This is a genomic window from Pseudomonas sp. SORGH_AS_0211 (assembly GCF_031453455.1).
Taxonomy (GTDB): Bacteria; Pseudomonadota; Gammaproteobacteria; order Pseudomonadales; family Pseudomonadaceae; genus Chryseomonas; species Chryseomonas aestiva.
This window is the reverse complement of record NZ_JAVIZV010000001.1, coordinates 1,605,172-1,826,808: the sequence shown is the minus strand read 5'-3', so window position 1 is coordinate 1,826,808 and position 221,637 is coordinate 1,605,172. Positions and strand designations below refer to the sequence as shown.

The 221,637-nt window shown below is 65.4% G+C and carries 214 protein-coding genes, 8 pseudogenes and 1 riboswitch (2 of these 223 cut by a window edge); of the genes and pseudogenes, 75 read left to right on the top strand and 147 right to left on the bottom strand.

What is annotated here, in order from left to right; genetic code table 11:
* Positions 1 to 15, top strand: the end of a protein-coding gene (nfuA, locus tag QE393_RS08585) for a Fe-S biogenesis protein NfuA (protein WP_133863080.1). 570 nt of this gene lie to the left of the window's left edge; only the last 15 of its 585 coding nucleotides appear in the window; its start codon lies beyond the left edge, outside the window; the stop codon is at positions 13 to 15.
* Positions 16 to 73: 58 nt separating this feature from the next.
* Here nfuA and QE393_RS08580 read toward each other — a convergent pair whose 3' ends face one another.
* Complete coding sequence (locus QE393_RS08580; RefSeq protein WP_273807323.1) at positions 74 to 484, bottom strand: PA2817 family protein; 411 nt, start codon at positions 482 to 484, stop codon at positions 74 to 76.
* Positions 485 to 626: 142 nt separating this feature from the next.
* Here QE393_RS08580 and QE393_RS08575 point away from each other — a divergent pair, with 142 nt between their 5' ends.
* From QE393_RS08575 to queF, 3 genes are read left to right on the top strand one after another with little or no spacing between them, the layout of a single operon-like run.
* Positions 627 to 1,559 (top strand): ABC transporter ATP-binding protein, encoded by a 933-nt coding sequence (locus QE393_RS08575; RefSeq protein ID WP_273807324.1) that lies wholly within the window; start codon positions 627 to 629, stop codon positions 1,557 to 1,559.
* On the top strand, positions 1,556 to 2,335 hold the full coding sequence (locus QE393_RS08570; RefSeq protein ID WP_310043047.1) for an ABC transporter permease: 780 nt from the start codon (positions 1,556 to 1,558) through the stop codon (positions 2,333 to 2,335). The genes QE393_RS08575 and QE393_RS08570 overlap by 4 nt, the downstream gene beginning before the upstream one ends.
* A 13-nt stretch (positions 2,336 to 2,348) precedes the next feature.
* Positions 2,349 to 3,176, top strand: coding sequence for an NADPH-dependent 7-cyano-7-deazaguanine reductase QueF (gene queF / locus QE393_RS08565; protein ID WP_310043045.1), 828 nt, complete (start codon positions 2,349 to 2,351; stop codon positions 3,174 to 3,176).
* On the opposite strand, the gene QE393_RS08560 is transcribed toward queF, so the two are convergent.
* Complete coding sequence (locus QE393_RS08560) at positions 3,177 to 3,446, bottom strand: DUF4404 family protein (RefSeq protein WP_007158392.1); 270 nt, start codon at positions 3,444 to 3,446, stop codon at positions 3,177 to 3,179.
* 144 nt (positions 3,447 to 3,590) lie between these two features.
* Between QE393_RS08560 and QE393_RS08555 the strand changes: the two genes are divergently transcribed.
* Positions 3,591 to 4,292 carry a VacJ family lipoprotein gene (locus tag QE393_RS08555; RefSeq protein ID WP_310043042.1) on the top strand — a complete coding sequence of 234 codons (702 nt, stop codon included), beginning with the start codon at positions 3,591 to 3,593 and terminating at the stop codon, positions 4,290 to 4,292.
* Between the two features lie 75 nt (positions 4,293 to 4,367).
* Here QE393_RS08555 and QE393_RS08550 read toward each other — a convergent pair whose 3' ends face one another.
* Positions 4,368 to 4,667 (bottom strand): PilZ domain-containing protein, encoded by a 300-nt coding sequence (locus QE393_RS08550; protein WP_310043041.1) that lies wholly within the window; start codon positions 4,665 to 4,667, stop codon positions 4,368 to 4,370.
* 204 nt (positions 4,668 to 4,871) lie between these two features.
* Here QE393_RS08550 and rssB point away from each other — a divergent pair, with 204 nt between their 5' ends.
* Positions 4,872 to 6,056: a two-component system response regulator RssB gene (gene rssB / locus QE393_RS08545; protein WP_310043038.1), complete on the top strand. Its 1,185-nt coding sequence runs from the start codon at positions 4,872 to 4,874 to the stop codon at positions 6,054 to 6,056.
* Positions 6,053 to 6,535, top strand: coding sequence for an anti-sigma factor antagonist RssC (gene rssC / locus QE393_RS08540; protein WP_007158388.1), 483 nt, complete (start codon positions 6,053 to 6,055; stop codon positions 6,533 to 6,535). Before rssB ends, rssC begins: the two co-directional genes overlap by 4 nt.
* Positions 6,536 to 6,547: 12 nt before the next feature.
* Here the strand turns inward: rssC and tal are convergent, their stop codons facing one another.
* On the bottom strand, positions 6,548 to 7,474 hold the full coding sequence (gene tal, locus QE393_RS08535) for a transaldolase (protein WP_273807326.1): 927 nt from the start codon (positions 7,472 to 7,474) through the stop codon (positions 6,548 to 6,550).
* Positions 7,475 to 7,521: 47 nt separating this feature from the next.
* A complete protein-coding gene (gene dusA, locus QE393_RS08530) occupies positions 7,522 to 8,532 on the bottom strand; it encodes a tRNA dihydrouridine(20/20a) synthase DusA (RefSeq protein ID WP_310043035.1) in 1,011 nt (336 codons plus the stop codon).
* A gap of 105 nt (positions 8,533 to 8,637) precedes the next feature.
* Here dusA and QE393_RS08525 point away from each other — a divergent pair.
* Positions 8,638 to 9,755 (top strand): annotated as a pseudogene (locus QE393_RS08525) (tyrosine-type recombinase/integrase).
* On the opposite strand, the gene QE393_RS08520 reads toward QE393_RS08525, so the two are convergent.
* From QE393_RS08520 to QE393_RS08475, 10 genes are all read right to left on the bottom strand, one after another.
* Positions 9,752 to 10,021, bottom strand: coding sequence for a pyocin activator PrtN family protein (locus QE393_RS08520; protein WP_310043034.1), 270 nt, complete (start codon positions 10,019 to 10,021; stop codon positions 9,752 to 9,754). The pseudogene QE393_RS08525 and the gene QE393_RS08520 overlap by 4 nt on opposite strands.
* Before the next feature lie 3 nt (positions 10,022 to 10,024).
* Positions 10,025 to 10,564 carry a BRO family protein gene (locus QE393_RS08515; protein WP_310043033.1) on the bottom strand — a complete coding sequence of 180 codons (540 nt, stop codon included), beginning with the start codon at positions 10,562 to 10,564 and terminating at the stop codon, positions 10,025 to 10,027.
* Between the two features lie 2 nt (positions 10,565 to 10,566).
* Positions 10,567 to 10,824 carry a hypothetical protein gene (locus tag QE393_RS08510; RefSeq protein ID WP_310043031.1) on the bottom strand — a complete coding sequence of 86 codons (258 nt, stop codon included), beginning with the start codon at positions 10,822 to 10,824 and terminating at the stop codon, positions 10,567 to 10,569.
* Positions 10,825 to 10,928: 104 nt separating this feature from the next.
* A complete protein-coding gene (locus tag QE393_RS08505; protein ID WP_310043030.1) occupies positions 10,929 to 13,742 on the bottom strand; it encodes a toprim domain-containing protein in 2,814 nt (937 codons plus the stop codon).
* 2 nt (positions 13,743 to 13,744) lie between these two features.
* Positions 13,745 to 13,963: a hypothetical protein gene (locus tag QE393_RS08500; RefSeq protein ID WP_310043028.1), complete on the bottom strand. Its 219-nt coding sequence runs from the start codon at positions 13,961 to 13,963 to the stop codon at positions 13,745 to 13,747.
* Positions 13,963 to 14,205 (bottom strand): hypothetical protein, encoded by a 243-nt coding sequence (locus QE393_RS08495; RefSeq protein WP_310043025.1) that lies wholly within the window; start codon positions 14,203 to 14,205, stop codon positions 13,963 to 13,965. The genes QE393_RS08500 and QE393_RS08495 overlap by 1 nt, the downstream gene beginning before the upstream one ends.
* A gap of 75 nt (positions 14,206 to 14,280) precedes the next feature.
* Positions 14,281 to 14,631 (bottom strand): hypothetical protein, encoded by a 351-nt coding sequence (locus tag QE393_RS08490; protein ID WP_310043022.1) that lies wholly within the window; start codon positions 14,629 to 14,631, stop codon positions 14,281 to 14,283.
* Complete coding sequence (locus tag QE393_RS08485; RefSeq protein WP_310043021.1) at positions 14,631 to 15,011, bottom strand: hypothetical protein; 381 nt, start codon at positions 15,009 to 15,011, stop codon at positions 14,631 to 14,633. The genes QE393_RS08490 and QE393_RS08485 overlap by 1 nt, the downstream gene beginning before the upstream one ends.
* 91 nt (positions 15,012 to 15,102) lie before the next feature.
* A complete protein-coding gene (locus tag QE393_RS08480; RefSeq protein WP_310043019.1) occupies positions 15,103 to 15,585 on the bottom strand; it encodes a YmfL family putative regulatory protein in 483 nt (160 codons plus the stop codon).
* A complete protein-coding gene (locus QE393_RS08475) occupies positions 15,582 to 15,833 on the bottom strand; it encodes a DNA-binding protein (protein WP_280307458.1) in 252 nt (83 codons plus the stop codon). The genes QE393_RS08480 and QE393_RS08475 overlap by 4 nt, the downstream gene beginning before the upstream one ends.
* A gap of 76 nt (positions 15,834 to 15,909) precedes the next feature.
* Between QE393_RS08475 and QE393_RS08470 the strand changes: the two genes are divergently transcribed.
* Positions 15,910 to 16,263 (top strand): helix-turn-helix domain-containing protein, encoded by a 354-nt coding sequence (locus QE393_RS08470; protein WP_280307456.1) that lies wholly within the window; start codon positions 15,910 to 15,912, stop codon positions 16,261 to 16,263.
* A gap of 187 nt (positions 16,264 to 16,450) precedes the next feature.
* Positions 16,451 to 17,770 carry a hypothetical protein gene (locus QE393_RS08465; protein WP_310043014.1) on the top strand — a complete coding sequence of 440 codons (1,320 nt, stop codon included), beginning with the start codon at positions 16,451 to 16,453 and terminating at the stop codon, positions 17,768 to 17,770.
* Positions 17,771 to 17,773: 3 nt separating this feature from the next.
* Here the strand turns inward: QE393_RS08465 and QE393_RS08460 are convergent, their stop codons facing one another.
* The 18 genes from QE393_RS08460 to QE393_RS08375 all read right to left on the bottom strand — a co-directional run bounded on the left by QE393_RS08460 (position 17,774) and on the right by QE393_RS08375 (position 33,500).
* The gene (locus QE393_RS08460; RefSeq protein WP_280307453.1) at positions 17,774 to 18,628 is read right to left on the bottom strand and encodes a DNA adenine methylase; all 855 of its coding nucleotides are present in this window, start codon (positions 18,626 to 18,628) and stop codon (positions 17,774 to 17,776) included.
* A gap of 444 nt (positions 18,629 to 19,072) precedes the next feature.
* A complete protein-coding gene (locus QE393_RS08455) occupies positions 19,073 to 20,347 on the bottom strand; it encodes a phage late control D family protein (RefSeq protein ID WP_310043011.1) in 1,275 nt (424 codons plus the stop codon).
* A complete protein-coding gene (locus QE393_RS08450) occupies positions 20,344 to 20,787 on the bottom strand; it encodes a phage tail protein (protein ID WP_310043008.1) in 444 nt (147 codons plus the stop codon). Before QE393_RS08450 ends, QE393_RS08455 begins: the two co-directional genes overlap by 4 nt.
* 5 nt (positions 20,788 to 20,792) lie before the next feature.
* Positions 20,793 to 23,390: a phage tail tape measure protein gene (locus QE393_RS08445; RefSeq protein ID WP_310043006.1), complete on the bottom strand. Its 2,598-nt coding sequence runs from the start codon at positions 23,388 to 23,390 to the stop codon at positions 20,793 to 20,795.
* Positions 23,380 to 23,499: a GpE family phage tail protein gene (locus tag QE393_RS08440; RefSeq protein ID WP_017640277.1), complete on the bottom strand. Its 120-nt coding sequence runs from the start codon at positions 23,497 to 23,499 to the stop codon at positions 23,380 to 23,382. The genes QE393_RS08445 and QE393_RS08440 overlap by 11 nt, the downstream gene beginning before the upstream one ends.
* Before the next feature lie 8 nt (positions 23,500 to 23,507).
* A complete protein-coding gene (locus tag QE393_RS08435) occupies positions 23,508 to 23,813 on the bottom strand; it encodes a phage tail assembly protein (RefSeq protein ID WP_288476374.1) in 306 nt (101 codons plus the stop codon).
* Positions 23,814 to 23,860: 47 nt separating this feature from the next.
* Positions 23,861 to 24,376: a phage major tail tube protein gene (locus QE393_RS08430; RefSeq protein ID WP_310043003.1), complete on the bottom strand. Its 516-nt coding sequence runs from the start codon at positions 24,374 to 24,376 to the stop codon at positions 23,861 to 23,863.
* Positions 24,377 to 24,424: 48 nt separating this feature from the next.
* Positions 24,425 to 25,594, bottom strand: a complete 1,170-nt coding sequence (locus tag QE393_RS08425; protein ID WP_310043001.1) for a phage tail sheath protein — start codon at positions 25,592 to 25,594, stop codon at positions 24,425 to 24,427.
* Positions 25,595 to 25,694: 100 nt separating this feature from the next.
* Complete coding sequence (locus QE393_RS08420) at positions 25,695 to 26,630, bottom strand: hypothetical protein (RefSeq protein WP_310042997.1); 936 nt, start codon at positions 26,628 to 26,630, stop codon at positions 25,695 to 25,697.
* Between the two features lie 97 nt (positions 26,631 to 26,727).
* Positions 26,728 to 27,003: a phage tail protein gene (locus QE393_RS08415; protein ID WP_310042994.1), complete on the bottom strand. Its 276-nt coding sequence runs from the start codon at positions 27,001 to 27,003 to the stop codon at positions 26,728 to 26,730.
* Between the two features lie 8 nt (positions 27,004 to 27,011).
* On the bottom strand, positions 27,012 to 28,406 hold the full coding sequence (locus QE393_RS08410; protein ID WP_310042992.1) for a phage tail protein: 1,395 nt from the start codon (positions 28,404 to 28,406) through the stop codon (positions 27,012 to 27,014).
* Between the two features lie 2 nt (positions 28,407 to 28,408).
* Complete coding sequence (locus QE393_RS08405; protein WP_310042990.1) at positions 28,409 to 28,903, bottom strand: DUF1353 domain-containing protein; 495 nt, start codon at positions 28,901 to 28,903, stop codon at positions 28,409 to 28,411.
* A complete protein-coding gene (locus tag QE393_RS08400) occupies positions 28,900 to 29,460 on the bottom strand; it encodes a DUF4376 domain-containing protein (RefSeq protein ID WP_310042988.1) in 561 nt (186 codons plus the stop codon). The genes QE393_RS08405 and QE393_RS08400 overlap by 4 nt, the downstream gene beginning before the upstream one ends.
* A 2-nt stretch (positions 29,461 to 29,462) precedes the next feature.
* Positions 29,463 to 31,025, bottom strand: a complete 1,563-nt coding sequence (locus QE393_RS08395) for a hypothetical protein (RefSeq protein ID WP_310042985.1) — start codon at positions 31,023 to 31,025, stop codon at positions 29,463 to 29,465.
* Positions 31,018 to 31,653 (bottom strand): phage tail protein I, encoded by a 636-nt coding sequence (locus QE393_RS08390; protein ID WP_187978430.1) that lies wholly within the window; start codon positions 31,651 to 31,653, stop codon positions 31,018 to 31,020. Before QE393_RS08390 ends, QE393_RS08395 begins: the two co-directional genes overlap by 8 nt.
* Complete coding sequence (locus QE393_RS08385) at positions 31,646 to 32,569, bottom strand: baseplate J/gp47 family protein (RefSeq protein WP_017641673.1); 924 nt, start codon at positions 32,567 to 32,569, stop codon at positions 31,646 to 31,648. Before QE393_RS08385 ends, QE393_RS08390 begins: the two co-directional genes overlap by 8 nt.
* Positions 32,569 to 32,910 (bottom strand): GPW/gp25 family protein, encoded by a 342-nt coding sequence (locus QE393_RS08380; protein ID WP_310042983.1) that lies wholly within the window; start codon positions 32,908 to 32,910, stop codon positions 32,569 to 32,571. Before QE393_RS08380 ends, QE393_RS08385 begins: the two co-directional genes overlap by 1 nt.
* Entirely contained in the window at positions 32,907 to 33,500 is a 594-nt protein-coding gene (locus QE393_RS08375) for a phage baseplate assembly protein V (protein ID WP_310042980.1), read from the bottom strand. Before QE393_RS08375 ends, QE393_RS08380 begins: the two co-directional genes overlap by 4 nt.
* A gap of 250 nt (positions 33,501 to 33,750) precedes the next feature.
* Between QE393_RS08375 and QE393_RS08370 the strand changes: the two genes are divergently transcribed.
* Entirely contained in the window at positions 33,751 to 35,421 is a 1,671-nt protein-coding gene (locus QE393_RS08370; protein ID WP_310042977.1) for a P-loop NTPase fold protein, read from the top strand.
* A gap of 19 nt (positions 35,422 to 35,440) precedes the next feature.
* Here the strand turns inward: QE393_RS08370 and QE393_RS08365 are convergent, their stop codons facing one another.
* The 12 genes and pseudogenes from QE393_RS08365 to QE393_RS08310 form a co-directional block, all read right to left on the bottom strand.
* Entirely contained in the window at positions 35,441 to 35,890 is a 450-nt protein-coding gene (locus QE393_RS08365; RefSeq protein WP_310042976.1) for a phage virion morphogenesis protein, read from the bottom strand.
* Entirely contained in the window at positions 35,883 to 36,413 is a 531-nt protein-coding gene (locus tag QE393_RS08360) for a phage tail protein (RefSeq protein WP_310042974.1), read from the bottom strand. Before QE393_RS08360 ends, QE393_RS08365 begins: the two co-directional genes overlap by 8 nt.
* Positions 36,410 to 36,667, bottom strand: a complete 258-nt coding sequence (lysC, locus tag QE393_RS08355; RefSeq protein WP_310042971.1) for an Rz1-like lysis system protein LysC — start codon at positions 36,665 to 36,667, stop codon at positions 36,410 to 36,412. The genes QE393_RS08360 and lysC overlap by 4 nt, the downstream gene beginning before the upstream one ends.
* Positions 36,591 to 36,887 (bottom strand): annotated as a pseudogene (locus QE393_RS08350) (hypothetical protein); the annotation flags it as partial. The pseudogene QE393_RS08350 and the gene lysC, both read right to left, overlap by 77 nt.
* 53 nt (positions 36,888 to 36,940) lie before the next feature.
* Positions 36,941 to 37,147, bottom strand: a complete 207-nt coding sequence (locus QE393_RS08345) for a hypothetical protein (RefSeq protein ID WP_310042969.1) — start codon at positions 37,145 to 37,147, stop codon at positions 36,941 to 36,943.
* Positions 37,144 to 37,969, bottom strand: a pseudogene (locus QE393_RS08340) (N-acetylmuramidase domain-containing protein). Before QE393_RS08340 ends, QE393_RS08345 begins: the two are co-directional and overlap by 4 nt.
* On the bottom strand, positions 37,966 to 38,280 hold the full coding sequence (locus QE393_RS08335) for a phage holin, lambda family (RefSeq protein WP_027599397.1): 315 nt from the start codon (positions 38,278 to 38,280) through the stop codon (positions 37,966 to 37,968). The pseudogene QE393_RS08340 and the gene QE393_RS08335 overlap by 4 nt, the downstream one beginning before the upstream one ends.
* A gap of 22 nt (positions 38,281 to 38,302) precedes the next feature.
* Positions 38,303 to 38,527 carry a tail protein X gene (locus QE393_RS08330; protein WP_074583728.1) on the bottom strand — a complete coding sequence of 75 codons (225 nt, stop codon included), beginning with the start codon at positions 38,525 to 38,527 and terminating at the stop codon, positions 38,303 to 38,305.
* Positions 38,527 to 38,988 (bottom strand): head completion/stabilization protein, encoded by a 462-nt coding sequence (locus QE393_RS08325; protein WP_310042965.1) that lies wholly within the window; start codon positions 38,986 to 38,988, stop codon positions 38,527 to 38,529. Before QE393_RS08325 ends, QE393_RS08330 begins: the two co-directional genes overlap by 1 nt.
* Before the next feature lie 102 nt (positions 38,989 to 39,090).
* Complete coding sequence (gene gpM / locus QE393_RS08320) at positions 39,091 to 39,792, bottom strand: phage terminase small subunit (protein ID WP_310042963.1); 702 nt, start codon at positions 39,790 to 39,792, stop codon at positions 39,091 to 39,093.
* A gap of 3 nt (positions 39,793 to 39,795) precedes the next feature.
* A complete protein-coding gene (locus QE393_RS08315) occupies positions 39,796 to 40,812 on the bottom strand; it encodes a phage major capsid protein, P2 family (protein WP_310042961.1) in 1,017 nt (338 codons plus the stop codon).
* 28 nt (positions 40,813 to 40,840) lie between these two features.
* Positions 40,841 to 41,686, bottom strand: a complete 846-nt coding sequence (locus QE393_RS08310; protein ID WP_310042959.1) for a GPO family capsid scaffolding protein — start codon at positions 41,684 to 41,686, stop codon at positions 40,841 to 40,843.
* Positions 41,687 to 41,840: 154 nt separating this feature from the next.
* Between QE393_RS08310 and QE393_RS08305 the strand changes: the two genes are divergently transcribed.
* Both QE393_RS08305 and QE393_RS08300 read left to right on the top strand, forming a co-directional pair.
* Positions 41,841 to 43,628: a terminase ATPase subunit family protein gene (locus QE393_RS08305; protein WP_310042957.1), complete on the top strand. Its 1,788-nt coding sequence runs from the start codon at positions 41,841 to 41,843 to the stop codon at positions 43,626 to 43,628.
* Complete coding sequence (locus QE393_RS08300; RefSeq protein ID WP_310042956.1) at positions 43,628 to 44,638, top strand: phage portal protein; 1,011 nt, start codon at positions 43,628 to 43,630, stop codon at positions 44,636 to 44,638. The genes QE393_RS08305 and QE393_RS08300 overlap by 1 nt, the downstream gene beginning before the upstream one ends.
* Here QE393_RS08300 and QE393_RS08295 read toward each other — a convergent pair.
* Entirely contained in the window at positions 44,635 to 45,360 is a 726-nt protein-coding gene (locus QE393_RS08295) for a hypothetical protein (RefSeq protein ID WP_310042954.1), read from the bottom strand. The two genes, QE393_RS08300 and QE393_RS08295, sit on opposite strands and share 4 nt — an antisense overlap.
* Before the next feature lie 152 nt (positions 45,361 to 45,512).
* Here QE393_RS08295 and QE393_RS08290 point away from each other — a divergent pair.
* Positions 45,513 to 46,091 (top strand): annotated as a pseudogene (locus tag QE393_RS08290) (phage portal protein); the annotation flags it as partial.
* Between the two features lie 27 nt (positions 46,092 to 46,118).
* On the opposite strand, the gene QE393_RS08285 reads toward QE393_RS08290, so the two are convergent.
* The 5 genes from QE393_RS08285 to QE393_RS08265 form a co-directional block, all read right to left on the bottom strand.
* Positions 46,119 to 47,081, bottom strand: coding sequence for a DUF2971 domain-containing protein (locus QE393_RS08285; protein WP_310042953.1), 963 nt, complete (start codon positions 47,079 to 47,081; stop codon positions 46,119 to 46,121).
* Between the two features lie 31 nt (positions 47,082 to 47,112).
* A complete protein-coding gene (locus tag QE393_RS08280) occupies positions 47,113 to 47,769 on the bottom strand; it encodes a DUF4145 domain-containing protein (protein ID WP_310042950.1) in 657 nt (218 codons plus the stop codon).
* Positions 47,770 to 47,830: 61 nt separating this feature from the next.
* Positions 47,831 to 48,658: a phage antirepressor N-terminal domain-containing protein gene (locus tag QE393_RS08275; RefSeq protein ID WP_310042948.1), complete on the bottom strand. Its 828-nt coding sequence runs from the start codon at positions 48,656 to 48,658 to the stop codon at positions 47,831 to 47,833.
* 16 nt (positions 48,659 to 48,674) lie between these two features.
* A complete protein-coding gene (locus QE393_RS08270) occupies positions 48,675 to 48,992 on the bottom strand; it encodes a DUF1484 family protein (RefSeq protein ID WP_310042945.1) in 318 nt (105 codons plus the stop codon).
* A 328-nt stretch (positions 48,993 to 49,320) separates the two neighbouring features.
* The gene (locus QE393_RS08265; RefSeq protein WP_310042942.1) at positions 49,321 to 49,698 is read right to left on the bottom strand and encodes a hypothetical protein; all 378 of its coding nucleotides are present in this window, start codon (positions 49,696 to 49,698) and stop codon (positions 49,321 to 49,323) included.
* Positions 49,699 to 51,049: 1,351 nt separating this feature from the next.
* Here QE393_RS08265 and QE393_RS22510 point away from each other — a divergent pair.
* Positions 51,050 to 51,427: a hypothetical protein gene (locus QE393_RS22510; protein WP_405046288.1), complete on the top strand. Its 378-nt coding sequence runs from the start codon at positions 51,050 to 51,052 to the stop codon at positions 51,425 to 51,427.
* A 45-nt stretch (positions 51,428 to 51,472) separates the two neighbouring features.
* On the opposite strand, the gene QE393_RS08260 is transcribed toward QE393_RS22510, so the two are convergent.
* The 6 genes and pseudogenes from QE393_RS08260 to QE393_RS08235 form a co-directional block, all read right to left on the bottom strand.
* Positions 51,473 to 51,925: a VOC family protein gene (locus tag QE393_RS08260; RefSeq protein WP_273807328.1), complete on the bottom strand. Its 453-nt coding sequence runs from the start codon at positions 51,923 to 51,925 to the stop codon at positions 51,473 to 51,475.
* A 173-nt stretch (positions 51,926 to 52,098) separates the two neighbouring features.
* A pseudogene (locus QE393_RS08255) lies at positions 52,099 to 52,606 on the bottom strand (phage late control D family protein); the annotation flags it as partial.
* 50 nt (positions 52,607 to 52,656) lie between these two features.
* Positions 52,657 to 53,133: a signal peptidase II gene (locus tag QE393_RS08250; protein ID WP_310045617.1), complete on the bottom strand. Its 477-nt coding sequence runs from the start codon at positions 53,131 to 53,133 to the stop codon at positions 52,657 to 52,659.
* A gap of 259 nt (positions 53,134 to 53,392) precedes the next feature.
* Entirely contained in the window at positions 53,393 to 53,956 is a 564-nt protein-coding gene (locus QE393_RS08245) for a fasciclin domain-containing protein (protein WP_273807330.1), read from the bottom strand.
* Between the two features lie 74 nt (positions 53,957 to 54,030).
* Entirely contained in the window at positions 54,031 to 54,735 is a 705-nt protein-coding gene (locus tag QE393_RS08240; RefSeq protein ID WP_273807331.1) for an anti-sigma factor domain-containing protein, read from the bottom strand.
* Positions 54,732 to 55,331: a sigma-70 family RNA polymerase sigma factor gene (locus QE393_RS08235; protein WP_310042939.1), complete on the bottom strand. Its 600-nt coding sequence runs from the start codon at positions 55,329 to 55,331 to the stop codon at positions 54,732 to 54,734. The genes QE393_RS08240 and QE393_RS08235 overlap by 4 nt, the downstream gene beginning before the upstream one ends.
* A gap of 317 nt (positions 55,332 to 55,648) precedes the next feature.
* Between QE393_RS08235 and QE393_RS08230 the strand changes: the two genes are divergently transcribed.
* The 14 genes and pseudogenes from QE393_RS08230 to QE393_RS08170 all read left to right on the top strand — a co-directional run bounded on the left by QE393_RS08230 (position 55,649) and on the right by QE393_RS08170 (position 68,615).
* A complete protein-coding gene (locus QE393_RS08230) occupies positions 55,649 to 56,389 on the top strand; it encodes a response regulator (RefSeq protein WP_027602269.1) in 741 nt (246 codons plus the stop codon).
* A 2-nt stretch (positions 56,390 to 56,391) separates the two neighbouring features.
* Positions 56,392 to 57,450, top strand: a complete 1,059-nt coding sequence (locus QE393_RS08225; protein ID WP_310042937.1) for an ATP-binding protein — start codon at positions 56,392 to 56,394, stop codon at positions 57,448 to 57,450.
* 101 nt (positions 57,451 to 57,551) lie between these two features.
* Positions 57,552 to 58,142 (top strand): EF-hand domain-containing protein, encoded by a 591-nt coding sequence (locus QE393_RS08220; protein ID WP_310042935.1) that lies wholly within the window; start codon positions 57,552 to 57,554, stop codon positions 58,140 to 58,142.
* 309 nt (positions 58,143 to 58,451) lie between these two features.
* Positions 58,452 to 59,993, top strand: a complete 1,542-nt coding sequence (locus QE393_RS08215; protein ID WP_310042933.1) for an ABC transporter substrate-binding protein — start codon at positions 58,452 to 58,454, stop codon at positions 59,991 to 59,993.
* A complete protein-coding gene (locus tag QE393_RS08210; protein WP_273807336.1) occupies positions 59,990 to 60,925 on the top strand; it encodes an ABC transporter permease in 936 nt (311 codons plus the stop codon). The genes QE393_RS08215 and QE393_RS08210 overlap by 4 nt, the downstream gene beginning before the upstream one ends.
* Positions 60,922 to 61,743 carry an ABC transporter permease gene (locus QE393_RS08205; RefSeq protein WP_273807337.1) on the top strand — a complete coding sequence of 274 codons (822 nt, stop codon included), beginning with the start codon at positions 60,922 to 60,924 and terminating at the stop codon, positions 61,741 to 61,743. Before QE393_RS08210 ends, QE393_RS08205 begins: the two co-directional genes overlap by 4 nt.
* Positions 61,740 to 63,206 carry an ABC transporter ATP-binding protein gene (locus QE393_RS08200; protein WP_273807338.1) on the top strand — a complete coding sequence of 489 codons (1,467 nt, stop codon included), beginning with the start codon at positions 61,740 to 61,742 and terminating at the stop codon, positions 63,204 to 63,206. The genes QE393_RS08205 and QE393_RS08200 overlap by 4 nt, the downstream gene beginning before the upstream one ends.
* A 171-nt stretch (positions 63,207 to 63,377) precedes the next feature.
* Complete coding sequence (locus tag QE393_RS08195; RefSeq protein WP_405046287.1) at positions 63,378 to 64,682, top strand: OprD family porin; 1,305 nt, start codon at positions 63,378 to 63,380, stop codon at positions 64,680 to 64,682.
* Positions 64,683 to 64,816: 134 nt separating this feature from the next.
* Positions 64,817 to 65,587: pseudogene (locus QE393_RS22505) on the top strand (MCP four helix bundle domain-containing protein); the annotation flags it as partial.
* On the top strand, positions 65,579 to 66,442 hold the full coding sequence (locus QE393_RS22500; RefSeq protein WP_405046286.1) for a methyl-accepting chemotaxis protein: 864 nt from the start codon (positions 65,579 to 65,581) through the stop codon (positions 66,440 to 66,442). The pseudogene QE393_RS22505 and the gene QE393_RS22500, both read left to right, overlap by 9 nt.
* 264 nt (positions 66,443 to 66,706) lie before the next feature.
* On the top strand, positions 66,707 to 66,919 hold the full coding sequence (locus tag QE393_RS08185) for a hypothetical protein (protein ID WP_037007037.1): 213 nt from the start codon (positions 66,707 to 66,709) through the stop codon (positions 66,917 to 66,919).
* Positions 66,920 to 67,028: 109 nt separating this feature from the next.
* The gene (locus tag QE393_RS08180) at positions 67,029 to 67,412 is read left to right on the top strand and encodes a response regulator (RefSeq protein WP_085982650.1); all 384 of its coding nucleotides are present in this window, start codon (positions 67,029 to 67,031) and stop codon (positions 67,410 to 67,412) included.
* Positions 67,413 to 67,506: 94 nt separating this feature from the next.
* Positions 67,507 to 67,752: a hypothetical protein gene (locus QE393_RS08175; RefSeq protein WP_273807341.1), complete on the top strand. Its 246-nt coding sequence runs from the start codon at positions 67,507 to 67,509 to the stop codon at positions 67,750 to 67,752.
* Positions 67,752 to 68,615, top strand: coding sequence for a formate/nitrite transporter family protein (locus QE393_RS08170; protein ID WP_273807342.1), 864 nt, complete (start codon positions 67,752 to 67,754; stop codon positions 68,613 to 68,615). The genes QE393_RS08175 and QE393_RS08170 overlap by 1 nt, the downstream gene beginning before the upstream one ends.
* A gap of 56 nt (positions 68,616 to 68,671) precedes the next feature.
* Here the strand turns inward: QE393_RS08170 and fabI are convergent, their stop codons facing one another.
* The 3 genes from fabI to gloB form a co-directional block, all read right to left on the bottom strand.
* The gene (gene fabI / locus QE393_RS08165) at positions 68,672 to 69,472 is read right to left on the bottom strand and encodes an enoyl-ACP reductase FabI (RefSeq protein ID WP_042134086.1); all 801 of its coding nucleotides are present in this window, start codon (positions 69,470 to 69,472) and stop codon (positions 68,672 to 68,674) included.
* 194 nt (positions 69,473 to 69,666) lie between these two features.
* Positions 69,667 to 71,301: a lytic transglycosylase domain-containing protein gene (locus tag QE393_RS08160; protein ID WP_273807343.1), complete on the bottom strand. Its 1,635-nt coding sequence runs from the start codon at positions 71,299 to 71,301 to the stop codon at positions 69,667 to 69,669.
* Between the two features lie 145 nt (positions 71,302 to 71,446).
* Positions 71,447 to 72,226 (bottom strand): hydroxyacylglutathione hydrolase, encoded by a 780-nt coding sequence (gloB, locus tag QE393_RS08155; RefSeq protein WP_273807344.1) that lies wholly within the window; start codon positions 72,224 to 72,226, stop codon positions 71,447 to 71,449.
* A gap of 83 nt (positions 72,227 to 72,309) precedes the next feature.
* Between gloB and QE393_RS08150 the strand changes: the two genes are divergently transcribed.
* The 5 genes from QE393_RS08150 (at position 72,310) to nudC (ending at position 77,234) form a co-directional block, all read left to right on the top strand.
* Positions 72,310 to 73,086 carry a methyltransferase domain-containing protein gene (locus QE393_RS08150; protein ID WP_273807345.1) on the top strand — a complete coding sequence of 259 codons (777 nt, stop codon included), beginning with the start codon at positions 72,310 to 72,312 and terminating at the stop codon, positions 73,084 to 73,086.
* Complete coding sequence (rnhA, locus tag QE393_RS08145) at positions 73,079 to 73,543, top strand: ribonuclease HI (RefSeq protein ID WP_310042922.1); 465 nt, start codon at positions 73,079 to 73,081, stop codon at positions 73,541 to 73,543. Before QE393_RS08150 ends, rnhA begins: the two co-directional genes overlap by 8 nt.
* An 18-nt stretch (positions 73,544 to 73,561) precedes the next feature.
* Positions 73,562 to 74,296, top strand: a complete 735-nt coding sequence (gene dnaQ / locus QE393_RS08140; RefSeq protein WP_273807347.1) for a DNA polymerase III subunit epsilon — start codon at positions 73,562 to 73,564, stop codon at positions 74,294 to 74,296.
* 434 nt (positions 74,297 to 74,730) lie between these two features.
* Positions 74,731 to 76,410, top strand: coding sequence for a ferrous iron transporter B (locus tag QE393_RS08135; RefSeq protein ID WP_273807348.1), 1,680 nt, complete (start codon positions 74,731 to 74,733; stop codon positions 76,408 to 76,410).
* Entirely contained in the window at positions 76,407 to 77,234 is an 828-nt protein-coding gene (gene nudC, locus QE393_RS08130; RefSeq protein ID WP_273807349.1) for an NAD(+) diphosphatase, read from the top strand. Before QE393_RS08135 ends, nudC begins: the two co-directional genes overlap by 4 nt.
* Here nudC and QE393_RS08125 read toward each other — a convergent pair.
* Both QE393_RS08125 and pobA read right to left on the bottom strand, forming a co-directional pair.
* A complete protein-coding gene (locus QE393_RS08125; protein WP_273807522.1) occupies positions 77,202 to 77,978 on the bottom strand; it encodes a TSUP family transporter in 777 nt (258 codons plus the stop codon). The two genes, nudC and QE393_RS08125, sit on opposite strands and share 33 nt — an antisense overlap.
* Before the next feature lie 77 nt (positions 77,979 to 78,055).
* Complete coding sequence (pobA, locus tag QE393_RS08120) at positions 78,056 to 79,240, bottom strand: 4-hydroxybenzoate 3-monooxygenase (RefSeq protein WP_273807350.1); 1,185 nt, start codon at positions 79,238 to 79,240, stop codon at positions 78,056 to 78,058.
* Between the two features lie 114 nt (positions 79,241 to 79,354).
* On the opposite strand from pobA, the gene QE393_RS08115 reads away from it, so the two are divergent.
* Positions 79,355 to 80,272 (top strand): helix-turn-helix domain-containing protein, encoded by a 918-nt coding sequence (locus QE393_RS08115; RefSeq protein WP_310042920.1) that lies wholly within the window; start codon positions 79,355 to 79,357, stop codon positions 80,270 to 80,272.
* Here the strand turns inward: QE393_RS08115 and QE393_RS08110 are convergent.
* Positions 80,232 to 83,291, bottom strand: coding sequence for a PAS domain S-box protein (locus tag QE393_RS08110; RefSeq protein WP_310042918.1), 3,060 nt, complete (start codon positions 83,289 to 83,291; stop codon positions 80,232 to 80,234). The genes QE393_RS08115 and QE393_RS08110 overlap by 41 nt on opposite strands.
* A 42-nt stretch (positions 83,292 to 83,333) precedes the next feature.
* On the bottom strand, positions 83,334 to 84,602 hold the full coding sequence (locus tag QE393_RS08105) for a 3-phosphoshikimate 1-carboxyvinyltransferase (protein WP_310042916.1): 1,269 nt from the start codon (positions 84,600 to 84,602) through the stop codon (positions 83,334 to 83,336).
* A 202-nt stretch (positions 84,603 to 84,804) separates the two neighbouring features.
* On the opposite strand from QE393_RS08105, the gene QE393_RS08100 reads away from it, so the two are divergent.
* The 3 genes from QE393_RS08100 to QE393_RS08090 all read left to right on the top strand — a co-directional run bounded on the left by QE393_RS08100 (position 84,805) and on the right by QE393_RS08090 (position 88,535).
* Entirely contained in the window at positions 84,805 to 86,358 is a 1,554-nt protein-coding gene (locus QE393_RS08100; protein WP_273807354.1) for an alkaline phosphatase, read from the top strand.
* Positions 86,359 to 86,476: 118 nt separating this feature from the next.
* Entirely contained in the window at positions 86,477 to 87,421 is a 945-nt protein-coding gene (locus tag QE393_RS08095) for a DNA replication terminus site-binding protein (protein WP_273807355.1), read from the top strand.
* A gap of 520 nt (positions 87,422 to 87,941) precedes the next feature.
* On the top strand, positions 87,942 to 88,535 hold the full coding sequence (locus QE393_RS08090; protein ID WP_273807356.1) for a DUF1349 domain-containing protein: 594 nt from the start codon (positions 87,942 to 87,944) through the stop codon (positions 88,533 to 88,535).
* Between the two features lie 11 nt (positions 88,536 to 88,546).
* Here the strand turns inward: QE393_RS08090 and QE393_RS08085 are convergent, their stop codons facing one another.
* Positions 88,547 to 89,320 carry an L-iditol 2-dehydrogenase gene (locus QE393_RS08085; protein WP_273807357.1) on the bottom strand — a complete coding sequence of 258 codons (774 nt, stop codon included), beginning with the start codon at positions 89,318 to 89,320 and terminating at the stop codon, positions 88,547 to 88,549.
* 68 nt (positions 89,321 to 89,388) lie between these two features.
* The gene (locus QE393_RS08080; protein ID WP_273807358.1) at positions 89,389 to 90,696 is read right to left on the bottom strand and encodes a sugar ABC transporter substrate-binding protein; all 1,308 of its coding nucleotides are present in this window, start codon (positions 90,694 to 90,696) and stop codon (positions 89,389 to 89,391) included.
* Between the two features lie 248 nt (positions 90,697 to 90,944).
* Here QE393_RS08080 and QE393_RS08075 point away from each other — a divergent pair, with 248 nt between their 5' ends.
* Positions 90,945 to 91,859: an AraC family transcriptional regulator gene (locus tag QE393_RS08075; RefSeq protein ID WP_273807359.1), complete on the top strand. Its 915-nt coding sequence runs from the start codon at positions 90,945 to 90,947 to the stop codon at positions 91,857 to 91,859.
* Positions 91,860 to 91,946: 87 nt separating this feature from the next.
* On the opposite strand, the gene mgrA is transcribed toward QE393_RS08075, so the two are convergent.
* From mgrA to QE393_RS08045, 6 genes are all read right to left on the bottom strand, one after another.
* A complete protein-coding gene (gene mgrA / locus QE393_RS08070) occupies positions 91,947 to 92,984 on the bottom strand; it encodes an L-glyceraldehyde 3-phosphate reductase (protein WP_310042908.1) in 1,038 nt (345 codons plus the stop codon).
* Between the two features lie 583 nt (positions 92,985 to 93,567).
* The gene (locus tag QE393_RS08065) at positions 93,568 to 94,542 is read right to left on the bottom strand and encodes a biotin-dependent carboxyltransferase family protein (protein ID WP_310042904.1); all 975 of its coding nucleotides are present in this window, start codon (positions 94,540 to 94,542) and stop codon (positions 93,568 to 93,570) included.
* Positions 94,539 to 95,411 carry an allophanate hydrolase subunit 1 gene (locus QE393_RS08060; RefSeq protein WP_310042902.1) on the bottom strand — a complete coding sequence of 291 codons (873 nt, stop codon included), beginning with the start codon at positions 95,409 to 95,411 and terminating at the stop codon, positions 94,539 to 94,541. The genes QE393_RS08065 and QE393_RS08060 overlap by 4 nt, the downstream gene beginning before the upstream one ends.
* The gene (locus tag QE393_RS08055; protein WP_405046285.1) at positions 95,408 to 96,760 is read right to left on the bottom strand and encodes an acetyl-CoA carboxylase biotin carboxylase subunit; all 1,353 of its coding nucleotides are present in this window, start codon (positions 96,758 to 96,760) and stop codon (positions 95,408 to 95,410) included. The genes QE393_RS08060 and QE393_RS08055 overlap by 4 nt, the downstream gene beginning before the upstream one ends.
* A 17-nt stretch (positions 96,761 to 96,777) precedes the next feature.
* Complete coding sequence (locus tag QE393_RS08050; protein WP_158896781.1) at positions 96,778 to 97,029, bottom strand: acetyl-CoA carboxylase; 252 nt, start codon at positions 97,027 to 97,029, stop codon at positions 96,778 to 96,780.
* A gap of 92 nt (positions 97,030 to 97,121) precedes the next feature.
* Positions 97,122 to 97,886 (bottom strand): 5-oxoprolinase subunit PxpA, encoded by a 765-nt coding sequence (locus QE393_RS08045; protein ID WP_187979282.1) that lies wholly within the window; start codon positions 97,884 to 97,886, stop codon positions 97,122 to 97,124.
* A gap of 118 nt (positions 97,887 to 98,004) precedes the next feature.
* Here QE393_RS08045 and QE393_RS08040 point away from each other — a divergent pair, with 118 nt between their 5' ends.
* From QE393_RS08040 to QE393_RS08030, 3 genes are all read left to right on the top strand, one after another.
* On the top strand, positions 98,005 to 98,922 hold the full coding sequence (locus tag QE393_RS08040) for a LysR family transcriptional regulator (RefSeq protein WP_187979281.1): 918 nt from the start codon (positions 98,005 to 98,007) through the stop codon (positions 98,920 to 98,922).
* A gap of 137 nt (positions 98,923 to 99,059) precedes the next feature.
* Positions 99,060 to 99,311, top strand: a complete 252-nt coding sequence (locus tag QE393_RS08035) for a helix-turn-helix domain-containing protein (RefSeq protein ID WP_187979280.1) — start codon at positions 99,060 to 99,062, stop codon at positions 99,309 to 99,311.
* Positions 99,308 to 100,594 (top strand): HipA domain-containing protein, encoded by a 1,287-nt coding sequence (locus QE393_RS08030; RefSeq protein WP_310042900.1) that lies wholly within the window; start codon positions 99,308 to 99,310, stop codon positions 100,592 to 100,594. Before QE393_RS08035 ends, QE393_RS08030 begins: the two co-directional genes overlap by 4 nt.
* Before the next feature lie 9 nt (positions 100,595 to 100,603).
* Here QE393_RS08030 and QE393_RS08025 read toward each other — a convergent pair whose 3' ends face one another.
* Positions 100,604 to 101,002: a hypothetical protein gene (locus QE393_RS08025; RefSeq protein WP_187979278.1), complete on the bottom strand. Its 399-nt coding sequence runs from the start codon at positions 101,000 to 101,002 to the stop codon at positions 100,604 to 100,606.
* Between the two features lie 34 nt (positions 101,003 to 101,036).
* Positions 101,037 to 102,050: a 1-aminocyclopropane-1-carboxylate deaminase gene (locus QE393_RS08020; protein ID WP_133861699.1), complete on the bottom strand. Its 1,014-nt coding sequence runs from the start codon at positions 102,048 to 102,050 to the stop codon at positions 101,037 to 101,039.
* 159 nt (positions 102,051 to 102,209) lie between these two features.
* Between QE393_RS08020 and QE393_RS08015 the strand changes: the two genes are divergently transcribed.
* On the top strand, positions 102,210 to 102,680 hold the full coding sequence (locus QE393_RS08015) for an Lrp/AsnC family transcriptional regulator (RefSeq protein ID WP_273861549.1): 471 nt from the start codon (positions 102,210 to 102,212) through the stop codon (positions 102,678 to 102,680).
* Positions 102,681 to 102,782: 102 nt separating this feature from the next.
* On the opposite strand, the gene QE393_RS08010 is transcribed toward QE393_RS08015, so the two are convergent.
* From QE393_RS08010 to QE393_RS07960, 11 genes are all read right to left on the bottom strand, one after another.
* Complete coding sequence (locus QE393_RS08010; RefSeq protein WP_133861701.1) at positions 102,783 to 104,159, bottom strand: GntP family permease; 1,377 nt, start codon at positions 104,157 to 104,159, stop codon at positions 102,783 to 102,785.
* Between the two features lie 89 nt (positions 104,160 to 104,248).
* Positions 104,249 to 105,079, bottom strand: coding sequence for an amidohydrolase family protein (locus tag QE393_RS08005; protein WP_310042899.1), 831 nt, complete (start codon positions 105,077 to 105,079; stop codon positions 104,249 to 104,251).
* A 28-nt stretch (positions 105,080 to 105,107) separates the two neighbouring features.
* Positions 105,108 to 106,397, bottom strand: coding sequence for an MFS transporter (locus QE393_RS08000; RefSeq protein ID WP_187979274.1), 1,290 nt, complete (start codon positions 106,395 to 106,397; stop codon positions 105,108 to 105,110).
* A gap of 132 nt (positions 106,398 to 106,529) precedes the next feature.
* On the bottom strand, positions 106,530 to 107,261 hold the full coding sequence (locus tag QE393_RS07995) for a GntR family transcriptional regulator (protein ID WP_133861704.1): 732 nt from the start codon (positions 107,259 to 107,261) through the stop codon (positions 106,530 to 106,532).
* Positions 107,262 to 107,483: 222 nt separating this feature from the next.
* Positions 107,484 to 108,638 (bottom strand): M20 family metallopeptidase, encoded by a 1,155-nt coding sequence (locus tag QE393_RS07990; RefSeq protein ID WP_310042897.1) that lies wholly within the window; start codon positions 108,636 to 108,638, stop codon positions 107,484 to 107,486.
* Positions 108,638 to 110,032 carry a M20 family metallopeptidase gene (locus tag QE393_RS07985; RefSeq protein ID WP_309739189.1) on the bottom strand — a complete coding sequence of 465 codons (1,395 nt, stop codon included), beginning with the start codon at positions 110,030 to 110,032 and terminating at the stop codon, positions 108,638 to 108,640. The genes QE393_RS07990 and QE393_RS07985 overlap by 1 nt, the downstream gene beginning before the upstream one ends.
* 14 nt (positions 110,033 to 110,046) lie before the next feature.
* A complete protein-coding gene (locus tag QE393_RS07980; protein WP_133861707.1) occupies positions 110,047 to 111,009 on the bottom strand; it encodes an ABC transporter ATP-binding protein in 963 nt (320 codons plus the stop codon).
* The gene (locus QE393_RS07975) at positions 111,006 to 112,001 is read right to left on the bottom strand and encodes an ABC transporter ATP-binding protein (RefSeq protein ID WP_133861708.1); all 996 of its coding nucleotides are present in this window, start codon (positions 111,999 to 112,001) and stop codon (positions 111,006 to 111,008) included. Before QE393_RS07975 ends, QE393_RS07980 begins: the two co-directional genes overlap by 4 nt.
* Positions 112,002 to 112,015: 14 nt before the next feature.
* Entirely contained in the window at positions 112,016 to 112,918 is a 903-nt protein-coding gene (locus QE393_RS07970) for an ABC transporter permease (protein ID WP_158895531.1), read from the bottom strand.
* An 8-nt stretch (positions 112,919 to 112,926) separates the two neighbouring features.
* The gene (locus QE393_RS07965) at positions 112,927 to 113,844 is read right to left on the bottom strand and encodes an ABC transporter permease (protein WP_133861710.1); all 918 of its coding nucleotides are present in this window, start codon (positions 113,842 to 113,844) and stop codon (positions 112,927 to 112,929) included.
* A 191-nt stretch (positions 113,845 to 114,035) separates the two neighbouring features.
* On the bottom strand, positions 114,036 to 115,556 hold the full coding sequence (locus QE393_RS07960; RefSeq protein ID WP_310042896.1) for an ABC transporter substrate-binding protein: 1,521 nt from the start codon (positions 115,554 to 115,556) through the stop codon (positions 114,036 to 114,038).
* Between the two features lie 171 nt (positions 115,557 to 115,727).
* Between QE393_RS07960 and QE393_RS07955 the strand changes: the two genes are divergently transcribed.
* The 11 genes from QE393_RS07955 (at position 115,728) to QE393_RS07905 (ending at position 129,365) form a co-directional block, all read left to right on the top strand.
* Positions 115,728 to 116,633, top strand: a complete 906-nt coding sequence (locus QE393_RS07955) for a LysR family transcriptional regulator (RefSeq protein WP_187979267.1) — start codon at positions 115,728 to 115,730, stop codon at positions 116,631 to 116,633.
* A 178-nt stretch (positions 116,634 to 116,811) separates the two neighbouring features.
* Positions 116,812 to 116,911, top strand: a riboswitch (guanidine-I (ykkC/yxkD leader).
* Positions 116,912 to 116,962: 51 nt separating this feature from the next.
* Entirely contained in the window at positions 116,963 to 118,027 is a 1,065-nt protein-coding gene (locus QE393_RS07950) for a putative urea ABC transporter substrate-binding protein (protein WP_310042894.1), read from the top strand.
* A 23-nt stretch (positions 118,028 to 118,050) separates the two neighbouring features.
* Positions 118,051 to 118,863, top strand: coding sequence for an ABC transporter permease (locus tag QE393_RS07945; protein WP_310042893.1), 813 nt, complete (start codon positions 118,051 to 118,053; stop codon positions 118,861 to 118,863).
* Positions 118,863 to 119,621: an ABC transporter ATP-binding protein gene (locus QE393_RS07940; RefSeq protein WP_405046236.1), complete on the top strand. Its 759-nt coding sequence runs from the start codon at positions 118,863 to 118,865 to the stop codon at positions 119,619 to 119,621. Before QE393_RS07945 ends, QE393_RS07940 begins: the two co-directional genes overlap by 1 nt.
* Before the next feature lie 11 nt (positions 119,622 to 119,632).
* Positions 119,633 to 120,343, top strand: a complete 711-nt coding sequence (locus tag QE393_RS07935; RefSeq protein ID WP_158895542.1) for an urea amidolyase associated protein UAAP1 — start codon at positions 119,633 to 119,635, stop codon at positions 120,341 to 120,343.
* 9 nt (positions 120,344 to 120,352) lie between these two features.
* Positions 120,353 to 120,988, top strand: coding sequence for an urea amidolyase associated protein UAAP2 (locus QE393_RS07930; RefSeq protein ID WP_310042891.1), 636 nt, complete (start codon positions 120,353 to 120,355; stop codon positions 120,986 to 120,988).
* 191 nt (positions 120,989 to 121,179) lie between these two features.
* Complete coding sequence (gene uca / locus QE393_RS07925; protein WP_310042889.1) at positions 121,180 to 124,779, top strand: urea carboxylase; 3,600 nt, start codon at positions 121,180 to 121,182, stop codon at positions 124,777 to 124,779.
* A gap of 11 nt (positions 124,780 to 124,790) precedes the next feature.
* Positions 124,791 to 126,593 carry an allophanate hydrolase gene (gene atzF, locus QE393_RS07920; RefSeq protein ID WP_310042886.1) on the top strand — a complete coding sequence of 601 codons (1,803 nt, stop codon included), beginning with the start codon at positions 124,791 to 124,793 and terminating at the stop codon, positions 126,591 to 126,593.
* Between the two features lie 239 nt (positions 126,594 to 126,832).
* Positions 126,833 to 128,164 (top strand): tetratricopeptide repeat protein, encoded by a 1,332-nt coding sequence (locus QE393_RS07915; protein ID WP_310042884.1) that lies wholly within the window; start codon positions 126,833 to 126,835, stop codon positions 128,162 to 128,164.
* 95 nt (positions 128,165 to 128,259) lie between these two features.
* Entirely contained in the window at positions 128,260 to 128,664 is a 405-nt protein-coding gene (locus tag QE393_RS07910) for an antitoxin Xre-like helix-turn-helix domain-containing protein (RefSeq protein ID WP_187979262.1), read from the top strand.
* Positions 128,658 to 129,365, top strand: coding sequence for an RES family NAD+ phosphorylase (locus tag QE393_RS07905; protein WP_187979261.1), 708 nt, complete (start codon positions 128,658 to 128,660; stop codon positions 129,363 to 129,365). The genes QE393_RS07910 and QE393_RS07905 overlap by 7 nt, the downstream gene beginning before the upstream one ends.
* Positions 129,366 to 129,380: 15 nt before the next feature.
* Here QE393_RS07905 and QE393_RS07900 read toward each other — a convergent pair whose 3' ends face one another.
* From QE393_RS07900 to QE393_RS07885, 4 genes are read right to left on the bottom strand one after another with little or no spacing between them, the layout of a single operon-like run.
* On the bottom strand, positions 129,381 to 130,748 hold the full coding sequence (locus QE393_RS07900) for a glutamine synthetase family protein (RefSeq protein ID WP_310042883.1): 1,368 nt from the start codon (positions 130,746 to 130,748) through the stop codon (positions 129,381 to 129,383).
* Positions 130,745 to 132,145 carry an aspartate aminotransferase family protein gene (locus QE393_RS07895; protein ID WP_273861563.1) on the bottom strand — a complete coding sequence of 467 codons (1,401 nt, stop codon included), beginning with the start codon at positions 132,143 to 132,145 and terminating at the stop codon, positions 130,745 to 130,747. The genes QE393_RS07900 and QE393_RS07895 overlap by 4 nt, the downstream gene beginning before the upstream one ends.
* Positions 132,146 to 132,185: 40 nt before the next feature.
* Entirely contained in the window at positions 132,186 to 132,941 is a 756-nt protein-coding gene (locus QE393_RS07890) for an SDR family oxidoreductase (RefSeq protein ID WP_285386691.1), read from the bottom strand.
* 1 nt (position 132,942) lies between these two features.
* Positions 132,943 to 133,719 (bottom strand): SDR family NAD(P)-dependent oxidoreductase, encoded by a 777-nt coding sequence (locus QE393_RS07885; RefSeq protein WP_187979257.1) that lies wholly within the window; start codon positions 133,717 to 133,719, stop codon positions 132,943 to 132,945.
* An 86-nt stretch (positions 133,720 to 133,805) separates the two neighbouring features.
* Here QE393_RS07885 and QE393_RS07880 point away from each other — a divergent pair, with 86 nt between their 5' ends.
* Entirely contained in the window at positions 133,806 to 134,702 is an 897-nt protein-coding gene (locus tag QE393_RS07880) for a LysR family transcriptional regulator (RefSeq protein WP_310042882.1), read from the top strand.
* Between the two features lie 5 nt (positions 134,703 to 134,707).
* Here the strand turns inward: QE393_RS07880 and QE393_RS07875 are convergent, their stop codons facing one another.
* The 16 genes from QE393_RS07875 to QE393_RS07800 form a co-directional block, all read right to left on the bottom strand.
* On the bottom strand, positions 134,708 to 135,319 hold the full coding sequence (locus QE393_RS07875; protein WP_273807406.1) for an RraA family protein: 612 nt from the start codon (positions 135,317 to 135,319) through the stop codon (positions 134,708 to 134,710).
* Positions 135,304 to 136,089, bottom strand: a complete 786-nt coding sequence (locus tag QE393_RS07870) for an IucA/IucC family C-terminal-domain containing protein (protein WP_273807407.1) — start codon at positions 136,087 to 136,089, stop codon at positions 135,304 to 135,306. Before QE393_RS07870 ends, QE393_RS07875 begins: the two co-directional genes overlap by 16 nt.
* Positions 136,080 to 136,877 (bottom strand): ABC transporter ATP-binding protein, encoded by a 798-nt coding sequence (locus QE393_RS07865; RefSeq protein WP_310042880.1) that lies wholly within the window; start codon positions 136,875 to 136,877, stop codon positions 136,080 to 136,082. Before QE393_RS07865 ends, QE393_RS07870 begins: the two co-directional genes overlap by 10 nt.
* Positions 136,878 to 136,887: 10 nt before the next feature.
* Positions 136,888 to 137,919 (bottom strand): iron ABC transporter permease, encoded by a 1,032-nt coding sequence (locus QE393_RS07860; RefSeq protein WP_310042879.1) that lies wholly within the window; start codon positions 137,917 to 137,919, stop codon positions 136,888 to 136,890.
* Positions 137,909 to 138,910 carry an iron ABC transporter permease gene (locus QE393_RS07855; protein WP_273807410.1) on the bottom strand — a complete coding sequence of 334 codons (1,002 nt, stop codon included), beginning with the start codon at positions 138,908 to 138,910 and terminating at the stop codon, positions 137,909 to 137,911. Before QE393_RS07855 ends, QE393_RS07860 begins: the two co-directional genes overlap by 11 nt.
* Positions 138,907 to 139,824 (bottom strand): ABC transporter substrate-binding protein, encoded by a 918-nt coding sequence (locus tag QE393_RS07850; RefSeq protein ID WP_273807411.1) that lies wholly within the window; start codon positions 139,822 to 139,824, stop codon positions 138,907 to 138,909. Before QE393_RS07850 ends, QE393_RS07855 begins: the two co-directional genes overlap by 4 nt.
* Positions 139,814 to 141,664 (bottom strand): IucA/IucC family protein, encoded by a 1,851-nt coding sequence (locus QE393_RS07845; RefSeq protein WP_310042876.1) that lies wholly within the window; start codon positions 141,662 to 141,664, stop codon positions 139,814 to 139,816. Before QE393_RS07845 ends, QE393_RS07850 begins: the two co-directional genes overlap by 11 nt.
* Positions 141,661 to 142,437: an aldolase/citrate lyase family protein gene (locus tag QE393_RS07840; RefSeq protein ID WP_310042875.1), complete on the bottom strand. Its 777-nt coding sequence runs from the start codon at positions 142,435 to 142,437 to the stop codon at positions 141,661 to 141,663. The genes QE393_RS07845 and QE393_RS07840 overlap by 4 nt, the downstream gene beginning before the upstream one ends.
* The gene (locus QE393_RS07835; protein ID WP_310042874.1) at positions 142,431 to 144,272 is read right to left on the bottom strand and encodes an IucA/IucC family protein; all 1,842 of its coding nucleotides are present in this window, start codon (positions 144,270 to 144,272) and stop codon (positions 142,431 to 142,433) included. The genes QE393_RS07840 and QE393_RS07835 overlap by 7 nt, the downstream gene beginning before the upstream one ends.
* A complete protein-coding gene (locus QE393_RS07830; RefSeq protein WP_310042873.1) occupies positions 144,269 to 145,675 on the bottom strand; it encodes a DHA2 family efflux MFS transporter permease subunit in 1,407 nt (468 codons plus the stop codon). The genes QE393_RS07835 and QE393_RS07830 overlap by 4 nt, the downstream gene beginning before the upstream one ends.
* The gene (locus QE393_RS07825) at positions 145,672 to 146,880 is read right to left on the bottom strand and encodes a type III PLP-dependent enzyme (protein WP_273807416.1); all 1,209 of its coding nucleotides are present in this window, start codon (positions 146,878 to 146,880) and stop codon (positions 145,672 to 145,674) included. Before QE393_RS07825 ends, QE393_RS07830 begins: the two co-directional genes overlap by 4 nt.
* Entirely contained in the window at positions 146,873 to 148,645 is a 1,773-nt protein-coding gene (locus tag QE393_RS07820) for an IucA/IucC family protein (RefSeq protein ID WP_310042871.1), read from the bottom strand. The genes QE393_RS07825 and QE393_RS07820 overlap by 8 nt, the downstream gene beginning before the upstream one ends.
* Before the next feature lie 70 nt (positions 148,646 to 148,715).
* Entirely contained in the window at positions 148,716 to 150,089 is a 1,374-nt protein-coding gene (locus QE393_RS07815; RefSeq protein ID WP_310042869.1) for a diaminobutyrate--2-oxoglutarate transaminase, read from the bottom strand.
* A 340-nt stretch (positions 150,090 to 150,429) separates the two neighbouring features.
* Positions 150,430 to 152,826, bottom strand: coding sequence for a TonB-dependent receptor (locus QE393_RS07810; protein ID WP_310042868.1), 2,397 nt, complete (start codon positions 152,824 to 152,826; stop codon positions 150,430 to 150,432).
* Between the two features lie 70 nt (positions 152,827 to 152,896).
* Positions 152,897 to 153,844 carry a FecR domain-containing protein gene (locus QE393_RS07805; protein WP_310042861.1) on the bottom strand — a complete coding sequence of 316 codons (948 nt, stop codon included), beginning with the start codon at positions 153,842 to 153,844 and terminating at the stop codon, positions 152,897 to 152,899.
* Positions 153,838 to 154,350, bottom strand: a complete 513-nt coding sequence (locus tag QE393_RS07800; protein ID WP_310042859.1) for a sigma-70 family RNA polymerase sigma factor — start codon at positions 154,348 to 154,350, stop codon at positions 153,838 to 153,840. The genes QE393_RS07805 and QE393_RS07800 overlap by 7 nt, the downstream gene beginning before the upstream one ends.
* A 307-nt stretch (positions 154,351 to 154,657) precedes the next feature.
* On the opposite strand from QE393_RS07800, the gene QE393_RS07795 reads away from it, so the two are divergent.
* The 3 genes from QE393_RS07795 (at position 154,658) to QE393_RS07785 (ending at position 158,304) form a co-directional block, all read left to right on the top strand.
* Entirely contained in the window at positions 154,658 to 155,269 is a 612-nt protein-coding gene (locus QE393_RS07795; RefSeq protein ID WP_273807422.1) for a glutathione S-transferase family protein, read from the top strand.
* Between the two features lie 31 nt (positions 155,270 to 155,300).
* Positions 155,301 to 157,328 carry a pyridoxamine 5'-phosphate oxidase family protein gene (locus QE393_RS07790; RefSeq protein ID WP_310042857.1) on the top strand — a complete coding sequence of 676 codons (2,028 nt, stop codon included), beginning with the start codon at positions 155,301 to 155,303 and terminating at the stop codon, positions 157,326 to 157,328.
* 76 nt (positions 157,329 to 157,404) lie between these two features.
* Positions 157,405 to 158,304, top strand: coding sequence for a LysR family transcriptional regulator (locus tag QE393_RS07785; RefSeq protein ID WP_310042855.1), 900 nt, complete (start codon positions 157,405 to 157,407; stop codon positions 158,302 to 158,304).
* Here the strand turns inward: QE393_RS07785 and QE393_RS07780 are convergent.
* The 4 genes from QE393_RS07780 to QE393_RS07765 are packed head-to-tail and all read right to left on the bottom strand — an operon-like array spanning position 158,298 to position 162,175.
* Entirely contained in the window at positions 158,298 to 159,755 is a 1,458-nt protein-coding gene (locus tag QE393_RS07780) for an aldehyde dehydrogenase family protein (RefSeq protein ID WP_310042853.1), read from the bottom strand. The two genes, QE393_RS07785 and QE393_RS07780, sit on opposite strands and share 7 nt — an antisense overlap.
* Positions 159,756 to 159,784: 29 nt before the next feature.
* The gene (locus QE393_RS07775) at positions 159,785 to 160,633 is read right to left on the bottom strand and encodes a GNAT family N-acetyltransferase (RefSeq protein ID WP_310042850.1); all 849 of its coding nucleotides are present in this window, start codon (positions 160,631 to 160,633) and stop codon (positions 159,785 to 159,787) included.
* 26 nt (positions 160,634 to 160,659) lie between these two features.
* Positions 160,660 to 161,049, bottom strand: coding sequence for a RidA family protein (locus QE393_RS07770; protein ID WP_310042848.1), 390 nt, complete (start codon positions 161,047 to 161,049; stop codon positions 160,660 to 160,662).
* Positions 161,039 to 162,175: a DSD1 family PLP-dependent enzyme gene (locus tag QE393_RS07765; RefSeq protein WP_310042845.1), complete on the bottom strand. Its 1,137-nt coding sequence runs from the start codon at positions 162,173 to 162,175 to the stop codon at positions 161,039 to 161,041. The genes QE393_RS07770 and QE393_RS07765 overlap by 11 nt, the downstream gene beginning before the upstream one ends.
* Positions 162,176 to 162,270: 95 nt before the next feature.
* Here QE393_RS07765 and QE393_RS07760 point away from each other — a divergent pair, with 95 nt between their 5' ends.
* From QE393_RS07760 to QE393_RS07740, 5 genes are all read left to right on the top strand, one after another.
* Entirely contained in the window at positions 162,271 to 163,179 is a 909-nt protein-coding gene (locus QE393_RS07760) for a LysR family transcriptional regulator (protein WP_310042842.1), read from the top strand.
* Positions 163,180 to 163,323: 144 nt separating this feature from the next.
* Positions 163,324 to 164,787 carry an NAD-dependent succinate-semialdehyde dehydrogenase gene (locus tag QE393_RS07755; RefSeq protein ID WP_310042838.1) on the top strand — a complete coding sequence of 488 codons (1,464 nt, stop codon included), beginning with the start codon at positions 163,324 to 163,326 and terminating at the stop codon, positions 164,785 to 164,787.
* 142 nt (positions 164,788 to 164,929) lie between these two features.
* Positions 164,930 to 166,219, top strand: a complete 1,290-nt coding sequence (gabT, locus tag QE393_RS07750; RefSeq protein WP_273807430.1) for a 4-aminobutyrate--2-oxoglutarate transaminase — start codon at positions 164,930 to 164,932, stop codon at positions 166,217 to 166,219.
* Positions 166,220 to 166,418: 199 nt separating this feature from the next.
* Positions 166,419 to 167,108, top strand: coding sequence for a hypothetical protein (locus QE393_RS07745; RefSeq protein WP_310042837.1), 690 nt, complete (start codon positions 166,419 to 166,421; stop codon positions 167,106 to 167,108).
* 29 nt (positions 167,109 to 167,137) lie between these two features.
* Positions 167,138 to 167,629 carry an Lrp/AsnC family transcriptional regulator gene (locus QE393_RS07740; protein ID WP_007161776.1) on the top strand — a complete coding sequence of 164 codons (492 nt, stop codon included), beginning with the start codon at positions 167,138 to 167,140 and terminating at the stop codon, positions 167,627 to 167,629.
* Between the two features lie 52 nt (positions 167,630 to 167,681).
* Here QE393_RS07740 and QE393_RS07735 read toward each other — a convergent pair whose 3' ends face one another.
* The gene (locus tag QE393_RS07735) at positions 167,682 to 168,395 is read right to left on the bottom strand and encodes a cupin domain-containing protein (protein ID WP_273807432.1); all 714 of its coding nucleotides are present in this window, start codon (positions 168,393 to 168,395) and stop codon (positions 167,682 to 167,684) included.
* Between the two features lie 231 nt (positions 168,396 to 168,626).
* Between QE393_RS07735 and QE393_RS07730 the strand changes: the two genes are divergently transcribed.
* The gene (locus QE393_RS07730) at positions 168,627 to 169,553 is read left to right on the top strand and encodes a glyoxylate/hydroxypyruvate reductase A (RefSeq protein WP_310042835.1); all 927 of its coding nucleotides are present in this window, start codon (positions 168,627 to 168,629) and stop codon (positions 169,551 to 169,553) included.
* Positions 169,554 to 169,571: 18 nt separating this feature from the next.
* On the opposite strand, the pseudogene argE reads toward QE393_RS07730, so the two are convergent.
* The 11 genes and pseudogenes from argE to QE393_RS07675 all read right to left on the bottom strand — a co-directional run bounded on the left by argE (position 169,572) and on the right by QE393_RS07675 (position 183,283).
* A pseudogene (argE, locus tag QE393_RS07725) lies at positions 169,572 to 170,724 on the bottom strand (acetylornithine deacetylase).
* Positions 170,721 to 171,881 (bottom strand): FAD-binding oxidoreductase, encoded by a 1,161-nt coding sequence (locus QE393_RS07720; RefSeq protein WP_273807435.1) that lies wholly within the window; start codon positions 171,879 to 171,881, stop codon positions 170,721 to 170,723. The pseudogene argE and the gene QE393_RS07720 overlap by 4 nt, the downstream one beginning before the upstream one ends.
* Positions 171,878 to 173,293 carry an FAD/NAD(P)-binding oxidoreductase gene (locus QE393_RS07715; RefSeq protein WP_310042833.1) on the bottom strand — a complete coding sequence of 472 codons (1,416 nt, stop codon included), beginning with the start codon at positions 173,291 to 173,293 and terminating at the stop codon, positions 171,878 to 171,880. The genes QE393_RS07720 and QE393_RS07715 overlap by 4 nt, the downstream gene beginning before the upstream one ends.
* Entirely contained in the window at positions 173,278 to 173,583 is a 306-nt protein-coding gene (locus tag QE393_RS07710) for a (2Fe-2S)-binding protein (protein WP_133861768.1), read from the bottom strand. Before QE393_RS07710 ends, QE393_RS07715 begins: the two co-directional genes overlap by 16 nt.
* Positions 173,580 to 175,424 carry an ABC transporter ATP-binding protein gene (locus tag QE393_RS07705; RefSeq protein ID WP_310042830.1) on the bottom strand — a complete coding sequence of 615 codons (1,845 nt, stop codon included), beginning with the start codon at positions 175,422 to 175,424 and terminating at the stop codon, positions 173,580 to 173,582. Before QE393_RS07705 ends, QE393_RS07710 begins: the two co-directional genes overlap by 4 nt.
* 1 nt (position 175,425) lies before the next feature.
* Positions 175,426 to 176,328, bottom strand: coding sequence for an ABC transporter permease (locus QE393_RS07700; RefSeq protein ID WP_310042829.1), 903 nt, complete (start codon positions 176,326 to 176,328; stop codon positions 175,426 to 175,428).
* A complete protein-coding gene (locus tag QE393_RS07695) occupies positions 176,325 to 177,281 on the bottom strand; it encodes an ABC transporter permease (protein ID WP_310042828.1) in 957 nt (318 codons plus the stop codon). The genes QE393_RS07700 and QE393_RS07695 overlap by 4 nt, the downstream gene beginning before the upstream one ends.
* Positions 177,282 to 177,354: 73 nt before the next feature.
* On the bottom strand, positions 177,355 to 178,992 hold the full coding sequence (locus QE393_RS07690; protein WP_310042827.1) for an ABC transporter substrate-binding protein: 1,638 nt from the start codon (positions 178,990 to 178,992) through the stop codon (positions 177,355 to 177,357).
* 479 nt (positions 178,993 to 179,471) lie between these two features.
* Entirely contained in the window at positions 179,472 to 180,764 is a 1,293-nt protein-coding gene (locus QE393_RS07685) for an FAD-binding oxidoreductase (protein WP_310042826.1), read from the bottom strand.
* A 27-nt stretch (positions 180,765 to 180,791) separates the two neighbouring features.
* Positions 180,792 to 181,463: a haloacid dehalogenase type II gene (locus tag QE393_RS07680; RefSeq protein ID WP_273807442.1), complete on the bottom strand. Its 672-nt coding sequence runs from the start codon at positions 181,461 to 181,463 to the stop codon at positions 180,792 to 180,794.
* A 344-nt stretch (positions 181,464 to 181,807) separates the two neighbouring features.
* A complete protein-coding gene (locus QE393_RS07675) occupies positions 181,808 to 183,283 on the bottom strand; it encodes an aldehyde dehydrogenase family protein (protein ID WP_310042824.1) in 1,476 nt (491 codons plus the stop codon).
* Positions 183,284 to 183,466: 183 nt separating this feature from the next.
* On the opposite strand from QE393_RS07675, the gene QE393_RS07670 reads away from it, so the two are divergent.
* Complete coding sequence (locus tag QE393_RS07670) at positions 183,467 to 184,309, top strand: GNAT family N-acetyltransferase (RefSeq protein ID WP_310042822.1); 843 nt, start codon at positions 183,467 to 183,469, stop codon at positions 184,307 to 184,309.
* Between the two features lie 94 nt (positions 184,310 to 184,403).
* Here QE393_RS07670 and QE393_RS07665 read toward each other — a convergent pair whose 3' ends face one another.
* From QE393_RS07665 to hmgA, 7 genes are all read right to left on the bottom strand, one after another.
* Positions 184,404 to 184,808: a hypothetical protein gene (locus QE393_RS07665; protein WP_310042820.1), complete on the bottom strand. Its 405-nt coding sequence runs from the start codon at positions 184,806 to 184,808 to the stop codon at positions 184,404 to 184,406.
* A gap of 74 nt (positions 184,809 to 184,882) precedes the next feature.
* Positions 184,883 to 186,019 (bottom strand): glycerate kinase, encoded by a 1,137-nt coding sequence (locus QE393_RS07660; protein ID WP_310042819.1) that lies wholly within the window; start codon positions 186,017 to 186,019, stop codon positions 184,883 to 184,885.
* An 81-nt stretch (positions 186,020 to 186,100) separates the two neighbouring features.
* Positions 186,101 to 187,195, bottom strand: coding sequence for a sugar diacid recognition domain-containing protein (locus QE393_RS07655; protein WP_310042816.1), 1,095 nt, complete (start codon positions 187,193 to 187,195; stop codon positions 186,101 to 186,103).
* Between the two features lie 92 nt (positions 187,196 to 187,287).
* Complete coding sequence (gene hppD / locus QE393_RS07650; RefSeq protein ID WP_310042814.1) at positions 187,288 to 188,367, bottom strand: 4-hydroxyphenylpyruvate dioxygenase; 1,080 nt, start codon at positions 188,365 to 188,367, stop codon at positions 187,288 to 187,290.
* A 137-nt stretch (positions 188,368 to 188,504) separates the two neighbouring features.
* Complete coding sequence (maiA, locus tag QE393_RS07645) at positions 188,505 to 189,143, bottom strand: maleylacetoacetate isomerase (protein WP_310042813.1); 639 nt, start codon at positions 189,141 to 189,143, stop codon at positions 188,505 to 188,507.
* Between the two features lie 123 nt (positions 189,144 to 189,266).
* Entirely contained in the window at positions 189,267 to 190,565 is a 1,299-nt protein-coding gene (gene fahA, locus QE393_RS07640; protein ID WP_310042812.1) for a fumarylacetoacetase, read from the bottom strand.
* The gene (gene hmgA / locus QE393_RS07635; RefSeq protein WP_310042809.1) at positions 190,562 to 191,854 is read right to left on the bottom strand and encodes a homogentisate 1,2-dioxygenase; all 1,293 of its coding nucleotides are present in this window, start codon (positions 191,852 to 191,854) and stop codon (positions 190,562 to 190,564) included. The genes fahA and hmgA overlap by 4 nt, the downstream gene beginning before the upstream one ends.
* A 129-nt stretch (positions 191,855 to 191,983) precedes the next feature.
* Between hmgA and QE393_RS07630 the strand changes: the two genes are divergently transcribed.
* Both QE393_RS07630 and QE393_RS07625 read left to right on the top strand, forming a co-directional pair.
* Positions 191,984 to 192,757, top strand: a complete 774-nt coding sequence (locus tag QE393_RS07630) for an IclR family transcriptional regulator (RefSeq protein WP_310042807.1) — start codon at positions 191,984 to 191,986, stop codon at positions 192,755 to 192,757.
* A 174-nt stretch (positions 192,758 to 192,931) separates the two neighbouring features.
* Complete coding sequence (locus QE393_RS07625) at positions 192,932 to 193,963, top strand: GGDEF domain-containing protein (RefSeq protein WP_310042805.1); 1,032 nt, start codon at positions 192,932 to 192,934, stop codon at positions 193,961 to 193,963.
* A 13-nt stretch (positions 193,964 to 193,976) separates the two neighbouring features.
* On the opposite strand, the gene QE393_RS22495 is transcribed toward QE393_RS07625, so the two are convergent.
* Both QE393_RS22495 and QE393_RS22490 read right to left on the bottom strand, forming a co-directional pair.
* Complete coding sequence (locus tag QE393_RS22495) at positions 193,977 to 194,753, bottom strand: methyl-accepting chemotaxis protein (RefSeq protein WP_405046284.1); 777 nt, start codon at positions 194,751 to 194,753, stop codon at positions 193,977 to 193,979.
* Between the two features lie 78 nt (positions 194,754 to 194,831).
* Positions 194,832 to 195,647 (bottom strand): annotated as a pseudogene (locus QE393_RS22490) (MCP four helix bundle domain-containing protein); the annotation flags it as partial.
* Positions 195,648 to 195,810: 163 nt separating this feature from the next.
* On the opposite strand from QE393_RS22490, the gene QE393_RS07615 reads away from it, so the two are divergent.
* Positions 195,811 to 197,001, top strand: a complete 1,191-nt coding sequence (locus tag QE393_RS07615) for an MFS transporter (RefSeq protein ID WP_310042803.1) — start codon at positions 195,811 to 195,813, stop codon at positions 196,999 to 197,001.
* Here the strand turns inward: QE393_RS07615 and QE393_RS07610 are convergent.
* Positions 196,998 to 197,264, bottom strand: coding sequence for a hypothetical protein (locus tag QE393_RS07610; RefSeq protein ID WP_273807456.1), 267 nt, complete (start codon positions 197,262 to 197,264; stop codon positions 196,998 to 197,000). The two genes, QE393_RS07615 and QE393_RS07610, sit on opposite strands and share 4 nt — an antisense overlap.
* 50 nt (positions 197,265 to 197,314) lie before the next feature.
* Positions 197,315 to 197,767 (bottom strand): MarR family winged helix-turn-helix transcriptional regulator, encoded by a 453-nt coding sequence (locus tag QE393_RS07605; protein WP_133861789.1) that lies wholly within the window; start codon positions 197,765 to 197,767, stop codon positions 197,315 to 197,317.
* 251 nt (positions 197,768 to 198,018) lie between these two features.
* On the opposite strand from QE393_RS07605, the gene QE393_RS07600 reads away from it, so the two are divergent.
* Positions 198,019 to 199,179 carry an MFS transporter gene (locus tag QE393_RS07600; RefSeq protein WP_310045616.1) on the top strand — a complete coding sequence of 387 codons (1,161 nt, stop codon included), beginning with the start codon at positions 198,019 to 198,021 and terminating at the stop codon, positions 199,177 to 199,179.
* Between the two features lie 89 nt (positions 199,180 to 199,268).
* Positions 199,269 to 199,925, top strand: a complete 657-nt coding sequence (locus QE393_RS07595) for an ion channel (RefSeq protein WP_273807458.1) — start codon at positions 199,269 to 199,271, stop codon at positions 199,923 to 199,925.
* On the opposite strand, the gene solA is transcribed toward QE393_RS07595, so the two are convergent.
* From solA to QE393_RS07550, 9 genes are all read right to left on the bottom strand, one after another.
* Positions 199,922 to 201,091, bottom strand: a complete 1,170-nt coding sequence (solA, locus tag QE393_RS07590) for an N-methyl-L-tryptophan oxidase (RefSeq protein ID WP_273807459.1) — start codon at positions 201,089 to 201,091, stop codon at positions 199,922 to 199,924. The genes QE393_RS07595 and solA overlap by 4 nt on opposite strands.
* A 300-nt stretch (positions 201,092 to 201,391) precedes the next feature.
* The gene (locus QE393_RS07585) at positions 201,392 to 202,675 is read right to left on the bottom strand and encodes a TRAP transporter large permease (protein ID WP_273807460.1); all 1,284 of its coding nucleotides are present in this window, start codon (positions 202,673 to 202,675) and stop codon (positions 201,392 to 201,394) included.
* The gene (locus QE393_RS07580; RefSeq protein ID WP_273807461.1) at positions 202,672 to 203,313 is read right to left on the bottom strand and encodes a TRAP transporter small permease; all 642 of its coding nucleotides are present in this window, start codon (positions 203,311 to 203,313) and stop codon (positions 202,672 to 202,674) included. The genes QE393_RS07585 and QE393_RS07580 overlap by 4 nt, the downstream gene beginning before the upstream one ends.
* Before the next feature lie 55 nt (positions 203,314 to 203,368).
* Positions 203,369 to 204,370: a TRAP transporter substrate-binding protein gene (locus QE393_RS07575; protein ID WP_273807462.1), complete on the bottom strand. Its 1,002-nt coding sequence runs from the start codon at positions 204,368 to 204,370 to the stop codon at positions 203,369 to 203,371.
* 72 nt (positions 204,371 to 204,442) lie between these two features.
* On the bottom strand, positions 204,443 to 205,324 hold the full coding sequence (locus tag QE393_RS07570; RefSeq protein WP_273807463.1) for a CoA ester lyase: 882 nt from the start codon (positions 205,322 to 205,324) through the stop codon (positions 204,443 to 204,445).
* Complete coding sequence (locus tag QE393_RS07565) at positions 205,321 to 206,520, bottom strand: CaiB/BaiF CoA-transferase family protein (protein WP_273807464.1); 1,200 nt, start codon at positions 206,518 to 206,520, stop codon at positions 205,321 to 205,323. The genes QE393_RS07570 and QE393_RS07565 overlap by 4 nt, the downstream gene beginning before the upstream one ends.
* 16 nt (positions 206,521 to 206,536) lie before the next feature.
* A complete protein-coding gene (locus tag QE393_RS07560) occupies positions 206,537 to 207,886 on the bottom strand; it encodes an MmgE/PrpD family protein (RefSeq protein WP_310042801.1) in 1,350 nt (449 codons plus the stop codon).
* Between the two features lie 10 nt (positions 207,887 to 207,896).
* Positions 207,897 to 209,060 (bottom strand): acyl-CoA dehydrogenase family protein, encoded by a 1,164-nt coding sequence (locus QE393_RS07555; RefSeq protein WP_405046235.1) that lies wholly within the window; start codon positions 209,058 to 209,060, stop codon positions 207,897 to 207,899.
* Positions 209,061 to 209,096: 36 nt separating this feature from the next.
* The gene (locus QE393_RS07550; protein WP_310042799.1) at positions 209,097 to 209,924 is read right to left on the bottom strand and encodes a MaoC family dehydratase N-terminal domain-containing protein; all 828 of its coding nucleotides are present in this window, start codon (positions 209,922 to 209,924) and stop codon (positions 209,097 to 209,099) included.
* Between the two features lie 123 nt (positions 209,925 to 210,047).
* Between QE393_RS07550 and QE393_RS07545 the strand changes: the two genes are divergently transcribed.
* Positions 210,048 to 210,956, top strand: coding sequence for a LysR substrate-binding domain-containing protein (locus tag QE393_RS07545; RefSeq protein ID WP_310042797.1), 909 nt, complete (start codon positions 210,048 to 210,050; stop codon positions 210,954 to 210,956).
* Positions 210,957 to 211,159: 203 nt separating this feature from the next.
* On the opposite strand, the gene QE393_RS07540 is transcribed toward QE393_RS07545, so the two are convergent.
* Positions 211,160 to 212,140 (bottom strand): fatty acid desaturase, encoded by a 981-nt coding sequence (locus tag QE393_RS07540; protein ID WP_310042794.1) that lies wholly within the window; start codon positions 212,138 to 212,140, stop codon positions 211,160 to 211,162.
* 677 nt (positions 212,141 to 212,817) lie between these two features.
* On the opposite strand from QE393_RS07540, the gene QE393_RS07535 reads away from it, so the two are divergent.
* The gene (locus QE393_RS07535) at positions 212,818 to 214,041 is read left to right on the top strand and encodes an acyl-CoA dehydrogenase family protein (RefSeq protein ID WP_310042791.1); all 1,224 of its coding nucleotides are present in this window, start codon (positions 212,818 to 212,820) and stop codon (positions 214,039 to 214,041) included.
* 102 nt (positions 214,042 to 214,143) lie between these two features.
* The gene (locus tag QE393_RS07530) at positions 214,144 to 214,278 is read left to right on the top strand and encodes a hypothetical protein (RefSeq protein ID WP_260175613.1); all 135 of its coding nucleotides are present in this window, start codon (positions 214,144 to 214,146) and stop codon (positions 214,276 to 214,278) included.
* Between the two features lie 45 nt (positions 214,279 to 214,323).
* Here the strand turns inward: QE393_RS07530 and tauD are convergent, their stop codons facing one another.
* The 5 genes from tauD to QE393_RS07505 form a co-directional block, all read right to left on the bottom strand.
* Positions 214,324 to 215,175 carry a taurine dioxygenase gene (tauD, locus tag QE393_RS07525; protein ID WP_310042787.1) on the bottom strand — a complete coding sequence of 284 codons (852 nt, stop codon included), beginning with the start codon at positions 215,173 to 215,175 and terminating at the stop codon, positions 214,324 to 214,326.
* Between the two features lie 10 nt (positions 215,176 to 215,185).
* Complete coding sequence (gene tauC / locus QE393_RS07520) at positions 215,186 to 216,001, bottom strand: taurine ABC transporter permease TauC (protein ID WP_310042785.1); 816 nt, start codon at positions 215,999 to 216,001, stop codon at positions 215,186 to 215,188.
* Positions 215,991 to 216,779 carry an ATP-binding cassette domain-containing protein gene (locus tag QE393_RS07515; RefSeq protein ID WP_310042783.1) on the bottom strand — a complete coding sequence of 263 codons (789 nt, stop codon included), beginning with the start codon at positions 216,777 to 216,779 and terminating at the stop codon, positions 215,991 to 215,993. Before QE393_RS07515 ends, tauC begins: the two co-directional genes overlap by 11 nt.
* A 69-nt stretch (positions 216,780 to 216,848) precedes the next feature.
* Positions 216,849 to 217,880 carry a taurine ABC transporter substrate-binding protein gene (tauA, locus tag QE393_RS07510; protein ID WP_310042780.1) on the bottom strand — a complete coding sequence of 344 codons (1,032 nt, stop codon included), beginning with the start codon at positions 217,878 to 217,880 and terminating at the stop codon, positions 216,849 to 216,851.
* A 155-nt stretch (positions 217,881 to 218,035) separates the two neighbouring features.
* Complete coding sequence (locus tag QE393_RS07505; RefSeq protein WP_108581805.1) at positions 218,036 to 218,407, bottom strand: response regulator; 372 nt, start codon at positions 218,405 to 218,407, stop codon at positions 218,036 to 218,038.
* A 334-nt stretch (positions 218,408 to 218,741) separates the two neighbouring features.
* Here QE393_RS07505 and QE393_RS07500 point away from each other — a divergent pair, with 334 nt between their 5' ends.
* Both QE393_RS07500 and glgA read left to right on the top strand, forming a co-directional pair.
* Positions 218,742 to 219,863 carry a mechanosensitive ion channel domain-containing protein gene (locus QE393_RS07500; protein ID WP_310042777.1) on the top strand — a complete coding sequence of 374 codons (1,122 nt, stop codon included), beginning with the start codon at positions 218,742 to 218,744 and terminating at the stop codon, positions 219,861 to 219,863.
* Positions 219,864 to 220,209: 346 nt separating this feature from the next.
* Positions 220,210 to 221,637, top strand: the 5' portion of a protein-coding gene (gene glgA / locus QE393_RS07495) for a glycogen synthase GlgA (RefSeq protein ID WP_310042775.1). 156 nt of this gene lie beyond the right edge of the window; 1,428 of the gene's 1,584 nt are visible here — the first part of the coding sequence; its start codon is at positions 220,210 to 220,212; its stop codon lies off the right edge, out of view.

Below are 221,637 nucleotides of genomic sequence, written 5' to 3'. Positions count from 1 at the left end.
AACGCCTACTACTAGAGTAGAGCGTTTTGCGGTTACGAAGGGCTATCGACCGGTTCGATAGCCCTTCGGCGTTTCAGTGGCGCGCGGCGTCAGCCGGCAGGGCCATCAGGCGCTGTTCCTGCGCCCAGTCGAAGACTTCGTCGCGGGACTCCGCGTCGTGACGACGCTCGTCCAGTCGCTGATAGAGCGCCAGCTCTTCGTCCGGCATGAAGTGCAGGCAATCGCCGCCAAAGAACCACAGTAGGTCGCGCGGTACCCGGTGGGCGATCTGCGGATAGCGGCTGAAGATCTGGCTGAGCAGGTCCTGGCCGAGATAGGCGTATTCTTCGGGCGCCTGCGGCAGGCCGGCGACCAGCTCGTCGAAGCGGTCGAGGAACAGCGCGTGATTTTCCGACGGCACCTGCTCGGCCGTGCCGACGTCGGCCAGGAGCGCACGCAACTGGGCGAGGAGGGCAACGTGGTGGTCGAGATAGGAAGTGGCCATGGATGTCTCCTGAAAAAGCGGCTGCGCAGTATAGGGGCACTGTCCGACGTTGTCTGGTTCGACTAGGATCGAACCTTTGCCCTTCGCCGGGGTTATAGGAAGTAGCACTTTTCTTTGCGAATCAGTTCTTGCCGGGAGGCACATGAGTCTAGCTCTCTCCATTCGCGGTCTGACCAAGACCTACAACAACGGCTTCACCGCCCTCAAGGGCATCGACCTCGATGTGGTCGAAGGTGATTTCTTCGCGCTGCTCGGTCCGAACGGAGCGGGCAAGTCGACCACCATCGGAATCCTCTCGACCCTGGTCAACAAGTCGGGCGGTGAGGTGTCGGTGTTCGGCAACGACCTGGACAAGGATCCGGCAGGCCTCAAGCGCTGCCTCGGCGTGGTGCCCCAGGAATTCAATTTCAACCAGTTCGAGAAAGCCTTCGACATCGTGGTGACCCAGGCGGGCTACTACGGCATCCCGGCACGCATCGCCGGTGAACGCGCCGAGGAGTACCTGACCCAGCTCGGGCTGTGGGACAAGCGCGATACGCCGTCGCGCATGCTCTCCGGCGGCATGAAGCGCCGTCTGATGATCGCCCGCGCCCTGATCCACAAGCCGCGCCTGCTGATCCTCGACGAACCCACCGCCGGGGTCGACATCGAACTGCGCCGCTCCATGTGGGGTTTCCTCACCGAGCTGAACAAGCAGGGGACCAGCATCATCCTCACCACCCACTACCTGGAAGAGGCGGAGCACCTCTGTCGCAACATCGCCATCATCGACCATGGCGAGCTGGTGGAGCACACCAGCATGCGCAAGCTGCTGCAGAAGCTCAATGTCGAGACCTTCATCGTCGACGTGGTCCAGCCGTTGACGGTAGCGCCGCAGCTGGACGGCTATCCGGCCAAGCTGCTGGGCGATCACTCCTTCGAGGTGCAGATCGACAAGGCCAGCGGGGTCAACGCCCTGTTCCGCCAGCTGGACGCCGCCGGCATCCAGGTGCAGAGCCTGAGAAACAAAGCCAATCGCCTGGAAGAGCTGTTCGTCTCCCTGGTGGAAAAGAATCTAGCCAAGGTCGCCCGATGAGTACCGAATTCCAAGCCAACATGGTGGCGCTGCGGACCATCGTCCATCGCGAAGTGCGCCGATTCACCCGCATCTGGGCGCAGACGCTGCTGCCCCCGGCGATCACCATGGTCCTGTACTTCGTGATCTTCGGTAATCTGATCGGCAATCGCATCGGTGGTATGGGTGGCTTCACCTACATGCAGTACATCGTGCCGGGCCTGATCATGATGTCGGTGATCACCAACGCCTACAGCAACGTGGTCTCCAGCTTCTTCAGCAGCAAATTCCAGCGCTCGGTGGAAGAATTGCTGGTCTCGCCGGTATCGCCGCACGTCGTCCTCATCGGCTATGCCATGGGCGGCATCCTGCGCGGCCTGGCCGTGGCCGCCATCGTCAGCGTGCTGTCGCTGTTCTTCACCCACATGCAGGTGCACCACCTGGGCATCATGCTGCTGGTGATCATCCTTACTGCAGCGATCTTCGCCCTGGGCGGTTTCATCAACGCCGTCTACGCGCGCAACTTCGACGACATCTCCATCGTGCCGACCTTCGTGCTGACGCCGCTGACCTACCTGGGCGGGGTCTTCTACTCCATCGACCTGCTGCCGGCCTTCTGGCAGAAGGTGTCCCTGATCAATCCGATCCTGCACATGGTCAACGCCTTCCGCTACGGCATCCTCGGGGTATCCGACATCCGCATCGGGGTGGCGATCGCCTTCATGCTGTTCGCCGTGGTCGTGCTTTATCTGGTCAGCATCCGCCTGCTCGTGAGCGGGCGCGGCATGCGTCATTGAGTGTCAGAGCGTCATGCATAGCGTAGAACAATCGCCCCTGGGCAAAAGCACCGAATACGTCAGCCAGTACGCTCCGTCGCTGCTGTATCCGATCCCGCGCGCGCCCAAGTGGGCGGAACTGGGCCTGGACGGGCAGAACCTGCCGTTTCGCGGCGTGGACGTCTGGACCTGCTATGAGCTGTCCTGGCTGCTGCCGTCTGGCAAGCCGGTGGTGGCCATTGGCGAGTTCGCCATCCCGGCCGATTCGCCGAACATCATCGAGTCCAAGTCCTTCAAGCTGTACCTCAACTCCCTGAACCAGTCGGTGTTCGCCAGCCTGGCCGAACTCGAAGCCGTACTGGTCAGGGACCTGAGCGCCGCAGCCGGCGGTACCGTCGGTGTCAGCCTGGTGTCCCTGGATGACTGGACGGCACGGGGTGTGCAACGCCCCGCTGGCCAGTGCGTCGATGATCTGGATATCAGCGTGGATCGCTACGCCCACCCGCAGGCGGAACTGCTGAGCGTGGGTGAAGCGCGGGATGGTCAGAGATTTTACAGCCACCTGCTCAAGTCGAACTGCCCGGTCACCGGCCAGCCGGACTGGGGTACCGTGGTGATCGACTATGAAGAGGGATTGGCGCTGGAACCGGCCAGTCTGCTGTGCTACCTGGTCGCCTTCCGCCAGCATGCGGATTTCCACGAGCAGTGTGTCGAGCGCATCTATCTGGATCTGTGGCGGCTGCTCAAGCCGGCGAAGCTGACCGTGTTCGCCCGCTATGTGCGGCGTGGCGGACTGGACATCAATCCCTATCGAAGCAGTGATGCCATCCAGCCCGCCGCGGAGCGTTACGTCCGGCAGTGATCAGATGCCCATGCTGCTCAGGCTGTTCATGATCGAGCGGAGCGTGCCGGCCATGGTCGGGTGACTGACCTCGAAGCGCTCCACCGCCAGATTGACGCCTTCCACCAGGCTGCCATCCCGGGTATGGGTGGCGTCTTCGTTGGCCAGCTGGAATTCGATGTCCCGGATCAGCAGTTCCAGTTCTTCCCGGTCCTCGGGCGAGGCGGGCGGATCCTGGTCCAGCTGGTGGCGGAGGTGGTCGAGTTGTTCCTGCAGATGAGAGGTGGTCATGGGGCGTTTCTCCTGTGTTCGGATTCTTTGACCGCAACCTTGGGTCAAAGATCGAGTCACAGCGCCGGGCCCTAAGCCAAACTGGCAAAGCTATGACTATAATCGGCGCCTTTCAGGCGTCTGAGTGCAACGAGGAGAGAAGCGATGACGGTCGAGCGACGTGGTTCCAGGGTCTGGGGAGCGCTCCTTGCAACGACCCTGACGTTTGCCGGTCAGGCGATGGCGGCCGAAGCCGAGAATCCCGATCCCTGGGAAGGCTTCAACCGCAAGATCTTCGTGTTCAACGATACCCTGGACACCTATGCCCTCAAGCCGGTCGCCCAGGGCTATCAGCGCTTCACGCCCGGCTTCGTGCAGACCGGCGTGAGCAACTTCTTCAACAACCTGGGTGACGTGCGCAACCTGGCCAACGACCTGCTGCAAGGCAAGGTCGAGCACGCCGGGGTCGATACCGCGCGCCTGCTGATGAATACCACCCTGGGTGGTCTCGGCCTGGTCGATGTGGCCACCAAGGCTGGTCTGCAGCGCAACGACGAAGATTTCGGCCAGACCCTGGGCAAGTGGGGCGCCAACAGCGGTCCCTACCTGGTGCTGCCGTTCTTCGGTCCCAGCAGCGTGCGCGACGGCCTCGGCCGCATTCCGGACAGCTACACCAGCGCCTATCCTTATGTCGACGATGTCGCCGTGCGCAACAGCGCCTTCGCCCTCAGCACCGTCGACACCCGTGCCGGTCTGCTGCAGGCCGAGCGCCTGATCACCGGCGACAAGTACGTGTTCATTCGCAACGCCTATTTGCAGACCCGCGAATTCAAGGTCAAGGATGGCCAGGTGGTCGACGACTTCTAGTCCCCGCCCAATAAAAAAGGCAGCCCGTAGGCTGCCTTTTTTATTGGGATCGGATCGTCTATGGGATCGGAGCGTCTAGCGCATTTCCAGCACGGACAGGCCGAGCAGCTGCTTGCCGGTGTCCGTCGCCTGGATGCGCAGGACTTCGGTATCGGCTTCCAGGCCGGGGAGTTCGGCATGGCTGGAGGGGATGAGCACGGTGACCTTGTCGCCGACCTGGAGGCTGGTGGCGGCCTCGATCTGGAAGCCGGTGCTGGACAGATCGACGCAGCGCGCCTCGAAGGAGGCGTCGCCGACCTTCAAGACGGCCTTGGAGTCGACGTGCATGCGAATGAAGTCGCGCTTTTCACTGTAAGAACGGTCGATGGTACTCATGGCAATCCTACTGCTTGGGAGGATGGATGACGGGTTGCTGGAGGTATAAACTCCATAACGGCACCCTGTAAAGAAATTCCATCCGGTTGGCAAGCTTGAACGCCCCGGTGGATGGGAGTAGTGTCTCCGCCGTGTCGTAATCACCGTGGCCCGTGTCGGATAGTGTCCGCCGGTTTGCCGTTCGGGTGCATGCCTGGATCCTCTATGTCTAATTCGCCTGCCACGCTCTTGATCATTGACGATGACGAGGTGGTTCGCCTCAGTCTCGCCGACTATCTCGAAGACAGTGGCTTCAACGTCCTGCAGGCCAGCAATGGCCAGCAGGGCCTGGAAATATTCGAGCGCGAACAGCCTGACCTCATCATCTGCGACCTGCGCATGCCGCAGGTCGACGGGCTGACGCTGCTGCGTCGCATCAGCGAGCTGTCCATCGATACGCCCGTGCTGGTGCTGTCCGGTGCCGGCGTCATGAGCGACGTCGTGGAAGCCCTGCGCCTGGGCGCCGCCGATTACCTGATCAAGCCGCTGGAAGACCTGATGGTGCTCGAGCACTCGGTCAACCGTGCCCTGGATCGCGCCCGCCTGCGCCTGGAAAACGATCGCTACCGGGTCAAGCTGGAAAACACCAATCGCGAGCTGCAGGCCAGCCTGAGCCTGCTGCAGGAAGACCAGAACGCCGGACGCCACGTGCAGATGAACATGCTGCCGGTGACGCCCTGGGAAACCGAAGGGCTGAACTTCGCCCACGAGATCATCCCGTCGCTGTATCTGTCCGGCGACTTCGTCGACTACTTCCGCATCGACGAACACCGCGTTGCCTTCTACCTGGCCGACGTCTCCGGCCATGGCGCGTCCTCGGCCTTCGTGACCGTGCTGCTCAAGTTCATGACCACGCGCCTGCTCTACGAATCCAAGCGCAACGGCACCCTGCCCGAATTCAAGCCCTCGGATGTGCTCGGCCACATCAACAGGGGTCTACTGGATTGCAAATTGGGCAAGCACGTGACCATGCTGGGTGGCGTCATCGACGAAACCACAGGTACCCTGGCGTACAGCATCGGTGGCCATCTGCCGCTGCCGGTCCTGCATACCCCGGAAGAAACGCGATTCCTGGTCGGCAAGGGGCTGCCGGTCGGCCTGTTCCAGGAGGCGACCTACAATGACCACCAGATGGATCTGCCCGAGCGTTTCAGCCTGACCCTCTTTTCGGATGGCATCTTCGACCTGCTGCCGGGAGACAATTTGAAAGAGAAAGAACACAGCTTGCCCGACTACGTCCGCTGCGCCGGCGGTACACTGGCAGGCCTGAGCGAAGCCCTGGATCTGGCATCCGTCACCGAGATGCCTGACGATATCGCTTTGCTGGTGTTGAGCAGGAACCTGGCATGAGCACTGGAAAAATCCAATTTGCCGAGCAGGATGGCACCTTCGTCCTGAAGTTTACCGGCGAGGTGCGTCTGACCCTCTGCTCGGCGCTGGACGCGACCATCGAGCACATCTTCTCGTCGTTGAATTTCTCGTCCATCGTCATCGACCTGACCGAGACGCAGAGCATCGACAGCACCACCCTGGGCCTCCTGGCCAAACTGTCGATCCTGTCGCGGCAGCGCATCGGGCTGCTGCCCATGCTGACCACCAACAACCCGGACATCCTGCGCCTGCTGGATTCCATGGGTTTCGACCAGGTGTTCAACATCGTCGAGACCGTACTGCCTTGCCCGGATTGCCTGACCGACCTGCCACCGCAGGACCAGTCCGAAGCCGAGGTGCGCAGTCGTGTGCTTGAAGCCCATCGGGTGTTGATGGGCCTCAATGAATCCAATCGCAACGCCTTTCGCGATCTGGTCAGTGCCCTCGAAAGGCACTGACCGCGTCGGCTCTCAGCGCTTGCCGGGCAGCAGCACTTCCAGCTTTTCCTGATCGCGCGCGAACTGGCGAATGCCTTCGGCCAGCTTTTCGGTCGCCATGGCGTCTTCGTTATGCGCCCAGCGGAAGGCCGCCTCGTTCAGTTGCTGCTTGGGCTCGCCACCGGTGCTGTCGGCGTTCAGTACGCGCGGCAGGTCGCCCTGGGCTTCCGACAGCTGCTGCAGCAATTCGGGGCTGATGGTCAGGCGATCGCAGCCGGCCAGCTGCTCGATCTGGTTCAGGTTGCGGAAGCTGGCGCCCATCACCACGGTGTCGTAGCCATTGGCCTTGTAGTACTGGTAGATGCGGGTCACGGACTTCACGCCTGGATCTTCCGCGCCTTCGTAGTCACGGCCTTCGGCCTTCTTGTACCAGTCGTAGATGCGACCGACGAAGGGCGAGATCAGGAACACGCCGGCTTCGGCGCAGGCGGCGGCCTGGGCGAAGGAGAACAGCAGGGTCAGGTTGGTCTGGATGCCTTCCTTCTCCAGTTGCTCGGCGGCGCGGATGCCTTCCCAGGTGGAGGCGATCTTGATCAGCACGCGGTCCTTGCCGATGCCGGCCTTCTCGTACAGCTCGATCAGGCGGTGGGCGCGATCCAGGGTAGCGCTGGTGTCGAAGGACAGGCGTGCATCGACTTCGGTGGAGATGCGACCGGGGATCAGCTTGAGGATCTCGCCACCGACGGCCACGGCGAAGCGATCGCAGGCCAGGCCGATGTCACCGCCTGCACCGCTGAAGGCGGCCTGCAGGTGTTCTTCGTAGCGGGGCAGGGCAGCGGCCTTGAGCAGCAGCGAGGGGTTGGTGGTGGCGTCGTAGGGCTTGAGGCGGGCGATGGCGTCCAGATCGCCGGTATCGGCGACGACCGTGGTGTATTGCTTGAGTTGTTCCAGCTTGCTCATGGCAGGTCTTTCCTTCGGTTAACGAATGGACATCGTGGAGACGTGACTCAGTGGCCCCTGAGAAGTTCAGTGGCCTCGTCATACAGGCGCAGCGGTTCAGGGCTGCGATGCAGATCGGTGGACAGCAGTTGACGGAAGCGCCGCGCGCCGGGAAAGCCCTGCGCCAGGCCCAGGATATGGCGGGTGACGTGGTGGATGAGCCCACCCTGTTGCAGATGCGCCTCGACATAGGGTCTCAGCTGCAGCATGACGTCATGGCGGGTCAGTTGCGGACGGTCACAGCCGTAGAGCGCCGCGTCCACCTCAGCCAGCAGGTAGGGATTCTGATAGGCCTCGCGACCCAGCATCACCCCGTCGAAGACCTCCAGCTGCTCGCGGCAGGTGTCCAGGGTCTTGATCCCGCCATTCAGGATGAATTCGAGATCCGGGAAATCCTGCACCAGCTGCGCGGCCACGTCGTAGCGCAGCGGCGGGATCTCGCGATTCTGCTTGGGCGACAGCCCTTCAAGGATGGCGATGCGCGCGTGCACGGTGAAGCTATGGCAACCGGCCTCCGCGACCTGACCGACGAAGTCCCGCAGGGCGTCGTAGCTGTCGCGCCCAGAGATGCCGATGCGGTGCTTGACCGTCACCGGAATGGCCACCGCATCGCGCATCGCCTTGACGCCGTCGGCCACCCGCTCAGGATATGCCATCAGGCAGGCGCCGATCATGTTGTTCTGCACCCGGTCGCTGGGGCAGCCGACGTTCAGGTTGATCTCGTCATACCCCGCCTGCTCACCCAGCCGCGCCGCGGCGGCCAGCTCGGCCGGCACGCTGCCGCCCAGCTGCAGGGCCAGGGGATGCTCGGTCTCGTCATGGCGCAGGAACCGCTGGGCATCGCCATGCAGCAAGGCACCGGTGGTGACCATTTCGGTATAGAGCAGGGCGTGCCGGGACAGCAGGCGGTGGAAATAACGGCAGTGACGGTCCGTCCAGTCCATCATGGGCGCCACGGAGAAGCGGCGGGACGGCTCAGGGCGCGTGGTGATTGGGGTTGAGGCGGTTTCGGCTAGCATTGAGAGGCTTCGTTTGTAGCACTGTTTTGCCCCCTATTTGCTGGTTTTTCAGATGTCAGTGCTAAATTTAAGCACTACGGAAAAACTTTTAGCACTGGACGGCAAATGGGCACGATTACACGGCGGGAAACCAAGAAGGGCGTGAGGTATACCGCTCAGATCAGGCTGCGCCGCGAAGGAGTCATAGTCTACCAAGAATCCCAGACCTTCGAACGGAAGCAGACCGCACAGGCCTGGATTCGCAAGCGGGAAACGGAGCTCGCCCAGCCGGGTGCCTTGGCGCGCGCGCCCAGCGGCAAGGCGCGACCGTTCGCCAGATGATCGGGAGATATCTGGAGCAGTACGGCGGCACCTTGGGGCGGACCAAGGAGGCAACGCTGAAGGCCATCGGCGAAACCTGGCTGGGTGACCTGCAGGACCGCGAGCTCACCAGCCAGCGACTGGTGGAATACGGTCAGTGGCGAATGGGCGCCGAGGGCGGCGCGGTGCAGGCGCAGACGGTGGGCAATGACCTTTCGCACCTGGCGGCCGTGCTGTCGATCGCGCGGCCGGCGTGGGGCTACGAGATCGATCCGCATGCGATGGCCGATGCCCGGCGAGTGCTGAAGAAGATGGGCATGGTCAGCAAGAGCAAGGAGCGCGATCGGCGGCCGGAGCTCCAGGAGCTGGATCTGCTCATGGAGCACTTCTTCGAGATGCAGCGGCGCCGACCGGCGTCGATCAACATGCCCAAGGTGATCGCCTTTGCCATCTTCTCCACCCGCCGCCAGGAGGAGATCACGCGGATCCGCTGGGACGACCTGGACGAGCGCCGCCAGGCGGTGCTGGTGCGCGACATGAAGAACCCGGGGCAGAAGATCGGCAACCACGTCTGGTGCCATCTACCGGATGAGGCCTGGGCCATCGTTCAGTCGATGCCGCGCGAGTGCGCGGAGATCTTTCCCTACAACGGCGACTCGATCTCGGCCTCGTTCACCAAGGCCTGCCAGTTCCTGGGCCTGCAGGATCTGCGCTTCCACGACCTGCGGCACGACGGCGTCAGCCGGCTGTTCGAGATGGACTGGGACATTCCGCGCGTGGCCAGCGTCTCGGGCCATCGGGACTGGAATTCGCTGCGGCGCTATACCCACCTGAGAGGCCGGGGCGATCCCTATGCGGGATGGCCCTGGTTGGAGAGAATCATCGCGGCGCCGGTGACGCTCGGCGCGCGCGTGACGAGCTAGTTGGCCCGGTTGTGGAGCTTGTCGTTCTCGCGGACGGCCCGCTCACGCTGCAGATCCAGGTAGCGAGCGAGGTCCGCCAGGTGGACGCCCTGGACGGCCTTCTGGCTGTTCTCGATCCGTACCAGCGGTAGATCGATGACGCCGGCGATGATCTTGCTCCGCAGCTTGGTCGGCGTCAGGTGGCTGAAGTAGTCGGTGCACAGGCGCTCCAGCGGAACCACCGCGGCGCCTTGGTACTGGGCCATGAGCAGAAAGAGTGTGTTCACCGGTCACACCTCCAGCGGCAGTTGCTGATGATCCTTGCCCAGCAGGGCCGGGTCCGGCATCGGCCTGCCGACCAGACTGCACAGGTCGCGCAGCTCGGCGATCAGGAGCTGGCGGGCGAAGGCGTCCTTGGTGCCTACCAGCTGCTGGGTGAGCTTGGCGATCTGCCGGGAGTAGGCGGCCCGCTGCGGTCCGGGAACGGTGCCGAAGAAGCCTTGCTTGCGGATGGAGGGCAGTACCTCCTTGCAGACCCATCCAGCGAACGCCTGTGCCTCCGGTTTGCGAGAGGCGAAGATGGTCTGATAGACAGCGGGTTCTGAGATGAAAATGACCTCCTGACCCCCGCCACGCGTCTGGCAGTAGCATACCCCTCGCCACTCTTCGGGGATGTTTTTCAGACTGCCCGATGCACCTTTCCAGACGATGCCAAGCACCTCATAGACATCCTTGGCACAGAACCAGACTTCCCCATCCCCACCGATGGCGGTACGGACGTCGCGCTCGGCGAACTGGAAGGCGTTGCTGATGAGATTGAGGTTGTTCATGTTCAAGCCCCTTTACTTGTGTGCTGCTGGACCGGCTTGGCCAGAGCGGTGTTGATGACGTCGGCGTCTTGCTTGGTCAGGGCGCCGAGGGTGTTGGCCATGCTGGCCAGGGCCAGCAGGTGGATGCGGTCGCCGAGGGTGTGGCTGACTTGGTAGCGGATCAGGGCCTCGCCGAGTAGCGCGGTGGCCCTGATCCGGCGGACCAGGGGCGGGTGGAGCGTGATAGGCTGGTGCGTGCTGCTGCTCTGGTTCATTTGCATGATGAGTTTCCAGGGGTTGGTGGTAGGGCCCGGGGGAGTTGCCGCTCTCCCGGGCTTTTTCATTTCCGTGCCATGGGCGGCGCGGGACGAAATGCTGGTCGCGCTCAAGCCGGCCCTGCTGGGTTGGCAAAGACCCAGCAGCGGACCTTGTCCGGGCGGGTGTCGAGGGGATTGGCGCGTCGCTGGTTCTTGCGGATGCGGCTGGTGATGACCTTGTTGTCTAGGTAGCGGAACTGGCGGCTGTCCTTGAGCAGCTCGCGCAGGGTGCTCAGGTCGGCCAGGCGCTGGCGGTGTTCAGCGGCGCGCTCGATGAATTCGTTGAGGTTGATGGCAATCGCGCGGTCGTCATCGCTGTGGTTGACGACGGGGTCGCTGCTCATGGATTCGAGGTAGTCGTAGACCTGCCAGAACTCGGTCACCACTGGGTTATCCGCGCTGATGGCGGCCTGGCGCTCCAGGGCGATGCGGACGATGGTGCGCTGGGTCTGGCGGATCATGTCTTCGGGGATGGCCACCACCAAGGTCAGGCAGTCGAGCTGGGCGAGGACCATGGCGTGGTTCTTCACGATCCGCTCGATGCGCAGGTGGCCGACCAGGTCGCTCTGGCAGCTGCTGCAGCGATGGCTGTCGCCGATCAGGCGGGTGCCACAGCAGAAGCAGGTATCGCCCAGGCGGCGCAGCTTGGCTTCGTACTGCGGGAAGAGCTCGTGGAAGCGGGCCAGCACCTCGGCCTCCTTGCGGGTGGCCAGCAGCAGGAAGTGGCTCAGGGCCTCGCCGTCCATGCGGCTCAGGGTGTCGGCCGCGGCGCGGCTCTCTTCGGTCAGCACCGGGCGAGTGAAGTGAAGCTTCACGATCCGGGTGAGGATGGCCTCGGAGGCGCTGACCGGGGCGTTCTGGCTGATGGCGATGGTGCCGCGGAACGGGGGCTCGTAGGTTTCGTTGCCCGCCGTCTTCATGCCGCGGGTGCGCAGGGTGCCGCCGCCGAAGAAGTCCTTCAGCTCGTCCCAATCGAAGCTCTTGGCGTGGGCCTTCTCCGGGTCATTGCGATCGCCCTCGATGAGCACGATGGGCATGCCGGCGACCTGGCCCATGGCGCGGCTACGGCCGGCGGTGGATGACTTGGACGGGTCGAAGCCTTCGTAGCCGGCGCGGCCGAACAGCTTCCAGAGAAAGGTCAGCAGGGTGGTCTTGCCGGCGCCGGCCTCGCCGGTGGCTTCCAGGAAGGGGAAGGACTGGTAGCGGGCGCGGATCTGCTCGGCGAACAGCGAGCCGAACCAGAAGGTGAGGGCGGTGAGGCCATTGGCGCCGAAGCAGGTCCAGAGCAGGGGCAGCCAGTCGCTGCGGTAGTCGCCGGCGACGGGGTTGGGCTTGAGGGCGATGGTCTTCTGCAGGGTCTTGAGGCGCAGCTTGCCGAAGTCGAAGTAGTCCTCGTCGTTGACCCGGTGGACCTGGCCGTCGCGTACCGCCAGGTCGCCGAAGACATAGCAGCCGTGCTCGCGGCTGTAGCCGACGTAGTCCATGGTCTCTACGGTTTTCAGGCCGAAGAGCTGGTCCTTCATGATCTTGTCCAGCTGGGTACCGCTGCCGGTGAAGACGGCGCCGGCGGCCATGCTGAGCAGGCGTTTCTTGAATTCGCTGGCGGCGGCGACCTGGGCGCCGGTAAAGGTGTTCTTCACCGCCGGGCCGTCGTGGGGAAACTCGACGCGGAAGTAGTACCAGGATTCGTCGGTGACCTCGTTGCGCTGGAAGTACAGCGCCTGGGGCGCACAGTTGGCGATCTCCACCACGTTGCCGGCAAGGCGCATGGCCCTGTCACGTTGCTGTTTGCTGGTGAGCTGGCGGTCTTCGTCGCGCTCGGATTCCTCGAGGTGGGCCAGGGCCTTGTTGTACTTGTCGAGATCGAGCTTGAACCAGTAGAGGCGGCTCTCGAAGGTGAAGTGAAATTCGTGGCGCTCGCGCCATTCGTACATGAGCACCGCCTTCTCCGCTACGGTGTCGGCCAGCAGCAGAGCGCCGTGGTAGCGTGCTTCCTTGAGGTCGTGCTCGCGGCGTGCAGTGCGCTTGGCCTCGTCCGGCTCGAAGGTCCAGCGCTGGTGCAGGTCGTTCCAGTCGATCTTGCGGCTGCCCGGCTGGGGGATCTGCGCCGCCTCACAATTGAAACCCAGCTCACGGGCCTGGCGTGCCCAGCGGCGGGTATAGCGCTGCGCGCCGGGCTCGTTGTCCAGAGCCCAGACGAGCTTGGGTAGATCGCCCTGGCGGTCGCTGGCCAGCGCCTTGAGCGATTCCTCGGGATAGGCGTTGCTGCTCATGGCCGAGACGGCGGCGAGGCCGTGGTGCAGCAGGGCGATGGCGTCGAAGATGCCCTCGACGATCCAGAGCTCCTTGACCGTCTGCAGGTCCAGGCTCGGCGGGCACCACCAGATGCCGCGATAGCTGGCGCCGGGCTGGAAGCGTGCCTTCTGCTTGCCGAAGCGGGCCGGGCGATCGATCAGCCGTTCCCAGTAGCCGCCCTTGGCCAAGGGGAAGCGGACGGTAGCCGAGCCGAGGCCCTGGGCGCGATCCCAGTAGGTCTCCTGGCTGTACCAGCCCTTGATCAAGCCCAGGTCGAAGCCGCGGGCGAACTGGAGGTAGCCGTCGGCACTGGCGGCTGGGGCGTCGGCGCTGGGCTTGAAGCGTTCGGACCAGTCTTCGAATAGCTCGCTGAACAGCTCCTTCACGTGCCAGCTCTGGCCGCACTTGGCTTCGCGGCCGCACTTCACGACCCAAGGGTTGGTGTGATCGGTGAACAGCTCGCGCTTGTGGCAGGCCGGGCACTCGCCCTTGCGCAGGTACTTGGTGCCGCTGATGCGCTGCATCCCGAGTTCCTGCTCGAGGCGCTGGAGCACGTCGACGCGAAGCTGCTGGTCCATCTGACGCATGCTCAGAACTCCGCCGGGCGTCCGGTACCGAGTTCGCGGATCAGGCGCAGGTCACCGCAGCCATGGCGTTCGGCATCGGTGGCCAGGACGTTCAGTGCACGGGCCAGCTCGCGCAGCTCGGCGGGCGTCCAGAAGTCCACCACGCCCAAGGCGCCATCGTTGGAGACGACTAGGGGCTGGCCGCCCTTGCGGGAGAGGGTGACGTCGAGTCGGCGGCGCATCAGTTGGCCTCCTGGGCGGCGAGCTGGGCGCGGATCTGGGTGGCGGTCTGGTCGGCGGCGAGCAGTGGCGGATAGCGCCGCAGGATGGCGGTGCGGCGGCTGGTCCAGTCCTCGATGCGGGTGAAGCGGGGCTCCCACTGGTGCTGGCGGATGGTGTGTTCGACGCGGCTCTGCAGCCAATTGGCGTAGCTCTCGGCGAGCTCCGGTGGCAGGTCGATCTGGACGGATAGGGTGCTGGGCATGGTGGTTCTCGCTGCAAGAGGGCGCAGTTCACCCCTACCCACGCAAAGGCGGGCATAGGGCGGGTCAGTCAGGGGTTAGCGGGTGGCGGCTTGGACGCCGGGGTCTTCGTCGATCAAGGCGTCGAAGATCTCCGCGATCGGAATGCGATAGCGCTGGCCGGTGGCCGGGTTGACCAGGACGGCGGTGTCGCCGGTGCTGGCGTCGATGTCGAGGAAGCGGTGGCCCTTGAGGGCTTCGAGCTGGTCGTGGGCACGCGACACCAGGCGCTCGGCGGTGGGCTGGTGTACGCCCAGGGCCTGGAGGTTCTCCACGGCGCGCTGGAACAGCGCCTGGTTCTGGCCGAGGTACTGGCTCTCATGGCGGCGAAGGTAGCCCAGAGCGGCGGCCTGCATGGTTTCAAGGTAGTCGGCGGGGTAGGTGGTCATCACGATGCAAGATCCTCTTTGGCGTGCCGCGGTGGGTGGTTTGGCACTGCGTCCAGCAGATCCAGTTGGTGCTCGTTCTTGGCCTGGGCCAGGCGCTGGTTGTGTTCGTAGACTTTCTGGGCCATGGCGACATAGTCCCGGGTCTGCATGGGCAGCGCTGAAGGCTTCGCTTCGGGCAGGCCGCTCTGGGCCGCGCAGTGCGTCAGTTCGGTACGACCCCAATAGCTCTGGCTGCAGGGCACGAAGTCGCACTGGTACAGCTCCCGACGCATGAAGAGGTGCTCGATCCAGCTGGTGCGGCAGACCAGGGGTGCGCCGCAGGTTTCGCAGATGAAGCGGCTGCGCTTGGCCTTGCGGAAGGGCCTGAACAGGAATTCCATCGTGACTCCCACCGCTTTCGCGGCGTTCTGGCGCTCCGCGCCGACTACTGACCCGCCATCCTGGCGAGCGACTGGGATTCAGGTCTTGCGGCTAGCGTGGTGTTCTTCCGGGCTTGCTGACGTGGAGCGTGACGACCGCATGCATCTCTGCGGCGCTACCGGCCATGTAGTGACGGTGGGCGGCCAGGAGAGTGACTACCTCCTTCTCGTCGATCATGCCGTCTTCCAGCGCCTGGGCAATGAGTTGGTTCAGCCGTCCGCGCCTGACGGCCGTCTCCACACTGCGGGCGTAGAGATCGACGTTGTCCAGGTCGTCCACCTCAGCCTGGCGGACAAAAAAGCCGCCGTATTGCCCGGCCAGATAGTCCACCAGGTGAGTGGTGCCGGTCTCTTGCTCGAGCAGCCGGATCTGATCGTCGGTCAGGGGCCGGCAACCGGCGGTCTCGTAGGCGTGGTTGTCGAATTTCTTGAGCGGCAGGCCGAGGCGGGCGGCGGCGCACTCGCGGCCGCCTGGATAGGCGCAAATCACAGCGCTGACGACCTGGCGGCGCGTCTCTAGGGCAGGACGTTTCATGTTCCAGTTTCTCCCTGGACCGCGCGCCCATAGTGTTGCGCCGCAGTGGGGGCTGGGATCTCACCCTGTTTGATGCCGAGTAGGACTGCCGCGCGGTGAGCCTCACCACGACGGCCTTTCTTGCGACCGTTCAACAAGTCGCTGACCAAATTTTTGTTCAGCGCATGAGTGCGGCTGAACTCGGCGATGGATATGCCCGCTCGATCCAGCTTGGCGCGGGCTTGCTCGGTAGTCAGAGGGGCAGGCATAGTGTCCATATGTGTTCAAACGTGTTCATCAGAAGCTGATTATGCACCCATTAGGGCGCAAGTCAAAGGAAATTGTGTGCAAGCGCGTGCATTAGGCGACAGATTGCGCGAAGAGCGAGATCGGCTGAGCTTGACCCAGGACGAGTTGGGCCAAATCGGTGGCGTGAATCGAAATTCGCAGGGGAAATACGAGAAGGGAGAGCGGAATCCTGATTCTGCCTATCTAGAGGCGATCGCTGCTGCTGGCGTCGATGTGCTCTATGTTCTTACCGGAAAGCGTCAACCTATTGAAGAGACGGCTCTAACGAAAGAAGAGCAGGAAATAGTTGCCTACCTCCGAGGTATGTCCGATTACAACAGAGAGTCTGTTCGCCGAATGGCATTTGCTATGGCTGCGGCAGATGGTGCACTGGATTCTAGAAAGTCTTAGTCCTAGCCTACCTGAACGCTACTGCTGATCATGATTAAGGGAATAAACAATGAGCCGTAGGTATTTCAAAAGACTCGCGTCTGTGCCAGTTTCCAAGCTCTTACTGGATGAAGGAAATGCTCGAATTCGTCATGGAGTTGATCAGTCAGACTGCATAAGACGTCTGCTCAAGGATGAAGACACATTCATGACTTTGATGAAGAGCATCGCTAAAGATGGGCTGGGTACTGTTTCTATTCTCGTTTCAACTGCGGGGAATAAATACAAGGTTTGGGATGGAAATAGACGAGTGGCTTGTCTTAAACTATTAAACAAGCCTTCGTTATGTCCTAGTCTTGAATTGAGGCGTCGAATAGAAAAGCTTGGTGAAATATACAAAGACAATATACCAAAGACGGTAGAGTGCCACTGCTGCGATATAGAAGAGGTGTTGGTTAGAGAAGTGTTGAGCAGGCATTCTGGTGCAAGGGGTGGAGCAGGCCAGGTAGTGTGGTCTTCTTATCTAAGAACTCTATTTCTCCTAGAGCATAAGCAATCCTCTCAATACAAGCGGGCTGGTCAATACCTTTATTGGTCTGAAGGCCAAGGTATTGAGGTGGAGGATGAGTTTCCCGTATCTACGTTGGCAAGGTTTTTAAAGCAGAATGCTTTGTTGGGGCTTGGATTTGTTGTTCAGGATGACAAGCTTAAGCTTGTGATTGAACAAGAAAAAGCTAAACACATGGCCTCAAAAGTTATTGCTGATCTAGCAAGCAAGGCTCTAAAGGTGGATGATCTTAGATCAATTAATCAAGGGAATGATTATATTGCTTCAGTACGTTTTTCAGTTGGGCTAACCGAGCCTGCTGAAGTGCCTGCAGGCTTTGATGCTGAAGATTATTCTGTGAATGATGATGGCGGCGATGACAATTATCTGGAGTCAGAAAAGCGCAGTGATGATTGGGGTGAGGACTCTAATAGTGATGAGCCTGTAAATCCCACAGGCACGCAGCAAAACCCTCTAGGTGGGACGGTTGATTCGGCTAAACCTTCTGGCGGCGGTAGTCGTATAGGACCACGCTCAGGCCTGCGTCTGAAAGTATTTTCGTTTAAAGGGTCTGGGCTTGTACTGCCCCCGGAAGAAAAGAAAGTTAAAGATATAGTCTTTGAATTGGCAAAGCTGAAGCATTCAGGGAAAGATGGAACGCCAATATCAGTTGCTTTTTTGCTTAGGGCACTTGTGGAGCTAAGTACAAATAATTACTTGGAAAGATATCCTGAGGCTATGCGGAAGGAGGATAGTAGCCTTCGCGCTAGGGTTAAAGCCTGTGCAGAGCATATGTGTATAACGAATGCTATTTCCAAAGAGCGCCTAGGGGCGATAATTAGCAACTGCACTAATGAAGGGGGTCTTATAAATATAACTACCCTTCAAAAGTACTTGCATAATACAGAAAGATTTCCAAGTGGCGAGACGTTGAATGCTCTTTGGGATGAGATTTCAGAGTATGTTATTGCGTGTTGGTAGTTGCTAGCGCTTGATGTATGGGTCTGTAAAGAGAGTTAGTCCGCCGCTAAACATGACTTCAGTGGCCTTTGGCCTCAATATGTGAGTTGAATACTGTAAAGAGAATTCTACGCAATTGGATTCTTGATACAGGTTTCTTATGGGTTCACAATTGTCATAGGTGACAAGCCATGGCGTGTTCATGGCTTGTACTTTCTCTGCAATGTGCTTGTGATCTTCAGGCTTGTAATGGTTACGGTAAAGTTGGCTGCCCTTCTGATAGTAAGGAGGGTCGAGATATGTAAGGCTGTTATCGTCGCGACCGATGTTCCTTGCTTCTAATAAATCCATTGCGTCTAAATTAAATAGTGAGATTCGGTCTTTCAGTGTTTCGAGTCGTCGAATACGAAGGATGAGATCTTCGATTTTATAGCGGGCGCCGATTTTGTAAGGACCTGTTTGATCTTTCCCGCCAATAACACCGCCTTTTATGATTCCTGATCGATTTGTTCGATTAAGGAAGAAAGTTGCGAAGCCAAGAGCTGTCCAGTCTGCCGTGTCTCCGGAATCAACTATTGATCTTTGGTTGTGCCAAGTTTCCATTGTCACTGGGGTGTTTTGGATCAGGCTAATCAAGCGCTCAGTATCGTTGAGTACTGCTTTCCAAAAAGCATAGATTACGGGATCTGCATCATTGATCACGATTCGATCAATGTAGTTGTTGGAAAGTAGAAAAACAGCTGCTCCAGCGCCTCCAGCGTAAGGCTCAATATATGTGCCGTTTTGTAACCCATTGAGCTTGATCACTTCAGCTAGCCATGCTCCTAGCCTGCCTTTGCCTCCTGGGTATCGGAGGGGGGTGACAAAGGTCTTCGACATGACTGCTCCATATAATGATCACAAAACGAACTGCTTGACGTGAGGCCTAGCCAGTCGCTCAGCATCTGGATGACCGGAAAAGCGGGGGCGGACTATGCCACAAAATATGACTGTATATGTATACAGTACTCGGAAAGCATACAGTTCAGCCAGCTAGCGCACTACCAGCACCTACCTAACACTCAACTGTTTGGTCTCTAGAGGGTTGGCGAACACCATCACAAAAGGTACTGTACGAAAAAACAGTATAGCCGGGTTGTTGAAAACATGGAACAGGCCATCCAAACTCATCCCATACCTCCCAGCCAGACATTGCAGCCTAAGGCGTCCTCGTTGGAAAAAGAGCTGGTGCAGGTGTTTCGGCTGCTACCTTGTCACGAGCAGGAGCGGGTGTATCGGTTGGTTAGAGATCTATCCCGGGTTCATGGTCCGATATCGTGGAGATCAAGCTGAAGGCTTCGCCGCCTGTAGCTTCTGCCACTCCCGTTCCACCGCCCGCTTCGCTGTTGCCTTCGTCGCGTACAAGTGACGCAGCCGTCGCGGCTTGCTCTGGTCCCCCTCGGTTAGGGTGTGCTCCTTGCCGGTCTTGGGATCCCGGTAGTAGGCGATGATGCCGGTGTAGTCGCCCTGGATCTCGTCGACCAGGTCGGCTACCAGGTCTTCCGGCAGCTTGGCTTCTAGCTCGAGGCGGGTGGTGTAGCCGCCGTCCGCGGTGAGGCTGTGCTGCACGTTCCCCCCGTACCAGATGATGGCGTCGATCTCGGCCTTCACGCCCTGCAGGGTATAGGTGAGCTCGGGCATGAGCTCAGGCCGGCCCAGGGCGAGCTGGTAGGTGAGGGTGGCGGTACCGCGCTGCAGGCGGTTCCACTCGGCCCGGGCGGCGCGCAGCGCGGAGAGCTGGTCGGCGTAGATGTGGCGCAGGTCTTTCACGTTGTCTCCGCCGCCGGCGATGGCCTCCTGCTTTTTGGCGCTGTTGACGTCGTAGTAGAAGGCGCGTACCGCGTCGTAGCTCTCGCGATCGGCCTGCAGGTAGCTGTGCTGGTCGCCGTCCTGGCGGGTGAGGGTGACGTGGCCCAGATCGGTGCCGCTGACGGCCTTGCCGCCGCCGGCCGGGAGGAACAGCAGCCGGCCCGCCTTCACAGTGGCCACCGCGTCGTAGTCTTCGCCCAGGCGGGTGAGGAGGTTGGCGTCCGATTCGCCGGTCTGGTCCAGCTGCAGGATCTGCTGCGCCTCGAGGTCGGGCGCGATGAGCGGGGTGAGGCCCTGGCGCGCGGCCAGGACGCGCAGCACGGCGCCCAGGGTGGTGACGCTGTAGCTCTGGTCCCGTTTGGTCTTGAGGCCCTTGCGCAGGTCGGCGCTGCGGGCGCGGATGCTGAGCACGTCGGGGGCGCCGCTGTGCTCGGTCTCGTCGACGATGTAGCTGCCCTTGTCGATCAGTCCGGTGGTGGACCAGCCCAGCCAGAGGCGGATCTTGGCGCCCCGGGGCGGGATGGCCAGCAGGCCGTCTTGGTCGGACAGCACCAGGCTCAGCTGGTCGGCATCGAGGCCGCGGTTGTCCGTCAGATCCAGGCTGATGAGCCGCGGGGCGATGAGGGCGCTGATGTCCTTGCCGTCGACCAGGACGCGGTAGCGGGCCTGGGGGTAGCTGGCGCTCTGGGTGAGGTCCTGGGCCACAGCGCGCAGCTGGCCGGTAGCGGTGTCGAGCAGCTCCTGGATCACAGCAGTTTCCTCAGCAGGGTACCCATGCTGGCCATGCCAGCGCCGAGCAGCTCGCGGCCGGTGTCGTCGTCGACGCGCTTCAGGGCGATGCTGAACTCGATGCGGCGCGGGGTGCCGTCCTGGAAGAACAGCGTCTTGGTCTCGGTGATGCTCTCGATGACCCAGAGCCCGTAGATCCGCCCGCTGCCCTCGATCAGCGGCCAGGCGCCGCCGGTACCGGCCATGTAGCGCAGCACGTCCAGGCTGCTGGGCGTGCCGGCGAGCTCCGGCGCGAGCCAGCCGGGCAGGGTGATGCTGTCGTCGCCCTTGCCGAGGAACTGGCGCGCCGGCGCGGCGCCTACGCGGGAGCTGCTGGCGTGGCGGTAATCGGTCTGCCGCTGCAGTTCCTGGTAGGCGAGGGTGTAGAGGCTGAAGATGAAGTTGCCGAGGGCCATCATCATGGTGATCAGCTCCTGTCCTTGAGGCTGCTGCGGCCGCGGACGGCCTTCTGGCTCTCGATGCGGGCCAGGGCGGCCTGGACCTCGCGGGCGATCGCCTGGGCGTCCATACCGGCACCCGCGTTGATGGTGATGTTGTAGACGTCGCCGCCCGCCGGGGCAGCAGGGGCTGCCGCGGACATCGCAGGTCGGTCGTCGAAGGTGATGCCGTTGGCCAGCGCGGGGGTGGCGGCGGTGCCGATGCCCAGGGCGACCGCGCCGGCGCTGGCGATGCGCTTGGCGGTGTCGGCGATCTGGGCCAGCGGACTGCCTTCCCCCTTGCCCAGGCCGATGGCCAGGCCCTGCATGGTGAACTCACCCAGGGAGGCGAAGACGCGGGACGGCGAGTGGATGTCCAGCTTCTCCTTGAAGAAGTTGATCGCGCTCTCGCCGGCGCCCATCACCGCGTTCTTCACCGCGCCCAGGCCGCTGGTGATGCCGTTGACCAGGCCCTGCATCATCATGCCGCCGAGGTCGGAGAATTTGGCTGGGAGCTCGACGCCGAAGTAGGTCATCACTGCCGCGAAGGCGCGGTAGAAGAGCCCGATCGGCGAGAAGTCCAGGATCAGCTTGGCGATCCCAGCAATACCACCCGTGGCTCCTGTCTTCAGCTCCTCCCATAACCCTCTGAACCACGGGCCAATAGTGCTCCAGTTGGTGTAGAGCAGGGTGCCGGCGGTGACCAGGCCGAGGATGATGGCGGCGATGGGGTTGGCCATGACTGCGGCGCCAAGCAGCCTGAAACCGGTGGCCACCAGGGGCAGGGCGGTCTTGCCGAGGTTGAACAGCAGGCCGATGAGGCTCGGCAGGCGGATGCCGGCCTGGGCGAGCATGAAGCGCAGCGCCAGGAAGGGACCGAGCACGCCGGCGACGCCCAGGGCGATGGTGCCGAAGGCGATCGACACGGCAGACAGCACCGCGGCCACCTTGACTAGGTTGCCGGCGAGGACCGGATTCTCCCGGGCCCAGGCGCCGGTTTTGCCGGCGAGGTCGCCCAGCCAGGTGATGACCTCCTTGAGCTGGGGTGCAATGGCGGCGCCGAATTCGGACTGGGCGTTGGTGAAGGCACCAGTCGCGGCCTCCCAGGTGTTGGAAAGGGTGCCCAACTGCTCGTTGACGCGCATCTGCAGGTCGGCCTGGGCCTTCATCTTGCCCTGGACTTCCTGGTAGCCGGCCAGGCCCTTGGACATCATGGTATTGAGCGCGGTGAGGGTCTCGGAGTCGTCGCCGAAGACCTGTTTCAGCACGCCCAGGCGGGTCTCGGTGTTGAGCCCCTTGAGCTTGTCCAGCTGGGCGTAGAGCTTCTCCATGCCGCCGAATTCGCCCTTGCCGTCGGTGAAGTCCAGCTTGATGCCCTTGTCCTTGAGGCCCTTGTTGGCCTTGCCGACTTTGTCGGTGTCCATGCCCATCTGGAAGATCTTGCGCAGGGCGTTGCCGGCAGCGCCGCCCTCCATGCCGGTCTGGTCGAGCTGGATCAGCAAGGGGGCCAGGGCGTTGGCCGCCTCGAGGCCTTCCTTCTTGATGATGTCCAGCGCCGGGCTGATCTTGCTGAAGCCCTCGAGCATGTTGTTGGAGTCGACGCCCAGGTAGAAGCCGCGCTGGATGGTGTCCATCAGTCCCATGAGATCCTTCTCGCTGGTGCGGGTGGCGTCCTGCATCTTGGCGGCGAACTCCGCGGCCTCGGTCACCGGCATCTTGAGCTGGACGCCCAGATAGGCCGCGGCCTCACCCATGCCGCCGAGGATGGTCTTGGCCGACATCCCCTGGCGTACCAGCATGGTCATCATTTCCTGGAATTCGGCGGTGGTACCGGGCAGGCGATCGCCCAGGCGCGTGGCTAGGTCGGAGATCTCCTTGAATTCCTTGGGGGCGGTGCCGTCGCTCAGCATCAGCGAGGCACGCAGCTGGGTGGCGGCGTCCTCGGCCGGCGCGAAGGCCTTGATCATGCCCAGCACGGGGCCGCCGATCGCGGCACCGGTGGCGGCCGAGCTGGCGCCGGCCATGGCGGCGTTGCCGGCGAACTCCTGGCCGCGCTTGAGCTTGCCGCGAGCGCTGGCCAGCTTCTCCTGGATGCGATTGAGGCGCTCGAGCTTGCCCCGCTGGGTGTCGATCGCGGCATTGGCGCTGGTGATCTGCGCCTGCAGCCGCGACTGGGCGCCGCCGAGGTCGCGGGTATCCACGCCACTGGCGCGCATGATCGGCAGCAGGCGCTGCAACTCGGTGCGCTTGGCGGTGTGCTTGGCCTGTAGCTTGTCGACAGCTGCCGCCGCGTTGGCGAAGGTCTTCTGGAAGGCGGCGGACGGGGCGTCCATGGCCTTGAGCTGCTCGCGGTAGGAGCGCAGCTTTTCCTGACCTTTGGCCAGGGCCTCGGCGCTCTGGCGCACGGCCTCACGCTGGCGCTGGTAGGCGCTGATGTCTTGCTGCTGCTGGTTGAGCTCCTTGACCCGGTCCCGGGCAGCCTTGAGCGCCCGGGCGGTCGCGTTGCCGCCCCCGGCGATGCGTTTGAGCGGGGCCGTGACCTTGTCCAGGGCGGACAGGAGGACACGGATCTGCAGGTCATTGGCCATCGGGGGAGACTCGCTTGCGGGCGCGTTCGCGCCAGTCCATCAGTTCGGAAACGCTCAGCTGGTCGAGCTGAGCAGGGTGCCAGTGGAAGGTGATAGCGAGATCCGCCATCGCGTCCTCTACGTGGCGGGGAAGAGATCCGCCTTCATGGACTTCTTGAGCAAAAAACTGGCGACGACACTCCCGGCGTCGACCAGGTCGGCAGGATCCATGGCGCGGACCTCGGCCTCGGTGAGGGTCGGGGTACTGATGCGAGGGATCACGCGGACGATGGCGTTGACGTCCATCTGCAGCAGGTCGGACAGGGTGATGCCACGCAGCGCGCCGGCGTTGGGCTTGCGCAAGGAGATCTGCTCGATGGTGGTGGCGCCGCGGACGATGGGCTGGTCCAGGACGACGACGTTCTCGGCGGTGGTATCGCTCATGGTGGTACTCCAGGTAATAGGCGCAAGAGCCAGGAAAGGGGGAGGGATCAGATGCCGAGTGCAGCGCGCTGCTTGGCCAGGCGGTCTTCGCCGCCAACGATCTCGATGAAGTTGAGGAGGTCGATCTCGATCACGGTCTCGCCGTCCACGATTAGCTTGTAGTAGCTGCCCGCGGTGGTGATCTTGTGCTCGGTGTCCTCGCCGGCGGCGGCTTCACCCATCTCGATGGTTTCGTGGCGGCCGCGGACGACGATCTCGACGGCGGTCTCTTCGCCGGTGTCGTCCTGCTGGTAGCTACCGGTGAAGCGCAGGGGCACGGCCGCGGCGCCCACGGCGCCGAATTGCTTGAGGACGGTGAGGTCCAGCCCGCCGAGGGTCCATTCCAGCTGGATACCGTCGTCGGACATACCCAGGTCTGCCTTGACGGGGCCGTTCATGCCGGCGCCGCGGAAGGCTTCCATCTTGCGGCCGAGGGTCGGCAGGGTGACGGACTTGGCGACGCCCAGGTAGGAGTGGCCGTCGTTGAAAAGCATCATGTTCTTGAGTTTGCGGGGCATGGCCATGAGGGCAGCTCTCCAGAGGGCGTCCGTAAGGGCGCCGGGTGATCAGGATCAGGCGTTCACGCGAGTCGCGAAGTCGGCCAGGTAGCGGTCAGTGATGCGTTGGCGCAGGGTCATGTCTTCCAGCGGCGGGACGGGGGTGTAGTCGTAGTCGAGCCACAACTTGCCGGCCTTGAGGGTGCCGGCGTCGTTGGCGTCGGCGTCGTACCAGCACTCGCCGCCCAGCAGGTAGCCCTGGCGGGTAAGCTCGCGGAATTTGGCGTTGATGCCCTCGACGATGTCGCGCACCAGGCTGGGGTGCATCGGGCGGTCCACGGCCCAGAAATGCGCCTCGGCCATGGTGTCGGCCAGCACCTGGGCGGTGCGGGTGTAGTTCTCGAAGGTGAAGAGCGCGTCGTCGCTGCAGGTGCGCGAGCCCCAGAAGCGGTAGCCCTCGTGGTTGATCAGCGTGGTGATCTGGTTGCCGTTGAGGTAGTCGCTGTCGGTGGCGGTGTTCTGCAGGTCCCAGAAGACATCCTTGGAAACGCCGGTGACGCCGGCCACGGCGACGTTGGAGAGGGTCTTGTGCCAGCCGGTCTCCTGGTCGATCTGGGCACGCAGGCCCAGGGCGCGGGCAGTGGCGGCCGCGGTGAAGGTCTTGTTGTCGGTGGTGGACCAGGCCAGGAAGTCCGGCCAGTGGAGCATCAGCTCGCGAGCGCTGAACTGGGTGCGGTAGGCGACGGCCTCTTCCTTGGTAGCGCAGCCATAGCAGCTGGCGTAGACGAAGGCGCGCAGCTGCTTGGCGATCGGCAGCAGGGCGGTGGTCACGGCCTGGGTATCGAGCCCTGGAATGCCGAGGATGCGCGGCGTCACGCCGAGCTTGGCCCTGGCCGCGAGCAGGGCCTTCATGCCGGTGTATCTGCCAGCCGCAGAGACGCCGCCGATCAGATTGGACTGCAGCTCGGCCGCGTTGGCGCCGTCTGCGACCCGGACCACAACCACGACGGGCTTGGACTGGTCGGCGATCGCCTGCAGAGAGGGGGCCAGAGTGCCCTTGGTGCCAGCCTTGCCGACAGCCGCCTGGAGGTTGGTCAGCAGGACGGGCGTGTCGAGCGGGAAGGTGGTGGCATCGGCATCGCTGCCGGTGCAAACCATGCCGATGACGGCGGTGGAAACGGTGGAAATGGAGCGGGTGCCTTGATTGAGCTCAAGGACACGCACGCCGTGATGGTAGTCGACCATGGAGGATTGCCTGCGCAGGTGGGTAGGTGACGCTGCACAGGCTGGCGGATCCGCGCGCGCGGGTCGCGAGGCGGGAGTTGTAGCGGGGAGGGCTACAAATTTAGGGTTGGTTGCATCGCCGCCGGCGAATTCGGATCGACCTACGCATGTTCTTCCAAAGCGCTGGAACCCGCGTGATGGGCGCGGTACTGATACGCATGGTCCAGAAGGCTACCCCAGTCGTGCGCATGAGTAGCCGCCGCTGGCTATGAGTCTCAAACTGGATCAGGTCCTTGATGAATGCATAGAACCGCCCGCGGCTCAGATAGTCATCGTTGATCCACTCGACGATTCGATTTGTAACGGTCCTGACACCATCGGTGAGCATTGCGACTGGGATCACCGCGGTAGCCACAGGTATAACGACTACCATCAGCAAGAAGCTGTAAGCCTCTTTGAAATTGGACCAGAGCTGGCCGACGCCATCGAAAAACACGTCTCGATCAATCAGCGCTATGACAATCCCAGCAACTACGGCGAGAACACCGGCGAGGTAGGTAGCGAAATTTCCTGCCGATGGCACATTGAAGAAACCAAGAGCTCTTTGCAGAGCCGGCGAAGCCGCCTGCTGATAGATGGACCGTTCCCATTCCCACTGCTGGATCAGATCTCTTGCGAGCGCTGTTGAGCTCTCATGTGGTCCGAACAGGGCATTGATTCTCCGCCGTTTTTCGACATCCATCGCTGCTAGCGCGACCCTGAACATTGGCGGCTTTGCTAAGCCGCGCATTCGCATGACACGGCGACGGCTTGCCTCTAAGGCGAGCTGCATCCACCCCATCACCAGAACGAGCTCCCATGCCAGAGCGTGAAAGGGAAGGTGAAGAAAGAGGGTGGATCCGTAAATGTAGTAGGAGGTGAAGTAGAGGCCTATAGCTCCCAGCGTCAGAGCAGTATGCGTAGCTACAAGCCAGAAGATGCTGGTGGCGAACATAAAACCAGGAATGAACCTGAACTCGCGACGGTAGGTTTTTACCTTGTGGGAAACAGCTCGCATGGGGGACTCCTTGTCTCAGGATGCCCATGGTATGAGGTGCAGGCGAGCTGTGTTTGAACGGGAAGCCGAATGGCTCTCTAGCTTTTCCAAGCGGCCTTCACACCAATAGTTCTGCCACATCCGGATTGGCCGCGAGGAAGCCCTTAAGCTTGTCGACCGGATCCTCGGCGTCGAAGGCCTTCGGGCGGTTGACCAGACGCCAGGTGGTGCCGTCCCAGCGCGGCCACTGGTTGTCCTCCCACGCGGCTGGCGGCGGCGTTTCCACGCAGCGCGCCGGCAGATGGTAGATGCCGGGCTCGAGCGGTGACTCATCGGCGGAAGTCTGGCCCTGGTAGAAGCCGGCCTGATCGGTTTGATAGACGATCTTGTCCATGGGTTGCCTCAGTACTTGATGATGGCCAGCAGCGCGATGTTGCGCGGGCGCGCCTCGCTGCCGCCGCTCGGATCGATGGTGACGACGTGGCTGTGGTCGCCGTTGGTGGTGGTGTTGTAGTTGGTGTCGCGGTCGGTGAAGTTGTTGCCGCCAGACAAGCCGCTGCTGCTGGTCTCTGCGGTATCGGTGTTGGTGTAGACGTGGGAATGCGCGCCGGCCTGGGCCGTTTTGCCGGTGTGGGTGTGCTCTTGGTTCTGGCTCAACTGGCCGGTACCCAGGCCTCGGCCTTTGTCGATCCCGCGCCCATCGTCCAGGCAGCGGATGAATTCGCCGCGCAGATCCGGCAGGTTGAAGGTAGTGAAGCCATCACCCGCGCCGTGATAGGTGCCCAGGGCGGCGAATAGCTCGGCGTAGGCGGTGCGCGAGATCGCCGCGCCGTTGGCCTTGAACCAGCCCGCCGGGGCGGTGGTACCGGCGAAGTAGCCAACCGTGCCCGCCGGTACCCGGGTAATCAGCGCGTCCACCTCGGTCTTGCTGTAGAGCTCAAGGTTGGTCCGGGCCTTGGCCTTGTCCGGTACGTCGGCCAGGTTCTGGGCGCGCAGCAGCGGATCAAAGAAGGTGCCGAGCGGGTCATTCTGTGCCAGCACGATCTTGGTGCCGGCGGCGTAGCTGCTGGTGAGCTTGAGCGCGGTGCTGCTGGTGGCGGTCCACTCCTCGCCAGCGCGCAGCCGAGTTCCTGCGATGTAGACCGCCAGGCCCACGGTGGTGGTCTTGGCGAGGTTGACCGCGGTCTGGTTGGCGGCGAGCGTCTGGATCTCCTCAATCGAGCGCACCACCACATTGGCCTCGGTGGGATCGGCCCAGGCATAGGCGCCATCGGCATTGCCTGTCTTGGCCAACACCTGGTTGGTGGTGCCGCCGGGGATGATCAAGGCCTTGGCGAAGGTGTTGAGCACCCAGGTGTGGCTGGCCACCGCCAGGTTCGGATCCACCTGCAGGTTGATTACCGAGGCATTCGAGGCCAGGAATTGCACGCGCAGCACGGCGTCCGAGTAGGCGCCCTCGCCGGGCAGTGGCTTGTAGGTGTCCGGTAGGTTGCCGACCACGAACAGGCTGCCCTGGTCGTCGTAGAGACCGACTTCGCGCAGGGTAAAGCCGCCGGTCGCCGCCGGGATCACGATCTCGGCGATGAAACCGCGCGGCTCGTCTGGATCCTGGTAGACGCGGTTGATGGTGGTGCGATAGCGCTCGCGTACCAGCTGGGTCATACCCTCGGCCGGGGTGATGGGGTTGCCGTTGCCATCGCCCACGGCGGCCTGGGTCAGGTTGATGGCGACGCCGGCAGCCTCGGCCTGGGCCAGGCGCTTGAGCCCGTAGGCGGTGTGTATCGTGTGGAAGTCCATGATCAGCCCTTGCTGCCGGTGTGGTAGTGACTAGCCCCGCCAAGGCGTGGCCCGATCCAGAAAATGAAGGCCCGCCAGCGCGCTTCGCCCTCAGCCCGGCAGGCGCGGTACAGCACAGCATCCGCCGCAGCCCGGGGCAGCTGGCCGGTGCGGTAGAGGAAGTCGTGGACGAAGGCGGCCAGCACGGCGTAGCCGGCCAGGGCGGCATAGATGCCGGTGGCAGCCAGGCTGGTCCACAGCAGCGGATCCGCGGCTGCCTGCAGGGGCAGCAGCAGAGCGCAGAGTGCGCCGGACACCCAGGCCAGGACGGCCAGGATCAGGGCCCAGCGCGCGACCTCGCGCAGAAAGCGGATCGATGCCAGATCGCTGCGCTCGCCTACGGGCACGACGATGCGGCCGTAGACCGGGTCGACGAAGACCAGCGGCTCGACCAGCTCCCAGGTCCAGCGGTCCACCTGGCGCATGGCTGGGCGGTTCTCGAAGTGGCCCTTGGTCATACCGGCCACCACTTGTCCGCGGCGAAGTCCTGGGGCATGGGCGCCATCGCCTTGAGGTCGCTGCCAGCTTGCACCAGTGCGCTCTTGCGGGCCGTGGCGGCCTGGCCCAGGGCAAGGGCGGTCTGGGCGTCCATCGGCACTCGGCTGTTGTCGGCGGCGATCCAGAAGAAGTCCTTGGCCGGGTCTGCCCAGCGCAGCTCGCCGGCCTTGGCGCCGTTCATGATGGCCGCGAGCGCGTTGTTCATGGCGCCCAGGATGTTCTCCCGGTCGCCAGCCTCGCGGGTCTGGTAGTGCTTGCCCTGGAACTCGAAGCCCAGCTCAACGCGGCGGTCCCGCTCAGCGTCGACCTGGTCAGCGGTGACCACCGGCAGCGGCTGCTCTGGTGCCTTGTCTGCGGCGATCCAGCCCTGACCATTCCAGACGGCCACCTGGCCAGCCTTGAGCTTGGGCGGGGCGGTCGGCGTGCTGCGGTCTGGGATTCCGGCCATGGGGTCGGCCTGGATAGATCCAGCCAGGACGCCATCGGCGCCCCATTGGTAGAGGGTGATGGTGTCCATGGTCATTTGGCCTTGACGAAGGTTGTGTAGGGCGCCACCTGGGCGAGTGATTTCGGGACCTTGAAGGCGGTGCGCACGTCGTATACCGGAACGCATTTGTTGATGACGTAATTGCTCCCGCTCTGCGCGTACCAAGTCCCCAGGCCGTCGGTACAGATGTTGACCGTCCAGCTTTGGTTGGTCGGCGCTGTACTTACAGCGACGTTTGTCACGCCCGCCGCGTCGGTCGTTACGACAAACCGCATCGCGCCACTCGTCCAGCAACCGGCGATGCCGACCCCGTAGGAGTCAAGAGCGACCATGTACGGATTGCCTGAGCCGCCCATGTTCAATACGCCGTATTTCCAGTTAAGGCCGTCGGTCGTACAGGCCATGACCTGGTAGTAATAGCCGCTAATTACATACGTCCCGGCCAGAACCATGACGCCGTTACTTGAGGCGGCGCTGTAATAATCAGTCGAGCCATAACCCATAGTGAACTGGGTCCAGGTCAGGCCATTGTCCGCACTTCGAAAAGCAATATTTTGCTGCCCCGCCAGCGCCAACCACACGCCCGCGCCATTTGTGGCAGTTGGGCCCCGGGTATTATTTGGCGCCACCACCTTTGCCCAGGTCAGCCCGTTGTCCGTAGAGCGCATAACAAAAGCGCCATTGGAGCTAGCGATCCAGATACCTTTCTTGTCGGTGCCGACGCCAAGCAGGTTCTGCCCTGCACCGGTGTCGATTGTGGTCCAGGTCAGGCCATTGTCCGTCGAGCGCAGAACGAAGCCCGCATAACAGGTGACGACAAGAACGCCCTTACCATCCGTAGCGCCACCTGTAATGGTTCGGGCCGGCGGGGTGATCGTGGTAAAGGTGGCGCCGCCATCCGTGCTGCGCCGGAATACGGGGGCGCTACTGGACCCATCGTTAAAGATCAGGAAGCCATCCTTGCCGGCCGCCATAAATGAGGCTTGCGTGCCCGGAACGTTTGAAATCTGCGGCCAGTTCGCGGAGCCCGTCGCGTCAAATGCTGCGAATCCGACCTTGGCGAATAGGTCCGGGTAGCTCGCCTGTAAATAGACGGCGCCGTCAGGAATCCACGTTGCATCAGGAGCGCCGCGAAGGGTTGCAAGAACGTCGCCGACGCCCGGCTTCCAGTAGGCCCCGACAAGTTCCTCCGTCCAGCCTTTCGTGGCCGCGTGGAGCGGATCGGTCGGCGCGCCTGCCAGCTTGAGCGCGCCGGTCATGGTGCCGCCGCCCTTGGCGAGCTTGGCGGTGTCCAGGTCGGTGATGGCCTTCGCGTTGTCGGCGATCCCCTTCGCCTGGTTGGTCAGGGCGGTATCGACGGTGACTGTTCCGAACCCGATCAGCTTCGCGCCGCCGGTGCCCTTGAGAGTCTCAGCCGTAGCGCTGGCCGCTGCGATCGCAGCTGCAAGGCGGGATACCACGCTGGGCAGCGTCTCGACCTTCTTGCCGTCGACGGTGATGTAGTAGCCCGCGGCGTTGCCGTTGGCGAAGTCGGCGATGCGCGCCTCATTCCCCCGGAAGCGGGTGATTACCTCGGGTAGGGTCAAGTCAGCCATTTTTCAGTTCCAGCGCCTGGACCAGGTCCACGTTGGTGAGTTGGTGCAGCCCGGACTCAGCCAGGACGAAGCCAGGCTCCAGGGCAGCGTATTGGGTATCGGAGGGGCGGACGGTCAGCTCGAAGCCGGCCGCGGTGACGGCGCCGCGATAGGCGCGGGTCTTGGTCGCGACGCGCAGTTCGATGGTGTCCAGGTGCGAGCGCAGGTTCTTGGCCGCCTCAACGACGGGCATAAAGCGCAGCGCGCTGCTGTTGGGCACGCCGATCTGGTCAACGTCGATCAGCAGGCGGAAGGTGCCGGGCTTGCCGGGCGGATCCTGCTGGTACCACTCCTGGACGCGGATCGGGAAACCCAGGGCGGCCAGGGCGTCCTTGATGGCGCCGAAGGTGCCCTTGGTGCGGTGGACCTGGATGCTCGCGCGGATGGTCTGGCGCTTCTGGTTCTCGCTCCACAGCGGATCCCAGGCGTCGACGGATAGGGCCCAAGCGAGCCAGGGCAGCTGCTCGGCCGGGGCGGTGTTCGGGTCCCAGACCGACCGGGTAGGTACCGGCACGTCGCTGATGGCGCTGCCGGTTTCAGCCAGGCGCCGCTCCAGGTCCGTGCTGTTGGGTGGCAGCAGCTCAGACATTGGTGGCCCCTGCCACGGTCAGGGTGACGCCGGTCAGGTTGCTGGCTTCGCCGTTGCCCAGCACCAGGCTGGCGGCGGGTTGGGTGAGCTTCACCGCCTGGACGCCGGACTGATGCAGGGCCTTGTACAAGCCGGACAGGGCGACGTCATAGCCAATCTTTTTCACGCTGGCGGCGTAGTCCTCGACCGCCTTATAGGCGGCCGCGACCACGACATCGGAATCCGGGCCGTCGTAGAGGGTGAGCTCGGCGTTGACCTGGTAGTCCACGATGTTGGCCGACAGCACGGTCACCTTGTCGGTGAGCGGCCGGACCTTCTCGGCGTTGAGGGCGGCGGTGACCTTGGCCAGCAGCTCGGGCGAGGCCAGGCCAGTGCCCAGGCGCGACAGTACGTAGATGGTCACCTGGGTCGGCGCCGGACTGATGGCCTGGACGTCACGGACGTTGCCATCGGCGGACAGGCCGTGGAACACGTAGCTGCCCTGGCTGCCAGCGGTGGTGTAGCCCTCGGGGGACAGCTGGATCCGCGCGCGGAAGTCGTCGTCGGATTCGTAGACGGCGGCGGTGGGCGGCACGGCGTTCGGGTTGGCGGCCTTGAGCAGCAGGCGCGTCACGCTGAAGTTCGCGCCGAGCTGGTCCAGGTCGGTGCCTACGGCGAAGGCCAGCATCACGCCGCGGGTGGCATCGTTGACCCGCTGGCGCAGCACCAGCTCCCGATAGGCGTTCTCCTGGAGTAACTTGTTGACCGGATCCGACTCCAGAGCCAAGCGCTCGCGGATGGCGGCACGCTCGGCTGCGGGGTACAGGCTGATAAGGCGTTCCTTGCGGGCGGTGAGCAGGGTCTCGAAGTCCAGGGTTTCGACTATGGTCGGGGCCGGCAGCTGGCTGAGGTCGATAGGGCTGAAGGTGTCGACCACTACAGGCCTCCCAGGGTGAGCGGTGCGCGCAGGCTGACGGCGGCGTCGTTGACGGTGCTGTAGCCCTCGAGGTCAACGAAGGCCTGGCCCGGGGCGTCGCCCAGGCTGATGCCGATGTAAGTGAGGTTGAGGCGGGGCTCCCAGCGCATCAGGGCCGTCACGGCGGTGGCCTTGGCCTGCAGGGCGAGTGCAGGGTTAAGCGGCTGGTCGAGCAGGCTGAACAGGTCGCAGCCGTACTCGCGGCGCATGGTCCGCGTGCCGATCGGCGTGGTGAGGATGTCGGCTACGGATTGCTGTAGGTGCTCGAGCTCGGTGACGGTCAGTCCAGAGGTTCGGTTCATGCCGTGGGCGCTCCGGTCTTGCCGCTGCCGGTCTGCACGCCGACATGGGGGTGCTTGACCAGGCTGATGCCGGCAGCGACCACGTCCTCGCTGACGGTCACCTTGCCGGTGACGTTCTGGTTGCCGGTCTGGGTGTAGTCGCCCTGGTGATTGATCGGGCCCACGATGTTGATGCCGCCGGGGCTGGTCAGGTCGGTGACGCCTCCGGCGGGCAGGATGGCGCGCAGGCGATGGGCTAAGCTGTCGTACTCGACGACGGCGCCGTCCGGGTAGGTGCGGCGGTGCAGGCCAGCGCGATCGCCGTTGGCGGGAATGAGAGCGCTGAACAGGCCGGTGATGGCGATGCCCTGGGCAGTCTGGCCGCTCGGACTGAAAACGACGACCTGCTCGCCCACGGTGGGCGGATCCCAGTCGCGGGTGGTACCAGCGCGCAGGGCGGCCCAGGGCAGCCAGCCGGTCAGCAGCTCGCCGCTCTGAACCCGAACCCGGGCAGGGAGCTTGTCTTGGAGACTGCCATGGTCAACCTCGGCAACGGTGCCGAGGCGGATCAGGTTCTCGATGAGGCGGGAAAGGGCGGCGATGTCGGTCATGCCGCGAAGGATGGCGACCGTACGCGCGAGGTGCAGTAGTTAACGCTTGTAAGAACGTTAGCTACAACTCAAAGTGAATGGGAGGAGTGGCATGGGGAAGTCAGAAGTAAAAGAAGGCTTGTGAGTTAAATGATATTAGTTAGCTCGTGGTTGAAACTTTTCAATTGTCTGAGCTATTTGCCATCTTTGTATATTAATTTTAAGTCTGGCTTTAAGTTTTTTTATTTCGTGCATCTATGGTGAGTGAATTATGAGTCTGGAGAAAGTGAGGGAAGGTCTTTTGGATGCGCTGGGTTCAAATAGTGCGTCTAAGGTTGTGGTTTTGACCGGGGCATGGGGGACAGGGAAGACTCATATGTGGGAAAGCTTGCTTGTGGAGCTTCCTGTAGATTCAAAGTTCGTATATCTGTCGCTATTTGGACTAAAAACAATTGACGAGCTAAAGTTAAAAATAATCGAGTCCGCCGTCGTGCGAAAAGATTCGACTTATAAGGAGTATTTGAAGACGGTTGCGTCGGCTTCAAATGCGCTGGTTGGAAAATTTTTGCCCGGAACATCACTTGGTAAGATTGCGATGCTGGGTATCAGGTCTCTGCTCCATAATAGAATAGTTGTTTTGGATGATATCGAGAGAAAGCACGATTCGCTAGACGTCCGAGAGCTGATGGGGTTTGTTAATGAGTGCGTAGATCAGTATGGTTCAAAATTTTTAATGTTGATGAATGTTGAAAAGCTCTCTGATGCTATGCACTGGCGTGAATTTCAAGAGAAGTTAATCGACCGTGAGTTCAGATTGGCAGTGACACCTTATGATGCTTTTGAAATAGCGTCTAATAAAGAACGGTTTAGTGGTTATGAGATCATTGAGCAAGAGTGCCTAAATTTATGGCTGGTAAACATTAGGGTTATAAAAAGAATTATATCGACCTATAAAGAGATTCTGGATGGAAAGGATTACGATCCGGTTGGTATGGCGGGGCTTATCCCTTCTTTGGTTTTAACTACTGTCTGTTATTTTAGAGCAATAAAAGATGCTCCTTCAATTGATTTTCTGGAGAGCAGTAAGGGGCTGCCGTTGGGTAAGAACTCTAGCGAAGACTTGAAAGAGCAGGAGTTAATTTGGGCTGATGTGATTGGTAAGGTGGGCGGTATAAATCCGGCGTTTGTAGCAATAATAAGAGTGTATTTCGAATACGGTCTGTTAGAAAAGGAAATGCTAGATATGATGGTAGATCGCCTACGTGAGCAAGGTGATAGAACGGAAGTGCTCAAGAGAATCAACAGTTTCGCAGATGAAGCTCTCTGGGATAAGAACTTCAACCCTGGAGTGCTTGACGAGCGGTGTGCTGAATTTACACCTGGCATCGAGAAGTTGACGGTCTCAGAACTCAGTAACCTAGCACAAGTATTTTCTGGTGCGGGTCGAGATGATTTGAGGAATAAGATATTGGATAAGTGGATATGTGCTCACGAACTTGAGCTCGAAGTGGAGGAGAATGACATGGATGCAAGATTGTATCGTTCTCATCCCAAGTTGGAAGAGATGTATTTGCGTGTTAAAGCTAGGCTTTATCCAGTTCTTTCTATTGAGGAGGCGGTGTCGAAAATATCTAGGGTAGGTAGTTGGGGGGATCGAGAAAGCGATGTGATAAGGTCTGCAGAGGTAGAAACTTTTGCTTCGGCCCTTAATCGTCTTAATGGTTCGGATTTGGCGCAATTTATATATGGAGTATTTGGTTTGTCTAGGATTTCGAATCTTGATGAGTCATATCCAGGTACAATGAGCAAATTTTATGAGGCATGCAGGGCTGTTATCAGGTCTAATAGTGAGAGTAGGCTGGCTGGGATCTTGGAGAGGGAGTTTGATAGGAATAACAAAGGCCATTTTCTAATGGAGGCGCCGGGTGAATCTGATGAGTGACTTCAGAAAAGATTATATATTATAGACTTATTGAGTTTAAAAGGGTTTTTTTGAGGTTATCGAGATCGGTTGCTGATATGCCAAGTACCTTGCGCTGAGGATAAGTAATTTCCCGGGCCGCGCGCTCAGGTCGGTCTTTCAAACCATACTGGTGGACGCGGGCAATGCGGGACACACGCCCGGAAAAGCCAATCACGGCCTGCTGCGGCGTACCACTGGCCTTGAGGTACCGGGCCATCTTGAGTTTCTCGAACATGCGCCGCTTGATCCGGCCCTTCTTTCCACGCAGGTCCCGCGGCTTGCGGGCCTCGAACGGCGAGCCGTCCGGGTTCACCTGGGCGCGGATTCGCTGCTGCTGGCTGCGGCGCAGCTGCTGGGCAGCCTTCCGTGCCAGTTGAGCCCGGCCGCGGCCGTCGAGCTTCTGCAGGAGCGGCGAGAGCCAGGTCTCCAGCGCCTCGAGGTCAGCCACGGCTGCGGCCCGGCTGCGGTGTCTCCAGGGCGAGGGCGTCGCCAGCGGATCCGGACTGCCACTCGGCCAGCAGCTCGCCATCGGCGAAGACCTGCCAGGTACCTGGCTCCTGGTACTCAGTGTATTTCGATTCTGGAACGTGGCTCAGCTGATAGGTGCCGTCCGGTTGGCGCTTGACCACCACGCGCTCGGTGAGGGGCAGAGTGATCGCCAGATCTACCTTGGAGTTGTCCAGGATGTCGGCCTCGAAGCCGATGCCCTGGGCGGACTTGTCCAGGTTGACCAAAAGCTCTGGCTGGTTCGTCCGGACCCAGGCCAGCAGCGGCAGCATCACCGCGTCCGGGTGGCCGGCGAAGTCGGTCAGGATGATCTGCAGCTCGTAGCCATACTCCCAGGACAGGCTGGCTGCCGCGGTGCAGCGCAGCTTGCCCTTGTCGATGAAGACCAGCAGCCGGTCAGGGCTGTGGCGCAGCTCCGGCACGGCGGCGAGCAGGTGAGCGCGGAGGCTTTCTGGCTTGTTCATGGGCGGGCCTGCTGAGCGTCATAGACCATATCGACCTGGGCGGCGCAGTCGGCCCAGGCCGCTTCCAGGGCCTCGCTGTCGTCCAGGAGCTCGCCGTTATTGCGCGGGTTGGTCGACGGCAGCTGGCAGCGCGTTACCACTGGACAGCCACTCACGGTAAGCCGTGGCTCCGGTGAGGACGGGCCGGTGGCGCAGCCGGCGAGCAGCAGCAGGCAGAGGCTGGCCAGCCCAAACCTTGAGGTCGGCGTTTTCATCTTCGAGCTCCTGGATCCGGCGCTTGCGGACATCGATCTCGCGGCGCAGGTCTGTCTGGGTGGTCTGCAGCCGGGCCTGGGCGGCCCGCTGCTGGGTGAGGGTGGCGGTGAGGTGGTCGCGCTCGCCGGTCAGCTGGGTGACCTGGTCCTCGGCGGCCTCGCGCTTCTGGTTGGCCTGGTCGATGCGCAGGCCCTGCGCATAGAGGGTCAGGCACAGCACGGCGATCGTCAGGGCCAGGGCAAGCGCGAAGAGCGCCTTCTCCTTCCAGCTGATCACTGGCGGTACCAGCCAGCGCGGTTCATCGCCGCCTGGTCCAGGTGCTCGAGCTCGCCGATCACCACGATAGCCTGCACGCCCGGCTTGGCGGTCTGGATGGCTTCACAGAGACGCTCGGCCTCTTCAAAGGACGCGCCGGCCGGCAGGATGAAGACCTCTCCATCCTGTGGCACCAAGCGCTGCACGTCGGTGACGGGTGTCATGCGGCGTCCTTAGCCGGGGCGGCGGCGCTGTAGCGGGCAAAGGCGCGCTCGAGCTTCACGTCGTAGAGGTTGCGGGCGTAGGCGGGGCCGTTGTAGCCGCGGGCGAAGTCGGCCCACTTGCCGGCCTTGAGCGCCTTGAGCAGGGCGGGCTCCGCTTTGACGAAGCGGACGAAGGCGTCGAGGTGATCGGCCTCGCTGGCCTGCATGCGGGTGACGAAGTCTTGGACGCTCGCATAGCCGAGGTTCTGCCAGTGGTAGCCCATGACCTGGAACAGGCCCCAGCTGCACGACTCCAGCGCACAGGCCTCGTCGATCTGGCGGGCCGAGGTCAAGCGCTGCCACTCCGCCACGCCTCCGGCGTAGCCTCCCGACTTCGGGTTGATCAGGTTCGGGTTGAGGGCTGCCAGGCGGTCGGCCTCTGCTTGGCCGTGGGCCTTGACCAGGCGCTGGTAGAAGACGTGACGCTCGAACAGGATCACGACCTTGCCGTTTTCTAGGAAGCCTTCGCCCTTGGACTCGACCTCATTGACCGCCTGAACGGCCGCGACGGGGACGCCCAGGGTCTTGGCAGCGAGCTCGAGGTCGGCGTACCCCAGATGGAGTGGGTCGCGCTTGCCGAGCAAGGCGGCGAAGGTCTTAGGGCCGGCTATGCCATCGGCCACCAGGCCAGACAGAGCGCTGGAAGGCTTCGACTGCTTGCTCGGTGCCTTCGTCGTAGGCGCCATCCAGGTCGACGGTGAAGCCGGCCGCGGCCAGGGCTTTCTGCAGGTCGCGCACGGCCAGGCCGTGGGCGCCGATGAGCAGGATCTTGGGCTGGTTCATTGCGTTTCCACCTTGCGTTCGACGAAGCGTTTAGCCGCGGCGCGAGTGCCCTCGACGCCCAGCAGGCCGATGATTCCGCCCCAAAAGGGGCCGGTGCTGGCGGGGATGCCCAGCAGGGAAAGACCGTGGCTTGCGGCCAGGGCCAGGGCGCCGCAGAGCGGCGCTTCGAGCAGCACGCGCCGCAGGGTGCCGCCGCCGTAGGCGATGCGCAGGGCGGCAATGACGCCAGCTACCAGCCCGGCGTAGAGCGCAGGCCAGTTGTGTTCGAGCCAGGCGGCGAGCCAGGCCCAGGTGTCGGGACGGTCGGGCATAGGAGGTTTCTCGTGCATGGGGTCAGTCCCAGAGGTTCACCGGCTGCTGCGCGGCGATGCCGGCAGAGGCTTGGGCGGGGGCGTCTGGCAGGGTGATAGGGGTGCCGATCGGCAGGATGGGGCCGAGCTCGGCCAGGCCCGGGTTGGCTTCGAGCGCGGCCTCGGTGACGCCCTGGGTGCGCCCGTAGTGCCGCAGGCAGATCCGGTCCAGGGTGTCGCCTTGCTGGGCGCGCACGACGGTGGCCATCAGATGAGCTCCACGGTGGTCCGGGCCAGGCCCAGGAAGTCGCGGATGGCCCAGCGCTGATCACGCCGGTACTCGTCGATGGTGGGTGTCTGCGCCTCGGCGTCCTTGTCGCTTTTGGCGGTGCTGTCGTAGCTGCGGTAGCGCTCGGCGACCTCGGCCGCGGTGGCGGCATCGATCGCGCGCAGGTAGAGGTGGGCACGCTCGCTGACGCCGTCGACCAGCAGCCCGGGCACGGCGGCCAGGGTCGCGTAGCCGCTGGCGGTCTGGGCGAAGCGGTAGCCGGCGAGCTCGCGGTTGACGCCGATGGCCGCGGCGATCACCGCGGCTTTCAGCTTCTCGGTGCTAACGCTGCTGTCGATCCGCAGCCGCGCGCGGACCTGATCCAGCTCGATCACCGGCCAGAAAGGGTCGGACACCACCTGACCGCTGGCGACGGTGCCGCCTGCAACGAATCCGCTCATGGTGCTGCTCTCGAATGGGTCGCCGGTGGTCGGGGCTTCACGGTCCCAGGCGATGCCTGGCCGATCCGCCCCGAGCCGGCGGGGTTGCGGGGGACCGCTCGGTTAGCCGCCAGAAGCGGCATGTTTCTTGGCCAGGCGCTCGGCCCGTTCCAGGTCTTTCTTGCCGCCGCAACGGTCGTGCAAGCCGATCGCCTTACGCAGCATCTCGATGGCCGAGACCAACTGGCCCGGACGGCCCGGTCGATCCTCGTCGACGTCGGCCAGCTCGGCCCGGCCGATGGCTAGGTAGAGCTTGGCGCGCGCCTCGTCGGGCATGTCGTGCTCATCGGTGAGCACGGCAGTACGGATCAGGATGTCCAGGTCGAAGGTCTGGCCGGCCTTCTGCGCGGCGAGTGCGCCTTCGGCTACTTCCTCGGCGATCAGGCAGCCCGGTGTGCGCTCGAAGCGATCAGGCATCAGCAGGCCGTGGCGCAGAACGTAGGCGGCGATGTCCAGGGCGCCGGCGAACTCGCCGGCATCGATGCGCCAGATCATCACGGTGACTAGCACTTCGTCCTGGGCACCGTTGCCGCCTTCGAGGACGCCGCTGACATAGTCGGCATAGGCACCGAGCAGCTGCCGCTTGAGCTCGGCCTTCGCCTGCGTGGATTGCACCTGCTTGAGTCGCAGCCGGTCCTGCAGTAGCTGGGCCAGCTGCTGCTCGTACACGGTGCGGCCCGCCATGCTGTCGGCCGGGCCAGCGGCCGCGGCGGCAAGCGCCGCTGCAGCTGCCTTAAAGTGGCTTTTCGCGGGAGAGGAGGCCATGGCTTACACGCCCGTCTCGATGTTTTCGATCAGGCAGCCGAAGCCGTAGTCCTCGACCACGTAGGCGTCGTTGCTCGACTCGTAGTTCTCGATGCGGTTCTTCTCCGGCGCCTCCTTGACGAAGCGGCGGCGGCCACCGGTTTGGTAGTACAGCGACAGGTTTTGCAGCGAGGTGATGAGCATCCCGTTGTCCGGGCAGTACGGCACCTCCACCGGCTGCAGACCGCCCATGCGCCGTTGGGCCAGGATCACGTCGGTGGCCAGCTTCTCGGAGGCAGGCTGCTCCTTGTTCACCAGCGGGAAGTACTTGTCGTGCACCAGGTCGCGGCCAAGGATCACCACCAGGCCCGGATCCTTGCGGTACCAGGGGTCGATCAGGTTGCTGACCGCGTCGAAGACCAGGGCGTCCAGGTTGTTGTAGTCGGCGTCGCTGCCGGTACCGATCACGATCTTGCCTTCGGCCTTGCCCGACTTCAACACGCGCTGTGGTGCATTGCTGCGGTACTGCTGCAGCCAGCCAATGTTCACGTCTTGGAGCAGCGGGTTGGTGGCGCGATTGGTGGTGGCGGCCGCGCTGGTGCCGTTGAAGCCGATCATCAAGCGGTCCAGGGCCTGCCGCTTCACGATGGCGTCACGCAGGCGCGATTGGAAGTCGGGGAATTTGGCCCAGGTATCCAGCAGCTGGTAGGTGATGGCGGTGTCGAAGTCGGTCTTCTTGCACTCGTACCCGCGATTGTCGAGCGCCTGCATCTCACGGGGTTGGCGGGTTGCGTTGCCACTGGTGTCGGTGCGGCCCGCGATAGTGCCGGAGACGCCCAGGCCGACCTTTTCGCCCATCAGCTCGTCGACGGGGATGATGTTGACCTTGCTGAGGAAGTCGCTGGACTCCTGGATGCGGGTCTCCAGCTTCTGCTGGACGGTGGGCGCTACGGCGAAGGTCGCCGCGGAGGAGGAGACGCCGGACAGCTTGGCGACCTGCTCCAGGTATTGGTTGAACAGCACACGGGTATCGTTACGCATGGATCTCTCCGGAAAGGTGAACGGCTGATCAGCAGTCGGTCAGGTTCTGGCCATCGCCACCGGTGACCGGAGGGCGCCTGGGTTGGTTGGGGTCTTGGGTCTGGCTGAGCTGCAGCTGCAGGGCGGAGAAGTCGGTCTGCAGCTGCTGGTGCTTGCCGGCCAACTCGGTGAGGGCAGCCTCGGCGCTTGCGAAGCGCTCGTCCTGCTCGCGGACGTGCTCGGCCACGGCGGTGACCGCGGCGCCGAACTGGGCGAACTCGCCCTGGGTCTGCGTCTCCTTGCCCTTGAGCAGCTCCTGGACCTTGGCGAAGAGCAGGGCGCCCAGGCCGGGCTTGTCCTCGACCTCGTCGAAGGTGAGGGCGGTCTCTTCGGCCACGGTGAAGAGGTTGTCCGCGTGCAGCTTGCGGCTGGCATACGGATTGGCCGCCGGATTGGCTGCGGCGAAGGACAGCACCTCGGTGCCGAGGCTGGCGGGGCTGTCGGTGATACCCAGGCCGACCAGGTAGGCGGCGCCGGTGTCGGCGAATTTGGGCGAGATCTCGATCGAGGTGTAGATCTTCTGCTTGGCCTTGTTCATGGCCACCAGGTCGGCGGTGGGCTCGATCTGGGCGAAGAGGGCCAGCTTCTTCTGCCCGTTGATTTCGACCTCTTCGGCTTTCACCGCCACCACGTCGCCGTAGGCCTTGAAGGGGCTGTCCGCCACGCTGCTGCGGATGTGCTCCATCCAGATGCGGGCGCCGTAGGTCTTGGGGTTGTAACTGGCCGCGGCCTGCTCGATCCAGGCGCGTTCGATCTGGCGGCCATCGCTGGTGGCGCCCTCGACGGCGACACGGAAGAAGGGAGAGCGAAGTTTCGGGGTCTTGGGGTCGGCCATGCCGGGGATCCTCAAAGGCTTAGCGGGAGTGCTTGGGCGATGAGGGGCATGGTCGGGACGCGCGCGCGTCCCAGCAACGAGGGGCCGTTGTAGCGGCGCGCTGTACAAATCCGCGCGCTATGGAGGAGGGAGGCGGGGCGGCAGTCTGGCGGCCATGAAAAGCCTACCTGAATCCAACTCCGTGCCTATCCCGTCCACCGACCTGCTGATGGACGTGCGCCGCCGCGCCAAGCATCTCTACTGGATGGGCTGGCGGGTGACGGAGATCGCCGAGGCGATCGAGGAGAAGGAAAAGACTGTCCATAGCTGGAAGGCCCGGGACGAATGGGATCGGGCGGACAACGTCGAACGGATCGGCGGGGCGCTGGAGGCGCGCCTGGTGCAGCTGATCCTCAAGGACGCCAAGTCCGGCGGCGACTTCAAGGAGATCGACCTGCTGCATCGCCAGCTGGAGCGGCAAGCGCGGATCCAGCGTTTCCAGGGTGGCGGTACCGAGGCCGAGCTCAATCCCAAGCTGGACAACCGCAATGCCGGGCCGAAGAAGAAGGCCGCCCGCAATGAGTTCACCGAGGAGCAGATCGAGGCCCTTGAAAGCGCCTTCCGCGACCAGTGCTTCGGCTACCAGCTGGACTGGTACCGGGCAGGCCAGCAGCGGACCCGCGCCATCCTCAAGAGCCGGCAGATCGGCGCTACTTTCTACTTCGCCCGCGAAGCCTTCCTGGACGCCCTGATCACCGGGCGCAATCAGATCTTCCTCTCGGCCAGCAAGAACCAGGCGCATATCTTCAAGGCGTATATCCAGGCCTTCGCCCGGGAGGTCTGCGGTGTCGAGGTGACCGGGGATCCGATCATTCTGGCGAACGGCGCCGAGCTGCACTTCCTCGGCACCAATGCCCGCACTGCCCAGGGCTACCACGGCAATTTCTACTTCGACGAGTTCTTCTGGACCTTCCGCTTCGAGGAGCTGAACAAGGTGGCCAGCGGCATGGCCATGCAGAAGCAGTACCGCCGCACCTATTTCTCGACGCCCAGCTCCATGGCCCACGAGGCCTACACTTTCTGGACCGGCGAGCGCTTCAACAAGGGGAAGCCGGTCGCCCAGCACCTCAAGCTGGACGTCTCCCACGACGCCCTGCAGCGGGGCCGGCTCTGCGAGGACCGGATCTGGAGGCAGATCGTCACCATCCTCGATGCCGAGGCGCGCGGCTGCGATTTGTTCGACCTGGAGGAGCTGAAGCTCGAATATTCGGCCGAGGCCTTCCAGAACCTGCTGATGTGCCAGTTCGTAGACGACGGCGCGAGCATCTTCCCCCTGGCCATGCTGCAGCCGTGCATGGTGGACAGTTGGGTCGAGTGGGCCGAGGACTACAAACCGTTTGCAGCCCGACCCCTGGGCGATCGCCCGGTCTGGGTCGGCTATGACCCCGCCGAGACCGGCGACACCGCCGGCCTGGTGGTGGTCGCGCCGCCAGCGGTACCGGGTGGCAAGTTCCGCGTGCTCGAGCGGCACCAGTTCCGCGGGATGGACTTCGCCGCCCAGGCCGAGGCGATCCGCCAGGTCTGCCAGCGCTACTGGGTGAGCTACATCGGCATCGATGTCACCGGTATGGGCAGCGGCGTCGCACAGCTGGTGCGCCAATTCTTCCCGGGGCTGACCACGTTCAGCTACTCGCCCGAGGTGAAGACCCGCCTGGTGCTCAAGGCATACGACGTGATCAAGAACGGCCGGCTCGAATTCGACGCCGGCTGGACCGACGTCGCCCAGTCGCTCATGGCCATTCGCAAGACCACCACCGCCAGCGGCCGCCAGTTCACCTACACGGCCGGCCGCAACGACACCACGGGCCACGCGGATCTCGCGTGGGCCCTCTTTCATGCCCTACACAACGAGCCGCTGGAGGGCCAGACCGCCCGCAACACCGGCGTCATGGAGATCTACTGATGAGCGATTCCACCACCCTGGCCAGCCCGGCCGCCCACGCGCCTGGCGTCGAGGCCTTCACCTTCGGCGACCCCGCGCCGGTGCTCGATGGCCGCGAGGTTTTCGACTACCTGAAATGCTGGTTCAACGGCCGCTATTACGACCCGCCGCTGTCTCTCGACGGCTTGGCCAAGGCCACCCGGGCCAGCGTCTATCTGGACTCGGGGCTCAAGTTCAAGCGCAACCTCCTGGCCCGCACCTTCATCCCGCACCCGCTGCTGAGCCGGGCCGCTTTCGAACAACTGGCCCTGGACTACCTCTGGTGCGGAAACGCCTACCTGGAGCTCAGGCAGTCGCGCCTGGGTACGCCGATCAGCTTGCAGCCGCCGTTGGCCAAATACATGCGGCGAGGGGAGGAGGGCCGCTTCTTCCAGGTGCGGGGCTGGCAGGACGAACACGAATTTACCCCCGGCACTATCTGCCACCTGCGTGAGGCCGACATCAACCAGGAGATCTACGGCATGCCCGAGTGGTTCGCCGCCATGCAATCGGCACTGCTCAATGAGTCGGCCACGCTGTTCCGCCGCAAGTACTACAACAACGGCAGCCACGCCGGCTTCATCTTCTACATGACCGACGCCGCGCAGAAGGAGGAGGACATCGACTCCCTGCGCACCGCGCTGCGCTCGGCCAAGGGCCCGGGCAACTTCCGCAACCTCTTCGTCTACGCGCCCAACGGGAAGAAGGACGGCATCCAACTGATCCCGGTCAGCGAGGTGGCGGCGAAGGACGAATTCAACTCGATCAAGAGCATCACCCGCGACGACATGCTCGCCGGCCTGCGGATCCCGCCGCAGCTGATGGGCATCGTGCCCCAGAACGCTGGTGGCTTCGGTTCGATCAAGGAGGCGGCGGAGGTATATGCGACCAATGAGCTGGAGCCGCTGCAGGCGCGGCTCGCTCAGGTTAACGAATGGTTGGGAGAGGAGGTGATCCGTTTCAGACCCTACGAAATGCAGTCCGCAGGCTAAGCTTCTGATCGCCGCGCTGCTTTCATGCGCTTTTCTAGAATCAATACCACCCCTGGAAACAAGCGATTTCCGTTAGAAAATTTGACATCGCCGAGGTCAGGGAAAACGTACGCGTAAGAAGTGTCCTTGTTTCGCGGACTACGGAAGTTTTCAGTTCGCTCTATCCAATGATCGATTCTTTCACGAACCTTTTCCGCGCAAACGCCTGAATCGGCGTCATCAGGGCAGACGTCATCCAGACGCAGCGTAGGCACTGCAAAAGTCGCTGCGTAACGCGTGTCACCTTCGTACTTCGTAAGGTGCCCAGAGTCTTCCCATGCGGCGTCCATGGCACGGTGTAGATAGAGGACCGGGCTGGCACGCTCTCCAGTCGGCTGGCGGCACTGTTTGGCCTCAAAGGCATAGCTACGAGATCCGTCTGGAGAAGAGCAGCCAATATAGAGGTCACAGCGGCCGTTGCGTAGTTCTCCACCTTCGACGCCAGCCTCGAAGGCCTTAGCCCGCTTTTCAGTGCTGAACTCTTCCAGAGCAATAGCGCCTTTCATGGCCCAGGCGGCGCCAGCTAAGGTGCTGAGGCTTGCTCGTTCGTTGTACCACCAGCAGTTGTCATTCTGGTGGAAATCACAATAGCGCGTGACCACTTTGATCCAGCTCTCGAACAGCTTAGCGATGTTTGCATCGTCATCGCATACGTGGATTTTGCTTAGCGTTTTGAAGGTCATCGGTTACATCTCATCCGTGTGGTCAACCGCTGTTTCGACCGCTTCATCACTTTCTTAAGGCAGATCGCACCCCAGCGTTTGCCTACCGATACGCGGTTTAGACTGCATGACCATTGGTCAACTGCACGACGCGATCATTTCTTTTAGGCGGTGGCCGGCAGGGCGAGCACGAGTTCGCTCCGGGCACCATCTGCCACCTGCGCGAGGCCGACATCAACCAGGAGATCTACGGCATGCCCGAATGGCTTGCCGCCATGCAGTCGGCGTTGCTCAACGAGTCGGCCACGCTGTTCCGGCGCAAGTACTACAACAACGGCAGCCAAGCCGGCTTCATCTTCTACATGACCGACGCGGCGCAGAAGGAGGAGGACATCGACTCCCTGCGCACCGCGCTGCGCTCGGCCAAGGGGCCGGGCAACTTCCGCAATCTCTTCGTCTACGCGCCCAACGGCAAGAAAGACGGCATCCAGCTGATCCCCGTCAGCGAGGTAGCGGCGAAGGACGAATTCAACTCGATCAAGAGCATCACCCGCGACGACATGCTCGCCGGCCTGCGGATCCCGCCGCAACTGATGGGCATCGTGCCGCAGAACGCGGGCGGTTTCGGCTCGATCAAGGAGGCTGCAGAGGTGTATGCGGCGAATGAGCTGGAGCCGCTGCAGGCGCGACTGGCTCAGGTGAATGAGTGGATAGAGGACGAGGTAGTCCGATTTCAGTTATATCAATTTTAATCGCATTGCAATTTGTGGGTCGTAATGTTATTCGTCTCTGCTTCGAGAGTTTTTTTGAATGTCTCCAAAGCCATCTAGGTAATCTCTGAGCATTCCAGCATGTTGCAGCGCCCTGAGCGAATTGCGCCCAGCTGCGTTTTTTTCATGTGCCTCAGTTATCTGACACCACGGACAAGAATTTGCTTTGGCTTCTGTTGGCTCTTTGCATAAGCGGCATTGGTTTTCTACGCTTGTTATTTTTGATTCATCAAAAACATAGGTTTTACCGGATTCATCTACAAGGAAAGGATTCGTACTACTTTTGCCAATTTTCTTCCTATAAAATTTGCAGTTATTTAGCTGTGCAAAGGTTTCAAGTTTTCTTTGGTCTTCGTCGAGCATGGATGTCCCAGCAATCACGGCGGTGATGGTCTCGGCTGGTACTGATAAGAGATATAAGCTATCCGAAATTTTCCGTATTGCGGATTCATTTATTAGCATTCGTCTTTCTTGCTCGTAACTCCAGCAAAGTTGCTTTGAAAAGTAGGCTGTTCCTCCAACGACTTCGCGAAGCATCGCTATATGACGGAACTTACACGTGGTGTAGGCTCGTTGCAAGTAGCGGAGCAGGCTTTCATTTGGCGTATCATAGTAATGAATGTCATCGAAACTGCAACTTGGCTCTTGAGTATTTTCTTCAATCCATTTTTCAAGTGCAGCTTCATCGAACTCCAAAGCAAAGCCTGTTGAGTTGGAGGCATAATGTGCCCACATAGGAGTTATAACAGGCGATTTAGAAAAGCAGGATACATATTTTCCAGTTACTGTGGCAATGATCTCCTGGTAATAGGCGAGTAAGTGTGGCGATTGATTGTAGTCGATTGTTAAAAAGAATTCATAAGGATCATTGTAGTCTCTAAGCTGCGAAACTTTAATGCTTGTAGTGTGATTTGCAGCGTTGAAGAAGCTATCTACGAGTCCGGGGCTCATGTATTTGTATATTTTGCTCATATCCGTTCCGTGGTTGACGTATTATGTTTTTCTAAATGGCGAGTAGTTCGCCAACTATTCTTTCGATGTCGAAAATCATTTGATTTACATCGCCTGCGTTGAAGGCCTGTATGTTTCCGTGGGCCGCATTATTTCGAATGTCAGCTAGAGCGGTGATTCTTTTTTGAGTTAGCTTGCTATAGGTTTCTATTTTTGCAAGGTCTGCGTTCATCTTATCAAGTTTTCCTGTGGATATATCCTTTTCGACGCAGATGGTTCGAAGGGTTGTTTCAAGAACAGTTCCGGAGATTACCGCCGCTGCTTGATAGTAACCATTATTAGCCAGCTCTTTGGCTTGATCTATTTCATTGTCAAAGACCTCTGCTTGGGTAAGCTTTCGACTTGACGTCATGTAGCCACCTTCATAGTCCTCTTTCGCTGCTTTGAAAACTGCTCGGACTCTTTTCAGTTGCTGATATTCATCATCATAAGCTAGGATTTTTTCAGCCTCACAAAAGGATTCATAATGCTCTGATTTCTTGCCTGCACATTTAGAAAGTAGGTTTTTTGTTTTTACCTTCCACTCTAAGAATAACTCGCTGTCGATAAGGTCGTACACCGCGAAATCTGCATGCTTCGTTGTTCGAGTTTGCTCTATTGGAGGTAGTTGGAGCAGCAGTTCGTCAAATCTTTTCTGGAAAACTTTCAAGATGCATATCTCCTTATTTAAGCCGAAACATCTTCAATGCAAGTGGTGAGTCATCTATGAGTTATAGGTTTTCAAAAACCCATCCTCTAATTATCTTTTTGTGAATTTGGCTGTTAAAAGATCCTGATTTAATAAAGGTTGGGTTTCTCGATTGCCGCAAAAAGGCTATCAAGTCCTGATCTATTGCTAGGCAGATATCATGCTTCCTGAAGAGCTCGCGCAGCTCTGGCAAGTTCAGCACGATCTTTCCTGATACGGCACGGGCATGATTGCAGTGTTCTCCTGCGCCCTCGAGATACGCCACCGCCTCCCAGAACGCCTTCAGCACATCCGGCGTCTCCGGATCGGTCCGGCCGATGCTGTCCAGCTCCGGCACGCTTAGGCCTAGCGCCTGGGACACCTGAGCAAGCTGCTCATGAATCGCGCTACGCAGCACGCGGTCCCGAGTACGGTGCAACTCCTTTAGCAACGCCAGGCGGTGGCGGGATAGGGCGATCTGCTTGTTGGCGGTCGCCGCAGCACTTGGCCGCTCGGCCACGCCCTGGGTCCAGTAGTTCCAGAGAGCGTCGTCGCACTCTTCCTGGTAGCGGATGATCTTCTCCCGCAGCTCCGGGGCGACCTTGTTCGGGCTGATGGAGTAGAGCCAGGCCGGCAACTTCTTGAGCGGTAGGCATGCCATGCCTCTGAGCTTCCCGTCTTCGGCAACTGTGGTGATTTCCACCATAGTTGAGGCGAATCTTTCTGCTAGCTTCGAGTGTTGGCTTTTCCAGTCCATCCCCATGTTGGCAACGATAGGCTTCATCGCCACATAGGGCTCGTTGTCCTGGCCGACCAGGACGACCGTGTCCCCATTGAAGGGGACAGGGAATAGCTGAGGTGCGTTGTGCATGGCGTCGGCTCCCTGCCTAGATGATCGCGTCCAATTCGTTCAGCGCCCCGTCCAGTTTGACCCGGAGAGGCTCCAGCAGGCAATGCAGGTGATCGCCGCTCAGGTCCCGCGCGTGGGCGACCTCCAGCAGCATCAGCAGCAGCTCCAGAGCGCCGTGCAGGCTGCTCAGTTGGGATTGCGTATGGGAGAGGGACTTGAGGCCGGCAATGACGCTGGCCAGCTCTTCCAGACTGGCATCGAAGCCGTTGGCTTTTAGAACGGCATCATCGAGGCCACGGAGCAGATTGAAGCGAGAGTGCAGATCGTCGAGACGTGACAGGGCATTGAGCTGCATGGATGAATCCTCTGAAGGCTGAACACCGCGCCCAAACGCCAATTTGGGTGAGCGGAACCGTGCGGGTTGGCGTACCGGTCAGAGGGCCGGTGAGCCCGAAGGCTCCCACGCACGGCCCGCCCATAACGGGTGTAGCCATGCCGCGGGCACAAAAAAACCGCTCGAAAACGGCGGTTGTGTCCGCCTCTGATTCCGGGACGCCAATCCCAGGCCGCTGATTTTGCAGCGACGTAACCATCGTAGGGCCAAGGGTGTATGCGGTCAACGTCTGACAGTTCTGACCTAGGGCCAAGGGTGTATGCAAAGGGACAGCTGCTGGTCGCGCTGATCACTCCATTGCTGGCTGACCTCCTGTGTCTATGACCTTTCGAAAATACTCCCGGCTTTTGGCCGCGGGCACCCAGTACAACTCAGCGCTGACGAAATGGTACGTCGCCTGATGATCAAGCTCTCCTTCTTCTTCTCCGTAGATGCAGATCTCGCACTCAGCTTCCTCTAGACGAGTGATGCTGTACTTCCGTTGAGAGCTGCTGCCTTCGGATCGGCTGATGCTTGTATCGCTAGTAAAGCTGCACTCGAGCTTGCCAAGCTTCCCTGCCATGAGCTGCATGAAGTGTTCGGGGCCTGCGGGGACATCGGCCCAGTAGCGCAGGGTCAGCTCCTTATCCGATTGCCAGGTTCCAAGAAGCGGGTTTTCAGTCTGCATCGATGATTGACCTAGGGCTGGACCCGGCGACAGCACGCCAGGGAGGAGAGTGGTGGGCCTATCGTAGCCGACTGACGAGGCCTCCAAGGGAGAAGCTGGCTGACGCGTGAAGGCGGAAGGGACGGCTGCACCTGGCGCGCGCCGTCGTCCCCCCGCCACGCCTGCGGGCTAAATGGGTCGCTTTTTCTGCAGCCCTGCACCTGGCTCCAGCCTGCACCGCTACTGGGGCGGAGTGGGGCTACGGTAGGCGGAAAATCCCTGCGAATCCCTGCACCACCCGGCCTTTTCTCATGAGTCCCGCGACCCTCATTTTCGATAGAGGGCTGGGGGACCGTTACGACTGTCCCCGAGTCAGCCCCACTTGCTACAACCCGCGCCAGGTCTGACTTTCCCGTCTTTCAGCCTACTGTTACGGCACTGTCCCCGTCTCTGTGACTGTTTTCTAAGTTACTGATAAATATAGCTTTATTGTTTTTTTATCGTAACAGTAGGGTTTGTTACTGGAGAACGGTGGTATTACGCAGCCGGAACAGTAAGACCAATCACTGGAGGCCGCATACTGAGAGGGCTCCCAGGCCACTCAAAAAGTCGGTAACGAAGATTACGCCAGCCCCAGCCCTGAACATAAAACGGGGCTAACGCCCATTAGCGCGATAATAGTCCGACGCTCACTCTGACGCTCTCGCACGTTCACAGACGCTCACAGGCTGACGCTCAGGCGCTGGCTGAGGCGTCGACAAGCAGGCTGGAATGGCGTGTAGAGGAGGGCGAAAAGGAGGGGCCGGAAGAGGTCAGTGCTACAAATTTGCTACGAAACGAAGCGGAGGGCCCTAGAGGCCGCGCCAGACGGGCGTTTCAGGTTCGGTCGGCCCGATCCATCATGGGCGCCACGGAAAATCGGCGGGACGGCTCAGGGCGCGTGGTTGCTGGGTTTGAGGCGGTTTCGGCAAGCATCTGGGTACGTCTGTTCTAGGCTCTTGTTGCTACATTTCAGCCGGTTTTGGCAGGCGCATTGCTACAACGTAGCAAGCGCAAAAGATCATGTAGCTAGACGAAGCGGGGACGATAATGTCAAGCCGCTGGAAGTACAGGGCGCTGCCTTTACGGCCCAACTCCGCATAGTGCGGGATGAAGGTCGAGTCTATCAGGAAAGCCAGGCATCCGACCGGAAGCGGACCCTTCAGGCATTGATGAAAAAGTGAGATATGGAGCGTATTCAACGCACCACGCGGCCGTCTTCGGCTCCAGCTGTGAGCTCTATGCCGACTTGTCGAATCGGGTGATGCGTACCCTCCAGGGGATGGTGCCGGACCTGGAGGTGTATTCGATCGACGAATGCTAGGCGGACCTCATCGGTTCGCGCATCTTCAGCGACCGGGTGTACCGCCTGGAGGCGCTACGCGAAGCCATGGCTACCTACGCGACCGGGGCGGCCGAGAAGCTGCGTGAACAGAGGTCGCTGTGCTCCACGCTGCTGGTGAGCGTGCAGACCGGCCAGCACGAACCCGAGGAGCGCGGCTACTACCGCAGCCTGGGCATCCAGCTGGCGCATCCGACCGACGACACCCGCATCCTGGTGCAGGCCGCCTTGCCGGGCTGGACCCGATCTATCGCGAGGGTTACGCCTACTCGAAGGGCGCTGTGGTGCTGGGCAACATCGTGCAGACGCCCGCTGATCCGGGGTGGCAGATGCGGCGGGAGCTGTTGCCGCAGGCGGGGTAAACTATAAATATTTTTTGCCAATAAGTTATTATTGACCTTCCATGATAAAAAATTATTTGGGCGGTTGCATGAGCTCAATAGTGATTCCGTCAGGGCTGCTTATATAGGCAACAACTGTCCCTGCACGCGGGCCGCTCGGGATCGCTTGTGAAGAGCCTTTTATTTCCCAGCCGTGCAATCTGATCTTTTCGACAGTCACATTTATATTCTCCACACTTACAGCGATATGTGCTGCGCCGATCGCGCCAGCGCTGCCAGGCGCCTTACCTAAAGTGCTAGCGGTCGAATACTCCAGAAGCTCTATAGGGAATCCTGAAGGTGATACAACAAGTGCCATACGGCACCGTGGATCATCGACACCCGTTACTTCTCGCAGGAAGTCACCGCCCATTTCGCCCTTACGTACAACTTCGAAACCCATAGCCTCCGTCCAGAATTTGATTGCATCTTCGAGCGAAGAGACTGAGAATCCAATGTGATCTATCACTACAGTGCCATTAATCATATCCAAGCTCCATTATTTCTTCACTTCGATTAATAATTTAAAATTTGTGCATTCGATCTATAATTTTGTATCTTTTACAGGAAGTTATTTTTGTCACCAGACTTTTTGAAAAGGTTTATTCTGACATTTCTCTATTTGGTCGCCCGAGCGACATCTCTCTTTGGCCTTGACAGTCAGATGGAACGCTCCTGCTTCTTCTTCCACTCCTGCTCCACCGCCCGCTTCGCCGTCGCCTTCATCGCGTACAGATGCCACAGCCGCCGCGGCTTCTTCTGGTCGCTGGCGGTGAGGGTGTGTTCCTTGCCGGTCTTGGGATCACGGTAGTAGGCGATGATGCCGGTGTAGTCGCCTTGGATCTCGTCGAGCAGGTCCTCCGGCAGCTTGGCTTCCAGCGCCAGGCGGGTGATGTAGACGCCGTCCGCCGTGAGGCTGTGCTGCACGTTCCCCTCATACCAGATGATGGCGTCAATCTTGGCCTTCACGCCCTGCAGGGTGTAGGTGAGCTCCGGGCGGCCCAGGGCGAGCTGGTAGGTGAGGGGACGGTACCGCACTGCGGGCGGTTCCACGGCTTAGGGCGGCGCGTAGCGCGGAGAGCGGGTCGGCATAGGTGTGGCGCAGGTCCTTCACGTTCTCGCCGCCGCCGGCGATGGCTTCCTGCTTCTTGGCGCTGTTGACGTCGTAGCGCTTGCGGTCGGCCTACAAGTAGCTGTTCCGGTCGCTGTCCCCGCAGATCAGGCTAGCGTCTTCTGTTCTTTCGAAGATCCTGACAGGGCCAGGTAGGCCACACCTGCCATGATCGTCACGTCTGCGAGGTTGAAGACGCCCGTATGGAGTGAACCCAGGTTCAGGACCAGGTAGTCGACAACGTGGCCATCGCGGAAGAATCTATCGATCAGATTCGAACCGCCTCCAAGAGCGATCAGATACAAAGCCGCCGAGCGACCTGGGGACTGCTTCCAACGCGAGAGTGCCCAGTAGATAACGGCTGCCACAGCTGCCAGCGCGCCAAGGAAAATCACTGATTTCACTGTCGGCGGCAGATCCTTACCGATGCTGAGGAAGGCGCCAGGATTCAGACTCAGGACCACATCCATCCATAGGCTAGAGGTGCCAAGTCGATAGGAGATTGCTGCAAGCTGAGCCAGCGCAGCGAGCTTAATCAACTGGTCTACCGCTACAAAAGCCAGTCCCGCCCTGCGATGGCCCACAGGGTCCAAGTGCTCCGCTTTATCTAAATCCCCGTCTATGTACGTTAAGCGGCGCCATGATCGCATCAAAGCTGCCTTTTAGCTTCGCAGATGGTATTTCGTCGAGAATTCAAAACCTGCGGGATCTAGGCGCGTTTCGCGTAGCTGACTCGCCAGAATGCGGTCTGATATAGCTCGCGACGGAAGAGTCAACGGCCATGCGGGTCGATACCAAATAAAAGCGGACACCCCTCACAGGTGTCCGCGTTGTCCATGCCCCTTACTTCGGCATCAGCACGGTATCGACCACGTGGATCACACCGTTGGACTGCATCACGTTGGCGATGGTGACGGCGGCCTTGCCGCCCTTGGCGTCGACCAGCCAGAGTTTGCCGTCATGCAGCTTCACGGTGAGGTCTTCGCCCTGGACGGTTTTCAGCCTGGTCATGCCGCCATGCATCTTCGCCTCGGCCATCAACTGCTTGGCGGTGTGGGTGCCGGGCACCACGTGGTAGGTCAGGATCTTGGTCAGGTCCGCCTTATGCTCGGGCTTTACCAGGGTATCGACGGTGCCGGCCGGCAGCTTGGCGAAGGCTTCGTTGGTCGGGGCGAAGACGGTGAATGGACCGCTGCCGTTGAGGGTGTCGACCAGGCCCGCCGCCTTGACGGCCGCCACCAGCGTGGTGTGGTCCTTGGAATTGACCGCGTTCTCGACGATGGTCTTGGATGGGTACATGGGCGCACCGCCGACCATGACGGTATCGGCGGCGAAGCTGAGTGGGGCGGTGGCACCTAGGATCGCGAGACTGGCTACGATGGCGATGCGCTTGAGCAAGGTGTGCATGGTGCGTCTCCTGAGTTCTTCGGCCCTCCGGATGAGGGTGATGAATGTACGGAGCGGCCCGGCAAACGGATGCATCAGAGCGCGATTATTTTTCCCTTGGCGATGATCGGTCCCGTGGGCGCGCCGGTCGGCGAACCGGTTCGCGGTTCGAGGGAGACCGCCAGTACCGCGCCTGGCGTCAGTGCCGGTGCGAGTCCGGCGGGTACGGTCAGGGTCACGGCCGTAGCGTCCTGGAGCAGGCCTAGCGCATGTGCTTTGCCATCCGCCGTGATGATCCAGGCCTCGGCGCTCCTGTCTGGCCAATCCGGCTTGCCGGCGGGCACGAACAGCAGTTGCCGGCCGTTCCCCTGCAGGGTGACGCTGAATGCCAGGCTGCCATTGCTCTGTTCCAGGCGGGCGAGCAGGGCGGGCGTCGCGACCTGCACCGGGCGCATCAGCATGAGCACCGCCAGCACCAGGGCAGCAACGAGCGCCAGTCCGGTCGCCCAGCGCCACAGGCGCGGGTCGTTCCAGCGGCGGATCGGCTCGGGTGCCGGTTGCTCCGTCGGGAAGAGCCGTTGCTGGATACCTTGCCAGACGTGAGCCGGCGGTTCGACGACCGGAAACTCGTCGAGCCACTCGGCGAAGTGCCGCTGCCAGGCCGCCAGTTGCGCCTGGTGTGCAGGCTCCCGCCGAACGAGTTCTTCCACCTGCAGGCGCTCTTCGGCGGACAGTACGCCCAGGGCGTATTCCGCGATGAGCAGCGCGTGTCGGTCGGTAGAGGGGATGTCGTCGTTCATAAGCCCAGGCACGCTCGCAGTTGCAGAAGGCCACGCCGAATCCAGCTTTTCATCGTGCCGAGCGCGATACGGTGGCGGGCGGCCAGTTCGGCATAGGAATAGCCCTCGAAGAAGGCGACCCGGATATAGGTCTGCTGGTCCTCGCCCAGGGTTTTCAGACAATGATCAATCTGGCGACGCTGGCGATGGGCCTCGAAGTCTTCGGCGACGGACGGGGTTGCCGGCCACTCGGCCAGGCCGTCGAGCGGCTCGTGGCGATGCTGGGCGCGGCGTCGATCGATGGCCTTGTGGCGCGCCAGGGTCGCCATCCAGGTCAGGGCGCTGGAAAGTGTGGCGTCGAAGGTACCGGCCTTGAGCCAGATAGCGGTATAGGCCTCCTGCAGGACCTCTTCCGCCTCCGCACGATCTGCCACGTATTGCAGGCATACGCCGAACAGCCGGCTCGAGGTCACCCGGTAGAGCGTTTCGAAGGCCAGGCGATTGCCCTGGCCGCAGGCCTGCAACAGGACATTGAGCGCGACGGGCTCCGGGTTCGTTTCAGCGCTGGCCGATACGGCTGATCTGCTCGTCAAGGATGGCGTTCCGGTAGGAGACACGGCAGTTTTTGCCCGGTAAGGCCTAGGCTTCGAGACGCTCTGGAGTGCTGGTCCTGACGGCTTCACTCCGCCAGCCCTCTGGAAGAGCCTCGGGCGATGGGTCCGATTTACCATCGAACGGACGGCTTCGCAATCGCGATCACCGTCCTGCGCGAACGGCCTCTCGCTGGCGGGGGGCTTCGGCCTGGCCGGCTCTGTTACCTGCGTATCCACCCCTTGACCACCTTTACACAAGGCTACATGCCAGGCCGTAGCTGCCTCGCGGGCTGAGCGGCTAGCATGCACGTCCAGATCGTCCGACTGTTCAGGTAGCCCCGATGTCGCTGTCTTCCGAATCCCCACGCTGGACCTCGCGCATCCTGCTGGTGGATGACGATCCGTCGATCCGCGAGTTGATCTGTGGCTATCTGGCGCGCTTCAGCATCAATGCCCGCGGGGTGGGTGACGGCCTGGAGATGCGCCGGGCGCTGGCGGAGGAGGCCTTCGATCTGGTGGTGCTGGATCTGATGCTGCCGGGGGAGGACGGGCTTTCCCTCTGTCGTTCGCTGCGGCGCGACAGCGGCATTCCCATCCTGATGCTGACCGCCCAGTGCGAGCCGGCGGATCGCATCATCGGCCTGGAGCTGGGCGCCGACGACTATATGGCCAAGCCCTTCGAGCCCCGGGAACTGGTGGCGCGGATCCAGTCGGTGCTGCGGCGGACCCAGGATGGCCGCGTGCCCCAGCGCAAGGCGCCGCGGACCAGTGTCAGCTTCGATGGCTGGAAGCTCGATGGCGTCCTGCATCAGCTGCACTCGCCGGCCGGGGTGATGGTGCCCCTGTCCAATGCCGAGGTGCGGCTGCTGTGGGTCTTCATCGAGCAGCCGCGCCAGGTACTGAGCCGCGAGCAATTGCTCGATGCCACCCGCGGGCGGGCGATCGAGGCCTTCGATCGCAGCATCGATCTGCAGGTGTCGCGATTGCGCAGCAAGCTGGGCGACGATCCCCGGGCGCCCCAATTGATCAAGACCGTGCGTGGCGAGGGCTATCTGTTCGATGCCCGGCAGATAGGGCACTAGCCGTGCGCCGCCTGGATACGCTGTTCGCCCGGTTGTTCGCGGTCTTTCTGCTGGCCATCCTGCTGGGCCATCTGTTGGCCTTCTTCTGGTTTCGGCATGGACTCGGCGAGCGACCGCCGCCACCACCACCGCCCATGGAGGGTGAAGCCGCCTTCGATAGGCCACCGCCGCCCGGGCCTTTCCCGCACCGGGAGCCCGGCGTCTGGCGGCGCATCGAGTGGTTCCTCGGCGGCCCGCTGATCTTCCAGCTGGGCTCGCTGGTGATCGCCGCCTGGCTCGGAGCGCGATTGCTGACGCGGCCGCTGCGCCAGCTGACCGAGACCGCCGAACACCTGAGCCATAACCTCGACGGTTCGCCCATTCCGGTCACCGGGCCCTGGGAGACCCGGGAGGCCGCGCGGGCGCTCAATCGCATGCACCAGCATCTGCTCGAACAGCTCCAGCAGCGTGGGCGCATGCTCACGGCCATCTCCCATGACCTGCGCACGCCCCTGGCGCGGGTGAAGCTGCGTATCGAGGACATCGACGATCCGCGCCTGCATGCCCGGGTCAGCCAGGACGTGGACGACATGATCGAGTTGCTCGACGGCACCCTGAGGTACCTCCGCGAACAGCACCGCCAGGAGCGCCCCATCCTCTGCGACGTTCAGGCGCTGGTCGAGGCCATGGCCGAGGATGCGGCCGAGGAGGGCGCCCAGGTCGCTGTCGAGGGGAGCTGCCAGCCGCTGAAGGTGGCGCCCATGGCGTTGCGCTCCTGCCTGGGCAATCTGCTGCAGAATGCCCTGCGCTACGCTGGCCAGGCCGAGATCCGCCTGAGCGAACAGCCGGAGCGGCTGGTGATCTGCATTCTCGACCGCGGGCCGGGGATACCGGCCCAGTATCGGGAAGCGGTGTTCGAACCCTTCTATCGCCTGGAAGGGTCGCGCAATCGATCCTCCGGTGGGACCGGACTGGGCTTGGCCATCGCCCGGGAAGCGGCGGCGCACATGGGCGGCGAGCTGACCCTCGGGGAAACGCCCGGCGGCGGCCTGACCTGCCAGGTGGTGTTGCCACGCCCCTGATGTATCGCCGGGCATACAAAGTGACCAAATGGCTGACATCTACCGGGCGGATACTGGGAGGTGCGGAACACTGATGTCCGCATTTCCCGGGAGAGACATCCATGATCAGCGGAATAGGCAGTGGCTACTCCAGCTACTACAGCAGTGCCAGCGCGATCAAAGGCACAGGCACGGCAGCGTCCGGCAATAGCGTCAGCGCCAGCGAAGACGGCAATCCGTTGAAGAAGCTGTTCGGCAAGCTCGATGCCGATGGCGACGGTTCCATCAGCAAGAGCGAACTCACTACCGCCGCCAGCGCGGCGAGCGATACCCAGGCGGATACCGACGAGAGCGGGGCTATCGACGTCGACAAGCTGCTCGGCATGCTCGACCAGGATGGCGATGGCAGCTTCGGCGAAAGCGAATTCGCTTCGGCCTTCGCACCGCCGCCGGGCGGCCCCCAAGGGCAGAGGGGCACCGAGGAATCCGGCGATTCCAGCGTCGCCGGACCGGGCGGTTCAGCGCGTCCGCGCATGCCGCCGCCACCGCCGCAGGGGGCGAGCGTGCAAGGCGACAGCGAGGCCGATTCCAGCGCTCAAGCGTCGTTGAGCCCCTACACGCAACTGGTCCAGGCGGTATTGCGCCAGTACCAGAGCATTGGCAGCAACGGCGGCAGCACCGCCACGGGCAGCACCTTGAACGTGGCCGCCTGAGCGGAGATCGGCAACACAGGGCAGGGCGGCCAGCGGCCGTCCGGTCTGCGCAATCACGTTGCACTCGATTCTCTTCTCGCCGCCACCTCCTTTGAGGAGCGAGTACTTCGGCCTACGGCCAATCCGACTGGACCTCATCGCCTGCCGCCGCTCCGTCACAAATTCTCCAGCTGTTTCAGGATGTTGCCATCGCGGGTAGGTCTTGGTGTGTTGCGAAAACGTTATGATATAACGTGCGCCTTCATTGGTTTGGCCGATGCTCCGCTGTCAGCTGCGGGTATCGGCGCTTTCGCTCTGCTAAGGACTGTCATGCCTGTATCCCGTACCCTTCGTTCGGCGCTGACCGCTTCGGCGTTGGCGACCCTGGTCGCCTTCGTGCCAACGCTTTCCAGCGCTGAGGAACGCGTCTTCGACGTGGTCGGCCCCTTCGAGATCGGTGGACTGAACCCGTCGATTTCCGGCTTCGTCTTCCAGCGCATGCAGATCACCGAGACGCTGCTCGAAGCCGATGCCCAGGGTCAGCCGCTCCCTGGCCTGGCAGTGCGCTGGACCGAATCGGCGGATGGCCTGACCTGGCGGCTCGCCCTGCGCCAGGGGGTGAAGTTCCATGACGGCAGCGAACTCACGGCCGAGGCTGCGGCCGCTGCCCTCAATGCGGCGCGGGGCAAGCCGGGGGTGCTCAAACAGGCGGGGATGGCGTCGGTCACGGCCGAAGGCAACGAGGTGGTGATCCGGTTGGCGAAACCCTTCAAGCCCTTGCTGGCCCTGTTGGCGCATTCCTCCACCAATATCCTGGCGCCCGCCGCCTATGATGCCGACGGCAAGGTGCAGAAGATCATCGGCACGGGGCCGTACCAGCTGACCCTGCTGGAACCGCCGCAACGCCTGGCTGCCGAGCGCTTCGCGGGCTACTGGGGCGCCAAGCCGGAGATCGCCAGGACCTCCTACCTGGCCGCCGGCCGCGGCGAGACCCGCACCCTGATGGCTGAAAGCGGCGATGCCGAACTGGTATTCCAGCTCGATCCGCCCAGCATCGCGCGACTCAAGCGCTCCAGCATTCTCAAGGTACTGATCGAGCCGGTTCCGCGGGTGGTGTTGCTGACTCCCAACTCCGGCGCTGGCGCCACCGCGCCGGTCGAGGTGCGGCAGGCGCTCAGCCTGGCCATCCAGCGTGAGGGCGTCGCCGCCGCCGTGTTGCGGGCTCCGGAGACCGGTGCGACCCAGCTGTTCGCCAGGAACGTGCCTGCCTGGCATGACCCCGAGCTGGCGCCGCTCGCCTATGATCCGGCGGCGTCGCGCAAGCTGCTGGCCGGCCAGGGCTGGACCGCGGGAGCCGATGGCATCCTGCAGAAGGACGGCACGCCGCTCAGGCTCAAGCTGCTGACCTATTCGGATCGTCCCGAGTTGCCGCTGATCGCTACCGCCCTGCAGGCGCAGCTGCGCGAGGTGGGGGTCGACGTGGAAGTCGCGGTGCAGAACTCCAGCGCCATCCCGGCCGCCCACAACGACGGCTCGCTGCAGCTGGCCCTCTATGGCCGCAACTTCGCACTGGTGCCCGATCCCCTGGTTACCCTGCTTAATGACTTCAGCCACGGCGGCGCCGAATGGGGCCCGCTGGGGTGGCAGAATCCGGCCTTCGACCAGGCCTTGGCCGCGCTGCTGGCCAGCGAAGATCCAGCCGAGCAACAGCGTCAGCGCTACGCCGCCATGGCCCAGGTGCAAAAGGACCTGCCGGTGATCCCGGTGGCCTGGTATCGCCAGACCATGGCCGTGTCCAATGTCGTCGAAGGCGCCGCCATCGATCCCTTCGAGCGCACCTTCGGCCTGAGCAAGATGCGGTGGACCCCATGACCCGCCTGCTTGCCTTTCGCCTGCTGCAGGCGGGCCTGGTCGCCCTGCTGGTCGGGGGGCTCACCTTCCTGTTCATGAACCTGCTGCCGGGCGACGCCGCCTACCGCATCGCCGCCGGACGCTATGGCTATGACCTGGTGGATACCGCGGCGGCCGAGGCCGTGCGGGCCGAGCTCAATCTGGATCAGCCGCTGCTATGGCGCTTCTTCGCCTGGATCGGCGATCTGCTGACCCTGGATCTCGGCCATTCGCTGGTCTCCGGCAAGCCGGTGCTGGACGTCGTCGCCCACGAACTGGGCAGCTCCATCCGCCTGGCCATTGGCGCCGTCTGCCTGTCGCTGCTGCTGGGGCCGCCGCTGGGCGTGGTGGCCGGTCTGCGTCCGGGCAGCCTGCTGGACCGCGGCCTGCTGCTGCTGACCACCGCAATCCGCGCGCTGCCGCAATTCGTCCTGGGCGTGATCTTCGTACTGTTGTTCGCGATCTCCTGGCAGCTGTTCCCAGCGGCGGGGCACGGCACCTTCTGGCACAGCGTGCTGCCCACGCTGACCCTGGCCCTGGGACTGGCGGCCGTGTCGTCCCGGGTCGCCCGGGATGCCACCGTGGAGGTCGCGGCCTCCGCCTATTACAGCTTCGGCCGCCTCAAGGGCCTGAGAGGCGCCGGGGTCTTCCTGCGCCACGGCCTGCGCAATATCGGCGTGCCGGTGGTGACCTACCTGGGCGTGCAGCTGGTGTATCTCATCGAAGGCGTGGTGGTGGTGGAGACGCTGTTCGCCTGGCCGGGCATCGGCCACGGCCTGGTCCACGCCATCGTCCAACGCGACGTGCCCATGGTGCAGGGCACCGCCCTGGCGATGGGACTGCTGTTCGTCATCCTCAATACCCTGGTCGATCTCGCCAATCACCTGATCGACCCGCGTGGGAGAAACGCATGAATCTCGACGCTACCGCTGCCCTGGCGGCGCCTCCAGTGAAGTCTTCCGCGCGCGGACTGGGCCTGGGTCTGCTGGCCGTCTTGATCGCCTTCGCCGTGCTCACCCCGCTGCTCTGGCAGGGCGACATCGCCCGCCAGGACTATGAGGCGATCCTCGCGGGGCCCAGCAGCGCCTACCCCCTGGGCACCGATCACCTGGGTCGCGACATGCTGGCGCGGCTGTCGGTGGCCATCCGCTTCTCGCTGGGACTGGCCTTCATCAGCGTCTGCACCGCCGCCATTCCCGGCGTGCTGCTGGGTATCCTGGCCGCCTGGAAGGGCGGGCTGGTCGACAAGCTGCTGGGCGGGCTGGCCGAGTTGTTCCTGGCCCTGCCAGGCCTGCTGCTGGTCCTGCTGATCGTCGCGGTGTTTCCCGGTTCCTTCGTCGCCCTCTACAGCGCCGTGGCCCTGGTGCTCTGGGTGGAGTACTTCCGCATGACCCGGGCGCTGGCGCGCACCGTGCTGGCCTCGCCGGCGGTGGCCGCCAGCGGGCTGCTGGGCTTCGGGCCGGTCTACATCGTGCGCTGCCATCTCTGGCCGCAACTGGCGCCGGTACTCCTGACCATCGCTGCCTTTGGCGCCGCGTCGACCATCATGGCCATCGCCGCCCTGGGTTTCGTCAGCATCGGCGTGCGCCCGCCCACCGCCGAGCTGGGCCTGATGATCACCGAATTGCTGCCTTATTACGCCGAAGCGCCGCTGGTCATAGGCCTGCCAATCCTGGCGATCTTCCTGACCGTGCTGTCGCTGCTGCTCATCACCGGAGGACGCAAGCCATGACCGCCTTGCTCACTACCACGGCGCTGGAGATCCGAACTCCCGAGGCCCAACTGGTGGAACCGCTGTCCATCCGCCTGGCGCCGGGGCAGGTGTTGTCGATCATCGGCGAGACCGGCTCGGGCAAGAGCCTGTTCGCCCAGGGCGTCGTCGGCAACCTGCCAGCGGGGCTGCAAGCCCACGGACAGATAGGCCTGGCGGACGGCTTCAGCGAAGAAGGCCGCGAGGCCGGTCGCCGTAAGCACTGGGGCAGGGGGCTGGCGGTGCTGCCCCAGGAACCCTGGCTGAGCCTGGACCCGACCATGAAGGCCCTGTCCCAGGTCGCCGAGACCTATACCCAGGTGGTCGGCCTCGGCCGTGCCGAAGCCCGCGACAGGGCCAGCGCGGATCTGGCGCGCCTGGGCCTGTCCGGCGCCGAGCGCAAGTATCCCTTCCAGCTGTCCGGGGGCATGGCCCAGCGCCTGGCCTTTGCCGCCACCCATGCCGGCGGCTCGCCAGTGCTGATCGCCGACGAGCCCACCAAGGGCCTGGATCGCGATCGCATCGACGAGGTGATCGACCTGCTCAAGGCCATGTTGGCGGAGGGGGGCAGCCTGCTGATCATCACCCACGACCTGGAAGTCGCGCGCCGGCTGGGTGGCGAGGTGATGATCATGCTCAAGGGGCGGGTGATCGAATCGGGCACGGTTGAGCAGGTACTGGGCCAGCCGCAGCATGCCTATACCCGCCAGTTGCTGGCTGCCGATCCCGCGCAATGGTCGAAACGCGCCGCGCGCCCGCTCGCTGATGACGCCGTGGTCGCGGTAGAAGGCCTGTCTGCCCAGCGCGGCGGCAAGCAGCTGTTCGAAGAGCTGTCCTTTACCGTCCGGCCTGGCGAGATCCTCGGCGTGACCGGGCCGTCTGGCTGCGGCAAGTCGACTCTGGGCGACATCCTGCTCGGCTTGGCCGCGTCCAGTAGCGGGGCGATTCGGCGCCAGCCTGGTCTGAGTCGCTGCGCTTTCCAGAAGCTGCACCAGGACCCGGTAGCCGCTTTCGCGCCCTCGGTGACCCTGCGCCAATTGCTGGCGGATCTGGTGCGGTTGCATCGCCTGGAAGCGGCACGGATTGGCCGGCTGATGCAGCGCCTGCGGCTCGATGAGCGGCTGCTGGATCGCTTGCCCGGCAATATCTCCGGCGGCGAATTGCAGCGTTTTTCCCTGCTGCGCGTGCTCTTGCTCGATCCAGCGCTGATCTTTGCCGACGAACCCAGCTCGCGGCTGGATCTCATCACCCAGCAGGAGATGATCGAGCTGCTGGTCGAGACGGCTGAGGAATCCGGGACCGCCATCCTCTTGGTCAGCCATGACGAGGACCTGGTGGATGCCGTCGCCGATCGGCGCATCCACCTGGGCACCCACACCAGACCCCTGCAGGACCAAGCGCCGGCACGGGAGCAGGGCAGCCGCCTGGCTGAATCCCTGACCTGAGATCAGGGCCCGCACGGGGTGCGGGCCTGCCAACAGACGTCGCCAAAGCCGTGGTGGGATGCCACTGCCTTCGTGCGCGCGTCTTTCCAACAACTAGATCACCCACATTCCGCAGAGGACTTCATGGAACGCCTGCGCTATCAGAAAGGATTACCCCGAGCCAGTCGCTGGTTGCACGGCAGGCACCTGGCCGCGCCGCTGGCGCTGGGCGTATTGGGCGGCTGTATGGGGCTGCTGACGGGCGAGAAGGCCAAGGCCGACGGCTTCGTGGACGACAGCAAGCTCACCCTGACCCTGCGCAACTATTATTTCGGCAGTGATCGCCGCAACCGCCGGGCCGACCAGAAGGATTGGACACAGGGCTTTCTGCTCGACTACCAGTCCGGCTTCACCCAGGGCACGGTCGGGTTGGGCGTCGACGCGTTCGGCTACCTGGGCCTGAAGCTCGATGGCGGTCCCGGGCGCCGAGGAACCGGCAATCTACCCGTCCACGCCGGCAACCAACCGGCGGACGAGTATTCCCGCGCCGGCGCGGCGGCCAAGCTGCGTCTGGGACAGACGGTGGTGCGCTACGGTCAGCAACTGCCCACGGCACCGGTCTTCGCCATCAGCACCAGCCGCCTGCTGCCCCAGAGTGCCACCGGCTGGAGCATCCTCAGCACGGACCTCTCCGGCCTGACGCTGGAAGCCGGACATTTCACCTCGGGTACCGATCAGGTCAGCACCAACCGGGACGGTGACCTCTGGGCCGGTTATGCCCGGCGCCGCGCGGATCACGTCGACTTCGCCGGGGGCAAGTACGCCCTGGCCAAGGGTGTCAGCCTGTCGCTCTACGCGGCCCAGCTCGACGACATCTGGAATCAGTACTACGGCAACTTCAACCTGGTGCAGCCATTGTCGGCGAGCCAGTCGCTGACCTTCGATGCCAACCTGTACCGGACCCTCGATACCGGTGCCGCCAACGCCGGTCCCATCGACAACACAGCCTACAGTTTCGCGGCGGCCTACAGCCTCGGTCCTCAGACCTTTACCCTGGGCTGGCAGCGGATCGATGGGGATACGCCCTTCGACTACATCGGCATGGGCGACAACGGGCGCACCGGCGGCGGGCTGTTCCTTGGCAATGCCTCGATGTTCTCCGACTTCAACGCACCCGGCGAGCGCTCCTGGCAAGCGCGCTACGACCTCAACTTCAAGACCCTGGGCGTGCCCGGTCTCAGCCTCATGACCCGCTACATCAAGGGCAGTGACATCGATGGCAGCAACCTGCCCGTCACCAGCGCCTATCGCGGGCTGTACGGCGCCGACGACCGGGAGCGGGAGCTGAATCTGGAAGGGCGCTATGTCGTGCAATCCGGCTCGGCCAAGGGTCTGTCCATCCGGGTGCGCCAGGCCTGGCACCGTGGCTCGCTGTCCACCGGCGGCTCGGTCGATCAGCTGCGGGTGATCGTCGACTATCCGCTGCGCCTGCTCTAGCGCCGGCAATCGTTACCGCGAGGGGCGACGCCACGACCGCTGGCAGTCGGTTCGTGGCCGTCCGTCGTCCCCAGCTTAAGGGGGCTCCGCTACGCCGATATCCCTAATAGTCATTTTATTAGGGATAGCCATTCATGAGCCTTCGCAGCCTCAACGTCGCGCCCCGCGCCGTGCTGTTCTTTTCCGTGATCGTGTTGATCGTCTTCGCCCTCGGCGGCGTCGCCGTGGTGCAGATGGGCAAGCTTTTCGAGGCGGAGCAGGAAGTGGAGACCAACTGGCTGCCGGGCAACCAGCTGGCGGCGAAGATGAGTGGCGGATTGCTGCGGCTGCGCCTGGAAAGTCTCAGGGCTACCACCACACCGGACCCGCAGCTGCGCGCCCAGACCGTCGCGGCCTTTCCCGGCTATCGCGATGCTTTCTTCACCGCGGTCAAGGACTACGAAAAGACCTTGGCCAATGCTGAAGATCGCCAGTTGTACGGCGCCGTGGTCAAGGGCGCCGAAAGCTACCGGACCCTGCTGGATGTCTTCGAGCCCAAGCTGCGCGCGGGCGACAACGAAGGCGCCATCGTCCTGATCAACACCTCGATCCGTCCGCTCACCAACGCGCTGGAAAAGACCATTGCCGAACTGAGCGCCTTCAACGAGCGCGGTGCCCTAGCGGCGGGGCAGGCGGCGGGCGTCACCTATGCCAACGGCCTGTTCTGGGTCTATGGGCTGATCGGCCTGACTATAGCGGCCACCGTCGTGCTTGCGGCTCTGCTGATCCGCAGCATCACCCTGCCGGTGGGCGAAGCCCTGCGCATCGCCCAGCGGATCGCCCGCAAGGATCTCACCGAGCGGATCACCGTGGTCGGTCGCGACGAGGCGGCGGGCATGCTGCAGGCCCTGGTCCAGATGCAGGGCAATCTGCGCGACACCGTTTCCCATATCGCCGACAGCTCGACTCAGCTGGCCTCCGCCGCGGAAGAGATGACCGCGGTGATCGACGAAGCCAGCCGCGGTTATGTGCGGCAGAACGACGAGGTCAACCAGGCTGCCAGTGCCGTCACCGAGATGAGTTCGGCGGTGGAGGAGGTCGCGCGCAACGCCGCCGATGCGGCCAGCACCTCGCTGCATACCCAGCACCTGACCAGCGAAGGGCTGGACAAGGTCACCCGCACGGTCCAGTCGATCGAGGCGCTGGCGCAGAACGTGGCCAGTACCAGTGAGCAGATCCAGGCCCTGTCGTCCCGCGCCCAGGACATCAACGCCGTGGTCGAGGTCATTCGCGCCATCGCCGAGCAGACCAACCTGCTGGCGCTGAATGCCGCCATCGAGGCAGCGCGGGCGGGTGAGCAGGGCCGCGGCTTCGCCGTGGTCGCCGATGAGGTACGGGCATTGGCCCATCGCACCCAGCAGTCGACTCGCGAGATCGAGCAGATGATCGGCGCCATCCAGAATGATTCATCCCAGGCCGTCAGGGCCATGGCCGAGAGTCAGCAACTGGCCGGTGAATCCACCTCGGTCGCCCAACTGGCCAATGTGTCCCTGGAGCAGATCGCCGAATCCATCTCCCAGATCAACGACCGCAATGCGGTCATCGCCACCGCCGCCGAAGAGCAGGCGCAGGTGGCGCGAGAGATCGATCGCAACATCACCAGCATCCGTGACCTGGCCACCCAGAGCGCGACCGGCGCCACCCAGACCGCCAGCGCCAGCGCCGAAGTTTCCAGGCTGGCCAACGGATTGAATCGCGTGGTTCGCGAATTCGCCGTCTAGAACGAGGACGGCGACGCCTTCTCGCCCCGCGGAGGCGGGAAGGCGTCCTTGCGTCCGGCTTCAGGTTCGTTGCGGCAATAGAAAGACTAACAACGGCTCCGGGGCATCCGCCCGTGCGACTGCGCTGCGCTGGCACGCCTGCTCGCCGCTGGAATGCCCGCCAGACAATCTTTAGTATTCCGTTACATCGCGTCTGGCATCGGGTAGAGAACGAATCGGCGCTTGGCCTGCCTAAACAGTGTCCAATCAACCCGGAGTCCTACCATGAACGCGAAGAAAATCTCTGCCTTGATGTTTGCTGGTCTGATCGCTGCCAGTGGCGCTGCTTTCGCCACCGAAGGCGCAGGCAATCCGCCGAAGGCCAATAGCGCTGGTATGGGCACCCCGGCTGGTCAGAAGACCGGTGAAGGTGCAGGCGCCGCGACCGGTGCCGGCAAGACCACGCTCAACGAACAAGGCCAGAAGCAACAGCAGTAATGTCCAGGGGGTCGCCGGCACGTCCGGCGCCCCCTAAATCTGCGTCTAGCATGGAACTTTGCAGGCCCCGTGTGTCCAAGGGAGCCGAGCGTGTGGGTACAGGGGTCAGATGGTGAGTGCGGAACAGAGCAAGGTTGTCCTGGTCGTCGAGGATGAGCCGCAGATTTTGATGATTCTGGCGGATTATCTTTCCGAACTGGGTTACACGGTCTTGCAGGCACCCTCGTCACTCGAAGCTTTTCGCATCCTGGCCGGCCGACCACGTCTCGATCTGCTGATCACCGACTTCCGCCTTCCCGACGACGTCTCGGGCGTGATGATCGCCGAACCGGCTCTCAAGTTGCGCCCCGACCTCAAAGTCCTCTTCATCAGTGGCTATCCCGCCGAGATCATCGATACCGGTTCGCCGCTGCTCGGCAAGGTCCCCTTGCTGACCAAGCCGTTCTCCCTCGAGCGTCTCCACCTGCAGGTTCAGAAGCTGCTCGGCGCCTGATCCGCATCCTCTGCACAGATCGTTTTTCCGCCATGACAGTCTATTGATCAGGTGCGACCAGTCCGGTCGCTTCAGGTTGGAGATATCGGCATCCATGGCTATCAAGCATTTCGATCATCACGAAGCGATCTCGTCCGCCGTTCCGGCCGAGCAGGGATTCGAAGCGGTCATCGCCGTCAAGGCGCGTCGCGAGGATGCCCATCCGACCTTTCACAAGGTTGCTACCGAGCGCCATTTCGATCTGGCTTCCGAGGCGGAAGAGGCGGCGGATGCCGCGCTCAATCGCGTGACGGAAATCGGCGATGACGATGAACTCCTCTGGGACGAGCGAGCCATCTGATGAAGAGCGACCAGGAGCAGCGCGAAGAACCTCGACAGAGCCAGGAGTCCACTCCGGAAGATCCGGAGCTGAGTCGCGAAGAAGAGGAGGACGTCGGCGAAAGCCAGCTGCCGCGTGCCGTGGTACTGCACGAGATCATCCGCACCCAGGGTGATCACGAGTTGGAGCGCACCGTCGCCGCACTGTTCTGGTCGGCTCTGGCGGCAGGTCTGACCATGGGCCTGTCGCTCATGGCCATGGGCCTGCTCAATGCCAACTTGCCAGAGGGTGGCTTCAGCAAGGTCATTGCCAGCTTCGGCTATTCGGCCGGCTTCCTGGCCGTGATCCTGGCGCGGCAGCAGCTGTTCACCGAGAACACCCTGACGGCCGTATTGCCGGTGATGAGCGAACCTACCTTGCACAACCTCGGCCGCCTGGCCCGGCTGTGGAGCATCGTGCTGGTCGGTAACCTGATCGGCACCATCCTGGTCGCCTATGTGGTCTTGCACCTGCCACTGTTCGACGCCAAGACGGATGCCAAATTTCTCGAGATCGGCACCCACGTCATGGAGAACGACGCCTCGGCGATGTTCGCCAAGGGCATAGTGTCGGGCTGGATGATCGCTACCATGGTCTGGATGCTGCCCGCGGCGGAAAACGCCAGGATCTGGATCATCGTGCTCATCACCTACCTCATGGCCTTGGGCGACTTCACGCACATCGTGGTGGGCAGTGTGGAGGTGGCCTATCTGGTCTTCGCCGGCGAGGCGAGCTGGGGCGACTTTCTGCTGACCTTCGCCGGGCCGACCCTGGCGGGCAACATCGTCGGGGGCAGTCTGATCTTCGCGCTGATCAGTCATGCTCAGGTACGCAGTGACACCTGAAAGCGGAAGGGCCGGCAAATTGCCGGCCCTTCGCGGTGATCAGGCAGTTGCTTCGATCACTCGTCGTCGTTGAGCTGACCCATGGCGGTGGTGTTGAAACCACCGTCGACATAGAGGATCTCGCCGCTGATGCCCGACGCCAGGTCGGAGCAGAGGAAGGCACCGGCGTTGCCGACTTCGTCGATGGTCACATTGCGGCGCAGCGGCGTCTGGCGCTCGTTGGCGGCCAGCATCTTGCGGAAGCTCTTGATGCCCGAGGCGGCGAGGGTGCGAATGGGGCCGGCGGACACGGCGTTGACGCGGGTGCCTTCCGGGCCGAGGCTGCCGGCCAGGTAACGGACGCCGGCTTCGAGGCTGGCCTTGGCCATGCCCATGACGTTGTAGTTCGGCATGGTACGCTCGGCGCCCAGGTAGGACAGGGTCAGCAGGCTGCCATTGCGGCCGCGCATCATCTCGCGACCGGCCTTGGCCAGGGCAACGAAGCTGTAGGCACTGATGTCGTGGGCGATCTTGAAGCCGTCGCGGGTGGTCACGGCGGTGAAGTCGCCGTCCAGCTGGTCGCCAGGGGCGAAGCCGACCGAGTGGACGATGCAGTCCAGGCCATCCCACTTCTTCGCCAGCGCGGCGAACACGGCTTCGATCTGGGCGTCATCGGCGACGTCGCAGGGGAAGCACAGCTCGGGATTGGAACCCCAGCCGGCGGCGAATTCTTCGACGCGACCCTTGAGCTTCTCGTTCTGGTAGGTGAAGGCCAGCTCGGCGCCTTCGCGGTGCATGGCCGCGGCGATGCCGGAGGCGATGGACAGCTTGCTGGCGACGCCGACGATGAGAACGCGCTTACCGGCGAGAAATCCCATGGTTTTTTCCTCTTCTGTGTTGAATCCCGGGCAGCAGCCAGGGGCTGAGGTCCGGGTTGGGCAGGGCTCTGCGCAGGTCAGAGCGAGATCTTGGCCTGGCTCCGCTAGGGGTCAGGCACGGGTGGGGCGGTAAGGTAGCAGGTCGATACCCGGGACAAAAGCGCTGGTTGACCGCTGCGGTGCGCGGTCGCGCTTCAGTTGAGGAACAGCGTCAGGGTCTGACCAGGGGTCAGGGCGGAAGCGATGCGCGGATTCCAGTCCTGCAGCGCCTGCACGCCGATGTTGTAGCGCTTGGCGATCTGATAGAGGGAATCGCCAGCCTTGACCCGATAGTAGGTGGGGGCGGCCTTGGCCGTCTTGGCCGTCTTCACCGCCGACTTGGTGGTCTTGACGGTATAGGAGGCCGGCAGCGCCACGGCCGTGGCGGCGCTGCTGCCCGTGCCGTGCAGCTTCAGCGTCTCGCCGACCTTGAGGCCGCGCTTGCCGAGATCGTTCCAGCGCTTGAGGTCGCCCAGTTCCACCTCGTTGGCCCGGGCGATGGACCAGAGGCTGTCGCCGGTCCGCACCCTGTAGGTCCGCACCACGGGTTCTTCGGCCACGGCGATGGTCTCGAGGGGTGTCGTGGTCTTGCCGGTCTCGCGACGCGGGATCATCAATTCCCGGCCCGCGGCCAGGCGGCTGCTGCTGCTGAGCTTGTTGAGCGTGGCGAGTTGCTCGACGCTCACGCGATTGCGCTTGGCCACGCTGCGCATGGTATCGCCGCGGCGCACCTGGTATTCCTGCCACTGCACCACGGCATCGGAGGCAATGTTGGGCAGGGTCGCGACCAGGCGCTTGGCCTTTTCCGCCGGTACCAGCAGATGCTTAGGGCCGTCCATGGTCACACGCTGCGTGTAGGCGGGATTCAGGCGATAGAGCTCGTCGGCGTCCAGGTCCGCCAGTTCGGCCACCCGGGCCAGGTCCAGGTGCTGCTTGATGTCCACGACTTCGAAATAGGGCTCGTCCGGGATGGACTCCAGGGCCAGGCCGTAGGCGTCCGGATTGCGCACGATCTGGGAGACGGCGAGCAGCTTGGGGACGTAGTCCTGGGTTTCCGGCGGTAGCGACGACAGATTCCAGTAGTCGGTGGGCAGGCCGAGCGACTGGTTGCGCTCGATGGCGCGGCTGACCGTGCCTTCGCCGGCATTGTAGGCAGCCAGGGCCAGCAGCCAGTCGCCACCGAACATGTCATGCAGCTTGCTCAGGTAGTCCAGGGCGGCGTTGGTCGAGGCGGTGATGTCGCGGCGACCGTCATAGAAGCGGGTCTGGCGCAGATTGAAATACTTGCCGGTGGTGGGGATGAACTGCCACAGACCGGAGGCGGCGCTGCGCGAGAGGGCGTTGGGGTTGAAGGAGCTTTCCACGACCGGCAGCAGGGCCAGTTCCAGCGGCATGTTGCGCTCTTCCAGGCGCTCGACGATGTAGTGCAGATAGGGCGCGCCGCGACTGCAGGACTGCGCGAGGGCGGCTTCGTGGCTGGCGTACCAGAGACGCTGACGATCGATGCGCGGATTGGTGCCGTTGTCGCCGGCGCCCTGGAGCTGATAGCCGTCCCGTACCCGGTCCCAGATGTCGCCGCTGGTAGCCGCCGCGGTCGGTGCCTTGCGCAGCCATTCCGGCGGACGCTGCATCTTGCTTTGCGTCATGTGCAGATCGGCCTGATAGGCACGATTGTCTGGCTGCTGGTTGCTCTGACAGCCGGCGAGGAAGACGGCGAGGCAGAGCGCCGAGACTTTGAAGGAGGTGGCCAGCACGTCTGGTTCGCGGGTTTTCGGCGTCGCTGGCGGCATCGGTCTGGGCTTTCCGGGAGCTGGAGGATGGGCGATTCTAGGAACCGCATCCCGGGGGGTCAAGGAACAACCCCTTAGCCTGTGACCTGTACGACGACCGCGAACCCTGGCTTACAGCGTGCTGGCGGGGTCTGGGCAATAGGTGTCAGAACGTGTCCTTCCAGCCTCTCAAGGCCGCGAAATAGGTATCCTCCGGCGCATCTGCCGCGACCCCGCGTTCCTCCTGCAGACGCAGACGCACGCTGTTTTCGGCGGTACGCAGGAAGGGATTGATGCGACGTTCGCGGCCCAGGGTGGAGGGCAGGGTGGGGCGCTGGGCTTCCCGCAGCTGCTGAGTCTCGGCCAGGGCCTGCTGCACCGCGGGGTTTTCCGGTTCCACCGCCTGGGCGAAACGCAGGTTGCTGAGGGTGTACTCGTGGCCGCAGTAGATTTCGGTGGCGTCCGGCAGGCGGGCCAGGCGCTGCAGGGAGGTCAGCATCTGGCTGGGCGTACCCTCGAAGAGTCGGCCGCAGCCGGCCGAGAAGAGGGTATCGCCGCTGAACAGCAGGGGTCGCTCACCCGCGGCATGGAAGGCGATGTGGCCAGCGGTATGGCCGGGCACTCGCAGGACCTCGAAGGGAACGCCCAGCACCTCCAGGCGCTGGCCGTCCGCCAGGGGGAGGTCGACCGCGGCGATGCGTTCGTCAGCCGGCGCACTGACCCGGGCGCCGCTGCGTTGCTTGAGCGCAGTGATGCCACCGGTGTGGTCGTTATGGTGGTGGGTGATCAGGATATCGGTCAGGCGCCAGGCCGGATTGGCATCGAGCCAGGCCAGGACGGGGGCGGCATCGCCCGGATCGACCACGACCGCCTGTCTTGTCGCGGCGTCCTTGATCAGCCAGATGTAGTTATCGTTGAAAGCGGGCAGCGGAAGAATGTCGAACATGGATGAGCTCTCTGGTCGGACTGCAGGCCCCTAGGGTAGCAGTGGGTGGTAGGGCTAAGGCTTCAATATGAGAGGACCAGACGATGCACGATGAATTCTCCGCCCAGGTGGATCCGCGCTGGCTGAAGCTGATGAGCTCGGCGCGGGACTGGCTGGCCGGCCCACTGGGCCAACTGCTGCTGGAGCAGGAGCGCGTGCTGATCGACGAGGAGCTCAAGCGCCACTTCGGCAGTTATCTGATCCATTACGGTCCGCACCCCGAGGCACCGGCCAATTGTGGTCAGCTCCGCCATGCGGTGCGTATAGGGCCGCCGCTGGGTGATGTGGACATCGTCTGCGAAGAGGGTGCCTGGCCCCTGGGGGAGCACGCGGCCGACGTGGTCCTGTTGCAGCACGGTCTGGACTTCTCCCTGGCGCCGCATCGGCTGTTGCGTGAAGCGGCACTGAGCGTGCGCCCGGGTGGGCACCTGGTGGTGGTGGGCATCAATCCCTGGAGTCTCTGGGGCGTGCGCCATTACCTAGCCCGGGATGCCCTGCGCAAGGCCCGTTGTTTCGGCCCCGGCCGGGTCGGCGACTGGCTGTCGGTGCTGGGCTTCGCGCTGGAGAAACGGCGCTTCGGGTGTTATCGTCCGCCGCTTTCATCCCCCAAGTGGCAGCAGCGGCTGGCCTGGATGGAGCAGGGTGAAGCCGAACCCAACTGCGAGCAGGCAGCGGGCGCGGGCTTCTATCTGCTGTCGGCGCGCAAGCTGATGTTCGGCCTGCGCCCCGTGCCCCAGGCGCGCAAGGAACCGCGCGGCAAGCTGGTGCCCATGCCGGTGGCCAAGATCAGCCGCCGCGAATCGAGTGAATCCAATGAGTGACGACATCGTCGAGGTCTTTACCGACGGCGCCTGCAAGGGCAATCCCGGCCCCGGTGGCTGGGGCGCCTTGCTGAAGTTCAAGGGTGCGGAGCGCGAGCTCTGGGGCGGCGAAGCCAACACCACTAACAATCGCATGGAGTTGATGGCGGCCATCCAGGCCCTGGCGGCGCTCAAGCGCCCCTGCCAGATCCGCCTGACCACCGACTCCGAGTACGTGATGAAGGGCATCACCCAGTGGCTGGTGAACTGGAAGAAGCGTGGCTGGCAGACCGCCGCGCGCCAGCCGGTGAAGAATGCCGAGTTGTGGCAGGCGCTGGATGAGCAGGTCCAGCGCCACCAGGTCGAGTGGCGCTGGGTGCGCGGCCACACCGGCCACCCCGAGAACGAGCGAGCCGACCAGTTGGCCAACCGCGGTGTCGACGACGTCCGGCAGGCCAAGCAGGCCGCCAGGGCGTAACCAGCCAAGAGGTTAGCGATGAGATACGTAGTTCTGGATACCGAAACCACCGGCATGCCGGTGACCGATGGCCATCGGGTCATCGAGATCGGCGGGGTCGAGGTCATCGGCCGGCGCCTGACCGGGCGGCATTTCCATGTCTACCTCAACCCGGATCGGCAGATCGACGAGGGCGCCATCGCGGTCCACGGCATCACCGATGAATACGTCGCCGACAAGCCGCGCTTCGCCGAGATCGCCGACAGCTTCTTCGAGTTCATCGAAGGCGCTGAGCTGGTCATCCACAACGCGCCTTTCGACGTGGGCTTCATCAACATGGAGTTCGCCCGGCTGGGTGTCCATCCCGAGCGCGCCGACATCTCCCAGCACTGCTCGGTGCTCGACACCCTGGTCATGGCTCGCGGCCGGCATCCCGGCCAGCGCAACAGCCTGGATGCCCTCTGCAAGCGCTACGGCGTAGACAATTCCAACCGCGAGCTGCATGGCGCCCTGCTGGACGCCGAGATCCTCGCGGACGTCTACCTGGCCATGACCGGTGGCCAGACCAGCCTGTCGCTGGCTGCCCACGGCCAGGAAGGCAATGGTGACGGCAATTACGTCATGCCGATCAGGCGGTTGCCGGCCGATCGCCCGCGGACCCGAGTGATCAGCGCGACCAGCACCGATCTCGATGCCCATGCGGCGCGCATGGCGGCCATCGAAAAGAGCTGCGGCCGGACCCCCCTTTGGCTGGCCGGCGCCGACGCCGAATAGCGCCTTTCAACGCTCGCCAGGCGCCCGCGCGGTCCATGAGCGGGCGTTCGCGTTCGTCTGAATAAGCTGAAAGACCTCACAATTTTCAGCTATTGTTCAACTAAGATGCTGCAGGCTGGTCATTTGAGCCCGCATGAAGCCTCGAATTTCGAATTGCGCGGAACTTTATTTGTTCCTCAAAATCATATGACGATTCGGAATTATCGCTTCGCTGTTGTGGATTTACAGGTCTAGCGTTCCAGAGCAAGGTTCTTTGGCGTGGCGAGTAGTCTCGTACCCGTCCGCCGGGAATGATTAGTGTGACCCGGTCAGGAAGACGCAGGTACCTAGGCTCCAGTTGGAATAGCAAGCCTTTTTTCCCGTTTTAAAATGGCGTTGGCGAGGTTGTAATGGCGCAGGAGGCGTAAGGCACCATGGTGACCGGAGCAAGAGCTTTGAGCTTGGTCCGCGAACAGCTGTTCGCGACCATCGAGGAAGCTGAATCCCATCTCGAGCGATTCATCGTCGAGCGGCACTGCAGCAGCCTGTTGCAGCGCGCGGTCGAGAGCATCGGCCAGATTCGTGGCGCCCTGACGCTGATAGAGCTGACCGGCGCCCAGTTGCTCGCCCATCAGACGTTGCAGATCGCCAACGACATTCCTGCCGGCGCCGGTGCCGAGCACGACGAGCACCTCATGGCGATCTGTCGTGGACTGCATGTGCTGCGCCGCTATCTCGAACAGCTGCGTAGCGGTCAGGACGAGATGCCCGAGCTGCTGCTGCCGGCGATCAATGCCCTGCGGCTCGCTGGCGGCGAACCCGAACTCCCGGAAAGCTATTTCTTCAGTGTCCGCCTCGATCAGCGTCCCCTGATCAGCGAGACCACCAGTCTTGGCGTGCGTGAGCGTCAGGCCCAGGCTCGCCGGATGCGCCAGATGTACCAGGCCGGCCTGCTGGGCTTCCTGCGCGACATCAATGGCGTGGCCAGCCTCAGACTCATGGCCAGGGCGCTGGAGCGCTCCGCGGCGCTGCTGCATGATCATGTCGGCGGCTACCTGCCCTGGGTCGCCGCGGCCACGGTCGAGGGCTTCGCCCAGGGCCGCCTGACGCCCACCCGTGAACGCAAGCAGTTGTTCGCCCGGGTCGATCGCGAGTTGCGCCAGATGCTGGGTAACGAGCTGCACGAGCCGGCCCGCAGCACCCTCAAGGAGCTGCTCTACCTGTTGGCGCTGGCCGGTGTCGAAGGCGCCCATCCGCAAGAGGTCATGAACGCCTACGGTTTCGAGCGACTCGGCTTTACCGATGCCCAGCTCGAAGCCGGCAAGAAGCGGCTCGCCGGTCCCGGTCATGCGGTGATGCATTCGCTGTCCGCGGCGATTCGCGAAGAGGTGGAGACGGTCAAGGACCTGATCGACCTCATCGAGGCCGAGCTGCGCGCTGGCGCCGAGCAGAATCGTCTGCCTCGCTCCGATAATTTCTCCCGGCTGTATGTCCAGGTCGGCCTGCTGGGCAAGACCCTGGAGATGGTCGGGCAGGAGAACGCCGGTCAGGTACTGCAGCAGTGCCTGCCCAACATCTCCCAGTTCCGCGACCGGACGGTCGTGCTGGAGGATCTCGCCCCCCTGGCCGATGCCCTGTTGCTGGTTGAAAGCCTGCTGGGCCAGCCCGAGGGGCAGGGCTCGCTGATCGACGTGCCGCTGGAAGCTGAGGGTGTCCAGGTCAGCGTCGCCAACTATCAGCTGGGCGAGGCCCAGGCGCTGCTGCATCGGGAGGCCTACAAGGGCCTGACCGACGCCAAGCGCGCCATTGGCGCCTTCCTCGATTCCCGTGGCGATACCCTGCACCTGGCCACCGTGCCGGCGCTGCTGGATACCGTCCGCGGTGCGCTGTTCTTTCTGGGTAACCCCCGTGCGGCCGAGCTGGTGCGGGCCTGTACCGGTTATATCCAGCGCTGCCTGATCGAAGGCGGCCAGGCCTGCGAGTCGGCGACCCTGGAAGTGCTGGCGGATGCCCTCAGCAGCATCGAGTTCTTTGTCGAAAGCGGTGGCACCGAGAGCCAGGACGGTACGCCGGAGATTCTCGATATCGCGGCGCAAAGCATTCGCGCCCTGGGCTGGACCTCGGCTGCGGCATGAGTGCCTGGCAGCCTGGCTGGTTCCAGACCGCCCAGCCCTCCGGTGGCTGGCTGGTCATCCACAGCGGCCAGGCGTTTCTGACCTCGGGCACCGACGTGCTCTTCGCCGTGGATGATCCGCGTGTCCAGGGCTTCGCGGGGGAGCGCCATGGGTTGGGGCTGTGGCAGGCACAGCCGGTCATGCTGCTCGAACTGGATGCGCCCGGGGATATCGACGGCTGCGTCTGGCAGCCCTTGCGGCCGCTGATGCTGCAATCGCCCCATGCGCTGTTCAAGTTGCTGGGCTACGCCAACCAGATCGGGACCTGGGCGCGGCAGCATCGCTTCTGCGGGCAGTGCGGTACCCGTACCTTCGCGCTCGACGGCCAGCGCGGCCTCAAGTGCCCGAATTGCCAGCTCACCCAGTATCCACGGCTGTCGCCGAGCATGATCGCCCTGGTCACGCGCGGCGATGAGGTGTTGCTCGCGCGATCGCCCCGTTTTGCCCCCGGGGTCTTCAGCACCCTGGCCGGCTTCGTCGAGCCGGGCGAGTCGGCCGAGGGCTGCGTGCACCGGGAGATCATGGAAGAGGTTGGCGTCTCGGTGACCAACCTGCGCTACCAGGGCAGCCAGAACTGGCCTTATCCGCATTCCCTGATGCTGGGTTACCACGTCGACTATCTGAGTGGCGACATCCGTTGCCAGCCGGACGAAATCGAAGACGCCCGCTGGTTCCATCTGCGCGAATTGCCGACGCTGCCGCCGGCCTTTTCCATCTCGCGCTTTCTGATCGATCGCTATCGCGTCGAGCGGCTAGGCGGCGCTGAACCAGTGCTGCCAGATTAGCTTGACGGTCAGCGCCAGCACGACGCAGATGAACACCGGGCGGATGAACTTGGCGCCGCCGGCGATGGCGCTGCGCGCGCCCAGATAGGCACCCAGGGTCAGCGACAGGCCCATGGTCAGCCCCAGGACCCAGAGCACCTGCCCCAGGGCGATGAACATCACCAGGGCGACGCCATTGCTGACGAAATTCATGGTGCGGGCCACGCCACTGGCCTTGAGCAGGTCCAGGGGATAGAGCAGCAGGCTGCTGACGGTCCAGAAGGCGCCCGTGCCCGGTCCGAACAGGCCGTCGTAGGCACCCAGCGCCAGGCCCTGGGGCCATTGGCGCCGCTGCGGCACGGGCGCGTCGCTGAGCACCGGCGCCTTGGGCGTACCGCCGAACAGCAGATAGAGGGCGCAGCTGAACACCACGACCGGCAGCAGCTGGTTGAGGAAGTCCGCGGAGAGATGGTGGGCGACCAGGGCGCCGATCCCCGCACCGATGGCGGTCGCCACCAGGGCATGCCGCCACTGACGGGGATGGAACAGCTTGCGTCGATAGAAGGTGTAGGCGGCGGTGGCGCTGCCAAAGGTGGAGCTGAGCTTGTTGGTGCCGATCGCCAGATGAGGCGGCACACCGGCCATCAGCAGGGCCGGCACCGTGAGCAGACCACCACCGCCGGCGATGGCGTCGATGTAACCGGCCAGAAAGGCGACCCCCGCCAGTAGTGTCAGGGTCATGGGGTCCAGGGCGAATTCGAGCATGGGGTAGGGCGCCAGATGGAACGGGGGCGCCATCATGCATCAGACGCGCAGCCGTCACCACCTGTCGCCGCCCTCGGTCAGTCCAGCGCGGGGAAGGGCAGCCCGACGTAGTTTTCCGCGATGGTCGTGCGGCCCGCTCTGGAATCGAGCAGCGCCTGGAGTTCGGCGTCCTGCACCCGCTGAGTGAAGGCGTCGGTATCCGGAAAGCGGTGCAGGGCGGTGGTCATCCACCAGGAAAAGCGCACCGCCGCCCAGATGCGTTTCAGGCAAAGCGTCGAATAGCGTTCGAGGCAGGCGGCATCGCCGGTGCGATAGGCCTGCTCCAGCAGCAGGTGCAGATTGCGCACGTCGCCCAGGGCAAGGTTCAGCCCCTTGGCGCCAGTGGGCGGCACGATATGGGCGGCATCGCCGACCAGGAACAGGCGGCCGTACTGCATGGGCTCGACCACATAGCTGCGCAGCGGGGCGATGCTCTTTTCCAGGGAGGGGCCGGTCACCAGCTGGGCTGCTGTCTCGGCCGGCAACCGTGCCTTGAGCTCTGCCCAGAAGCGCTCGTCCGACCAGTTCTCCACCGAGTCCCCGGCTTCCACCTGCAGGTAATAGCGGCTGCGGGTCGCGGACCTCATGCTGCACAGGGCGAAGCCGCGGGGGTGGTTGACGTAGATGAGTTCGTCGGCGGCGGGCGGGGTATCGCTCAGCAGTCCCAGCCAGCCGAAGGGATAGACCCGCTCGTATTCGGTGAGCACACCATCAGGGATGCTGCGGCGCGAGACGCCATGGAAGCCGTCGCAGCCGGCGATGTAGTCGCAGTCGATGCGCAGGATCTCCCCGGCGATCTGGCAGGTGACATGGGGGCGCTCGCCCTTGAGTTCGTGGGGCTGGACGTCGCTGGCCTGGTAGAGGGTAGGGGCGCCGCTGGCTTCGCGGGCCGCCATCAGGTCGCGGGTCACCTCGGTCTGGCCATAGACGGTAACGCAGCGTCCGCCCAGCAGATCGTTCAGGTCCAGTCGCTCGCGCTGGCCATGGATGGCGAATTCGACACCCTCGTGTACCTGGCCTTCCTGTTCCAGCCGCTCGGCGACGCCGGCCTGGCGCAGCAGATCGACCGTGCCCTGTTCGAGCACGCCGGCGCGGATGCGGCTGAGCACGTGATCGGCGCTCTGGCGCTCGACAATGACGTTGTCGATGCCCGACCGGGTGAGCAGTTGACCCAGCAGCAGCCCGGAAGGGCCCGCGCCGATAATGACGACTTGGGTACGCATGGAGTCTGTCCTCTTGTCTGGCGTGAGCGCCGTCTTGTTATAGGGCTCCGGTATTTTTGGACGATTTCCGCAGGTATCGGCAGGGACCTTTCCAACACTTTCTGGTACTTTTCGATGATTCGTGCGGCTATCGCCCAGGGACTGACGATGACCAAGGCCTTTCCACCCATCTTCAAGCTGTATGGCGAGGCCCAGGCCTGGCCGGCGCCGGATCTGCTGCATTGCGAGACCATCGAGAGTCGCAGTCGTCTGCATGCCTGGCATATAGATACCCATCGCCACGCGGATCTCGCGCAACTGCTCTATGTGCGGACCGGTGGGGTACGTCTGCATTTGGAAGACTGGCAGGGAGAAAGGCGCGGACCGCTGCTGGTGGTGCTGCCGGTGCTGTGCGTCCATGCCTTCGAATTCGATCCGGCGGTCGAAGGCTTCGTCATTACCCTGCCGGTACCCCAGGTGGAGCGGCTGAAGCAGCGCTGCCAGAGAGCCGGGCAGGGGTTGTTCCTTGGTGCCGAGTGCCTGCACCTGGCCGGGCCGGATGCCCTCTGGATCGATCAGTTGATCGGCCAACTGGTCGCTGAATACGAGGGGCACAAGCCGGGTCGCGAGACAGTGCTCGAGGCCCTGCTCGACAGCCTGGCGATCTGGCTGTTGCGGCAACACCGCCATGAGCAGGGCGTGGCCTTGCCGCGGCGTGCCGAACAGCACCTGGGTCGTTTCCTGGCGCTGGTCGAGCAGCATTATCGCGAGCACTGGAGTCTGGGTCGCTACGCGACGGCGCTCGGTATTTCAGGGGTACACCTGAACGGTCTGTGTCGGCAGCTGGCCGGGGCCTCGGCGCTGGCCATCGTGCACCAGCGCCTGCTGCTGGAGGCGCGCCGCACCCTGAGCTACACCCAGGCGTCGGTGGGCGAGATCGCCGATGCCCTGGGCTTCGCCGATCCGGCCTACTTCGCGCGTTTCTTTCGCCGCGGCACCGGGCAGAGCCCGCTCAATTATCGGCGTCTGGCGGGCCAGCAACGGCAGGGCTGACGGCTGCCAGGGTTTCGCCGACCCGCGCAGCCAGGGCGTCGAGGTTGAAGGGCTTGGTGATCAGCGTCATGCCGGGGTCGAGATAGCCGTCCAGATGCGCCCCCTCGGCATAGCCGGTGGCGAACAGTACCTTGAGGCCAGGCCGGCGCTGCCGCGCGATCTCGGCCAGCTGGCGACCGTTCATGCCCGGTAGGCCGACGTCGGACAGCAGCAGATCGATGGGCCGTCCGCTTTCGAGCAATGGCAGGGCGCCACGGGCGTCTTCGGCCTGCAGGGTGGCGTAGCCCAGCTCCCGCAGCAGATCCACCACCATTTGCCGGACCACGGGTTCGTCCTCCACCACCAGCACGGTCTTGCCCGCGCCCTGGGGCGTGACGGTGGGCGCCGTCAGCCGGGGCGGCTCGACATCGGCGCCTAGGTAGCGGGGCAGATAGAGGCCGACGGTCGTACCCTTGCCGGGCAGGGAGTCGAGTCGGACATGGCCCTTGGACTGCTTGGCGTAGCCGTAGATCATCGACAGCCCCAGGCCGGTCCCCTGACCGATGGGCTTGGTGGTGAAGAAGGGATCGAAGGCGCGGGCCATGACCTCGGGCGGCATCCCGGTACCATCGTCCGCCACCAGCAGCGCCACATAGTCGCCGGCACTCACGGCGTCCAGGCCGTTGCCGCTGTTGGTCAGATAGACATTGCGGGTCTCGATGCGGATGGTGCCACCGTGGGGCAGGGCATCGCGGGCATTGATGACCAGGTTGAGCAGGGCGCTTTCCAGCTGGTGCGCATCGGTCAGTGCCTGCCAGACATCCTCGTCCAGGTCGAGGACCAGGGCGATGTCGCCGCGCAGACTGCGCAGCAGCAGCTCCTCCATGGAGCGCACACTGTCATTGACATGGATGGGCTGCAGATCCAGCGCCTGGCGCCGGGAAAAGGCCAGCAGGCGCTGGGTAAGGGCGGCCGCGCGCTGGGCCGAGGTCAGCGCCGAATGCAGATACTGGTCGAACTTGTCCTGCCGGCCGGCCTTCTGGTGCCGCTGCAGCATGTCGAGGCTGCCCATGATGCCGGTCAGCAGGTTGTTGAAGTCATGGGCGATACCCCCGGTCAGCTGGCCCACGGCTTCCATCTTCTGCGCCTGGCGCAGCTGTTCCTGCAGCTCCTGCTGCTCGGTGACGTCACGCCCTACTGCGTAGATCAGATCGTCCTCGGCACTGGCGGTCCAGTCGAGGATGCGATAGCTGCCATCACGACCGCGCAGGCGGGCCCGGAGATTGGCCGAGCCCTGCTGGCGGCCCAGGCAGCGCAGGGTATCGAAGACCTGGCGCTGATCGTCCGGATGGATCAGTTCGGTGAGCTGGACGGTCGCCAGGTCGGTTTCGCGTCGTCCCAGCAGGCGGGTGGCGGCGCTGTTCACCGTCTTCACCTCGCCATCGGCGCGGCAGATCACCATGAGGTCATGGCTGATACGCCACATCCGGTCACGTTCGCGGGTGCGCAGCTCGATCTGCTGTTCCAGCTCCTGGCGCGAGCGGGTTAAGACCTCTCGCGCATCGACGATGCTCTGGATGTCGGTGCAGGTGCCGAACCACTGCTCGATACGCCCCTTGGCGTCGCGCACCGGCTGGGCTCGACCGAGCACCCAGCGGTAACGGCCCGAGCGGTGCCGCAGGCGGTATTCGATATGGTAGGGCTCGCCGGTGCTGAGGCTATGGTGCCAGACCTTCCAGGTGCGCTCCTGGTCGTCGGGATGGAAGACGTTGGCCCAGCCTTCTCCCTCCGTGGAGCCTTCCGGCACCCCGGTGAATTCGTACCAGCGATTGTTGAAATAGAAGTGGTGGCCATCGGGGCGGGTGGCCCAGACCATCTGGTCGATGGAGTTGATGATGGCGCGCAGTTGCGCCTCGTTGCGGGCCAGCTCCTGGGCCTGGCGGCGGTGACCACTGATGTCGATGAAGAGGACCGCGAAACGGTCGCCCGGCAGCTTGTGGGCGCGCACCTCGTACCAGTGTTCGTGCTGCAGGTGCAGCAGGATATCGAACTGGGTGAATTCGGCATCGCCGTTCATGAAGTCGACATAGGCGGGCAGCAGATCGGCTTCCAGCTGCGGCAGGGATTCGCGCAGCGTCCGCCCCAGGACCTGATCCAGGGGAATGCCGGTGAGGGTGGCGAAGACCGGATTGACCTCTAGGAAACGGAAGTCCTCCATCCGGCCAGCGGCATCGCGAATCGCCTGGGCCATGTAGAAGCCCTCGCGCATGCCGTGATACAGCTCCTGCAGCCAGAGATCGCGCTCGGTGATGGCGGCTTCGTTGAGCTTGCGCTCGGTGATGTCGTAGCACACGCCCAGGTAGCGGTCGCTGCCCTGGCTGGTCATCAGTTGGCCGCGTCGACCGAGCCAGCGCTCCTCGCCGGTGTCGGCCCGGCGGATGCGGTATTCAAGGTAGTCGAGGGCGTCGTCGTCCGGCGCGGCGGTCAGGGTTCGCAGGCTGCGGACATCGTCGGGATGCAGCTGGCGGACCAGCTCGTCCAGAGAATAGCTGCGCCTTACCGGTAATCCCCATAGCTCGCAGAACCCCGAGGACACCAGCAGTCGGGCCTCTCCGGGCAGCAATTCGAAGGTGCCGACGCGACCGACGTCCTGGGCCAGGCGTACCCGCTCCTCGGCCATCAGCTGTTCGGTGCGGTCCTGCAGCACATGCACGAAGCCGAGCACGGCATCGGCGTCCTTCAGCGCCGTGGTGGCGATCTCCACCCAGCGCGGCGTACCGCCCTGGACCGTGATCCAGCCGGCGCCCTGGCCATGCTCGGCGACCAGCGCCTGATGCTGGGCGGTGGTTAGGAAAGCGACATCCCGATCGGCCGCCAGCAGATTGGCGAAGCGCTGGCCCCGGGCTTCGCTGGCCGGCCAGCCACACAGCAGTTCGGCACCCCGATTCCAGCGCTCGATGCACCCGTGGTGGTCGGTGATGACCAGGGCGTGGGACGTCAACTGCAAAAGCGCCTGCTGTTCGAGCAGAGAGATCGACATGCGGAGATTCCATTCAGCGAGCGGGCGTGTGGCTAGCGTTTCCTAGGCTTCGATACCCTCGCTCAGCTGGACGTTCAAACTGCGCAGGGCATTCCAGTACTCAGGATAGGTCTTGCCGACGCATTCGGGGTCCAGAATACGGATGCCTGTCACTTTCAGGCCCGCCAGGGCGAAGCACATGGCGATCCGGTGGTCGGCGTGGGTCTCGATCACGGCGTCGGTCCGGGTACCGGCCAGAGCAGGGTCCGCGGCTACTAGCAGGTCGTCACCCTCGACGCTGGCAAGGCCGGCGCGAATGGCATTGAGGCCGTCGTGCAGCGCCGCGACCCGGTCGCATTCCTTGACCCGCAGGTTGGCCAGGCCGACGAAGCGCACCGGTGTCTCGTTGAAGGCCGCCAGAACGGCGAGGGTAGGGATGGCATCCTGCATCTGCGAGCCGTCGATGACCGCCGCCAGCCGGGGAAAGGCGGCGATATGGTCGAGGGCCTTGGCATCGGGCTGGGTGAAGGCGTCGTCGGCCACGCCCAGATCGATGGCGCCGCCGGTCAGGGCCTGGGCCGCCCAGAGATAGGTGGCGGCGGAGGCATCCGGCTCGATGAAGTAGTCCCGGGCGACATAGCCGGTCGGGGCGACTCGCCAGGTGGCGGCGTCCAGCTGCTCGACCTGGGCACCGAAGGCGCGCATCGCCGCGACGGTCAGGTCGACATAACCACGGGCGCCGATGTCGCTGCCGCGCAGGGCGACGTCCACCGGTTCGCTACCCAGTGCGGCCAGTATCAGCAGGGCGGAGACGTACTGGCTGGAGAGACCGGCATCCACCTCGAAGCGGCGAGCGGTGAGGCGGCCCTGGCCGGTGACGGTCACCGGCGGGCAGCCGCTGGGAGCGTCCACCTGGATGCCATTGGCCCTCAGGGTTTCCAGCAGGGGACCGATTGGGCGCTTTTGCATATAGGCGTCTCCGGTTAGGGTCACGGCGCCCTCGACGGTCGCCACCGCAGCGGTCAGGAAGCGTACCGCCGTACCGGCGTTGCCGAGGAACAGCGGCTGGGCCGGCTGCCGCAGGCGACCGGAGCTGGTCACCACGAAGGTGGTGGCATCGGGCTCGTCGACGGTGACACCCATCTGCCGCAGCGCCTCGGACATGTGCCGGGTGTCATCGCTCTTGAGGGCGCCGGTCAGGCGACTGGTGCCCTTGGCCAGCGCGGCCAGGAGCAGCGCCCGATTGGTGATGGACTTGGAACCGGGCGGGGCGATCCTTCCGTGCAGCGCGACGTTGGGCGGGGTGACGGTGATAAAGGGTCTGGCGGACATGGAGGCTCCAAGCAACTTCGCGACGGCCGTGACGGCGGTTCGTAACAGGGGCGCCATGATGCCATTTCAGGACGCCAGGCCAAAGTGCTGTTAGTTAATACCACCCCTATAGGGCGTGGGGGATCCACCTGGTACTCCTCTTGTCATCAACAGGTCATCAAGGCGGGGTAGTGCTAGCGGTTTTCCAGCAGAGGCCTATGCCATGTCCCTTCCTTGTCCTGATCGTCGTCGTGTCCTGCAAGGCCTGGGTGCTTCGCTCCTGTTACCGGCCCTCGGTCGAAGAGCCTGGGCCGCGCCGGCTGGACGTCCAGGAGTACCCGACGGTATCCAGGCCGGGGATGTCACCGACGGCCGCGCACTGATCTGGAGTCGCACGGACCGGCCGGCCCGGTTGCTGGTGGAGTGGGATACCCAGGAGAGCTTTCGCTCACCACGCAAGGTAGCTGGTGCCGTCACCACGGCCGCGCAGGACTACACGGCGCGTATCGACCTTGCCGGATTGCCCGCCGATCAGCACATCTTCTACCGCGTCCGCTTCGAGGATCTGGACAGTGGTGCGCTCAGCGAAGCGGTTGCCGGTCACCTGCGCTCGGCGCCGAGCCAGCGCGGCGATATCCGTTTCGTCTGGGGCGGCGACACCGTGGGGCAGGGCTTTGGCATCAATCCCGATATCGGCGGCATGCGCATCTACAACGCCATGCGCGAGCGGCGACCGGACTTCTTCCTGCACAGTGGCGACACCATCTATGCGGACGGACCGGTGCCGGCGCAGATGACCGTGGAGGAAGGGCGCATCTGGCGCAATATCACCACCGAGGCCAAGAGCAAGGTGGCGGAAACCCTGGATGAATTCCGCGGCAACTATCGCTACAACCTGATGGATGACCATCTGAAGCGATTCAATGCCGAAGTCCCACAGGTGTGGCAATGGGACGACCACGAGACCACCAACAACTGGTCGCCGAGCAAGACGCTGGACGAGCGCTACCAGGTCAAGGACATCAATGTCCTGAGTGGTCGGGCTCGCCAGGCGTTCCTGGAATACGCGCCCATGCGCGGAGTCTCGGCTGACGGGGCAGGGCGCATCTACCGCCGAATCGCCTACGGGCCCCTGCTGGACGTCTTCGTGCTGGACATGCGCAGCTATCGAGCCGGCAACGACAGCAACCTGGGTGTCGAGGAGGACGGTCAGGGCGCCTTCCTCGGTCAGGAGCAACTCGACTGGCTGAAGAAGGCGCTACAAACGTCCACGGCGACCTGGAAGGTCATCGCGGCCGATATGCCCATCGGGCTACAGGTCCCGGATGGCAAGGATGCGCAGGGGCAGGCACGCTGGGAGGCCATCGCCAATGGCGATCCGGGCGCCCCCAAGGGGCGAGAGCTGGAAACGGCGGACCTGTTGAGATTCATCGCGAGGCAGGGGATCCACAATACCGTCTGGCTCACCGCTGACGTGCACTACTGCGCCGCGCATCACTATCACCCGGACAGGGCAGCGTTCCAGGATTTCGAACCCTTCTGGGAATTCGTGGCAGGCCCGCTCAATGCAGGCAGCTTCGGGCCCAATCCACTGGACGCCACCTTCGGTCCCGAAGTGGTGTTCCAGAAGGCACCGCCCCAGGCCAACACCTCGCCTTTGAGTAACTTCCAATTCTTCGGCGAGGTCGAGATCGACGGGAAGACCGCCGAGCTACAGGTCACCTTGAGAGATCAGGACGGCCGACCGCAATTCACCCAGAAATTGCAATCCATCTAGATTAATACCACCCCTATAGTAAGATCATTACCGAGTCAACCCTCTGCAAAGTAATCAACAAGGAGGGTGAAGTTCGTGCAAATGCTACAATCTGGTAGATATCAGGCTGGAGTTGGCTATGCACGAAGACATCAAGAGCGCGTTCGAGGACCTCAAGCGGAGCATCGCAACCTTCAATGAGCGCTGGCCCAGCAAGGTGATAGCCGCCCGGGTCTGGCGGCTGCCATTGCTGGCGCAACAGCGGGTACCTGACCACATCGCGGCGGAGTCCTTCGAGGGTACCGCCGCGGTGGAGCTTACCCGTGATGCCTTGCTGGCCTTCCACCTGCAACCTGGCCAGGCACCGGGTACCGTCAGTCGACTGCCAGGCTATATCGCCCTCGCCGAACCCCTGATGGAGGAGATCCTGGCCATCAACACCTGCAAGGCGGACTTCAGCGCGGCGATCGAACAGACGCGCCTGGAGCTGGAGCTGGCACCCGAGGCGCGGCCGCGCATCATGCGCAAGGCGTTGGGCGGTGCCTTCAATACCAAGCAGCTGATCCGCAAGGTGCATGGCTTTCCCGATCCGGTCCGGCAGCTGACCTTTACCTGGGCCGGCCATACCGCCGGAGGAGAGCGGGTCAAGGTGTCCAAGGTACGCGAGCAACTCAAGACCCTCGCCATGGCCCGCGCCGATCGGGAGCGGATCGTCCTGGATCGCACGCCGGAATGGCAGGAGCACCAGGCACTCAATCGCATGGCGGATGACGACATCCTGGTCCGGCACAAGAAGATCGCCCCGCATCCAAGGGCGATGCTCTGGTTCGGCGAGGAGAGTCGCTATGACGCCATGATCCACGCCAACCTGCCGGTCTTCGTGGTACCGGCCCAGGACGGCATGCAGGTCGTCGACCTGCGCGATTTCGACCGTACCCAGCGCGGGGCGCTGAGACCCGACATCAAGCCGCGTCGCGAGGTGCTGGCCACGCGACTGCTGTACCTGCCCACCGACAACCCGGAACGACCTGTCGCCCAGCGTAACAACGAGGCGACGCTCAAGCGTTCGACCTACAGCCGCTGAGCGCCGCTGACGTTACCGAGCGGGTGGATGTCGTAACCAGATCCTTCACTGCCGAGTGAAAAGGTAACGAAATCCTCCGCAACAGGTGTCCCCATGCCAGGCTCGAATCAATCAAACCTAGCCATTTCAATGACTTATGAATGTTGGCACGGCGAGTGCTTTATTACTGGCACAAGAACAACAAGATGCGCCGCTAACCGCCCACAACAAGAACAAGACGGCCAAGGCTCGCGAACCGATCATTTTGGAACGCTCCAGAGCAACCAAAGTAATCTGTTCACTTCCCACCTCCTTGGTGGGGCGTACTAAAGATCGATGACGTTGATGTCCGACAACAAAAACAAGAGGACAGCAGACGTACTTGAACAGGGGAGCCTCCGGGCTCCCTTTTTTCATGCCTGCAAGAAAGTCGCTAGAGGGCAGGAGGGGCTCCCTGACAGCACGCTTTACCGTCCGGCTTTGGCGCATCTCGCGTCCTTGATCTATCGTGTGCGCAGCCCATCCGCCACGGATAACCGTCATGACCCTTGCGAAGACCCTGCCTGCCCGCTGGCTGAACGAGCCGAAGCGCTGGTCCGACACGGATGGCCTGCTGCACATCAGCACGGATCGCGACACCGACTTCTGGCAGAAGACCCAATACGGCTTCGAGCGTGATAGCGGACATTTCCGCGGTTACACGGCCGGAGCGGACTTCACCGCCCAGGTGCGGATCACCGGGACCTTTGCCGAACTCTATGACCAGGCCGGCCTGATGGTGAGGCAGGGCCGCGAGCAGTGGTGCAAGACCGGGCTCGAGATCAACGATGGCATCGCCCATCTGGGCAGTGTCCTCACCCTGGGGCATTCCGACTGGGCCCTCGGCCCCATGCCAGATGCCTTGCGCGGCTTCTGGCTGCGCATGACACTGCACGACGAGGTACTGCGCCTCCAGTATTCCCTGGATGGCGTGACCTGGCCGCTGTTGCGGCTGTGCCGGTTCGCGAGCGAAGAGGGCGCGGACTTGCAGGTCGGCCCCTATTGCTGCTCGCCGCAGCGCGAGGGCCTGGAGGTCAGCTTTGCCGACCTGAAGATCGGGCCGGCGATCATCAAGGAGCTGCATGACCTGAGCTGACCGCGCGGCGATCAGCTCATCCAGTTGCCGCCGTCGACGTTGTAGGTCTGGGCGACCACGAAATCGCTCTCGCTGGACGCCAGGAACAGCGCCATGCCGACCAGGTCCTCCGCGGTTCCCATGCGGCCGTAGGGTACGGCTTCGCCTACCAGGCGCTTCTTCTCGCCCAGCGGCCGTTGCTCGTAATGGGCGAAGAGGGCGTCCACACCTTGCCAATGCTCGCCGTCGACCACGCCGGGGGCGATGGCATTGACGTTGATGCGGTGCTTGATGAGGTCGAGGCCGGCCGACTGGGTCAGGCTGATGACCGCGGCCTTGGTCGCGCAATAGACGGCAACCAGGGCTTCGCCGCGACGCCCGGCCTGGCTGGCCATGTTGATGATCTTGCCGCCATGACCCTGGGCGATCATCTGCCGGGCAGCGGCCTGCAGGGTGAACAGCGGACCGGCCAGGTTGATGGCGAACAGCCGGTCATAGCTTTCCCGGGAGATCTCGACGATGGGTGCCAGGTCGAACAGGGCGGCATTGTTGACCAGGATGTCGAGCTTGCCGGCGGTAGCGACCACCTGGGCGATGGCCGTGTCGATGGACGCCTGGTCGGTGACGTCCATGGCCAGGGCGTAGGCGTGCTCGCCCAGTTCCTCGGCCGTTTCGCGGGCTCTTTCGATATTGATGTCGGCGATGGCCACCGTTGCGCCTTCCCTGAGGTAGGCCTGGGCGAAGGCCTTGCCGATACCGCGCGCGGCGCCGGTGATCAGGGCGCTTTTTCCTTCCAGTCTGTTCATGGTCTTGGCTCCAATCGAGAGACTGACCGCGCGGTGCAGCGCGCGGTCATGCCTTGGGTAAAGGGACGTTACTTGAGATAGCCCGCGCGTTTCATTTCGCGGGTCGTCGAGGTCTGGGCCGCGTTGAGGGCCTGCTCGACGCTCATCTGGCCGGTGAGGGCGGCGGAGAACAGCTTGCCGACCGAGGTGCCGATGGCCTGGAACTCGGGAATGGTCACGTACTGGATGCCGACATAGGGCACCGGCTTGGCCGAGGGATGGGCAGGGTCCGCGTGCTGCATCATCTCCAGGGTGATCTTGGCGAAGGGCGCGGCACTCAGGTAGGCCTGGCTGTAGGTGGACTGGCGGGTGCCCGGCGGGACGTTGGCGATGCCGTCCCGGTCGGCCACCAGCTGGATGTATTCCCTGGAGGTCGCCCAGGTGATGAAGGTCTTGGCAGCCTCCTTGTGCTTGGCGCTCGCCGGAATCGCCAGCGACCAGGCATACAGCCAGGACGAGCCCTTGTCGGTGACCTCATGGGGCGAGGCGGCGAAGCCGACCTCATCGGCCACCTTGCTCTGGCTCTTGTCGGTGGTGAAGGAGCCGGCGACGCTGGCATCTACCCAGAGCGCGCATTTGCCGCTGTTGAACAGGGCCAGGTTTTCGTTGAAGCCGTTGCTGGAAGCCCCGGGCGAGCCGTACTTCTTCATGTTGTCGACGTAGAAATTGGCCGCTGCCGTCCACTCGGGACTGGTCAGTTCGGGCTGCCATTGCTCATCGAACCAGCGCGCGCCAAAGGCGTTGCCCATCAGGCTGAGCAACGCGACGTTTTCACCCCAGCCGGCCTTGCCTCTCAGGCAGAGACCATATTGCTCCTTGTCCGGCTGGTTGAGCTGGCTGGCGAATTCGGCGAGTTGCGACCAGGTCGGCTTGTCGGGCATCTGCAGGCCGGCGGCCTTGAACAGGTCCTTGCGGTAGTAGGTGACGGTGCTTTCACCGTAGAACGGCAGGGCATAGAGATGGTTGTTGACCGACAGCCCCTGGCGGACCGCCGGGAAGATGTCTTCGACGTCATAGCTGGCAGGCAGATTGTCGAGCGGCTCCAGCCAGTTCTTGGCACCCCAGAGCGGTGTTTCGTAGGTGCCGATGGTCAGGACATCGAATTGGCCACCACCGGTGGTGATGTCGGTGGTCAGCCGCTGCCGCAGCACGTTTTCTTCGAGCACCACCCAGTTGAGCTTGATATCGGGGTGCTGTTTTTCGAAGACCTGGGACAGGCGCTGCATGCGCACCATGTCGCTGTTGTTGACGGTGGCAACGGTGACCGATTCGACGGCCTGGGCAACACCGGTCAGTCCGAGACCGGCCAACAGCAGCAACGCGATAGGGCGCTTCATCTTCTTCTCTCCATGACTGCCACGGCGGGCAGCTTGTTGTTGTTATGAATGGCTGGCGGCCGATATAAATCTGATCTCGACAGAGCAGCTGGAGAGGATTACAACAGCAGGGCCAAGCCGCTGGCTAACCTGGCATTGACCAGTTGCCGATACATTTTTGACCTGGATCGCTCAGCGCGCCGAAGTCAAAAAAGCATCGATAGCTAGGCTGATGGGTGCGGTCTCACCAGAACGAGCAGAGGTACACCATGAAGGCGACCGCCTTCCTCGAGGCGCGGCCAGCAGAGCTGGAAGTGATCCTCGCCGCGCCCGATCAGAGCTTTCGCTGGTACGAGCACGACTATCCCTACGCCTTGGCGCGCTGGAATCATCACCCCGAATACGAGATCCACCTGATCCGCCAGGGCAGCGGACGACTGCTGGCCGGCGACTATGTCGGGCCCTTTGCGGCAGGTCACGTGGCCATGATCGGGCCGGATCTGCCGCACGACTGGATCGGTGATCTGCCGCCCGGCGAGGTGCTCGCCGGCCGCGATGTGGTCATCCAGTTCAATGGTGACTTGCTGCGCTCGCTGAGCGCTGTGGCACCGGAGCTGGGCGATTATCTGCCGCTGCTGGAACAGGCCCGACGCGGTCTGGAATTCAAGGGCGATACGGCCCTGCAGGCGGCTGCATTAATCGAGGCGATGGGCCAGGCCCAGGGCGCCGGGCGCCTGCTCACGCTGTTCGCCTTGCTGGGCTTGCTGTCCCGGGCGCCGGGAAGCGAAAGGATTGTCCTGGCCAGTGCCTGTTATGCGCCGGCGCTGGATGCCCGCAGTGCCGCACGGGTGCATCAGGCCTTCGACTATCTGCTGAGCGAACTCACCGAGGATATCCGGCTGCCGGTGATCGCCAATCGCGTCGGCATGAGCGAGGCGGGTTTTTCACGCTTCTTCAAGAAGGTCACCGGCCACGGCTTCATCGAATTGGCGCGCAAGCTGCGCATCCAGCGGGCCTGTCGTCTGCTGCGGCAGGCGGAGCTGTCCATTGCCACCATCTGTTTCGAGGTGGGCTATTCCAATCTGTCCAATTTCAACCGGCATTTTCGTAACGAGACCGGACAGACACCCAGCCAGTATCGCCAGGAGCAGATCGGGACGCGGCGTCAGCAGTCGCCTGGGTAAGGGCGGGTGAGGGTGGTTATGCCCTGCCAGGACCTTATGGAGGTAGGCGCACCTGACGCTGGCGCGCCAGATACGCCAAGCGGAGCCTTATTCCGCGCTGGACGGCTTGGCCCAGAGGTTGATGTCGCCTTCGACCGCATGGGTATCGATCTCGGCCAGTTCCTCCGCGGTAAAGGTCAGGTTGTCCAGGGTTGCCACGTTTTCCACGATCTGCTCGGGCCGACTGGCGCCGATCAGGGCGCTGGTGATGCGCGGATCGCGCAGGGTCCAGGCCAGGGCCAGCTGCGCCAGGCTCTGGCCGCGGCGCTTGGCGATGGCATCCAGGGCGCGTATTCGCGCCAGGTTCTCGTCGGACAGATGACCTTGCTGCAGCGACTGGCCACCGGGCTGATTGACCCGGGCTTCGGCTGGAACGCCATTGAGGTACTTGTCGGTCAGCAACCCCTGGGCCAGGGGCGTAAAGGCGATCACGCCACTGCCGATTTCCTCGGTCGCGTCTAGCAGATCCTTTTCGATCCAGCGATTGAGCAGGTTGTAGGCCGGCTGATGGATCAATAGCGGGATCTTCCAGTCGGCCAGCAATTTGGCCATTTCCCGGGTCTTGGTCCCCGAATAGGAGCTGATGCCGATATAGAGCGCCTTGCCTTGCTGGACCGCCGTGGCCAGGGCACTGGCGGTTTCTTCCAGCGGCGTATGTTCGTCGAAACGATGCGAATAGAAGATATCGACGTAATCCAGGCCCAGACGCTTGAGACTCTGATCCAGGCTGGCCAGGACGTATTTGCGCGAGCCGCCACCTTGGCCATAGGGGCCGGGCCACATGTCCCAGCCGGCCTTGCTGGAGATGATGAGTTCGTCGCGGTAGGCCGCGAAGTCTTCGCGCAGCAGCCGACCGAAATTGATCTCGGCGCTGCCATAGGGCGGCCCGTAATTGTTGGCCAGGTCGAAGTGATTGATGCCCAGATCGAAGGCGGTGCGCAGCAAGGCGCGCTGACGATCCAGCGGCGTGGTATCGCCGAAGTTGTGCCAGAGGCCCAGCGACAGCGCCGGCAGCACGAGACCGCTGCGACCCACGCGGCGGTAAGGAATACGGTCATAGCGATCGGAAGCGGCTTGATAAGCCATTCAAAACTCCTCGGGATGGAATACTTGTTGGAAACCCAGGACATTCGCGCGTGGTGCCACAGGCAAAGGCGCGACAACCGGAAAGAACTCCGGGAACGGACGCCATCCGATTAAAGCTGTCGATGGCGTCTTGTACAAACGGGCGCTGCGGAATTTGCGGTACAGGTGTGCGGTAAGCGGCGATCTGAATCCCTGGAGCCGTAATGTCAGGCAAACTGACGAGGTCGTAGCGAATTGGAGGAAGCCGCCAGCGTGGAAAGGCAGACGCTCGGTGCTGCACTCCATAACCATGACTTCGCATAATGTATATTATGTTAAATTAGATATGGACTTAGGCTGATCTCCGCCCTTTGCCATCCCATCCTGCCTTTAGCGTTCTCTCCAATCCCGTCACCAGATTCGACTCTCACGTCCCTACCCTGTGGCTGTCGATCAACCTCGTAACGGCGTCGATCAGAAATTTCGTTGCTGCAGGCGTCTTGGCCTTTCTCCACCGTTTGCTGGGTGACGATCCTGAAGACGCGTCGGTTACGAACGACGTCTCCAGGATCTCTCAGCGGATCATTCACATGCCAACGAGTCCCTAGCTCGCCAACAGCTGCTCCAATCGCTGCAGGCGTTCCCGGTACACACGTCGTGCGGCCAGCGCGTCTTCCAGGGTTACCGCCACGAACCGGGCTTTCTGATTCGGCTGCAGCTGGCCGATCAGATCCAGGTCGCTGCTGATGACCGTGCCGATCATGGCGTAACCGCCGCCAGACACCGCGTCTCGGTGCAGGACGATGGGTTCGAGGCCCGCCGGTACCTGGATCGAGCCGATGGGATAACAGCTGTCGACGATATTGGACGGATCCGAGCCGGCGCCAAAGGGTTGTTCGCGCGGCGTGAAGGCCAGCGGCCGGCCGCCCTTGAATCTATAGCCGATGCGATCGGCTTCGGAGCCCACCGTCCAGGTATCGGCGAAAAAGGCTTCGGCGGCCTCCGCGGTCAGGCGGTGATGGTAGAGACCCGGCACGACACGCAGGACCACCTCGCCACCGCAAGCCGGCACCAGATCGCCTGGCAACCGGACTCCAGGCCTGGCGCCTGTCGCCGGGGTTCCGACAGTCAGTTCGTCACCCGCGGCCAGCCTTCGACCCTGGAAGCCACCCAGGCTGCCCAGGGTGTACGTCGAGCGACTGCCCAGCACCTCGGGCACGGCGAAGCCGCCAGCCACGGCCAGATAGCCACGGGCACCGGCCTTGAGGTAATCGAACTTGAGCATCTGGCCGGCGCATACGCTGAAGGCTTCGTCCAGTGGCATCTCAGCGCCGTCCAGGCGTGGCGTCATGCGCGCGCCGCTCAGGGCGACCAGGGCGTCTTCGGCAAAGTGCAGCTCCGGGCCGAGCAAGGTGCATTCCAGGGCGGCGGCGCCGGGTGCGTTGCCCACCAGCAGATTGGCCGCGCGCAAGGCATAGCTGTCCATGGCACCCGACGGCGGAATGCCCAGATGGTAGTAGCCTTCGCGACCAAGATCCTGGATCGAGGTGGCCAGGCCGGGTTTGAGTACCTTGATCATGCCGGCTCCTCCATCAGAGTGCGCGGATAGCCACGGGGATCGTCGAGGAAGGCGTCCAGGGAAAAGTCCACCGGCCGGATATTCAGGGTGAAGCTACCCTCCTCTACCTCTGCCAGCATCCGGTCGTACTTGGCGCGGTCGATGGCGCGGAAACGGACGATGTCGCCGGGCCGGAAGAACACCATGTGCTCCTGCAGGTAATCGAGGCGCTGCGCCGGATCGTAGATGGGCGCCGGCGTCACACCGAACATCTGGTAGCCGCCGGCGCCCCGTACCGAATAGATGCAGCCGAAGCAGCCGCCGTGGCCAAGGGTCTGCCTGGGTGTGTCGGTGCGGGGTCGCAGGTACTTGGGGACCTGCAACTGCCGCTCGGACTCCACCATCTGGAACATGAACGGCAATCCGGCGACGAAACCCACCATGGACACGAACCAGGGCGCGCCGCTGTGGGCGGCGATAAAGGCTTCGACGTCGGCCAGGCCGTTGATGCGCGCAGCGTATTCCAGATCGGTGGCGGACGGATCCTGGTGGCGATCGCGAAAGCGCATCAGCGTCTCGTGGGTCCAGGGATCGTTGTAGAGCACCGGGATTTCGATCATCCGCGTGGCCAGCTGGCGCTCGGCCACCGCCTGGTCTTCCACGCCCTGGACCGCTGCCAGGAGCCGGTCGGGCGGCAGCACATCGGGATCGAAACGGATCTGGAAGGAGGCATTGGCCAGGCAGATGTCGTGGATGCCGGGCAATTGCAGCGCCTGCACCGCACGGGTCATGGCCAGGCCACGGAAAAACGCTTCCAGGGACATGCTTTCGGACAATTCGACGAACAGGTGCTCGTCGCCACCGAAGCTATAGCGGATCGCGGTCGTCATGCGGAGATCTCCTCGGCCAACCAGTGTTCCAGGGTACCGGTGTCGAAGCGCGCTTCGATCACCCAGGGTTCGTCCAGCAGACGGCGATGCAGGCTGGCGGTGGTGGCCATGCCGCTCAGACGCAATTCGTCCAGCGCCTGGCGGGCACGGGCCAGGGCCTCGCCGCGATCGGCGCCATGGGCGATGAGCTTGGCCAGCAGCGAGTCGTAATAAGGGGGCACCCGATAGCCTGCGTAGAGATGACTGTCGACGCGGATGCCCGGGCCCTGCGGCCAGGCGAGCTGCTCGACCGTCCCGGGGCTGGGAAAGAAGTTGCGCGCCGGATCTTCGGCGTTGAGTCTCAGCTCGATGGCGGCGCCCTGCAGATGGATGTCTTCCTGGCGCAGCCCCAGGGGTTCACCCCCGGCGATGCGCAGCATGGCCTGGACCAGATCGATACCGGTGACCATCTCGGAGACCGGGTGCTCGACCTGGATGCGGGTGTTCATCTCGATGAAGAAGAATTCGCCGCTGGCTTCATCGAACAGGTACTCCAGGGTCCCCGCGCCGCGATAGCCGAGGCGTTCGGCCAGGCGTACCGCGCTGGCGCAGAGGGTCTCGCGCTGGGCAGCGCTCAGCACCGGCGATGGCGCTTCTTCCAGGAGCTTCTGGCGGCGCCGCTGCAACGAGCATTCGCGCTCGAACAGATGCACGGCGCGCTGGCCATCGCCAAGGATCTGCACCTCTATATGACGAGCGCGCTCGATGAAGCGCTCCAGATAGAGGGCGCCGCTGCCAAAGGCGGTCTGGGCTTCGCGCTGGGCGACGGGAAATTCCCGCGCCAGCTCGGCGGCGTCGCGGGCCAGGCGGATGCCCCGACCTCCTCCCCCGGCCGCTGCCTTGATCAGCAACGGATAGCCCACCGTCTCGGCTGCCGCTATGGCGGCCTCTATATCAGCCGGTTCGCTGGCAGAGCCCGGGACCACCGGGACGCCAGCCGCCTGCGCGGTGCGTCGTGCCTCGGCCTTGTCGCCCATGCGGCGGATGATGTCACCCGAGGGGCCGACGAAGACGGCACCCGCCGCCTCCACTGCATCGGCAAAGGCAGCGTTCTCGGCCAGAAAGCCATAGCCGGGATGCACCGCATCGGCGCCGCTGTCACGCAAGGCCTTAAGCAGCGCCTCTATATTGAGGTAGCTGCGATCCGCCCGCGCCGGGCCGATCACCACCACGGCATCGGCCTGGCGCGCCGCCAGGGAATCCTGGTCGGCCTCGCTGCAGGCCAGTACCGTCTCGATGTCCAGCGCCTTGGCGGCGCGCAGGATACGAACGGCGATCTCGCCACGATTGGCCACCAGCAGACGGCGGATGCCGCTCCCTGACGTACTCACGAGGCGGCTCCGCTCAGGGTGGCCAGCAACTGACCCGGCTCGACCGGGTCACCGTCCTCCACCGCGAAGGCCGTCAGGGTCCCGTCCACTTCGGCGTGGACCTCCGAGAATTGCTTCATCACCTCGACCAGGCCGATCACCGTGCCGGCGGTGACGGTTTCCCCGACCTCCACATAGGGCGCCGCATCGGGCGTGGGTTTGCGATAGAACGTTCCGGGCAAGGGCGAAAGCACCGAATGTTCGGCCATGACGATTCCTCTTCTAGGCAATGTTGTCGGAAAGGCAGGCGTAGCGAAGGACTGGAGGACCCGGCGTCTTGGCGCCGGTGTCCGCATGAAAACTAGCCGGCGCCAGGGGCGCGGATGGCGATGCCGGCGGCGTCGAGGCGCTGGCGGATGGCCTGGGCCAGGCCCAGCGCACCGGGGGTATCGCTGTGCAGGCAGATGGATTCGAAGGCCACCTCGACCTCGCCCCCCTCCACCGTGGCGACCCTGCCCTGCTGGCAGGCTCTGAGTACCCGTTCGGCCACGGCCTGGGGATCCAGCTCACCCATGCGCCGGACCAGCACGATGGACCCGCTGGCGTCATAGTCCCGGTCGGCATAGAACTCGCGCACCAGGGGCTGGCCCAGCTCGCGACCGATTCGCCAGGTGGCCGAATCGGGCAGGCAATAGAGCAGCAGCCCGGGTTCGATCCGTTGCAGCGTCTCCACCAGCAGCCGGGCAGCCGTCTCGTCCCGCGCCAGGTGCATGAACAGCGCGCCATGGGGTTTGAGGTGTTGCAGCCGCAGGCCATGCAATCGGGCGAATTCACGCAGGGCGCCGAGCTGATAGACGATATCGGCCACCAGTTCTTCGGCGGGCATCTGCAGGGGCCGGCGGCCGAAACCCACCAGATCGCGATAGCCCGGATGGGCGCCGATGGCCACGTTGCGCGCCTTGGCCTGCAGCACGGTGCGCTGCATGAGGGCGGGATCGCCGGCATGGAAGCCGGTGGCGATATTGGCCGAACTGACCAGGTCGAGCAGTTGGTCATCCACGCCATCGCCCAGCGTCCAGGCGCCAAAGCCCTCGCCCATGTCGGAATTGAAGTCCACCTCGATCATTGCGGTATTCCCTTGCAGTGGTGCGGTGTCCTCGACCTTAGGACTGCCCTGCCCCCTTGGGAAGATTTATTATCCAAGGTCCAGCGTTCGGAAAAATCGATACCTCAGGACAGTTGTCATGGCCCTTACCCTGCGTCAGCTGCGCTACTTCACCGCGACCGCCGAACTGGGGCAGATCTCCCAGGCGGCCATCCACCTAAACATTTCCCAGTCGGCGGTGACCAGTGCCATCCAGGAACTGGAGAGTCTGCTGGGCGCCAGTCTTTTCGTCCGCTCGGCGCAAGGAATGGCGCTGACCGATGCCGGCCGGCATTTCCTCAACCATGCCTACGGCATCCTGCGCGGGGTCGACGATGCCCTGAGCAGCGCCCTGCCCGACCACCGCGCCAGCGGCGAATTACGCATCGCCGCCAGCTATACGGTGATCGGCTACTTCCTGCCGCACCATCTGCAACGCCTGGCGCAGCTCTATCCCGAGGTGACGGTGGCGGTGCACGAACAGGAGCGCCAGGCCATCGAGGAGGCGCTGCTGGACAGGCGCATCGACATGGCGGTGGTCCTGACCGCCAACCTGACCCACGAGGACATCGTCTCCGAGACGCTCTTCAATTCCGAACGCCGTCTCTGGCTGCCCAGTGGCCATCCCCTGCGCGATCGACCCAATGTCAGCCTGGCCGATGTCGCCCGCGAGCCCTATGTGCTGCTGACCGTCGATGAGGCGGAACAGAGTGCCAGGCGCTACTGGCGCCAGTCAGGCCTTGAACCCCAGGTGCGCTTGCGGACCAGCTCGGTGGAAGCCGTGCGCAGCATGGTGGCCAACGGCAGCGGCGTGGCCATTCTCTCCGACCTGGTCTATCGCCCCTGGTCGCTGGAGGGCAAGCGCCTGGAGACGCGCACCCTGATAGAGCCCATCACGCCCATGAGCGTGGGGCTGGCCTGGCACCGCGAACACCCCCTGACACCGGCCATGCAGGCCTTTCGCAGCTACTTCCACAGCGCCTTTCTGGCACCCCAGCAACTGGGGGCGCGACGTTAGCAGAAGATTAAAATCCTCATGATCGAAAGGATTTTGTATTAGCAGCGTTATCAGCAACTGAAATCCTCACGATCTTGAGGATTGCGCTGCCTTTCCCTTTGGCGTTAGCCTGATCCCCACGCTCGTGAGGATAAATCATGCAGGTGATACTCAAGAATGCCGCCGACCTGGGCGCCCTCGTCCGCCAGGCGCGCAAGGCCCAGTCGCTGCGCCAGGACGATGCCGCCGGCAGTCTCGGCGTCAGTGAAAACTTTCTCGGCAAGGTCGAGCGCGGTGGCGAAACCGTCCAGTGGGGCAAGCTGTTCCAGGTATTGGAAGGCCTGGGGGTGCGCCTGATCGTGGATCTGCCCACTGAAGTGGCAGCCCAGCCGGATACCCGGACACCATGAGGCGTGAACTCCTGGCCTGGATCGACGACCAGCTGGTGGGTCGGCTGGCTGACGAGAACGGTATCTGGTCGTTCCGGTACGAGTCCGATTGGCAGGCCTTCGGGCTCTGTCCGCAATTGCCCTTGCAGCGAGCGCCACTGATCGATGGCAGTTCGCAGCGACCGGTGCAGTGGTACTTCGACAACCTGCTGCCCGAGGAAGGCCAGCGGCAACTGCTCGCCCAGGATGCGCGCCTGGATGCCGCCGATGCCTTCGCCCTGCTGAGCTGGTACGGCGCCGAATCCGCCGGATCCCTTACCCTGCTCGCCGAAGGACAGCACCTGCCACCGGGAGATCGCCGCCCCCTGAGCGATGCCGATCTCTCCCGGCGGATCCAGGCCATGCCGCAGTTGCCGCTGACCCACGAGGCGCACAAGCGCATGTCGCTGGCCGGCGCCCAGCACAAGCTGGCGGTGATTCTCGATGACCAGGGACTGCAGGAACCCGTGGGCGCCCTGCCCTCCACCCATATCCTCAAGCCGGACCATCCCCACGAGGCCTTCGCCCATTCGGTGATCAACGAGTGGTTCACCATGCGCCTGGCGGGTCTGGCCGGGCTGATGGTTCCCGCCGTCGAGCGCCGCTACGTGCCCGAGCCCATCTATCTGATCGAGCGCTTCGACCGCGTCCGTACCTCGGGCGGCTGGCAACGGCGCCATGGCATCGACGCCTGCCAGGTGCTGGGTCTGGACCGTCATTTCAAGTACCAGGCGGGTAGCGTGGAGCGCCTGGCCGAACTGGCCCGGCTGTGCGAGGCGCCCGCCGTGACCCGGACGCGGCTGTTCAACTGGCTGGCCTTCAACGTGCTGGTGGGCAATACCGATGCCCATCTGAAGAATCTGGGCTTTCTGGTCTCACCCCGTGGGCTGGCCCTCGCGCCCTGCTATGACCTGCTCTGCACGGCCGTGTACGAGAGCCGCGCCTTCGATCAGCAGCGCTGGCCGGACGCGACCACCCTCGCCTGGCCGATCCTGGGTGAAAGCCGGCTGGTGGCCATCGACCGCGAGCGACTGCTGGATGCAGCCGAAGCGCTGGGTATCAAGCGCTCGCCGGCTGCTGCCCAGTTGCAACGCCTGCGCCAGCGCCTGTCCCTGCAGGCTCAGCAGTTGCTGGAACAGACCGAGCGGGAAAATCAGACTCTGGCCGTCGCGCGACCGGAGCTGCGGGCGGTCTTCGCCGGCGAGTTGCGCTGTCTGCGCGCGATCAGGGCGCTGATCGCCGAACAGGTCGAGCGGCTGGCCTGACGGCCACGCTCAAAGCGGCAACACCGCCAGCAGGCGTTCGCGTCTGAGCTGCTGCAGGCGGGCAATCAGCTCCCGCGTGGATGTGCCACTCGTGAACTGTTGCAGCCGTTGACCGGCGACCGATCCCAGCCATTCCAGCTCGTTCGAGCCCGCCGGCTCGACCGCCAGCAGCAGGCAGTCACCGCCCAGCCGGGACAACAGCCGTACGATCCGGCTCTGCGGACCCTGGGTGAGCCACTCCTCGTGCAGCCCGCCGACGTCCTCCAGCTGCAGCACCGGGAGGTCGCTGCAGCCGGGCAAGCCGCTGCGCAATTCCGCCGTCACCGCGGGGTCGAGATCGCCATGCAGGATGACCAGCGCCACGGCCGGTCGGAGGTCGTCTACCGCTGTCCAGCATTGGCTCGTCATGCGGGACCTCCTGGTGATCGGTCGTGGCCTGGGTTCAGGCGAAGGCGTTGTGGTAGGCGTTGAGCGCCGGGGCACCCCCGAGGTGAACATAGAGTACCCGACTGCCCTTGGCGATCTCGCCACTGCGCGCCATGGCGATCAGCCCGGCCATGGATTTTCCCTCGTAGACCGGGTCGGTGAGCATCCCCTCCATCTGCGCGGTGTAGCGGATGGCCTCGACGGTGGGACCATCCGGCAGGCCGTAGTCCGGTCCGCAGAAGCGGGGCTCGATGATGACATCCTCGTCGCGGATCTCCTGCTTCAGGCCGATCATCTCGGCGGTGTTGCGCGCGATCTTGGTCACCGCGGCGCGGGTCATCTCGGCGTCCGCCGCCGTGTCGATGCCGATCAGGCGCCGCTCGCGCTCCTGGGCGCGAAAGCCCACCACCATGCCGCCCTGGGTAGAACCGGTACAGGTGGCCGTCACCACGGTATCGAAGAAGAGGCCCTGCTCGCGCTCCTGGCCGGCCAGTTCATCGGCGAAATGAGCATAGCCGAGGCCACCCAGCGGATGGTCCGAGGCGCCGGCGGGAATGGCGTAGGGCTTGCCGCCCTCACGCCGCACCTCATCCAGGGCACGCTCCCAAGTGGCCTTCACCGCGGTGGAATAGCCCTCGCCTTCCAGCAGCGTCTGGGCGCCCATCAGGCGGGACAGCAGGATGTTGCCGACCTTGTCGTAGACCGGGTCTTCCCACTTGGTCCACTCCTCCTGGACCAGCCGGCACTTCATGCCCAGCACCGCGGCGACGGCAGCGACCTGGCGGGTGTGGTTGGACTGGATGTTGCCGATGGAGACCAGGGTGTCGCAGCCCTGCGCCAGGGCATCGGCGGCCAGCCATTCCAGCTTGCGCACCTTGTTGCCGCCATAGGCGAGACCGGAGGACACGTCGTCACGCTTGGCCCAGAGTTCGATACCGAGGTCCTTCGACATGCGCTCCAGCTTGTGCAGGGGCGATGGGAAGTAACCGAGCTTGACGCGGGGAAAACGCTTTTCGAGATCCAGGGACATAGCAGCGACTCCAGTGGTGAGAGAACGCCTTCAATGCTAGGGAAAACCCTGAAAAAGGTGCTTTCGAATGAGCGGTACGAAATCTGCTTTCCTTTTGAACGATTCCCAGAATCCGCATGGATGTTCCTCCAACAACCGCTTTATAAGGAGAATCTTTCGATGAGCGAAGCTGCGGAACTGACCCCGGTAGAACGCAAGATCCTGCGCGCCCTGCAGCAGGACGGCCGGCTGAGCAATGCCGAGCTGGCCCGCCAGGTTGCCCTGAGCCCGAGCGCCTGCTGGAACCACACGCGCAGGTTGTTCGAGAGCGGCGTCATCACCAGCGTCAGGGCCCATGTGGACCCCAAGGCGGTGCAACGGGAAACCGCGGTACTGGTGGGCGTGGTGCTGGACAGATCGACCCCGGATTCCTTTCAGGCCTTCGAAGCGGCGGCCCGCGCCCTGCCCCCGGTGCTGGAGTGTTACCTGGTGGCCGGTGACGTCGACTACTTCATCAAGCTCAGGGTCAAGGACATCGCCGCCTTCAATCGCCTGCACAGCGAACGGCTGATCGCCCTGCCCGGCGTGCGCCAGGTGCGCACCTTTTTCGTGCTGAACGAAGTCAAGACCGAGGGGCTGTTGCCTATCTGAACAGGCGGGTGGCGCCCAGGGAAGGACGGGTGCCGAGCGGCGCCCGTTCAGATAAGGGATTTCACAGAGGACGGCGTCCTGATTCGACGCCGCCTCAGGTCATTACACGACCACGTTCAACAGCAACACCACGATCAAACCGACCACGGCGACGATCGATTGCACCACCGAAATGGTCTTGGTGGCTTCGCCCATCGTCATGCCGAAGGATTCCTTCACCATCCAGAAACCTGCATGGTTGGCGTAGTTGAAGAACAGCGAGCCGCAGCCAATGGACAAGGCCAGCAGCGGCAGGTTGAGGCTGGGATCGGCACCGGCGAGCGGCGCCAGCAAGCCGGCAGCCCCTACGATACCTACCGTGGCGGAACCGGTAGAGACCGAAAGCAACATGGCGATCAACCAGCCGAGGACCAGCGGAGGGAACGCCGACTGCTGAGTCAGGTGGACAATCGCATCGCCCACCTTGGCGCTGGTCAGCAGCTGCTGAAAGGCACCGCCGCCAGCGATGATCATGATGATCGAGGCGATTGGCTTGAGGCTCTTGCCCAGCGATTCGCGCAATTGCTCCGCATCGCCGCCACGCGCGAGTACCAGACTTGCCCCGGCGAACAGCACACCCAGCAGCATCGCTATCAGCGGATTGCCGAGGAAACCGGCCATTTTCAGCAGCGCATTGTCCTTGGCCAATACCATCTCGGCGACGGCATGGATCAGCATCAGGATCGCCGGCAGCAAGGCTGCCAGCACGCCAAGGTATACGCTGGGGCCTGGTTTATCGTCGGCTTTTTCAGCCAGGGTGAACTGATCCAGCAACACCTGATCGGGCCGAGTGCTCATGCGCGGGGAAATGAAAGCGCCATACAGTGGGCCGCCCAGGATCATGGCCGGGATAGCCGCCAGGAAACCATAGAGCATGGTCGGTCCGACCGAGGTTTTCAGCGCGGCGATGGCCGTCAACGGGCCTGGGTGCGGCGGGACCATACCGTGCATGGCAGCCAGTGCGGCAATCACCGGAACGCCCACATAGACATAGGCTGAACCCTTGAAGCGCGCCTGACTTTCCAGCTTGCGCGCCACGCTAAAGATCAGCGGCAGCATGATCACCAGGCCGACCTCGAAAAACATCGGAATGCCAATCACGAACGCGACCATCATCATCGCCCACGGAATCATCCGATCCGATGTGCGCCTGAGGATGACCGCGGCAATCTGCTCGGTGACGCCGGCGTCCGCAAGTATTTTGCCGAGCATCGCCCCCAGCGCGATGACCACCCCCACTGCCCCCAGTGTCTTGCCGGCGCCGGTGACCAGCTGGGAGACGATGCGATCTGGCTCCATACCGGTTGCAAAGCCTACGCCGACGGAAACTACCAGCAACGCCAGCAGCGGGTGCATCTTGAGGCGCGAGACGATCAGCACTACCAGCACCACGACGCTGATCAATGCAGTCAGTAACAGATCTATATCTAAGGGAGTCATGAAAGGTTCTCGGTTGGGCTGGTGCCAAACTCTTGTAAGTGGGTGAAATGAATGGCCTCTGCAACGGCCAGGTTGCAGCGTTCGTCTTTCTAGAAACCAAATAACCTGCGAGGCGCCTGCACCAGTAGCGCGGCGCTGGCTTGCGCGGAGAGCTCCAGGGCTTGCAACTGGTCGACGACGGTGGCGAAGTCAACGCTTTGCTCATGCTGGGTATGCGGCCAGTCGCTGCCCCATACCAACTGATGCAGGCCAACGCTTTTTTCCAGCAACGGTAATGCCCTTCGAGCGAAATCAATGTTCTGTCGTGGCGTACCTCCCAGACGATAGATTCCCGATACCTTGATCCAGATCGAGCCTTTCGATCCGGCCTCAAGCAACTCGCCAAACCCGGGCTGATCGAGACCCGCATTCGCCTCCGGCCGCCCCAGGTGATCGATCACCAATTTCACCCCGAACGGCGTCAATTGCCGGATCAAGCCCGGCAGATCCCTGACTTCCCGGTGCAACTCGACATGCCAGTCAAGATCGGCGATATCGCTGAAAAACCCTTGCCAGGCACTGTCACGAAAATCAGGTAACGCTTTGCCGATCAGGTTCAGGCGCACGCCGACCACGCCCAGTTGCGCCATGTCGTTCAAGGTAGAACGACTGATGCCTGGCTCCAGCACGACCACACCACGCAACTGCTGAGGTGCTTGCTTCAACGCCGCCAACAGGTAGCTGTTGTCAGTGCCAAGGAAACTTGGTTGCACCAGGACACCGTGACTCAGACCTTGGGTTTGCAAATGCTCAAGGTACTGGTCGAGCGTGGCGTCGTACTCGGGACTGTAGCGGCGTGCACCGATCAGCTGCAGATCACGGCTGAACACATGGGCATGGGCGTCAATGCCGGTGATCGACTTGGAGCGGGGAGCTGACATGGGTTTTATCTACTGAAGGTTGGGACCATCACGCCCGAGCGCGCTGATTGCCGTTGATAGTGGCCGGAACGGCGGTGGCATTGGCTTCAAGGTCCCTGCCCCGGGTTTCAGGCAGGCAAAGTGCGGCAAGCACCCCCACGCCGTAGGCGATTCCGGCATCGATACCGATCGCCGAACCCAGGGACATGGCATCACTCATGTGCCCGACCAGGAATGGAAATACAGCGGACAGCACCCGGCCAAAGTTGTAGCAAAAGCCAACACCGGCGCCGCGTACATCGGCCGGGTAAAGTTCGTTGAAGAACGCTCCCAGACTGGCCGGAATACCGGCGGCGAAGAACCCTAGCGGGAACCCCAGGAACAGCATCTGCGTATTGGTCAGCGGCAAAAACACGTAGCACTGCACCGTGACCACGCAGCACAAGGCAAACAGCACGATGTTCTTACGACGGCCAATGCGATCGATCAAATAACCGCTGGCCACACAACCACACCAGAAGGCGAGGATGATCACCGCCAGATAGCCGCCCGAGTTCAGCACGGACAGATTGCGCTCGGTCTTGAGGAAAGTGGGTAACCAAGTCATTACCGCGTGATAGCCACCGTGCGCGCCCAGTCCCAGCAGCCCGCCAAACAGCGTCACGCGAAGCAGTTCCGGGCGAAAAATGCCCGCGAGCGACGTGAAGAAACTCTGCGGAATGGCGTTGCCTTCTTGCAGACGCCGGAAGCTGTCTGGCTCCTCGACGTTACGACGCACCCAGAAGATCAGGAACGACGGCAGCAACCCTACAAGGAACATCACACGCCAGGCCATGTCCTGCGGCACAGAGGTATAGATCAGCGTGAACACCCCGACCGCCAGGCCCCAACCCACCGCCCAGGCACTTTGTACAGTGCCCATGACCTTGCCGCGATAGCGCGGATTAATCGTCTCGGCCATGAGCACCGCGCCGGCCGCCCACTCCCCGCCAAGCCCGAAACCCTGCAGCGCCTTGACCACCAACAGCTGATTGAAGCCCGTGACGAAAGCCGAGAGAAAGGTGAAGAACGAGAACCACAGAATCATCAACTGCAAGGTGCGCACGCGGCCGTAGCGGTCAGACAACGTCCCACCCACCCAGCCGCCGAGTGCCGAGGTGACGAGGGTAACGCCGCTGATCAATCCGGCATCGCCCTTGGTCAGCGCGAATGCGGCGATCAGCGCCGGAATCGCCAGACCGAACATCTGTACTTCCAAGGCGTCGAGCGACCATCCGCCGAAGCAGGCCCAAAATGTCTTGCGCTCACGAGGAGTGATGTGGCGATACCAGCTGAACATGAGTCTTATCCTTATAGGTGTTACGCAAGACAGCCGACGGCCAACCCGCCGCGACAGGGTCGACGTTGGCAACCAAACAGCAATCGGCCGGCGATCTGGCCGCCGCAGAACGCTTCGCTACGCAGACAGGCGTCAGCGAATATCCACGCTGTAGCGGAAATGCTCCGCGTGGCCGCGCGAGCGACGCCACTCCAGCGGGCTACCCGCGTAATCACGGGCCAACCGCTCGATCACGATCACCGGACTGTTGACCGGTACCTGGAGCAGGCGGGCATGCACGTCATTCACCGATTCGGCGGTCAGCGTCTCTTCGGCCGAGGCAACAACCTGTCCGCACACCTCTTCGTAGATCGGATACAGCAGCGGCCCTTCGCGACTGAGGTCGATCTCCAGCAGCGCCTGGAACCGCTGGCGGGGCAGCCAGATTTCTTCGGCGAGCACCGGCTTAACATCGAGCAGACGCACGCGGACAATACGAATGACCAACGCATCGGCAGGCAACCCTAGCGCTTGCGCTACGGCCGAAGGTGCGGCAACGGGCTCGATCGAGAGGATGCGACTCTCCGGGACCTGGCGCTCTCCGGAAACAGTCTGGAATCGGAAGAAACGGAACAAGGAGGATTGAAACTGCGCCCGTCGAATGAACGTCCCGCGCCCTTGCTGACGTTCCAGAATGCCCTCACTGACCAAGGCATCAATCGCCTTGCGCACCGTGCCGGTGGACAGCTGATATTCCGCAGAAAGCGCCGCTTCGGTAGGGATCGCCTCCCCCGGACGCCAGCGATTATTGGCGATCTGCTCAGCCAATTGGTCACGCAGGCGTTGGTACAGCGGCAGTCGGGCATCACTGGATAAAGAATTCATCGACTTTATTCACCTTGTTATCTAGTCATCTATATGAATCTTGCAGCGAGTATTTGCCCAGACAACTTCACTGTCAAGGAAGGGCCTTTTGTCTCGCTGACGAATGGCTGCCCTACCGCCCTGCTCATGGAGAGGCGGGGCTTCGCCGGCGATGTCAGCTTCAAGCCGATTGTGGCCCTCGTTGGCCAGGCGTCGCACCTGGTTCGGAAACCGGCAAGAGGATCAGGCCCTTACGGCCAGGGCCAGGATGGTCGCCACCAGCGCCTGGGTGCGTGGAACCAGGGTATCGAGCACCAGGAATTCGGCGTCGGTGTGTACCTTGCCGCCCACGGGGCCCAGGCCACAGAGGGTGGGCACGCCCAGGCTGGCGGTGAACCCGGAGTCGGCGCAACCGCCGGTGAATTCGCCCTCGACGCTGAAGCCGAGGTCCTCGGCCTCGCGCTGGTAGAGCGCCAGCAGGTCGTGGCTCAGGTGCGCCTCCATCGGCAGGAACAGGCAGGTGGGTTCGACACGGGCGGCTGTCCCCGGCACCTCCACCTCGGCGATGATGGCCTCGATGCGCGCCTGCAGCGCGGGCCAGTCGGCCAGGGCAACGAAGCGCACATCCAGGCGCGCGGTGGCGCTGGGCGCCACGGTATTGCTGGAGGTGCCGCCCTCGATGAGGCCGACGTTGGTGGTGATGCCGCGCTCGTAGTCGGTCAGGGCGTGCAGCTTGGCCACCTTGAGCGCCAGGGCCTGGATGGCACTGGCGCCCTCGGCGTGGCTGACGCCGGCATGGGCGGCACGACCGCTCACGCTGATAGCCAGGGTGGCGCCGCCCTTGCGCGCCTTGACCACGTTGCCACTGACGCGCCCGGGCTCGCAGTTGAGCACGGCCCGGGCGCCGCGGGCCGCCGCTTCCAGGTGCGGGCGAGCCGTGCCGGAGCCGATCTCTTCGTCACCGGTGTAGAGCACCCGTACCGGAAACGGCAGCTCGCCGGCGCGCTTGAGCGCGCGCAGCGCGAAGCAGCTCGCCACCAGTCCACCCTTCATGTCCGCGACGCCGGGGCCATAGGCCTGGCTGGCATCGCGGGTGAAGCCGCGGCTGGCCACGGTGCCCGGCGGAAAGACGGTGTCGCGGTGGCCCAGCAGCAACACCGCAGCGCCGGTGGCGGGCCCCACCTGGGCGGCGAGGACGTCACCGAAGTCGGCGATCGGCGTCCGGGCAACCTCGATGCCGTCTTCGGCCAGGGCCGCGGCGAGCACCGTACCGACGGCATCGACGCCGGCCTTGTCGTAGCTGTTGGAATCGGTATCGACCAGGCGTTGCAGGAGAAGGGTCATCGGCTCGCGCTGGGTGGCGAGCCACTCCAGGGCGGCGGTCTTGGCAAGGGACATCAGCTGCGGCTCCAGCGATCGCCCAGGTCCCAGAACAACCCGGCCATGAGTTGCAGCCCCTGCCGCGCGACCGGGGCCAGGAGATGCTCGTTGGGCGCGTGCTGGGAGCAGGCGGGATAGGAATGGGGCACCCAGAGGGTGGGCAGTTCGAGGATGTCGGCAAAGATGTCATTGGGCAAGCCACCGCCGAAATTGGGCAGCAAGGCGGGCTTTTCGCCCAGGGTGCGGGTCAGGGAGGTCAGCGCCCAATCCACCCAGGGATTCTCCGGGTCCAGCCGCGAGGCGTGGAGGATCTCGTCCTTGGCACGGGAAACGCGCACCGCGGCGAAACCCCGTTCGGCCAGGTGCGCCTCGATCAGCGGGATGAAGGTCGTGCAATCGCAGCCGGCGACGAAGCGGATCTGGCAGTGGGCGCGGGCGCTGCCGGGAATGGCATTCACCGGTGCCTCGGGATTGCCGGTGGTGAAGGCCAGCAGTTCGAAGGTGTTCCAGCCGTAGACACGTTCCGCCGGGGTCAGCCCGGGCTCGCCCCAGTGGGGATCGATGGCCGGATCGCCCGGCGCGCCGCCCACCTCGATGTCGGCCAGCGCCCTGCGCACCGGTGCGGGCAGCTCGGTGGGCTTGAGCCCCGCGACCTGGATCTGGCCCCGGGCATCCACCAGGCTGGCCAGCGCATGGGCGAGGATGATCCCGGGATTGGCCAGCAGCCCGCCCCAGTTGCCGGAGTGATGGCCGCCTTCGCGCAGCTCCAGGTGCAGATCGAAATTGAAGGTGCCGCGGGCACCCAGGAACAGCGTCGGCCGGGATGCCGAGACTCGCGGACCGTCGGAGGCGATGAACAGATCGGCGGCCAGGGCCTGGCGCTGCTCCTGGCAGAAGGCGCGCAGGCCGACCGAGCCGATCTCCTCGCCCATCTCCAGCAGCAGCTTGACGTTGTAGCCCAGGCGTCCGCCGCGGGCGGCGATCACCTGTTCCAGCGCCGCCAGGTTGAGCAGGTGCTGGCCCTTGTTGTCGGCGGTGCCGCGGCCGTACCAGCGCTCGCCCTGCTCCACCAGGGTCCAGGGCGCGAGGCCTTCGCGCCAGCGGCTGGCATCACCGCGCACCACGTCACCGTGGCCATAGCTGAGCAGGGTCGGCAACGCCAAGTCCTCGATTCGCTCGGCGATCAGCAAGGGCCCCTTGCCGGCGACCGGATTGTCCAGCTGCCGGCTGGTGAAGCCGAGACTGGCCACATAGGGGGCGATGAATTCATCCAGGTAGCGCTGCAGCTCCGCCTGGCGCTCGGGCGCCTGGCTTTCGGTAGGATGGGCCACCGCGGTGGCGAGCCGCGTACGAAAGGCGCCGCTGTCGAAGTGCGCGGCGGCAAGCTCAAGGGCATGGGTACGGCTGGTCATGGCGGACTCCGGGGTCAGGCAGGTTCGGGCAGATGGCAGCGCTTGCTGCCGCCGGGGATGGGTTCGCGTTCCGGATAGCGCTCGGCGCAGGGGCCGAAGCAGCGCGGGCAGCGGGGATGGAAGGCGCAGCCGCTGGGCGGCGAGATGGGATTGGGAAAGCTGCCGCCCAGGCCCAGCGCCGGCAGGCCCAGGCTGGGATCAGGGGTGAGCACCGCATCCAGCAGCGCCCGGGTATAGGGATGCGCCGGCTGGGCGAACAGCGCCGCTCGCTCGCGCTCCTCGACGATCTTGCCGAGGTACATCACCGCCACCCGGTCGGCCAGGTGCTCCACCACCGCCAGGTTGTGGCTGATGAGCAGATAGGTCAGACCGAATTCACGCTTGAGTTCCAGCAGCAGGTTGAGGATCTGCGCCTGCACCGAGACGTCCAGTGCCGAGGTGGGTTCGTCGCAGATCAGCACGTCCGGGCGCATCACCAGGGCGCGGGCAATGGCCACTCGCTGGCGCTGACCACCACTGAGCTGGCCGGGATGGCTGTCGGCGGCGCGCCGTGGCAAACCCACCACGTCGAGCATCTCGGCGACCCGCTGTTGCTGCTCGGCCGTCGAGCCCAGGCCATGCACCTTGAGCGGCAATGCCACGATCTCGCGCACCGTCTTGCGCGGATTGAGCGACGAATAAGGGTCCTGGAAGATCGGCTGGATATGCCGGGCCATTCGCTTGCGATCCACCCCGCGCAGGTGCTCGCCGCCTACCAGGATGTCGCCGCTGGTGGGTGCCAGCAGCCCCAGCAGCAGCTTGGCCAGGGTGCTCTTGCCGCACCCCGATTCCCCCACCAGACCCAGGGTCTCGCCGCGATGGAGCCGCAACGAAATGCCATCCACCGCCTTGAGGGTGGCCGGCGGGCGGAACAGGCCGCGACCCAGGGTGAATTCGCGGCGGATGTCGCACAGTTCCAGAGCGATCTCGCGGCTCATCGCACACCTCCGACCCGGCGCAGGGGTTCGCTGGGCAGGGCGAAATGGCAACGCGCCAGGTGCGCGCCCTCCTCCAACAAGGGCACGCTGTCGGCGCAGACCGCCACCGCCTGCGGGCATCTGTTGCGAAAGGCACAGCCGTGCTGCTCGCCGACCAGGCTGGGGACCAGGCCGGGAATGGCGCCCAGCGGCTGCCCGGGACGGGTCCGGCCCGGTACCGGGATGCTCGCCAGCAGCCCACGGGTATAGGGGTGTCGGGGGGCGGCGAACAGCTCGGCGGCCGGTGCCTGCTCGACGATCTGGCCGGCATACATGACCGCTACCCGATCGGCGATGCGCGCCACCAGCCCCAGGTCATGGGTGATGAACACGATGGCCGTGCCGAATTCCCGCTGCAGATCGCGCAACAGGTGCAGGATCTGCGCCTGGATGGTGACGTCCAGCGCCGTGGTGGGTTCGTCGGCGATGATGAGGTCCGGTTCGCAGAGCAGCGCCATGGCGATCACCACCCGCTGGCGCAATCCGCCACTGAGCTGGTGCGGATACTGGCGCAGGCGCTCGCCGGCGTTGCTGATGCCGACCTTTTCCAGCATGGCCTCCGCGCCTGCCCAGGCGGCCTTGCGATCCAGCCTGCGGTGGCGCCGCAGTACCTCGGCGAGCTGGTCGCCGATGCTGTAGGCCGGATTGAGGGCGGTCATGGGTTCCTGGAAGATCATCGCCAGGCGATTGCCGCGCAGGTCGCGCATGCCCTTTTCGCCCAGGGTCAGGAGGTCGTGCTCGCCCAGCGTCAGGCGCGCCGCCTGGCGCCGGGCCTGGCGCGGCAGCAGATCCATCAGCGCCAGGGAGGTGAGCGACTTGCCGCAGCCAGACTCGCCCACCAGGCAGAGCATTTCGCCCCGCTCCACCTGCAGGTCCAGGCCGCGCACGGCGTGCAGGGTGTCATCCCCCAGGGGGATATCGATCCGCAGGTCTCTTACGTCGAGCAGTGCCATGGTCAGTCCTCCGCTTAGTTGCGCCCGCTGGGCGCGGCCAGATCCCGGATACCGTCACCCACCAGGTTGATGGCCAGCACCAGCAGCATCAGGGCGATGCCGGGAATGGCGATCACCCAGGGCGAAAAGAACATGTAGGGCTTGCCTTCGGCGATCATCAGGCCCCAGGACGGCAACGGCGGCTGCACGCCCACGCCGAGAAAGGACAGAGTCGCCTCGAGCAGGATGGCGTGGGCCATCTCCAGGGTGATCACCACGATCAGCGCCCCCAGCACATTGGGCAGGATCTCGCCGACGATGACCCGCCAGGGCGAACAGCCCAGCGCCTGGGCAGCGGCGACGTATTCGGCGTCGCGAATCTGCTGCACGGCGGCGCGCACCACCACGGCGAAGCGATCCCACAGCAGACAGCCGAGCAGGATCACCACCACCTGCAGCGAGCCACCCACCAGGGAGGCGGCGGCCAGGGCCACCATCACCACCGGCAAGGCCAGGCGGGTGGTCACCAGGTAGCTCACCAGGGCGTCGACCTTGCCGCCGTAGTAGCCGGCGAGTACCCCGAGCAAGGTGCCGATGGCGCCGGAGATGAGCGCCGCGGCGAGACCGATGAACAGTGAGATGCGCGCGCCATAGAGCAGCCGGGAGAGATAGTCGCGGCCGAGCTTGTCTGTGCCCAGCGGATGGGCCCAGGTGCCCTTGGCCATCCATACCGGTGGTTTCATCCGCTGCATCACGTCCTGGGCATAGGGGTCGTGGGGCGCCAGCCAGGGCGCGGCCAGGGCGGCGAAGACGATGACGACGAGCAGCACGGCGCCCAGGGCGAAGCCGCGGTGGCCGAACCAGCGGCGCAGCTGGCGGCCCAGCGTCGGGCGCGGGGGCAGATAGTCGTCGAGCACGAAGGGATTGGCGACGGTCATGGAGCCTCCTAGCGCACGCGAATGCGCGGGTCGAGCAAGGCGTTGAGCAGATCGGCCACCAGCGTCAGCACGATATAGATCAACGCGATCAAGAGGACGATGGCCTGCACCACCGGGAAATCGTTGCGGGCGATGGCGTCCCAGGCCAGCTGGCCGATGCCCTGCAGCGAGAACACCGCCTCGATCACCACCGAGCCGCCCAGCATGAAGCCGAATTCCACCGCGGCCAGGGCCACCACCGGGATCAGCGCATTGCGCAGGGCGTGCTTGAACAGTACCCGCGCCGGACTCAGGCCCTTGGCCCGGGCGGTGCGGATGTAGTCGGCGCCCAGTACATCGAGCATCCCGGCCCGGGTCAGGCGCATCAGCGAGGGAGTGGCGTAGTAGCCCAGGGCGATCGCCGGCAGGATGAAGTGCTGCCAGCTGGTATTGCCGGACACCGGCAGCCATTTCAGGGTGACGGCGAAGACGACGATCAGCACTAGGGCGAACCAGAAGCTGGGCATCGCCTGGCCGAAGGTCGCCAGGGTCAGCGCCAGGCGGTCGATCCAGGTGTCGCGCCGGACCGCGGCCAGCACCCCGAGCGGGATGGCGATGAGCAGCGCCACCAGCAGCGCGATGGCGCCCAGGGTCAGGGTGATGGGCAGGCGGCTGGCGATGAGATCCCGTACCGATTCCTGGAAGAAGAACGATTGCCCCAGGTCCAGGCGCAGCAACTGCCCGATCCACTCGACGTACTGCGTCGCCAGGGGTTTATCGAGGCCGTGTTGATGACGCACCACCTCGATCTGCTCGGCGGTGGCCTCGGGTCCGGCGATGGCGGTGGCCAGGTCGCCGGACAGGTGCAGCAGGAAGAAACTGATGAGGGAAACGGTAAAGGCCACGGCCAGGGCGATACCCAGGCGGCGCAGGAGATAGGCGGACATGTTCGGCTCCTCGGCTGAGAACCTGTTCAAGCGCTGCTGCGCGTCGGCCAAACGGCGTTGAAAAGGCCTTCGGAATGCTCATTTACCATTCGTAAACTCCGCTTCCTCAGGCCTTTTCGCCTTGTTTGGCTCTAGCTCGCGAGCACTTGAACAGGTTCTGAAGACGCCCCCGTGCGGGGCGCCGGGACGGATCAGTTCCAGTGGGCCAGGGCGAAGCGCGGCAATTCGTCCGGATAGGGCTGGAAGGCCAGGTCCGAGGTGAAGGCGTAGTTGATGGAATAGTTGAACACCGGCGCCCAGTAGGCCTGCGCGGCGATCCGCTGCAGCGCCTTGCGGTAGTTGTCCTTGCGCACCGCCGGATCCATGGCGGTGTCGGCCACCTTGAGCCAGTCGATCACCTGGGGATCCTTGGCCACGTCGTCGGCATTGCCCTTGAAATACACGCCCGTGGCCGCCGAGGCGTCGGCGATGGAGAACGAGCCCCAGGCGAGAAAGGCCATGGGCACCTTGCCGGCGCGCTGCTGGTCGCGCAGGGCAGCGTATTTCAGATACCGCAGCTTGGCATCGATGCCCACCGCACGCAGGTCCCCGATCAGCGCCTCGACCACGTCACGATCGCGGTAGGCGAAGATCTCGGTGCTGAAGCCGTTGGGATAGCCGGCGGCCTTGAGCAGCGCCTTGGCCTTGGCCGGGTCGTAGGCGTAACCCGGTACGGCTTTGGCGTCGCAGCCGAATTGCTCCGGATAGCAGGCCACCTGCAGCGGCTGGCTGCCGCCCCCCATGAGCTGGCTGGCGATGGCCTGGCGATTGATGGCGTAGTTGACCGCCTGGCGCACCTCGGCCTTGGCAAAGGGTGAATCCGGGCTGGAGGCGCCTTGGGCGTCCATGCTGAGGAAGCCGATCCTCATGCTGGCGCCGCTCTCCACGGTGAGGTTGGGCGCGGCCTTGAGTTGCTCGGCCTGGTCCGGCGCCACGCGCCAGGCCCAGTCGATGCCGCCGGTCATGAGTTCGGCGAGCCGGGTCTCGGCGTCGGGGATGACGCGGAACTGGATGTGGCCGATACGTGGCTGCCCCTGGGGGCTGTCCTTGAAGTAGTCCGGATTGCGCTCCAGCGTGACCCCCTGGCCGCTGGTGACCGCGACGATGCGATAGGGCCCGGTACCCACCGGCTTTTGCGCGAAGCCCGCCAGACCGACCTTCTGGAAGTACTTGCCGGGATAGATGGGCAAGGGATTGGCCAGGTATTCCAGCGCGGCGGGAAACGGCTGCTTGAGGTGCAGGCGAACCTTGTATTCGCCCAGCTTCTCGGCGCTCTTGATCCAGTTGACGTTCTGCTGGGTGACCACCTTGCCTTCGGGCGAGGCCACGTAGTTGAAGGTGAAGACCACGTCGTCGGCGGTGAAGGGATCGCCGTTGTGGAAGGTCACGCCCTGGCGCAGATCGAAGTCGAGGGTCAGCGGATCGACCTGCTGCCAGCTGGTGGCCAGCATCGGCCGGTATTCACCGGTCTGGGGATCGCGGTAGATCAGGGTATCCCAGGCCAGGTGGGCGAGGATGACGCCTTCACGGGCATCGTTGTGATAGGGGCTGACGTTTTCGGGCTCGGTGTCGGAGGCGTAGACCAGGGTGTCGTTGGCTTTGCCGGCGAAGGCCTGGCCCTGGGCCAGGAAGAGGGAAAACGCGATGCCACAAGCGAAACCTTTGAGTCCCATGCCGTCTGTCTCCGGGGCGGTGGTTGGTCAAAGGCAGGTCCGCGAAACGCGGGAAAGGAGTTCTTGCTGAAGCCTGTTGTTGGTCTCTTGACCCGACTCTAGGTCTTGCCATCCCATGCCACAAGCAGAATATTTAGATGCGAGCCATGCCTTTTCGGCAAAGGAGGCCCTATGCAGCCCTACGGCATTCAGTCCACCGCCCTGCGCTATTTCCTCGAGGTGGTGCGGTGCGGCTCCATCAGCGAAGCTTCCCAGCGGCTCAATGTCGCGGCCAGTGCGGTGAGTCGCCAGATCGCCAAACTGGAGCGCGAACTGCAGACGCCGCTGCTCGAACGCCGCGCCCGTGGCGTGGTGCCCAGTGCCGCCGGCGAGCGTCTGGCCGTGCATGCGCGCAAGGCGCAGCTGGCCAGCGAGCAGGTCGCGGCCGAGTTGCGGGGCCTCGCCGACCTGCGCCGCGGCCAGGTACGCCTGGCCACCACCGAAGGCTTTTCGCTGGACTTCCTGCCCGAGGTCATCGTGGCCTTTCGCCAGGGCTATGCCGGCATCCACTTTTCCCTGGAGGTCTGCGCGCCGGCGGCGGTCACGCGCCGGGTCCAGGAAGGCGACGCCGACCTGGGCCTCACCTTCAGCCTCAGGCCAGAGCCGGACATCAGCGTCGACGCCACCTTGAGTGGCGCCATCGAGGCGGTGGTGGCGCCCGAGCATCCCCTCGCCGGCCGTACCGGGCTGACCCTGGCCGACCTACAGCCCTTTCCGCTGGCGCTGCCGATGCCCGATACCACGGTGCGCCAGCTGTTCGACATCTGCTGTGGCGTCCAGGGACTCTCCTTCGAGCCCGTGCTGGTGAGCAACAACATGCAGGCGCTCTATCGTTTCGCCGCCTTGGGCGGTGGCGTGGCGCTCTCAAGCGAACTGAGCCTGCGTAGTCGACTGCGCGAAGGCCAATTGGTGGCCCTGCCCCTGCTGGACGAAGGCCTGGCCGCGCGGCGGATCGAATTGCAGAGCATGGCGGGTCGCGAATTGCCCCCGGCGGTGAATGCCTTTCGCCAGGCGCTGATCGCGGCGCTGGGGCGCTGAGTCAAAGCAGTGCATCGTGCCGCTTCGAACGCACTGCAACGGGGCGGCGCGCTGGATACAGCCTCAACGTCATGGCGAGCAATCAGCATGGCACGGGGCCTGGCGGCAACTGGCACGCATCTGGCAAAGGCCATAGCGTGCAGGAGCACCGGCCAGCCGGTTTGATGCACCACAATCTGCAATGGATGACTAGGGTTCCGACTCGCTCGTGCGGGTGTCTGGTCCGAGAGTCGTCGACCTCTGATGGGGTTACACGGCGGGACAAAAGCCCGGGAGACACAGCGCCAGTCGCGTGCTCCTGTCCCGTCGTCCATCCTATTGGAGGTCCCATGCGCCATCCCCTGCTCGCCTCGCTCGTTCTCGGTTGTTCCCTGCTGCTTGGTGCCACCGCTCAGGCGGCCCCGCGCGACGACTTCAAGGTGTGCTGGACGATCTATGCCGGCTGGATGCCCTGGGGCGAAGCCCAGGCCCAGGGCATCATCGACAAGTGGGCCAAGAAATACGGCATCCACATCGAGGTCGTGCAGCTCAACGACTACGTCGAATCCATCAATCAATACACCACCGGCCAGTTCGACGGCTGCGCCATGACCAACATGGACGCCCTGACCATTCCGGCCGCCGGCGGCGTGGACAGCACGGCGCTGATCGTCAGCGACTACTCCAACGGCAACGACGGCGTGGTGATGAAGGGCAAGGGCAAGACCCTGGCCGACCTCAAGGGCCAGCAGGTCAACCTGGTGCAGTTCTCCGTCTCCCACTACCTGCTGGCGCGCGCGCTGCAGAGCGTGGGGCTGAGCGAGAGGGACCTGACCACCGTCAACACCTCCGACGCCGACATGGTGGCTGCCTTCCAGACCGCCGACGTGCGCAACGTGGTGACCTGGAATCCGCTGCTGGCCGAGATCAAGGCTCAGCCAGACACCACCGAGGTGTTCGACTCCAGCAAGATCCCTGGCGAGATCCTCGACATGCTGGTGGTGAACACCGCCACGCTCAAGGACAACCCGGCCCTGGGCAAGGCCCTGACCGGTGCCTGGTTCGAGATGCTGGCGCTGATGCAGTCCGGCGACGCCAAGGGCAAGGCGGCCCTGGAGGCCATGGCCAAGGCCTCGGGTACCGATCTCGCCGGCTTCCAGGCGCAACTGGACAAGACCCGGCTGTTCGCCACGCCCGCCGAGGCCCTGGCCTTCGTCAAGGATCCCGCGCTGCCGACCACCATGCAGCGCATCGCCCACTTCTCCTTCGAACACGGCCTGCTGGGCCAGGGCGCACCCAGCGCCGAGGCCATCGGCATCGCCTATCCGGGCGGCAAGACCAGCGGGGACGCGGGCAATCTCAAGCTGCGCTTCGATCCGACCTTCGTACAGCTGGCCGCCGACGGCAAGCTCTGAGCCCCGCCGCGAGGACGACGCCCATGCGCTTCATCAATCGGCATCCCGATCGGGGCGGCCGGCTCCTGCTGGTCCTGCTGCCCTTCGCCCTGCTCGCCCTGCTCTATCTGGTGGGCTCGGCCACCCGGCTGGCGGAAAACCCCAACGACAAGCTGTTGCCCAGCGTGGCGCAGATGGCCGATGCGGTGCAGCGCCTGGCCTTTACCGCCGACGTGCGTACCGGGGGTTATCCGTTCTGGCAGGACACCCTGGCCAGCCTGCAACGCCTGGGCCTGGGCCTGGGGATCGCCGCGCTGATCGCCCTGGTGATGGGCATCGCCGCGGGCAGCCTGCCCCTGGTCGGCGCGCCGCTGTCGCCGCTGGTGACGGTGCTCTCGATGATCCCGCCGCTGGCGATCCTGCCGATTCTCTTCATCGTCTTCGGCCTGGGCGAACTGGCCAAGGTGATGCTGATCGTGGTGGGGGTCACCCCGGTGCTGATCCGCGAGCTGGACCAGCGCGCCCGGGAGCTGCCCCGCGAACTGCTGATCAAGGCCCAGACCCTGGGCGCCAACAGCTGGACGGTGATCCTGCGCCTGGTGCTGCCGCAACTGCTGCCGCGCCTGCTCATCGCCCTGCGGCTGCAGCTGGGCGCCGCCTGGCTGTTTCTCATCGCCGCCGAGGCCATCGCCGCCACCGATGGCCTGGGCTATCGCATCTTCCTGGTGCGGCGCTATCTGGCCATGGACGTGATCCTGCCCTATGTCGCCTGGATCACCCTGCTGGCCTGGCTGCTGGACGCGGGCCTGCGCCTGCTGACGCGGCGCGCCTTTCCCTGGTACGGGGAGGGTCGCTGATGATCGAGGTCCGCAATCTCTGGCAGCGCTATGGCGAGCAGGTGGTGCTCGAAGGCCTCAATCTGCAGGTGCGCGAAGGCGAATTCTGCGCCCTGGTCGGTGCCTCCGGCTGCGGCAAGTCCACCTTCCTGCGTCTGCTGCTCGGCCAGGAGCGGCCCAGCCGTGGCGAGATCAGCATCGATGGTCAGCCGCTCTCGGCGGAACCGGATCCCGAGCGGGGCGTGGTCTTTCAGCGCTATTCGGTGTTTCCCCACCTGAGCGTGCTGGACAACGTCGCCCTGGGCCTGGAATTGCCCAGGTCACCGCTGCTTGGCCGGCTGCTGGGCACGGCCAAGCGCCAGGCCCGGGAACAGGCCGCCGCCCTGCTCGAGCGCGTCGGCCTGGGCCAGGCGCTGGGCAAGTACCCGGGCCAGCTGTCCGGCGGCATGCAGCAGCGCCTCGCCATCGCCCAGGCGCTGATCGTCCGGCCGCGCATCCTGCTCCTGGACGAGCCTTTCGGCGCCCTCGATCCCGGCATCCGCAAGGACATGCACACCCTGCTGCTGGAGCTCTGGCACGAGCGCCCGCTCACCGTGTTCATGGTCACCCATGACCTGCACGAGGGCTTCAGCCTGGCCACCCGGGTGCTGGTGTTCGACAAGGTCCGCCAGGACCCGCAAGCCCCCGGCGCCTATGGCGCCCGCATCACCTACGACCTGCCCCTGACCGCCAAGCCCCGGCCCGTGCATGCGGCTGGGACGCGGCCAGCCCTTACCTGACGAGGTTGCCCATGACTGACGAACTGCTCTACCAGGAACGCGTCCCCGGCGGCGGCACCGCCTCCTTCATCCTGCGCCGCGGCCAGACCCTGCGGCTGACCGACGTGGAAGGCGGCGCCAATGTCAGCCTGCTGCTGTTCAATGCCGATGACCGCAGCGAGCGGCTGAACCTGCCCGATACCCTCAAGGGCCAGCACACCGCGCGTCTCACCGCCGGCCATTGCCTCTATTCCGACATGGGGCGGGTGCTGGCGGCCGTGGTGCGCGACACCTGCGGCTGGCACGACAGCTTTGGCGGCGTGGCCAATGCCGCCGAGGTGGCGGAGAAATACGGCGCGGGTCGCTACCAGGAGCTGCGCAACGGCTTCCACCGCAATGGCACCGACAACCTGCTGGTGGAACTGGCCAAGTGGGGCCTGGGCCTGGAAGACCTGCTGATGACCCTCAACCTGTTCAGCCGGGTGGACGTGGATGCCGCGGGCGCCTTTGCCTTCGTGCCCGGCAACTCCCGCGCCGGCGATCTGGTCGAGCTCCATGCGCCCATGAACACCCTGGTGGTGCTGACCGCCCTGCAGCATCCGCTGGACCCGGACCCGGTCTATGCGCCGCGCCCGGTCGATCTCGCCCAGTTGCGCGCGGCGCCCGAGGTGGCCGAACGCTGCCGCACCTCGCGCCCGGAAAACGAGCGCGCCTTCCAGAACACCGCCCGCTACTTCCTCTGAGGCCCTGCCATGACCCTGATCGCCAGCACCAAACGCCCGGAAGATGCCAGCTACCGCGCCCTCCTGCCGGCCGGAGCGCCCTACCTCAAGGAGGTCAAGGCCGGCCAGACCCTGCGCATCCATGACCTGGAAGGCAACCAGGCGGTGGACACCCTCTTCTACGCCGCCGCCAACCCCCAGGAACGCTACGATCCCCAGCGCACCCTGAGACGCCAGGGCCGGGTCTATCTGTCGACCGGCAGCGTGCTCTATTCCAACCTGGGCAATCCCCTGCTGACCATCGTCGCCGACACCTGTGGCCGCCACGACACCCTGGGCGGCGCCTGCTCCCAGGAGAGCAATATGGTGCGCTACGCCCTGGATCGCCGGCAGATGCACAGCTGCCGCGACAACTTCCTCTGCGCCGGTGGTCATGACGGGCGCCTGGGCAAGCGCGACATCGGCGCCAACATCAACTTCTTCATGAACGTGCCGGTGACCGCGGACGGCGGCCTGACCTTCGCCGATGGCATCTCCGGCGCCGGCAAGTATGTGGAGTTGCGCGCCGAGACCGACGTCATCCTGCTTATTTCCAATTGCCCGCAACTCAACAACCCCTGCAACGGCTGGAACCCCACTCCGGCGGAGGTGCTGCTATGGGACTGACCCACGCACGCCGGCTCTGGCAGTGGCTGCGACCGCGTCTCCATCGCCTCTGCGAAGTCCGCGCCGGACGCTACAGCTACCGCGGCAAGCGCTAGACGCCAACTGACCTACCGCCCTCGCGCGGCCTCTTGGGGACGACCCCGGGAGCTTTTATCTGGCGGGACGGCCCGCCGCCTTCGAGGACGCCTCGAATGTTCACCACCCTGCTCATCGCCAACCGTGGCGCCATCAGCTGCCGCATCCAGCGCACCCTGCGCGACCTGGGCGTCGCCGCGGTCGCCGTCTACAGCGAAGCCGATCGCACCAGCCGCCATGTCAGCGCGGCCGACCAGGCCTTCAGCCTGGGCGAAGGCGCCGCCGCGGCCACCTACCTGGACACCGCCAAGCTGCTCGAAGTGGCGCGCCAGAGCGGCGCCCAGGCCATTCACCCGGGTTATGGCTTCCTTTCCGAGAACGCCGCCTTCGCCGAAGCCTGCGAAGCCGCCGGCATCGCCTTCGTCGGGCCCACCCCCGAGCAACTGCGCACCTTTGGTCTCAAGCACACGGCGCGGGCCCTGGCGCGCGCCCAGGGCGTGCCGCTGCTGGAGGGCACCGAGCTGCTGGATACCCTGGAAGGGGCACTGGCGGCCGCACAACAGATCGGTTATCCGGTGATGCTCAAGAGCACCGCCGGTGGCGGCGGCATCGGCATGCGCGTGTGCCGCACGGACCCTGAACTCGCCGAGGCCTTCGACGCCGTGCGCCGGCTGGGTCAGAACAACTTCAGCGACGCGGGCGTCTTTCTGGAGAAGTACATCGAGCGCGCCCGGCACCTGGAGGTGCAGGTGTTCGGTGATGGCCAGGGCGAGGTGCTGGCGCTGGGCGTGCGCGACTGCTCGGTGCAGCGCCGCAACCAGAAGGTACTGGAGGAGACCCCGGCGCCCAACCTGCCAGCCGGCATGGCCGAGGCGCTCTGCGCCGCCGCCCTGGAGCTGGCACGCGCGGTACGCTATCGCAGCGCCGGTACCGTGGAGTTCGTCTACGACAGCGCCGCCGACCGCTTCTACTTCCTGGAGGTGAACACCCGGCTGCAGGTCGAGCACGGCGTCACCGAGCAGGTCTGGGGCGTGGACCTGGTGCGCTGGATGATCGAACTGGCCGCTGGCGAACTGCCGCCGCTGGCCGTGCTCGCCGCGGGGCTGCAGCCCCAGGGCCATGCCATCCAGGCGCGGCTCTATGCCGAAGACCCGGGTCGCGACTTCCAGCCCAGCCCGGGCCTGCTGACCCAGGTCGACTTCCCACCCGCGGATGGCCGGGCGCTGCGCCTGGACACCTGGATCGAGGCTGGCTGCGAGATCCCGCCCTATTTCGATCCCCTGGTGGCCAAGGTCATCGCCTGGGCCCCCGACCGCGACGCCGCCCGGCAACGCCTCGACCAGGCCCTGGCGGCGACCCGGCTCTATGGCGTGGAAACCAATGGCGACTACCTGCGGCAGATCCTCGCCGCCGCGCCCTTCGCCTCGGGCCAGCCCTGGACGCGCTGCCTGGAGGGGCTGACCTACCAGGCCACCACCCTGGAGGTGCTCAGCGCCGGCACCCAGACCACGGTGCAGGACGCCCCCGGGCGCCTCGGCTACTGGTCGGTGGGCATTCCCCCTTCCGGCCCCATGGACGACCGCGCCCTGCGCCTGGGCAATCGCCTGCTCGGTAACGACGGCCGCGCGGCCGCCCTGGAAATCACCCTGGCCGGCCCTACCCTGAGATTCAACACCGAGGCCGTGGTGGTGGTCACCGGCGCGGCGCTGCCGATCCTGCTGGACGACCAACCCCAGGCCATGGACAGCGTCTTTCGCGTCCCCGCGGGTGCCATCCTGCACCTGGGCGCCATCACCGGCGCCGGCGCCCGCAGCTATCTCTGCCTGAGAGGCGGCCTGGACCTGCCCGACTACCTGGGCAGTCGCAGCACCTTCACCCTCGGCCAGTTCGGCGGTCACGGTGGCCGCGCCCTGCGCGCCGGCGACGTGCTGCACCTGCACTCGCTGACCGACGCACGTGCGGAGGCCCGGCTGCCCCTCGCCCTGACCACCCGGCTGCCCGAGACCCGCACCCTGCGCGTCATCTATGGACCGCACGGTGCGCCGGACTATTTCAGCCCGGCCTATCTGGATCTCTTTCTCGCCACCGACTGGGAGGTGCACTTCAATTCCAGTCGCACCGGCGTGCGCCTGATCGGCCCCAAGCCGGAATGGACCCGCGAAGACGGCGGCGAGGCTGGTCTGCATCCCTCCAATATCCATGACAATCCCTATGCGGTGGGCGCGGTGGACTTCACCGGCGACATGCCGGTCATCCTCGGCCCGGACGGCCCCAGCCTGGGCGGCTTCGTCTGTCCGGTCACAGTGATCGAAGCCGACCTCTGGCAACTGGGCCAGCTCAAGGCCGGCGACCGGCTGCGCTTCCTGCCGGTGGACCTGGCGACCGCGCGACGCCTGCAGCAGGCACGCCTGGCCGAGGAAAGCAGCTTGCAGCCGCAGGCGGAGATCGCCATTACGCCCGAGCGCGGCGATCCCGTGGTGCTGGATCTGGGCCAGGGCGCCGAGCGCCTGGTGGCGCGGCTTTCCGGGGATACCCATCTGCTGCTGGAGATCGGCCCACCGGAGCTGGACCTGGCCTTGCGCTTTCGCGGCCATGGGCTGATGCAGGCACTGGCCGCGCTGGCGCTGCCCGGGTTGTACGAACTCACCCCCGGCATCCGTTCGCTACAGGTGCACTACCAGCCCGAGGCACTGCCTCTGGCAGAGCTGCTGGCGGCGGTCAGTCGCTGCTGGCAGGCGCTGGGCGATGCCCAGGACCTGCGGGTGCCCTCGCGCATCGTCCATCTGCCGCTGTCCTGGGACGATCCGGCCTGCCGCCTGGCCATCGAAAAATACACCACCACGGTGCGCAAGGACGCGCCCTGGTGCCCGAGCAACCTGGAGTTCATCCGCCGGGTGAATGACCTGGAGTCCCTGGAGGCGGTCAAGCGCATCGTCTTCGACGCCAGCTACCTGGTGATGGGCCTCGGCGACGTCTATCTGGGTGCGCCGGTGGCCACCCCCCTCGATCCGCGTCACCGGCTGGTGACCACCAAGTACAACCCGGCGCGTACCTGGACCGCGGAAAACTCGGTGGGCATCGGTGGCGCCTATCTCTGCGTGTACGGCATGGAAGGCCCTGGCGGCTATCAGTTCGTCGGTCGCACCCTGCAGATGTGGAATCGCTACCGTGACGTGGAAGCCTTCCACGGCCAGCCCTATCTGCTGCGCTTCTTCGATCAGATCCGCTTCCATGAGGTGTCGGCGGACGAGCTGCTACGCATCCGCGCGGACTTCCCCCTGGGTCGCGTGCCGCTGCGCATCGAAGAGAGCGAATTGTCCCTGGCCGACTACCAGGCCTTCCTGGCACGCGAAGCCGAGGGTATTACCACCTTTCGCGGGCGTCAGCAGAGCGCCTTCGCCGCGGAGCGGCAACGCTGGATCGACTCCGGCCAGGCGCATTTCGACAGCCAGGAAGCCGCCGTCGAAGCCACCGAAGACGCCCCCCTCGCCAGCCACCAGTTGGCCCTGGAAAGCCCGGTGGCCGGCAATCTCTGGCAGGCCCAGGTGCAGCCGGGCGATCAGGTGGAAGCCGGCCAGCCGCTGCTGATCCTGGAGTCCATGAAGATGGAAATCCCGTTGCTCGCGCCCTGCAGCGGCCGGATCCACGACCTGCAGGTCCAGCCCGGCTCGCCGATCCGCGCCGGCCAGCGCCTGCTGGTCATCGACAAGACGTGAAGGAAGCCACCATGACATTCGATCTGCGCCTCGACACCCTGAGCGCCGCCTATGCCGCCGGGACCCGGACCCCACGCACGCTCATCGTTGAATTGCGGGAACAGGCCGCGGCCCTCAACCCCGAGTACCACCTGTTCATCCACCTGCTGACCCCAGCCGAGCTGGAGCCCTATCTCGCCGCCCTGGACGATCGCGATCCCGCCGAGCTGCCGCTCTATGGCATCCCCTTCGCCATCAAGGACAACATCGACCTCGCCGGCATCCCCACCACGGCGGCCTGCCCGGCCTATGCCTATGTGCCCGAACGCTCGGCGACCCTGGTGGAACAGCTGGTCGCCCTGGGCGCCGTGCCGCTGGGCAAGTGCAATCTCGACCAGTTCGCCACCGGCCTCAACGGCACCCGTTCGCCCTACGGCGCCTGTCGCAACAGTGTCCATCCGGACTATCCTTCCGGCGGCTCCAGTGCCGGTTCGGCGCTGGCCGTGTCCCTGGGTGTCGCCAGCTTCGCCCTGGGCACCGATACCGCCGGTTCCGGGCGCGTGCCTGCGGGGCTGAACAACCTGGTGGGTCTCAAGGGCAGCAAGGGACTGCTGTCCACCGCCGGCGTGGTGCCTGCCTGCCAGACCCTGGACTGCGTGACCTTCTTTACCGCCACCGCCGCCGAAGCCAGCACGCTGCTGGCGCTCACCGCCCGCCTCGATCCGCGCGATCCCTACAGCCGCGCCAATCCACAGTGGAACGACGCCAGCGCCTTCGGCCGCCCGCGGCCCTTCCGCTTCGGCGTCCCGACCCAGCTGGAATTCCTCGGCTGCCCGGAAAGCCCGGCGCTGTTCGCGGCGGCCAAGGCCCAGCTGGAGGCCCTGGGGGGCGAAGCCGTGCCGCTGGACCTTGCGCCCTTCCTGGAAGCCGCGCGCCTGCTCTATGAAGGCCCCTGGGTCGCCGAGCGCTATAGCGTGGCCGGCGCCCTGATCGAGGCCGAACCGGACGCCGTACTGCCAGTGATCCGCGCCGTGCTGGAAAAGGCCCCCGGCACCACGGCAGTGGACGCCTTTCGCGCCGGCTACCGCCTGCAGGCGCTGAAAGCCCGGTGCGACACCCTGTTCGCCGAACTGGATTGCGTCCTTACCCCCACCTATCCGCGCCCGGTGACCCTGGCGGAACTGGCCGCCGAACCGGTCACCCGCAACGCCGACCTGGGTTACTACACCAACTTCATGAACCTGCTGGACTACGCCGCCGTGGCCGTGCCGGCCGGCGTCATGGCCAACGGCCTGCCCTGGGGCGTGACGCTGTTCGGCCGGGTCTTCACCGACCAGTACCTGCTGAGCCTGGCCGCGGCCCTGCAGGAAGCCCAAGGCCTGGCGCTGGTCGGCGGCGCCCTGCCGCACGCCAGCCTGCCGGCGCGTCCCGCCCACCATGACCGTGCCCGGCTGGTGGTCTGCGGTGCCCATCTGCAGGGGCTGCCCCTCAATGGCCAGTTGCTCGCCCGCGGTGCCCGCCGCCTGGCCCTGACCCGGAGCGCGCCGCACTATCGCCTCCACGCCCTGGCCGGCGGCCCGCCGCTACGTCCGGGCATGGTCCGGGTCGCCGAAGACGGCGCCGCCATCGAGGTGGAGGTCTGGGAGCTGCCCAGCAGCGAACTGGGTAGCTTTCTCACCGGCATCCCCGCCCCGCTCGGCCTGGGTAAGGTCGAACTGGCCGATGGCAGCTGGGAAACCGGCTTCATCTGCGAGCCCTATGGCCTGGCGGGAGCCGAGGACATCACGGCGCACGGTGGGTGGCGGGCATGGTTGGCGAGTCGCAGCGCCGTTTAGGTCGGGAAACGAGCTAGGCGGCGAAGCCACCGTATCAGCCAGGATGCGCAGCGCCGCTTCTAACCGCCGCTGTGCAAGCGGTGGACGCAAGCACCCGTCTGCTGTTCATGAGCTTCTTTCAAGCCGCCATGAGCTGCGGGCGCTAGCCGTACCCGTGGCCGCCTGCTATCAAGGGTGTTCGAAGCCGCTGACCGTTGCTGGGCAGTGGCGCCTCCTTGCTTGAAGATCGAAACACCCTCATGCCTCTCTCCTGCACCGACCGCTACGACCTTCCCCTGTCCACCGCTTCCACCCGCGCCGCCGAGCGCTATCAGGCCGGCATAGATCTCTTGCTGTCGCTCTGGCCCGGTGCGGCGGAAGCGTTGGACGAGGCCATCGCGGCCGATCCTGGCTTCGCCCTGGCCCATGCAGCGCGGGCACGGCTGCAGCTGATCGACAACCAGGCCGGCGCTGCCCGGGAGACCATCGCCCAGGCGCACCGGCTGGTGGAGCGACATGGCACGGAGCGCGAGCGCAGCCATGTCGAGGTCGTGCGGCGGCTGATCGCCGGGGAAGCCGCCCAGGCCCTGCAGGGCGCGCTGGCACACGCCGGGCGCTGGCCGCGCGACATCCTGATCCTCGGCCTGCCGCTGGGGGCCTTCGGCTTGCTGGCGTTTTCCGGGCGTGCCGATCACGACCAGGCGCGGGTTGACCTCTGCGAGCGCCATGCCCGCCATTTCGCCGCGGATGACTGGTGGTTCCTGACCTACCGCGGCTGGTCCCACGGCGAGAACGGCGACGTGGTCCACGGTCGGGCGCTTGCCGAGCGGGCGCTCGAGCTGCGCCGCCACAACGTCAACGCGGCCCATGCCCTGACCCATGTCCTGCACGAATCCGGCGACAGCCAGGCCGCGCAGGCCCTGATCGCCGGCTGGCTGCCCGAGTACCCCCAGCACGGTACCCTGCATGGCCATATCGCCTGGCACGGCGCCCTGGTGGCCCTGGAACAGGGTGACAACGAGGGCGCGCTGGCCCTCTATCAGCGCTTCGTGGCGCCGGACGCGTCCACCGCCGGCCCACTCAATCGGGTCAGCGACAACGCCTCCTTTCTCTGGCGCCTGGGCCTCTATGGCCATGAGGTGCCCGTCGGCCTCTGGCAGGCCACCGCAGCCAGCGCGGATGGGCTGTTCCAGCAACCAGGGCTGGCCTTTGCCGATGTCCATATGGCACTGATCGCCGCGGCGACCGGGGATCGTCGGGCGGTGGAAACCCGCGTCGCCGTATTGGAAAGTCGTCTGCGCGACGGCGTCCTGCCCGCCGGGCCGGTCGTCCCGCTGCTCTGCAGCGCCCTGCTGGCTTTCGCCGAGGAAGATTATCTAGCTTGTGCCCGGCTGCTGGAGCCGCTGCGCGCGGACGTCCCCCGCATCGGTGGCAGCGGCGCCCAGCGCGAGGTCATCGAAGACACCCTGCTGGTCGCCCTGCTGCGCGGGGGCGAACAGGGCAAGGCCGCGGCGCTGCTGGACGAGCGGCTGCACCGCCGGCCCTCGACCCGGGATCGGCGCTGGCAGGCCAGCCTGGCGCTCGTTCGCTAGGACGCCCACCTAGCCGCCCTAGCAAGGGAGCAGTAGGGCCTCTATCTCTGTAGATTCGAATTCATTATATTTGCCTCTACAGATTGGAGAATACTATGTCCCAGGTTGCCATCGTCGAGCAATTTTCGAAAAGCCAGAGCACGATTGGTCTAAGGGCAGCGCTCAATATCCTGGAAAGATGGCAAGCTTCCAGCGAGCAGAGTTGCCGGATCCTGCGCATCTCACGCAGCACCTATACCCGAGCGTCGCAGCGGGACAGCGAATGGGCGGTGAGCCTGGATGCCGATCAACTGCAGCGTGTCAGCCTGGTGCTGAACATGCATTCCGCGTTGCGCCTGGTTTTCGACAACCCGGAAAACGTCTATGGCTTCGTCGCCATGGCCAATCACAATGAATTCTTCAATGGCCGTTCGCCGCTGGAGATCATGGCCCAAGGCGACATGATCTCCCTCTATGAAACCTTCCGGCGTATCGACGTCCTGCGCGGTGCCGGATGGTGAAGCTGGAGGACCTGCCCCTGCTGGCCGATGAGCGTCTACAAGGGCATCGCCTGGTCAACTCCAAATTCCCACCCATCCACCTGTTCGACGATGTTGCCAATGCCGAAGATTTCGCCGTGCTCTATCAGTTACAGGTGTTGACCAACCCGCGACTACAAAACGAGCTGGGGCGTCTGGAGCTGATTCCCCGCGAACAGATTCCCTTCGGCATCTCGGGTTGCTCCTATGCGACAGCGCCCTTCACTCATGTCAATCCAGAGGGTTCGCGCTTCAGCGATGGCACCTTCGGCGTTCTCTATCTGGCCGACCATCCCGATACCGCCCTTGCCGAAGTCCACCATCATCAGCAGGCCTACTGGTCGAAGGTGCCGGCACTGAAGTACGAGCGTTTCGTCTTCCGTAATCTTTCGGTGAGCTTCTCCGAGAAGGGGGTACGCGACGCCCTGGTGCTAAAAGCAGCAGATCCTATCCATGATCCCTTGGACTACAGCGCGGCGCGCAGTCTAGGCGGTGCCGCCAAACGCGCCGGCTGCCCAGGTCTGCGCTATCGCTCGGTACGCCGCCCCGGCAGCCATTGCTGGGCGCTGCTAACCCCGCGCCTGGTCACTGCCGTGGTCCAGGCGGCGCCGGTTGAGATGATCTGGAATGGCGGCATCATCAGCGTGAATCGCCTCATCGCCGTGCCGGGCGAGTCGGACTGATCTGACACCGACCCATCAGGCGTGGGTCAGATACCAGCGCCAGTCCTGTTCCCCCACCTCGGCCATGAATTGCCGGTATTCCGCACGCTTGATCGCCAGATAGACCTCGACGAAACGCTCACCCAGCGCCTCCCGGATCCAGCTGGAGCGCTCCAGCGCCTGCAGCGCGGTGAGCCAGTCGGTGGGCAGGAAGTCGGTGGCCTGCTCGTAGCCATTGCCGACGATGGCCGGCCCCGGGTCACGCTCGTCACGGATGCCTTCGTGAATGGCGGCGAGGATGGCCGCGGCGGCCAGATAGGGATTGGCATCGGCGCCGCAGATGCGGTGTTCGATGTGGCGACTGCCGGCCGGACCACCCGGCACGCGCAAGGATACGCTGCGGTTGTTGACCCCCCAGCTCTTGGCCAGCGGCGCATAGCTGTTGGCCTGGAAACGGCGGTAGGAGTTGGCGTTGGGACAGAAGATCGCCAGGGCATCCAGCATCCGGTGCTGCATGCCGCCGATGGAATGGCGCAGCAGCGGCGTGCCCTGCGGGTCGTCGCTGGCATAGAGGTTGTGGCCTTCGGCATCGGCCAGGCTGACGTGCAGGTGCAGGCCGCTGCCCGCCTGGTCGCCGAACGGCTTGGCCATGAAGCAGGCCTGCAGCCCGTGGCGGTTGGCCACGCCCTTGACCAGGCGTTTGTAGCGAATGCCTTCGTCGATGGCCTGGAGGGCGTCGAAGCGGTGCAGCAGGGTCAATTCGAGCTGGCCAGGGGCGTATTCGGAGATGGCCGTGCGCACCGGCAGGCCCTGCACCTCGCAGGCGGCGTAGAGGTCATCGAGAAAGGGTTGCAGCTGCTCCAGTTCGTAGACCCCGTAGACCTGCGGCGAGCCGGGTCGCACGCCATTCATCTGCAGCGCCGGTTGCGGCCGGCCCTGGGCGTCGCGGGTGCGGTCGAGCAGATAGAACTCCAGCTCCACCGCCATCACCGGCTGGAAGCCGTCGGCCTGCAGCCGTTCGATCACCCGTACCATGGCGTGCCGGGGATCGGCGGGCGTGGCCGGCAGCCCCTGGGTCGGGTGCATGCTCACCTGCACCTGACCGGTCGGGGTGCTGCGCCAGGGTTGCAGGGTCAGACTGCCGGGCAGTGGATAGGTCCAGCAGTCGACGTCGGCGACCTCCCAGACCAGACCGGTGGCTTCGACGTCCTCCCCCTGCAAGGTCAGCGCCAGGATGGAGCTGGGTAGCGGCCGGCCCTCCTCATAGATGGCCAGCAGTTCGTCCCGGTGCAGCAGCTTGCCGCGGGGCACGCCATTGGCATCGATCAGCATGAGTTCGATGCTGCGCACCTCGGGGTGGGCGGCGAGGAAGTCGCGGGCTTCCTGAGCGTCGGCGAAGTTCATGGCTGACACTCCCGGGCGCCGGGCAGCGCCAGGAGTTCGGCGAGGCCCTGGTCGAGGGTGGCGAGCAGCAGATCGACGTCTTCCGCAGCGAGATCCGGGCAGCACAGGGTCATGTTGTGGAAGGGGGTGATGAGGATGCCCCGGTTGATCAGATAGAGGTGCAGCGCCTGCTGCAGGCTGTCATGGAAGGCGGCTTCCGCCTCGGCGCCCGTGGTGGGCGGCGTGGCGCAGAACTGGAATTCGCAGCGGGCGCCCAGCTCCGTCACCGACCAGGCCAGGCCATGGCGGGCGATCACCGCGCGCAGACCGGCGGCCAGTCGCGCTGCCATCGGCAGCATCCGTTCGTAGGCGGCCGGCGTCGCCACTTCCTCCAGGTTGACTCTGAGGCAACGCATGGCCAGGGCATTGGCCGACAGCGTGGTGCCCATGCCGCTGTGCCCATGGCCGTGGCTGGTCTCGCTGGCGTGCTGCTGCGCCAGGCGCATGGCCTGGGCCATCTCGTGGCTGCAGCCATAGGCCGAACAGGGCACGCCCCCGGCGATGGGTTTGCCGAAGGTGATGAAGTCCGGCTGCAGATTCCAGGCGCGGGTACAGCCGCCGGGGCCGGTGGACAGGGTATGGGTCTCGTCGATGATCAGCAGGGTGCCGTATTGCCGGGTCAGGGCGCGGACCTGGTCCATGAAGCCCGGGGCGGGCAGTACCATGCCGATGTTGGTCATGGCCGGTTCGCAGATCAGCGCGGCGACGTCGCCCTTCGCCAGCGCCTCCTCCAGCGCCGCGAGGTCGTTGAAGGGCACGGCCCGGCTGGTCTCGGCCAGGTTGTGCGCCTGGCCGATCAGGCCGCCGCGGTGCACGGTGCGACCGTCCTGATGGCGCACCATGACGTCGTCGACGGTGCCGTGATAGCAGCCGTCGAACACCAGCAGCACCTTGCGATTGGTGATGGCGCGCGCCCAGCGGATGACATAGCGATTGGCGTCGGTGGCGGTGGTCGCTACCTGCCAGAACGGCAGGCCGAAGCGCTCGGCGAGCAACTCCCCGGCGACCACGGCATCCTCGCCGGGCAGCATGGTGGTGAGCCCGCGCGCGCCCTGCTCGGCCAGGGCCCGGGCGATGGGTGCCGGCGAATGGCCGAACATGCTGCCGGTGTCGCCCAGGCAGAAGTCGATGTACTCGTGGCCGTCTACATCGTGGAAGCGCGAACCCTGGGCATGGCTGACGAACAGCGCACTGGGCATCGACCAGTCGTTCATCCAGTGCATGGGCACGCCGCCGAACAGCGAGTGCCGGGCCCGCTCGGCCAGGGCGAGGGATTTGGGATTGCGCGCCAGGAAGCGCTCGCGTTCGGCCGCGACGAAGGTCTGGACGGCGGCTTCGCTGATACCACTGGTGGTCATGTCGGACTCCTCTTGGGGTTGAGGGCGGCTCGGTCCGGGCTCAGTGCCCGGCCGAGACGCCGCAATCGATGGCCAGGTCGGCGCCGGTGATGGAGCGGGCGGCGGGTTGGCACAGGAAAAAGGCCAGTTCGGCGACTTCCTCGGGTTGGATGAAGCGCGCCTGCTCGCCTTGCGGATACTTCTCCAGCAATTCCTGCAGATAGGCGGCGGGATCGCCATTGCCGTAGCGCTCTGCCTGAAAGTTCAGCATGGGCGTCGCCACATCGCCGGGGGAGATGCTGTTGCAGCGCACCCCGCTGGGCGCCAGATCCAGCGCCAGGGCCTTGGTCATCAGGGTCACCGCGCCCTTGCTGGCGCAGTAGACGGCGGCATTGCGATTGCCCTGGCGACCGGCATCGCTGCTCAGGTTGACGATGGCGCCGCGGGTGTCGCGCAGCGCGGGAATGGCCGCGGCGCAGAGAAAGAAGCTGGCCTTGAGATTGACGTCCAGCACCAGGTCGAAGTCTTCCTCGCTGAAGGTCTCGGCCGGGCCTTCGCGCCAGACGCCGGCGCAGTTGACCAAGGCGTCGAGGCGACCGAGGCGGTCCAGGACGCGGGCGACCACCTCCCGGCTCGCGCGGGCCTGGCGCAGGTCGGCGGCGTGCTGGCCGGCAAGGCGGCCGTCGGCCTGGAGCGCCGCCAGGGCTGCGCCGTCGAGATCGGTGCCGAAGACCCGCCAGCCCGCCTGCAGGAAATGCTCGCGCACCGCCCCCCCGATGCCACCCAGAACCCCACTGACCAGTACGACCGGCTGCATGTCAGGCCCCCTTGTTTTCGATGCGGCTGTTGCCGCCGTCCACCACCAGGTATTCCCCGGTGATGTAGCTCGCCTCGGGCGAGGCCAGGAAGGCCACCGCCGCGGCGACCTCGGCGGGGCGGCCGGCGCGACCCACGGGGACCCGCGTCGCTGCCTGCAATTCTTCCGGCAGGCTGGAGGCGGTTTCGATCCAGCCAGGGGCCACGGCGTTGACCGTGATGCCCTGCCCGGCCACCTCCAGCGCCAGGCTCATGTTCATGCCGACCATGGCCGCCTTGGCCGCGCTGTAGGCCGCTGCCTGCGGAATGCCCGCCCGGGTGCCGGTGGCGGAACTGACGTGGACAATGCGGCCATAGCCGCGCGCCTGCATGCCGGGCAATACGGCGCGAGTCAGCAGGAAGGCCGTGGTCAGGTTGCGCGCCAGGGTCAGATTCCAGTCGGCCAGGGTCATCCGCGCCACCTCCACCAGGGGCTCGGGACTGCCCTGCATGGTCATGCCGGCGTTGTTGACCAGGATGTCGATGCGGCCCCAACGCGCCTCGGCCCACTGGCAGAAGTCGCCAACGGCGGCCTCCTCGGTGAGATCCAGGGCCTGACCTTCAGCGGTAAAGCCGGCAGCGCGCAGTTCCGCCACCCGCTCCGCGATCCGGGCACTGCTGGCGGTGACAAGCAACCGCGCCCCCGCCGCGCCCAGGCGGCGGGCTATCGCCATGCCGATGCCGGCTGCGCTGCCGGCACCGCTGATCAGGGCCACCTGGCCCGCCATCGACTCGCTCATGTCACTGTCTCCGTTATGGTCTGACTGGACTCTAAGCCTGTCTGGCTGATACAAAAAGACGATCGTTATCAGCGAAATTGACAACCATGGTCTTTACCAGCGAAACGCTTCGGGTATTCCTCGCCGTGATCGACGAGGGCTCCTTTTCCGCGGCGGCCCGCGTCCTGGGGCGGGTGCCGTCAGCGGTGAACATGGCGATTTCCCAGCTGGAGGCCGAGCTGGACCTGGTGCTGTTCGATCGCGCCACCCGCAAGGCCTTGCCTACCCCCGCCGCGCGCGCCCTCGAACCCCAGGCGCGGCAGGTGGCCAGCCAGCTCAATCTGCTCGACGCCCATGCCCTGCAATTGCACGCCGGGCTGGAGCGGCGCTTCGTGCTAGTGATGGCGCCGGAATTGCAGACCGGCGCCTGGAGTCGGCCGCTGGTGACCCTGGCCGAGGAATTTCCGGCGCTGGAAATCGAGATCCGCTCGGCGGCCCGCGCCGAGGCGATCCGCCTGCTGCACGACGGCAGCGTCGACATGGCGCTGATCTTCGAGCGTCCGGGGATCAACGAGCAGGAAGGTTTCGCCGAGGCCGGCAGCCAGTTGCTCACGGCGGTGGCCGCCCCTGGCTACCCCTCGACCCGCACCGGTCGACCACTGGGCGAAACGCTGATGGCCGATACCCGCCAGATCGTGGTGGCCGGCGGCGACCGCAACGCCTCGGACCCGCAGATCGTGCTGTCGCAGCGGGTCTGGCTCACCGACAGCTATCTGGCGACGCTGGACCTGGTGCAGGCCGGGCTGGGTTGGGCCTATCTGCCTCACCCGCTGGTGCGCCCACTGATCGCCGCCGGCCTGCTCGAGCAGGTGCGCTTCGACAACATGGCCAGCCAGATCCGTCGCTGGATCGACGTCATCTGGATCAAGAACCGCCCCCAGGGCCTGGGCGCGCGGCGCTATCTGCAACTGCTGCGTGAACAGATCGGCACCAAGCCGGAATAGCGGCCTCAGCGCCCTTCGGCGAGCCGCTGCAGCAGTTGCGCACGCCGCGCCTGGTCCGCGGCCTCCTTGGCCTGGGCACTGGGCAGCAAGGCGGCGGCCCGCGCGGGCGACAGGACGAACAGGCCATCTTCGTCTCCCAGGGCGAGGTCACCGGGGCAGACGAGCGTATCGCCGAGCTGGAGTTCGACGTTCAGTTCGCCCAGCGCCTCGCCGCCCTGGGTGGTGACGGCGCTGATCCCGCGATGGAAGACCGGCAGGCCGAGTCGGCGAAGCGCCTGGACGTCGGTGATGGCGCCGCCCACCACCACGCCGGCCAGGCCCTTGACCAGGGCCGCCAGGGTGCGCAATTCGCCCCAGCAGGCGCAGTGGGGATCGCCGAAGGCCTCGATCACCAGGACGTCGCCCGGGCGACTGGCGATCAGGGCCTCGCGCAACAGGGCGCCGTGGGGCAAGGGAATGCGCGCCGTCACCACCCGGCCCAGCAGGCGCGCACCGGCTACCGCCGGCTTGAGCTCGGGCAGGTAACCCGTACGTCCGAGATGGCCCAGGGTCGAGGTGGAAATCTCCGCGTAGCCGGCGATCAGCCCAGCCGGCAGCTCGCTCAGGTGGCTGGGCATACGGCCTCCCGGGGGCGGATCAGCGGGCAGTTGGAGCAGTATTCGGCGGGTGCCGTGGCCTGGTAGTAGAAGCAGCAGGTCCGTCGGAAACGAACGGGGCGTCCCACGGTATTGGCCGTTGCAGGCCGGCGGAACTGCGCCAGCGGATTGGTCTCCAGGCCCAGCTCCGCCGGCGTGGCCGCCAGCAGCCAGGCGAAGTCCTCGGCGCAGCGGGCACGAATGGCCGGATCGTCCAATTCGGCGAGACGCCGGTCGTACAGCGAATAGAGCCGCACCGCCGCGTTCTCCCAGAGGATGCGGGGCGAGACGCGGCCGACCCGCGCCAGGGTCTCCCAAAGCGGCCGCAGCAGCTCGCCGAACAGGGTGCGGGCCAGCAGCGCCCGGGCGGTGGCGTGATCCTCCACGGCAGGCAGCGGCCGGGTATCGCTCAACGGCAGGGCCGATCGCCAGCGCCCCTGGTCGTGGCCAGCCTCGATCCAGACATTGCCAGGCGTCAGGTCCAGGCGCCGGTCATAGGCCGACAGGGCCTGGAAGGCCACCCCGGTGGTGAGAAAGCCCAGCCGCTTGGTCAGCAGCGACGCCGCGACCCGCCGCGTGGGGGCTTGCATGCGCGCCGCCAGGTCGTCGAGCAACTCGGCGCAGCGCGCGGCGTCCAGCCAGGCGGCGACCGGCTGGCTGTGCAGCGCGTCGCGCTCACCGGCTTCGCGCAGGCCGAAGGTGGCTCGCAGCGCGTCCCGTTGGGCACTGTCGAGGGTGGGCCTCAGGCACATGGCGGTACCTCGCGACCGAAGGGAATGCACAGCGGCGTGCCGAAATAGGGATCGGCGATGATCCGGCATTCCAGGGCGAACACCTCGCGTACCAGGGCTTGCGTCAACACCTCCGCGGGAGCGCCCTGGGCAAAGGCGCGGCGCTGGTGGACGGCGACCAGGTGATCGGCGTAGCGGCAGGCGAGATTGAGATCGTGCAGCACCATGACGATTGTCTTGCCCTCCTCCCGGTTCAGCTGGCGCAGCAGGTCCAGTACCTCGATCTGGTGCGCCAGGTCCAGGTAGGTGGTGGGTTCGTCCAGCAGCAGGCAGTCGGTGTCCTGGGCCAGGGTCAGGGCGATCCAGGCGCGCTGGCGCTGCCCGCCGGAGAGGTCGTCCACCGGCCGTTCCGCCAGCGCCAGCAGGTCGGTGAGGCGCAGCGCCTTGTCCACCGCCGCGGCATCGTCTGGCGACCATTGGCGCATCCAGTTCTGGTAGGGATAGCGGCCCAGGCTGACCAGTTGCCGCACGCTGATGCCCTCGGGCGCCACCGGGGTCTGTGGCAGGACCGCCAATCGCCGGGCCAGGGCGGCGGTGGACTGCCGGTGGATGTCCTGGCCGTCGAGCAGCACCTGGCCCTGGCGTGGTTCCAGCAGCCGGGCGCAGGCCTTGAGCAGGGTGCTCTTGCCGGAGCCGTTGCTGCCGATGAGGACCGAGACGCGACCCGGCGGTAGGTCGAGGTCGAGGGCCTCGATGATGGTCTGGGTGCCGTAGCCGAGGGTCAGGCCGCGGCTGGCCAGGGTTGCCATGAAGCCTCCTTCAGGGGCGCTGCCGGATCAGCAGGTAGAGGAAAAAGGGCGCCCCCAGGGCGGCGACGAAGATGCCGGCCGGCAGATCCAGGGGCAGGAACAGGGTACGACCCAGGAGGTCGGCGAGCATCACCAGCAGCGCTCCCACCAGGGCGCCCATCAGCGCCTGACCGGCGAAACCACTGGGCAGCAGGCGCCGGGCGATATGGGGCGCGATGAGGCCGACGAAGGCGATGGCGCCCCCCCAGGCGATGGCCACCCCGGCCAGGGCCACGGCCAGCGCCAGCAAGGCCGCGCGTTGCCGCTGCAGGCGCACGCCGAGGCCGCGGGCCAGGTCGTCGTCGAGTTGCGCCAGCACGGCGTGTCGCGCCAGGACCGCCAGCGGCAGCGACAGGCCCAGCCACCACAGCCCCAGGGCGCGCACCTCCGGCCAGCTGGCGCCATAGACGCTGCCGGTCAGCCAGACATAGGCGGACAGCGTGGTGGTCAGCGGGCTGAACACCAGCAGGAAGGTGGTGGCCGCGGCGAGCATGGCCGATACCCCTACCCCTACCAGCACCAGGCGCAACGGCGAGGCGCCGTGATTCCAGGCCAGGCCATAGACCAGCAGCGCCGCCAGGCCCGCGCCGAGCATAGCGGCCAGCGGCAGGCCATGCGGCCCCAGGCTCCCGGCCAGGACCGCCAGATAGCAGACCGCCCCGGCGCTGGCGCCACTGGTGATGCCCAGCAGGTCCGGCGAGGCCAGGGGATTGCGCACCTGGCCCTGCAGCAGCAGGCCGGACACCGCCAGGGCGCTGCCGACCAGCGCCGCCAGCAATGCCCGTGGCAGGCGCAGCTGGGTGACGATGAAACCCAGGCCGCCGCCCTGCCGTTCCACCAGCGCGGCGAACACCTGGGTGGGCGTCAACCAGACCTTGCCCAGGCAGAGGCACAGCAGCAAGGCCGTCAGGGCCACCAGCGCGGCGACGGCCAGCCGCACTAGGGTGGCCGGGGCCAGGCGCCGGGAGAAACGGCCGAGCCGCCAGACGATCTCAGCGGCCATGGCGGCCTCCCCGGCGCGCGAGATGGATGAAGAACGGCCCGCCGAACAGGGCGGTCATGATGCCCACGGGCACCTCCTGGGGCAGGATCACCACTCGCGCCAGGCTGTCGGCCAGCACCAGCAGCAGGGCCCCGCCCAGTGCGCAACCGGGGATCAGCCAGCGATGCTCGTTTCGCGCGCGGGCCAACAGCCCGCGCACCAGGTGCGGCACCATCAGGCCGATGAAGCCGATGTTGCCGGCCAGGGCCACGGCGCTGCCGGCCAGGCAGATTACCAGCACCCCGGCCAGCAGCCGGATCAGTCCGATGTTCTGGCCCAGGCCACGGGCCAGGTCGTCACCGGCGACCAGCACATCCAGCTGCCCGGCCAGGACCATGGCGGCGGCCAGGGCCAGCAGGCTGAACACCAGCAGGGGCGCAGCGGTGGCCAGGTTGCGCTCAGCCACCGAACCGGCCAGCCAAAACAGCACGCTGTCCAGGCCTTCCTGGTTGATCACCAGCAGCGCCTGGCTGAAGGCGGTGAACAGCGCCGCCAGGGCGGCACCCGCCAGCACGATGCGCAGCGGCGTCAGGCGCGCCTGGCCCCGGTTGCCCAGGATCCACACCAGGGTGCCGGCCACCGCCGCGCCCAGCAGCGCGCAGAGCACCCAGCCTTCCGTGCTGGACAGCCCCAGCAGGGTGATGCCCAGCACCAGGGCGAAGGTAGCCCCGGCGTTGATGCCGAACAGCCCCGGCGAAGCCAGGGGATTACGGGTCATGGCCTGCATCAGGGCACCGGCCACCGCCAGGTTGGCACCCACCACCAGCGCGACCAGCAGCCGCGTCAGGCGCGTGGTGTTGACCAGGGTCGCCTCCAGCGCCAGCGAAGGATCCTGCACCAGCGCCGCCACCACGCTGGTAGGCGCGATCCAGCGCGCACCGACCGAGAGGCTCAGCACGGCGGTCAGCGCCAGGGCCAGCGCGAGCAGCAGTAATCTGAAGGGTGCGCTCATGCGGCCCCCTGGGTGGCCAGAACGCGCTCGATGTCGTCCAGCAGCCGATTGGCCGCGAGAATGCCGCCGCCCAGACTCCAGGCCACCCCGTCGACCCGCCAGACCTGCCCGCGCCGGGGGGCGCCCAGACGTTGCCAGAGCGGGTGTTCGAGCAGACTGGCGTAGTTGCGCTGCACCGCGGCCTGGTCGGCGCGCAGGAAGACGAAGAAGACCTCGGCGTCCACCACCGGCAGGCTTTCCCGCGAGGTCAGCTTGATCGAGGGCGCGGCGCTGCCCTGGCTGGCCGCCGGCCAGGCGAAGCCCAGTTCGCTGAGTACCCGCCCGGCGAAGCTGTCGGGCAGGTAGCTGCGCAGGTGATCGGCGCGCACGTCCAGTACGGCCACCGTCGGCGGCCACTGGGCCCCGTAATGCCGTTGCAGCGCCTCGCGCAGACGGGCGATGCGCGCCTGCCAGGCCTGCAGCAGGGCCGTGGCGTCCGCTTCACGTCCCGCGGCGGTGCCCAGGGCCAGCAGGGTCTGCTTGAATTCGAAGACCTCCTCCAGCATCACCACCGGGCACAGCTGCTGCAGCACCGGTGCGATCCGGCCATGGCGAAAGCGCGAAGCGACGATCAGCTCCGGCGCCAGCAGCGCCAGGTCCTCCAGGCTCGGCTGGGTTTCCAGACCCAGCGAGGGCACCCCCGCCAGCGCCGGGCGCAGGTAGCGATAGACGGGTTTCTCGCTCCAGGACTCGACCACCCCGCAAGGCCTGAGCCCCAGGGCCACGGCGCTGTCGGTGGCGCCCTGGAACAGCGTGGCCACCCGCGTGGACTGCGCCCGGGCGACGCCCGGCGGCAGCGCCAGGCCGGTGGCGAGCACGCCGCCGAGCCCGAGCAGCCGGCGGCGGGTCATGACGGAGGAAACACTAGCGGGCATGGCTCACCTGAAGAAAGGGATTGACCACCCTGCCCTTGCCGAACGGCATGCTGCCGGGCCCACCGGCCCGCTCGATCATCGGGCGCAGCAGCCATTTCTGCGGCCAGTCCGGTGCCTCGAACAGCGTTTCCCGGAGCAGCGCCCGGGCCTCGGCGTCGAAGTCCAGGGCCGTGATGCGCTCTTCCAGTACCTCGCGCAGCAGCGTCCAGGCAGCGGTGAGCGGGACAGCGTAGCAGTTCGCGACGGTCTCGAAGATGGCCCTGAGGTTGACCTGGATGCCCAGGGTCTGGAACCAGAACAGCAGGTCGCGCGGATGTTCGTGATAGAGCGTCTGGGCATGGCCGGGCTTGATCCGGTAGTGCGGGTCGGCCAGCCCCTGGCGCTCCAGCCAGGGCACGTACAGGCGCAGGGAGTCGTGGTCGCGCAGCAGCAGGCCCTGGAGGCGTCCGGCGCGCCAGACCAGCACGGCGTTCTGCCCGTGCACCTCGCCGAGCAGGCCGAGGCGGAACAGGCGCAGGTTGAGATCGATGAAGCTGTGGCACAGCTCACCCAGCAACAGCAGGACATTGGCCGGGGTCGGTGCCAGCGCCTGGGCCGCCAGCCAGTCGTCGAAGAAATGCCGGCGACTGCCCGGCAGCAGGGTGCCGAGCGCGGCCATGGGCAGCAGGCGGCAGTCGGGATCGGCCAGCAGCGCCGCGGGATAGCCGCGCACCATGGCCGAGAGATGCCGCGGCGCCTCGTCGAACAGGGTCGCCGCCGGCGGCATGAAGGCCCACCAGCGCGACTCGTCGCACAGGTGCAGGCTGTCCGCGAGCACCGGGTCCAGGGCCCGCGCCTGGCGCAGCAGGGCCTCGCTGCGCGAGCCGTTGATCATCTTCACCGCCGGCAGGTAGCGCGAGGCGCCCAGGGAATGCACCGCCATGGGCAATTTGAGCTGGGCCACGCCCGCGCCCTCCTCCATGAGCATGGATCTCAGCGACGAGGTGGCGTGGCAGCGTGCGCCGGCGAAGTCCAGGTGCTGGCAGACGCCGCTGGCGAAGGCTTCGTCCAGCCGCCCCGGCAGTCCCTCAGCGAGTTGCCAGGGGTGTACCGGCAGCGCCAAATGACTCTCGGCCAGGCCGCGCTGCTGCAATTCGGCCTGCAACTCGACCAGCGCCGCTGGGGTCAGCAGGTCGGCTGCCGGCCCCTGGCCGTCCGCCGCCACGCCCTCTCCGCACAGCAGCTGATCGCGGCGCACCGCGACCCAGGCCAGGCGCACGGGTTGGCCGAATTCGGCCTGATAGGCCTGGTAGTCGGCGTCGCTCAGCCCCAGCTTGGCCTTGGCCAGGGGGTGATAGGGTCGATCCCGCAGGGCGGCCCAGCGCTCCAGTTGCAGGAAGGCGGCCTGGCCGTCGCCTTCCAGCAGCGGACCCGGGACCAGGGGCTGCGCCTGCGACAGCCGGGTCTGCCGCAGGCTGGTGGCCAGGGTCTCGCGCAACAGCGCGATGCCCCGCGCCTGCTCCGGATCGGCCGCCGCCTCGGCGAACACCAGGGTGACGAAGGCATCCGGCGTGAGGGTGCTCCAGGCGTCGCCCTGGCGCGCCAGGATCGGCGCACCGGGCACCTTTACCCAGGCCTGGGTGATGCCCGGGCGCACGCGCGCGGCGATGAAACGCTGCTCGCGGGGATCGCAGCAGCACTCCCAGAGGCGCTCCTCCGGGGCCGCTGGTTGCAGGGTGGCGGGATGTTCCGCGGGCGCGGCTGCCAGGGTCACGGCCATGGGGGCGAAGACGTCTTCGGCCAGCAGGCAGTCGAACAGGTCCTGCAGGATCAGGTCGGTGGCGAGGGTCTGGGCGTTCATGGGGATTCTCCGCAGGAATGGGCGGTCAGGCGGGCCTGCAGGGCCCGGAAGGCGATGCCGCGCTCGTCGCCGAGCACGAAGGTGGTGACGCCCCGGGCGCGCCAGAGGTCGAGGTCCTCCGGCTGCCGGGGGATGGCGCAGTAGGGGGTGCCCTGGCGCTGGGCGGCGGCCCAGGTCTGGCGCAGGGCCTCCTGCACCTCGGGATCGGCGATGCGCCAGGGGCGGCCAAGGGATTGCGACAGGTCCGCCGCCCCTTCGAGCAGCAGGTCCACCCCGGGCACCGCGGCGATCTCCGCCGCCCGGGCTACGCCGGTGGCGTTCTCGATCATGGCGACCACCAGGATCTGCGCATTGGCGCGAGTCACATAGTCGGCCAGGCTGGCTTTGCCGAAGGAGCCCGGACGGCCTGCATTGAGGCTGCGCTCGCCCTCCGGGTGGTACTTGCAGGCGCGCACCGCAGCGGCCAGCACCGCCGGGTCATCCACGCAGGGCAGCACGATCCCCTGGGCCCCGGCATCGAGCAGGCGCAAGAGGCGCTTGGGCTCGGCGTCCGGCACCCGCACCAGCGGCGTGAGGTCGTAGCTCTCGGCGGTGCGGATCATGTTCTCCAGGGTTTCCGGATTGATCAGCACGTGCTCCAGGTCGATGATCACGAAGTCGTAGCCGGCTTCGGCGATCAGCTCGATGCTGGCGGGCGTGGGCAACGAGGCGAACAGGCCGTGGCTGGGCGTGCCGGCCGCCAGGGCGGCCTTGAGTCGGTTGCGCCTCAGCATGCGACGGGCCGGTAGGGATGCAGGGGGTTGGCCACCGCCTTGAAGCGCCGCTCGCCATCGCCCAGCAGGCGCCGCTTGGTCAGCTCCTCCACCTCGAAGGTGGGAGCGAAGACGTCGAACAGCGCATAGCGCTCCCGGTGCTGGGGATGGGCACGCTGGTAGTCGAGGATGACCGCGGCGGTCGCCTGCCAGAAGTCGGCCTCGGCCAGGGCGAAGTGCTGGCGCAGAAACACCGCCAGCTCGCCCAGGGCGATGAAGAAGAAGGCATCGCAGGTGAAGTCGCGTACCGCGTCCACGTCCTCGGTGAGGATGAAGGAGTTGCGGTTGATTCGCGCGTGGCTCGCCGGCACGGGCGCAAGGGTCGGGCGCAGCTCCGGACGCGCCAGGTGGCGCTCGGCATAGCGTACGCCGTCGTGGAAGTCCTTGAGGGCGATGCGCAGCGGCCAGCCGTCGCGGTGGATCAGCACGATGTTCTGGCCATGGGACTCCATGCCGATGCCTTCGGCGTGGAGCATGTGCATGAGCGGCGTCACCGTGACCTTGAGCAACTGCCGCAGCCAGGCGTCCAGGCCGTGGCGCTCGATCCAGGCGGCGACGAAGGGCCATGGCGCGCCCTGGCCGTAGCGATTCTCCACCTGGGTCAGGCCGTTGAAGGGTATCGCCTGTTCATCCGCGCGCAGATAGGCATGGATGCTCTCGCGCCAGACGGCGCCAAGGGTGCCGTAGACCTGCCCCGCGCGGCTGACCGGCAGCGTGCGACTGTCGTAGGCGACGCCCGCGACCTCGCCGAGCACCACGAAGTCCAGATCCCGGGCCGTGGCATCGGTTGCGATCAGGCGCTGCAGCCAGTCGGTGATAATCGGGCCGTTGAGCACCGTGTGGCGCGCCAGGATGCGGGTGCTGGAGGTGTTGGTCAGGCACATCGCCAGCTTGACGTAGGGCCGCTCGGGCGCGCTGCGATTGGCCAGGGTGCGGATGGACTGCTGGGCCACGTACTGGTCGCGAGAGGTGCCCAGGTAGAGCAACTCGCCGCTTACCAGTTCGGGCTGGAACAGCGCGGCCAGGTGCTGCTCCCACTGCCAGGGATGCACCGGGATCAACTGATAGTCGTCCAACGCCCTACCCTGTTCGCGCCACTCGGCGGCCAGGGCCGCCCAGCGCTGGGCGCCGAATTCCTCGGCGATGAAGGCCGGGAAGTCCAGGCGGCCGGAGTGCCCCACCGAGGCCCGCGCGCGCGCCAGGGCCAGCCAGACCAGCTGGATCGGCTCGCCGAATTCCGGTCCGTAGCGGCGATTCTCCGCCAGGGAAAAGCCGATGCGCGACTTGTAGCAGGGGTGGTAGCCATGGGCGTCCATGAAGTGCCGCTCCAGCGCGTCCACGTCCAGCTCGTGCGCCGGGCGTTCAGGACGATAATCCTGACGGCGCGACTGCAGGTCCTTGAGCAGCGTCTGCTCCAGCTCCTGGACGAAACGCGGCCACAGCGGCGAATCGCTCTGCTCGCCGAGCAATTCGGCCAGGGTCTCGTGCAGCGTCGGCGCGCGGCTCCCCTTATCGTCCTGGCGCACCAGGCGCTGCGGATCCAGGCGGATCAGGCCGAAGCTGGCATCTGCGGGCGCATAGCCCAGGTACTGCACCGGTGTGCCATCGGCGGCGGTACCGGCCAGGCGATACGCTGCCAGACCCTCGGCCACCGGCTGTACCTCGGCCCTGAGCACCTCTTCGTAGATCAGCGTCTGCAGCAACTGCGCCACCACGCGCTGCTCGACCTGGCGATAGAGGGCGGCGTCGGCGGGCGACGGCCAGGGCTGCGCGGGAAGTGAAAGCTGAGCGGTCATGAGTACCTCCGAACGGAAAGGGATTGGGCGGCGGGAAAGCGCCAGGCCCAGGGCAGTGCCAGCAGGATGAACAGACCGGTGGCGATGAAGGCGTCCTGGATGGCGACGCCGGTGGCGGCCTGGCGCGGGCCCCAGCCGGCCGCGCCGCCCAGGCGCAGTTCCAGCCACAGGGAGGCGGCCACCACGGCCACCGAGGACACCAGGCGCCGGGCGATGTTGTTCATGGCCGCGCCCTGGGTGACCTGGGCATCCGGCAGGGTATTGAGGCCGGCGGTGGTGGCCGGCATGTAGGACAGCCCCAGGCCGATGCCGCGCAGCACCATCAGCGCGCAGATCCAGGCCAGCCCGGCATGGCTGCCGACCACGCCCAGGGCCAGGGTGGCCAGGCCGCTGAGCGCCAGGCCGGTAGCGATCACGCCACGGGGTCCGCGGCGGTCGAGCAGGCGGCCACCGACCTGACCGAACAGCGCCGCCGCCAGCGCCGTGCAGAGCAGGGCCAGGCCGGTCCAGAGCGCGCTGTGGCCCAGCACCAGCTGGATCAGCAGCGGCAGCAGCACCAGGCATTCGAACATGCCCACCGCCTGGACCACGGCGATGATGACGCTGGCCCGGTAGCCGCGCAGGGCGAACAGGCGCAGCGGCAGCAGCGGATGGCTGCGCCGCAGTTGCAGCCGGACGAAGGCCTGCAGACACAGGAATCCGGCCGCCAGGGCCAGCAGATTGAGGGGTTCGCCCAGCGCCGTCAGCTCGCGCAGCCGGCCGAGGGTCACCAGCAGCAGCCCCAGGCCACTGGCGATCAGCAGGTAGCCGGCCAGGTCGAAGGGCCTGTGTTCGCGAGGACCATCCGCGGGCAGCACCACCTGCCCCATGGCCAGGGCCAGCAGGCCCACCGGGACGTTGAGCAGGAACAGGGCGCGCCAGTCGAACACCTCCAGCAGCAGGCTACCGCACAGCGGACCCACTGCCGGCGCCAGCATCACCGCCCCACCCCACCAGCCGGTCACCCGCCCGCGCTCCTCCCTGGGATAGACGGAAAAGATGATGCCCAGCGCCAGGGGAATCATCAGGCCGCTGGCCACCCCCTGGACCATCCGCGCCAGCAGCACGCCGGCGATGGAATCGGCCAGGGCGCCCAGCGCCGAACCGGCGATGAAGGCCAGCAGCCCGAGGCGATAGAGCCGCCGCCGCCCGAGGCGCTCGGCCAGAAAGCCGGTCAGCGGCATGGTGATGCCCATGGCGACCATGAAGCCGGCGACGATCCAGCTGGCCAGCAGCGGACCCAGGTCGAAGGCGGCGATGAAGGCCGGCAGGGCCGGGTTGAGCGCGGTATTGGCCAGGCTGACGGTGACCGTGCCGAGCAGCACGTTCACCGCCACCCAGACCCGCGGGATCGCCACGCTCACGCCGAGGTACTCCCGTTCCCGTCGAGGAACAGCTGCCGCGGGCGCGGATGGCAGAGGAAATCCGCGTGGGAGATGTTGTAGCCATAGGCGCCGGCCAGGGGCAGCACCAGCAGGTCGCCCACCCCTACCTCACCCAGCGGCTGGCCGCGGCTGAGGATGTCCTTGGGGGTACAGAGCTGGCCCACCACCGTCCAGGCCTTGCCCCCGGTCGCCGCCGCCCGCGCTTCGCGGGGCAGGTGCAGCACCGGGTGATCGTGCCCCTGGGCCACCGGCAGGCGGAACTGGTGGGTCCCGCCGCGGCAGACCAGGAAGTGCTGGCCATGACTGGTCTTGGTATCCAGCACTTCCACGGCGTAGTAGCCGCAGAAGGCCGCGAGGAAACGGCCCGGTTCGAAGCGGATCAGCGGCGGCTGCGCCTGGGCGGCCAGACGGGCGCGCAGGTGCGCGCACAGCCGCGCCCAGTCGAATCGCCGACCTTCACGGTAATCCACTCCGATGCCGCCACCGACGTTGAGTCGCACCAGGTTCTCCGGGCGCCGGGCCAGGCCGCGCCAGTGCGGCCAGCGCTCCAGGTAGAAGTCCAGCAGATGCAGATGGCGCTCGACCGAGTGCTGGTGCGACAGGGCATGCACATGGAAGCCCTGCAGCTGCAGGTGGCTGGCCGCTTCTACCGCCGCCACCGCGGTGGGCAGGTCGGCCTCGTCGAAGCCGAAGGGTGTCGCCGTGCCGGCCATGGCCAGGGTACTGGTCAGCCCGGATGGCAATTGCGGATTGATGCGGATGTACACCGGCTGTAGCCGTCCCAGGGAGCGGGCCAGCCGTTGCAGGCGCTGGATCTCGCCGAGGCTCTCCAGGTGGATGGCTTCGACCCCGGCGCTCAGGGCGGTGCGCAGGTCGGAATCCAGCTTGCCGGGACCGGAGAAAATGAATGGCTTGCGCCGCGGGCAGGCGGCCAGGCGATCGATCTCGCCACCGGAAGAGATCTCGAAACCGTGCACCAGCGGCGCCAGGGCCGTCAGGATCGGCGCCTCGCTGTTGGCCTTGATGGCGTAATACAGCTCCACGCCGGGGGGCAATTCGGCCATCAGCGCGGCGACGTGCCGGCGCAGGGCATCGAGGTCGTAGACGAAGGCCGCCAGGGGATCGCTGGACTGCGCCTGGGCCTCCACCAGGGCGGCGCGGACCGCGGCCGGTAGCTCACCCATGACGCACCTCCGCGCCCCAGGGGCACGCCAACTGCACGTAGCCGGCCTGGCGATCGGCCTGGGCGGCGAGGCGCACCTTGAGATTGGTCTTGCAGGGAATCGGCTGGCCGGCGATCAGCGCATCCAGCTCGGGCGCGGCACGTTGCAGGTCCCGGCGGATGGCGATCAGCTCGGCTTCCACCTGCTGCCACAGGCGCGGCGCCAGGTGCGGACGCTCCCAGCTCAGCGCCAGTACCGCCTCGGCGAGGTTGTTGACGAACAGGCAGTAGGCGATGCGCCGCCAGCCCTGGTCGCGGCTGTAGAGCAACGACTGGCGCACCCGGGGATGGACGTGGGCGTCCAGCGCCTCGGCGCCGAGGGTATCGGTCAGCTTGATGCCTTCGAAGTCGCGCAGCAGCAGCCGGACGGGCCGGCCATTGTCATGCACCAGCACGCAATTCTGCAGGTGCGGCTCCAGCACCACCCCGTGCTCGAAGAACAGTCGCAGCACCGGCCCCAGCAACAGCCGCTGGTAATCCTGGAACCACGCCAGCCGCGCCTGATCGCTCGGCTGCCGACCGTCGCAGCGGCTGAGGAAGTCCTGCAGCAGCGGCTGCAGGCGGGTGTCGCGGGCGAACAGGGTGCCGGCCAGCAGGCAGCAGTCGGCGCCATGCTCCAGGCAGAAATTCTCGCGCAGGATGGCGCCGGTCTGCTCGCGGAACCAGCGCTCGTCCTCGGCACTGGCGGCCAGTGGTGCCCAGCTCAGGGCACCCGGCTCGCGCACCATGTCCAGGCCCGCCACTCGCCCCTGCAGGCGCTGCATGAGGCGATCGACGATCAGGGTGCTTTGCAGTTCGTACCAGGCGTTCTTGCGCACGCAATTGGTGATGCGCACGTTCAGCGAGCCCTTGATGAAGAAGGCATGACCTGGGCGGTACCAGGTGCGCATGGAGGCGGTGGGACTGGCCAGGGCGCCGCTGGCCCCAAGGTCACGGATCATCCCCTCGCTGACCAGCGCCCGGACCCGCGGATCGCCGAGGAACAGCTGCGCCTGGACCGGGTGCAGCACGATCCGCGCCCGCTCCGGGGCGGCCTGCGCCTGGTCCACGAAGCCCTGCAGCACCTGGGCATCGCTCAGGCCGTTGCCAGCCACCTGCAAGCCGGCGCGGGGCACCTCCAGCACGTGCATGGGGGTGCTGGTGTGCAACTCCGGTGCATAGGCCTCGGCCGGCAGAGGCTCCGGCCAGCGCCGCGCCTTGGGTGCCGGGTGATTGGGATGGCCGAACCACAAACCCTGCTCGCTGGCCAGGTAGTCGCTTAGCGGAGCGGGATGTCGCGTGACCTGCACGTGGTCGACGATGGCCGCGGTCAGGCGCTGACTCTGCAGGACCTGCTGCAGCAACTCGCCGTTGTGGGCGCCGGCGAGTTCTTCGCAGGACTCCAGCAGATAATCGATGAAGGCGGGAAAGTCCGGGCAATACCAGGGCTGGTCACCGCGTCTTACATAGATATCGGATAGATAACGCTGGCTGCCGAGTTCATCCTGTCGATCGACGACCAGAAAGAACTGGCGGTCTCCAGGAAAGTTGATCAGCAAGGGGACGCCGCCGTCTTGCAACCAACTCAGATAGTTGGCCGGTGCTATACCGCGCCGATCTTCCGGCCAATTATAAGTCAGGCACTTTTCCGGCAGCGCGAATTCCTTGATGAGGCAATTCATCAGGGCATGGGAAGACGCCAGCTCGCTGACGATGCGGGAAAGCAGCGTGGATTCGAAAGAGGTCATGGCAGGGTCCAGGAGGTTGGGCGTCGCGGGGAGCGATCCGGTGTCACGGCACTCGACGGGTGCCTTGCGCTCAGCCACGGGGCTCGGCCAGCGCCGCCACGAGGGCCGCCTCCAGGCGTTCTAGCAGCAGCAGGCAGTGGTTTTCCTGCAGGATCAGCGGGGGCAGCAGCCGCACCACGTTGCCGTCGCGGCCGCCGCGTTCGAGCAGCAGTCCCTGGGCGAAACAGTGGCGCTGGATGGCCGCCGCCAGGGCGGGATCGGCAGGCAGGCTGCCGAGCGAATCCGCTTCGCCACCCGCGGCGACGATCTCCAGGCCCAGCATCAGGCCCAGGCCACGGACATTGCCGATGGCGGGGAAACGTTCGCGCAGCCGCTCCAGATGACGTTTGAGCCAGCCACCGAGCTGGCCCGCATGGCTGACCAGGCCTTCGCGCTCGATGACCTCCAGGGTGGCCAGCCCCGTGGCCATCGCCAGCTGGTTGCCGCGGAAGGTGCCGGTATGGCCACCGGGTTCCCAGGCATCGAATTCGCGCCGAATCGCCAGCAAGGCCAGCGGCAGGCCACCGCCCACGGCCTTGGACAGCACCAGGATGTCCGGCTCGATGCCGGCATGCTGGCAGGCAAACAGCTCGCCGGTGCGACCGAAGCCGGTCTGGACCTCGTCGACGATGAGCAGGATGCCGTGCGCCCGGGTGATCTGGCGCAGGGTCCGCAACCACTCCAGCGGCGCCGGATTGACGCCGCCCTCCCCCTGGACCGCCTCGACGATCACCGCCGCCGGCCGGCAGACGCCGCTTTCCACGTCGCCGAAGAAGCGTTCCAGATAACGCGCCAGGGCCGCGGCGCCCTGCTCGCCGCCCAGTCCCAGCGGGCAGCGGTACTCATGGGGATAGGGCAGGAATTGCACCCCGGGCATCAGCCCCGTCACGCCCTGCTTGGGCGCGAGATTGCCGGTCACGGCCAGGGCGCCATGGGTCATGCCGTGGTAGCCGCCGGAGAAGGCCACCACGTTGCTGTGCCCGGTGACCTTCTTGGCCAGCTTCAGCGCCGCTTCGACCGCATCGGCGCCAGATGGCCCGCAGAATTGCAGACAGTAGTCTTCTGCCCGCCCCGGCAGCAGGCCCAGCAGGCGCTCGCTGAAGGCGTCCTTGAGCGGCGTGGTGAGGTCCAGGCTGTGCATGGGCAGGCCGCTACCGAGAAAATCGGTGATGGCCGCGGTGACCGCCGGATGGTTGTGGCCCAGCGCCAGGGTGCCGGCCCCGGCCAGGCAATCCAGGTAGGTCTTGCCTTCGACGTCGGTCACCCAGACACCGGCGGCCTTGCCGATAGCCAGCGGCAGCTTGCGCGGATAGCTGCGGACATTTGATTCGAAGCGCGCCTGGCGAGTGAGAAAGAAGGCGTTGTCGGCTAATGCGGTATCGCGACTGAGGGATGGTTGAAGCATGGCGTCAGACCTCGGGACGTTTATCTTCGGTAACGATAATCAGTTTCATTCTCATCCTTCAACCGCTATTCCCGTCAATAGTCCAGTCTTTGAACTCGCCCAACTTTGGCCAATGTGCGGACGACAGGAAGCCCGAACTTACTACAGTCCGTTATTTAAATAGCTCGGCGATAAGCTTGATGAGAATCTTGTTTCAGCTATATCCGCATGGCACTCCTGTCGATGGATAACGAACTTCAACCGAATAACGCAGCACCGTTTCCCCCGTAATTAACGGCTCATGAAATCTGCGGCTGCGCAGGACTGCACGAGCCTTGCGCAGCAGCGGGCTCCGGCGGCGTCAGAACGCCAGGGTGGTGGAGAAGACGAAGGTCCGCGGCGTGGAGATCGTCAGGCCGGGTTCGCTGTCGTCGGAGGCGCCGGCGGAGGCCCAGTAGCGCTCGTTCATCACGTTCTCCACCGAGGCCCTCAAGGTCACGCGGGTGGCGTCGACCTTGAAGGCGTAGCGCGCGCCCACGTCGAAGCGATGCCAGGCATCGATTTCCTTGCTGTTGGCCTGATCCAGATACTGGGAGCTGGTGTAGATCCCCCGTCCGGTCAGGGTCAGGCCGGGCACCGCCGGGATGTCCAGTTCGGCGCCGAGGTTGGCATTGAGCTTGGGCGTGGCCGGGGCGCGATTGCCGTCGAAGGTGCCACCCACGGTGTCCCTGAGTTCGCTGTCGATGTACATCAGGCCGCCCAGCACGCGGAAGCCGGCCAGCGGCTCGCCGAACACGCTCAGCTCCGCCCCGTCGTTGACCCGCTTGCCGTTGGGACCGAAGGTACGGCTGGTGGCGTTGGTCTCGTAGGCCGGCTGCTTGATGCGGAAGGCACTCGCGGTCACGGCCACGGCACCGAAGTCGTACTTGGCGCCCACCTCCGCCTGGCGGCTGATGAAGGGCGGGAAGATCTCGTCCTCGTTCAGCGCGGTGGACGGCGCGATCTTGCCCTGGCTGAGGCCTTCCATGTAGTTGGCATAGAGCGACAGGCGCTCGGTGGCCTTGAACAGCACCCCCGCCGAGGGCGAGACCTTTTCCTCGTCGTAGGCGGTGGTTTGCTTCACCCCATCGGACCAGTCGTCCACCTTGACCCGCTGCCAGCGGGCGCCGAGGGTGACCAGCAGGCGGTCGTCGAAGAAGCCCAGGGTATCGGCCAGGGCCACGCCACTGAAGCGGTTCTCGGTGTAGTCCTTGGCATCGGACCGGGTGCGCACGCCCGGCGCGGGCAGGTCGCGGGGCGCATAGAGGTTGCTCGCCCCGCTGGCATAGCGCCCGCCACCGTTCTCGAAGTCCATGTAGAAGTAGTCGGCGCTGACATTGAGCTCGTGGCTGACCGGCCCGGTCTGCAGCCATTTGCGCGCGCCCACGTTGGCGGTGCGGACGTTCTCGTCGCGGGTGAAGTCGCGCGGCTGGACGGTGAAATCGCCGGCGTCGTTGGTGAGGGAAACGTTGTGGCGCAGAAAATCGTGATCGCTGCGGCGCGCGCCCACGGCGCCATAGACCATCAGCGAATCGTCGACGTCGAATTCGCCACGCAGGGCGCCGAAGGTGTCCCTGGTCTGGGCGCGGGTCCAGCGCTGGGCATAGTTGTGGCGCACCTCGTCGGCATCGGGCACCCGGGCATTGGCGCCGACCAGCACCCGCTCCTGGGGCGCATCGGTGTCGCGCTCGGTGTGGCCGAGATCGAGGCCCAGGCGCAGGCGTTCCACGCGATAGTCCAGACCGAGCACACCCATCTGCCGGTCGACGCGCTGATGATCCCAGGTGGTGTCGCCGGATTGCTTGACGCCGTTGAAGCGCATCCCGAAGCGATTGTCCTCGCCGAAGCGACGACCTATGTCCACCGCGCCGCCCACCTGGCTGTCGGAGGCATAGCTGCCGGTGATTTCGGTGATGGGCTGGTCGGTGGCGCGCTTGGGCACCACGTTGATGCCCCCGCCGACGCTGCCGCGAGGCGAGATGCCGTTGAGCAGCTGGCTCGGCCCCTTGAGGATGTCGACCCGCTCGGCCATCTCCATGTCGATGGAATAGGTCGGCAGCACGCCATAGAGCCCGTTGTAGGCGACGTCGCTATTGAACAGGCTGAAACCGCGGATGGTGAACTGCTCGAAGCGACCACCCGATGGATTGGTGGAGCGCACCGAGGGATCGCTGGCGATCAGGTCGGTAAGGGTGCGGGCCTGGAGATTCTGTACGGTCTGGGCAGTGTAGGACGTCTGGCTGAAGGGCGTGTCCATGAAGTCGCGATTGCCCAGCAGCCCCTGGGAGCCTTGCCGCGCGACCTGGCCGCCGGCGTAGGGCGCGTCGTCCGCCTGCAGACTGGTGGCGACGATGGAGGTGCTGGCGAGTTCCTGGACGCCGCTGTCCTGCGGCGCGGGCGCCAGGGTGAAGTCACGCGCCCCCAGCGGTTGCAGCCGCAGCCCCGAGCCGGCCAGCAGGCGGCTGAAGCCCTCCTCCACGCCATAGTCGCCGTTGAGGCCGGCGCTGCTGCGCTTGCCCACCAGCCCCGGATCCACCGCCAGATTGACGCCGGATTCCGCGGCGAAGCGCGTCAGCGCCTGGGCGAGACTGCCGGCGGGAATCTCATAGTGCCGGCGGGCGGCCTCCTGCGCCCAGGCGGAACCCGCCCACCAGGGAGTACCACTCAACGCCACCAGCAAGCCCGTGCGCAGCAACGGACGCAATACCAACGCCACCATTGAATCCCCCTCCTTTGATTGTCCTATGCCGTTAATGACCGACGAGTACGGAAAAGGGGACAGGCTTTTTTCAGACGCTGACCGAGCGGGGTTTCAGGGTCACCCAGAAGCGGGTACGCCAGTGCACCTCCACCGGCAGCGTCGCGGCCAGCAGCGCGAGTACCCGGTCGGTATCGGCGAGCTGGAAACTGCCGGTGACCCTGAGGCTGGCGAGCGCGGGATCCCAGCGCAGCAGGCCCCGTCGATAGCGACCGAGTGCCTGCAGGAATTCGTCCAGTGGCTGGTCCTGGGCGATCAGCACGCCTTGGCGCCAGCTCAGCAGCGTCGCGGAAAACGGCTCGATGGCACCGATCCCCAGGGCACTGAGGCGCAATTGCTGGCCCTTGCCCAGTTCCAGCCCCGGGCCGCTCAGCGGCTGCACCCCCACGCTACCGCTGACCACGCGCACATCGCAGCCCTCGTCATCCTGCTGCACGCAGACCTCGGCCTGGCGCACCGTCAGGGCCCCGAAGCGGGTGTCCAGCGTCAGCGGCTGGGCTCCGGGCACCTGCAGCGAGAGCTCGCCTTGCACGAGGGTCAGCCGTCGCCGCGCTTGATCCAGGTTCACGGCGGTCGCCGTATTGAGTTGCAGCAGGCTGCCGTCGGCCAGGGTCAGGCTGCGGCGTTCGCCGGTGGCGGTGCCAAGATCGGCGGTCCAGGCGTCCAGTGGCACTTCCTGGGTCAACCACCATCCCGTCGGTACCACCAGCGCCAGGCCGAGCAATTGACGCAAGGCGGTACGCCGGCCGCGATCGACCGGTTGCAGACTGGCCATGGCCAGCCGCGACGGTACCGCGGCGAAGCGTTGCTGCAGCGCCAAGGCCGCCTGCCAGGCGCGCTCGTGCTCGGCATGAGCCTGACGCCAGGCCTGCAACTGCTGGTGTTCGCGCTCGCCAGCCGCGCCGGATTCCAGCAGTGCCAGCCAGCCCGCGGCCTCGCGGATCGCGGTCCGCCGCCGGTCCTGGGCGCCGCTCAGCACAGCTCCGCCAGCAGGCAATGCTCATAGGCCTGTGCCATGTATCTCTTCACCGTGCGCTCGGAGACCTGCAAGCGCTCGGCGATCTCGCGGTAGGTGAGGTCTTCGAGCTGGCTGAGCAGGAAGGCCTGGCGCACCGTGGCGGGCAGGCCGTCGAGCAGCTCATCGAGGGCCTGCAGGGTTTCCAGCAGGACCCAGCGTTGCTCGGGCGATGGCGCGCAGGCTTCGGGCAGCTCGGCCAGGGCATCGAGATAAGCCTGCTCCAGGCTGCGCCGGCGCTGGAAATTGATCAGCAGGCGCTTGCCGATGGTCACCAGATACGCCCGCGGCTCCTGCAGTTCGCCCAGCACCTCGGGGCTGCGCACCAGCCGTAGAAAGGCCTCCTGGCTGAGATCGGCCGCATCCCACTCGCTGCCCAGCCGCCGCCGTAACCAGGCCTGTAGCCAGCCGCTGTGGTCGCAATAGAGCCGATGAAGATGGCGTGAGGATGCGAGAGCCATATCACTCATGACGGGTGCTGCCTGCTCGATGATGCTTAGATGATATTGATTCTACTTTACAGTCTTAGGCACCGACCAGTCCCAGGCGCTCTAGACTGCCGCCTGATAGACAGATCAGGCCTGATTTGCAACTGCCGAAGGGCCTAGCTGAGGTCCATGACGGGAACAGCCGCCCTTGCCCGCCCCTGACTCGATCATTCCATTTTGCGGAATGCTGAACTGACCAGAAGACCCATTCCCTCGAAAGCTCGCTGATCCCAAGCTGGTAGCACCTATCGGGACCATTCTCGGCCCGATGCCTGCCAGGAGTCGGATCATGAAGCTCTATCACACCCCGCTGTCCGGTCATGCCCATCGCGCCGTGCTCTTCGCCTCGCTGCTGGGGATCGAGGTCGAGCTGATCGACATCGATATTCCGGGCGGCGCCAATCGCACGCCGGAATTCCTTGCCCTCAATCCCTTCGGCCAGGTGCCGGTGCTGGAGGACGGCGCGACGGTGGTCGCCGATGCCAATGCCATCCTCGTCTACCTGGCGAAAAAGGCCGGTCGTCGCGACTGGCTGCCGGAAGATCCGCTTGGCGCGGCCGCGGTGCAGCGCTGGCTGTCGGTGGCCGCCGGAGAACTGGCCTATGGCCCGGCGGCGGCGCGGCTGATCACGGTGTTCGGCGCCCGTCTGAATCCGGAAGAAGTCATCGCCCGCGCCCATGTCCTGCTCGAACGCCTGGAAGCGCACCTGGCCACGCGAGACTGGCTGGCCGCCGATCATCCGACCATCGCCGACATCGCCCTCTACAGCTACCTGGCCGGAGCGCCGGAAGGCAATGTGGAGCTGGCGCCCTATGCGGCCGTGCGTGCCTTCCTGCAGCGGGTGGAAGCCCTGCCCGGCTTCGTGCCCTTTGCCGAGACCGCGGCCGGCCTCCGGGCCTGATCGCGCCTTCACCCTGCTGGAGGCCAAGGTCATGCACGAGCCCCTACCCACCTGGCACGCCGGGGAAACCTTCATCCAGGAACGGCTGGGCGTCCGCGAACGCCTGGAGGCCCTGGGGCCGCGGGTGATCCGGCCGTTCATGCCCGACCAGCATCGGCAGTTCTTCGCCCAGCTGCCCTTCGTGGTACTGGGCAGCGTGGATGCCGCGGGCGACGCCTGGGCGACGATCCTGGAAGGCCAGCCGGGCTTTCTCGCCTCGCCCACGTCCACCACCCTGGATATCGCCGCCCGCCCGGCCAGCGAGGATCCAGCGGCGTCCGGACTGGGCGCAGGCGCTGCCGTGGGCCTGCTGGGCATCGAGTGGCACACGCGCCGTCGCAATCGCATGAACGGCATCCTCACTCCCGCGGCCCAGGGAGTGCGCGTGACGGTGGACCAGAGCTTTGGCAACTGCCCGCGCTATATCCAGCTGCGTGACCTGAGCTTCGCCCACGAACCGGGCGCAGCGCCGGTCGGGCCCGTGGAGGACCCCGCCGGCCTGGACATGGCAGCCCGTGCGCTGATCGCCGGCGCCGATGCCTTTTTCGTCGCCTCCTACGCCGACCAGCAGGGCCAGCGACGGGTCGATGTCTCGCACCGGGGCGGCAGGCCGGGCTTCGTCCGGGTAGACGCCGAGGGCCTGCTGACCATTCCCGACTTCAACGGCAATCTGTTCTTCAACACCCTGGGCAATGTCGTCGCCAATGGCCGGGCCGGCCTGCTGTTCGCGGACCTTGAGCACGGCGATCTGCTGCAGCTGAGCGGTACCGCCGAGGTGCTGTTCGACTCGCCCGAGATCGGCGCCTTCGAAGGCGCCGAACGCCTCTGGACCTTTCGCCCGCAGCGTATCGTCCGTCGCCGCGGCGCCCTGGCGCTACGCTGGCAGACGCAGCCCGGCGGCGAGTCGGACAGCAGTCGGCTGACCGGCAGCTGGGCGGAGGCCGAGCAGCGCCTGCAGGCCAGGGCCCAGGACCGCCACTGGCGTCCGCTGCGCATCGCCCGGATCGTCCAGGAGAGCGCCACCATCCGCTCTTTCCACCTCGAAGCGGTGGACGGCACAGCCTTGCCCTCCTACCAGGCCGGCCAATTCCTGCCGATCCGGGTGACAGCCGAGGCGGGGCAGCCCTCCCTGGTGCGAACCTATACCCTGACCTCCCTCCCCGCCGACGGCCATTACCGCATCAGCGTCAAGCGCGACGGCCTGGTCTCGCGGCTGCTGCACGACCGGCTGCGCGAAGGTGATCTGATCGAGGCGCGGGCGCCCGCCGGTGACTTCACCCTGGCGACCGCGGCGGAGCGCTCCCTGGTGTTCCTGGCCGCCGGGATCGGTATCACTCCGTTGCTGGCCATGCTGCGCCAGGCGGTCCATCAGGATCGGCGGCCAGTCACGCTGTTCTATGGCGCCCGGACCCCGGCGGAACGGGCTTTCGACAGGGAGCTCGCCGAGCTGATGGCCAGGGCTCCGGAAGCGGTACGGGTGATCAAGGTGCTGAGCGATCCCGCTGCTGCCCTTCCCGGGGTGGACTATGACGTCGCCGGACGCATCGACATGGCGCTGCTGGGTCGCCAGCTGCCCTTCGGTGACTATGACTTCTACCTCTGCGGCCCCGCGGCCTTCATCCAAGGGCTCCATGACGGCCTGCGCGATTTTGGCATCGAGGATGGCCGTATCCATGCCGAAGCCTTCGGTCCGGCCCGCCTGGTGCGCAGCGGTGGGGCGACGGCGGCGACCGTACGGCCTGCCGCAGCCACCGAGGCCGTCCGGGTGCGCTTCGCGGCGTCCGGCCAGGAAGCGCAGTGGACGCCCGCCTCCGGCAGTCTGCTGGAGCTGGCCGAGGCCCAGGGCCTGGAGCCCGCCTTCAGCTGTCGCGAGGGGCACTGTGGCAGCTGTCGTACGGGGCTGCTCCAGGGCGCGGTCACCTATGCCAAGGAACCCGCCACGACGGTCGCCGCCGACCAGGCCCTGCTCTGTTGCGCGCGGCCCGCCGCCGGGTCCGCGCCACTGGAACTCGATCTCTAGGCTGGCCAGCCGGGCCGGGTCGACTACCATGGGCGTCTTGCCGGGCCGCTCCGGCGCCCAGAGGAAGACCCCGCAGATGGATCGTTGCCAGGCGATGCGCGTGTTCGTGAAGGTGGCCGAGACCGAGAGTTTCGCCCGCGCCGCCCGGGATCTGCACCTGAGCGCCCCGGCGGTGACCCGCCTGGTGGCGGGCCTGGAAGCGCTGGTCGGCGCCCGCTTGCTGGTGCGCACCACCCGTTCGGTGAAACCCACCGAGGCCGGTGCGCGCTATCTGCAGGATTGCCGGCGCATCCTCGGCGAGATCGCCGAAGCGGAACTGGCCGCGGCCGGGCACTACGCCAAGCCGGTCGGCACCCTGGCGATCACCGCGCCGCTGCTCCTCGGCCAACTGCACGTATTGCCGCTGGTGCTGGACTACCTCGAGCGTTATCCGGACGTGCGCGCCCGGACCTTCTTCGTCGACAGGCCGGTGAACATCGTCGACGAGGGCATGGACATCGCCCTGCGCATCGGCCATCTGGCCGACTCCGGCCTCACCGCCATCCAGGTCGGCTGCATGCGGCGGGTGGTCTGCGCCGCGCCCAGCTACCTGGCGACCCGTGGCGTCCCAGGGACGCCCGCCGAGCTGCGCGATCACCGCGTCCTGGTGTCCCACAGCGCCTGGTCGTCGCTGGAATGGCGTTTCGCCGGCGGGCAACGGGTGGTGGTCGAGCCTTTGTTGCACAGCAACACCAATGCCGCCGCGATCAGCGCGGCCGAGAGCGGTCTGGGCCTCACCCGCGTGCCGCATTATCAGATCGCCCGGGCGCTGGCGGACGGCGTGCTGCAACTGGTGCTCGAAGACCACGAAGAGGCGCCACTGCCGGTCAATCTGATCTATCCCGAGGGACGCCAGGCGCCGGCCAAGGTCCGGGCGTTCATCGACCTGGCGGTAGCGGGATTGCGGAGCAATCCGCTGTTCAATCCGCGTCAGTGACCGAGGATCGCCTTGGTCTCCAGGTATTCCTCCAGGCCGTGGACGCCATATTCGCGCCCGTTGCCGGAGCCCTTGTAGCCGCCGAAAGGTGCCCAGGGGTTCCAGGCCGGATAGTTGAGATGTATTTGCCCGGCGCGGATGCGGTTAGCCACCGCGGAAACCTGGGCCGGGTCTTGCCCCTGGACGTGGGCACTGAGGCCGTAGCGGCTGTCGTTGGCGAGGGCGATGGCTTCCTCGACGGAACCATAGGGCAGCAGGCAGAGCACCGGCCCGAAGATCTCCTCCTGGGCGATGCGCATGCCGGTGGTGACCGCCGAGAAGACCGTGGGGCGGGCATAGAAGCCGGTGCTGCAGCCGTCCGGTCGCCCCGGTCCGCCGCAGACCAGCCTGGCGCCCTCCGCCAGGCCGCTCTCGATCAGTTCCTGCACCCGGGCGAACTGGGCGCCATTGGCCAGGGGACCATGGGTCGTCGCGGGCGCCAGGGGATCACCGACCACGAGGCTGGCCACGGTGGCCGCCGCCAGGCGCTCCACCTCCGCCAACTGGGCCTGGGGCACCAGCATCCGCGTCGGCGCGCTGCAGGACTGGCCGCTGTTGCGGAAGGCCGCCAGCACGCCCTTGGCCACGGCCGTCTCGAGGTCGGCGTCGGGTAGCAGCAGGTTCGGCGACTTGCCACCCAGCTCCTGGGTCACTCGCTTCACGGTGGTGGCGGCGGCCCGGGCCACCTGCACCCCGGCGCGATTGGAGCCGGTGATGGAAATCATGTCGACCTCGGGATGCTCGGCCAGCGCGGCGCCGACGGTGGGGCCGTCACCGTTGATCAGGTTGAACACCCCGGCCGGTATCCCCGCGTCATGGACCGCCTGGGCGAACAGCAAGGCACTCAATGGCGCCAGTTCACTGGGCTTGAGCACTACCGTGCAGCCGGCGGCCAGCGCCGGCGCGACCTTGGCGGTGATCTGGTACAGCGGCCAGTTCCAGGGGGTGATGAGGGCGCAGACGCCGATGGCTTCGCGGCGGATGCGCAGCGCACCCTCGCTGCGCTCGAAGGCGTAGTCGAGCGCGACCTCGCGCGCGACGCGCAGATGTTCCAGGGCCAGGGGCACCTGCAGGGCGCGCGCCGCGGCCAGGGGCGCGCCCATCTCCCGGGAGATGACCTGGGCGAAGATTTCGCTGCGCTGCGTCAGCAGGCCATGGAGTCGCTCTAGCAGCCGGGCCCGGGCGGCCGGGGTACGACCGGACCAGTCGATGAAGGCCGCGCGGGCGGCCTGTACGGCCCGATCCACCTCGGCGACGCTGCCCAGGGCCACGTCGATCAGGGGACGTTCATTCGCCGGGTTGATCACTCTGACCCGTTCCGGGCCAGCGGCGGGCACCCAGTGGCCGTCGAGATAGAAGTGGCTGGTGGTCCGGGGATCGAGCAGGTCGTGCAGCGTGGCGTCCAACAGCATGGCGGTGTCTCCTGAAGATTGAACGCGACTCAGCCCAGCGCCTGGGTCACCAGGGCGAAGGATCGGACGTTTTCCGACGGTCGTGGCGGCGTGCCCCTGGCCATGCGCGGGGCGCGATCGACGCAGGCCAGGCCGGCGGCTACCAGCCAGTCGGCCAAGCCGCAATCGGCCAGGATGTCGATGCGCACGAATTGACCCTGGGTCGCCTCCAGCAAGGGTGCGATCAGCGCCTTGGCCGCCTCGGCATCCGGCGCTACCACGGGGCCTATCACCAGGCCCCGGCCAAAGCGTCTGAGCAGGGCCAGGCCCTGCAATTCACCCTCCCGCTCCAGCCCCATTACCTGCAGCGCCTCGGGCAGCAGATCATCCAGCACCCGATTGCGCTGGAGACCGCTGGCGGCGTTGGCCAGGGCGATCGCCTGCGGATAGTCGGCCGGCGCCAGACGGCGGCAGCGCAACTCGGAAAGCACTGGCGCGGTGGGCGCATTGGCCAGGCAGCCCTGGTGCTGCTGGATATGGTCGAAGGTCACGAAACCCAGGCTGGCATACAGCGGGGCGCCCGCCTCGGTGGCATTGAGGATGGGCGTGCGCGGCGCCGTGGCGTCCAGGCACAGCTGCATCAAGCGGCGACCGATCCCCTTGCCCTGATGCTCGTCGCTGACGATCACCAGGCCAATGGACGAAAAGTCGCCCTGGTGGCAGGCGAAGGCGATACCCACCCGTTGACTCTCGCGTTCGGCGACGAATCCGTCGGCGGTGCGCTGGACCATGGCCCAATCGGCTTCCCGATGCGGCCAGCGCAGCCGTTGCGACAGCGCGTGGGCGGCCGGCAGGTCCTCGGTGGTGGCGGGGCGATAGCTGTAGGTCGAGGCGTTCATGAGCTCTCCTGGTGGGATGTCCGGGATCAGCAGGCGCGGGCCAGCGCCTCGATCTCGACGAGATAACCATGGTGCAGGTGCGGTACGGGCACCACCGCCCGCGCCGGGCGATGCGCGCCCAGGTACCCGGCATAGAGGCGGTCGAAGGTAGGCCAATGCTCGATACCCACCACGTAGACGGTCACCTTGAGCAGATCCTGCGGTCCGCGCCCGGCGGCGGTCAGGATGGCGCAGAGGTTGTCCAGGGCGATGCGCGCCTGCTCGGCGAAGCTCGCCGCCACGCTGTGACTGCCATCGGGCCGCACCGGCAGCTGCCCGGAGACATGCAGCAGCCCCTGGTAGGCCACCGCCTGGGCGTAATGCCCACCGGGCGGCGCGGCCTCGACGGTCTGGATGAATTCGGGATCAACGGCCATGCAGGCGACTCCAGGCAGTGAGGGCGCCGGCGGCGTCCACGGCGTGATAGTGATCGAACTGGCCACCGGTGGCGCAGGCGTGATTGGGCAGGACGCGCAGGCGACTGCCCACGGGGAAGCGCTGCTCCAGATCGGCGGGCGCCCCTCCCGCGAAGCTGATCATGCCGTGCTCCTGATTGGCGCCGGACAGCAGCGCGCCTTCGAGCCAGGTCCCGTCCAGCTCGCAGACCTGGCCGTAACCGAAATCGCGCCGCTGCCGTTGGGTGCCACGGTCGCGGCTCAGCGCCATCCAGCCGGCATCCACCAGCACCCAGCCCTTTTCCGGCTGGTGGCCGATCACCGTGGTGAGGACACTCAGCGCCAGGTCGTCGGCGCGGCAGATGCCGACGTTGAGCATCACCAGGTCCTGGAAGACATAGACCCCGGCGCGCACCTCGGTGACGCCGGTCAGGTCCAGGGCCGACAGCGCCGTGGGTGTCGAGCCAATACTCACCTGCGGACAGGCGAAGCCCCGGGCCCGTAGCCGCTCGGCCGCCGCCACGCAGAGGGCGCGCTCCTGCTCGGCCAGCGCCTGCAAGGCCGCGGGCTCGTTCAACGCGTAGCTGGAGCCGGCGTGGGTGAGCACGCCCGCGAGAGTCATACCGCCGGCCCGCAGCACCTCGGCGACCTGCAACAGTCTGGGATCGTCGGGCTGCAAGCCGGCGCGATGACCGTCGCAGTCGATCTCCAGCCAGACGTCGAAGGCTTCGGCATGGCGCTGTCCGGCTTCGACGATGGCGCGCGCCCCCGCCAGGCTGTCGGTGAGAATGCCGAGCCGGCAGCCCCGCCGCCGCAGCGCCCGCACCTGCTCCAGCCGCGCCGGGGCGATGGCCACGGCATAGAGCACGTCGGTGATGCCCAGGGCGAAGCAGGCCTCGGCCTCCTGCAGCGTGGAAACGGTCACGCCCTGGGCGCCCGCCTCCAGTTGCCGGCGAATGACCGCCTCGCTCTTGCTGGTCTTCACGTGGGGCCGCAGGCGTACGCCGAGGGCGTCCATGCGTGCTTGCATGAACTGGATGTTGCTGATCATCCGCGCCTCGTCGATGAGCGCGGCGGGGGTATCGAGGGTGAGCAGGGACGGGGTCATGGCGGGGACTCGACCGATGGGCGATGCCTCGACTGTAACCAGCCAGCATGAACCTGTGCTTCAATTCAACTGACTCATTCCTTCAGCTCAGATTAATGATCGCCATCGAAGACCTGCGCCTGATGGTGCTGCTGGCACGTTCCGACTCCTTGAGCGCGGCGGCGCGCGCCCTGAACGTCTCGCCGCCCGCCCTCTCCGCTCGGCTGCGCAGGCTGGAGGCACGCCTGGGCGTGGCCTTGGCCAATCGCGATGCTCGGCGGCTGAGCCTCACGCCCGATGGCGAACGCCTGGCCCGGGAATGCGCCGAGCTGCTCGAGCGCCTGGACGCCCTGCCGGAGGCGTTCATCCGCCACGACCACCCACTGGTGGGTACCCTCCGCCTGGCGGCGCCCTTCGGCTACGGCCGCCAGCGCATCGCCCCGCTGCTGGCACGCTTCGCCAGCCTGCATCCAGGCGTACGCCTGCAACTGGACCTGCGCGAGACGCCCTGGCCCGATCGACACGACAGCGACGCGGTCATCCATATCGGCGCCATCGAGGACAGCTCCTGGATCGCCAAGCCCCTGGCGCACAACGAGCGCTGGCTGTGCGCCAGCCCCGCCTACCTGGCCGAGCACGGCGTGCCCCGGGAGCCGCAGGACCTGCTGCGGCACCGCTGCATCTGCATCCGCGAGAACGACGAAGACGTGACGCTCTGGCAACTCCGCCACGCTCAGGAGCGCCGGACACTGCGCATCGAGCCCGCGCTGCTGACCAACGACGGCAGCGTGGCCCGACGCTGGGCGGAACAGGGTCAGGGCATCGTGCTGCGCTCCGAATGGGACGTGGCCGACGCCATCGCCCGCGGCGCGCTGGTCCGGTTGCTGCTGGACTGGCGTTTCGACCGTGCGCCCATCACCCTGCTGGTCCCCGCGCGCAAGCAGCGCAGCGCCCGGCTCCAGGCGCTGGCCCGCTTCCTCGACCAGGCGGTGAAGGGACTGGAGGCGGGCACCGACGCTCAATAAAGGCAACGCCCGAGCGCCGCCGCAGAAACTGCGGCGAGGCGGTGAGGAACACCGCGGGCAGCGTTCAGGCACCCTGCAATTCGGCATTCGCCACCGTGGCCGCTCCCTAGACTCAGGGGCTGACCTGCCACTGGGAGCGCCACCATGCCACTGCACCCCGATCTGCGAGACCCACGCCTATTCAAGGAATCCGCCTATGTCGGCGGTCACTGGATAGCCGCCGACAACGGCGCCACCTTCGCCGTGGAAAATCCTGCCACCGGCGCCGTCATCGCCCAGGTGGCGGCGTTGGAGGCGGCGGAAACCGCCCGCGCCATCGCCGCCGCGGAGGCGGCCTGGCCGGCCTGGCGCGAACGTCCGGCAGCCGAGCGCGCGGCCCTGCTGGAGCGCTGGCACGCGCTGATGCTGGAGCATCAGGAGGACCTGGCCCTGCTGATGACCCTGGAACAGGGCAAGCCCCTGGCCGAGGCGCGCGGCGAGATCGCCTATGGCGCCAGCTTCGTCAAATGGTTCGCCGAGGAAGCCCGGCGCAGCTTTGGCGACATCCTGCCCGCCCCCGCCCGGGATCGCCGGGTGCTGGTGCTGCGGCAACCGGTGGGGGTCGCCGCCGCCATCACCCCCTGGAATTTCCCCAACGCCATGATCACCCGCAAGGCTGCGCCGGCCCTGGCCGCCGGTTGCCCGGTGGTGATCAAGCCCTCGGACCTCACCCCGCTGTCGGCCCTGGCGCTGGCCGAACTGGCCGAGCGCGCCGGCTTTCCGCCGGGCGTATTCAACGTGCTCACCGGGATGCCTGCCGGCATCGGCGGTGAACTGACCGGCAATCCGGCAGTACGCAAGCTGTCCTTTACCGGCTCCACGCGCATCGGTCAGCTGCTGCTGGCCCAGTGCGCGGCCACGGTGAAGCGCACCAGCATGGAGCTAGGCGGCAATGCGCCCTTCATCGTCTTCGACGACGCCGATCTGGACCTGGCCATCGCCGGGGTGCTGCAGAGCAAATTCCGCAACGCCGGCCAGACCTGCGTCTGCGCCAACCGCATCCTGGTGCAGGACGGCATCCACGACCGCTTCGCCGAGCGGCTGGCTGCCGAGGTGGCCAGATTCAAGGTGGGCAACGGCCTGGACGCCGGCGTGACCCTGGGTCCGCTGATCAATCGCCTGGCGGTGGACAAGGTGGCGCGCCATGTCGACGACGCCCTGACCCAGGGCGCCAAGGCCCTGTACGGCGGACCGCCCAGCGGCCGCGACCAGTTCGTCGCGCCCACGGTGCTCACCGGGGCCACGGCGGACATGCTGCTGGCCCGCGAGGAGACCTTTGGCCCGGTGGCACCGCTGTTCCGCTTCCGCGACGAAGCCGAGGCCCTGGCGCTGGCCAATGCCACGCCCTACGGCCTGGGCGCCTACTACTACACCCAGGACCTGCGCCGCGCCTGGCGCGTCGGCGAACAGCTGGAATTCGGCATGGTGGCGCTCAACACCGGCACCCTGTCGATGGAGGTCGCGCCCTTTGGCGGCGTGAAGCAATCCGGCCTGGGCCGCGAGGGCTCGCACCTGGGGCTGGACGAGTACCTGGAGGTCAAGGCCTGGCACCTTGGCGGGCTCGACTGAAACCCAAGGCGGCAGGCAACCGAAAATGCCGCCGCCCCCAAGCAAAACAGCCGATCACGATGCCGGGGCCGGCAACTTCAGCGTTACCGACCCTGCGGCCTGCGTAGGCTGGAACTCTCGCCCCTGCCTGGAGTATCGCTGCATGAATTCCGCTGCCAAAGCCACCGACCGCCTGCTGGGTCTTCGCGAACAAGGCGTTCCCCGCGGCATCATTACCGCCCATCCCGTCGTGGTGGCCCGCGCCCAGGGCAGCGAAGTCTGGGATGTGGACGGTCGTCGCTACCTCGATTTCGTCGGCGGCATCGGCGTGCTCAACGTCGGTCACAATCACCCACGGGTGGTGGAGGCCGTGCGTCGCCAGGTCGGCGAGATCTCCCACGCCAGCTTCCAGGTGATGGCCTACGAGCCCTACCTGGAGCTGGCCAGCCGTCTCAATACCCTCATCGGCAACGGCGAAGCCTACAAGACGCTGCTGCTGACCTCCGGCGCCGAAGCCGTGGAGAATGCCATCAAGATCGCCCGCGCCCACACCCGGCGCCCCGGGGTGATCGCCTTTCGCGGCGGCTTCCATGGCCGCACCCTGCTCGGCGTGACCCTCACCGGCTTCGCCCAGCCCTACAAGCAGAACTTCGGGCCTTTCCCCGGTGACATCTACCACGCGCCCTACCCCGATGCCTTCCGCGGGGTGGACAGCCAGCAGGCCCTGGCCGGTCTGCGCGAAGTCTTCGCCACCCAGATCGCACCCGATCAGGTGGCCGCCCTCCTGATCGAACCGGTGCAGGGCGACGGCGGCTTCCGCCCGGCGCCGGTGGAATTCCTCCAGGCGCTGCGCGCCCTCTGCGACCAGCACGGCATCGTGCTGATCGCCGACGAGATCCAGACCGGCTTCGGCCGGACCGGCAGCCTCTTCGCCTTCCAGCAGACCGGCGTCCAGCCCGACCTGGTGACGGTGGCCAAGAGCCTGGCCGGTGGCCTGCCGCTCTCCGGGGTGGTCGGTCGCGCCGCCATCATGGACGCGCCCCTGCCCGGCGGCCTCGGCGGTACCTATGGCGGCAACGCCCTGGCCTGCGCCGCGGCCCTGGCGGTACTGGACGTCTTCGCGGAAGAGGATCTGGTCGCCCGCGGCATCGCCCTCGGCGAGCAGCTGCGCAGCGGTCTGCTCGAGCTGCAGCGGCGGCATCCACGCATCGGCGAGGTGCGTGGCCGTGGCTTCATGCTGGCGGTGGAAATGGTCGGCACCGATGGCCACAGTCCGGACGCCGCCCTCGCCCAGCAGGTCATCGACGGTGCTCGCCAGGCGGGCCTGCTGGTGATCAAGTGCGGTGTCGAACGCAATGTCATCCGCTTCCTGGCACCGCTGGTGACCACCGAGGCACAACTGGCCGAAGCCTTGCACATGTTCGGCCAAGCCCTCGCCCAGGCCGCTGCCTGAGAAGCTGTCCACGATCTCGCGAGCTAGCGTCAAACAAGGCGAAAAAGCCTGAGAAAGCGCAGTTTACAAGCGGTAAATGAGCATTTCGAAAGCTTTTTCAACGCAGTTTGGCCGACGCGCAGCAGGTCGTGAATGGCTTCTGAGGTCGAACGTAACGCCGCTCCGGCACGACCGGCGCGGCGCCAAGGGGAAACCGACCATGAGAATCACGCGCTACCAGGCCATAGGCTTTTCCTGCTACGGCACCCTCGTCGACCGCGAAGGGGGCATCCTCGAAGCCCTGCGCCCCCTTGTGGCGCAGGCGGGCCTCAGCACCCACCCCGACTGGCTGCTCGGCAGCTATCACCGCCTGGCCCGCGAGCTGCGCCAGGCCGCGCCCAACGCCAGCCAGACCAGCCTGCACCTGCGTATCCACCAGCGGCTGGCGCAAGAGTTGCAGCAGCCAGACGATCTGGATGCCAGCGTGGCCTTTGGAAACGCCACGACGTGCTGGCCGGTGTTCGAGGATGCGCCGGGCGCGCTGCAGTACCTGAGCAAGTTCTATCGATTGGTGTTGCTGGCCTCGCCCGATGACGGCGACGCCGCGGCGGTCACGGCACGCTTGCCCGAGGTGTTCGCCGCCGTGATCCCCAACCGCGGTGGCGATCTGCGCCTGGCGCTGGACAACACCCTGGAAGAGCTGGGCTTGGCGCGTGGGGATCTGCTGCCGGTAAGGGGCAGCGAACCGGACGACCCCTGGAACCCCCTGGTGGATTTTCCGCTGTGTACCTTGCGCCGTGATCGCTCGCGGCCCTGGAACCTTTCACGGCAGGCCCTGGATGGCACGCGGTGCGAGTACGCGAGTCTCGCCGACCTGGTGCATGCGCATCAGACCGCCCTGCGTGCCTAGCCTGACGTTCACGACTGCGAGGAACGACGATGGACGCCGCAACAAAACTGGACCGCATCGACATCAACATCCTGGTGCAACTGCAGAAGGATGGCCGGATGACCAATGTCAGTCTCGCCGAAGCCGTGGGCCTCTCGCCCAGCCCCTGCCTGCAGCGCGTCAAGCGCCTGGAGGCGGCCGGCTACATCAGCGGCTACGAAGCCCATGTCAACCTCGCCAAGATCGCCAACTCGGTGACGGTCTTCACCGAGGTCACCCTCTCCGACCACAAGCGCGCCGACTTCGTGAAGTTCGAGTCCTTCATCCGCGGTGTCGACGAGATCCTCGAATGCCACCTCATCAGCGGCGGCTACGACTACCTGCTGCGTTTCATGTGCAGCAGCATCGGCCACTACCAGGAGCTGATGGAATCCATCCTCGACCGCAACGTCGGCATCGAGAAGTACTTCAGCTACATCGTCATCAAGTCGCCGGTGGTCAAGAACGCCCTGCCGCTGCGCAGCCTGATCAAGGCGGGCTGATCACCCTCGCCGCGACGCTCCGCCAGCATCCCGCTGCCGGAGCGTCCTCTTCTCAGCGCAGGATGCAATACAGCTTGCGCACGCGTTCCCGGCTGTCCCAGGCCATGGGCGTTTCCGCCGGTACCAGCACCGCCTCGCCCGCATTGACGGTGCAGGCCGCTTCCCCTGCGACCTCAAGGGTCACGGAGCCGGCATAAAGCAGCATCAGCTCGCAGTGGGGATTGCTCACCGCCTTGCGCGTATAGGCCGTGCATTCCCACATCCCGATACGGAGGGCGCCGCCACCGCTTTCGAACAGATCGCAGCCAGTGGCCGTGGGTTCGGGGCTGAGCAGGACGCTGGCCGCCGGCGGCGGCGAGGGCTCGCGCGGGGCCGAGGGATCCAGCAGCACGGGTGCCTGGGGCATGGGTCCCTCGCTGGCCCGGCCGGGAAAGGCCATGAACAGGCGCCGCAACTCGCCGCCGTGACGCCAGCGGCAAGTCAGACCCCGCGGCAGGATGACGGCATCGCCGGCCTTTAGCTGCAGAACCTTTCCGTCCCATTCCAGCTGCAACTCCCCGGCCTCGATGAGGCTGACCTCCACCCAGGGGTAGTCTTCCAGCTGGCAGTCGGCGGAATGGGCGACGGCGCTGCCCATCACATAGCCCAGGCGGCCGTCGTGCAGGTGTGGTTCCCGGCCGGCGGCCAGGGGATCATCGTGCAGGGGTTGCAGCGCGCGCGGCAGCTGGCGGTCATTGGGCGGTTGGCAGTAGTGCAGCAGGGGCATGGCGAATCCTCGGGCTAAGAGGCACGGCGGGCGTGCCGCGGACCTGGCCAGTATCGACCGCCAAGGCGCCTGGGTTATGGCGTTTGCGCCCCGGGCCAGCACAGAAGCTGCCGTTTTTCCCGGATGCGGCGCAGTTTCCGCCGCACCACCGATCATGACGGCGATGCCCGGGATTTCAGGACAAACTACCGCCCCGTTGCGCCATCCTTGTGCTTTTCCGGAGACCTCAACATGACGCTGCTCTACAAGGCCGATCCCGAACGCGGCGAGGCCTGGCGACACCTGTTCCAGGAGCGGGCGCCCGATATCGAATTCCGCCACTGGCCGGCGGTGGGCAACGCCGATGAGGTGCGCTACCTGGCCTGCTGGCAACCACCGCAGGACCTCGCCAGCCGCTTTCCCAACCTGGAGGTGCTGTTCGCCACCTCGGCCGGGGTCGATCAGTTCGACCTGAGCCTGCTGCCTGCCGACTTGCCGGTGGTGCGCATGCTGGACCCCGGTATCGTCGCCGGCATGGTGGAGTACGCGACGCTCATGGTGCTGGCACAGCATCGCCAGTTGCCGCGCTACCTCGACCAGCAGGCCGCAGGGCGCTGGCAGGAGCATGCCCTGGTGACGGCAGAGAACAGACGCGTGGGGGTGCTGGGTCTCGGCCAGATCGGCCAGGCGGTGCTGGAGCGGCTCGCCACCTTTGGTTTCCGGCTTTCGGGCTGGTCGCGCTCGACCCATGACCTGCCAGGGGTGCGCTGCCATGCCGGCCTTGAGCAGCTGCCAGCGTTCCTGGCCGACTGCGAGATCCTCATCTGCCTGCTGCCGCTCACCGGGGAAACCCGCGGCATCCTCGATGCCCGGCTGTTCGCCGCCCTGCCCCGCGGCGCCAGCCTGATCAACCTGGGTCGTGGCGCCCAGCTGGTGGACGCCGATCTGCTGGCGGCGCTGGACAGCGGTCAGCTGAGCCAGGCGGCGCTGGACGTGGTGGAGCCGGAACCGCCGGCAGTCGACCATCCCTTCTGGCAGCATCCGCGGATCTGGCTGACGCCCCACGTGGGCGCCATGACGGTGCCGGAAACGGCCTTCACCGTGCTGCTGGACAACATCCGCCGCCACCAGCGCGGCGAGCCGCTGCGTGGGCTGGTCGATCGGCAGCGAGGGTACTAGCCGGGGCTCGGGGTGGCCTCAGCCCAGGGCCACCCGCAACCGTCCCAGCAAGGCGTCACAGGTAGCGAGCTGGCTCACTTCGACATACTCATCCGGCTTGTGCGCCTGCTCGATGCTGCCGGGGCCGCAGACCACCACCGGGGTGTCCAGGCGACTGGCGAAAAGTCCGCCCTCGGTGCCGAAGGCCACCTTGAGCTGGGTGGTGCCGGGTTCGACCAGCGTCTGCAGGAAGCGCACGGCTTCGACACTGGGGATGGGTGTCCAGGCCCGGATAGGCATTGACCGTCTCGATCTCGATGGCGGCCTTGGCCGAGGTCTGTTGTGCCTCCCTGACCAGGCGATCCGCCGTTTCCTGCAGCGCGGCGACCAGGGAGGCGGGATCGTCCGCCGGCAGATGGCGAATCTCGAAGTCCAGGGTGCAGAGATTGGGCACGATGTTCAGCGCCTTGCCGCCCTCGATCCGCCCGACATGCAGGGTGGTATAGGGAATATCGTAAGCCGCGTCGTGCGCACCCTCCTCCGCCAGCCGACGCTGGCTGGCACGCAGGGCGCCGACCAGGTCGCTGGCCAGGTGGATGGCGTTGACGTGCAGCGGCGCCAGGGAGGAATGACCTTCCTGGCCATGGCAGTGGGCGCGCAGCGCCGCCTTGCCCTTGTGGCCGAGGGCGACCTGCATGTTCGTGGGTTCGCCGACGAAACAGAGGAAAGGCCGCACGGGTGCCATTTCCAGCACATCCAGCAGTCGCCGTACCCCGACGCAGCCGATCTCCTCGTCGTGGGAGAGCGCCAACTGCAAGGGTCGTTTCAGCGATTCATCGCGAGCGGCGTCCAGCAGCGCCACCACTGCACAGGCGACGAAGCCCTTCATGTCGCAGGCGCCGCGACCATAGATCCGGCCGTCCTTGAGGGTCCCCTCGAAGGGTGGCAGCGTCCAGGCCTGGCCGGCCACGGGTACCACGTCCGTATGCCCGGAGAGCAGCACGCCGGGCACGTCGACTGGGCCGACGCTGGCGAAGAGATTGGCCTTGCGCCCGCTCTCGTCGAGCACCAGGCGGCAGGCGATACCGGCGCCTTCCAGCAGGCCCTGCACATGCTGGATAAGCGCCAGGTTGGAGTCGGCGGAGACGGTGGGAAAGCCGATCAGGGTGCGCAGCAGGTCCTGGCTGTTCATCCGGCGAGGCTCTCGCTGCGCGGTTGCGCGAAGCGGCCGATGTCGAAGGCCGCCAGGGGCGTTTCGGTGCGCCCGGTGGCGATCAGCTCGGCCATGGTATCGCCCACGCCCGGGCCGAGCTGGAAGCCGGCGCCACAGAAGCCGAAGGCGTAGTAGAGGCCGTCCACCTGACTGCTGGGACCCATGATCGGCAGGTCGTCGACGATATAGCCCTCGACCCCGCTCCAGGTACGGATCACGTTGATCCGCCCCAGCGCCGGCGCCAGGCGGCGCAGCTGGGCGAGTTGGTTGAGCAGGCCATGGGGCTCGGCCCGGGCCAGGCGGGTATCCAGGTCCGGTCGGGTGCGGAAGCAGCCCCCGAAGATGACGTTGCCCCGCGGGATCTGGCGGAAATAGATGGTCTCGCTCACCAGCGGCGAAGACACGCCCACGGTCTCGCGGAAGACATAGGGCAAGGGCTCGGTGACCCCCATCTGCGGGCCGTGGGTCTCGATGGGCACCGGCTCGCCGAACTGGCTCGACAACCGGCTGCCCCAGGCACCGGCGGTGATCAGCAGCCGTGGCGCCTGATAGCGCCGGCCATCGGCGGCCTGCACCAGGAAGTCACCGCCCGGTTTGGTGACCTGGGTGATCTCGACCCCTTCCTGGAGATCGACGCCTTCGCGCACCGCGGCGCGGGCGAACGCCGGGGCGGCCAGGCGTGGATTGGCATGGCCATCGTGGGGCGCATAGGAGCCGGCCACCACCTCGGGGCCCAGATAGGGAAACTTCTCGTGCAGCGCCGCGCCTTCGAGTACCTGAAGGTCCAGGGCGGCGGTCTCCGGCGCCCGTGCATACTCGTGCAGCATGGCGATGCGCGCCGGATCGTAGACCACGCGCAGATGACCGCCTGGAATGAATTCCAGGTCGTCACCGATAAGCTCCGGCAGGCGACCCCAGATCCCCCGCGACCGCGTGGCCAGCGCGACCTGACTCAGGTAGCGGCCCTGACGGCGGACATTGCCGAAATTGGTGCCACTGGCGAAACGCCCGACCTGGTCACGCTCCAGCAGGAGCACCGACAAGCCCCGGCGACGCAGGAAGAACGCGCTGGCGCTGCCCATGATGCCGGCGCCGACGATGATGACGTCGGCTCGGTTGGCGGCATGCTGACTCATGATGAAACCTCCTCTTCGCTGGTCACGATGCCCAGCGGCAATGGCCGGATGGGCGCCTGGCCACGCAGGCGGCCGACGATTTCGACCGGCACCCCGGATTCGGCGGCGATGATCTCGGCCCCGGCCTGGGCGCAATAGCGGCCCTGGCACCGGCCCATGCCGACCCGGCTGAAGGCCTTGGCGCGATTGGCTTCACGGGCACCCTTTTCGCGTACCACGGCGCGCAGTTCACCGGCGGTGATGCCTTCGCAACGACAGACCACCGCGGTGTCCGGCAGACTGGCCATCTGCCTGGCCGGCCAGGGAAAGGCCTCGGCCAGGCCCAGGCGAAAGCGCTCCTGCACCGCCAGCGCCTCGCGGCAGCGCTCGGCGAGGCCGCTGGGCACCGTGCGTCCGAGATCGGTCAGGACCGCGCAGGCGGCCAGTTGCCCGGCCAGCTCGGCGCCGTCTGCGCCCCGTACCCGCGCTCCATCCCCGGCGGCATAGACGCCTGGCGTGGAGGTGCGGCCGTCGGCGTCCAGCTGCAGCACCCACTGGCTGGTCGCCCGCTCGAATTCGAAGGCGCAACGGGCCAGGTCGCCCAGTTGGGTTTCGGGGCGCAGGTGATACCCCAGGCCCACGGCGTCGCCCGCCACTTCCTGACGCAGGCCACGGGCATCGGCGAAGGCCACGCCGGCGACCCCCTGTTCGGCATCACCGAGAATTTCCAGCGGCGTGACGCCAAGGTGCAGCGGCACACCGGCGCGCTTGAGCGCGGCCATGAGCTGCACGCCCTTCCAGGCCACCCCTGGGCGGGCCAGCAGCTTGGGTGTCGCCAGGGCACGCAGGCGCGGCGGCGCGGTGTCGAGTACCGCCGCCACCGTGGCTCCGGCCTGCTGGTACTGGGCGGCGACGAGATAGAGCAAGGGGCCGCTGCCCATGAAGATCACCCTGCGGCCGATGGACACCGCCTGGGCCTTGAGGGCGATCTGGGCGCCACCCAGGGTATAGGTGCCGGCCAGATTCCAGCCCGGCACCGGCAGCAGCCGATCGCCGGCACCGGTACAGAGCACCAGCGCGTCGAAATCCAGGGTGCGCTGGCGATTGCCCTGCGCCGTGTAGAGGGTGCGTTCGTGCAGGTGCCAGGCCAGGGTATCCGGGCGGTAGTCGAGGCGCCCGCGCAGGCTATCGAAGGTGCGGTGTAAGGCCTCGGCCTTGCCCGCCTCGCTGCCATAGAGGGTGGCGTAGGGCCGCTGGAAACCCTCGGGCTGGCGCCGATAGATCTGGCCGCCATCGCGGCGATTCTCGTCGATGACCACCGGGGAGATACCCGCGGAAAGCAGCGTTTCCGCACAGCGCACGCCGGCCGGACCCGCCCCGACGATGACCACCCGCGGCGGGTTCGCGTCCTTTTGAACTAGGCCAGATTCCATACGGCCTCCGGTTGCGTGGTCAGGATCTGCAGTCCTTCGCGTACCTCGGTGCCGCAGGCGCGCAGGCGTTCGCCCTCGGCCGTCCAGACCCAGCAATCCTGGCAGGCGCCCATCAGGCAGAAGCCGGCGCGACGTTCGTCGCCGAATTCGGAGCGGCGCAGCGCCGGGCCGTTGGTGAGCAAGGCGACCATCAGGGTGTCGCCGGCCAGGGCCGTGACCGGCAGGCCATCGACACTGAGGCTGACCTGCGGTCGGCCGGTTTCGCCGAGGCGCTGGAAGCGGGTAGTCATGCGCGAACTCCTTGGGTATGCAGCACGGTACCGCCCTGCAGGCGTTGCAGGGCGTCACCGTCGTGATGACAGAGGATGCGATTGCCACCGGCCAGCATCCGGGGCTGCGGCGGCACCCGGTCGCAGCGCCCTTCGATGCGTACCGGGCAACGTTGCAGGAAGCTGCAGAGTCGGCCACTGGCGGCTGTCGACGGGACCCATGGCAGCGGCGTACGGATCGGCTGTTCTTCCAGCCAGCCCTGACGCAGCTCGGGTACCGAGGCGGTGAGCAGGTCGGTGTAGGGATGCAGCGGCGGATGCTGCAAGGTGGCCGGCGTGCCCACTTCCACCGGCTGTCCGGCATAGAGCACCAGCACCTCGTCGCAAAGGCTGCGCACCGTGGAGATGTCGTGGCTGATGAACAGATAGGCCAGCCCTAGCTCGCGGCGCAGTTCAGCGAGCAGGTCGAGGATGGCGGCGCCAACCACGGTATCCAGCGCCGAGGTGACCTCGTCGCAGAGGATCAGCTCGGGTTCGGCCGCCAGCGCCCGGGCCAGGTTGACCCGCTGTTTCTGACCACCGGACAGTTCTCCCGGACGCCGACTGGCGAGACTGGCCGGCAGCTGCACGCGGTCGAGCAATTCGCGGACCTTGCGCTGGCGGGTCGCCTTGTCGAAGGCGTGATAGGTCTCCAGCGGACGCATGAGGATGCGCTCCACGCTGTGGGACGGGTTGAGCGCCGTGTCGGCGTTCTGATAGACCAGTTGCACCCGGCGGAACTGCTCGCGGGTGCGGCCCTCCAGGCCCGGCGGCAACAGTTCGCCACCCAGGCGCACACTGCCCTGGGCCGGCGGCAGCAGGCCGGCGATCACCCGCGCCAGGGTCGACTTGCCCGAACCGGACTCGCCGATCACCCCCAGGGCCTGGCCCTTGGCGATGCGCAGGTCGATGCCTTCCAGCACCCGGTAGTGCGGCAGACCGTCGGCGCCGAGGGAACCATAGCCCGCCACCAGATCCTTGACCTCCAGGATCGGCGCCGTGGTCTCCACGGTGGGCAGGCCACGCTCCGCCAGGGGTTCCGGCCGGGCCGCGGCCAACAGGCTGCGGGTATAGGGATGCCGGGCACTGGCCAGCAGCCGCTCGGTGCGGCGATTCTCATAGACTTCGCCGCCATTGAGCACCAGGATGCGATCGGCCATCTGGGCCACCACCGCCAGGTCGTGGGAAACGTAGATGGCGGTCACGCCACGCTCGCGCACCACCTGCTTGAACACCCGCAGCACCTCGATCTGGGTGGTGACGTCCAGCGCCGTGGTGGGTTCATCGAGGATCACCAGGGTCGGATCGGTGATCAGCGCCATGGCGGCCATCAGCCGCTGCAGCTGACCGCCCGAGACCTGGTGCGGATAGCGCTGGCCGATGTGCTCGGGGTCCGGCAGCGCCAGCTCCTTGAACAGTTGCAGCGCCCGCGCCTCGGCTTCCTGGCGGTTCAGCACGCCATGGATCAGCGCGCTCTCGATGATCTGTTCCATGAGACGCCGCGCCGGATTGAAGGCCGCCGCCGCGCTCTGGGCGATGTAAGCGACGGTGCGACCGCGCAAGTGCCGCAGGCCAGTGGCGTCCAGCTCCAGCACCTGGGTGTCCCCGACGCGGATCGAGCCACCGGCCAAACGGCAGCCCGCCCGGGCATAGCCGAGCAGCGACAGGGCGATGGTGGTCTTGCCCGAGCCCGACTCGCCGATCAGCGCCAGCACCTCGCCCTTGGCCAGGCTGAAGCCGACGTCCTTGACGATGGCGGTTTCGCTGCCGTCGTCGCCCTGGGCGACCACCCGCAGGTCCTTGACCTCTACCAGCAATTCCATCTCAGCGCCCTCCCCGGCGTCGCGCGCCGAACCGGTCGATGAGCAGGTTGACACCCACGGTCAGGGTGCCGATGGCCAGCGCCGGCATCAGCACCGCCGGGGCGCCGTCGGCCAGACCGCCGATGTTTTCCCGGACCAGGGAGCCCAGGTCGGCATTCGGCGGTTGCACGCCGAGACCGAGAAAGCTCATGCCGCTGAGCAGCAGCACGATGTAGACGAATCTCAGCCCCAGATCGGTGAGCAGCGGCAGGCGCATGTTGGGCAGCATCTCCCGCAGGGCGATGTAGAACCGGCCCTCGCCGCGGGTGCGGGCGACCTGGACGTACTCCAGCTCGGTGAGGTTCATCGCCAGGCTGCGGGCGATGCGATAGCAGCCGGGGGCATAGCCCACCACCGCCATGACGATCAGCAGCGGCACCGAAGAGCCGAAGGCCGAGACCATGACCAGCGCCAGCATCTTGCTCGGCAGCGAGATCAGCGCATCGATCAGCCGTGACAGCGGCTCGTCCACCCAGCGGCCGGACAGCGCCGCCAGCAGACCGAGCCCGGTGCCCAGCACGCAGGAGAGCACGGCGGCGACCAGCGCCAGGCCGACGGTGAAACGGGCGCCGTCGAGGATGCGGCTGAGGACATCGCGCCCCAGGTAGTCGGTGCCCAGCAGGTGCGCCTGACTGTAACCGGCCAGCACCGCGCTATCGCCCAGGGCGCCCGGGTCATAGGGGGTAAGCCAGGCGCCGAACACGGCGATGAACAGCCAGAAGGCCACCAGCACGCCGCCGAAAATGCCGGTCAGCGACCAGCGGGCCCGCCGACCGGTACGGGGGGGTGACAACTGGGCGTCGAGCGTCTTGCCATCCACCGGCAGGACGGACGCGGCACGTACGGGAGTCACGGGTCGGGTCATAGCGTTCTCAGCCTCGGATTGGACAGGATGGCGCAGAGATCCGCCAGGGTCATGAGGACCAGGTAGGCGCAGCAGAACAGCATGGCGCAGGCCTGGATCAGCGGCAGGTCGCGACTGGCGACGCCGTCCACCATCAGCTGGGCGATACCCGGGTAGTTGAAGATGGTCTCGACGATCACCACCCCGCCCATCAGGTAGGAAAGACTCAGGGCGATGGAGTTGGCGATGGGGCCCACGGCATTGGGCAAGGCATGGCGCAGGACGGCGCGGACCGGACCGACGCCCTTGAGCCGCGCCATCTCCACATAGGAACTCTGCAACTGCTCCACCAGGGCGGCACGGGTCATCCGCGCCATCTGCGCCACGATCACGCAGCACAGGGTGCCCACCGGCAGCGCATAGGCGCGCAGGAAATCCAGGGGGCCGTCGATGTCATGGGCGAAGGTCAGCGCCGAGGTCCACTGCAGGTGCACGGCGAAGACCAGCACCGCCAACGTCGCCACCAGGAATTCCGGTACCGCGACGATGCCCAGGGTAAAGACGTTGAGGGCCCGATCCAGGCGGCCGCCGGCGTTCATCGCCGAGACGATGCCCAGGCCCAGCGCCAGGGGCACCGACACCAGGGCGGTGACCCCGGCCAGCATCAGCGAGCTGCCGAGCCGATCGCCAATCATGCTGGTGATGGGCATCTGGCTGGCCAGCGACTGGCCGAGATCGCCGTGCAGAAGACCGTTCAGCCAATGGACGTAGCGCAGCAACGCGGGCTGGTCGAGACCCATCTGGGCACGCAGGGCCGCGACCTGCTCGGGCAGCGCGAACTGGCCCAGCGCCTGCTGGGCGGCATCGCCCGGCAACAACGCGGAGACGAAGAACACCAGCAACGAGACGATGAGCAGGGTCAGCAACCCGCCCCCGAGGCGTCTGGCGATGAGCGTGAAAACGGAAAGGTCCAAAGCCACCTCCTGCTTGAGCGTGGAGCGGCGAGCCAGGCCCCTTGCGGACAGGCTCGCCGGCAGGCACCGGGCGTCAGGCCTCCAGCCAGACGTGCTCGGCGAACATGTAGCCCATGAAGCCGCCGATGGGGATGATCCCGTAGCCACCGAGCTTGGGCGAGTGGGCATCGATGGAGCTGGTGAAGATCGGCAGGCCGATGCCGCAGTGCTGGTGGATCAGCAGCTGCATGTCGGCGTACATCTGCTTGCGCTTGGCGATATCCGTCTCGCCGCGGGAGGTCACCAGCAACTGGTCGAACTGCTCGTTCTTCCAGCCCGACTCGTTGAAGGGCGCATCGGACTTGAAGAACTGCGACAGCAGGATATTGGCGGTGGGCCGGGCGTTGATGTTGCCGAAACCCAGCGGGTCCTTCATCCAGTGGCTGTTCCAGTAGCCGTCGGCACTGACCCGGTTGACCATCAGGTTGAGCCCCGCCTGGCGCGCCGACTGCTGCAGCACGAGTGCCATCTCGTTGGCGTTGTCGGCGGCGGTGGAGGTCACCAGGGGCAGCTTCGCCCCGGCGATGCCAGCCTTCTGGAACAGGAACTTGGCCTTGTCCGGATCATAGGGCCGCTGTGGCAGGTCCGCGGCGTAATAGGGCGTCCCGGGCATGATCGGCTGATCGTTGCCGATGACGCCGTAGCCAAGGAATACTGACTTGAGAATCTGGTCGCGGTCGAACAGCAGCTTCATGCCCTCCACCACATTGGGATCGTTGAAGGGACGGTTGGGGATTCTCATGATGAGATCGGTGTAGCTACCGGAATTGTTGGCGACGACCTTGAGCTTGCCGCCCTGCTTGAGCCGATCCGCCGAACGGGGATCCACCGACACGGTGAGCTGGACGTCGCCGGCCAGTAGGGCATTGACCCGCGAAGGCTCGTCACCGATGCCGATCAGCTCGATCTCGTCCAGATAGGGCTTGCCGGACTTCCAGTAGTTTTCGTTGCGCACGCCCACGGTGCGCACGCCCGGCTTGAACTCCTTGACCTTGAAGGGCCCGGTACCGTTGGCGGTGGAGAAGTCCTTGGTGCCGTCGGCGATGATCAGGAACGGCGAGATCGCCAGCACCGCGGGCAACTCGGAGTTCGGCGACACCAGGCGGATGCGCACCTCGTCGGGCGCCACCGCGGTGACTTCGGCGAACTGATCGGCCAGGGCCTTGACCTTGGAACCCACCGCCGGGTCCTTGTGGCGCAGCAGCGAGTAGACGACATCGGCGCTGTCCAAGGTCTTGCCATTGTGGAATTGCACGCCCTGGCGCAGCTTGATCGTCCAGGTCAGGGCATCCTGGGTCTCCACGCTGGTGGCCAGCGCCATCTGGGGTTCCAGATGGCTGTCGAAGACGGTCAGGCCGTTGTAGAAGAAGTACTGGCGGGCATAGTCGCCCGAAAAAGAGCCCTTGGCCGGATCGAGGGTATCGGCGGTGGAGGAACCCGCCGCTGCGGCACGCACCCGACCGCCGCGACGCGGGGTGCCGGTGACCGCATCTTCTGCGGCGAAGGCCTGGCCGTCACGCCCGAGCAGACTGCCCACCCCGGTCGCCAGCAAGCCGGCGGCGCCCAGCAGACGCAGCGCATCGCGCCGCGACACCCCCCGATGCAGGGCCTCGAAGGCCCGAACGCTTTCAGCAGCTCCTATCAGGGGACTTCCAGTCTTTTTCTCGGTCATGTCGGCTCGCTCGTTGGGGGCTCGGTCACCAGTCCGCACATCCCTCCCCGGATGCACGAAGCTGTCCTCTTGGCCGCCTTGTCGTGCGGCCAGGTTCATTACAGCACCGGCCCCTCGTCGATTACCGTCGAATTGCCCCTGCGGCGAGACAGAAAAGACCGTTTTGACCAAGCCGCTCAGCATTGTTTGCGGTGTGCGTCGCGACGGCGCATCGGCGCCCGTCATGCCCGCCTTTGGCGCGCTGGTGCGGTGTTTCGCCTGGCTTGACGGAGCGCGGTACGGAGCGCGACCGGCGACTGGATGACCGCAAAAGGCCCGTGGCGACAGCAGGTTCTGCGCAGCGATGCCGGTCGGCGCCGCGCCAGGCCGCGGAAACGTAAAAACCGCCTGCCGGGCGCTGCATGGCAGGGCCTGGGCTGGCGGTGGCGGTGGCGGGATCTGGATCTGGATCTGGATCTGGATCTGGATCTGGATCGAGGCTAGTGCAGGCGATCCTGGACGCGGTAGTAGAGTCCTACCAGTGGCAGGAACCAGGGCTTGCCGAAGTGGCCGGGAATGGCGGGCCAGTCCAGCACCCGCCAGGGATTGGCCTGGCTGCGGCCTTCCAGCACCTCGGCCATCACCCGGCCCATGTGCACCGACATCTGCACGCCATGGCCGCTGTAGCCCATGGCGTAGAACAGGCCGTCCTGCTCGCCCGCACGGGGCAGGCGATCGGCGGTCATGTCCACCAGGCCGCCCCAGCAATAGTCGATGGGCGTCTGGGCCAGGCTGGGAAAGAGTTGGCCCAGCGCGGCGCGCAGCACGGCGCCACTCTTGGCGTCCTGGCGTGGATCGGACAGGGCGAAACGCGCCCGCCCGCCGAAGATCAGGCGATGATCCGGGGTGGTGCGGAAATAGTTGCCGATGATGCGGCTGGTGACATAGGTGCGTCGATTGGGCAGCAACCCGTCCAGCTGCGCCTTGGGCAGGGGCGCGGTGGCGATGATGAAGCTGCCCACCGAGGCGATGCGCCGGCGAAACCACTGGAAAGGGCCGACGCTGGCGTTGCCCGTGGCCACCAGTACCTGCCGGGCGCGCAACTCGCCCTTGGCGCTGATCACGCGAAAGCTGCCATCGGGCAGTCGCTGCAGATCGCTGACCGCCGCGCCCTCGTACACCTGGGCGCCCCGCCGTACCGCCGCCTCCGCCAGCCCGACGCCGAAGCGTCCCATGTGCATCTGGGCACCGTTGTGCTGCAGCAGGCCCCCATGGAAATCGTCGGACGCCACCTCTGCACGTACCTGAGCGGCGTCGAGCAGTTCGACCTGCGGGTCCACCTCCTGGCGGATCAATTCGCAGGTGCGCGCGAGGTTGTCATAGTGCTGCGGCTTGGCCGCCAGCTTGAGCTTGCCGGCCTTGTGGAAGTCGCAGGCGATACCCTCTTCGGCGATCACCGCCTCGACGCTGGCCACCGCATCGGCATAGGCCTGGTAGAACGCCCGGGCCTTTTCCGCGCCCAGGCTGGCGTGCAGGGCCGCGTAATCCTGGGCGACGCCGGTGTTGCAGTGTCCGCCGTTGCGTCCGGAGGCTTCGCCGATCACCCGGCCAGCCTCCAGTACCGCCACGCTGGCGCCCCGCTGGCGCAGCGCCACGGCCGCGGAGAGCCCGGTGAAGCCGCCGCCGATGACGGCGACATCCACCTCGCCCGCCACCGGCCCGGGGGTAGCCCCGGTAAAGCCCGGCGCGGTCGCGAGCCAGTAGGAATCGGACGATGCTGGGCCAAGACTCATGGGCGGGCGCTCCGGCAGTTCAGGGGGTTATTCGAGACCGACCACCGCGGCCAGGCCGCCGATGTCCTTGATCTCGGTATTGCGGTAGAACGGCGTGCTCGGCTCGTGGCCGCGATTCACGAACACCTTGTTCTTGATGTTCATGTAGTCGGCCGGGATGAGGTCGTAGCGGAAGCTCGATGACACGTGCAGCACGTCTTCCGGACCGCAGCCGAGGTTGTCCAGCATGTATTCGAAGGCCTGCAGGCGCGGCTTGTAGGCCTGGCCCTGCTCGGCGGTGAAGACCCGGTGGAAGGGCACGCCCAGCTTGTCGACGTTGGACATGATCTGCTCGTCGGCGGCGTTGGAATAGATCACCAGCGGGATCTTGTCGGCGATCTTGGCCAGCCCCGCGGTTACGTCCGGATGCGGCCCCCAGCTCGGCACCGCCTCGTAGTAGGCATTGGCCTCGGCGTCGGTGAAGGAAATGCCCCAGCGCTTGCAGGTGCGCTCCACCGCCGCGTACAGCACCTCCGAATAGGGCTTCCAGGCGCCAAGCACCTCGTCGAAGCGATAGCCGTTGAAGTCCTTGCAGAACTGGTCCATCGCCTCGGCTGGAATGCGGTCGGCGAACATCTCGCGGGCCATGTCGGACATGCGGAAACGGGTCAGGGTGCCGTAGCAGTCGAAGGTGATGTACTTGGGCCGAAAGGCGGTCATGGCAAGGGTCCTTTGACAGGGGTCATGGGTGAGAGGCCGGGACGCCGGTGGCGTCCCTGGCAAGCATTACAGCATCGGCGGGCCTGACAGTTGTCCGCTTTCAGGCGCCGCGGGAGACAGAAAAAACCGTTTTAGCGGTAAGGCCCAGCATTGTTTGCGGCGGCCTCTGGCTCTGGCTGAAAAGGGCCTGCGCTCGGCCATGCGCGTTAAACATCATCTGGATCGGCAGTCCGATCGGATCGGAATGCTCATTTGGCGTTCGTAAACTCGAGCGCGAGTCCGATCCGCCTCCTCGCTGATCCTTGCCTTGCCTGACCTTCGCGCGGCGACTTCTCGGCCAAGCCTCAGGAGTGTTCCAGGTCGATCAGCACGCTCTTGCTGCGCAGGGTCGCCTCATAGGCGGCGCGGCCCAGGTCCTTGCCGATGCCGGAACGCTTGTAGCCGCCGGTGGGGATGATCCAGTCGTGGCTGCGGCCATAGCGATTGACCCAGACGGTACCGGCTTCCAGCGCCCGCGTCAGCCGCAACGCCCGCCCGAGATCGGCGGTGTGCACCCCGGCGGCCAGGCCGTAGGTGGGGTGGTCGGCCAGGGCCAGGGCCTCGGCCTCGTCGTCGAACACCTGCACGGTCAGCACCGGGCCGAAGATTTCCTCGTGCACCGCGGGATTGTCGGCGTCGACCCCGGTGATCAGCGTCGGCTGATAGTAGGCGCCGCCCAGTCCTGTCTCCAGGGCGCCACCGACCAGGATCTCCGCGCCGGCCGCCCGGCTGCGGGAGACGATGTCCTGGATGCGCTGGCCCTGGCGGTGGGAAATGATCGGCGCCAGGGTCGCCTCCGCCGACCAGGTCGGCCCCGGACGCAAGGCGGCGAAGGCCGCGCGGATGCCCTCCAGCATCGGCTCCAGGGCAGCGCGCTGGACCAGCAGTCGCGAGCCCGAGACGCATACCTGGCCGGCGTTGCCGGTGATGGCGGCCGCCACGCTGCGGGCGGTACGGGCCAGATCCGGCGCATCGGCGAACACCAGTTGCGGACTCTTGCCGCCCAGCTCCAGGGTCACCGGCTTGGGCCCGCTCTCGGCGCAGGCGACCATGATGGCGGTGCCGGTCCCGGTCGAACCGGTAAAGGTGACCTTGCCGATGCGCGGATGGCGACACAGGGCGGCTCCGGTCGTCCGACCATCGCCCTGGACCACACTGAGGATGCCGGCTGGCAGGCCCGCCAGCACGGCCAGTTCCGCCAGGCGCAGGATGGAAAAGGGCGTCAGCTCCGAAGGCTTGATCACCACCGCGTTGCCGGCGGCGAGCGCCGGCGCCAGCTTCCAGCCGGCCATGCTCAGGGGGAAATTCCAGGGGGCGATGGCGCCCACCACGCCATAGGGCTCGGTGATCTGCAGGCCCAGGTGGCTGGTGGCGGTGGCCGCCACCTCGCCACCGTGCTTGTCGGCGAACTCGGCGAAGAAGCGGATGCCCTCGGCGACATAGGGAATGTCCCAGGCCAGCACCTCGCGCAGCGGACGGGTCGAACCCACCGCCTCCAGCGGGCCAAGGATTTCGCCGTCGGCTTCGACCAGATCGGCCCAGCGGCGCATCACCCGCGCGCGTTCGCGCGGCGGCCGGCTGGCCCAGTCGCTGGCCTTCCAGGCGCGCCAGGTGCCCTCCACCACCTCGTCCACCAGCTCCGCCGAGGCACACGGCAACCCGCTCTGGAAGCCGCCATCGGAGGGCCGGAACACCTCCAGTTCGGCACGGGCGTCGCGGGTGCGACCGCCGATGAAATGGGCACAACGAACCGCTATTGCTCTGGGGTCGAACGAGGCCATGGCGCGCTCCGCTAGGGCTGTGGGCTTGGGCCCATGCTAGGCCGACGGGTCGCCATCTTTTGCCGAACTGGCACAAGCCTTCGGTGCCTCGCAGTGGCACGCCCACCCGCCGGCAACCGAATCTGCCGTCGCGGCTTGCTAGGCTGACGCCTGAATCAGCCAGACCCGAATCGGAGCCCTGCCGTGTCCCACGCCACCCTAAAACCCCTGCGCGAAACCGACCTCGCCACCGCCCACCAGCTGTCCCAGGCACTGCATTGGCCCCATCGCCTGGAAGACTGGCGGTGCCTGTTCCACACCGGCGAAGGCCTGGTGCTGGAAGACGACCAGGGCGTGTTCGGCACCGGCTTCTGCGTGCCCCAAGGCGACTACGCCACCATCGGCCTGGTGATCGTCGCCGACAGTCACCAGGGCCAGGGTCATGGCCGCCGCCTCATGGACGGCCTGCTGCAACTGGCCGGCAATCGCACGCCTTTGCTGGTCGCCACCCTGCGCGGCGCCCCGCTCTACCGTAGCCAGGGCTTCGAGTCCTATGAGCGCATCTATCAGCACCAGGTGGCGAGTCTGCCGGCCATGGGGGAACCTCATCCGCTGGAAGGTCAGGTCCGCGCGTTGAATCCGGCAGCGGCGCCGCAATTGGAGACCCTCGCCCAGGCGGCCACCGGCCTGGACCGCAGCGCGCTGCTGCAGGAACTGCTGCCCCAGGCCGAGCGCATCGTCGGATTGGAGCAGGAGGGCCAGCTGCGCGGCTTCGCCCTGCTGCGTCCCTACGGCCGCGGCCTGTCGGTCGGCCCGGTGATCGCCGAATCCACCGACCAGGCCAAGGCGCTGACCCTCGCCCTGCTGCGCCACGCGGCAGGGCGCTACGTGAGATTCGACGTGACGGCCCGCAGCGGTCTCAATCCCTGGCTGATTGAAATCGGCGTCCCGCAGGTCGATGAGGTCGAGCAGATGGCCCGGGGCGCGGCGCCGCTGTCCCGCGACGGCCTGGATCAGTTCGCGCTGCTGACCCAGGCGCTGGGCTGAAAAGGCAATCGGATAGCAACTCGAATTGGGCGTCACGCCTGAGCCGAACAAACCGGCTGATCCGCTCATGTAGTGAGCCGATTAGCCGGTTCACCTAACGCCACTCGCACCCCGCCACACGATTGCAACTGGTGCGGGCGCGGTCGCCCTGGGAGGTGGAGAAGCGGCTGATGACGTTCCAGCCCAGCTGGCGGGTGCGGCCCAGCCAGAGGTTGCCGTCGCTGGTCAGGCCGCTGAAGAATTGCAGACGCCCCAGGCGCGTGCTGGTCTGCGACCAGGAAAGACCCGATACCGGATCGTAGCCGCGCATCAGGGTGTCGTTGCCCTGCACCGCCACCCCGTACCAGCCGCCCTGCCCGTCCTGACAACGCAGCACGAAGGCGCTGCGCACGCAGGTGTTGGCCGGTTTGAGACTGGGAATGGCCGCCTGGACGGCAGGCACTGTCAGCAGCAGGGCCGCGGTCAGCAGGCCGGTACGCAGGATCGCAGACGAGGTCATCGCGGCAGTCGGTCGAGAGCGGGACGCCAGCATGAGGCAAATCCCCGTGGCTCGCCAGCCAGCAGGCTCTGGCGTCAGCCTTTCGCCGTCCGCCACAGCCGTCCGATATCGCGAGCGGTCCGCTCCAGCAATACCTCGGCCTGGGTCAGGGCCTCTTCCAGACTCAGCGGTCCCGGCACCAGGCTGAAGGCGGCGGCGAGGCCCTGTTCATAGAGGGCGTCGTAGCCTTCGCCCAGCGAACCGGCCACGGCCACCACCGGCACGCCGTGGCGCTGGGCCAGGCGCAATACCCCCGCCGGGGTCTTGCCCCTCAGGGTCTGGCCGTCCAGTCGCCCTTCTCCGGTCACTGCCAGATCGGCGCCGATCAGCGCCCCTTCCAGCCCGACCAGTTCCGCCACCACCTCGATGCCGGGGCGAAAGGTCGCCTGGAGAAAGGCCAGGGCGGCGAAGCCGACGCCACCGGCGGCGCCGGCACCCGGTTGCTCCCGGACGTCACGACCCAGGGTCGCGGCGGCAACGGTGGCGAAATGCGCCAGGGCCGCGTCGAGCTGGCGAACCTGCTCGGGCGAAGCGCCCTTCTGCGGACCGAAGATCTGGCTGGCGCCCTGGGGCCCACAGAGCGGATTGTCGACGTCGGCGGCAATGATCACCTCCACCTCCGCCAGCCGTGGGTGCAGCGCCGTCACGTCGAGGCTGGCCAACATCGCCAGGGCGGCCCCGCCCGGACCCAGCGCCTGGCCCTGCCTGTCCAGAAGGCGCACACCCAGCGCTTGCAGCAGCCCCGCGCCGCCGTCATTGGTGGCACTTCCGCCGATGGCCAGCACCAGGCGCTCGGCGCCGGCGTCCAGCGCGGCGTGCAGGAGCTCGCCCGTACCGCGGGAGGTGGCGACCAGCACGTCGCGCCGGGTCCTGGGCACCAGCTCCAGGCCGCTGGCACTGGCCATCTCGACGAAGGCGGTGCGCTGCTCGGCCAGCCAGCCCCAGCGGGCGGTCACCGGCTCGCCCAGGGGACCGGTCACCCGCGCCTCGCGCACCTCGCCGCCGGTCGCGGCCAGTACGGCATCCAGGGTGCCTTCACCGCCATCGCCCAGGGGGCACTCGATGATCTCAGCCTCGGGCAAGGCCTGACGCAGGCCACGGGCCAGGGCGCGGGCGACACCGGCAGCGGACAGGCTTTCCTTGAAGGAATCAGGGGCGACGACGATTTTCATGGGCGATTCTCCGTTGTTATGCGCCGAGTGTTTCCCGGTTCGGTCGGCACCACAACAGGACAAAAGCCCAGCAAAGTGAGATCAGGACTGTGAAACCGCCCAGTCCTGATCCAGCAGCAGCACCGCGCAGTACAACTCGGCCGCCTCGGCGAAACGCCGCGGATCCCGTCCGGTCAGTGCCTGGATCCGCTCCAGCCGATGCCGCAGGCCATTGCGATGCAGCCCCAGCGCCTCGGCGCAGGCCTGGGGGCTGGCGTCCTGGACGAACCAGCTGCGCAGCGTCGCCAGCAGCTGGCCGTCCCGGTCAGCCTGGCGCAAGCGTAGCAACGGCTCCAGCAACCAGGCGCCGTGCGAGCGCTCGGCCTGACCCTGGAGCCAGGTGGGCAGGGCCAGGTCGTCCTGCGCCACCCGGATAAGGTCAGGTCGCAGGCGCCCGGCCACCGCCAGCAGATCCAGGGCCCGCTGGGTCGTCTCGGCTAACCCCGACCAGGATCGGGCCTCCGGGATCCAGGCACTGCGCCGCAACGACCAGCCCTGCCCCGGCAGCTCCCCGAGCAACGCCTCAGGGGCTTCCGCGCCGGGTCGATACCAGAGCCACTGCCCCTCTTCGCGCGGCAGGCACCAGCTGTGCGTCAGCCGCTGCTGGGCCCAGTCGCCAAAGTCCGGTGCAGGCACGGCGAATTCGAGCAGCAGCACGTCCCGCGGCAGCTCCGGCCGCAAGCCGAGCAGACTGGCATGGCGACCCACTTCGGACGCCGCACCCGGTGCGAGCAGCTGACGCAGCAGGGGTGCGGTCATGCGGCTAGTCACGGGCGGCTGCCCGGAGGCCTGCTCGATGAGCATTTCCGCGGTAAGACGCAGGAGCTCGGCGGGCAGGCGCAAGTGCTCGGCGTCCTCCCCGGACACGCCAAGGACCCCGACCAGCTCGCCCGCGCGATACAACGGCAGGTTGATACCGGCCTGGGCGCCGGCCAGCCGTGCGGCGGCGACGGCATCCAGCGCCACCGCACGGCCCTCGGCGATGACCTGGCGCGCGCCGGCATGGCGGGTGAACAGCCGCGCCGGATCGCCCGAGCCGATGATCAGCCCGGACGCATCCATGACATTGACGTTGCCCGGCAGGATACGCATGGCGCGTTCGACGATTTCCTGCGCCAGGGTCTGGCTCAGCTCCATGGCCACCTCCGAGGTTAGCGCGCCCTTGCGACGCGCCGTCACCTTAGAGGCGTCGCCTGCCGCTGGGCAAGCCGCCTGGAAGCCAGAGGCCGTTACTCCGCGGTGCTCAGCACCCCACGCCGCACCTGATCGCGCTCTATGGATTCGAACAGCGCCTTGAAGTTGCCCTCGCCGAAACCGGTGTCGCCCTTGCGCTGGATGAATTCGAAGAACACCGGTCCCAGCAGGGTCTGGGAGAAGATCTGCAGCAACAGACGGCGCTCGCCACCTTCGGAAGTACCGTCGAGCAGGATGCCGCGGGCTTTCAGCGCCTCCACAGGTTCGCCATGGTTGGGCACCCGCCCTTCGAGCATCTCGTAGTAGGTCTCCGGCGGCGCGGTCATGAAACGCGTGCCATAGGCCTTGAGCCGATCCCAGGTGGCCACTAGGTCATCGGTGAGAAAGGCCACGTGTTGGATGCCCTCGCCGTTGAACTGCATGAGGAATTCCTCGATCTGCCCAGCCCCTTTGGAGGATTCCTCGTTGAGCGGGATACGCACCAGGCCGTCCGGCGCGGTCATGGCCTTGGAGGTCAAACCGGTGTACTCGCCCTTGATGTCGAAGTAGCGCAGCTCGCGGAAGTTGAACAGCCGTTCGTAGAAGTCGGCCCAGTAGGCCATGCGCCCGCGATAGACGTTGTGGGTCAGGTGGTCGATGACCTTGAGGCCGGCGCCCACCGGCTTGCGCTCGACGCCCTCCAGAAACACGAAATCGATGTCGTAGATCGAGCTGCCCTCCTCGTAGCGATCGATGAGGTACAGCGGCGCACCGCCGATGCCCCTGATCGCCGGCAGCCGCAGTTCCATCGGGCCGGTAGGCATGTCCATCGCCTGGGCGCCCAGCTCCAGCGCCTTGGCATAGGCGTGGTGGGAGTCGCGGCAACGAAAGGCCATGCCGCACACGGAAGGGCCATGCTCGGCGGCGAAATAGGCCGCATGGCCGGTCTTCTCGCGATTGACGATGGCGTTGATGTCGCCCTGGCGGAACAGCACCACGTCCTTGGATCGGTGGTTGGCGACGTGGCTGAAGCCAAGGCTTTCCAGTACGGGTTCGATGACATTGGGCGTGGGCGAAGCGAATTCGATGAACTCGAAACCCATGAGGCCCATGGGATTTTCAAACAGATCGGCCATGACTGGCTCCTTGACGGGTAACGTGACGGACGTTGTCGGTAACGCGGGCTAGCACCCCGTCAGGGGCGGCGCGCAGGAAATGCCGCGCACGCTGCGGGCGAGGAAATCGCCCAGGAGCAGCTGACAGCCCAGGCGCCTCACGGGGCCACCTGTGCCGGGGTATCCGGCTGAACCTCGGGGCGCGCCTGCTGGAAAGCCGGATGCGCGGCGGCCAGGGCTTCCACCCGCAGGAGGCGCGGATAAGGCGACAGGTCCACCTGGAAACGCCGCGCCGCATAGAGCTGGGGCAGCAGATAGACGTCCGCCAGCCCGACGTCGCCGAAACAGAAGCCACTGGGTCCGATCTGCGTCTCCACCGCTGCCAGGCCTTCGCCGATCCAGTGCGAGATCCAGTCGAGGATGGCCGGCTCTTCCAGGCCCAGGCCGCGCAGGCGGTTGAGCACCGAGACGTTGTGCAGCGGATGGACATCGCAGGCGATCACGGCGGCGACCCCCCGATGCCGGGCCCGCAGCAGCGGCTCGGCCGGCAGTAAGGGCACCGCTGGATAGCGTTCTTCCAGGTATTCGAGGATGGCGGGCGACTGGATCAACACCTCGCCGCCGTCGAGGCGCAGGCTGGGCAGTCGTCCCTGGGCATTGAGCGTTCGATAGGCCGGCTGGCGCTGCTCGCCGGCCAGCAGATTGACCGGCACGGCATGGTAGTCCAGTCCCTTCAGCGCCAAGGCCAGGCGGACCCGATAGGCCGAGGTCGAACGGTAATAGGTGAAGAGGTCCATCGACACTGCCCCGCGATTGCCTGCCGGCTTCTTATTATGCGTAAGTTCATTACGTTAAAAGGAATCTGCGCCTGCCCAGGGGCCTTGTCAACGGCACTCAGGCCGGTGGCAACCTGCACTGGCCTAGCCTGCCGCCAGCACCTGGCCGCGGCATTCGCCGAATCCGATCGTGGGCAGTCCAGGCCGCTGGCAGCGCGCCCTGAGGATGACTTCATCACCGTCTTCCAGAAAGGTACGGGTCTCGCCGCCTGGCAGTTGCAGCGGCTGCTTGCCGCCCTGGGTGAGCTCCAGCAGGCTGCCGCAACTGCCGGCATCCGGCCCGGACAGGGTACCTGACCCAAAGAAGTCGCCAGGCCGCAGGGCACAGCCATTGACGGTGTGATGGGTCACCATCTGCGCCACCGTCCAGTACATGTTCAGGGTGTTGCTCAGGGCGATCCGCTGGGCGGGCAATCCCTGCTCCACCATGCGCGGCGTGCGCAGCAATACTTCCAGTTCGATGTCCAGCGCGCCCTGGGCCTGGTCGTGCGCGTCGTACAGATAGGCCAGGGGCCGGGGATCCCCGGCAGGCCGCGTTGGCTGCGCCTGGCGATAGGGTGCCAGGGCTTCCGCGGTCACCACCCAGGGCGACAGGGTGCTGGCGAAACTCTTCGACAGGAAGGGGCCCAGCGGCTGGTATTCCCAGGCCTGGATGTCCCGCGCCGACCAGTCGTTGAGCAGGCAGAAACCGGCGATATGCTCCGCCGCGTTGCCGATGGCGATGGACTCGCCCTGGGCATTGCCCGGGCCGATCCAGATACCCAGTTCCAGCTCGTAGTCCAGCCGGCGGCAAGGCCCGAATACCGGCGCCTCCTGCCCGGCCGGCAGCGTCTGGCCCTTGGGTCGCCTGAACGTCTCGCCAGAAACCCCGAGGGTGGAGGCACGGCCGTGGTAGGCAATGGGCACGTGCTTGTAGTTGGGCAGCAGCGGATTGTCCGGGCGGAACAGCCGACCGATCTGGGTGGCATGGTGGATGCCGACATAGAAATCCGTGTAGTCACCGACCCGCGCGGGCAGGTGCATCCGGCAGGCGCTCTGGGGGGCCAGCAGATACTCGGCCAGCTCCTCGAGTTGCTCGCGCTGCGGATGATCGGCACGCAGCAGCGCCTGCAGGGCCTGGCGCAAGGCGACCCGCGCCGGCCTGCCGGCGCCGAAGAAGGCATTGAGCGTTTCCTGGGCAGCCAGTTCGGCGGCCCGCTGGGCTTCGCCGCGGAACAGACCCGCTTCGAGAGCGAAACCCAGATCGAGGATGAAGTCACCCACCGCCACGCCCCCGCGGGGTGTCTCCTCTCCGCGACTGAATACGCCCAGGGGCAGGTTGTGCAGGGAAAAATCCGCATGGCCATTGGCCGAGGCGACCCAGCTGTGCAATTCGTGGGTCATGCCGATGCTCCTGCGCCGGGCGCGACGAAGGTCTTGGCGAGGCCCGCCCAGCAGGCATCGTAGTCGGGCTGCAGCAGCGGCGATGCCAGGGCGTGAAGGGTCGGCCGCAGGACGCGTCCGGTTTCGAACATGAAGGCCATGGTGTTCTCGATCCGGTGCGGCCGCAGTTCGGCGGCGATGGCGTTCTGGGTGGAAACATGGTCCGGGCCATGAGCACTCATGCAGCCGTGCAGGGAGGCCCCACCCGGCGCGAAGCCAGCGGCCTTGGCGTCGTAGGCGCCCTGGATCAGACCCATGAATTCGTTCATCAGGTTGCGGTGGAACCAGGGCGGACGAAAGGTGTTCTCCGCGACCATCCAGCGGGGCGGAAAGATCACGAAATCGATGTTGGCTACCCCTTCGCTGGTTCCGGGCGCGGTCAGCACGGTGAAGATCGACGGATCGGGATGATCGAAACTCACGGTGCCCAGGGTATTGAAGCGGCGCAGGTCGTATTTGTAGGGCACGTTGTTGCCATGCCAGGCGACCACGTCCAGCGGCGAGTGATCCAGCTCGGTCTCCCAGAGTTCGCCGAGGAATTTCTGCACCAGCCGGGTGGGTGCCTCCCGATCCTCGAAGCGGGCCACGGGCGCCTGGAAATCACGCGGATTGGCCAGACCGTTGCTGCCGATCGGACCCAGCTCGGGCAGCCGCAGAGAGCGCCCGTGGTTTTCGCAGACGTAACCCCGTACCGGTTCGCCCTCCTCCAGCTCTACCCGGAATTTCAGGCCGCGTGGAATCACCGCGATCTCCTGCGGCTCGATGCGCAGCAGGCCCAGCTCAGTGACCAGGTCCAACCGCCCCCGCTCCGGCACGATCAGCAATTCTCCATCGGCGTCGTAGAAGACACCGGTCATGCTGGCATTGGCGGCATAGCGATAGAGGCTGACGCCCTCGGCCTGGTCACCCGCGGCGGTGGCGACGATCAGCTCCAGCCCGGCGAGAAAATCGGTGGCTACTGCCGGGATCGGCAAGGGGTTCCAGCGCAGGCGATTGGGCGTGGGGGCGCCCAGTTCGGCGCCGGTCAACTGGCCGGTGCAGCGCTCAAAGCGGCCATGGGCGGCGGACGGCCGTAGCCGATACAGCCAGGAGCGCCGGGCCTCGTGGCGAGGTACGGTAAAGGCGGTGCCGGAGAGTTGCTCGGCATAGAGGCCGAAGGGCGCTCGTTGCGGCGAGTTCTGCCCGATCGGCAGGGCGCCCGGCAGCGCCTCGGTGCTGAAGTGATTGCCAAAGCCGGACTGGTAGGTCACTGGCGTTGCTGCTTGTTCTTGTCGGTTCACCTGGGCCACCCATTATGCGTAACAGGTTTACGCAAAAAGTAAATTGAACCCAGGAGAGCGTCAAGCTATAACGCTGCCTTTCCCCGTGCGATCGAACCGATGACGAACACCCCCGAAGCAGCGCCCCCACGACGCCAGAAGGTGCAGGCGGCCCAGGTCGGCACCGACATCCTCAAGGCCCTCGCCGAGCTGGCGCCGTCCACGTCCTTGTCACGCCTGGCCAGTCATCTGGACATGCCCGCCAGCAAGGTGCACCGCTACCTGCAGGCGCTGATCGCCAGCGGGTTCGCCGAGCAGGATCCGCGGACCAATCACTACGGACTCGGCCAGGCCGCCCTCTTCGTTGGCCTGGCCGCCCTGGGTCGACTGGATGTGGTGAAGCTGGCGGCGCCGCTGCTGGCCGATCTGCGCGACGAGGTCGGCGAAACCAGCTTTCTGGCGGTCTGGGGCAACAAGGGGCCGACCGTGGTGCTGGTGGAACAGGCGCTGCGCGCCGTCACCCTGGTGACCCAGGTCGGCTCGGTGCTGCCGCTGCTGGGCTCTTCCACAGGCCTGGTGTTCAATACCTTCCTGCCGGATGTCGAGACCGTGGCATTGCGCGCGGAAGAATTGCACCGGCCGGATGCCCCCAGCGTGGTGGAACTGGCGGAAGGTGCACGCCAGCTGCGGGAGACCCATATCCAACCGGTGCATGGCCTGCTGATGGCGGGCGTCAATGCGCTGTCCGCACCGCTGTTTGGAGCCGGCGGCCGGCTGGCCGGGGTGCTGACCCTGGTCGGCGCCGCGCCAGGGTTCCAGGCCGAGGTCGGAGGCGCCGCTGCGAGCCATCTGCACGCCGCCGCCCAGGTCATCAGCAGGCGGCTGGGCGGATAGCGCGGACGAATCCGGGCACAGCACCGCAGTCAGGCGCGCCGATGGTCGCGGCAGCGCTCCACTCGATCCTTTCCAGCCTCCATTCGGCTAAAGGATCACCCGGACTGGCCGTTTGCCATTAAGCTTACTGTTAGCGCATTTATCATTGGCGCGCTGCTTTATGGTGACCCCTTCATGACTGCTCTTTCCTATCGTGATCGCAACCAGGCTCTCAACGACTCCCTGGGCAAATTCTGGCAAGTCGCCAAGCCTGTGGTTCAGGCAGCCATGGCCATTCATGTGGCGTTGCTGGTCATTTTCGTCCTGCTCGACCAGATCCTGATGGCCTGGGCCAACGTGCTCAGCATCGCGGCCTACGTGGGCTGCCTGGCCGCCCTGCGCCAGCGCCGTTATCGCATCGCCAGCCTGACCATGTGCTGCGAGATCGTCGCCCACGCCTGGATCGCCACCTGGCAACTCGGCTGGGATAGCAACTTCCACTACTACGTGCTGTGCATCCTGCCGATCGTCATCTACAACTACCGCACCGCGCCGATCCGCCATCTGCTGCTGGTGCTGGGAATCCTCGTGACCCTGGCTGGCGGCTATCTGCTGCACCCTCCCGCGGCTCTCGCGCCCCTGGCGATGAAGCTGTTCGGCGTGCTCAACGTCATCAGCGCCCTGCTACTGCTGCTCTACGGCACCGGAGCCTCCTTCCACCACAGCACCAAGATGCAGCTGGATCTGCTGCATTCCGCCAGTCACGACAGCCTCACCAACCTCTACAACCGCCGGCGGATTCTCGACCAGGCTGACAAGCACAGTGGCGTGACCGGCAGCCTCATCCTCTTCGACGTGGATCACTTCAAGCACATCAATGATCGCTTCGGCCATGATTGCGGCGATCTGGTGCTGCAGGGCATCGCCGACGTCATCCGCCGCGAGGTGCGCCATTCCGATCTGGCGGCGCGCTGGGGCGGCGAGGAATTCCTGGTGCTGCTGCCCCAGGCGCGGACCGAAGTGGCCTGGGGCGTGGCGGAACGCATCCGCCAGCGCCTGACCGACGTGACCCATTCGCTCGAACGCGGTCCCGCGCGGGTCACGGCGACCCTGGCAGTGTGCGAGATTCGCGATTGCGAGGCTTTCGCCAGCGCCCTGGAGCGTGCCGACCAGGCGCTCTACCGCGGCAAGCAGGAAGGCCGCGACCGGGTGATGCTGGCGGCCTGAGACCCCGCCCGTCCTAGACCACGAAGCGCTGCAGGGCGCCGTGCAGATCGGCGGCCAGGGCGGAAAGCTGCTGGCTGCTGGCACTGGTCTGCTGGGCACCGGCGGCGGTCTGGGTCGCCGCGTCGCGAATCAGCGTCAGGTTGCGATCGACCGCCGCCGTGGTAGCCGTCTGCTCTTCGGTGGCCGCGGCGATGGCGTCGTTGCGCTGGCCGATGGCGGTGATGGCCTGGGTGATGCCTTCCAGCACCTGCCAGGTCGCCTGGGCCTGGTCGCGGGTGTGGCTGGCCTGGAGGCGACTCTGATCCAGGGCGGTCACCGTCTTCTCGCTGACCTGCTGCATGCCGTCGATCAGGCCTTCGATCTCGCGGGTGGAGTCACCCGTACGGCGAGCCAGGCCACGCACCTCGTCGGCCACCACGGCGAAGCCGCGCCCGGCGTCCCCGGCACGGGCCGCCTCGATGGCGGCGTTGAGCGCCAGCAGGTTGGTCTGCTCGGCGACGTTGCGGATGACATCGAGCATCTTGCTGATGCCCTTGGATTGCTCGGCCAGCTGGTCGGCCTGGTTGGCCGCCTCGTCCACATTGCCCACCAGCTGGGTGATGGCGGCCAGCGTCTGGCGGACCTGCGTCTGCCCCTGCTTGGCCTGATCGACGCAGCGTTGCGATTCGGCGGAGGTGGAGGTCGCGTGCTCGCACACCGCCTGGACCGCCTGATTGAGCTGGGTGACGGCATTGGCCGCATGCTGGATATCGGTCGTCTGCTGCTCCAGGTTGCGGCAGCTTTCATCCATCACGGCACTCACCTGGGTCGAGGCCGAAGCCAGTTGCTCCGAGGCGTTGCCGGTATGGGCCAGCACCTCGCGCAGATTACCCTGCATACGATCCAGCGCCAGCAGCAGCATGGCTGCCTCGTCGCGTCCCCGGGGCTGGATGTTCTGCCGCAGATCACCCGCGGCGATGCCGCCGGAGATGTCCAACGCCTGGCGTAGCGGCTGCACCACGCTACGCGTCAGTCGCCAGGCCAGGAGCAGTAGCAGCAGAATGGCACCGGCAATGACCGACCAGACGATGGCGCGGGCCTGCAGGAACTGCACGTTCGCCACCTCCTTGGCCTGGGCCGCGCCCTGCTTGTTCAATTCGCGCAGCAATTGCACCTGCATGTCCATCAGGTCGCCCTTGAGGCCCACCACGGTATCCAGCTGCATCCGCGCGGCCGGGACCTGCTGCTGCTCGATCAGGCGCACCTCTTCGCGCAGGCCTTCCACGAAAGGCAGATAGGCTTCATGCAGGGCCTTGATCGAATCCCCTTCGGTCGCGTCGGTGACGACCGGCGCATAGTCCCGGAACAGCTGATCGGTTTCGTTGACCAGTTGCTCCAGGGTGACCCGGCTCATGGCCACGGCGCCCGGATCCTCGGCATTGAGCAGGACCCCCGAGGCCTGGCTGCGCAGCTTGCCGAGGTTGATCGCCAGGGAATCGGCGATGGCGATACTGGGTAACCAGTCCTGCTCCATGCTCAGGGCCTGACGGCGCAGCTGCTGCATCTCCCACAGCGAAAAGCTGCCCAATCCGGCGAGCAGCACGGCGGCGAAGGTAAAGGAGAACAGCATCCGCGGGCCGGTCTTGAGGGCTCTCAGCCAGGAGCGGCGAGACAGGCGGCGAAGGGGCGCGAGGATCCGAAGCATGGGGGCGTCACTGCAGGAAGACGGTCAAGCACAGCAGCCTAGGCAAGCAAGATGTCGAGCTGATTACAAAATGCCATTGCCCGAAAAAAATCAGACGATTGCGGCGAAAGGAAACTGGGGCTAAGGTCCGCCCCCTCTATTCGCCATCCTGTCCGATGCTGTCATGACTACCCCTGTCGCCAAGGCTTCGCCCTTACAGATCCTGCTGCTCGGCATCGCCCAGATCCTCGTCTGGGGTGGCTCCTTTTTCATTCTCGCGGTGCTGGCCGATCCGGTGGTACAGGAGACCGGCTGGTCCCGGCAATGGGTCTATGGCGGTCTTTCGCTCGGCGTCCTGGTCTCCGGCCTGCTCGCACCGGCGTGTGGCCGCCTGATCGCCCGCCAGGGCGGCCGCACGCTGCTGTCGCTGAGCGGCGTGGGGGTGGCCGCCGGGCTGACCCTGATGGCCAGCGCCCAGCATCTGCCGCTGTTCCTGCTCGCCTGGGTGGTGATGGGAATCGGCATGGCCGCGGGTCTGTACGATGCATTGTTCGCGACCCTGGGCACCTGCTACGGCAGCCAGGCCCGCTCGGCGATCAGCGGCATCACCCTGGTCTCCGGCTTCTGCACCGCCATTACCTGGCCCGTCGCCGCCTTCATGGTGAGTCACCTGGGCTGGCGCGGTGCCTGCCTGGTCTATGCGGCCGTCCTGTTGCTGACGATCTGGCCGCTGTATCGACGCGCCTTGCCCGCGCCGGCCCTCTCGACCCAGGCACCGCGGCCCAACCAGGCGGCTGCGGCGGTACCGGTGAATCGCGCCCTGTACACCGTACTCACGGCCCTCTTCACCCTGGGCGCGGTGCTGATGACAGCCATCTCCATCCAGCTGATCACCCTGCTGCAGGGGATTGGCTACAGCCTGGCCAGCGCCGTGGCGCTGAGCGCCTGCCTGGGGCCAAGTCAGGTCGCCTCGCGGATCATCGACCTGCTCAACCGCAACGGCCACCCGTTGTGGACGGCCCTGGCCTCGGTGGTCTGCACAGCCGCCGGCCTGCTGCTGGTGACCCTGGGGCCCGGCCTGGTGTGGGTGACGGTCGTGGGTCTGGTGATCTTCGGTGCGGGCAATGGCCTGAGGGCCATCATTCGTGGCGCCCTGCCATTGGCACTCTGGAGTCCAGCGGAATACGCCACCATCCTCGGACGCATGGCGCGCCCGGCATTACTCGGCCAGGCCGCCACGCCCCTGCTCTGTGGCTATGTCCTGGAACGCCACGGCCCCCAGGCGGTGCTGGGGCTGCTCTGCCTGCTGGCGCTGATCAACGTGGCCCTGGTCGCCTGGTTGTTCAGGGCGATCCTCAGCCGTCGCGACGCCTAGTCACAGGCGATTTCCAGGGGTACCAGGCGCAGCTTGATGCCGGTGCGACGCAGGGTGAGGATGTCGCCCTCGCGCTGCCCGACCTCGTCACCCAGGGTGCTGCGCAGCGTTTTCTCGTCGAGCAGCTGGGCGTAGGTCCGGGGATCTTCCCCCTGGCAACTTTCGGCGATATGCAATTCGCCCTGCAGCAGCTTGCCCGCAGTGCGCCCGCTGGTGAGATCCACGAGCAGGTAATCCTGGTCAGGCTGGTACTTGAAGGTCATGCGAATTCCCCGGCGACTGTAGCCATGGGAACCGCTCGTACCCGGTTGGTTCAGGACGTCGGGTTACCTTCCTCGTCCAGCCGAGTGCGCAGCATGACCAGGGTCTCGCGCAGATCATCCAGGCCCGCATCGCCCAGGGCGCAGACCTGCCGCACCCGGCTGTTGACCCCATTGGCCTGATCGCGCAGCGCGCGACCCGCGGGCGTCAGTTCGATCGACAGGTTGCGCTCGTCTTCGGCACTGCGACGGCGCGTGACCAGCCCGGCGGCCTCGAGGCGCTTGACCACGGGGGTCAGGGCACCGGAATCCTGCCGCAGCCGATTGGACAATTCCTTGAGCGTGAGGCCGTCATGCTCCCAGAGCACCAGCATGATCAGGTACTGCGGGAAGGTCAGGCCCATGCTCTCCAGCAGGGGCTTGTAGAGTTGCGTCATCGCCAGCGAAGCCGAGTACAGGGAAAAGCAGAGTTGCTGGTCGAGGAGCAGTGGATCTTTGGCTGTCATGGGATCTGCCATTACAAAAAGCGTGAAAAGAGTGGAAGGTGCGATCTATCCCCAGCCAGGTCAAGCGCCCGGGTGGCGTGGGGTCGGTTGCCGGAAACATCCGGTAACTGGCACTGGATTCCGATACCACAGGATGCCACAGTGAGCGGCTGGACATAAATAATAAGGGTAATACCTGCATGGCCGTTTCCTCTGCCACGTCAGCCGTTCCTGGCGAAAATCCCCCCGCCGCCCTGGCCGGCGCCTCGCCGATGGTGGCGGGAATCCTGGCCTCCTGTGCGCTGGCGCACCTCATCAACGACCTGATCCAATCCGTCCTGCCCTCGATCTATCCAATGCTCAAGGACAGTTATGGTCTGACTTTTACCCAGATCGGTCTGATCACCCTGGCGTTCCAGATCACCGCCTCCCTGCTGCAACCCTGGATCGGCTTCCATACCGACCGCCATCCTAAACCCTATCTGCTGCCCGCCGGCATGGTCTGTACCCTGGTTGGCGTACTGCTGCTCGCCTTTGTCGGCAGTTTTCCCGCGATCCTGGCCGCTTCGGCGCTGATCGGCGTCGGCTCCTCGACCTTTCACCCGGAAACCTCGCGGGTAGCCCGCCTGGCTTCGGGAGGACGCTTCGGCCTGGCGCAATCCACCTTCCAGGTCGGTGGCAACGCCGGCACCGCCATCGGCCCCCTGCTGGCGGCAGCCATCGTCATTCCCTATGGTCAGACTCATGTCGCCTGGTTCGCGCTCTTCGCGCTGTTCGCCATCGGCGTGCAATACGGGCTGTCGCGCTGGTATCGCAATCACCTGCGTAGCGCCAAGGGGCGCAAGGCGGCCGCGGTCAGCCACGGCCTGTCGCGCGGCCAGGTGACCTTCGCGCTGATCGTGCTGGCGCTGCTGGTGTTCTCCAAGTACATCTACATGGCCAGCATCACCAGCTACTTCACCTTCTATCTCATCGAGCGTTTCGGCCTCTCGGTGGCCAGCTCCCAGCTGCACCTCTTTCTCTTCCTGGGTGCGGTCGCGGCCGGAACCTTCTTCGGTGGTCCCATCGGCGACCGCATCGGCCGCAAGGCGGTCATCTGGTTCTCGATCCTGGGCGCGGCGCCCTTCACCCTCGCCCTGCCCTATGTCGATCTGTTCTGGACCAGTGTGCTCAGCGTGATCATCGGCTTCATCCTGGCCTCGGCCTTCTCGGCCATCGTGGTCTACGCCCAGGAGCTGGTACCAGGCAACGTGGGCATGATCGCCGGGATCTTCTTCGGCCTGATGTTCGGCGTCAGTGCCATCGCCGCCGCGGGACTGGGCAATCTCGCTGACCATCGCGGCATCGAATACGTCTACCAGCTGTGTTCCTACATGCCGCTGCTGGGTGTCCTGACCATCCTGCTGCCCTCTACTCGCCGCAAGGCGGCCTGAGGTCCGCGCCACGGGAGCACGAGGCTCCCGTGGCGAAGCGCTTCGCCACCCGCTACGCTGGCCGCCCCTGAGCCTTTCGCCGAGTCGCGATGAAGAGTCCGCTGCACTACCTGGTCCGTTACCCCTCCGCCAACCTGCTGTTCATCCAGTTGCTCGGGCTGCTGCTCTACCCCTTCGTGGAGCAGGAAGAACATGGGCGCGCCATCATCGGTGCCTTTGGCATCATCGTCCTCGCTACCGCCCTGCGCATGGTGCGACGGAGCCCGACCATCCAGTGGCTGGGGTTCATTCTCGCCGGCTGCATCCTGGTGCTCACGGTACTGGTGGAGTGGCAGGGCAATCGCCACCTGGTGGTGTCCCTGGCCATCCTCGATGCGGTCTTCTACTTCTATGCCGCGGGCAGTCTCATCGCCTACATGATGGAAGACCAGCGGGCGACCACCGATGAACTCTTCGCCGTGGGTGCGACCTTCACCCTGCTGGCCTGGGCCTTCGCCCACGCCTACTCCGCCTGCCAGATCCTGCAGCCCAACAGCTTCACCGCCGCCAACGATCCCCTGGCCGCACGCACCTGGACCGAGCTGCTCTACGTCAGCTTCGCCATCCTCTCCGGCGTCGGCCTGAGCGATATCTACCCGATCAAGCCGATGGCCCGCTCGCTGGTCATGCTCGGCCAGTTCTCCGGTGTCATGTACATCGCCCTGGTGGTGACCCGGCTGGTCACCCTGACGGTGCGCAGCCGCTAGCCGAATCGCGCCAGGCCGAAGCTGCCGAGATCGATGTCGCTGCGCCCGGCGGTCACGCGCTGGGCGAGCGCTTCGCCCAGCGCGGCCGAATGCTTGAAGCCATGCTCCGAACAGGCACTCACCACGGTCACGCCCGGTAGCGCCGGGTGTTCGTCGACGATGAAGCCGAAGTCGGGCGTCACGGTGTAGGCGCAGACAGCGCTGCGCACCGCCCGGCTTGAAAGACCGTCAACCCAGCTCCCCACTTGATTACTGAACAGCTCGCTTGACTCTTCAGGATTGAGAAATCTTTCAACTTCTATAGGGGTGGTATTATCGCGGTATTGTTCCGTGGCGACCTTCACGGCATTTTCGCCAGGCAGAGGTGGAAAGCCGTAGAAGAGATCGCTGTCGCCACTGCCATGGGCGAGGATGAAACTCGGTGAATCCGCCGGAAACAGTTCGGGCCTGGCGACTTCGAACCAGTGCAGGGTCTGACGGCAGACGCGCAGCAGCCGGTCGAAAGGTGCGCCCAGCAATTCAGCGCTCCACATGCCGGCGGCGACGACGACCCGCTTCGCCCGCCAACGGCCCTGGGCCGAATGCAGCAATACGCCCTGCTCGTCCGTCTCCAGCCGTTCGATGACGGTATCGGTATGGATCTGGGCACCCCGCTCGCGCGCGCCGTCCAGTTGCGCCTGGATACAGGCTTCCGGATAGAGATAACCCCCACCTGGTTCGAAATAGCCCAGCGCGTCTTCCGCTACCCGGAATTGCGGAAACCGCTGGCGAATGGCGGCGCCATCCCAGGCTTCATGAGGGATCCCGTACTGGCGCGCCAGCTCCAGGGTGGCCTGGGTAAAATCCGGGCGACCGTGATGGGAGGTTGCCGTCGCGGTGGCGGTCATGATCAGTACCCCGCACTGCTCGAACAGGCTGACGTTCTGCTCCGCCTCCAGCTCGCGCCAGAGTTGCTGCGAGCGAATCGCCAAGGGTACGTAGGCTGCGCCCTCGCCCACCGCCTGGCGAGTAATGCGTGTCGCGCCGTGACTGGAGCCAAGGTCATGGGGCGGCGTATAGCGATCGATGCCTGCGACCTTCACTCCGCGCCTGGCCAGTTGGTAAAGCGTGGCCGCGCCCATGGCGCCCAGGCCCAGGACAATGACGTCATGAGTTGTGTTGGTCATCCTGTCTCCCTGCCTTCTTCGCTGATTGAGCGGCGAACGCTAGCAAGACGAGCTGCCCAGGACCAAGAGCGGAATTAGAGATGGGTGGTCTTCGTCTCCATGACATGCTCGGGCGAAAGGATTCGAAGGGTAGCAGCTCGACCTACATAGGGGTGGTATTAAGCGAGGATCGCTCCATGGACCGGGTAGCGACAAGGACGGTCGTGATTGATCGTTCCGTTCGTGGCGTCGCCTCAGCCGCTACAGTGAAGAGTCCGGTCGCACGTCGCCGAACCCTTCACCCAGTCACCCTCCTCGGCCTCAGGTCATGCCCAACCAGTTCGGCAAGGCCAGGGACAGATAAGGCACGTAGGTCACCAGGATGAGGAAGGCGAGCATCACCAGCAGCCAGGGGGAAACGGCCTTGATGGTGGTGGTGAGTGGCATGCCGGTCACCGCTGAGGTGACGAACAGATTGAGCCCTGTCGGCGGTGTGATCAGTCCGATCTCCATGTTGACCACCATGATGATCCCCAGATGGATCGGATCTATCCCGAGCTGAACGGCGATCGGGAAGAGGATGGGTGCGAGAATCAGGATGATCGCCGACGGCTCCATGAAGGTGCCCGCGATCAGCAGCACGATGTTTACCACGATCAGGAATTCCACTGGCGAGAAGCCTTGATCCACCACCCAGCGGGTGATCGACTGGGGAATCTGCTCGGTGGTCAGGACGTGGGCGAAGAGCATGGCGTTGGCGATGATGAACATCAGTACGACGGACAGCTTGGCTGCGTCGATCAACACCCGCTGGCACTGCCGCAGCTTCATGTCCTTGTGCACGAAGACCGCGACGATGGCTGCATAGATCGCCGAGACCGCCGCCGCTTCTGTGGGGGTGAACATGCCGGAATAGATGCCGCCGAGGATGATGACGATCAGCATCAGACCCCAGATGGCGCGCCGTCCGGTGCGCAACACCTCCTGGAACGAGGCTCGCGGCAGCGCCGGAATGTTCTTGATGCGGGCAATGATGTAGATGGTCACCATCAGCACCAGCCCCAGCAGCAACCCCGGTACCACCCCCGCCATGAACAGCTTGCCCACCGAGGATTCGGTGGCCGTCGCATAGACCACCATGACGATGGAGGGCGGGATGAGAATCCCCAGGGTGCCGGCATTGCAGACGATGCCTGCCGCGAATTCGCGCTTGTAGCCCGAACGGACCATGCCGGCGATGACGATGGAGCCCACTGCGGCGACGGTGGCTGGCGACGATCCGCAGAGGGCGGCGAACAGCATGCAGGCCAGGATCGCGGCGATGGCCAATCCGCCCCTGATATGGCCGACGCAGGCGTTGGCGAACTCGATCAGCCGATGAGCTACCCCGCCCGTGGTCATGAAGGCTCCGGCCAGGAGAAAGAACGGAATGGCCATCAGGGTGTAGTGCTCGCTGGTCTCGAACAGCTTGATGGCCAGCGAGCGCACCGAGTCGTTGCTGAACAGCAGGATGGTGAGGGCACTGGAAAGCCCCAGGGAGATGGCCACCGGAATGCCGATGAACATGAGGGCGAACAGCGCCAGGAACAGGAAGGCAATGGTCATGACTGGCGCTCCGTGCCGGGCTGGCCGTCGACGAGCCGGAGGGCATCCTCGGCTTCACTGTGTCCACCGAAGCCGTTCTGCTCGTTGCGCAGGATGCGCAGGAACACCTCGACGAAGCGGATGAGCATGAGGGCAAAGCCGATCGGCACGATCATGACGATATGCCACTGACGCAGACCGAAGCGGTCGAGATCCTCGGCACCGATGTTGGCGTTCATCAGCGCCGATACCCATTGCTGGCTGGAATAGGTCATCAGTCCGCAATAGCAGATACAGATGCCGACCGCCAGCAGGGCGACCACCTTGCGCAAGGCGGGTGGAAAGGTCTTGACCAGCAGATCGACCCCCAGGTGAGCGCCGATGCGCACGCCCCAGGCCAGACCGATGAAGATCAGCCAGCCGAACACCGCCTTGGTCAGGGCGATGCTCCAGGTCATTTCCTGGGAGATGAAGAGAAGGCCGTCGCCCATGGCCAGCAGCGGCCTTTCCAGAAAGGCCAGGCGATCGGCCAGATAATAGAAAACGGCGTAAACGTTGTTGACTACCACGTAGACGAAGGTGATCAGGGTCATGGCCGCCAGCAGGAAGGCGACGAGCGCCTCCTCCAGCCGGCACCAGAGACGGGTCACGGCGGGCATACGAACCTCCAACAGGCACTGACAGGGGGCGAAAGAAGGAAGCGCTCGCGGGTCTTCAGCTGGCCTTGTTGGCGTTGACGGCAGCGTCGATCACCTCGCCGCCGATCTCCCCTTCGAACTTCTTCCAGACCGGTTGCATGGTCTTGCGCCACTCCTCGCGTTGCGCGGGGGTCAGTTCGATGATCTCGCTGGTACCGGCCTTGGCGATGGCGCTGCGCGCCTCGTCATTGAGTGCCTGGGCCTGGCGGTTCACCTCCAGGGTGACCTCGCCCATCACCTTGTCCAGCTCGGTGCGCACGTCTTCGGGCAAGCCCTGCCAGAACTTGGTGTTGGTGATCACCATGTAGTCGATCAGGCCGTGGTTGGACTCGGTGAAGTAAGGCTGAACCTCGTAGACTTTCTGGCTGTAGTAGTTGGACCAGGTGTTCTCGGTGCCATTGACGACCCCGGTCTGCAGGCCCTGGTACACCTCGGCGAAACTCATCTTGCGCGGTGCGGCGCGTAGCGCCTTGAATTGCTCGTCGAGGACTGCAGAGGCCTGGACACGGAACTTGAGGCCGCGGGCGTCCCTGGGTTCGCGTAGCGGCTTGTTGGCCGAGAGCACCTTGAGACCGTTGTGCCAGTAGGCCAGACCGGTGATGCCCTTGCCTTCCATGCTGGTCAGCAACGCCTTGCCCTGGGGACCGGCCTGGAAGCGATCGACCGCGGCCATGTCGTCGAACAGGAAAGGCAGATCGAAGACCTGCACCGCCTTGGCGTAGTGCTCGAACTTGGCCAGCGAAGGGGCCAGCATCTGCACGTCGCCCAGCAGCAGGGCCTCCATTTCCTTGCCGTCGCCGAACAAGGACGAGTTGGGATAGACCTCGACCTTCACCCGGCCGGGCAGGCGCTCTTCCGCGAGCTTCTTGAACAGCACCGCGCCCTGCCCCTTGGGCGTGTGCTCGGCGACCACATGGGCAAACTTGATGGTAATGGGCGCTTCATCTGCCGCGTAAAGCGAACCGGCGAAGGAAAACACGGCGGCACAGAACAGCGTCTTGATGGTCAACGTGGGCATGGCGACACCTCATCTTGTTTTTGTAATCAGGTCGGGTTTATTAAACGCGCCCCCTCCCTGGGGTGGAATTCATCATTGCCCAACAGGGCCTTCAGCTCTGCCTAACACCGGAGCCCCTGTTTCCAGACGCCTCAGCAGTCGTTGAGCCCGCCCGATGACGGGTGCATCGATCATTTTCCCGTCGACGACGAAGACCCCCACGTCGCCCTGACTCGCCGCGATCACCTGCCGCGCCCAGTCGATTTCCGCTGGCGTCGGCCGCAGGCTGTCATGCACCACCGCGACCTGGCGGGGATGGATGCACAACAGGCCGCCGAAGCCCTGGTCACGCGCACTGGCGGTGGCCGTCGCCAGACCGGCCAGGTCATCGATGGCCGGAAAGACGCTGTCCAGCGGCGCGGGCAGCCCGGCCAGTCGGCCTTCCAGCAGGAGTAGAAAGCGTGCCTGATCCAGCAGCCGTTCGGCTGCCGCCGTACCGCTTTCCAGCCCGAGATCCAGGCCCAGATCCAGACCTCCGAGCACCAGGCGCCCCACCCCGGCAGCCCCGGCGATCTCCTTGAGTCGATCCAGCCCCCGGGCGCTCTCGATGATCGGCCAGACGGGCTTGCCCGTCTCGGCATGGACGCGCTCGACCTGGGCGGCGCTTTCCGCCTTGGGCAGGACGACCCCGAGCACCTGCCCCAGGCGTTGGCACAGCGCCAGGTCGTCGCCATGCGCCGAGTGAGCGGCGGCGTTGACGCGTATCCAGACCCGCAGGGCAGGCGTGGCGAGTAGCGCCTGTTCGAGGGTGCCGCGCGCTGCCGTCTTGGCGGCTTCAGCGACCGCATCCTCCAGGTCCACGATCACCACATCGGCACCGCTGGCCACGGCCTTGGCGATTCGCTCCGGGCGAGTCGCCGGAACGAACAGGGCGGAGCGAGGATCAGCGGGAAGCTCGTTGGCGGTAGGGGTCATAGCGCACCTCGCTGGCGCAACGCGTCCAGCACGGCGCGGTCATAGCCCAGCTCCTGCAATACCGCTTCGGTGTGCTCGCCCAGCGCCGGGACCGGATCCATCCGCGGCTCGAAGGCACTGTTGCTGGCCGGTGGCAACAAGGCGGGCAAGGGACCGGCCGGACTGCCGACCTCACGCCAGCGATCGCGCTCGCGCAACTGGGGATGCGCCCAGACGGCCGCCATGTCATTCACCTGGGCATTGGCGATCTGCGCCCGCTCCAGGCGGGCGATGACCTCTTCGGTCTTGAGCTGGGCGAACGCCTCGACGATCAAGTCACGCAGCACGCCGCGATTCGCCGAGCGTTTGAAGTTGGCGGAAAATCGTGGATCGCTAACCAGTTCCGGCTGCAACAGCACCTGCTCACAGAAGAGCTGCCACTCCCGCTCATTCTGCAGGCCCAGCATTACCGTGCCGCCATCGCCCGCGGGAAAGGGCCCGTAGGGGTAGATGGTGGAATGGGCGGCGCCGGCGCGCGCGGGTGGCGGCATGCCGGCGTAGGCGTAATACAGCGGATAGCCCATCCACTCCACCAGGCTCTCGAGCATGCTGACCTCGACGCGACTGCCCTCCCCCGTCCGCTCCCGCAACAGCAGCGCCGACAGGATGCCGCTGTAGGCGTACATGCCGGCTGCGATATCCGCGATCGAGCAGCCAGCCTTGGCCAGTTGGTCATCGTCCGGTCCCCCCGTCACCGAGAGAAAACCCGCCTCGCTCTGAATCAGCAGGTCGTAGGCTTTCTTGCGCTCATAGCGGCCACCGCCGCCATAGCCGGACACGTCGCAGACGATCAGCCGCGGAAAGCGCGCGTGCAGGACGTCGAAATCCAGCCCCAGCCGACTGGCCGCGCCCGGCGCCAGGTTCTGCAACAGGACGTCCGCCTTGGCGAGCAACCCCTCCAGCACGGCCAGGGCGTCGTCCTGCTTGAGATCCAGGGCCACGCTCTCCTTGGAACGGTTGGTCCAGACGAAGTGGGAGGCGAGTCCGGCGACACGCTCGTCGTAACCGCGGGCGAAATCGCCACTGCCTGGCCGCTCGATCTTGATCACCCGGGCGCCCAGGTCGGCCAGCTGCCGGGAGCAGAACGGGGCCGCGATCGCATGCTCGAGACTCACGACCGTGATGCCATCCAGAGGACGAGGTTTTTCGACAGCCATCTTGGTTCACTCCAGATCAGGTGAAATAGTAGAGATCCACGCCCTCGTGCAGCCGCCAGGCCCGGGCGATCAGGGCCTCGGCCTCGACGGGTGGGCGTTTGCCGGCGAAGGCGACCAGCCGGCGGAACTTGTCTTCCAATTCAGCCCGGTCGAGGGTATTGCCGGGATCACCCTTGGGCTCGTCGATACGCCCCTGTAGAACGGCGCCCTGGCGGGTCGTCACCTCGACCCTTCCCAGCCAACGCCGGGGATAGGCGGCATCGACCTCGGGGTCCAGCCGCATGCCGACTCGCGCGCGGAAGGCCGCGACCGCGGGATCGTTCAGCGCGGAATTCGCGAATTCACCCAGTTGCGCCTTGCCATGGACGGCGATCAGGCCCAGCACCGTGCCCATGGAAAACTTCGCCTGATGCACGGTACGCGGCACGTCTACGCGACCGAGCACGTCCAGAGCGCCCTGGTGAACTCGCGCTGTCACCTGGGCGATGTCCTCGGGCGCCAGGCGCTCGCGCTGCATCAGGTCCAACAGGGCATCGGCGGCAGGATGGGTATGCCGACAGGACGCATGGAACTTGAACGAGGTTTCCAGCAAGGCCCAGCGCTGACCCAGGCCATCGCTCAGGCGGCGGGCGTCGGCGTCACTGGAAAGGCCGGCGGCCATCCCCTGCTCGCCTTCCAGGATGTTGCGCGCACCGGTCAGCCCCTGCGCCGTGAGATAAGCCGCCAGCAGCCCATCCGCCGCTGCCTTGGCGGTATGCAGTTGCTTGGAATCCGCCGCGTCACGCAGGAACTCCCAGAGCCCCGCCGCCTGGGTGCCCGCGTTGCCAAGCACCTGGATGAACTGCTCCCGGTTGAAGCCCAGCAATTTGCCCACCGCCACCGCCGCGGCCAGGGTGCCGACGGTGGCCGTGGTGTGGAAGATCCGATAGTGCGAGCGCCCGAGGAATTCACCGATGCGGATGCCCGCCTCGTAGCCGGCGACCGCGGCGACGATCAGCTCCTGCCCGCTTTTTCCCAGGTCCTGGGCCGCGGCCAGTGCGGCGGAAAAGACCACCGTCCCCGGATGCAGCACCGAGCTGTTGTGCAGATCATCCTGCTCCACCAGATGAGAGGCGGCGCCATTGACCAGCGCGGCGAAGTACGGCGAGGTGCCGTAGGGCGCGACGAGTACCCGGGCCCGCCCCTCGCGGGGGCCCATGGTCTGCGCATAGGCATGGAACAGCGGTATGGGATGGCTGCCATCGCTGGCCAGTGCGGAGCCCAGCCAGTCGAGAAACAGCTCTTCGGTCCGAGTGACGACGGTGGCCGGCAGATCCGCATAGACCAGCTCGCCAAGATAGGCCGCCAGACGTTCGGTATGGGTCATGGAAGTCACCCTAGAACGAGCGCGGCAATTCGAGCAGGTGCTCGGCCACGTAGGAAAGAATGAGATTGGTGGAGATGGGCGCCACCTGGTACAGGCGCGTCTCGCGAAACTTGCGCTCGACGTCGTACTCGGTGGCGAAGCCAAAGCCACCGTGCGTCTGCAGACAGGCGTTGGCCGCCTCCCAGCTGGCCTTGGCCGCCAGGTACTTGGCCATGTTGGCCGCAGCCCCGGCGTTTTCGCCGCGGTCGTACAGATCGCAGGCGTGCCAGCGCATCAGATCGGCGGCCTCGATCTCGATATGGGCCTCGGCGATGGGAAACTGCACGCCCTGGTTCTGCCCGATGGGTCGACCGAATACCACCCGGTCGCGGGCATAGTGACTGGCCTTCTCGACGAACCAGCGGCCATCGCCAATGCATTCCGCGGCAATCAGGGTGCGTTCGGCATTGAGGCCGTCGAGGATGTAGCGAAAACCCTTGCCCTCCTCGCCGATCAGGTCGCTGGCGGGAATGTCCAGCTCGTCGAAGAACAGTTCGTTGGTCTCGTGGTTGACCATGTTGGGGATGGGCCGAACCGTGAGCCCCTTGCCGATGGCCTCACGCAGATCCACCAGGAAGATCGACATACCTTCGGACTTGCGCTGGACGACCTCCAGGGGTGTGGTCCGCGCCAGCAGGATCATCAGATCGGAATGCTGCACGCGGGAGATCCACACCTTCTGCCCGTTGATCACATAGCGATCGCCCTTGCGCACCGCCGTGGTCTTGATCTTGGTCGTGTCGGTGCCGGTGGTGGGCTCGGTGACGCCCATGGACTGAAGCCGCAGCTCGCCGCTGGCCAGCCGTGGCAGATAGCTGTTCTTCTGTTCTTCGCTGCCGTTCCGCAGCAGGGTGAACATGTTGTACATCTGCCCATGGATGGTGCCGGAGTTGCCCCCGCAGCGGTTCACCTCTTCCAGGATGATGGACGCCTCGGCCAGGCCCAGCCCCGAGCCGCCATAGGCTTCCGGAATCATCGCGGACAGCCAGCCTGCCTCGGTCATCGCCTGGACGAAGTCCTGGGGAAAACCCTTCTGCTCATCGATTCGGCGCCAGTATTCGGCCGGAAAGCCCGCGCAGAGGCCACGGACGCCGTCGCGAATGGCGGCGAATTCTTCTAGTCGTTCGTCCAGCATGGGGTTTTCTCTCTTGTCGTTATAGGGGCACCGCTGTCACTCGAAACGCAACTGAGCCACCTGGGCGGCACCGTCGCCATTTCCGGCCCACAGCTCCGCTTCGCCGGGCGCGATGACCTGACCACTGAGCGTGAAGGGAGTGGGCGCGATCAGCGGACGAACGCCGCGATAACTGAATTGGCGTATCCGCGCGGTGGGATGGGCGCGACGGAAGCTGCGCAGCAACAGGGTCGCGATGAGCGGGCCGTGGACGACCAGACCGGCATAGCCCTCCTGCTGGGTCGCGTAGGGCCAGTCGTAGTGGATGCGATGACCGTTGAAGGTCACCGCGGAATAGCGGAACAGCAACGTGGGCTCGGGCACCACCGACTCCGCCCAGCCGCCGAGCGCGATGGCTTCGCCGGTGCCCGCCTTGGGCGCCCCGGGCTCGCGATAGACCAGATCCTGCTCCTCGCGCAGTACCAGTTCGTCGCGCTGGAAATAGCGATGCTCGACGGTCACGAACAGCAGGCTGCCGCTGCGGCCCACCTTCTCCTCGACCCGCAGCAGCGTCGAGATGCAGCGGGCCCGCTCGTCAACGCGCAATTCACCGAGAAACTCCAGGCGTCCACCCGCCCACATGCGATTACGCCCTTCCGCCGGCGGCAGGAAGGTGCCCCGCGCCGCATGACCATCGGGCCCGAGCTGGGCGGCTGCCACGGGATTATCGAAGAAGGCCCAGTGCCAGAGCGGCGGCAGCGCCTCGCCTGCAGCCAACGGCGGTTCGTCGAGGGTATGGGCAATGCGCGCAACCTGGCGTTGGCCCAGAAACTCCTGGGTTTCGAGCGTCCGGCCCACCCAGGCTTCGGTCGACGTAGTGTTCATGTTTGGCTCCCGTCATCAGGCTCTCGATCAGCTTGCGGGGAGTTGTTTCGTTCTGTGAATTTACATTTGCGTAAGCCGGCATTCGGCTAGGCTGAACGCCAAAAGACGTACCGAGACAAGAGCATGCATTTCGACCTGCCTGACCTGCGGCTTTTCATCCATATCGCCGAATCGCCCAGCCTGACCCAGGGCGCACGTCGGGCCGCCCTTTCTCCGGCAGCTGCCAGCGCCCGGATAAAGGCTCTCGAAAGCCAATTCGGCATCCGCTTGCTATACCGTGACAGCCGCGGCGTGGAGCTCACGCCGGCCGGTCAGCGCCTGCTGCAACATGCCCGCCTGGTCATGCGTCAGGTGGATTTCCTCAAAGGCGAATTCACCGAGTACCACAGCGATGCCAGCGGACATATCCGCATCTTCGCCAACACCACGGCGGTCACCGAGTTTCTCCCGGGGTTGCTGGCCGGCTATCTCGCCGACCGCCCCGGCGTAACGGTGGATCTGCAGGAGCGTCTCAATCGTGACATCGTCAGGGGGGTCATCGACGGGGCAGCGGATCTGGGCATCACCGCCGGGCTTATCGAGGCCAGCAATCTGCAGATCCTGCCCTACAGCATGGACCGCCTGACGCTGGTCGTGCCGACCGATCATCCCTTGGCGAGCCTGCCCCAGGTCACCTTGCGGGAGACCCTGGACTATCAGCACATCTGCCTGCGCGAGGGCACCAGCCTGCTGAATTTCCTGCGGGATCAGGTGGAGCGTCTCGGTGCCACCCTGAATCTGCGTATCCAGCTCTCCAGTTTCGAGGCCGTGTGCCGCATGGTCGAAGCCAGGGTGGGCATCGGCATCCTGCCCGAATCCGCCGCCCAGCATCATGGCAAAAGCATGGCCATCAAGACGGTACGGCTCGAGGAACCCTGGGCGCTGCGCGAGCGAAATATCCTGGTCAGGGATCTGGAGGCGCTGCCGGAAAGCGTCCGCGCCCTGGTCAGACTGCTGCAGAAATCGGCCAGGGGCGATGCACACCAGGCCTGACGAGGCGATCCTGGAAGCCATCCGTTCGACTACAGCCCTGTCTGGCGAAGCCGGAGCGCTCCCAATTTGCGTCGCTTCGTCTGCGCTGCAACGACGGTATTCGATCATGACGACCATAGCGTCGCGATCGAGGCTGATACCTTCGCCGTTGAGGGCTGCAGCAGAGGAGTCGAAAGACGCTGAACAGCCTTTAAGGGGTGGTATTAACTGGTGGTTGGAACTATGGCAGGCGGCGTACCCGCGGCTTGCGCTTGAGGATGCAGTGGCGCATCCACCGCGCGCCAGGCAAAACGTCGGCCCAACTCGCGATAGCCGGAAAACAGGAAGCCACCACTGCGGGCCTGGTAGGCACGGCGCCTGGCTCGATAGATCCGTGGAATGAAATACCAGGACAAGCCCGGCAGATCATGGTGAACCAGATGCAGGGTGTTATTCAGGAATAGCCAGCGCAGCGCTCCACCGCTTTCGTTGAGTACGCATCTGTGTGCAGGATCCGGCGCCGGGCGGTGCTCGTAGAAGGATCGGATCAGCGCCACGGCCAGCGCCGGCCAGGCTACCCCTAGCACATAGACCTCCAGGGGCATGCCGGACAGCCAGTGGATCGCCAGGAGCAAGCCTGCACACAGCGCCAGATGAATCAGCCAGACGCGCAGCACGCCCCGCTCCCCGCGCCGCCCGCGGCGCACTTCGTGGTCGAGCATGCCGTGCAGCGACAGGATCGGGCCTACCAGGAGCCGCCCGATCAGGGTCTTGTCCATCCAGAGCAGCGCACGCCCGACCTGCCCTCGCTGCTCCCAGAGTTCGCCATCGACATAACGGCTCTCGGGATCGAGGGCCGGATCGGTGAGGTTCTCGCGCCGATGGTGCGCCAGGTGGCTGTCGCGATAGAGCGGAAAGGGAAACCAGAGGCCGAGGGGCGGATAGGCGAGAAAGGCGTTCACCCCGGGCCAGCGGGTCGGATGGCCATGAATCAACTCGTGTTGCAGGGACTGATGCAGCACCACCAGGATCGTCAGCGGCGGCAGGATCCAGAAACCCAGTAGCGGCCACGCCCAGACGAGCGTCAGCCAGCCGGCGTAGACACCCACGATCAGCCCCCAGGTTGGCCATTCGCTTCGACCGGTGGCGGTATGCAGGAGCAGCTTGATCAGGCGGCGGTGCCGCGCATCGAGATAGACAGTCACCGCAGGGTCCTGATAACGAGAAATCAAGGCTGACCCTAGGGAAGAACAATAGATAAGCCAAATATCGTTAAGGCATTACCTCATGAAGAATAAGTTATTCGACGACCGCACCCTTGTAGCTCCACCTAATTAAACGCCTTACCTTAGCCATCTCACACGCCTGACTTTGCATAGCCGAATATCCCAAAAATCATAAGCTTATAAGCAAATATCGCTCTGGCAGCGATCAACTGTCGCGCGAGCAACACCTGCATTAGAGATCAATTAAAGACATATCCTTAGCAGCTTTGAAGCTTGGCGGCGCGCTTGAGCGCTCATCTACACTTCCGCCAACTTTCCCTTACTTCAAAGTTTGCCATGCCGCTGTCTGACAAAACTCTTCTGCCTGCTCCGTCTGCTCGAACGCCAAAGGTGAAGTTCGTTGCCGGCCTGGAAGCATCCGTCGTACCCAGGCCCTCTCCGCTATCGAGGTTGACGACCCTGAATCGGGTCGGAACGGCAACGCGCACCCGATACGTTGCTACAGCGTGGGTAGCTCTCGTGGAAACCCTTGGCCGGCGACTGATGGCGGCGATGGCGCTGATCGGCTGCACCCGTGCCACCCATACCGAACTGGCTCGTCTTGGGCTCGCGCTTCCCGATTCTCTGCTGACACGACCAGAAGGATCTTCTCTTCCATGAGCATCATTTCCGCAGGCTGGGGCGCCGGCCCTTCCGCGCGCCACGCCGAACTCTCGGCCCGCTTCCAGCCGCTGTTCCAGCGTATTCGCGCGGGCGCCATAGAACGCGAGGTGCAGCGGCGACTGCCGGTCGAAGAATTGGCCTGGCTGAAGGCGGCCGGTTTCACCGCCTTGCGGTTGCCGGTCGAGCATGGCGGTGCGGGCGTCACCCTGCCGGAACTGTTCGCCCTGCTCATCGAGCTGGGCGAGGCCGATTCCAATCTGGTGCAGGCGCTGCGCGGCCACATGGGCTTTGTCGAGGGCTTGCTCAACAGCGATGACCAGGCACGCCGCAGCCGCTGGTTCGCCCGTATCGCCGCGGGTGAAACCCTGGGTCCGGCCTCCAGCGAGGTGGGCGATGCCCGGCGGGCCGAATTCAGTACCCGCCTGCGCCGGGAGGGCGAGGCCCTGCTGCTCTCCGGCACCAAGTTCTATACCACGGGTTCGCTCTATGCGGACTGGATCGACGTGGGCGCCACCGATGACGCCGGCAATCGCGTCATGGCGACCATCCGCCGCGACGCCCCCGGCGTGGAGGTGGTGGATGACTGGAATGGCTTCGGCCAGACGCTGACCGCCAGCGGCACGGCCACCTTTACCAATGTGCGGGTGGAGCCCGCGGACGTGGTCACGGTCGGCGAGCGCTTCCGCTATTCGCCGGGCTTCTTCCAGGTATTCCACCTCGCCAACCTGGCAGGCATGGGGCGGGCCATGAGCAGCGAGGTGGCGGCCGCGGTCGCCGCTCGCACGCGCACCTTCACCATCGGCAATGCCGACCGAGTCAGCCAGGATCCGCAGGTGCTGGCCGTGGTCGGCCAGGTGCGCAGCGCCGCCTACTGCGCTGGGGTGATCGCGCTGAAGAATGCCGAGGCGCTGCAGCGCGTGCATGACCTCAGGCAGGCGGATGACCAGGCGGCCGAGGATCGCGCGGTGGAACTGGCCGAACTGGAGGTCTGCCAGTCGCTCAATGTGGTCACGGACCTGATCATCGACGCGTCCGGACGCCTGTTCGACGCCCTGGGCGCCTCGGCCACGCTGAAACCCCAGGGACTGGATCGCTTCTGGCGCAATGCCCGTACCCTCGCCTCCCATAATCCGCGCATCTACAAGGATCGCATCGTCGGCGACTTCGCGGTCAACGGCACGCCGCCACCGCCACAGTGGAAGATCGGCGTCGCCTAGCGGCCGAAGCGGGCGGAAATGCCGACGAGAGCCGCCCTGCCCCGCTGTTCGCCGCCCCCGGCGATGCTTTAAGCTCGCCGGCTTTCCTCCTGGAGCGGTGTCATGGAAAGGTCGCGCAGTAATCGTCAGGCCATATGGAAGGCGATCAAGGATCCGCGCTTCATCCCCGTCGCCGTGGCGGCGGTGTGCATCGTGCTGTTCTTCGTCCTGGGGCTGGTCGACGTCCTGGGCAACTGATCGCCCCGCTAAGATGCTGGCCTATCCCGGCCGCGGGATGGGTCATCACGTCCTCTCGCCTGGCCCATAGGGGCGGTCACCCAGAATGGTCGCCCGGTGCATCACGCGCCGCTGCGGACGATAGTCGTCACAGGCATAGTGCTGGGTGATGCGGTTGTCCCAGAAGGCCAGATCGCCCGCCTGCCACTGCCAGCGCACCTGGAATTCCGGTCGCGCGGCGTGGGCGAACAGCAATTGCAGCAGCGCCTCGCTCTCGGCCTCTTCCAGCTCGACGATCCGAGTGGTGAAGCCGGCGCTGACGAAAAGCCCTTTGGCCCCGGTTTCCGGGTGAACCCTTATCACCGGATGACGCACCGGCGGATTGGCCACGCGTGCCGCGTTGAAACGCTGCAAGCCTTCCGGCGTATGGCCGAAGCGTTCCAGCGGAAAGGATTTGCTCAGGTCATGCCAGGCACTGAGGCCATCGAGCAACTCGCGCAACGGTGCGGACAACGCCGCATAGGCCGCCGAATTGCTCGCCCAGAGGGTATCGCCGCCATAGGCAGGCACCTGGCGCGCGCTGAGCAGCGATCCCAGCGGCGGCGTCTGGATGAAGGTGACATCCGTATGCCAGAGCGCGTTGTCTCTCAGGTCGTTCAACTCGGTATCCAGCACCAGGATTTCCGCCTGCTCGGGATGCCGGGGATAGATCGGATGGATGTGCAGATCGCCGAAATGGGCTGCCACGTCCCGTTGCTGGCGTGGCGTGAGCAACTGGTCACGCAGAAACAACACCTGATGCTCCAGCAAACCCTCGTGTAGTGCGGCATGACTCGCGGGATCCAGAGGCTCGCGCAGATCCAGGCCATGGACGCGTGCACCGAGGGCGGGGCTCAGACGCTCGAAGGTAATGGTCATCGTCGCCTCCCTAGTTCCAGCCGGCGTAGCGCCGCTGCAGGGCGCGCAGGCCCAGTTCGATGGACAGGGCAATGCTGGCGATCAGCAGGATGCCCACCACCACCACATCGGTGGCCATGAATTGCGCGGCCGATTGCACCATGAAGCCCAAACCTCGGTTGGCGGCGATCAGTTCAGCGGCCACCAGGGTCGACCAGCCCACACCCAGGGCGATACGCAGCCCGGTGAGGATATCGGGCAAGGCACTGGGGAGGATGACGTGACGCACCACCTGGCCGCGCGAGGCGCCCAGGCAACGTACCGCCTGAAGTCGCGCCCGATCGACCCGGCGCACCCCACCCACGGTGGCGATCAGCAAGGGCGCGAACAGCGCCAGATAGATCAGCAGCACCTTGGACAGCTCGCCGATGCCGAACCAGATCACCATCAGCGGCAGGTAGGCCAACGGCGGAATCGGACGATAGAACTCCACCAGCGGATCCAGAGCGGCATTCAGGGTCGGGTTGAGGCCCATGGCGATACCCAGGGGTACCGCGGTCAGCACGGCGGCCAGCAGCGCAGCCAGCACCCGCAACAGGCTGGTGCCCAGATGCTGCCAGAGACTGGCGTCCAGATAGCCCTCGGCGAGCAACCCCTGCAGGGCGACCAGCAGTTGCTCGGGAGATGGCAGGAACAGGGTATCCACCCAACCCAGATGGGTCGCGCTCCACCAGAGCGTCGCCACGCCAACCAGGGTGCCCAACGCTGCCACGCGGCGGCGGTCAAGGTGCAGTCGACGACGTTCCCGGGTATCGCGCAGGGAGGTTGTCAGGGTGTCAGAGGGCATGATCGGGAGACTCCTGCAGAAAGAGATCGAGCAACTCCTGGCGCAGCTCGGCGAAGCGTGGATCGGCCTTGATCTCGCGCACGGGCTCCCCCGCCAGATAGCGGCGGGCGAAAGGCACCTCCAGGCGGCGGACGATGCACGCGGGCGGCCCGTCCAGCACCAGAAGCTCGGTCGCCAGGAACAGCGCCTCGTCGACGCTGTGGGTGATGAGAAACAGGCCCTTGCCGGTGCGTTTCCAGACGTCCAGCAGCAGCACCTGCATCCGTTCCCGGGTCAGGGCATCGAGAGCGCCGAAGGGCTCGTCCAGCAGCAGGAAATCCGGATCTACCGCCAGGGCGCGGGCCAGCCCCAGGCGTTGGCGCTGTCCACCGGACAGCTCGCCGATGGCATGCTCGGCATGTTGCGTCAGCCCCACCAGCTCGAGCATTTCGCGGGCCCTGGTCTCGCGTTCGCGGCGACTCAGCCCGCGCAGGCGGAGGCCCAGGGCGACGTTATCGAGTGCATTGAGCCAGGGCATCAGGGCGTCGTCCTGGAACACCACGCCGCGTTCGCCGCCCGGCCCTTCCAGGGTCCGGCCATCGAGCTGCACGCGCCCTTCATCGAGGGATTGGAAACCGGCGAGCACGTTGAGCAGGCTGGACTTGCCGCAGCCGGACGGGCCCAGCACGACCAGGGAAGCGCCCTTCTCCACCGCGAGATCGAGACGCTGCAGGATGGGTTGCTGACGGCCACGCCGGACGAATCCGAGGCTGGCCTGTTCCAGGGTGAGTCGACTCATGACCGGCTCCTGTCGGCAGGGAAAAAAAGCCCCTCCGGAGAGGGGCGAGTCGTGGCGTGAAAGGGGTCGTCACTGGGCCTTGCGGACGTACTCGGCGCTGACATAGGGCGAGTAGTCGTCCAGCACCGTGGGAATGCGCTTCTGTTCCTTGAGGAATTCGGCGGTGCGGGCGATGGCCTTGGCGGTGCCACCACCCAGCAGATCAGGGCCGAGTTGCGCCTGGGCGTCCGGATAGCGCGAGCCCGCCAGCAATTCGGGGATGTCGGCAGCGTCGGCGCCGGTCAGGCGAGCGATCTTCCTGGCCTGCTCGGACTGTGCATCCCACTCCTTGCCGTGGGCCTGGTAGTCGGCGAAGGCCTGCAAGGTGACCTTGGCGTATTGGGCAACGATCTCGGGATGCTTTTCGGCGAAGTCCTTGCGCGCCACCCAGACCTCGAAGGTGGGCGCACCCCAGCTGCCCACCTGGGCCGCATCGGCGAGGACCTTGCCATTCTTCTTGATCTCGCCCAGCGCGGGCGACCAGACGAAGGCGCCATCGATGTCACCGCGGCGCCAGGCGGCGGCGATCTCGGTGGGATTGAGGTTGACGATCTTGACCTTGGTCGGATCCACCCCCCAGTACTTGAGCGCTCCGAGCAGGCTGTAATGCGAGGTGGAGACAAAGGGGGTGGCGATGGTCTTGCCGACCAGTTGCTCGGGCTTGTCGATACCGCTGCCATCGCGCACCACCAGCGCCTCGGCGGAGTCGATCTGGGCGGAGACGATGAAGGTCACCAGTGGCAGCTTGCGCGAGGTGGCCGCTGCCAGCGGGCTGGAGCCGAGATTGCCGATCTGCACATCACCGGACGCCAGCGCGGCGACGACCTCGGGACCGCTGTTGAAACGACGCCAGTCGATCTTCTGGCCGATCGCCTTGTCGTAGAGGCCATCGGCCTGGGCAACCTTGGATGGATCGACACCGGTCTGGTAACCCACCACCAGATCAGCAGCGGACGCCTGCCCCGCCAGGGCTGCCACGCCTATAGCCAGAACCAGGGATTTGATCAGCGAATTCACAAAGGCCTCCTTGTCGGTAGGCGCGCCGCAGCACGCCCTCGGCATCGACTCGATGCCTGATGAAGGCCAAGCTAAACGATCTAAGGATTGTCAGATAAATAACAAAATGGAATCAGCTTAGGTACGGAGCTGGACACCTACGGATACCTTGAGCGTCGAGAAACGCATACGGCCTGTAGCCAGGCCGCAGAGGACAGCAATCAGCCTTTGCGCTGATTGAGGAAGCGGAAACAGCCAGCCAGCAGGTCATCGAAACGCCAGGGCTTGGGCAGATAGTAGATATCCGGGGCGCGTTCGGGCTGGAGTTCTTCGAAATAACCCGAGGAGACGATGATAGGCAGACCCGGCAGCTGCTGCTTGACGCGGCGTGCCAGCTCCAGACCATCGATGACACCCGGCATGCGGACATCGGTGATCAGCAGATCCGGCGTAGGACGTGCACTCGACAGGTATTCCCAGGCTTGGTCCGCGGTACCGAAGGTGTGCACCTGAAAGCCTTCGCCTTCGAGCACCTCTTCCATCAGTCCGAGCAACATGTTCTCGTCTTCGACAACCACTACCACTGGCTTCATAAATCCGTCTCGATCTCCGCAGGTCCGCCATCTGACTGGACGTATCTCGTTAGGGCGCGAATTCTACTCCTATCCTACGTCCGCTGCGCAGTCTCCTCTGAGCTTAGACGCGTGGTGCGACATCCTGCCCCACTGATCGACAGAAAAGTCTGCCGGGAGCCGAATAGGCTTTTCCCTATAGGGGTGGTATTACCGAACAAGGTGTTTTGCCGAGCCCCCGGGGAACCGTGGCGAAGCCCCTCAGTCGGAAAACAGGTATCTCGAAAGGCTTCCCGCGATTCCGACGCGTCAGCTTTTCAGGATCCCGGGAAGCCGTCTGCCTGAGGAAATGCGCATGACGGCCATCGACTGGACAGGTTGGCTCAACGCCCCCTGGATCACCACGCTGATCGCGGCAGGAGTCGCCCTGCTGATCAGCAGCATCCTCCTGATGCTGGCATTCGCGGCCATTCGCCGGCTGGCCAATCCCTTCCTGTTGGCGCGCAACCTGGTGAAGTACGCCGAGAAGCCGGCGCGGCTGGCGGTACCCCTGGTGGTGCTGCAAGGTGTCTGGAATTCCGCACCCGATGCCCTGCCGCTGTTGCGTGCGGTACAGCACCTCACCGGCCTGCTGAGCATCGCTGCCTTCACCTGGCTCGGCCTCAGGGCGGTCAAGGCCGTCGGCGCCACCATCGCCCTGCGCAATCCCGTGGATGTGGCGGACAACCTGCGGGCGCGGCGTATCCAGACGCAGAATCGGGTGCTGGTACGCAGCCTCAGCTTCATCGTGCTGCTGGTGGGTATCGCCCTGATGCTGATGACCTTTCCCGCCGTTCGCCAGGTGGGTGCGAGCCTCCTCGCCTCCGCTGGCGTCGCCGGCCTGGTCGCGGGTATCGCCGCGCGTCCGGTACTGGGCAATCTCATCGCCGGCCTGCAGATCGCCGTGACGCAGCCGATCCGGCTCGACGACGTGGTCATCGTCGAGGGGGAATGGGGCCGGGTGGAAGAGATCACTGGCACCTACGTGGTGGTCCGCATCTGGGACGATCGTCGCCTGGTGGTACCACTGCAATACTTCATCGAGACCCCCTTCCAGAACTGGACGCGCTCCTCCTCCAGCCTGATCGGGTCCGTCTTCATATGGGTTGACTACTCCCTGCCGCTGGCGCCGATCCGCACCGAATTGGAACGCGCCTGTGCCGAGGTGCCCCATTTATGGGACGAGCGCGTCTGCGTGCTGCAAGTGACCGATGCGTCCCATGACTCCATCCAGATCCGGGTGCTGGTGAGCTCGGGCGATTCCTCGAAGAACTGGGACCTGCGCTGCTTCGTGCGGGAGCGGCTGATCACCTACATCAATCGTGAATTCCCTCTCTGCCTGCCCAAGCTGCGAACCGAACTGGGACGTCGCGATGTACTGCCCACACCACAATCCGACGAAAGGCACGAGCCGGTCGTTCGTCAGCCAGAAGTCTGATTTTTCGGCTAATTGCCTCGATCAGGCAGCCATTAAGCGGTTCACCTGCGGCTTATTTCTTAGCGCACCAAGAGTGAGCGTCAGCTTTTGGGCATGTATTTGGCAATACGAAGCAGGACCGCAACATTCGAGCGGGAAACTTGTGACGTTGTCCGAGAGTCAGTGCGAGAGCAATCTGGAAATCCGCGAAGCAGTTCTCGCCTAGATCCAGACATCTCAGAAGAGGTGACCGGCAAAAAGGCTGTAGCAGCTCGGCTGTAGGCGTTTTTGAACCAGGAGCATCGAGCTTCAGGAAGAAGCAATCAGGTAAACCTCAGTCTCGAACTTGCTGCATTGGGAGCGCACCATGGCAAATGCCGTCGTGGGGAAATTTGGGGCTCTGGAGCCCGTTGAAACTGCCACTCGTTCCACCAGATCCAGCTCTCCTCGCAAGCGCACGGATGAGCCTCAGCTGACGCTGAGCTCCGTTGTCGAAAGCCGCAAACGCATCCTTTTCGTGACCCCGGAAATTTCCGACTTCGTCAAGGCCGGTGGCCTGGGCGAGGTATCGGGCGCCCTGCCCCGCGCCCTCGCCGCCTCCCATGACGTCCGGGTGCTGATCCCCGGCTATCGTCAGGTGATGGCCGCGATCAAGGACCGTGTCCAGATGGTGGGCCGCATCGCCGCTCGCGCCGCCATGCCGGCCTGCGAGATCGGCCGCGTCAACCTGGAAGACGGCCTGGTCGTCTATGTGCTGATCTGCCCCGAACTCTACGAGCGTCCGGGCAACCCCTATGGCGACCTGAACGGCGCCGACTGGGTCGACAACCACATCCGCTTCGGTCGCCTGGCCAGTGCAGCCGCCGACTTCGCCCTGGGCGACGCCTCCATTCGCTGGGTACCGGACCTGCTGCACCTCAACGACTGGCAGACCGGCCTCGCCGCCGGCTACCTGCGCTGGAAGGGTGCGAGCACCCCCTGCCTGACCACCATCCACAACCTGGCCTACCAGGGTCTGTTCCCGGCCTCGGTCATGGCCGACCTGGACATTCCCGCCCATGCCTTCCAGATGGAAGGTCTCGAGTTCTGGGGCAAGGTCTCCTTTCTCAAGGCCGGCCTGGTCTATGCTGACCACATCACCACGGTCAGTCACACCTATGCCCACGAGATCACCACGCCCGAGTTCGGGTGCGGCCTGGAAGGGCTGCTGCAGGTCAAGGCGCGGGACGGCAAGCTGACAGGTCTGCTCAACGGCATCGACGATGGCTGGAGCGCCTGTAGCGATCCGCACCTGTGCCAGCAGTTCACCGAATCCGACTGGGACGGCAAGGCGGTCAACGCGGCGCGCATTCGCGAGGAATTCGGTCTGGAGCCCTCCAACGGTCCGCTGTTCGCAGTGGTCTCGCGGCTGGTACAGCAGAAAGGCATCGACCTGACCATTCAGGCCGCCGACCACATCGTTGCCCGCGGTGGCCAGCTGATGATCATCGGTTGTGGCGAACCGCACATCGAGCGTCAGGTACGGGCCCTGGCCCTGCGCTATCCCGGTCGCGTCAGTGCCCACATCGGCTTCTGCGAAACCGAAGCGCGGCGCATGTACGCCGGCAGCGATTTCCTGCTGATGCCCTCGCGCTTCGAGCCTTGTGGCCTGAGTCAGATGTACGCCCAGCGCTTCGCTTCCCTGCCGATCGCCACCCGCACCGGCGGCCTGGCCGACAGCATCGAGGACGGCACAACCGGCTTCCTGTTCGCCCCCCTGTCGCTGGAAAACTACATCAGCGCCATCGACCGCGCC

Excerpts from the sequence above, each read along its gene's own strand:
- QE393_RS08580 (WP_273807323.1), bottom strand. The coding sequence starts at position 484 with ATGGCCACTTCCTATCTCGACCACCACGTTGCCCTCCTCGCCCAGTTG.
- QE393_RS08575 (WP_273807324.1), top strand. The coding sequence starts at position 627 with ATGAGTCTAGCTCTCTCCATTCGCGGTCTGACCAAGACCTACAACAAC.
- QE393_RS08570 (WP_310043047.1), top strand. The coding sequence starts at position 1,556 with ATGAGTACCGAATTCCAAGCCAACATGGTGGCGCTGCGGACCATCGTC.
- queF (WP_310043045.1), top strand. The coding sequence starts at position 2,349 with ATGCATAGCGTAGAACAATCGCCCCTGGGCAAAAGCACCGAATACGTC.
- QE393_RS08560 (WP_007158392.1), bottom strand. The coding sequence starts at position 3,446 with ATGACCACCTCTCATCTGCAGGAACAACTCGACCACCTCCGCCACCAG.
- QE393_RS08555 (WP_310043042.1), top strand. The coding sequence starts at position 3,591 with ATGACGGTCGAGCGACGTGGTTCCAGGGTCTGGGGAGCGCTCCTTGCA.
- QE393_RS08550 (WP_310043041.1), bottom strand. The coding sequence starts at position 4,667 with ATGAGTACCATCGACCGTTCTTACAGTGAAAAGCGCGACTTCATTCGC.
- rssB (WP_310043038.1), top strand. The coding sequence starts at position 4,872 with ATGTCTAATTCGCCTGCCACGCTCTTGATCATTGACGATGACGAGGTG.
- rssC (WP_007158388.1), top strand. The coding sequence starts at position 6,053 with ATGAGCACTGGAAAAATCCAATTTGCCGAGCAGGATGGCACCTTCGTC.
- tal (WP_273807326.1), bottom strand. The coding sequence starts at position 7,474 with ATGAGCAAGCTGGAACAACTCAAGCAATACACCACGGTCGTCGCCGAT.
- dusA (WP_310043035.1), bottom strand. The coding sequence starts at position 8,532 with ATGCTAGCCGAAACCGCCTCAACCCCAATCACCACGCGCCCTGAGCCG.
- QE393_RS08515 (WP_310043033.1), bottom strand. The coding sequence starts at position 10,564 with ATGAACAACCTCAATCTCATCAGCAACGCCTTCCAGTTCGCCGAGCGC.
- QE393_RS08510 (WP_310043031.1), bottom strand. The coding sequence starts at position 10,824 with ATGCAAATGAACCAGAGCAGCAGCACGCACCAGCCTATCACGCTCCAC.
- QE393_RS08505 (WP_310043030.1), bottom strand. The coding sequence starts at position 13,742 with ATGCGTCAGATGGACCAGCAGCTTCGCGTCGACGTGCTCCAGCGCCTC.
- QE393_RS08500 (WP_310043028.1), bottom strand. The coding sequence starts at position 13,963 with ATGCGCCGCCGACTCGACGTCACCCTCTCCCGCAAGGGCGGCCAGCCC.
- QE393_RS08495 (WP_310043025.1), bottom strand. The coding sequence starts at position 14,205 with ATGCCCAGCACCCTATCCGTCCAGATCGACCTGCCACCGGAGCTCGCC.
- QE393_RS08490 (WP_310043022.1), bottom strand. The coding sequence starts at position 14,631 with ATGACCACCTACCCCGCCGACTACCTTGAAACCATGCAGGCCGCCGCT.
- QE393_RS08485 (WP_310043021.1), bottom strand. The coding sequence starts at position 15,011 with ATGGAATTCCTGTTCAGGCCCTTCCGCAAGGCCAAGCGCAGCCGCTTC.
- QE393_RS08480 (WP_310043019.1), bottom strand. The coding sequence starts at position 15,585 with ATGAAACGTCCTGCCCTAGAGACGCGCCGCCAGGTCGTCAGCGCTGTG.
- QE393_RS08475 (WP_280307458.1), bottom strand. The coding sequence starts at position 15,833 with ATGCCTGCCCCTCTGACTACCGAGCAAGCCCGCGCCAAGCTGGATCGA.
- QE393_RS08465 (WP_310043014.1), top strand. The coding sequence starts at position 16,451 with ATGACTTTGATGAAGAGCATCGCTAAAGATGGGCTGGGTACTGTTTCT.
- QE393_RS08460 (WP_280307453.1), bottom strand. The coding sequence starts at position 18,628 with ATGTCGAAGACCTTTGTCACCCCCCTCCGATACCCAGGAGGCAAAGGC.
- QE393_RS08450 (WP_310043008.1), bottom strand. The coding sequence starts at position 20,787 with ATGATGATGGCCCTCGGCAACTTCATCTTCAGCCTCTACACCCTCGCC.
- QE393_RS08445 (WP_310043006.1), bottom strand. The coding sequence starts at position 23,390 with ATGGCCAATGACCTGCAGATCCGTGTCCTCCTGTCCGCCCTGGACAAG.
- QE393_RS08440 (WP_017640277.1), bottom strand. The coding sequence starts at position 23,499 with ATGGCGGATCTCGCTATCACCTTCCACTGGCACCCTGCTCAGCTCGAC.
- QE393_RS08435 (WP_288476374.1), bottom strand. The coding sequence starts at position 23,813 with ATGAGCGATACCACCGCCGAGAACGTCGTCGTCCTGGACCAGCCCATC.
- QE393_RS08430 (WP_310043003.1), bottom strand. The coding sequence starts at position 24,376 with ATGGCCATGCCCCGCAAACTCAAGAACATGATGCTTTTCAACGACGGC.
- QE393_RS08425 (WP_310043001.1), bottom strand. The coding sequence starts at position 25,594 with ATGGTCGACTACCATCACGGCGTGCGTGTCCTTGAGCTCAATCAAGGC.
- QE393_RS08420 (WP_310042997.1), bottom strand. The coding sequence starts at position 26,630 with ATGCGAGCTGTTTCCCACAAGGTAAAAACCTACCGTCGCGAGTTCAGG.
- QE393_RS08415 (WP_310042994.1), bottom strand. The coding sequence starts at position 27,003 with ATGGACAAGATCGTCTATCAAACCGATCAGGCCGGCTTCTACCAGGGC.
- QE393_RS08410 (WP_310042992.1), bottom strand. The coding sequence starts at position 28,406 with ATGGACTTCCACACGATACACACCGCCTACGGGCTCAAGCGCCTGGCC.
- QE393_RS08405 (WP_310042990.1), bottom strand. The coding sequence starts at position 28,903 with ATGACCAAGGGCCACTTCGAGAACCGCCCAGCCATGCGCCAGGTGGAC.
- QE393_RS08400 (WP_310042988.1), bottom strand. The coding sequence starts at position 29,460 with ATGGACACCATCACCCTCTACCAATGGGGCGCCGATGGCGTCCTGGCT.
- QE393_RS08395 (WP_310042985.1), bottom strand. The coding sequence starts at position 31,025 with ATGGCTGACTTGACCCTACCCGAGGTAATCACCCGCTTCCGGGGGAAT.
- QE393_RS08390 (WP_187978430.1), bottom strand. The coding sequence starts at position 31,653 with ATGTCTGAGCTGCTGCCACCCAACAGCACGGACCTGGAGCGGCGCCTG.
- QE393_RS08380 (WP_310042983.1), bottom strand. The coding sequence starts at position 32,910 with ATGAACCGAACCTCTGGACTGACCGTCACCGAGCTCGAGCACCTACAG.
- QE393_RS08375 (WP_310042980.1), bottom strand. The coding sequence starts at position 33,500 with ATGACCGACATCGCCGCCCTTTCCCGCCTCATCGAGAACCTGATCCGC.
- QE393_RS08370 (WP_310042977.1), top strand. The coding sequence starts at position 33,751 with ATGAGTCTGGAGAAAGTGAGGGAAGGTCTTTTGGATGCGCTGGGTTCA.
- QE393_RS08360 (WP_310042974.1), bottom strand. The coding sequence starts at position 36,413 with ATGAACAAGCCAGAAAGCCTCCGCGCTCACCTGCTCGCCGCCGTGCCG.
- lysC (WP_310042971.1), bottom strand. The coding sequence starts at position 36,667 with ATGAAAACGCCGACCTCAAGGTTTGGGCTGGCCAGCCTCTGCCTGCTG.
- QE393_RS08345 (WP_310042969.1), bottom strand. The coding sequence starts at position 37,147 with ATGACACCCGTCACCGACGTGCAGCGCTTGGTGCCACAGGATGGAGAG.
- QE393_RS08335 (WP_027599397.1), bottom strand. The coding sequence starts at position 38,280 with ATGCCCGACCGTCCCGACACCTGGGCCTGGCTCGCCGCCTGGCTCGAA.
- QE393_RS08330 (WP_074583728.1), bottom strand. The coding sequence starts at position 38,527 with ATGGCCACCGTCGTGCGCGCCCAGCAAGGCGACACCCTGGACCGGATC.
- QE393_RS08325 (WP_310042965.1), bottom strand. The coding sequence starts at position 38,988 with ATGAGCGGATTCGTTGCAGGCGGCACCGTCGCCAGCGGTCAGGTGGTG.
- gpM (WP_310042963.1), bottom strand. The coding sequence starts at position 39,792 with ATGGCCTCCTCTCCCGCGAAAAGCCACTTTAAGGCAGCTGCAGCGGCG.
- QE393_RS08315 (WP_310042961.1), bottom strand. The coding sequence starts at position 40,812 with ATGCGTAACGATACCCGTGTGCTGTTCAACCAATACCTGGAGCAGGTC.
- QE393_RS08310 (WP_310042959.1), bottom strand. The coding sequence starts at position 41,686 with ATGGCCGACCCCAAGACCCCGAAACTTCGCTCTCCCTTCTTCCGTGTC.
- QE393_RS08305 (WP_310042957.1), top strand. The coding sequence starts at position 41,841 with ATGAAAAGCCTACCTGAATCCAACTCCGTGCCTATCCCGTCCACCGAC.
- QE393_RS08300 (WP_310042956.1), top strand. The coding sequence starts at position 43,628 with ATGAGCGATTCCACCACCCTGGCCAGCCCGGCCGCCCACGCGCCTGGC.
- QE393_RS08295 (WP_310042954.1), bottom strand. The coding sequence starts at position 45,360 with ATGACCTTCAAAACGCTAAGCAAAATCCACGTATGCGATGACGATGCA.
- QE393_RS08285 (WP_310042953.1), bottom strand. The coding sequence starts at position 47,081 with ATGAGCAAAATATACAAATACATGAGCCCCGGACTCGTAGATAGCTTC.
- QE393_RS08275 (WP_310042948.1), bottom strand. The coding sequence starts at position 48,658 with ATGCACAACGCACCTCAGCTATTCCCTGTCCCCTTCAATGGGGACACG.
- QE393_RS08270 (WP_310042945.1), bottom strand. The coding sequence starts at position 48,992 with ATGCAGCTCAATGCCCTGTCACGTCTCGACGATCTGCACTCTCGCTTC.
- QE393_RS08265 (WP_310042942.1), bottom strand. The coding sequence starts at position 49,698 with ATGCAGACTGAAAACCCGCTTCTTGGAACCTGGCAATCGGATAAGGAG.
- QE393_RS08260 (WP_273807328.1), bottom strand. The coding sequence starts at position 51,925 with ATGATTAATGGCACTGTAGTGATAGATCACATTGGATTCTCAGTCTCT.
- QE393_RS08245 (WP_273807330.1), bottom strand. The coding sequence starts at position 53,956 with ATGCACACCTTGCTCAAGCGCATCGCCATCGTAGCCAGTCTCGCGATC.
- QE393_RS08240 (WP_273807331.1), bottom strand. The coding sequence starts at position 54,735 with ATGAACGACGACATCCCCTCTACCGACCGACACGCGCTGCTCATCGCG.
- QE393_RS08230 (WP_027602269.1), top strand. The coding sequence starts at position 55,649 with ATGTCGCTGTCTTCCGAATCCCCACGCTGGACCTCGCGCATCCTGCTG.
- QE393_RS08220 (WP_310042935.1), top strand. The coding sequence starts at position 57,552 with ATGATCAGCGGAATAGGCAGTGGCTACTCCAGCTACTACAGCAGTGCC.
- QE393_RS08215 (WP_310042933.1), top strand. The coding sequence starts at position 58,452 with ATGCCTGTATCCCGTACCCTTCGTTCGGCGCTGACCGCTTCGGCGTTG.
- QE393_RS08210 (WP_273807336.1), top strand. The coding sequence starts at position 59,990 with ATGACCCGCCTGCTTGCCTTTCGCCTGCTGCAGGCGGGCCTGGTCGCC.
- QE393_RS08205 (WP_273807337.1), top strand. The coding sequence starts at position 60,922 with ATGAATCTCGACGCTACCGCTGCCCTGGCGGCGCCTCCAGTGAAGTCT.
- QE393_RS08200 (WP_273807338.1), top strand. The coding sequence starts at position 61,740 with ATGACCGCCTTGCTCACTACCACGGCGCTGGAGATCCGAACTCCCGAG.
- QE393_RS22500 (WP_405046286.1), top strand. The coding sequence starts at position 65,579 with ATGCAGGGCAATCTGCGCGACACCGTTTCCCATATCGCCGACAGCTCG.
- QE393_RS08185 (WP_037007037.1), top strand. The coding sequence starts at position 66,707 with ATGAACGCGAAGAAAATCTCTGCCTTGATGTTTGCTGGTCTGATCGCT.
- QE393_RS08180 (WP_085982650.1), top strand. The coding sequence starts at position 67,029 with ATGGTGAGTGCGGAACAGAGCAAGGTTGTCCTGGTCGTCGAGGATGAG.
- QE393_RS08175 (WP_273807341.1), top strand. The coding sequence starts at position 67,507 with ATGGCTATCAAGCATTTCGATCATCACGAAGCGATCTCGTCCGCCGTT.
- QE393_RS08170 (WP_273807342.1), top strand. The coding sequence starts at position 67,752 with ATGAAGAGCGACCAGGAGCAGCGCGAAGAACCTCGACAGAGCCAGGAG.
- fabI (WP_042134086.1), bottom strand. The coding sequence starts at position 69,472 with ATGGGATTTCTCGCCGGTAAGCGCGTTCTCATCGTCGGCGTCGCCAGC.
- QE393_RS08160 (WP_273807343.1), bottom strand. The coding sequence starts at position 71,301 with ATGCCGCCAGCGACGCCGAAAACCCGCGAACCAGACGTGCTGGCCACC.
- gloB (WP_273807344.1), bottom strand. The coding sequence starts at position 72,226 with ATGTTCGACATTCTTCCGCTGCCCGCTTTCAACGATAACTACATCTGG.
- QE393_RS08150 (WP_273807345.1), top strand. The coding sequence starts at position 72,310 with ATGCACGATGAATTCTCCGCCCAGGTGGATCCGCGCTGGCTGAAGCTG.
- rnhA (WP_310042922.1), top strand. The coding sequence starts at position 73,079 with ATGAGTGACGACATCGTCGAGGTCTTTACCGACGGCGCCTGCAAGGGC.
- dnaQ (WP_273807347.1), top strand. The coding sequence starts at position 73,562 with ATGAGATACGTAGTTCTGGATACCGAAACCACCGGCATGCCGGTGACC.
- nudC (WP_273807349.1), top strand. The coding sequence starts at position 76,407 with ATGAGTGCCTGGCAGCCTGGCTGGTTCCAGACCGCCCAGCCCTCCGGT.
- QE393_RS08125 (WP_273807522.1), bottom strand. The coding sequence starts at position 77,978 with ATGCTCGAATTCGCCCTGGACCCCATGACCCTGACACTACTGGCGGGG.
- pobA (WP_273807350.1), bottom strand. The coding sequence starts at position 79,240 with ATGCGTACCCAAGTCGTCATTATCGGCGCGGGCCCTTCCGGGCTGCTG.
- QE393_RS08115 (WP_310042920.1), top strand. The coding sequence starts at position 79,355 with ATGATTCGTGCGGCTATCGCCCAGGGACTGACGATGACCAAGGCCTTT.
- QE393_RS08110 (WP_310042918.1), bottom strand. The coding sequence starts at position 83,291 with ATGTCGATCTCTCTGCTCGAACAGCAGGCGCTTTTGCAGTTGACGTCC.
- QE393_RS08105 (WP_310042916.1), bottom strand. The coding sequence starts at position 84,602 with ATGTCCGCCAGACCCTTTATCACCGTCACCCCGCCCAACGTCGCGCTG.
- QE393_RS08100 (WP_273807354.1), top strand. The coding sequence starts at position 84,805 with ATGTCCCTTCCTTGTCCTGATCGTCGTCGTGTCCTGCAAGGCCTGGGT.
- QE393_RS08095 (WP_273807355.1), top strand. The coding sequence starts at position 86,477 with ATGCACGAAGACATCAAGAGCGCGTTCGAGGACCTCAAGCGGAGCATC.
- QE393_RS08090 (WP_273807356.1), top strand. The coding sequence starts at position 87,942 with ATGACCCTTGCGAAGACCCTGCCTGCCCGCTGGCTGAACGAGCCGAAG.
- QE393_RS08085 (WP_273807357.1), bottom strand. The coding sequence starts at position 89,320 with ATGAACAGACTGGAAGGAAAAAGCGCCCTGATCACCGGCGCCGCGCGC.
- QE393_RS08080 (WP_273807358.1), bottom strand. The coding sequence starts at position 90,696 with ATGAAGCGCCCTATCGCGTTGCTGCTGTTGGCCGGTCTCGGACTGACC.
- QE393_RS08075 (WP_273807359.1), top strand. The coding sequence starts at position 90,945 with ATGAAGGCGACCGCCTTCCTCGAGGCGCGGCCAGCAGAGCTGGAAGTG.
- mgrA (WP_310042908.1), bottom strand. The coding sequence starts at position 92,984 with ATGGCTTATCAAGCCGCTTCCGATCGCTATGACCGTATTCCTTACCGC.
- QE393_RS08065 (WP_310042904.1), bottom strand. The coding sequence starts at position 94,542 with ATGATCAAGGTACTCAAACCCGGCCTGGCCACCTCGATCCAGGATCTT.
- QE393_RS08060 (WP_310042902.1), bottom strand. The coding sequence starts at position 95,411 with ATGACGACCGCGATCCGCTATAGCTTCGGTGGCGACGAGCACCTGTTC.
- QE393_RS08050 (WP_158896781.1), bottom strand. The coding sequence starts at position 97,029 with ATGGCCGAACATTCGGTGCTTTCGCCCTTGCCCGGAACGTTCTATCGC.
- QE393_RS08045 (WP_187979282.1), bottom strand. The coding sequence starts at position 97,886 with ATGATCGAGGTGGACTTCAATTCCGACATGGGCGAGGGCTTTGGCGCC.
- QE393_RS08040 (WP_187979281.1), top strand. The coding sequence starts at position 98,005 with ATGGCCCTTACCCTGCGTCAGCTGCGCTACTTCACCGCGACCGCCGAA.
- QE393_RS08035 (WP_187979280.1), top strand. The coding sequence starts at position 99,060 with ATGCAGGTGATACTCAAGAATGCCGCCGACCTGGGCGCCCTCGTCCGC.
- QE393_RS08030 (WP_310042900.1), top strand. The coding sequence starts at position 99,308 with ATGAGGCGTGAACTCCTGGCCTGGATCGACGACCAGCTGGTGGGTCGG.
- QE393_RS08025 (WP_187979278.1), bottom strand. The coding sequence starts at position 101,002 with ATGACGAGCCAATGCTGGACAGCGGTAGACGACCTCCGACCGGCCGTG.
- QE393_RS08020 (WP_133861699.1), bottom strand. The coding sequence starts at position 102,050 with ATGTCCCTGGATCTCGAAAAGCGTTTTCCCCGCGTCAAGCTCGGTTAC.
- QE393_RS08015 (WP_273861549.1), top strand. The coding sequence starts at position 102,210 with ATGAGCGAAGCTGCGGAACTGACCCCGGTAGAACGCAAGATCCTGCGC.
- QE393_RS08010 (WP_133861701.1), bottom strand. The coding sequence starts at position 104,159 with ATGACTCCCTTAGATATAGATCTGTTACTGACTGCATTGATCAGCGTC.
- QE393_RS08005 (WP_310042899.1), bottom strand. The coding sequence starts at position 105,079 with ATGTCAGCTCCCCGCTCCAAGTCGATCACCGGCATTGACGCCCATGCC.
- QE393_RS08000 (WP_187979274.1), bottom strand. The coding sequence starts at position 106,397 with ATGTTCAGCTGGTATCGCCACATCACTCCTCGTGAGCGCAAGACATTT.
- QE393_RS07995 (WP_133861704.1), bottom strand. The coding sequence starts at position 107,261 with ATGAATTCTTTATCCAGTGATGCCCGACTGCCGCTGTACCAACGCCTG.
- QE393_RS07990 (WP_310042897.1), bottom strand. The coding sequence starts at position 108,638 with ATGTCCCTTGCCAAGACCGCCGCCCTGGAGTGGCTCGCCACCCAGCGC.
- QE393_RS07985 (WP_309739189.1), bottom strand. The coding sequence starts at position 110,032 with ATGACCAGCCGTACCCATGCCCTTGAGCTTGCCGCCGCGCACTTCGAC.
- QE393_RS07980 (WP_133861707.1), bottom strand. The coding sequence starts at position 111,009 with ATGAGCCGCGAGATCGCTCTGGAACTGTGCGACATCCGCCGCGAATTC.
- QE393_RS07975 (WP_133861708.1), bottom strand. The coding sequence starts at position 112,001 with ATGGCACTGCTCGACGTAAGAGACCTGCGGATCGATATCCCCCTGGGG.
- QE393_RS07970 (WP_158895531.1), bottom strand. The coding sequence starts at position 112,918 with ATGACCGTCGCCAATCCCTTCGTGCTCGACGACTATCTGCCCCCGCGC.
- QE393_RS07965 (WP_133861710.1), bottom strand. The coding sequence starts at position 113,844 with ATGTCCGCCTATCTCCTGCGCCGCCTGGGTATCGCCCTGGCCGTGGCC.
- QE393_RS07960 (WP_310042896.1), bottom strand. The coding sequence starts at position 115,556 with ATGGGACTCAAAGGTTTCGCTTGTGGCATCGCGTTTTCCCTCTTCCTG.
- QE393_RS07955 (WP_187979267.1), top strand. The coding sequence starts at position 115,728 with ATGCAGCCCTACGGCATTCAGTCCACCGCCCTGCGCTATTTCCTCGAG.
- QE393_RS07950 (WP_310042894.1), top strand. The coding sequence starts at position 116,963 with ATGCGCCATCCCCTGCTCGCCTCGCTCGTTCTCGGTTGTTCCCTGCTG.
- QE393_RS07945 (WP_310042893.1), top strand. The coding sequence starts at position 118,051 with ATGCGCTTCATCAATCGGCATCCCGATCGGGGCGGCCGGCTCCTGCTG.
- QE393_RS07940 (WP_405046236.1), top strand. The coding sequence starts at position 118,863 with ATGATCGAGGTCCGCAATCTCTGGCAGCGCTATGGCGAGCAGGTGGTG.
- QE393_RS07935 (WP_158895542.1), top strand. The coding sequence starts at position 119,633 with ATGACTGACGAACTGCTCTACCAGGAACGCGTCCCCGGCGGCGGCACC.
- QE393_RS07930 (WP_310042891.1), top strand. The coding sequence starts at position 120,353 with ATGACCCTGATCGCCAGCACCAAACGCCCGGAAGATGCCAGCTACCGC.
- uca (WP_310042889.1), top strand. The coding sequence starts at position 121,180 with ATGTTCACCACCCTGCTCATCGCCAACCGTGGCGCCATCAGCTGCCGC.
- atzF (WP_310042886.1), top strand. The coding sequence starts at position 124,791 with ATGACATTCGATCTGCGCCTCGACACCCTGAGCGCCGCCTATGCCGCC.
- QE393_RS07915 (WP_310042884.1), top strand. The coding sequence starts at position 126,833 with ATGCCTCTCTCCTGCACCGACCGCTACGACCTTCCCCTGTCCACCGCT.
- QE393_RS07910 (WP_187979262.1), top strand. The coding sequence starts at position 128,260 with ATGTCCCAGGTTGCCATCGTCGAGCAATTTTCGAAAAGCCAGAGCACG.
- QE393_RS07905 (WP_187979261.1), top strand. The coding sequence starts at position 128,658 with ATGGTGAAGCTGGAGGACCTGCCCCTGCTGGCCGATGAGCGTCTACAA.
- QE393_RS07900 (WP_310042883.1), bottom strand. The coding sequence starts at position 130,748 with ATGAACTTCGCCGACGCTCAGGAAGCCCGCGACTTCCTCGCCGCCCAC.
- QE393_RS07895 (WP_273861563.1), bottom strand. The coding sequence starts at position 132,145 with ATGACCACCAGTGGTATCAGCGAAGCCGCCGTCCAGACCTTCGTCGCG.
- QE393_RS07890 (WP_285386691.1), bottom strand. The coding sequence starts at position 132,941 with ATGCAGCCGGTCGTACTGGTCAGTGGGGTTCTGGGTGGCATCGGGGGG.
- QE393_RS07885 (WP_187979257.1), bottom strand. The coding sequence starts at position 133,719 with ATGAGCGAGTCGATGGCGGGCCAGGTGGCCCTGATCAGCGGTGCCGGC.
- QE393_RS07880 (WP_310042882.1), top strand. The coding sequence starts at position 133,806 with ATGGTCTTTACCAGCGAAACGCTTCGGGTATTCCTCGCCGTGATCGAC.
- QE393_RS07875 (WP_273807406.1), bottom strand. The coding sequence starts at position 135,319 with ATGCCCAGCCACCTGAGCGAGCTGCCGGCTGGGCTGATCGCCGGCTAC.
- QE393_RS07870 (WP_273807407.1), bottom strand. The coding sequence starts at position 136,089 with ATGTGCCTGAGGCCCACCCTCGACAGTGCCCAACGGGACGCGCTGCGA.
- QE393_RS07865 (WP_310042880.1), bottom strand. The coding sequence starts at position 136,877 with ATGGCAACCCTGGCCAGCCGCGGCCTGACCCTCGGCTACGGCACCCAG.
- QE393_RS07860 (WP_310042879.1), bottom strand. The coding sequence starts at position 137,919 with ATGGCCGCTGAGATCGTCTGGCGGCTCGGCCGTTTCTCCCGGCGCCTG.
- QE393_RS07855 (WP_273807410.1), bottom strand. The coding sequence starts at position 138,910 with ATGAGCGCACCCTTCAGATTACTGCTGCTCGCGCTGGCCCTGGCGCTG.
- QE393_RS07850 (WP_273807411.1), bottom strand. The coding sequence starts at position 139,824 with ATGCCCGCTAGTGTTTCCTCCGTCATGACCCGCCGCCGGCTGCTCGGG.
- QE393_RS07845 (WP_310042876.1), bottom strand. The coding sequence starts at position 141,664 with ATGAACGCCCAGACCCTCGCCACCGACCTGATCCTGCAGGACCTGTTC.
- QE393_RS07840 (WP_310042875.1), bottom strand. The coding sequence starts at position 142,437 with ATGCTGAGGCGCAACCGACTCAAGGCCGCCCTGGCGGCCGGCACGCCC.
- QE393_RS07835 (WP_310042874.1), bottom strand. The coding sequence starts at position 144,272 with ATGACCGCTCAGCTTTCACTTCCCGCGCAGCCCTGGCCGTCGCCCGCC.
- QE393_RS07825 (WP_273807416.1), bottom strand. The coding sequence starts at position 146,880 with ATGGGTGAGCTACCGGCCGCGGTCCGCGCCGCCCTGGTGGAGGCCCAG.
- QE393_RS07820 (WP_310042871.1), bottom strand. The coding sequence starts at position 148,645 with ATGACCTCTTTCGAATCCACGCTGCTTTCCCGCATCGTCAGCGAGCTG.
- QE393_RS07815 (WP_310042869.1), bottom strand. The coding sequence starts at position 150,089 with ATGCTTCAACCATCCCTCAGTCGCGATACCGCATTAGCCGACAACGCC.
- QE393_RS07810 (WP_310042868.1), bottom strand. The coding sequence starts at position 152,826 with ATGGTGGCGTTGGTATTGCGTCCGTTGCTGCGCACGGGCTTGCTGGTG.
- QE393_RS07800 (WP_310042859.1), bottom strand. The coding sequence starts at position 154,350 with ATGAGTGATATGGCTCTCGCATCCTCACGCCATCTTCATCGGCTCTAT.
- QE393_RS07795 (WP_273807422.1), top strand. The coding sequence starts at position 154,658 with ATGAAGCTCTATCACACCCCGCTGTCCGGTCATGCCCATCGCGCCGTG.
- QE393_RS07790 (WP_310042857.1), top strand. The coding sequence starts at position 155,301 with ATGCACGAGCCCCTACCCACCTGGCACGCCGGGGAAACCTTCATCCAG.
- QE393_RS07785 (WP_310042855.1), top strand. The coding sequence starts at position 157,405 with ATGGATCGTTGCCAGGCGATGCGCGTGTTCGTGAAGGTGGCCGAGACC.
- QE393_RS07780 (WP_310042853.1), bottom strand. The coding sequence starts at position 159,755 with ATGCTGTTGGACGCCACGCTGCACGACCTGCTCGATCCCCGGACCACC.
- QE393_RS07775 (WP_310042850.1), bottom strand. The coding sequence starts at position 160,633 with ATGAACGCCTCGACCTACAGCTATCGCCCCGCCACCACCGAGGACCTG.
- QE393_RS07770 (WP_310042848.1), bottom strand. The coding sequence starts at position 161,049 with ATGGCCGTTGATCCCGAATTCATCCAGACCGTCGAGGCCGCGCCGCCC.
- QE393_RS07765 (WP_310042845.1), bottom strand. The coding sequence starts at position 162,175 with ATGACCCCGTCCCTGCTCACCCTCGATACCCCCGCCGCGCTCATCGAC.
- QE393_RS07760 (WP_310042842.1), top strand. The coding sequence starts at position 162,271 with ATGATCGCCATCGAAGACCTGCGCCTGATGGTGCTGCTGGCACGTTCC.
- QE393_RS07755 (WP_310042838.1), top strand. The coding sequence starts at position 163,324 with ATGCCACTGCACCCCGATCTGCGAGACCCACGCCTATTCAAGGAATCC.
- gabT (WP_273807430.1), top strand. The coding sequence starts at position 164,930 with ATGAATTCCGCTGCCAAAGCCACCGACCGCCTGCTGGGTCTTCGCGAA.
- QE393_RS07745 (WP_310042837.1), top strand. The coding sequence starts at position 166,419 with ATGAGAATCACGCGCTACCAGGCCATAGGCTTTTCCTGCTACGGCACC.
- QE393_RS07740 (WP_007161776.1), top strand. The coding sequence starts at position 167,138 with ATGGACGCCGCAACAAAACTGGACCGCATCGACATCAACATCCTGGTG.
- QE393_RS07735 (WP_273807432.1), bottom strand. The coding sequence starts at position 168,395 with ATGCCCCTGCTGCACTACTGCCAACCGCCCAATGACCGCCAGCTGCCG.
- QE393_RS07730 (WP_310042835.1), top strand. The coding sequence starts at position 168,627 with ATGACGCTGCTCTACAAGGCCGATCCCGAACGCGGCGAGGCCTGGCGA.
- QE393_RS07720 (WP_273807435.1), bottom strand. The coding sequence starts at position 171,881 with ATGAGTCAGCATGCCGCCAACCGAGCCGACGTCATCATCGTCGGCGCC.
- QE393_RS07715 (WP_310042833.1), bottom strand. The coding sequence starts at position 173,293 with ATGGAATCTGGCCTAGTTCAAAAGGACGCGAACCCGCCGCGGGTGGTC.
- QE393_RS07710 (WP_133861768.1), bottom strand. The coding sequence starts at position 173,583 with ATGACTACCCGCTTCCAGCGCCTCGGCGAAACCGGCCGACCGCAGGTC.
- QE393_RS07705 (WP_310042830.1), bottom strand. The coding sequence starts at position 175,424 with ATGGAATTGCTGGTAGAGGTCAAGGACCTGCGGGTGGTCGCCCAGGGC.
- QE393_RS07700 (WP_310042829.1), bottom strand. The coding sequence starts at position 176,328 with ATGACCCGACCCGTGACTCCCGTACGTGCCGCGTCCGTCCTGCCGGTG.
- QE393_RS07690 (WP_310042827.1), bottom strand. The coding sequence starts at position 178,992 with ATGACCGAGAAAAAGACTGGAAGTCCCCTGATAGGAGCTGCTGAAAGC.
- QE393_RS07685 (WP_310042826.1), bottom strand. The coding sequence starts at position 180,764 with ATGAGTCTTGGCCCAGCATCGTCCGATTCCTACTGGCTCGCGACCGCG.
- QE393_RS07680 (WP_273807442.1), bottom strand. The coding sequence starts at position 181,463 with ATGACCGCCTTTCGGCCCAAGTACATCACCTTCGACTGCTACGGCACC.
- QE393_RS07675 (WP_310042824.1), bottom strand. The coding sequence starts at position 183,283 with ATGGCCTCGTTCGACCCCAGAGCAATAGCGGTTCGTTGTGCCCATTTC.
- QE393_RS07665 (WP_310042820.1), bottom strand. The coding sequence starts at position 184,808 with ATGACCTCGTCTGCGATCCTGCGTACCGGCCTGCTGACCGCGGCCCTG.
- QE393_RS07660 (WP_310042819.1), bottom strand. The coding sequence starts at position 186,019 with ATGAAAATCGTCGTCGCCCCTGATTCCTTCAAGGAAAGCCTGTCCGCT.
- QE393_RS07655 (WP_310042816.1), bottom strand. The coding sequence starts at position 187,195 with ATGGAGCTGAGCCAGACCCTGGCGCAGGAAATCGTCGAACGCGCCATG.
- hppD (WP_310042814.1), bottom strand. The coding sequence starts at position 188,367 with ATGGCCGATCTGTTTGAAAATCCCATGGGCCTCATGGGTTTCGAGTTC.
- maiA (WP_310042813.1), bottom strand. The coding sequence starts at position 189,143 with ATGGACCTCTTCACCTATTACCGTTCGACCTCGGCCTATCGGGTCCGC.
- fahA (WP_310042812.1), bottom strand. The coding sequence starts at position 190,565 with ATGACCCACGAATTGCACAGCTGGGTCGCCTCGGCCAATGGCCATGCG.
- QE393_RS07630 (WP_310042807.1), top strand. The coding sequence starts at position 191,984 with ATGACGAACACCCCCGAAGCAGCGCCCCCACGACGCCAGAAGGTGCAG.
- QE393_RS07625 (WP_310042805.1), top strand. The coding sequence starts at position 192,932 with ATGACTGCTCTTTCCTATCGTGATCGCAACCAGGCTCTCAACGACTCC.
- QE393_RS22495 (WP_405046284.1), bottom strand. The coding sequence starts at position 194,753 with ATGGATGAAAGCTGCCGCAACCTGGAGCAGCAGACGACCGATATCCAG.
- QE393_RS07615 (WP_310042803.1), top strand. The coding sequence starts at position 195,811 with ATGACTACCCCTGTCGCCAAGGCTTCGCCCTTACAGATCCTGCTGCTC.
- QE393_RS07610 (WP_273807456.1), bottom strand. The coding sequence starts at position 197,264 with ATGACCTTCAAGTACCAGCCTGACCAGGATTACCTGCTCGTGGATCTC.
- QE393_RS07605 (WP_133861789.1), bottom strand. The coding sequence starts at position 197,767 with ATGACAGCCAAAGATCCACTGCTCCTCGACCAGCAACTCTGCTTTTCC.
- QE393_RS07600 (WP_310045616.1), top strand. The coding sequence starts at position 198,019 with ATGGTGGCGGGAATCCTGGCCTCCTGTGCGCTGGCGCACCTCATCAAC.
- QE393_RS07595 (WP_273807458.1), top strand. The coding sequence starts at position 199,269 with ATGAAGAGTCCGCTGCACTACCTGGTCCGTTACCCCTCCGCCAACCTG.
- solA (WP_273807459.1), bottom strand. The coding sequence starts at position 201,091 with ATGACCAACACAACTCATGACGTCATTGTCCTGGGCCTGGGCGCCATG.
- QE393_RS07585 (WP_273807460.1), bottom strand. The coding sequence starts at position 202,675 with ATGACCATTGCCTTCCTGTTCCTGGCGCTGTTCGCCCTCATGTTCATC.
- QE393_RS07580 (WP_273807461.1), bottom strand. The coding sequence starts at position 203,313 with ATGCCCGCCGTGACCCGTCTCTGGTGCCGGCTGGAGGAGGCGCTCGTC.
- QE393_RS07575 (WP_273807462.1), bottom strand. The coding sequence starts at position 204,370 with ATGCCCACGTTGACCATCAAGACGCTGTTCTGTGCCGCCGTGTTTTCC.
- QE393_RS07570 (WP_273807463.1), bottom strand. The coding sequence starts at position 205,324 with ATGACCCCTACCGCCAACGAGCTTCCCGCTGATCCTCGCTCCGCCCTG.
- QE393_RS07565 (WP_273807464.1), bottom strand. The coding sequence starts at position 206,520 with ATGGCTGTCGAAAAACCTCGTCCTCTGGATGGCATCACGGTCGTGAGT.
- QE393_RS07560 (WP_310042801.1), bottom strand. The coding sequence starts at position 207,886 with ATGACCCATACCGAACGTCTGGCGGCCTATCTTGGCGAGCTGGTCTAT.
- QE393_RS07555 (WP_405046235.1), bottom strand. The coding sequence starts at position 209,060 with ATGCTGGACGAACGACTAGAAGAATTCGCCGCCATTCGCGACGGCGTC.
- QE393_RS07550 (WP_310042799.1), bottom strand. The coding sequence starts at position 209,924 with ATGAACACTACGTCGACCGAAGCCTGGGTGGGCCGGACGCTCGAAACC.
- QE393_RS07545 (WP_310042797.1), top strand. The coding sequence starts at position 210,048 with ATGCATTTCGACCTGCCTGACCTGCGGCTTTTCATCCATATCGCCGAA.
- QE393_RS07535 (WP_310042791.1), top strand. The coding sequence starts at position 212,818 with ATGAGCATCATTTCCGCAGGCTGGGGCGCCGGCCCTTCCGCGCGCCAC.
- QE393_RS07530 (WP_260175613.1), top strand. The coding sequence starts at position 214,144 with ATGGAAAGGTCGCGCAGTAATCGTCAGGCCATATGGAAGGCGATCAAG.
- tauD (WP_310042787.1), bottom strand. The coding sequence starts at position 215,175 with ATGACCATTACCTTCGAGCGTCTGAGCCCCGCCCTCGGTGCACGCGTC.
- tauC (WP_310042785.1), bottom strand. The coding sequence starts at position 216,001 with ATGCCCTCTGACACCCTGACAACCTCCCTGCGCGATACCCGGGAACGT.
- QE393_RS07515 (WP_310042783.1), bottom strand. The coding sequence starts at position 216,779 with ATGAGTCGACTCACCCTGGAACAGGCCAGCCTCGGATTCGTCCGGCGT.
- tauA (WP_310042780.1), bottom strand. The coding sequence starts at position 217,880 with ATGCCGAGGGCGTGCTGCGGCGCGCCTACCGACAAGGAGGCCTTTGTG.
- QE393_RS07505 (WP_108581805.1), bottom strand. The coding sequence starts at position 218,407 with ATGAAGCCAGTGGTAGTGGTTGTCGAAGACGAGAACATGTTGCTCGGA.
- QE393_RS07500 (WP_310042777.1), top strand. The coding sequence starts at position 218,742 with ATGACGGCCATCGACTGGACAGGTTGGCTCAACGCCCCCTGGATCACC.